The organism is Pedobacter sp. N23S346, assembly GCF_048515415.1.
In the GTDB taxonomy this organism is placed as follows: Bacteria; Bacteroidota; Bacteroidia; order Sphingobacteriales; family Sphingobacteriaceae; genus Pedobacter.
In genome coordinates this window covers 288,358-469,424 of record NZ_JBLYEE010000003.1, presented here as the reverse complement: position 1 = coordinate 469,424, position 181,067 = coordinate 288,358, and the positions used below count along the sequence as shown (strand labels likewise).

The following is a 181,067-nucleotide window of genomic DNA, read 5'->3' as shown; positions in this document are numbered from 1 at the left end:
TCATGCTTTCGCAGGATGGTGAGCATAAGTTGACACCTTATTTATAGGTGAGAATAAAAATTAAATTAAGCAGCGACCCCGGCTGTGCGGCATTAAGCAGAACGAAAGCCTGTAATGCTTACCTTGGGGATGCCTCATGCTTCGGCATGATAGTGAAGGGCAATAATCCGTGAGTATTTGAAAGTAACTTGCAGCTATGTTTATAGTGGTCGCTGTAAACACCCAATAAAGCCAAACCAATATTTCTTCGTTCAGCGCTTAAACCGGCATGGTCAATTTTTCGGGATGGCACTGACTAAGCTCACTTACTGACTTAGACAGAAAAATAGTGCAGCCCTCATGAATGCAATTAAAAACATAAAACTATATGAATAATTGCGAGCCGGCACTTTTGTATTTTCATATGCGTTTATTATTTTTAGCGTTCAAGCTAACTCCGCTGGTCTTTTGGTGCCAAAAGAAAATAAGCCTGTTCGGCAAGGACAACAAAAGTCCTATCTACTGGCATTCATTTCTATTCTATATCGGAAAACCTACAACAATCCGTACAAGCCATGTGCATAGGTGCGCAAGGAAGCAGATACGCTCTGCATTTTTTCTGGAGAAGGCCCTTTCACTTTATAAGCCTCCGGATGTAATTCTAATGATTGATCATTTAATGATGCTAAGGTGCTTTTATTGCTCAAAGTAGCATGCTGTTCTTCGCTTATTTTCAATGGGGCCATGGTAATATTTTTTTTATATCAGAAAAACATGTTTATAGAAAATATGTTTGCCATCTGAACATAATTTTTAATATTAATTTCCTATCGATAAATCCCGTTCGGAGTATCAGAAACCTTAATCAGTTCTGCAATAAAAATAAACTTTTATACACCGCTGGCATTGATTTCTTCCTGCGTGATGTAATTCTTTTGAATGGCTTACCATTAAAAATTCTGATTTAAGTACTTGCTTTAAAGCAAAAAAAAGCCATTCCGGAATCCGAAATGGCTTTCTACATAATTTATAAAATTCTTATTTGATCGATACAGGAACAGAAACTTTATCCCAATCTAAAGAGAATCCTGTCTTAGTAATTTTGTAAACTAAACGCTCCTGAGTCGCCTTTAATGGTTTTACTTTAACATCAACACGTAATGCGTCTTTAGCTTCTTCGTATTTATAAGCACCCCATTGTTTTGGCTCTTTATTAAAAACAGCTGTCCATGTTCCGCTTTCTTTAGGAACTAAGAAGAAACTGTATTTTCCAGCTGATAATGGTTTTCCTTCTACCATAATATCTTTATCGGTTTCAAAAACGGTAGCCTCATTTGCACCTGCGCGCCAAACCTTGTCATAAGCTTCTAAGCCACCAAAAATTTTACGCCCCTTTACTGCTGGGCTACTGTAGTTAATGGTGATGGTTGCACCTTTTACTTTTCCAGTTGCTGTAGCTGCCGGACTTGGTTTCGGTTGAGCTTCCTGTGCCATTGCACTGGCGGAGATCGTTATTGCCGTTAAAAGCAACGTAATAGATTTAATCATTGTTTTCATACTCGTATAATTATTTGTTTTTGTTGTTTTTTGATTGTACGAATTTAGTGCTTTGGGACGATAAAACTATAATTGTAATGTCGAAAAGGACACATGATGTTCTATATCGAATTATTTTGGGTTAAATAGAAGATATGGTCTATTTCTTCCGTCCAACAAATCGAATCACCGACCCTTGTCCGTTATGAAACAATCCTTCGTTTAATTCGATTTCTTTTTCTACCAGTTCTATTATTTCATAATTTTCAAAATCTTCCTTTATTTCGGCTATAGAAAATAATATATCCATCTCTTTTGGTCCTCCAACCTTTTCATTCTTCGCAAGGTAATCTAGATGTTTTTTACTAAAAGCTTCAAAAATAATTAATCCATTTTTTCGTAAATAACGATCAAGTATTTTGTGATAGGAAGATTTAATCGATGCCGGGAAGTGGGCATAAATTAATGCAATAGCATCAAATTGTTCAGTCTTATAATTTAATGTTTCCAATTCACCAACCTGATAATTGATGGCTACCTGATGGTTTTCTGCCAAATGAAGTGCTTTATTTTTACCTTCAATACTGATATCAAAAGCTGAAACCGTCCACCCTAACTTGGCTGCAAAAACAGCATTTCTACCTTCTCCTTCTGCTGGAAAAAGTATTGCTCCTTCTTTCAGTTTCACTAACTGCTCCTTTAAATAAATGTTTGGTTCTTCACCATAAGCAAATTCATTTGTACTGTATCTGTCATTCCATCTTTCAACCCAGGCTTCGTTCATCTATAATGTGATCTATTTTATATTTTAACTATTCAAAATAAAGGTATCAAATTTGATCAATAGCTTGAGTTTGTAAATATCTGCTACACGTAAAATAAAGCTTACCAACTAAAGGAATTATCTATTGATTACTGATCATTTTGGCCTGTAAAATAATAATCCCAAAGTCGAAAAAATGATCACCGCAGCTGCTCCAATTACATTTAACCAGAGAAAAGATACCACATCGAATTCATAAACGGTAATTACTGCAATTTCTGATAAAATAGCAGAAATGAATACCAAAGCACCATCTATCTTTTTGAAATAAAATGCCACCAGGAAAATACCTAAAATCGGTCCGTAGAAAAGTGAACCCAATACATTTACCGCCTCAATCAGAGATCCCATTTGCGTGGCGAACATGGCTACGGCAATAGAAAATATCCCCCAGCCCAGTGTATGCAATCTACTGTACTTTAGTTCTGTTGCATCATCTATTTCTTTTTTACTGAAAATTAAATGTATATCTTTTAATGAACAGGCTGCCAATGAATTTAACGCAGCTGAAATAGAGCCCCAACTCGCCAGGAATATTACCGCGAATAGTAAACCTATCATTCCCACCGGTAACGTATTCTTCACAAAATACAGAAAGATATAATTGGTATCTGTTTTCTCTGCATTGAAATTTGATTGATTAATGGCTTCTTCTACCCGACCATGTAATGATTTAACATCTTTTTGAGTTGCCTTAAAATTTGCAATAGAAGTATTTAATTCAGGCGAATGGCTTTCTTTTTGAGCCAGAATAGCTTGAGACTGATGGTTAAATTTTTCGGCCAAAGCCTGATGTTCTTTTTCGAAAATAGCTGCTTGTTCTGGCTTCGTTTCTTTTAAAGATTGATACGATCGTTCGTTGAAATAAATTGGCGCAGGTTTTAGAGAAAAGAAAGCAAACAGCAATGCACCAATCAAAAGAATGGCAAACTGCATCGGTATTTTAACCAAACCATTTAACAGCAAACCCATTTTAGCATTGGTATTATCTTTGGCAGTAATGTATCGCCCCACCTGGCTTTGATCGGTACCAAAGTAAGAAAGCGCCAGAAAAAACCCACCAATTAAGCCACTCCAAATGTTATACTTGTCTTTCCAGTCGAATTCGGTGGTAATGACATTTAGCTTCCCGGATTTCCCGGCAAGGTAAAGGGCATCGCTAAAGCCAATTCCATTTGGCATATTTTGAACCAACAGGTAACCTGCAAAAGCCATTGTACCTAATATGATCAGGAATTGTAGTTTTTGCGTGTGCGCAATGGCTTTAGCACCACCAATATATGTGTAAATTAAAAGGATTCCGCCGGTTAAAACATTCGTTAAATAAATATTCCAGTTTAATACGCTTGATAAAATGATACTTGGTGCATAAATGCTGATTCCTGTAGATAATCCCCTGGAAAACAAGAAAAGTAAAGAGGTTAAAACCCTGGTTTTTTTATCGAAACGATTTTCCAGATATTCATAAGCGGTATAAACGTTCAGCCTTTGAAATATGGGAATGAAAGTAATGCAAATCACAATCATCGCCAATGGCAAACCAAAATAATACTGCACAAAACGCATTCCATCGGTATAGGCCTGCCCAGGAGCCGATAAAAATGTAATGGCACTGGCCTGCGTGGCCATAATGCCTAACAACACAATGTACCATGGCATCTTACTATCTGCCTTTAGATAGGATTCGTTACTTTTTTGCCCACGGCCGATGAAAATTCCGTAAACAACAACGGCTAATAAAGTGAAAATGAGTACGCACCAATCGATATTACTCATGCCCAGAATTTAGTAAAAAGATAATAGAATACCACCTGAAACACCAAAGCCAGTGCTAATAAGATGTACCAGGTATTCCAGTTTTTAAGCTGATTTTTCATTAATTCAGAATAGGTATTATTGATTTAAGATTTTATGAAAATCGCTCTCCATAAAATTAGAAATGGTAGTAATGTTGGTTTTACCATGGGGATTAAGTACAAGTAAATCCTGATCTCCGGTTAATAAAAAGTCTACTTCACCATCTATCGAGAGAGAAATTAAAAAATTATCCTTTTCATCACGACAAATATTGGTATGTGTGATAACTTCAACGAATTCTGCGTATTCTTCAATAGTCTCTAATAGTGCTTCTAGATCTTGCTGAACAAAATATCGCCTGAGTTTAGGACGGCTAACTACATCCAGAAATTCATTGAGCAATTCTTCACTAAATATTAATACCGTTTTTTTAGAAAGAACAATTTCATCAAGTTTAGAAAAATCTTTCGTGATTAAAAAACTAATCCAAAGATTGGTATCAATAATGATTCTACTTTTCTGACTTTGCATAACGCTTAGATCTGACCAACTCTACCTCTGCTGTTATTTCTTCCATGGAGGGAGCTGATTTGAATTTTGACCTAAACTTTTTTAGTACGCCAGCGAAACTATTCTGAGGAGTATCTTGAATTGCAATCAAATTCAGAGCTGCCAAATCTTTTAATAGCTTGGTTGCTTTAGGGTTTAATATATCAATTCGCATTGTAGTCATATCTCAAATTTAAATAAAAGAAAGCAATTATTATAGTTAAATAATGTGCAGATTCACAAAGTTCCAGATCAAATGGTGTTGCTTATTTCCCTACCGATATAAAATTAAAGAACAACCTTGCCGCACCCACATTACCAGCAGGCAACTGCCTGAAAAATGCCAATGGCGAATAAATAAAGTTTCCTTTTCCATATTTTGCATACAGTGTAGATCCTTTTAAAGGCTCCTCTCCAGTATCATTCATTTCAAAAAGTGGCTCATATTTATCATCCCATTTATCTAGAAAATAAGCACCTCGCTCCTGCACCCAGCCATTAAAGTCTGCAGCCGTAATCTTATTTGGATAGTTTAAAAGTTTATGATTAGGAATTAAGAATTTAACCGCTGCATTTTCTTCCGTAACCCTTTTACCGCTGATGCTGAAAGGATAAATCCCGAAATCCTGCAAAGCCATATCCTGAGTAGTATTATATTGCATTACAATGGTCCCACCATTTTCTACATAACTTTTTAAGGCAGTTTGCCAGTTTTTAATTCTTTTTTCTGTATTAATTACACGAACACCAGTTACAACGGCATCATAGGTAGCCAATTTTATTGGATTGAGAATATCAGCCTCTGTCAACACATCAACCTGCAAACCAGCCTGACGTAAAAATTCAGGAATTAAATCACCTGCTCCCTGAATGTAGCCCACTTTTTTAGCAAGCACTTTTATGTCACCTTTCAACAACCAGGTAGCTGCCGGAACAAAATATTGCAAAGACGGCAAATGTGGATATTGAATTAACACCTGCCCTTTATTAAATGTATTATTTTCTGCATAAAAAACGGCCTCCAGCTTATTCTGACTGGTTTTGATTTTTGATAGATCTTCCGCCGGAATTAAAAAATCTTTAATGGTAACCGTGTTGTCTGGCAAGTTAATTCCTGTGAAGGTTTTGATGATGGTGTTTCCAATTTTGAAACTTACACTTCCATAATTGATATATTGATTCGCTTTTAACTTAAGCGTAACTGATAATCCTTCTTTTTCTTTAGCAAAATAAACAGGTTCAGCAAAACTTAAGTCAAGCGCTGGAACAATTCTGAGCTGTTCTACCACATCGCCTTTAACAGGATCTAACTTTTTGAAAGACAATGGCAGTTTAATTATAAATTTCTCAGAACCAATTTTGAGTGCCAGGGTAACGTTTAGCGCAGATTCGTTTTCAGCTAAACCGATTAGGGTGTCGTTCGCTACACTAAAGGTTGCTGCATTTTTTGCAGGTTTTTCTAACCAGTAAGGTTCTGTTAAAGCTGTACCTGCCGGGATTTGAATTTTACGTTCTATGGTAAGCAAAGAATCGCCCGAAACTTTTCGGTTTAAACGGTCTGTTTGATTGATCCAGTTTACCTCCTCCAGTACCACCGGAACAGCAGATCTTGCAATCACATTTAAACGAAAGCTATAGCTATTTCCTGCAATCGCCTCGGCCTGGTTGGTTACCACTTCGCCCATAAAGCCAGTACAGCTTAAAATAATATGGTCAATTGCAGCTAATTTGTCTTTTCTCAGGTTTGGGTCCTGTAGCTCAGCGATTTTTTTGCGCAGCATGAGTAAGCCGTGCAGACTTTTATCAGGATGGTTATAATCGAAAGATAAAAGCACAATATCAATCAGTTCATCTAAATCGTTAACGCCTTTTTCAGACCAGTTCATTGGGATTCTATCGAACAAAGTTGTCTTAGCCGGATCGCCTGAAACTGGTGTAAAATATTCCGTTCTTACCCCTGCTACCGATTGTGTACCTGCACCCTGACTTTTATGCAAACTCCTGCTTAAACCAGCCAGTTCACCATACCCCATTCCCAACTGGGCATCATACTGACCAACATTTGCTTTTAACTGATTTTCAGCCGTGGTGTTTACAGCGCCAAAACGAAAGGTATTCCAAACCAATCTTTTAGGTTGCCAAACATTAACATATTTTAGTTGACCAGGGAAAGCATTTTTATCTCCTGCTAACTTAAACGCTTTTTCTGCCACTACCGCAGAGGCTGCATGTTGCCCGTGCCCAGCGGCTGCCGTTGGCGGGAAACGACAAATAATCACATCCGGTCTGAATTTTCTAATTACCCAAACCACATCGGCAGTAATGCTGTCAGCATCCCATTGTTTAAAGGTATCATCTGTATTTTTAGAAAAACCAAAGTCGATGGCACGTGTAAAAAACTGCTGTGCACCATCTAATTTCCTCGCTTCTAAAAGTTCATGCGTTCTGATTAAACCCAAGGCTGCCCCCTGCTCTGTACCTAAAAGATTTTGTCCGCCGTCTCCCCTGGTGAGGGATAAATAACCGGTTTCTACATTTTGATCATTAATTAACCAGGAGAGTAAGCCTGTATTTTCATCATCTGGATGGGCAGCAAGATAAAGCACCTTTGGAAGATGCTTAAGCGTTTTCAGCTCACGATAAATTTCTGAAGATTTAGCTGGCCGCACCTGTTGGGCAGAACAGAAACCTGCAAAAAAACCGAGGATGATTACAATCGTTAATCTTTTAAACATAGAATTTGGTTTACGAAGCCAAATATGCTTAAAAAGGATTTATTTCTGCCGACCGTAAACGAAAAAGTACAAAAAGCTTACGCGCCGTGTTTAAAAACAGATTCCAGCAAACGGATATAAATGGTTATTCCCTCTTCAATTTCGTCGATATACACAAATTCATCAGCTGTATGTGATCTTGCAGATTCTCCCGGCCCCATTTTCACCGATGGCATATCTAGCCAGCCCTGATCTGAACTTGTTGGCGATAAATATGTTTTTCTACCTAAGCCTAAACCCGCTACCACTACCGGATGCAACAAATCAATATGGGACGGCTGTAAAATATTCGGACGGACATTAAAACTAGAAACAGTGTGATTGATGATCGTATTTAGAACTTCTCTGGAAGTATAATTATGATCGAACCGAATGTCTACAATAAAATGACAACAGCCAGGAATGATGTTATGTTGCATACCTGCATCTATTTGCGTTACGGTCATTTTTACGGGTTGCGGTGCACCATCTTCAATTGGAAATTGGTAGCTGGAGAACCAGGCGATGTCTCTTATGGCTTTGTAAATTGCATTATCGCCCTCTTCTCTGGCTGCATGGCCAGAGCGACCTTTTGCTGTACAATCAATCACCATCGAACCTTTCTCCGCTATGGCCATTTGCATATTTGTGGGTTCACCAACAATGGCAAAACAAATTGGCTTTAGCTCTTCGAGAATACATTTGATGCCGTTTCCACCTGAAGTTTCTTCTTCCGCTGTTGCGGCCAAACAAATATTAAAAGGCAAATCTTCGACCGCATAAAAATAAATAAAAGTAGAGATTAAAGATACGAGAGAAGCGCCGGCATCATTACTTCCTAAACCATATAACTTATCATCATTTACTACCGCAGCAAATGGATCTCTGGTATATTGTTCGTTCGGTTTTACGGTATCATGGTGCGAATTGAGTAAAATAGTCGGCTTTTGCAGATTGAAATACTTATTGTAACACCATACATTATTCTGTTTTCTGTTGGTATTAATCTGATGCTTCGCTAAGTGCGATTCAATTTCATCAGCGGTTTTATCTTCAGCACCGCTGAAAGATGGAATACTGATCAATGTAGCTAAAAGGTTAATAGACTCGTTGTAAAGTACATTTAAATCGGGATGTGTTTCTATCGGTTTATCTGTGGTATCCATAGTTAGGTTGATTAATGGGTTTCTAATAGATGTTGTTTTTTCTCTGCGAACGAAGCATAAGTAACGATGTGATCAATGTGTTCCGGACTAAATAACATAGCGGTACACAAGCAGTTACATCGATTTTTTCTTTCCAGAATATCGAAGTTGATACAACTTGAACAGCCGGCCCAGAAATCTTCGTCTTTGGTAATCTGGTCGAACGTTACCGGCTCAAAACCAAGCTGACTGTTCATCTTCATAATTGCTGCACCGGAGGTAATGCTGAATATTTTTGCCTGAGGAAAATTGCGCCTAGACAGGTTAAAGATTCTATTTTTGATACACCTTGCTACTCCAGAATTTCTGAATTTTGATTTTACGATTAATCCGGAATTGGAAATAAAATCGCCGTGTTCCCAGGCTTCAAAATAAGAAAAACCCACCCATTCGCCATCACTGGTTACCGCAATTACCGCTTTGCCAGTTTCCATCTTTTCGATAATGGATTCCGGAGTCCTTTTTGAGATTCCCGACCCTCTGATGATGGCAGCGTTTAAAGTTTCACTTACAATTTCATCTGCATAGATGGCATCGGCCTTTGTTGCAATGCGTACAAATATTATTGGATTGTTCATTTTTATTTAAAATTTCATAACCCATCTATACAAACCGGGTGCCTTGCAAACAACGATCGCATATCTTACTGATTATCTGTCCATAAAAATAAAACAGCAGTAATTAAAATGCTTAGCTAAACAATTTAACTCACCAAAATGAAAGGCTTTTTCTCATTATGGAAAGATTAAGTGTTCAGGATTTCAAAACGATCCGAATCGCAAAGAATAATGCACGATCAATTATCCATTGGTTTTTGATGATTCGCCTTTTTTATCCTTAATATTGTAGCTTATTTCAAACCTATGAACGGGATCATCCTCATCATTGATGATGAAAAAAAAATCAGTAGTTTACTTTCCAGAATTATAGAATTGGAAGGTTTTAAAACCTTGCAAGCCGCCACTGGCAAAGAGGGCTTAAAGCTTTTAAAAAATAATGATGTAAGTATCGTCATCAGTGATGTCAAATTGCCTGATGTGAATGGCGTAGCCATGGTAAAAGACATTAAATTGCTAAAACCTTATGTGGAAGTAATTAATCTTACGGCTTATGGAACAATTTCAGATGGTGTCTTAGCGATTAAAAATGGTGCTTTTGATTACCTGGTGAAAGGCGACGACAACGATAAAATAATTCCTTTACTTTACAAAGCGATCGATAAAGCCAATTTGCAACAACGTGTTTTAGAATTATCACAAAAAATTACGGGCAAACATCATTTTAACACCATTATCGGGCAATCAAAAAAATTAAACGAAGCCATTGATTTAGCCAAGAGGGTGAGTCAAACGGATACCACTGTTTTACTTCTGGGAGAAACGGGAACCGGAAAGGAGGTTTTTGCACAATCCATTCATTATGAAAGTCCGCGTGCGGCGAAGCCTTTTGTGGCTTTAAACTGTAGTGGCTTTAGTCCTGATTTGTTGGAAAGTGAACTCTTTGGTTACAAAGCAGGAGCCTTTACTGGCGCCAACAAAGATAAAAAAGGCTTACTGGAAGAAGCCAATGGCGGAACATTGTTTTTAGATGAAATTGGCGAAATGAACCTCGATTTACAGGCCAAACTTTTGCGGGTACTGGAAAATCAAAGTTTTATTAAAGTTGGAGATACGCATACGCAACAGGTGAATGTGCGCATACTGGCAGCTACAAATAAGGACTTGAAAGCAGATGCTGAATCTGGAAAATTTCGTTCTGATTTGTATTATCGCCTTTCCGTTTTCACTATCATGCTTCCGCCCCTGCGGGAAAGGAAAGCAGATATTCTACTGCTGGCAAAACATTACTTAAATGAGTTTGCAATCAAATCTAACCGACCTCAATTGCATCTTGACAATAAAATTCTGGAGATTTTTGAAAAATATCAATGGCGGGGAAACATCCGGGAGCTAAAAAATGTAATGGAGCGCCTGGTCATTTTATCTGATGGGGAGGAACTCAACCTATCAGCCTTACCGCCTGAGTTTTTTGAATTTGCACCGCTTCAAAATAATTTCAACCTTCAGCAGGTAGAAAAACACCATATTCAGAAGGTTTTAGTTCATACTAAAGGCAATAAAACGGAAACATCCAGACTTCTGGGCATTGGGCTGACCACGCTTTACCGGAAAATAGAGGAATATGGGATTCTAGAAATTTAATTTGAAAAAAATCGTTATAACTTGTGCTCAATCTGGGCAAACAAATAATTTTTTAAAACATATGCAAAAAAGCTTTTTAACTATTTTACTGACTCTTACGTCTTTTTCCATCTTCGCACAGGGAAATTACTTTCAGCAAAAATTAACCTACAACATTGATGTTACCTTAAATGATAAAAATAAATCTCTAAAAGGTTCTGAAACCATTATCTATAAAAATAATTCGCCTTCAACGCTTGATTTTATTTGGTTTCACATCTGGCCGAATGCCTATAAAAATGAATCTACGGCACTTTTCAAACAGATCAGAAATGATACTTCCCGCAAGGAAAAACTGAAAAATGTGAGCTATGGCAGTATCGACGGGTTAGACTTTAAAGTGAATGGCAAAACAGCCAAAACTGAAGCACATCCAAATCCGGAATACATCGATATTATTAAGGTTTTGTTGCCTAGCCCTCTTAAGTCGGGAGATTCTATCTCCATTTCTACAGATTTTAATGTACAGCTTCCAAATTATTTTTCGCGTTCGGGTTATGCCGATACCGAATTTATGGTAACGCAATGGTACCCAAAACCTGCAGTATTTGATAGAAACGGCTGGCACGAATTCCCTTATCTGGATATGGGCGAATTTTACAGTGAATATGCAGATTACAAAGTGAACATTACTCTTCCATCTGCTTACGTTGTTGGCGCAACAGGTACACTGCAAAATGCTGACGAGTTGAAAGCATATAAATCAATCGGAGCAAAAAATACGGCAAACAGAGGCAATCAGCCAACCATCTATAGCCCTGTACAAAAGTCGGCAACAAAAACCCTTACTTATTCTATTAGCAACGTTCCTGATTTTGCATGGTTTGCTGATCAGGATCTGGTGATTCAATACGATACTGTACAGTTGGCTTCAGGCAAAGTTGTTGATGCTTTTAGCTATTACCATAATAAGAAAAACACGCTTTGGGTAAACAGCATCGATTATATTAAAGATGCGACAAAGAAATATAGCCGATGGATTGGCGAATACGAATACCCGGTAGTTCAGGCCATAGAAGGTCCGAAAAATAACGCTAGTGGTGGTATGGAATATCCAACCATTACGCTAATTACCAGTCCGGATGCCAAAAAAGAAACATTAGATGGTGTGATTACACATGAGGTTGGCCACAACTGGTTTATGAGTATGCTGGGCAGCAATGAAAGAATCCACACCTGGCAGGATGAAGGCTTCAATACTTTCTATCAGTTCAGGTATGAGGCAGAAAAATACAAGTCGAATTCTATTTTCGGCGATGCCATTCCTGAAAAAATTAAGGCCCTGCCTACTGATCAGTTTTTAGCCAGCATTTATGGTGCACTATCAAATGTGCCAATGGAATCTGCGATTGAAACGCCAGCTGCTGATTTTAAAACTTCAGAAGAATATGGGCTCATCTCTTATGCTAAAACAGCATTATGGTTATACCTTTTGCAATCGCAAATCGGACAGGAAAAATTCGATAAAGCATTTCAGGATTATTTCGCAGCATGGAAAAATAAACATCCTACACCAGCAGATTTTAAAGCTTCAATGGAAAAATCATTAGGTGCTAATCTGGATAAGTATTTTGATTTATTAAATCAGAAGGGAAAGCTTTAATCCTAAGTCGGAAGTCTAGAGTCCATAAATCAAAAACCTGGTCTTGGCGTTTCGCTGTTCCATTAGTAAAAAATAATCTATCCTTTCAAAACGATAAAAACCCTTCCAAAACGGAAGGGTTTTTTTATGTCTGAAATTCTGATTTCTTTCTAATAACCAAATAAAACACAAGTAATCAGTCACTTACACAAAAGCAACATTCAACGGCACGAGAGTTGGCAACAGGCATTTCATAAATCAATAAGTTATGATAATTATCCTGTTTCTCCTTCTCATCCTGCTCTGCTGGGCAACTTACCTCTCTATTGATTGGTTTGAAAAAATTTAAAGAAAATGTTAGCACTATTCATCATCGCCATCGCCGTATTTATCTACATGATTTACGTGTTGATTAAACCAGAAAAATTTTAAAAATGAACACTGAATTAACCGGCATTATTGCCACATTCCTGCTCACCTTAATCATCGCCATTCCTTTAGGAAAATACCTGGCAAAGGTTTTTGCGGGAGAAAAAGTCTGGACAGATTTTTTAAAACCACTCGAAAACGTTATTTACAAACTTTCAGGTATCAATGTTAAAGAGCAAATGAACTGGAAACAACAATTAAAAGCCTTGCTTACCATTAACATGCTTTGGTTGGTTTATGGCTTTTTTGTTCTCATTTTTCAAGATAAACTGCCTTTCAATCCTGATGGAAATCCAGGTATGACACCTGATTTGGCTTTCAACACCATTATAAGTTTTGTAGCCAACTGTAACCTTCAGCATTATTCTGGCGAAAGTGGCGTAAGCTACCTCACCCAGCAATTTGTATTGATGTTTCTTCAATTTGTAAGTGCTGCAACGGGTATTGCCGCAGCAGTGGTATTGTTTAAAGCTTTTAGAGATAAAACAGCAACACAACTAGGCAACTTCTGGGAGTTTTTTGTAAAAGCCATTACGCGTTTACTTTTGCCTTTATCTGTAGTAATTGCTTTGATTTTAACGTTTAATGGTACACCTGCAAGTTACGAAGGCAAAGATCAATTCATTTCTATGCAGGGCGATACCGTAAATGTTTCTCGCGGACCAGCTGCACAGATGATCGCCATAAAACATTTGGGAACGAATGGAGGTGGGTATTTTGGTGCAAATTCTGCCCACCCATTCGAAAACCCAAGCTATTTCACCAATATGGTTGAAATGATTGCACAAACCATCATCCCAATAGCAATGATCATCGCTTTTGGATACTTCATCAGCAAGAAAAAATTAGCCTGGACCATCTTTGGTGTAATGACAATCGGATTATTTATGCTGATGATTCCAACTATTTCCTCAGAATTAGGTGGGAATCCAGCTTTGGCAAAAATGGGAATTTCGCAAGCCACAGGCGCAATGGAGGGGAAAGAAGTAAGATTCGGTCCTGCTGCTACAGCCTACTGGAGCACCTTAACTACCGTAATTTCTACCGGCTCGGTGAATGGAATGCATGATAGTACCATGCCGCTAACTGGCTTATGGCAATTGCTCGCAATGATGATTAATGCCATTTACGGTGGCTGCGGAGTGGGTTTGTTAAACTATTTTATCTACCTGATTATCGCTGTATTTATTTCAGGTTTGATGGTGGGCAGAACCCCCGAATTTCTAGGTCACAAAGTAGAGGCAAGAGAAATCAAAATTGCCGCCATCATTACTTTACTAAGTCCGTTTTTAATCCTAGCCGGAACGGCGATTGCCACTTATGTTTTCACCAATCATGGAGATGCAGCATGGGCCGTTCAGCCGAAAGCCTGGTTAAACAATCCTGGATTTCACGGCTTTTCAGAAATGCTTTACGAGGTCACTTCCTCAAATGCAAATAATGGGTCTGGCTTTGAAGGCTTGGGCGACAATAATGTGTTCTGGAATGTCTTGACAGGAGTAATTATTTTCCTTGGTCGCTTCTTACCGATTATTGGTCCGGTAGCGATTGCAGGTTTGTTAGCCAGTAAAAAGTTTATTCCTGAATCGGCCGGCACCTTGAAAACTGATACTAAAACATTCGCACTGATGACTTTTGCCGTGATTTTAGTATTAACTGCTTTGTCTTACTTCCCGGCTTTGGCCTTAGGTCCTTTGGCGGAATACTTTACGCAATTGAGGTAAAATGTGAGATGGATAAGGGAAAAGCAAAATGCCAAAACATCATCCATCTTACATCTTACATAAAAAATAAATAGGGAAAATGGATGAGGGATGAGGGATGAGGGAAAAGCAAAATGCCTAAACATCACCCATCTTACATCTTACATAAAAAATAAATAGGGGAAATGGATGAGGGATGAGGGAAAAGGAAAATGCCAAAACATCACCCATCTTACATTAAACATCTTACACAAGTATCTTACATAAAATAAAATGAAACCCAATAATAAATTGTTCGAACCTGCTTTAGTGCAAACGGCATTGAAACAATCTTTCATCAAATTAGACCCTCGGGTAATGGTTCGCAACCCGGTCATGTTCACTGTTGAAATTGGAACCCTCGTAATGGCTTATGTTACCATTTACTCTTTCAGCCACAGCGGACAAGGCTCTACGCTCTATAATTTCTTCATCTTTTTAGTGCTTTTGCTCACCGTTTTATTTGCCAATTTTGCTGAGGCTATTGCAGAAGCAAGAGGTAAAGCGCAGGCAGATAGCTTACGTAAAACAAGAGAAGAAACGCCTGCAAAGGTTCTTTTAGATAATGGTACAATTGAAATCCGTTCCTCCAACCAGTTAAAAAAAGGTGATGTTTTTGTTTGCGAAACCGGCGATACCATCCCAACAGACGGAGAAATTATTGAAGGAATTGCAACGATCGATGAATCTGCCATTACTGGTGAATCTGCACCTGTTATCCGGGAATCTGGTGGTGATAAATCTTCAGTTACCGGTGGTACAAAAGTATTGTCTGATGAAATCAAAGTTCAGGTGAGTACAGCTCCAGGTGAAAGTTTTCTGGATAAAATGATTGCCTTGGTTGAAGGTGCATCACGTCAGAAAACACCAAATGAAATCGCCTTAACCATCCTTTTGGCAAGTTTTACACTGGTATTTATCATTGTTTGTATAACCCTGAAACCTTTCGCAGATTACGCCAACACCCCCATTACCATAGCTGCCTTAATTTCATTGTTTGTTTGTTTAATCCCGACCACTATCGGTGGCTTATTATCCGCCATCGGTATTGCCGGAATGGACAGGGCTTTAAGGGCAAATGTAATTACCAAATCGGGTAAAGCAGTAGAAACAGCTGGCGATATTGATGTTTTGCTTCTGGATAAAACAGGAACCATCACCATCGGGAACCGTAAAGCAACCAACTTCTACCCTACTGCAGGCGTGATGATTAAAAATTTCACAGATGCCTGTGTATTAAGTTCTTTGGCAGATGAAACCCCCGAGGGGAAATCAATCATCGAATTGGCAACAGAGCAAGGTTTTAAAACAACAGGAACACCACAAGGTTCCACTTTTATCAAATTCACCGCCGAAACCCGTTCTAGTGGATTGGATACAATTGATGGAAGACGAATCAGAAAAGGTGCTTTCGATTCCATCAGAAACATTGTAGAAAAAGCCGGAAATATCTTTCCATCAGATATTCAAGACCATGTTAAAGCCATTGCCACTAACGGTGGAACGCCTTTAGTGGTTTCAGAAAATGAGAAAGCTTTAGGCGTGATCGAACTGCAGGACATTATCAAACCAGGCATCAGCGAGCGTTTTGAACGCTTGAGAAAAATGGGGGTTAAAACGGTAATGGTAACTGGTGATAATCCTTTAACTGCTAAATACATCGCTGAAAAAGCCGGTGTAGATGATTTTATCGCCGAGGCAAAGCCTGAAGATAAAATGAATTACATTAAAGATGAACAGGCTTTAGGCAAACTTGTAGCCATGATGGGCGATGGTACAAATGATGCACCAGCACTTGCACAGGCTGATGTTGGCGTGGCCATGAACAGTGGAACTCAAGCCGCAAAAGAAGCCGGTAACATGGTGGATTTAGATAATGACCCGACCAAGTTAATTGAGATTGTGGAAATTGGTAAACAGTTATTAATTACCAGAGGAACACTCACCACTTTTTCGATCGCGAATGATGTGGCCAAGTATTTTGCCATTGTGCCTGCGCTGTTTATCGCCTCAATTCCCGCACTGCAGCACTTAAATATTATGGGATTGCATACGCCAGAAAGTGCGATTATGTCGGCAGTAATTTTCAATGCCATTATTATTCCGATCTTAATTCCACTGGCGTTGAAAGGAGTGGCTTATAAACCCATTGGGGCTACAGCTTTACTACGAAGAAACCTGTTTATTTATGGAATCGGAGGAGTTATCGCTCCGTTTATCGGCATCAAATTAATTGATTTAGTCATCGGACTATTTGTATAAATAACTTGTTGGGTTGAGCTTGCAAAAACACCTCATTAATTTTCTTCAACAGGCTCAGAATGACAAACACAAATCCAGGTAATCATTTAAAAATCTGTGTAATCACTAAAAAATCATGAAAAAATACATCATACAATCGATACGCTTAACCTTAGTTTTAATCGTATTATTATGCATCATCTACCCCATCAGCATTGCGCTTGCAGGCAAACTTTCTAAAGGAAACGGTGGTGGAGAAAAGATCACTAAAAATGGTAAAACCATTGGCTATGCTTTGCTTGGTCAATCATTTACCAAGCCAGAATATTTCTCTGGCAGACCATCTGCTGTTGGCTATAATGCTGCCGGTTCTGCGGGTTCAAATAAAGGCCCCTCAAATCCAGATTATCTAAAAGATGTTCAGTCTAGAATTGATACACTCTTGAAATACAACCCTGAATTAAAAAAATCAGATATACCAGCGGATATGGTAACCGCATCAGGAAGTGGCTTAGATCCTAATATTTCAGAGCAAGGGGCAGCTATTCAAATTGCAAGAGTAGCCAAAGCACGTAAAATCAGCGAGCAAAAGGTAAAAGAATTGGTGGCTCTTAATACCATCAAACCTTTAATGGGTTTATTCGGCCCATCATCAGTAAATGTATTAAAGCTAAATCTGGCACTGGATAATTTATAACTTGATAAGTCGTCATTGCGAGGTACGAAGCAATCTTAATGCGCTATAACCTGTTTTTTAGGATTGCTTCTTCCTTATAATGACTACCGTCTAAAAAAACTTTAAAATCACTTAACATCGGTGTAATCATATTATCAGTATAATCACCGCGAAGGAAAATCACCTTATCAAAATGAAAAAACTAATCATACTTATCACCACATTAACGGCAGGTCTTACTGCTTTCGCACAAGACGAACCCAAAGTAAAATTCTCCGGTTATTTAGAAACTTACTACGGCTACGATTTTAACAAACCTGCAGACCATAATCGCCCAGGCTTCGTTTATTCGCATAACCGTACGAATGAAGTTAACCTAAATTTAGGGTTCATCAAGGCGGCTTATGACAGTGGCTCAATCCGTGCTAATCTTGCAGTAATGGCCGGAACTTACACGAATGCTAATTTAGCAGCCGAACCAGGTGTTTTAAAAAACATTTTCGAAGCCAATGCAGGAGTGAAATTATCAAAATCAGAAAACCTATGGATTGATGCTGGTATTTTTGCTTCACACATTGGTTTTGAAGGAGCAGTTTCAAAAGATTGCTGGGTACTCACCCGAAATATAGCATCAGAAAACACACCATACTATGAATCTGGTGCTAAAATTACTTATGGCACAAAAGATGGCAAACTGACTGCTACACTGCTCTATCTTAATGGCTGGCAAAGAATAACCCGGGTAGATGGTAATAATAAACCAGCCGGAGGATTGCAATTGACCTGGAAACCGACAGATAAAATCACGGTAAATTACAGTAATTATTTAGGCACAGAAGGTGCTGATTCTGTTCGTGTAAATCGTTTTTACCATAATGTTTATGGCATCTTCCAACTTACTGATCAATTTGGATTAACAATGGGTTTTGATTATGGAACGCAGCAAAAAGTTAAAGGAAGTAGCGATAAAAATAAGGTATTCTCACCTGTTGCCATCGCACAATACAAATTCGCACCGAAATGGGCTGTTGCTGGCAGATTTGAATATTATGAAGATAAAAATGGTATTTTTATTTCAAGCGGAACACCCAACGGATTTAAAACTAAAGGCTATTCTTTAAACATAGATTATTCACCAATCCCGAATGCAGTTGTTCGCTTAGAAGGAAAAACTTACGATAGCAAGGATAAAATTTTTAATCGTGAAGGAAACTTCGTTAATGCAAACACTACCTTAACAGCAAGTATAGCGGTAGCTTTTTAAATAATGGAAGAGGGAAAAGGGATCAAGAAGCCAAATCCCTTTTCCATTTTACCTCCTACCCATTTTACATATAAGGGAAGATGGATGAAGGGCAAATTCCATCATCCATTTTACCTTCTACCCATTTTACATTAACAGCATGAAAGACGATTCGGTTAAAAAGTTTCTCGAGCTGATTCAAAAATCAAGAAGAGGTAAGCTCAAAATTTATATTGGGATGAGCGCTGGTGTGGGCAAAACCTACCGGATGTTGCAAGAATCTCATGCTTTGCTGCGCAATGGAATTGATATTTGTATTGGTTATGTAGAAACGCATAAGAGAGCAGAAACTGTGGCTTTGGTTGCTGGATTGCCCATAATCCCCAGGAAAAACATTTTTTACAGGGGAAAGGAAATTGATGAAATGGATTTGCAAGGCATTCTGAATCGTCATCCAGAGATTGTTGTGGTAGATGAATTGGCGCATACCAATGCCGAAGGCAGTAAAAATGCAAAACGCTGGCAAGATGTTTTCGATTTATTAGAAGCGGGAATCAGCGTGATATCTGCGGTAAACATTCAGCATTTAGAAAGCATTAATGAGGAAATAGCACACATTACAGGCGTTAATGTTACTGAACGAATTCCAGATAAAATTTTAGAACTGGCGGATGAAATTGTAAACATCGATTTAACTGCCGATGAACTGGTAACACGTTTGAAGGAAGGGAAAATTTATGATCAGTCGAAAATAGAAAGCGCCTTAAAAAACTTCTTCCAGGCAGATAAGATTTTGCAACTTAGGGAACTGGCGTTGAAAGAGGTTGTACATCAGGTAGAACGGAAAATTCAAACAGAAATACCAAAATCGATCAAATTACGTCCTGAACGGTTTTTGGCCTGCATCTCCTCAAATGCTGAAACCGCAGGTGTGGTGATTCGGAAAACAGCCAGACTAGCCTCCTACTATCGGTCACCATGGATTGTTTTATATGTGCAAAGCGATGCCGAGAGCTTTGATAAAATTAAACTGGATAAACAGCGATATTTAATTAACCATTTTAAACTGGCTACCGAACTGGGGGCCGAAGTAATTAAAATTAAAAGCAATCAAATTACACAAAGCATTATCAATATGGCAACAGAAAAAGAAATCACCACCATTTGTATCGGAAAGCCTCACCTGAATATTTTTCAAGTGATAATGCGAACGGCAATTTTTAATCAACTGTTGCGTAATTTAGCGGCTGAAGAAATTGATTTGGTTATTCTTTCTTAAAAATATAACCGTAAAGAAAATAAAGACAAAACGCAAAGCGCACAAAGTTTAAGGTAATTGGCTTTGCGTTCTTTGCGAAAAACTCTGCGAACTTTGCGGTTAACAAAACAAACATCACCCATGAAAATAAAAACCAAGCTCCGCCTCGGATTCGGGTTTCTCTTTATAATCGTTCTGTCCTTTGGATTGATCGCCTTATTCTTCCTGAATGAACTTTCAGATAAATCAAAAATCATCCTGAAAGACAACTATAAGTCGCTTAATTATGTAAGCGCCATGCGAAAGGTCATTGATGAAAACACTTTTCCTTTACCAACAAACGCGGCGCAAATTTTTGAGCAAAACCTAAAAAGCGAAGGAGCAAACCTCACAGAAAATGGCGAAAAAGTGGCTTTTCAAAAATTGGAAAACACCTACAAAATCCTAAACTCATCCGCTACCAACGCAAGAGAAAACGGCATCAAAAATCTTCGTTCTGCACTTCAAAACATCGAAGCAGTGAATATGAAAGCCATTTACGATAAAAATGAAATGGCAAATGCGGAATCTGCAAGAGCCAATTTATACATTTCAATCGCCGCAGTGCTAAGCTTTTTGATCCTCTTTACATTTATTGTCAACTTTCCTGGTTTTGTTGCCAACCCACTTGCTGAATTTAGTTCTGCCATTAAACAAATCAGCAGAAAAAATTATAAGCAAAGATTACACTTCAAAAATCACGATGAATTTACCGAGCTTGCTGATGCTTTCAACGGCATGGTTGTGAAATTAAATGAATGGGAAAATAGTAACCTTTCCAAAATAAAATCTGAAAAATCGCGTATTGAAGCCATCATTGCACAAATGCAGGATGCGATTATCGGCTTAAATGAAAAAGGTGAAATCTTATTTCTAAACCATTTGGCAGCGCAATTAATGAATTTAGATGAAGAAAAAATCATCGGTCAGAATGCGACTGAATTGATGAAAAAGAATGAACTTCTAAAACGAATAATTAAACCAGAAACGGCAGACAAAACCCTGAAAATTTATGCTGATGAAAAAGAATCATATTTTTTACTGGAGCACAGGGAGATTATAATACCTAATTATGAAGATCAGGATGAAAAAACTTTGAAATCATCAATAAGATCTGCCGGGAGCGTTTATGTATTGAAGAACATTACTCAGTTTAAAGAATTAGATGAAGCAAAAACCAACTTCATTGCAACTGTTTCTCATGAACTAAAAACACCGCTTTCATCCATCAAAATGAGTTTAAAACTCTTGAATGATGAACGGGTTGGATCTATGAATGAAGAGCAAGTTCAACTGTTGACGCACATTAAAGAAGATAGCGATAGGCTACTAAAAATAACCAGTGAACTTTTAGATTTATCTCAGGTAGAAACAGGAAACCTGAAGCTTACTTTCGCCATAACCAGACCAGAAGACATTGTGCAATATGCGGTAGACGCTGTGAAGTTCCAGGCAGAACAAAAATCTATTAAGCTGGAAATCAACTGCGATAAAAACCTGGCCCAGGTTAATGCTGATATTCAGAAAACAGCCTGGGTTTTAGTCAATTTTTTATCGAATGCTTTACGCTACAGCTCCGAAAAATCTAAAGTGGTAATTGATGTCTTTCAAAAAGACAAATTCATTCAATTTTCAGTTCAGGATTATGGAAAAGGGATTGATGAGAAATACCAGAAGCGCTTATTTGAACGATATTTCCAGGTACCAACAGATGGACAAAATAAATCCGGATCGGGCTTAGGACTTGCCATCTCCAAAGATTTTATTGAAGCAGAAGATGGAAAAATCTGGGTGGTAAGTGCCATTGGCGAAGGCAGTAAATTTTGTTTTTCTCTACCTGTGGTCGCTTCGGTTTAACTACATAGCTGGTTTTAATGAACTTTATATAAACGCTCGTCATTGCGAGAAACGGTTTTTCTCCGTTTCGTGGCAACCTCATTGCGGCTAAAATCACACCAAACAGGAGATTGCCACGAACATTACCGATGAAGGATCGGAGAATGTTCTCGCAAGGACGACAGGTTAGACCTGTCTGGATGACAATATATTTTGATTAAGCTTTGAAAAAGTTAAGCAATATAAGGCTCCATTTCCTTATCAATGCTTTTTCTCAGCTCCATCAGCTTAATCGCATAACCATGCATGGCATTTTCTTTTTCCGTTTTGGGTTTAAATGAGGGAATTACTTTAGGTTGTCCTTCCTCATCAACGGCTACGAAAACAATTATACAATGGGTATTTTTCACAAAATCTGATTTCCCTACTGGTTTAGAATAAGCATCTACCGCGATGTGCATGCTCGTTTTACCAGTGTAAATGATTCGGGCTTCCATTTTAACCAGGTGACCAATATGAACCGGGCGAAAAAACCGGATACCGCCTACGTAAACCGTTACACAGTAAGAATCGCTCCATTGTAAAGCGCAGGCAAAAGCCGCCTGATCAATCCATTTCATCATCATCCCTCCGTGTACCTTGCCACCATAATTTACGTCAGACGGTTCACTTAAAAATTGAAGTTCGATGTGATTTTTTGTTTTTGCCATGTTTGGTCGGTTTATTTTTATCCGCAGATAAAAAGGATCTATGCAGATTATTTTATGGATAGCAATATGCGAAAATTATAGTTTTTGTGGTAATCTTTTTTGAGTTGACTAAAAAAGTCGTAGCGAGACGCTACGACCAGATATAAGACGCTACGACTAGATATAGATTAAAAAAATTATATCTGCGAAATCAGTGTAATCTGCGGGAACTTTTTTTTTACAGCTATAATCTTCAACAAAAAAGTCGTAGCGATACGCTACGACTAGATTTAAATAAACTATGCATTCTTTGCCAAAAACTTAGCGTTCTTTTCGGTTAAATCAGAAGATCTATTTAGCCATAATGCTAATCGCATATCCACCACCAGGTGCGCAATACTGTGTTAACTTCGTTTTATTAGTCACTTCCATTTTGCGAATGGTATAGGCTTTTGGATTCTTTTCATAATGCGCATCTTTCGCATCAGCATAAATGGTTGCGGTATATTTTTTACCAGCATCTAAAAAGCTGAAATCAATCTTTGAGGTACGGGCTTCTTCATCATTTGTACGACCAACAAACCAATTATTTTTACCTTTTGCTTTACGTGCGAAGGTAATGTAATCTCCAGGCTCAGCTTCTAAAACTTTGGTATCATCCCAATCAACGGCTACATCCTTAATAAACTGGAAGGCATCCATATATTTATTATACGTTTCGGGTAAATCTGCCGCCATCTGCAACGGACTATACATGGTCACATAAAGTGCAAGCTGACGCGCAAGTGTAGTATGAACAAAAGAATTATTTTCTGGATTATAAGCACTTACTTTGGTTTCGAAAATACCTGGCGTGTAATCCATTGGTCCGCCGATTAAGCGGGTAAACGGTAAAATTGTAGTATGATCGGCATTGTTACCACCGAAAGCTTCATATTCTGTTCCACGGGCAGATTCGTTTCCAATCAGATTTGGATAAGTACGGGCTAAACCAGTTGGGCGAACAGCCTCATGTGCATTTACCATAATTTTATATTCAGCAGCTTTTTGAACCGCATATAAATAATGATTATTTAACCACTGACCATAATGATGTTCTCCACGAGGAATCATATTTCCTACATAACCACTTTTTACAGCATCATAACCATTGGCTTTCATAAATTTATAAGCAGTATCAATATGGCGCTCATAGTTACGAACAGACGAAGAAGTTTCATGATGCATCATCATTTTAATGCCTTTGCTTGCCGCATAGCGATGTAATTCCTGAACATCAAAATCCGGATATGGAGTTACGAAGTCAAAAACATAGTCTTTTGTTTTTCCAAACCAATCTTCCCAACCTTCATTCCAGCCCTCTACTAAAACCGCGTCTAATCCGTTTTTAGCCGCAAAGTCGATATATTCTTTAACATGCGCCGTATTTGCAGCATGTTTACCATTCGGTTTAGTTTTCGAGTAATCAGTTACACCCAATTGTACACTGGTTAAATTGTTGTAAGCCCAGGTGCTTTTACCAGTGATCATTTCCCACCAAACGCCAACATATTTAGTTGGTTTTATCCAGGATACATCTTTGAATTTTGTAGGCTCATTAAGGTTATATGTCAATTTAGAAGTTAAAATATCACCAGCTTTGTCACTCACAATAATGGTTCTCCATGGTGACAAGCAGGGTGCCTGCATATAGCCCTTGTCGCCTACAGCATCAGGCGTTAACCACGATTCTAAAACCATATTTTTATCATCAAGATTTAATGACATTAATGAATAGTTTATTAAAGCGGCTTCATGAATGTTGATGTATAAACCATCTTTACTCTTCATCATTAAAGGTGTTTGTAAACCTGTTGGAGAGAAAGTAGTTTGCGAAGCATTTGGCGTAACCGCAGCTTTCATTTTCCCACGAACTTCAGATAAATTTGATGTTGTGGTGCTATATTCCTGTGTATCGTAATCGCCAGGTAACCAAAAGGCTTTATGATCGCCAGCCAGTGCGAATTGTGTTTTTTCTTCTTTAATTACGAAGTAATCAAGATTTTTCTGCTCAGGAAATTCGTACCTGAAGCCAAGGCCATCATCAAATAACCGCAAGCGAACAATGATGTATCTATTTGTTTCTTTCTGCGTTAAGGTAACTGCTAACTCATTATAGTGATTGTTAATTTCCTTTACTTCGCCCCAAACTGGGTTCCATGTTTCGTTGAAAGTACTGGTTTTGGTATCAGTAATGGTAAATCCATTCATCAACGATTTACCTTCCTTTAATTCCAAACCAAGCTTACTGGTTTTAATAACATCTTTCCCTTTATATTTTAAGCTATAGGTTGCTATTCCCCCATCAGCTAATGAAAAATTAGCGGTTAGATTTTGATCTGGCGATTTTAATTCTTGTGCAAATGCTGTTCCTGCAAGCAGGCAAAAACAAATTAGAGCCAAGAATCTGCAACGGTTAAGGGATTTATTGTTTTGATTTTTACTCACTATATATGATTTATTTTATAATTCTGTTATTACTTATCACGCTAAGCCGATTAGCCATCAATTCCCTGAATTAAGTTCAGGATGACGACAAATTTAGAGCATTTTGCCAGGTAAAGGCAACTACTTTCTCACATAGCCCTTATTTATAATCTTCGGCCATGGCCTCTTCCATTGGAAAAACATGGGCACAACTGATACATTTAATCTCGGTAGCCATAATATAATTTCACATCAGAAAAAACTGAAGTCACAAAGATATTAAAGCTTTTCAGGTTTATGTAACCGATTTTTGCACCTTTTAAAGCACCTTGGATCTCACCTCATGACCAACAGTCAAAATTTTGCTCACCGGACATTTAGATGCAATATCTTCCAGTCTGATTTTTTGTTCATCAGTTAATTGACCAGTGCAGGTGATTTCCTCAAAAAACACCGTTTCCCCATTCTCTGTATCGATATTTACCTCGACTTCTATTTTTTCTACGGGCCATTCTTTTCGATCGGCATACATCCTTAAGGTGATGGCTACACAAGATGCTAATGAGGCCATTAGTAAGCCTTTTGGTGCAAAGCCCTTATTGGTTCCTCCTAAATCAAATGGTTCGTCTACTACAATATCGTGTGAGCCATTGGTTACCGAACAAGCGTAATGTTCTTTGTTTATCGTTGCTTTTACCATTTTTTTGTTTCTGTTTTTGGATAATAAACTTAACCAATATTATGCTTTATCTCTATCTGATTTAGATTTTCTGAAACATTCTTTAATAGCAATTGTTCATTTTAAAAACGCATAGCTATGAAATACAGAAAGTTAATCGGAAAATATTTAGAACATAAATCTAACAACAATGCTCAAATTGCATTGGCATTAGTAGCAGGTTTGGCAGCAGGTGCTATTGTAAGTGTTTTATTTGCGCCAGATAGTGGCGCAGGAACGAGAGGAAAAATCGCTGGTGGTGCAAAAAATCTTCGTTATGGTTTCCAGGATAAATACAATTTATTGAAAGAAAAAGTATTTGGTGTTGAAGCAATAGAGGAAGATATTGTAGAGCATGAAGTTCCGCATTTTAATCATAAAGTACAAAAGAAACCAAAATCTGATTTAAAAGAAATCTTAGAAAAGGCGCATGAAAATACGCAGCCTCAGGAAGATGAAGGTTAAACCTATAATTAGATTGAAATTTAAATCTTAATTTTAGGGAATAATTAATCCATTAATGATTTTTATTCTTTCTAAAATCCTTATTTTTTTCCTTAGGCCTATCGTTTGGGTCTTAATAGTATTTATAATTGCTTTCTTCTTCAAAAAAAGAAGAAAGCATTTTTTGTTAACAGGGATTTTACTTTTTATATTCTTTTCCAATAGTTTTATTGTAGGAAAAGTTACGAATATGTATGAAGCCAGTTACCCTAAAGCACAGCATTATGATGTGGGAATTGTGTTGGGTGGTTATTCATCTTACAACAAACGAACAAATCAAATTGCTTTTGGCTCAAGTAGCGACAGGCTTTTCCAAGCGATAAGGCTCTTCAAAGAAGGTGCTATTAAAAAGATTTTATTAAGCAGTGGAAGTGCAAATCTTATCGATACAACCATAAAGGAAGCTGATTTGACACTTGGTTTTTTAAGACAGATAGGCATTCCGGATTCGGCCATACTTGTTGAACGCCTCAGCCGAAATACAATAGAAAATGCAAAGAATAGTCTTGCCCTGATCCAAAAAGAAGAACCAAACGCTAAAATATTAGTCATTACCAGTGCCTGGCACATTCCAAGGTCCAGGTTAATCTTCGATAAAATTTCAAAAAGCAAGCTCGATTATTATCCAACAAATTTCGTAGGAAAGACTGAATATGAGCTCTACGACTTTATTCTTCCAGAGGCCGGTGCTTTTTTGAACTGGGACATGCTTTTAAAAGAGTGGGTTGGTTATATGGTAGATTATATTAGGAGCTAAACTTCTTAATTAATAAATAAGCTACCACAGCGTCCATCATCATCGAAAACATTTCCCTCATAATAACCTTGATGTGGTTTATTTTCTTCGTTTTTAATTAAGAGTCAATTTCATCTCCAACCCTTACTGTAGTTAAACAAATGAAGCTTATCAAAGTAACTTAAAATATACTTTTTAAAGTATATTAAATTATATTTTTATTACATATATTTAGTAATTAAAAATCTAAATTAAAGACATGCTAAACAAGAATAAACAGACACAAAAATTTTATTGGTTGAAATACGAAGTTAGTGCCATTCAATCAATGATTCTAAACGCTCCAGGTATTGACCGATTCGTATTTTGTTATTTTTTTCCTAAAACTACCCAGCCAGCCAAACCATTGCAATTGATTGCTTACGGATATATGGCACCAGCCAATCAATACAGCAGTTATTATGATATTTTGCAAAATTACAATAACAGCGCGCTGGAATTAAGCGGCCCGATTATCTTAAGCAATAATATTATTTCCCTCGCCAATATATTATCACTGATTGGCGAAAATGAAGATCAGGCAGACTACTTGGTATTTGTACCGAATGTGAACAGCGGACATGTTTTTTATGACATTAAGCGATTTAAAAGAATCGATACCGGAGATATTGAATTACTCCCGGTTGAGATTGTAACCAATCCCTCTCCACCAGCCACTATTACTAATTAATTTACCCTTCATACCTCATGGCCAAAATATTCCAATTTATAATTGATTGGTCTGAAGTATGGGGGTTGTTCATCCCCATATCAATATTATGCTATAGAAAACAGCCTGACAGTAATAAACCGGTTGTTTTCTACGTATATGTAGCTTTGGTAATTAACCTTGCCATAGATTTGACTTGGAAATTCAGGAGCATTTTACCTGCAAGCTATACCTCTAATAATTACCTGTATAACCTGCATTCCATTCTGCGTTTTTATTTATTCAGCATTTTTTTTATTCGCCTGGATCAACCCTTTCTCGTCGTTATCAAAAAAATTATTCCCGTTTGTTTTCTGGCTTTTATACTTGTAAACTTTACATTCTATGAAAATTTTTTCGATTACTGGCAGCTAAGCAGCCGCCTGTTATCCATAGAGGCGATTCTACTTTTGTTTTATACCCTTCAATATTATTTATTTAAAATTAATGACAGCATGGGCACCACAATCATGACCACTGATTTTTGGATCACTACCGGCCTGGGAATTTTTGTAGCCTTAAATTTTTTTATTTTCCTTTTATACAATGAACTCACCATACACCTGCAAAACTTTGCCATTACCTTGTGGAGTGTACACAATATCTCCTATATTATATTTAACCTATTTATAGCCAAGGGATTTTATGAATCAGGGAAACACTGATATCAGGCTGCTATTAATGGTAGGAATCGCGGCCATGCTCATGCTATTTATCAGCCTGCTGCTTATTTTCATATTTATGCAACGTAAAAAGCTCAAGTATGAACTGGATATCCAAACGTTGCAAAATATTCAGAAAAATCAATTAATAGAAGCTGCTGTAAGGAGTGAGGAAATTGAACGACATCGCATCGCGGAAGAATTACATGATGAGGTTGGTGCAATATTAGGCTCATCAAGCTTACATTTCTATGGAATTAAAATCGAAAATTGTGATGAAGTTAGTCAGCAAATGTATCAAAAAGGCAGAAGCTTATTGGATGAAGGCATTCATAAAATTCGCGGCATTTCACATAACCTGCATTCTGCCATTTTACAGGAACTCGGACTAAAAGAAGCAATATCCCATTTCTGCGGCAATATTATGCACAGTAGTTTGGCAGAAATTAATTTAGATTTAACAGATGAATACAGTACAAAAGTTATCCAGAATGATATTAGTATTTATCGTATGATTCAGGAACTTCTTCATAATATAACGAAACATGCACAGGCAAATAAAATTCATATTCAATCTGTTAGCACAAATAATAAATTAATATTCGTTATCTCACACAATGGGAAGGGTTTAATCCAAACAGAATTTGAAAGATTAAGATTTTTGAAAAATGGACTTGGTTTAAAGAACATTCAGAATAGAGTAATTCTGCTTAAGGCTGATCTCGTTTTTTCATATCAATCAAATGAATATTTTATTAAAATCAATATCCCCACAGATTAAAAATAAAAAACTACATATTTGTATGCATACATTATTATTTTTAATAAATAAAAACACTTCTATTTTGTATATTTATCCGTATAAAACTATTTACTACAATCTTTGTAAACCTACCCATCTTAATTATAACCAGCCTTAATTTAAATACGATGCCTAAAATAAAGATAGCCATAGCAGATGATTATAGCATTTTTAGAGATGGCTTAAAGGTTGGCTTTATCCGCGATAAAAATCTGGATGTTATATTTGAAGTATCAAACGGCGAAGAGTTATTATCAAAGCTAGAAGAGGTAAAACCCGAAGTTATTTTGATGGACCTTAAAATGCCGGTAATGGATGGAATAGAAGCCATTCAAATCATCCGGAAAAAATATGGCGATGAAATCAAAATACTTGTATTAACCATGTATGATGATGTAAAGTTTATTATTCACTTAATGGAAAATGGCGCTAACGGCTACCTTTTAAAAAACGCAGACCCTATAGAAATCAGGCAAGCCATTTACGCTGCTCATGAAACAGGTTATTATTTTAATGATATTGTAACCAAAGCCTTGTTAAAAAAACTAACACTTAAGGGCAATTCCAAACCATCCTTTAATCAGAATATCGAATTTTCAGAACGGGAGCTGGATGTTTTAAAAATGATTTGCGATGAGAAAACAAACGCTGAAATTGGCACCGAACTTTTCCTCAGTCCACGCTCTGTTGAAGGAATAAGAATGCGGATCATCGAAAAGACAGGCGTTCGCAATACTGCAGGCCTGGTAATGTTTGCAGTTAAAAATGGGATGATTTAATAGTCTAAACCTATTGTTCGCTTTAAACGCATCATTAAAAATTTGAAATCCTGCTCAACAGTTCAGGCTTTCCTTTTACTCCATGTCTTACGCAAACCTGCCGGATAAGACTTATACACTCATTACGTATTAATAATACTTAAATACCTGCGTAAAAATACTCATTATTTCAAATGCGTAGGAACACTCTGGCGGCACCCGCCAAATACACCTTACTTTATGTTGTGCAATGAAGCTTCAAAAAAAGGCACATAAACAATTTTATTTACCTCAAAAAAAACCAAAATGGCAAAGTCAAGTTTAACAAAGGCTGAATTAGCAGCCTTAGATTTTTTAATCGCCGATTTACAGGGCGACAATGATGTAGTGGATTCCGTAAATTCCGAAGCATCTTTTATTGGGGGTATTACCCGAGTAACTGTTCAGGTACTTAAGACAGCAACGCGCATGACGCCCATAATTATGGAAGCGGTTGGTGGTGCCGGTGTTTTGAAGGATGCAGAAATTAAGCAACTATCCGGCGAAGCAAAAGACGGCTTATCATTAGATAAGTTGATCGAACTTCGTAAACAATTCAATTAACAAAGTTCCAAAAAGCGGGCATGTAAACATGCCCGCTTTGTTTTAACTAACTACTAAAATTATGATGCTGAAATTAAACCCATCAGTTAGCTACGAATTTGTAGTAACTGTTTTTCTGTCCTGCTGGTTTATAGCAACGATTGTATGCCAATTTAAAGACAACAAAGTTTCCTCATTCATCATGGAGAAAATTGACTTGTTTTCATTAATTCCGTTATGGACATTTTTTGCACCGAATCCAGGTAAAACAGATTACCACTTGTTATTTCGTGATAAAATAACAGATGTAGATTATAGCGAATGGCAAGAAATGGAGATTACAGAGGAACGCACCTTTTGGTCGTGGTTATGGAATCCGGAGAAGCGCGATAAAAAGGTATTGGCCGATATTGTGCAGAGTTTAGTTGCCACTATTCCTAACTATCGCAAAGCTAATGGAAATATAAATCTGCTGATGTTTTCCATGCCTTATATCATTGTGCTCCATGCGGTAAGTCAATATAAAAAACAATCTGAAAAGTGCTTCAGGCAATTTATGCTTGCAGAATCTTCTGGCTACCAAAAAAGAACAGATCCGGCATTAATTCTCTTATCCGTTTTTCACCAAATCTAAACTACTATGTTTTTTTTCAACGATATTTCGCAAAGTATACTTATGATATTGAGCATTGGCTTACTAATCTCATCATTCGAGTATATCAAAAAAATACAAATTTTTTCTTCCAATGGTTTACTATCATGGAATGTGATGCAACTGAGATGGTCTAAAAGTGATCAAAGACCTCTCTTTAAACCGTTTTTTAAGCTTTTTAGTATCCCAGGCCTGACTACTTTGTTTATAATCAGATGTTTGTTAATTATCGGCTTATTATTCTTTCCCTTACAAACCACTACCGGCTGGATCCTGATCAGTTTGCTCGGCATTAGTTTATTGGTAGCTTCATTTATTACCTATTACGGCAGTGATGGATCAGACCAGATGAGCATGCTGATTGTGATCACATTGATTTTATGCCACATGCCAGATTTAGCAGGCAGTAAATTAAGAGAAGTTGGCCTGTGGTTTATTGGTTTACAAGCCTGCCTATCATACACCGTAGCAGGTATTGCCAAATTGGTATCTTCAGAGTGGCGTTCGGGAACTGCCGTAAGAGATGTATTTTCTACCAAAGCATATGGATCAAAACAGGCTAGTCAATTTTTACAAAAGTACCCGGCCGCAAATGGCTTTCTATGCTGGAATGTAATAATCATGGAAACACTATTCCCGCTATGCCTTTTTTTACCGTGGGAATATGCGATGGTATTTTTAATCTGGGGATTTATCTTCCACTTTTTCACCGCATTAATTATGGGCTTAAATTCCTTCTTTTGGGCATTTATGGCTACCTATCCGGCAATTTATCTTATCAATCATGAAATGCCATGGCACCTGTTCTAAGTCAGAAGAAAGATATTATTCTATTTGATGGTGTTTGTAATTTTTGCAATAGCTATGTCAACTACATTATCGCTCATGATCAAAATGACCGATTTACCTTTGCTCCGCTGGATAGCGAGACGGCACTAATTTTGGGTAAGCGGCACAGTGTTGATTTTAAAGCAATTAATAGCATCATTGTTATTTATGGAAATACCTATCTCACGCAATCTGATGCCATCATTTATATTTTGAAGCACCTTAATCGGTGGACTGCAATACTAGCAAATGTTAGTTACCTCCTACCGGCCTTTGCCAGAAACAAGCTTTATACCTGTTTTGCAAATAACCGCTACAGGTTATTTGGGCAATCTAACAGCTGTGTAATTCCGACAGAAAAAGTAAGACTTAAATTTCTAAAATAAATCCCTCAATAATATGATTTGGAAAAATGCAGGATATGAAAAAATATTCTGCAAACCAAATTCTCTGGTTGAAAATTTGAAAAACAGGTCCGTTATCCTTCAATCGCTTTCCAAAGCAAATCTTTCAATTCCAGAATATTTTTTTCTGCTACTGATGAGATAAAGATTGATGGAATACCTGGCAAATCCAGTTTCATTTCAGCCATTAATTCTTCATCAAGCATATCAGATTTAGTGATGGCTAAAACATGCGGCTTTTGCATTAATTCTGGATTGTAAGATTCTAGTTCACGTTTAAGGATCTCATATTCTTCCTTAATTGACCTGCTGGTATCTGCCGGAACCATGAATAATAAAACAGAATTACGTTCTATATGACGAAGGAAACGATAGCCCAAGCCTTTTCCTTTTGAAGCACCTTCTATAATTCCAGGGATATCGGCCATTACGAAAGATTTTCCGCCACGGTAACTTACAATCCCAAGGTTAGGCACTATGGTAGTAAAAGGATAATCAGCAATTTCTGGCTTTGCTGCAGAAACTACAGAAAGTAAGGTAGACTTACCTGCATTTGGGAAACCAACTAAACCTACATCTGCCAGAACTTTAAGTTCCAGAATGTTCCATACTTCTTTTCCCTGTTCGCCTGGTTGTGCAAATCGTGGTGTTTGCTGCACAGAGTTTTTGAAGTGCGCATTCCCTAAACCTCCACGGCCACCAGCTGTTAAAATTTTCGTTTCACCATGTTTGGTAATTTCAAAAAGCACTTCGCCAGTTTCTGCATCTTTAGCAATCGTTCCGAGTGGAACCTCTAAAATTTCATCTTTACCCTGGCGACCGAATTTATGAGAACTACCACCCGCCAGTCCATCTTCAGCAATAATATGCTTACGATATTTTAGGTGTAACAACGTCCAGATGTTGCTACTTCCTACCACAATAATGTGGCCTCCGCGACCGCCATCACCACCATCAGGACCGCCCATTGATGTTAAAATATCACGATGTAAATGTGCAGAACCCGCACCGCCTTTACCAGAACGGCAACAAATTTTTACATAATCTACGAAATTCGAACCCTGAGACATAATGATTTACGATTTTAAATTGACGATTTTAAATTTAAAAACCGACGATGAACTGTTACTGTATTTTTATACTGGCGACTTTAGATTCCAAAAATCACTAAAAAACAAACATCCGCAAAAAACAACTAATGCTTTTTCTGCGGATGTTATATTTAAAAACTTAATTATTTAGAACTGATCAATTACAGCGCAAAGATCGTTATAAACATTTTCTATTTCGCCGATTCCATTTACCTTTTTCAACTTTCCTTGTTCCTCATAATAAGGTAATACGTGGATAGTTTTATCAAAGTATTCTGATATACGTTTCTTTAATTTTTCCGCATCATCATCTGGTCTGCCACTAACTTTATGGCGCTCAGCGATGCGTTTTGTTAATTCTACCTGATCTACATCTAAAGCAATAACGCCAGCAATATTGCTTCCTTTACGCTCCAAAAATAAATCAAGTTCTTTTGCTTGCGGAACTGTGCGTGGAAATCCGTCAAATACAAATCCTTTTGCATCAGGATTTTTATCTACTTCTTCTTCCAGCATCGCAATTGTAATCGCATCCGGAACCAATTCTCCATCAGCTAACAATTGGCTAACTTTTTTTCCTAATTCTGTTTCTCCTTTAACGTGTGCTCTAAAAAGATCGCCTGTTGAAACATGTACTAACTGATATTTTGCAATCAGTTTTTCAGATTGGGTGCCTTTACCCGCCCCTGGAGGGCCAAAGAGAACTAAATTAAGCATTAACGTGGTTTAGGTTATCTTTATAAATTAAAAAGCCGTATTCCTATGGCTATACAAAGAAAGTAAAACACAAAGTGTTGCCTTTCAAGGCTGCAAATATATAATTATTAATTTAGATGGCATTTAATATTGAGATTTTATTTAAAACATGATAGTTTGAATCGTAGCTAAACTGTTTCGGGAAGAATTTTAGGGATTATATCGCTAGAACCAAATATCATCAAGATTGGAAAGTGATTTAACAAAATAAAATTAGAAAAATATATATTTTAATTGATTTGGACGTATGCTTATAATAAACTTTAACTTCATATTAAACAAAACTGTTTAATATCAAAGATAAAATAGATTAAGAAATCAGTGTATTATTAGCATAACAATGCATTTAATAAGCTGTACTTTTCATTTTCAAGGTATTTTCGCCAATATTATATGCATATAATGAAGAGGGTACAAATGTAAAATTCAAATCCCCAATTGTTTTAACTCCCAGCTTATCCAATGAAGTGACCAATGCACTTTTAAATTCATTTGCTTTACAAAATTGAATCAGGCTGTTCAGTTCTTGCGGCTTTTCAAAATAGCGATTACTCCATTTTATCTCTAAACCCCAGAGTGGCTTAAATTTTTTATCATCCAGAAGGACTAAATCAACTTCTCCTTCATTTTTATCCTTCCATCTGGCGTAAGTTAGATCAAGATTTTCCCTATGCATCCATTGAGATAATATAGCTGTTTCAACCATATTTCCCATTTCAGAATCTGTCTCATTAATAGGAGAAAATAAGGCAGTTCTTAATGATGGATTAGTTAAATAAACCTTAAAACTGGTTATTCTTTTTAGCCGTTTCGCAGTGATATCAACTTTATTTAAAACTTTGATCAAGAAAGCCGACTCCAGGTATTCTAAATATTTTTTTAATGTGTCCTTAGGTATTCCACTTTCCCTTGACATTGTTTCATAAGAAAATTCATTACCAGTATTATAAGCTATATAAGTAAAAAACCGATTGAGTTCCTGCACATCTTTGATTCCATAAAGACTTGGCAAATCTCTTAACAATACCTTATCTATTATATCATTTTTGACGTATCGCCCCATATCGCCTTGAATTTTTTCAGATAAAACTACCTCTGGATATCCTCCAAAATTCAAATAATTTAGAAACTCATTATTTAATGCTTTAACATCGTGTGTTAATGTATATGGAACTTTACGTTCTGCATATTCGATCTCTCCTTTCACTACAAGGTGATCCATATTTTTTAAGTGGATATACTCTTGAAATGTTAATGGAGGTAACATAAAATCTGTAAATCTTCCGGCGCCACTTTCGGTACTATGCCACCTTAATGCTGCTGCAGCTGATCCTGAAACAATAAATTTTGTGTTAGGATAGGAATCCACCATTACCTTTAGGTGTCGCTCCCAGTCTTTTAAATATTGTACTTCATCAAAAAATACATAACATCCATCTAAATTTTGAAGCTTGACAGCCTCTTTTCCAAGATCTAGTAAATCTTCTAAACTCAGACTTAGATAAATAGGATTATCAATGCCTATAAAAAAAATTTTTTGTGGATTTACACCTTCCTTTATGAGCTGATCAATAGCATGAAACATCATCACTGTTTTACCAACTCTTCGTGGCCCCATTAAAACTAATGCTCTCTTTACGTCTCTTTCTTTTACAAAAGGAAAAAATAAGTAGAAATAGAGCCTTTTTTGCATTGCTTTATAAGCAGAATGTACCTCTTTAGTAACCCACCAAGGATTTTCATAGTGCAATCTTTCGATAATTTTCGCAGCCGGAATAATAGTTGATATTTTCATAAAAAAGCTTATTACTCCAAATTTACAATAAATAAGAAGATTACAAACTATCTATTTTTTAAAAAACAATGAAAATAAGCATGATTTTGCTTTAAAATCTTCTTATTTAAATTTTGATTAGCGTAATAGTTTTGAAAATTATAAAAACAGACGATAAGGAATCAATCAAAAATCCTTTAAACAAAAAAAGAGGATTCCAAATTGAAATCCTCTTCTGTGCACTTGTAGGGATTCGAACCCCAAACCTTCTCATCCGTAGTGAGATGCTCTATCCAATTGAGCTACAAATGCGTTTTCCGTATCGTTAACGGACTGCAAAGGTATAATTTGAGATTTTAATTTCCAATTAATTTTAAATAAAAATCTCAAATTATATTCAGCAGTTTTATTACTAGGCTTTTAAAGCTGCATCAATTGCTTTAAAATCAGGCAATTCACCAGCATCTTCTAAAACTTCAGCATAAGCGATTTTCCCTTCTTCATCAATCACAAAGGCTGCTCTTTTAGATACGCCTTTCAATCCCAATACAAATTCAGGGTAAAATGCCTCATAAGCTTCCGATACAGTTTTGTTAAAATCAGATAATAAAGGGAACTGATAATTTTGCACCTCTTTAAACTTTGCTAAAGAAAATGGAGAGTCAACAGAAACACCCAAAACCTGGGCATCTATCCCTTCATAAAAACTGAAATTATCTCTCATTGTACACAATTGTTCCGTACATGTTCCGGTAAAAGCCATCGGAAAGAAGTGAATGATTACTTTTTTACCTTTAAAAGCTGATAAGGAAACTTCTGCTAAATCAGAACTGTATAATTTAAAATCCGGGGCTTGATCGCCAATTTGTAGTGACATATGTTTGTTTTTTTTATCGTTTTTCGTTGTTTGTTTTTCGTTGATCGTTTATATTCTATGGTAAATACCTTAACACCCAATCTTGATACTTGATACTAACTATTTTATACTATCTCCCTCCTTTATCGTCAATGTTTCTAAAACCGTAAATACCTCACTACCCAGTCTTGATACTTGATACTACTTTACACTACCTTACACTATTTCTCATCTGTTCATCCACTATCTTCAAGCCTTCTATAAAACTATGCGGATTATATTTTAAATCTTTTATTGCTTTGTTTAATACGAAACCAGTTTTAGCAGGTCTTCTTGCTTTTTGGTTTAAACTGGCAGAACTAATTTCCAAAATCAACGATTGATCCAACAACCAATAATCGGCAACTTTTCTCACTAAATCTGCAATACTCATGTAATCTTTGCCCGAGATGTGATATACGCCTTGCGCATTATTTTCTACAGCCAGCAGGCAGGCTTCCGCTAAATCTTCAGCAAGAGTTGGCGTTCGCCATTGATCATTTACCACATTGACTGGCTCTCCCTTTTCCAATGCCCCCTTAGCCCACAGAACAATATTGCTCCTGCTCATATCGTTGGTTATCCCATAAACTAAAATAGTTCGTAGAATCGCCCAGCTCACTTTTGATTTTTTCACAGCAAGCTCTGCAAGCAGTTTCGTTTCACCATAATAACTTAACGGATTCGGCGCATCAGTTTCAATATATGGTCCATCGCCACCATCAAAAATAAAATCGGTGCTAAGGTGTATAAAATGAATATGATGTTCATCGCAAAGCGATACCAGATTTTCAGTCGCTGTTACGTTTAGTTGATAACACAATTGTTTATTGGCCTCACTCGTGTCAACATTAGTCATCGCCGCGGTATGGATAATGGCATCAGGTTTATATTTTTCAACCACTTCTTTAACTTGCTCAGCATTTAAAATATCCATTTCGGCATATTCGTAACCGCCAACTACAGGAACACGGTTTAGACCTTTAGACGTAGCTATTAAGTTTACACGTCCTTCAGCCAATATTTTTTCGGTAATTTTTTGTCCCAGAAGGCCGTTACTACCGGTAACTAAAATGGTTTTCATTTGAAGATTTTGAGGCACTAAAATACCCATTAAAATGCTATTGGAAAAATTTCTAATATATATTTAAAATTTACTAATAATAACTTAACTTTGCCAACCGAATTGGAGCCCTTACAAACGGCTTTAATTCATTGACTGTAATAAATTTACTCACAACAGATATGCCTAACTTAGGAAAAATAGCACAAATTATCGGCCCAGTGGTTGACGTTAGCTTTGCTGATGATGCCCATCTACCTAAAATTTTTGATGCGTTAGAGATAACGAAAGAAAATGGACAAAAAATTGTTTTAGAAGTTCAACAACACTTAGGTGAAGATCGTGTTCGTGCAATCTCAATGGACTCTACAGACGGTTTAGTTCGTGGAATGGATGTACTTGACACTGGTTCAGCGATTAAAATGCCAGTTGGCGACCAAATTAAAGGTCGTTTATTTAATGTGGTTGGAGAAGCCATCGATGGTATTACTGCTGTTGATAAAACAGGTGGTCGCCCTATTCACGCTACACCTCCTAAGTTTGAAGATTTATCTACTGAAACTGAAGTACTTTTTACAGGTATTAAAGTTATCGATTTATTAGAGCCTTATGCAAAAGGTGGTAAAATCGGTTTGTTCGGTGGTGCTGGTGTAGGTAAAACAGTATTGATCATGGAGTTGGTAAACAACATCGCTAAAGCTTATGCTGGTTTATCCGTATTTGCAGGTGTTGGTGAACGTACTCGTGAGGGTAATGATTTATTACGTGAGTTTATCGAATCAGGCGTTATCAACTACGGTGACGAATTCTTACACTCCATGGAAAAAGGTGGATGGGATTTGAAAGCTGTTGATACAGAAAAATTAAAAGAATCTAAAGCAACATTGGTTTTCGGTCAAATGAACGAACCTCCTGGTGCACGTGCTCGTGTAGCATTATCAGGATTAACAGTTGCAGAATATTTCCGTGATGGTGATGGCGAAGGCGCTGGAAAAGATATCCTTTTCTTCGTTGATAACATCTTCCGTTTCACTCAGGCAGGTTCTGAAGTATCGGCGCTATTAGGTCGTATGCCATCTGCGGTAGGTTACCAACCAACATTGGCAACTGAAATGGGTTTAATGCAAGAGCGTATTACTTCAACTAAACGCGGTTCAATTACATCTGTACAAGCGGTATATGTACCTGCAGATGATTTAACTGACCCTGCACCGGCAACAACATTTGCCCACTTAGATGCAACAACAGTACTTTCACGTAAAATTGCTGAGCTAGGTATTTATCCAGCAGTAGATCCATTGGATTCTACTTCGCGTATTCTTTCTCCTGCTGTTTTAGGTGATGAGCATTACAATACTGCACAACGGGTTAAAGAAACATTACAACGTTATAAAGAATTACAGGATATCATCGCAATCTTAGGTATGGATGAATTATCTGAAGAAGATAAATTAGTAGTATCAAGAGCTCGTCGTGTTCAACGTTTCTTATCTCAACCATTCCACGTAGCAGAGCAATTTACAGGCTTAAAAGGTGTATTGGTAGACATTAAAGATACCATTAAAGGTTTCAACATGATCATGGATGGAGAAGTTGACGAATATCCTGAAGCTGCATTTAACTTAGTTGGTAGCATTGAAGATGCCATCGAAAAAGGTAAAAAATTATTAGCAGAAGCGAACTAGTATCGAAATTTGAGTATCAAGTATCAAGATTGTGTTTGCTGTCTTGATACTTGATATTAGTTACTTGATACTCAAATCTAAAAAGAATGAATTTAGAAATATTAACTCCAGATAAAAAAGTTTTCGAAGGCGAAGTAACAGCAGTTACAGTTCCTGGTACTTTAGGTTCTTTTCAGATTTTGAAAGACCACGCCCCGATCATCTCAACTTTGGAAGATGGAGAAGTTATTATCAAGGCAAATAAAATTGATGAACAACGTTTCTTTATTAAGGGCGGTGTTGTTGAAGCCATTCATAATAAAATTGTAGTTCTGGCAGAAGGTATTGCTTAGAAATAAATAACCTCATTTCAAAAGCCTCGATTTCATCGGGGCTTTTTTTATACAACGCTTTTTGTTGCGCCGCTGTCCATAAAGAATCACCTAGCAGGTTTTATTCAACTTAATTGTAACTAAGAGGCCTATCCTGCAATAGCGAAACGGGCTTCCTAATTATTTCAAACTAATCAATAAAAAAAGAATTTAAGTGCCAGGCACTATTCATTTCACATGCATGATCATTTAGTTTTTAACACCTTTTCTAAACGCCAATTTTTACAATTATTTTAGGTCAAAATCTGTTTTTAAGCAGAAAATCATAAAATTTGCAATGCAAGCATAACAAACATACCGTATACCGTTTTGATATTTGGTCTAAACCCGTCGGCATTAAATCACTAAATCTACATCAATACAAAATAACATTGTGATATAATAGCAATTAATAGAATTATATTCTGATTTCACTTTTTTACATTTTCTCTTGCATATTAATAAACCAAAAACTAAATTGGTTTTATAAACAATAAGGCAATAATGACATCATCAAATAACACATTTACAATTAATTCTACTGCAACCACTGTGGGAAGCATTTTGTTATTACCTGTCATTTTACTTAACCTCCTACTCCTAAATATTTTACTGGACAAGAAACAGGGTAGCTTATAAATAGAATTAAAAAACTAAAATATACTTAAAGCGTCCCGATACAAACGGGACGCTTTTTTTAAATAACAAAACAGGTATTATGAAATACTACAATTCTAATACGATTATTTATCTTGATGGGAAGTTTGAAAAAGCTGCCGATAGTAGCACTGACTTATATGGGCAGTCGTTACATTACGGTTATGCCGCCTTCGAAGGAATCAGAGCTTACAAAACCCATAATGGCAATCGCATTTTTAAAGCAGCCGCTCATTTTGATCGTTTAGAACGCTCTTGCAAATTGGCCAACATTCCATTCCCATGGGATAAACAAGAACTAATTAAAGAGACTTATAAGTTACTTACGCTAAACAAACTTAAAGACGCATACATTCGCCCTTTGGTTTTTTGTCACCCGAACATGAAATTGAATGAGCCCAGTGGCGTATCAATTTTCATTTGCGCCTGGGATTGGGATGCCTATTCAGGAAATAAGTTACTGAAATTAACCATTTCGGATTACGAAAGACCGAATCCAAAATCAACCCCGATGGAGGCTAAACTAAGCGGAAACTACATTAACTCAATCTTAGCCACCACCGCAGCTAACATTAAAGGTTATGATGAGGCTTTGCTCCTTGATATGAATGGATTTGTTGCCGAAGCATCTGGTGCAAATATTTTCATTGAAAAAGATGGTAAAATCTATACCCCATCCGTAGGAAACATCTTGCCAGGAATTACCAGAGCAACGGTTAAAGAACTTTGCACAGTTTTGGATATCGAATGCATTGAGAAGAAATTGACTGTAGAAGATTTAAAAAATGCAGATAGCGCATTTTTATGCGGAACAGCGACAGAAGTTGCAGGTATTGCTTCAATCGATGATATTGTTTTCCGCAGTTTGTGGAGAGAATCTATCGGTTACACTATACAGCGTGCATATAAAAACTTAGTGCTTGAAAAAGTAAATTACGAGGTGATTATTTAGTATTAAGTAGCCTGCATCAAGTAGCGGGTATCAAGTATCAAGACTTAATACGCATTATAACAAATAACAGAACCAGAATATACATTTTAAACAATGAATCAAAAAGTCAATCAACAGTTCCCAAAGTCCTATAATCAAATCAATGTAGCAACAAAAGCATCGGGATTTGATATGGCTTCTGATGTGTTGACTTGTTCATTACTAAGAACGCTTGCCAGCTCAAAACCTAGTGGTAATTTTTTAGAGTTAGGCACTGGTACCGGCTTATCTACCTCATGGATATTAGATGGAATGGATGAAAATTCAAAGCTAATTTCAGTAGATAACGACGATAAATTTTTAAATATTGCAAAAAGCTTTTTAGGATTGGATAGCCGTTTGAAATTAGTTCCTTCCGATGGCGGTGATTGGATAGAAGAGAATAAGGAAAAGAAATTTGATTACATTTTTGCAGATACCTGGCATGGTAAATATCTGCTTTTAGATGAAGCAATTGCGATGCTCAATAAAGGAGGGCTTTATATAATTGACGATATGCTACCTCAACCCAATTGGCCAGACGGACATCAGGAGAAAGCAATTAACTTGATGGAAGATTTAGAATCTAGAGAAGATTTGCACTTAACAAAACAAGTTTGGGCAACCGGGATTGTAATTGGAGTAAAAAAATAGATAACAACTAACAGAACCAGAATATACATTTTAAACAATGAGCGAATTAAACAAGTACAGTAAAACTTTTACACAAGATCCCACACAACCTGCGGCACAAGCCATGCTTTACGGAATTGGCTTAACCGATGCCGATATGGCTAAAGCTCAGGTTGGTATTGCAAGTATGGGTTACGATGGTAACACCTGTAATATGCACCTTAACGATTTGGCTAAGGACGTAAAAACAGGGGTCTGGAAAAATGATTTAGTGGGCTTGGTTTTTAATACCATTGGTGTAAGTGATGGAATGAGCAATGGAACTGATGGAATGCGTTACTCATTGGTTAGTCGTGATGTAATTGCAGATAGTATTGAAACCATTTGTGGCGGTCAGTATTACGATGGCATTATCTCCATTCCAGGTTGTGATAAAAATATGCCAGGTGCAATTATGGCGATGGCACGTTTAGATCGTCCATCAATTATGGTTTATGGCGGAACAATCGCTCCGGGACATTATAAGGGTGAAGAATTAAACATTGTTTCTGCATTCGAGGCCTTAGGTCAGAAAATATGCGGTAACTTATCAGAAGAAGATTATCAGGGCATTATCAAACATACTTGCCCGGGTGCAGGCGCTTGTGGTGGAATGTATACTGCAAATACAATGGCATCGGCAATAGAAGCATTAGGCATGAGCTTACCTTATTCTTCTTCAAATCCGGCTATTAGTCCAGAGAAAAAACAAGAGTGTTTAGATGCTGGAAAGTACATCAAAATTTTATTAGAAAAAGATATTAAACCATCTGATATTATGACAAGAAAGGCATTTGAGAATGCCATTCGGTCGATTATCATTTTAGGTGGAAGTACTAATGCTGTATTACATTTTATTGCAATGGGCAAGGCCATCGGTGTCGAAATTACGCAAGATGATTTCCAAAAAATGAGCGATGTTACACCGGTACTTGCCGATTTTAAACCAAGTGGTAAATATTTAATGCAAGATTTACATCAATATGGTGGCATCCCTGCGGTATTAAAATATTTGTTGAACGAAGGTTTATTGTATGGCGATTGCTTAACCGTAACAGGAAAAACAATGGCAGAAAATTTAGCTGATGTGAAATCGATTATGGATTACGATCAGAAAATTATTCAAAAATTATCTGAACCAATTAAAGCTACTGGTCACTTACAAATTCTTTACGGAAACTTAGCTGAAAAAGGGTCTGTAGCAAAAATATCTGGTAAAGAAGGTGAAAAATTTGAAGGTCCGGCACGCGTATTTGATGGTGAACATGATTTAATCGCTGGTATTTCCAGTGGCCGCGTTCAACCTGGCGATGTGATCGTAATTAAAAATTCTGGTCCGGTGGGTGCGCCAGGTATGCCAGAAATGTTGAAACCAACTTCAGCAATTATTGGTGCTGGTTTGGGTAAATCAGTTGCTTTAATAACAGATGGCCGTTTCTCTGGTGGAACACATGGTTTCGTGGTTGGTCATATCACTCCTGAATCTTATAAAGGTGGTTTAATTGGCTTGGTTGAAGATGAAGATAGAATTTTAATCGACGCGGTAAATAACATCATCAGTTTACAAGTGAGTGAAGAAGTGATTGCAGAACGAAGAAAAAAATATGTTCAACCTGAATTGAAAGTAACAAAAGGCGTTTTATTTAAATATGCTAAAACGGTATCAGATGCAGCCAGTGGTTGTGTAACTGACGAATATTAAACTTTGAAGTCATCCCGACTATAAAGTAATATTTAAATGAAAACGATATGCAAATTATTAAAAGCATTGAAAGTAAAATTTATGTAGTTCGGGGTGAACGGGTAATGTTGGATTTCGATTTAGCATCACTTTATGAAGTTGAAACCAAAGCTTTAAATCAGGCAGTGAAACGAAATATCACACGTTTTCCTGAAGATTTTATGTTTCAACTTACATCAAAAGAATGGGAAAGTATCCGGTCACAAATTGTGACCGGATATGAAGAAGTTAACTCATCACAAATTGCGGTGACTATTAACCCCAACTTGAAGTCACAAATTGTGACTTCAAGTTGGGGCGGCACTAGAAAGATACCATATGCCTTTACAGAACAAGGCGTAGCCATGCTAAGTGGTGTCTTAAAAAGCGAAAAGGCAATCAATATGAATATTGCCATTATGAGAGTATTTGTTGATGTTCGGAAAATTTTGCTGAAGCAAAATAATATTAACGAACAACTAACAGAGATTAAAGAACGGATTGGAGAACATGATGTTCAACTAAACGAGCTTTACGATGCCATGGAAAATTTAATTGATGAGAAAATTGCTCAATTAAAATGGAAAGACAGAGAAAGAATCGGGTTTAAAATTAAAGAATAGTAGAACCGCAAAAACATAATTATGGAAACTGCACAAGATACATTACAAACCGAGGCCAAAGCAGAAACCTCAAAAACCTTATTTAAAGGAACAGGCTCGCAGGTTCTTTTAAACGGATTAATTGCAGAAGGTGTAAGCACTATCTTCGGTTATCCCGGTGGTGCGATTATGCCGATTTACGATGCGCTATATGATTATGCTGATAAGCTACAGCATATCCTGGTTCGTCATGAACAAGGTGGGATACATGCTGCACAGGGTTTTGCAAGAGCAAGCGGCGAAGTAGGTATCGTTTTCGCAACAAGCGGACCAGGTGCAACCAATCTGGTTACTGGTTTAGCTGATGCGCAAATTGACAGTACACCTTTAGTAGTCATTACAGGACAAGTTTTTGCGCACCTTTTAGGAACCGATGCTTTTCAGGAAACTGATGTAATTAACATTACTACGCCAGTTACCAAATGGAATTATCAGGTTACTGATGCTAAAGAAATTCCCGAGGTTTTAGCTAAAGCTTTTTATATTGCCAAAAGTGGCAGACCAGGTCCGGTTTTAATTGATATCACTAAAAATGCGCAATTACAGGTTGAGGAATTTCCTGAATATGTAAAATGTAACCATATCCGCTCTTATCGCCCGAAACCGAAAGTTCGTGTAGAATATATTGAGCAAGCCGCAGTATTAATCAATTCCGCAAAAAAACCATTTGTACTATTCGGACAAGGAGTGGTATTAGGAACAGCTGAAGAAGAGTTTAAAACTTTCATTGAAAAAAGTGGAATTCCGGCAGCATGGACCATTTTGGGCGAAAGTGCTATTCAGACTTCGCACCCGCTAAATGTTGGTATGTTGGGAATGCATGGTAATTATGGCCCGAATGTTTTAACAAATGAATGTGATGTTTTAATCGCTATCGGAATGCGTTTCGATGACCGTGTAACTGGTAGGCTAGATAAATATGCGAAACAGGCAAAAATCATCCACCTGGATATCGATCCAGCAGAAATTGATAAAAATGTTAAAGCTGATGTAGGTGTTTGGGGCGACTGTAAAGAAACCCTACCTCTATTAACGAATTTGGTAGATGCTAAAAATCATGAGGATTGGCTTGCTAAATTCAGAGATTATAACCAGCAGGAAATAGACCAGGTAATTACACCAGAACTTTATCCAACCAGTGATGAAATGACAATGGGCGAAGTACTGCGCAACATTAATGAGATTTGTGGCGGCGATGCGGTGATTGTAACCGATGTTGGTCAGCACCAGATGGTAGCTTGCCGATATGCAAAATTCAATAATTCACGTAGCAACATCACCTCTGGTGGTTTAGGCACCATGGGATTTGGCTTACCAGCTGCAATTGGTGCTAAATATGGTGCTCCTGATAAAACAGTTATTGCCATTATTGGCGATGGTGGTTTCCAGATGACACCTCAGGAACTTGGTACCATTATGCAATTCGGCGCCGCAGTTAAAATTTTGATTTTGAACAATCGCTTTTTAGGAATGGTGCGCCAGTGGCAAGAGTTATTTAACGATAAACGTTATTCATCAGTTAACATTACCAGTCCTGATTTTGTGGCTTTGGCCAGGGCATATTACATCGAGGCAGATAAGGTTGATGAACGTGCGAACTTAAGAAAAGCTTTGGAGACCATGATTAACCACGAAGGCGCTTATCTTTTAGAGGTAATGGTTGGAAGAGAAAATAACGTTTTTCCAATGGTTCCACAAGGAATGAGTGTAAGCGAAATTAGGTTGAAATAATTAAGAACAAAGATAAAAGAACAAAGAATAATGATTTTACCCAGGTCTTTAATCTTTGCTACTTCATCCTTAATCCAGGAAATATGACTACTGAAAATACAATAGAACATAAAATAGATAAAGCTGATTTAGAAGGGAAGCAAGAATATACCATCACGGTTTATGCAGAAAATCGAATCGGTTTATTAAATAGAATTGCGATTATTTTTTCTAAAAGGAAAATTAATATCGAAAGTTTAAACACTTCTCCATCAGAAATAGATGGGATTCACCGTTTTAACATTGTAATTACGGAAAGTTACGAAGTGGTGAGAAAGCTTGCCCGTCAAATTGAAAAGCAAATTGAAGTATTGAAAGTCTATTTCAATACCAATGAAGAAATTATCTGGCAGGAACTGGCTTTGTACAAAGTTTCTACGGATGAAATTGCCGAGAAAGTAACTGTAGAAAGATTACTGAGACAATATGGAGCAAGTGCAGTTGTAATTCGTAAAGACTATACTGTTTTTGCCGTAACAGGTCACAGAGAAGAAACTGATGCCTTAGTAAAAGCCTTAGAACCATACGAATTAATTGAGTTTGTACGTTCTGCAAGAGTGGCCATCATTAAAGATAGTGCAGGCTTCCACGAAAAACTGAAAGAATTCGAAGCCTTTGAGCCTGGAGAGGAACTGGTAGAAAATGAGTTCCTGGATAAAGGAGAGAAGATATTTACAATGTAAGGTAGAAAGCAGAAAGGCAAAAGATAGAAGGCGAAAAGCATCAGGCTTAGCGATCTTTGCGTTAAAACTCTGAGCACTTTGCGGTTAAATAATAAAAAAAATGAACCAAGTATTTGAATTTATAATCAACTCAAGAAAATCATTTATTCAGCTAATCGATGGATTAACAATCGAGCAACTGAATAAAATTCCGGATGGCTACAACAATAACATCATCTGGAATTTCGGGCATATTGTAGTGAGTACACAAACGCTTTGTTACGTTCGCACAGGCATTTTACAAGATGCTTCAACAGTAAAATTTAATGAGTTTTACAAAAAAGATACCAGGCCAACTTATACAGTTACCGAAAGAGAAGTAGCAGAATTAAGAACTATAGCAATGGATAGCATCAAGAAAATAGAAGAGGATTATACAAATGGTATTTTCGCAAATATCACTCCTTTTCCAACTGCAACTTATGGTGTAGAACTGAAAAGTATTGAGGCCGTACTAACTACAACGGTTGGTCATGACAATTTACATTTCGGGTACGCTTTGGCACTGAAGAAAGGAATTTAAAGATGGAAAATGTGAGATGGTGATGGTATGCAATGCCGAACCATTGCCTCTAAACCAGATTGATTGAGATACTTTAAATAAAGTTAAATCGGTGAAATCAAACCGAAGGAAATAAAAATATAAACCGATAATAAATAGAAATTAACCAATAAAAACGATGTCAAATTATTTTAACACATTACCTCTTAGAGAAAAATTAAACCAGTTAGGTGTTTGCGATTTCATGGACAGTTCAGAATTTCTGGATGGTGTTAGCGCTTTAAAAGGCAAGAAATTAGTTATTGTTGGTTGTGGCGCGCAAGGCCTGAACCAAGGTTTAAATTTAAGAGATAGTGGTTTAGATGTAAGCTACACGTTGCGCAAGGAGGCTATTGAAGGTAAGAGAGATTCGTGGAAAAATGCAACTGAAAACAACTTCAATGTTGGCACTTACGAAGAATTAATTCCAAATGCAGATGTGGTAATTAACCTTACACCTGATAAACAACATACTGCTGTTGTAAATGCAATTATGCCTTTAATGAAAGATGGAGCAACATTATCTTATTCTCATGGCTTTAACATTGTGGAAGAAGGCATGCAGATCCGTAAAGATTTAACCGTTATTATGGTGGCACCAAAATGCCCTGGTAGTGAAGTCAGAGCAGAATATGTTCGTGGTTTTGGGGTTCCAACTTTGATCGCTGTTCATCCAGAAAATGATCCTCAGGGTAAAGGTCTGGCTCAGGCTAAAGCTTATGCAGTAGGTACTGGCGGCCACAGAGCTGGTGTGTTAAAATCATCTTTCGTAGCAGAAGTTAAATCTGACTTAATGGGCGAGCAAACCATCCTTTGTGGATTGTTGCAAACTGGTTCTATCCTTTCTTTCGACAAAATGGTAGAAAAAGGAATCGATGCTGGTTACGCTTCTAAACTGGTTCAATACGGAGTGGAAGTAATTACTGAAGCCTTAAAACAAGGTGGCATCACCGCAATGATGGATCGTTTAAGCAACGTTTCTAAAGTTAAAGCTTTCGAAATTTCTGAAGAATTAAAAGACATTATGCGTCCTTTGTTCCAAAAACACCAGGATGATATTATGAGTGGCGAATTTAGCCGCATCATGATGGAAGATTGGGCTGCTGGCGACAAAAACTTACTAGCCTGGAGAGCTGAAACTGGTGAAACTGCTTTCGAGAAAACGCCTGCAGGCGATGTTAAAATTAATGAGCAAGAATATTTTGACAACTATACTTTAATGGTTGCTTTTGTTCGTGCCGGTGTAGAATTGGCTTTCGAAACAATGGTTCAGGCAGGTATTAAACCAGAATCTGCTTACTATGAGTCGTTACACGAAACACCGCTTATTGCAAATACCATTGCACGTAAGAAATTATTCGAAATGAACCGTGTAATTTCTGATACTGCTGAATATGGTTGTTATCTATTCGATCAGGCTTGTAAACCATTATTGGCCGATTTTATGAAGAAAGTTGATACTGATTTAGTTGGTAAAAACTTCAATGAAGGCAAAGACGGCGGCGTAGATAACAGAAAGCTAATTGATATTAACGAAGCAATCCGTTCTCATGAAGTAGAACAAATTGGTGCGACATTGCGTAAAGCGATGACTGCAATGAAAGCAATTAAAACTGCATAAAAGCGCCCCACCCTACCTCCCCAGAGGGGAGGAGACAAAGGAGCATATTGCAAAGCAATGATTATAGAAGTTTAAACTTCTGCTGATAGTATAAAAATTTCTGCCATTATTGAGTAGAATAATAATTAACACACTCGCTACTCCCTCCCTTCTGGGGGAGGGTTGGGGTGGGGCTAATAACACACACAATGGGGAAAACATTAGTAGAAAAAATTTGGAATGCACACGTTGTAAAAAGCGAAGAAGGATTTCCTGATATTTTATACATTGATACACACTTAATTCATGAGGTAACTTCTCCTCAGGCTTTTGATGGCTTGCGTAAAAGAGGCTTGCCTGTTTTACGTCCTAAACAAACTGTGGCTACTGCCGATCATAATGTACCAACATTAAACCAGTTAATGCCAATTAAAGAAGAGCTATCTCGCTATCAGGTAGATATGCTAACCAAAAATTGTGCAGAATTCGGGGTAGAACTTTATGGCTTAGGCCATCCGTTTCAGGGAATTGTTCACGTAATCGGCCCTGAATTAGGGATTACCTTGCCAGGAAAAACGATGGTTTGTGGTGATAGCCATACCTCTACACATGGAGCCTTCGGTGCAATTGCTTTTGGTATTGGAACATCGCAGGTAGAGCAGGTTTTCGCAACGCAATGTTTATTGCAATCGAAGCCTAAAACCATGAAAATTGAAGTAAATGGTATGCTTGAAAAAGGTGTTGGAGCGAAAGATATTATCTTATATATCATTGCTCAGATTTCTGCCGCAGGTGGTACCGGATATTTTATTGAATATGCAGGTTCGGCAATTGAAGCTTTAAGTATGGAAGCCCGGATGACGATTTGCAACATGAGTATAGAAATGGGTGCAAGAGGTGGCTTAATTGCGCCAGACCAAACCACTTTCGATTATATTAAAGGTAGAGAATTTGCCCCTGCCGGCGAAGAATGGGATAAAGCACTCGCCTATTGGAAAACATTATACAGCGATGCCGATGCGACCTTCGACAGTGTGTTGACTTTCGATGCGGCAGATATTGCACCAATGATTACTTATGGAACTAATCCCGGAATGGGCATGGGCATCCAGGAGAATATTCCAGCAACCAAGGTTCAACCTGAAAAAGAAAAACTTTCTTATCAGAAGGCTTTGGATTACATGGGCTTCGATGATGATGCATCTTTAATCGGTAAATCAGTCGATTATGTCTTCATTGGAAGTTGCACAAACTCCCGTATTGAAGATTTACGTGAAGTTGCAGATTTTGTGAAAGATAAGCGCAAAGCAGATAATGTTACAGTTTGGATTGTTCCGGGCTCAAAACAAGTGGAGCAACAAGCTAAAAATGAGGGTTTAGATAAAATTTTCGAAGCCGCTGGGTTCCAGTTACGCGAACCGGGATGCAGTGCATGTTTAGGGATGAATGAAGATAAAATCCCTGCTGGTAAATATTGTGTATCTACATCGAACAGAAACTTTGAAGGTAGACAAGGGCAGAACGCACGTACCTTATTGGCTAGTCCACTTACCGCTGCAGCAGCAGCTGTTACGGGTGTGATTACCGATGTGAGGGAGATGCTTGAGAAAGCTTAAAGACCAAAGGATAAGGCAATATGTGAACTGCTTAACCCGATCGTCATTGCGAGGCACGAAGCAATCTATTTTGCTAGAAAGATTGCTTCGTGCCTCGCAATGACGGAAATAGAAACATATGATTTTAGAAGTTGCAATATTAAATGTAAAAGCTGGTTTATCAGCTGATTTTGAAAAGGCTTTTAGCGAAGCTCAAAAAATTATTTCATCAATGGATGGCTACATTTCGCATCAACTGAAAAAGTGTATTGAAGAGGCTGATAGATATATTTTGCTTGTAAACTGGGAAACTTTAGAGGCCCACACAGAGGGTTTCAGAAATTCGACTGAATATCAGAAATGGAAAGAGTTATTACATCATTTTTATGAGCCTTTTCCAACGGTTGAACATTATGTTGAGGTGATGCCCCTAGCTCCGTAAATGGGTAATTGAAGGATATTAGTAAATAGAGGGTATAAAAAATATAGCATTTTGTTATAAACAATTTAAGGTTAAACGATAGAAATTTAAAAGCCCCTTTAGGGGTTGGGGTTATGGAAGCATTACAAGAAATACAAAACCAATTTAATGCAGTTTCTGAAAAGTACGACAGGCAAAGGCAGTTCCTTATCCCTTGTTTTGATGATTTTTATAGAGCGGCTTTAACCCTGTCGGACGAAGTTTCGACAGTTAAAAACATTTTAGATGTTGGTGCCGGAACAGGGCTAATGAGTGCTTTTTTCCATGAGAAATATCCTGATGCAAAAATAACACTGATTGATATTTCTTCGGCTATGCTTAAAAAAGCGGAAGAACGTTTCGAAGGAAATGAGAACATTAACTTTTTAAATGCAGATTTTGCTACAGTTGAATTACCCGATAATCATTACGATTTGGTGGTTTCCGGATTAGCTATCCATCATTTACCGAACGAATTGAAGCAACGACTTTTTGGAAAAATTGCTAAAACGTTAAAACCTGGTGGTTGGTTCATCAATGCCGATCAAGTTTTAGGTGAAACAGATTTAGCAGAAAAGATTTATACAGAAAACTGGAAGAATCATGTTCAGCAGAATTCAAATCTAACAGAAGATGAAAAGCAAAGCGCTTTCGATCGAATTAAAGTTGATATTATGGCACCTTTAAACGACCAGTTAAAATGGCTGGAAGAAGCCGGATTACAAAATGCGAATTGCTATTATCAATACAATAATTTCGTAGTATTTGCTGCGAATAAACAATAAGAAATTAATCAGTGAAATCACCTTAATCAGTGAAATCATTTTAATCTGTGTAATCATTATTAAAAATGAAAAAATTCACAAAATTAACATCGGCAACTGTGCCTTTAAATATAGAAAACATTGATACCGACCAGATTATTCCGGCAAGGTTTTTAAAAGCGACTACGCGTGAGGGTTTCGGCGAAAACTTGTTCCGCGACTGGCGTTACGAAAACGATAATCAACCGAAAGCCGATTTCGTTTTGAACGATCCGACTTATAGCGGAAAAATTTTAGTTGCTGGTAAAAACTTTGGTTGTGGCAGTAGTCGCGAGCATGCAGCCTGGGCCATTCAGGATGCAGGTTTTGATGTTGTAATCAGCAGTTTCTTTGCAGATATTTTTAAAGGAAACGCATTAAATAACGGCTTACTTCCTATCCAGGTGAGTGAAGATTTTTTGACTCAAATTTTCAAGGCAGTTGACAACAATGCTAAATCCCCGCTAGAAGTTGATTTAGAAAACCAAACCGTAACAATTAACGAAACTGGTGCTCAGGAATCTTTCGACATCAATCCTTACAAAAAGTCATGCCTGATCAATGGTTATGATGATATAGATTTCATCCTGGCTCAAAAACATTTAGTAGAAGAGTTTGAGGAAAGACAAAAGATTCAAGCTTAAAGACTAAAGCTAACACAATTATCAAAAGATCAGTGTAATCACTTAATCGGTGTAATCATCCCGAAGGAATAATATGAAAGAGAATTTCGTCAGTGTTCAGAATTTAAATTTAAAATACCAGCAAAAGTCGGTATTAACGGATTTAAACTGGACAATAAATAAGGGCGAAAATTATGTTTTGTACGGAGAAAGCAGTAGTGGAAAAACAACATTGGCCAAAATAATAGCAGGTTTGCAAAATGCTATTGGCGATTTAAAAATCAACTTTGATTCAGAAAGCCATCTCCCTGCAGAAGTGCTATTTGTAGAAAGCTGGTATCAATTCAAAAATCTGGAAGGCGTTGCAAATTTTTATTATCAGCAGCGTTATACCAGCCAGCAAGCAAAAGATACTTTAACTGTTCATGCAGAACTGGTACATTATGGTAAAGAGAAAGGTCTTCATTTTGATCGCGTTGAGCCCATTTTAGAAGCCTTGAATTTTTCTTCGTTTGCCAGTTCACAGTTGATTGAATTATCAAGCGGAGAACATAAAAAACTGCAATTGGTTAAAGCCTTGTGGCTGAAGCCTCAATTGTTAATTATCGATCAACCTTACACAGGTTTAGATGCCGCATCGCGAAAAAATCTGAATTTGCTTTTAGATGAAGCTTCTAAAGAAGGTGTTCAGTTAATTTTAGTTTGTAACGATGAATTACCAGCCTTCATCAACCGTTTTGCAAAGATAAAGAATGGACAAATTTTTGTTTCTGATTCAAAAGAAATTTCACCAGTTTCTGCTGAAAAACACGAAAGAGAAATTCCAGATTTTTTAAAGGAATCGCCTGTTTTCTCTTCAGATAGCATCGTAGAAATGGTTGGTGTGAATATCAGCTATGGCGAAAAGCAAGTTTTAAAAAATATCAACTGGGAAGTTAAAGCTGGTGAAAAGTGGTTGTTAAAAGGTCATAATGGCTCAGGTAAATCAACACTTTTAAGCCTGGTAAATGGTGATCATCCACAATCTTACGCCAACGAACTTTATTTATTTGGCAACAGACGTGGAAGTGGTGAAAGCATTTGGGACATTAAACAACATATTGGTCTAATTTCTCCAGAGTTTCATTGGTATTTCGATGCCAATTCAACGGTTTGGCAAAGCATCGCCTCAGGCTTTTACGATACAGTAGGTTTATTTCAACAACTACCCTATACAAAGAGTGCACAGGTTGATGAGCTGGTAGAATATTTCGGACTAACTACATCGAAAAATGAATTGTTGAGCACGCTACCGTTAGGTAAACAACGACTGGTTTTATTAGCCAGAACTATTATTAAAAATCCTGAATTACTGATTCTGGATGAGCCATGTCAGGGTTTGGATCAACAGCAAACACAGCATTTTAACCAGTTAATTGATGAGTTGTGTAGCAACGGAATGACTTTAATTTACGTTGGTCATTTCGAATCGCAGCTGCCAACCTGCATAGAGAAAAGAATATTATTAGAAAAAGGCGAGGTAAAAGTCGTCGAAAGTTTAAATATAGAAATACTAAGCTAATGTAAACAGCCACGGAAACACAGAAGGCATGGAATTAAAACTTCTGTGATTTCAGAGTTTCCACGGCAAAAATTAGTGATAGCAAAAGAAGTTTACAATGAAGAAGAACATTTTAGTAATACCTGGAGATGGTATCGGACCCGAAGTAACCACATGGGGAAAAGCAGCATTAGAAAAAATTGCTGAAATTTTCGGTCACGAGTTTACGTTTGATGAGGCTTTAATGGGCCATGCAGCTATTGAAGTTACGGGTGAACCACTGCCAGACGAAACTTTAGAAAAAGCCAGAAATAGTGATGCAATTCTATTTGGTGCAATTGGCCATGCCAAATACGACAACGACCCAAGTTTAAAAGTTAGACCTGAGCAAGGTTTATTAAAAATCCGCAAGGAATTAGGCTTATTCGCTAACCTCCGTCCAATATTATTATTTGATGAACTTCTTCAGGCATCGAGCATTAAACCAGAAATTTTAAGAGGAACAGATATTTTATTTTTTCGTGAATTAACCGGAGATGTTTACTTCGGCGAAAAAACACGCTCAGAAGACAGAAATACAGCATCAGATTTGATGATTTACCACCGCTACGAAGTAGAGCGGATTGCACACAAAGCTTATCAGGCTGCACAACAACGAAACAAAAGATTGTGTTCAGTAGATAAGGCAAATGTTTTAGAAAGTTCACGCTTATGGCGCGAAACCGTTCAGGAAATTGCTAAACAATATCCAGATGTTGAAACGGAACACATGTTTATCGATAATGCGGCCATGCAACTCATCAAAAATCCTAAGAAATTTGATGTGGTTTTAACAGCTAATTTATTTGGAGATATTTTAACTGACGAGGCGTCGCAAATTGCTGGTTCTATGGGTATGCTGGCCTCAGCATCGGTTGGTGAAAGCACCGGTTTCTTCGAACCTATTCATGGTTCTGCACACGATATTACCGGAAAAGATCTGGCTAATCCACTGGCCTCTATCCTATCGGCAGCACTCATGCTCGAAATTGGCTTTGGCTTAAAAGACGAAGCCAAATTATTGGTTGATACCATTGATGAGGTTTTGAAAGAAGGTTTCAGAACACATGATATTGCAGACCAATCGACCAACCGATTCAAAGTTTTAGGCACTGCCGAAATGGGTAAATTGGTATTGAAATTTTTATCCCAGAAATTAAACCAAACAACAAACCACTAATGATACACGACCCAAATAAAGTATATATTTTCGATACCACGTTACGCGATGGAGAACAGGTTCCAGGCTGCCAGTTAGATACCAATCAAAAAATTGAAATTGCTAAAGCACTGGAATTACTAGGCGTTGATGTTATCGAAGCTGGTTTCCCGATTTCTAGCCCTGGCGATTTTCAAAGTGTTGTTGAATTATCAAAAGCCATTAAAAATCCAACCATTTGCGCACTAACCAGAGCCATTAAAGGTGATATTGATGTTGCTGCAGAATCTTTAAAATTTGCTAAATACCCACGTATTCATACCGGGATTGGTTCTTCTGATATGCACATTAAATACAAATTTAACAGCACCAGAGAGAAGATTTTAGAAAGAGCAGTTGATGCTGTAAAGTATGCCAAAAAATTTGTTGAAGATGTGGAGTTTTATGCAGAAGATGCAGGAAGAGCTGACAATGAATTTTTAGCGCAAATGATTGAAGCGGTTATTGCAGCTGGCGCAACTGTTGTTAACATTCCAGATACCAATGGTTATTGCATGCCCGACCAATACGGCTCTAAAATTTTGTATTTAAAAGAAAACGTTAAAAATATAGATAACGCGATTATTTCTGTCCATTGCCATAACGATTTAGGCTTGGCAACGGCAAATAGTATTGCAGGTGTTGTTAACGGTGCCCGTCAAATTGAGTGTACCATAAACGGAATCGGCGAAAGAGCTGGTAATACTGCTTTGGAAGAAGTTTCGATGATTTTAAAAACACATAGTTTGGGTTTACATACCGGAATTAACAGTAAACATTTTACGGAAATCAGCGGAATGGTTAGCCGCATGATGCACATGCCAGTACAGCCGAACAAAGCGATTGTTGGTAAAAACGCATTTGCACATAGCTCTGGTATTCACCAGGATGGCTTCTTAAAACACCGTGAAAACTATGAGATTATTAACCCTGAGGACGTTGGCTTAAACAGTGCTGATATCATTTTAACTGCCCGTAGCGGTCGCCATGCGTTAAAACATCATTTAGAGCGCTTAGATTACGATATTGAAAAAATCAATATTGATGATGTTTATGAACGTTTCTTAGTTTTAGCTGATGAAAAAAAAGACATTACAGATGATGACTTACTTTTTTTGATGAGCGATGGCGAAATCGAATCCTATAAAAATGGTTATAAGTTAAACTTACTTCAAGTGGTTTGCGGAGATCAGGCCAAACCAACTGCAAATATTAAATTGCAATACGAAGGTGTAGAGAAAGAAGCAAAAGCAGAGGGTAATGGTCCTGTTGATGCCACCATTAATGCAATTGTTAGCATTATTGATAAAGACATTACACTTAAAGAATTTACCATTCAGGCCATGCATGGCGGAAGCGATGATGTGAGTAAAGTAAACATGAAAGTGGATTACGAAGGAAAATCTTTTGTTGGTTTTGGTTTCAGTACAGATATTGTAAAGGCATCGGCTAATGCCTATCTGGATGCCATTAATAAGTTTTTGTAAGAAAGCGGCAAGACTAAAGCGGAAAGACCAAAGCTGAAAGCTAACGCAATTGCTTAAAAATTTTGAGGGCAGCTCCCCTCCCTATTTTCAAGGAGGGGTTTGGGTATTTTTAACTTTCTTACAATAGCTTAAGTTTTCTAAACCCGATTGGAATGGGCATGAAGCGCAGCGTAATAAAATGAAAAGCGGGGCTGCAATAACCGAAAAGTACAGAAACCTGCTTTTCAAAAAAATAAGCAAATAATTTTTGTAAAATATTTACACAGTAATAAAAGCCCCTTTAGGGGTTTGGGGTAAAAAAAATGAATGATACAATAAAAAACACTTTCGATTTTGAAAGCGCTTTTAAAACTTTAGAAGGTATTGTAAAACGTACTCCCCTTGAGTTTAATGCAGGATTATCGTTAAAATACAATGCAAATATTTATCTTAAAAGAGAAGATTTACAAATTGTACGTTCTTATAAATTGCGTGGCGCTTATAATAAAATAAGTACACTTAATATCAATGCATTAGAAAACGGTATTGTATGCGCCAGCGCGGGCAATCATGCACAGGGCGTAGCTTATTCTTGCAAAAAGTTAAACATTAAAGGCGTAATCTTTATGCCCGAAATAACCCCTAAGCAAAAAATTAAACAAGTAAATATGTTTGGTGGCGACAACATTGAAATTATTTTAGTTGGCGATACCTTTGACGATTGTTTAAAAGAAGCCTTAATTTATTGTGAAGAAAAATCATCAACATTTATTCCTCCCTTTGATGATGAAAAAATAATTGAAGGACAGGCCACTGTTGCGATGGAAATTTTTCAAGATTTACCGGAGTTAGATGCCATAATTGTACCTGTTGGTGGTGGTGGTCTAGCCTCAGGAGTTAGTGCTTACTTGCAAACGGTAAAACCTGCTGTGAAAATTTTCGGCGTCGAACCAATGGGTGCGCCCTCATTAAGCGAGGCACTTAAAAACGGGGGACCAATAACCGTTGAAAACATAGAGCGCTTTGTAGATGGTGCAGCCGTAAAAAGAATGGGTTGGATAACCTATAAATATTGTCAGGAACTGCTCAGCTCTACATACCTAATTCCTGAAGGGCAAATTTGCACAACCATCTTAAAGCTTTATAACGAAGATGCTATTGTTGTTGAACCTGCGGGTGCGTTATCTGTTGCCGCTTTAGAGCAGGTAAAAGATCAAATTGAAGGCAAAAATATAGTGTGTGTGATCAGTGGGGGTAACAACGACATCGAGCGGATGCAGGAAATTAAAGAGAAATCTTTGCTTTTCGAAGGGTTGAAACATTATTTTATCGTTCGTTTCCCACAAAGACCAGGTGCTTTAAAATTATTTGTGAATGAGGTTTTAGGTCCACAGGATGATATTACCCGTTTCGAATTTATTAAAAAGACAAATAAAGAAAATGGCCCGGCCTTAGTTGGCATAGAATTATTAAATAAAAATGATTATGCAAGCTTATTGCAACGCATGAAGGATTTTAAATTTGAGATTATTGAATTAAACCAGGATCAGACTTTATTTGAGTATTTGGTATAATGTGCCATTTAACCGCAAAGAACTCAAAGTTTTTCGCAAAGAACGCAAAGTGTTTTGATTTAAAAAATTAAACCACCTCAGAAGTGGTAAAAAAATATTATATGAATTTTAAAGATTTAACCAACAAAACATTAATTACAGACAACGACCTTGATTGGGAAGAATTAGGCGGTGGCGTTAAACGTAAAGTATTGCCATTTGATAACAACCTGATGTTGGTTAAGGTAGATTTTGAAAAAGGTGCCATTGGAACTCTTCACAATCACCCACATTTACAGTTGAGTTATGTAGCTAAAGGGAGTTTCGAAGTAACCATGGGTGATGATAAAAAAATCCTGAATGAACGTGATGTTTTCTTCGCACCAACCATGGTATTTCATGGTGTGGTTTGCCTGGAAGCAGGATTATTGGTGGATATTTTTAATCCGCACCGTGAAGATTTTTTAAAATAGTTTTTTCACACCATTTAAGGTACTTAAGTAACAAAAATCACTTAGGTACCTTAGGTATTTAAATTCTTAGTTAATCAAAAGTAAGTCTCACATTCTTGTAACCCAAGCCCTCAATTATTGGCTTTAGTACATTTGTTGCATTCGTTTTAGTTTGTGCTAAAATATTTGATTTCTTCACTTCTGCTGTAACATGTTTTTCAGCAGCTTTATATGCCTCATCTACTAATCCAGCTTCGCGGAAGAAAGCCATTTTCGTATCGTAAACTCTGGAATTTTTGTGGTCAATTTTTACATAACAAATCTCTGGCTGTGGTAAATTTACTACAGCGGTATCGGCATATATCTCAATGTTATCTCGTGTAACTTTTGTGAGATCAATACATCCTACCGCCTCGGCTTTTACAATGAGCAGCACGCTGGCTTCGGGTAAAAAATCTGTTTTATTTTTATGTTCCAGTACATCGCTAATTTGGTAGCGAACCAGCTCCAGTTTGCCAATAGCCTCAATTTTCTCTACTAAAAGCTGATGTTTACTTTCTACAGAAGTACTTATGCTGAACTTTTTAGAGATAAAAAAGTAACCAGCAACTAACAAAATAACCCATGGCAAAACCCTAAAAAATATTCTCATTGTGAAGGAATTAATTCAATTTTCTTTGTTGTGTGATATCGGATTAACAATTATTAATCCAGATTGTGTTCTTCAGCATTTTTGGCAGTTGTTTTGTATTATGCACCATACACACACAAATAAAACTAATCAACATGAAAAAACTTACTATCCTAATGCTTTGCATTGCCACACTAGGTCTGGCATCTTGCAAGAAAGACCCCGTTGTTCAGAATGGCGCGAATAACCTAACAATTATTAAATATATTCAGCCAAGTGAATGGCAATCAAGCAGTAATAGATTTACTTTATCAGCAGCTATTCTTGATAATAGAATTGATGCCCGTACATTTGAAGATGATGGAGTTTTAGTTTATATATCTAGAGGTGATAATAATGTGTATGAACAAGTACCATTTGTATATGATACAAACTCATACAGTTATGCAATAAGCCAAGGCAGAATCGATTTGGACATTCAATCATCAGATTTTCAAGAGGCAATTCCAGACAGACCTACTACAGTTACTAGAGTTAAAATAGTATTAATTGAATCATTCCAATAAATAACTCAAGCTACTAAAACGACTAATATTCAATTGAATGTTAGTCGTTTTTTTATGCTTTATTATTCCCAAATTAAAAAATTAAAGATTTAATTATACCTAAAACTCTAAAAAACGACTAATGTTTAATTGAACGTGGTCGTTTTTTTTATGTTCTCCCCTATTTAATTGGAGAGCCCTTACAGTTACACCATTCCGCTCCAAAAGCAATTCATCGTAGAAACCTTTATAATAAACATCCTTTACTTCGAAGCGTCTACTGCTCCAGTTGCTATTAATTTCTGCCCATTCCGGATAAAAAACAACATTTGCAGAAAAGGTTTTTAAACCAATTTTCTCTGCATCGCCTCTTGATAAAACAACAGCATTACCTAAAATTTGTGCAGTATAGATATGTTTTGGCTTCTGGTAAATTTCTGAAGGCTTACCCGTTTGCAGAAGCTCACCATTGCGCACAATCAAAAGCTGGTCTGCCAGAAATAAGCCATCAGCCGGATCATGAGAAACCAGGATGACAGTAACTCCGGTTTCGGCAGCAACCCGTTTAATATCTGCTCGTAACTGGTTTTTAAGCAGGGCATCAACCTGACTGAAAGGTTCATCCAATAGCAGCACTTTTGTGTCAGACACCATCGCTTTCGCAATGGCTACACGTTGTTGTTCTCCGCCACTAAGTTCTATAATCTTCTTATTTTGCAATGGAAGAATCCGTAAATGTTCCATGATGGCTAAAGTTTTCTCAGCTTTAGTTTTGAGATCGGTATTAGAAAGTTGAGAAGCAATATTATCATAAACCTTGGCATAAATATTCAATGAAAAATCCTGAGTAACCATTTTCATTTGCTTGTGCCCGGGGATAAGTTGCTCATCAGGGCCCTTTACCCGTTCATTGTTAAAGAAGATTTCTCCCTCATCAGTTTTTAATAAGCCATAAATAGATTTTAACAGGGTTGATTTTCCACTTCCGCTTTCGCCAATAATGGCCACCACATCGCCACGCTTAATTTCGAAATTAATATTTTTTATACCACCCGCCTGATCTGTCTGGTATTGCTTGGTTAAATTTTTTACGCTGATGATGGTATCGCTCACAAGGGTAAAGATAAAGCTTAAAGTAGAAAGACTAAAACTTAAAGCGAAAGAATATCACACGTGTAATTATATTAAAATTTGCACGTGTAAGTATATCCATGTATCTTTATATCAATAATTAGAAGACTATGAATACTAAGCTAACATTAACGATAGATGACTCTGTTATTAAGCAAGCGAAAGCTTATGCTGAAAAGCAAGGAAGAAGTTTATCGGCCGTTGTAGAAAACTACTTGAAAGCCGTAACTAAAAGGGAGGAGAAAGAGGTGGAAATTTCACCGATTGTAAAATCCATGATAGGCGCATTTAAGATGCCTGAAGATTTTAATTATAAAGAAGAGTTGAATAAAATGAGAGAAGAGAAATATCAAAAATACCTTGATAATGAATAAAATCTTAATTGATTCGGATATTATTTTAGACTATTTTCTTGATAGAAAACCATTTTCTGAAGATTCTACGAAAGTATTATCATTATGCGAAAATAAAGAAGTTAGTGGATTTGTCACAGGTTTAGCAATAGCCAATATTCATTATATTTTAAGAAAAGAACATAGTTCTAAATCAATTCTACAAGGAATTAAACGTTTGCTTAGTTTTTTGGATGTGCTTGTAATTAATAAAGAGACTATTCTACAAGCAATAGATTCAGATTTTACAGATTTTGAAGATGCACTTCAAAATTTTTCAGCAGAAAATAAAGGGTCGGTTGATATTATTATCACCAGGAATATAAAAGATTACAAAAAAAGTAACCTGACTATTTTAACTCCCGAAATGTTTTTAAATACACTGTAAAATAAAATCCTGTTTCGCCTAACCGAAACAGGATTTAACTTATTTGTGTGTTGCTGTATTTTTAATTAAGTCCGAAGGTTACACCAAAGCTCATGTTCTTTAAACCAGCCTGTGCAGGTGTATTAAACATATCATTGAAATAGTATTTGGTAAATAAGCCGAAGCCTCCATAACCTAATCTGAATGTACCTCCGTAGCGAACTGATTGAAAGTGATAATTATCATATTGCTTTTCCTTACCACGCTCATCGCTAATCTGTTTAACTTTTCCATTAAGCAAGAAACTTACTTCCGGACCTAAAATGAAGTAGAATCTTTTTCCTTTTTTGGATTCGTTTGTACGAAATTCAAAATTTAATGGAATATGTACATAGCTGCTAGAGAAACGATTCTTTGAGAAAGCAATATTTTCATTTACGTAAGCTAAAGTGGGTTGATTTTTTTGAATCGTGATGTTATCTCTTAAGCGAATTAATGTCCAGTCGAAACCACCTGCTACATAAACCTTAAAATTAGAGTTGAAACGGTATCCAAATTGCAAAACATCAAAAGAAAATGTACTTGTTTTACCACCTTTATAATCTAAAAATTCATTATTTGGAGATAAGTTAAAGCTTCCATTATCAATTAATCTGGAGAAACCTAAGTCCACTCTGGTAAAAGTAATTCCACCAACAAAGCGACCTTTTTTAGCAGTCTCAGTAGAATCACTTGTTTTTGAAATCAATGTACCTCCGCCAATCCTCACAGTATATTTTCCCTTTTTTTTGATTACTGTATCCTTAACCACCGTATCTTGTTGTGCAAAAGCCCTCGGAGCCATAACACCGGCAAGCCCGCTTACCAGAAGTGTTGTAAAAATTAGATGTTTCATATGTTGTGTGTTATTTTTTGAATGAATGAAGGAATGATTTATTGAATGAATGAGAAAGTGATTGAATCTCCGAAATCTTATAATACTATAATTTGGTTTATTTTCTGTTTTTCTTTCCTATTCTAAACGGACCAATGTTTACCACCGAAATAGAAGAATCATCATCATCAGTTCTGAACTGAATTAACTTATCTTTTCTTTTATCCATTTTGTTAACAATCAGGTTGACTACATCACCAACATTACGGATTCCCTTTCTGTCAGCCGAATTACTGCTTCCGATGGTCTCATCAGTAACGGCTTCGTTTACATTAGCGGCTAAAACAGTTTCTTCTTTAGTTTGGAAAATCGCCTCTTCAATTTTAGTTTTAATATCCTTTTTCGGTTCTTCCACCTTGGCAATCATCGTTTCCTGTTTTTGGATCTCTGGAGCCGTGATCATTTTTTGCTTCTCAATAGGCCTAACTGTTTCTCTTACTTCAGTTTTCACCAGCGTTGTAACTGGCTTAATGTTAATGGGTAGCGTTTTCACAGCATCCCTGACAGGTACAGCTATTGAAATTACTGAATCTGTAATTGGTCGCTCAACAGTAGCCGATTTTTCTATTTTAGGTTCTACATTATTCGCATATTGCTTTGGTTTAACCTCTTGTTGTTGATAAACCAAAACCCCGGTCGCGGCAATTAGTAAAACTGCTGCCGCAGATAACCAGTAAATCGAGATAATCCTTTTTTTCTTTGGTTCAATTTCGCTCTTTATGTTATTCCACAAATCTCTCGATGGCGTAATTTCAGCATCTTCGAAACTGTCTTTAAATAACTGATCAAAATCCTTATCCTGTATAGGTTGCATAACCAAATCCCTCCATTTTTATAATTTCTTCTTTTAATATTGCTCTTGCTCTCGAAAGCTGAGACTTACTGGCACCTTCAGAAATACCCAAAGTTTCCCCAATTTCTTTGTGAGAATAACCCTCAATCACATACATATTGAAAACCATTCTGTATCCATCAGCCAGCTTTTGTATCACTTTCATTAAATCCTGCATACCTAATGTTCCAAAATCGAATCCTGTTGAGGGTTGCTCATAAGCTTCATCTATCTCCACTACATTCAGGCTGCGTAAATTTTTGCGGTAACTTTCAATTGCTGTGTTCACCATCACTCTTCTAATCCAGCCCTCAAATGAACCATCACCTCTGTATTCTTTTATTTTTTGGAAAATTTTAATGTATCCCATTTGCAATACATCTTCAGCTTCCATTCTATCTTTGGCGTAGCGCATACAAACGGCCAACATTTTCGAAGCAGTTTGCTTATAAAGCAACTCCTGCATCTTCCGGTCGCCGGCTTTGCAGCCCTCCATCAAATCATTTATTGTATAGCTTCGCGTCAATTTCATTGTGTGTTTGTATATAGAAGATGGCAGAATACAAACAATGGTTGCATGGAGGGAGAAAGAAAGTTAAATAAAGTTAAAATCAACATTAAATGTGCTGATTATCAGAGAGATAAAATGTTATAAATTTTGAAGAAAGATATAGATTTTTTATTTGAAAATGAACATTCAGCATTTCATCGGGAGCAGCAGTCCCGCTATCCGCTTCAAAGCTTCGGTTCGTTCCTCACCTTCGTGTTTTCGCTGCTATCGGGTTTAGAAACCAGGGGCAATGCTTAAAAATAATAAACCCCGCAGGCTTTAGAAACCTACGGGGTTTGAAATCTTATAAGGCTAATGACCCTCTACCTTTCTGCTTTCTTTACCTTAAACAATTTAAAATCCTGTTTATAGGTTAAGAAAAAGGAGTGGTTAAACTGGAGTTGTTTATCAGTATGATCTAAATCAACGTGGGGTTCAAAACGCACATCCAGGTATAGATGTGGAATCAATTCTTTTTGGTAGGCATAACGTAGCGAAACAATATTTCTACTGCTTTGCTTTAAGCCATTGGTATATAAGTTGCTCGAAACCGACTCATACAAAGGCATTCCCTTAATTGAAATAAAGTTGTTTCCTTTCCAGTAAGAGGCTACCAAACTTCCCCATTTACTTTCTACACCAGCATTGAGCCACAATCCGAAACCACCTTCATATGCTCTTCTCTTTGTAGGCGAAAAATCTTTGTACACGGCGATGTAATTATCGGTGTAAACTTGTTTAATATTAGTGTTGATTTCTTTATGTAGTTTCAGTCCGGTAGCACCATTAAATACGGTACTAATTGGAATTTCTTTTAAGACATCGATTTGTCCACCTTGATGGAATGCCAAAAACTGTGCAGGAATGCTCAGTTTCCAGTTATCGGTTTTCAGTAGAAAAGTTTCAGTTGATAAGCCTCCGATGATTTCCTCTTTTGCTGCCTCGCCCGAGTAAATCATTTTCTGCCAGGTAATCCAGGCATCTAAAGTAAATTTTTTGCGTTCAACTAATAACTGCGTTCCATATTCTATTGGTGTAGTGATTGTTCTTTCGAAATTGTAAAGTGGCTCGATATATTTATGCTGAATACCACCTTCTAAACTCCCGAAAATTAAGGTTAAATTTCTTTTATGATATTTCAAACTGAATAATGGTTTCGCATCAGTTATCCCGTTACGTCCGAAATCTTTTCGGATAAATGCACCAGCAGTAATCGCTAAATTCGGATGTGCATAATACACAATTTGTGGCTGCAACTGTGTGCCATACAAGGTATAACCATCATGAAAATCATTGGTGTACTCGTAGTTACGAACGTAGTTAAGATTGTAGAAATTGAAATGCACTTCGTTCGTCAAACTACTATCAGGACGGATTCTATTTTCAAATGCCGATTGATTAAACTGCGCCGAAGCAAAATATGAAGTAAATAAAAAGCCAATGAGGAGTAAGGTTTTTTTCGAACCTGTAATTGTAAACATGTGTTTGGGTTTATTTGCCTAAATTTAGGATAGTTTTTCGTAAAGTGTAAAGTAGGAAGTATCAAGAATCAAGAATTGAATGCAAGTTTACGAAAAGCAAACAAAGAGCTTAATTGGGCTTTTGCTTTCAGCTTTATTATTTGGCCTTTCAGCCTTTAGGTTTATTTCTTTAAACGATAATTTTTGTACAGCTTAACCGCAATCATAATAGCCATCGCCACGCCCATAATGCCAATCAAACCATAAATCCAATTGATGGCACTTTTAAGAATTACTACAAAAACAATTGCAATCATAAAAATGGTTGCCAATTCCCGCCACAAGCGTAACTGAAAACTGGTCATTTTAAATTGATTGTTTTTAAGCTGTTTAACTATATTCTGGCAGACAAAATGATAAATGATTAGACCGATTACAAAACCAAGTTTAACATGCATCCAATCCATTAGCAAAAGCATAGGATGCAGTATAAGCATTGATGAACCTGCTACTACCGAGATAACCATTGCCGGAGCACAAATAATTTTCCATAAAGTGGCCTCCATCTTAATAAACTGTTTTACGAGGATACTTTTCTCTGGTTCAACTTTATCGTTCGCTTCGGTATGATAAATAAACAGACTTAAAATATAAAACAAACCAGCCATCCAGCTAATTACAAACACGATGTGTACCGCAAGAAAGTAGGAATAATATGGCTGTAGGGTTTCTATCATTATAAATAAAAGTGCTTATCTAAAGAAATGGTTGAGATGAATGATGAACAGTGAGAATTTCTACGGTATCAATTTTCCTATCAAAATAATATATAATTCGGAAATTTCCTTCTATAAGCTCACGAATGGATTCGTTGTCTCTTTCAGGACAATCCTGCCTAATTCCGGCATGCCCTTTAAAATTTTAGGCTTATCAAAAAGCTTTTTAATAAGTGCTGATGCAAAATTATTAGAATATTGGCTATGAAAATTAGCAATATTATTTAAATCATCAATGGCTATTTCTGTCCAGACTACTTTAGCCATCTTTCAAGCTTTTTCTCAGCTTCTTCCTCTGAATAAACTCTACCTTCCTCAACCTGATTTAATCCCACATCAATTTTTTGAAGTAATAAGATTCTTTCAATTAATTCATCCGCAGAAAATTCATCGGGCATCTCTTTCAAAGTATCTATAATTTCTGTCTTTTTCATCAAAAAATCTATAAATTAATATGAACCTATAATATCTAAATATAACAATTTATACTCGCCGTTCAAAGTCCAATTTAGGAGATTTAGGTGCTTAATACCTAAACTCCCTTACCACTTCAATCGCATACTTCACGTTATCAAAAGGAATATCTGGCATAATACCATGACCTAAGTTGAAAATAAATCCTTCTGTACCACGCATGCGTTCGAACAATTTATGAATTTGTGCTTTAATCACAGATTTATCGGCGTATAAAATATGTGGATCTAAATTCCCCTGTACAGCAATACCTGCCGGCAAGGCATTTTTTATGTTTAATAAATCAGCATTCCAGTCCACCGAAATTACATCAGGCTTTGCCTCAGCCATAATTGGTGCAAAAACAGAACTTCCTTTACAAAAAGAGATAACCGGAATATCTTTTCTATTTAAGTTTGAAATAATTTCCTGAATATAACGGTGAGAGAATTCCTGATAATCATTCCAGGATAAGGCTAGCGCCCAACTGTCAAAAATTTGAACTGCGTTAACACCCGCCGTAATTTGAAGATTCAAATAATCAGTTGTTACTTTAGCAATTTTAGCTAAGAGTTTGTGTGCTAACTCTGGCTGATTGTGTATAAAAAGCTTTGTTAATTTAAAATCTTTAGAAGAACCTCCTTCGATTAGGTAACTCATTACTGTAAAAGGTGCACCTGCGAAACCAATTAAAGGAATATTTCCGTCTAAACGCTGTTGAATCACCTTAATTGCATCGGCAACATATTGCAATTCATCTAAACAATCTACATTGAGGTTTTCAATATCTTGTGCATTCCGAACCGGGTTTGCAAACTTCGGACCAACGCCTTGAGTGAAACTTAAATCGCCACCCATAGCCTCGCCGGTTACTAATATATCACAGAATAAAATTGCTGCATCAATATTCAATAGATCAACAGGCAACATGGTCACATCAGCCGCAATTTCAGGAGTTTTACACATCTCTAAAAAAGAGTATTTGTTTTTAATCTCCCAATACTGTGGCATAAAACGACCAGCCTGGCGCATCATCCATACTGGTGGACGTTCTGTTTGCTTTGAGAATGCGGCGTCTAAAAATAAGTTATTCTTCATGATTTGTAATTGATCTTCCGTTAATTGTCATGCTGATTTTTTTCAGCATCCTCCTTTTTGGTTAGATCCTGAATTGTATTCAGGATGACGTATGGATAAAAAAAATTAATGGTGCAAAGCTATAAATAAATAAAAAAACGAAGCACCTTTTTATTCCTAAACCGGTCTTCGTTATTCAAAATGACAATATTAATATTATAATTTACTTATTTCCTTTTCTATCTTGACAATAATCTCCTTTGAACGGGATGATTCTGCAAGTTCTTTAGCCAATTTTGTATAAGCCTCTACTTTCTCTTTATCTTTTTTCCTTAAAGCAAGATTTGCCAGGTGAATTAAAACATAACCTTTTTGGTTTTTGCCTCCAACAGGAAAACGACTCGCCAACTGGAAATGATATTCAGCTTTATCAAAATCTTCTTCTTTCAAGGCCATATTGCCTTGCATAAATTCGTAGTATCCTCTACGGTTTTTCGAAAGCCGTTCTGAATTTGGAACTTCTGCTAACATTAGCTTTGCTTTAACAAAGTCGTTATTTTTAAAATATTTGGAGGCCATTAAGACCGAACTATGCCTAAAGTGACTCCAAATGATAAAGATAAACAGGAAGCCTGCTACTGCTGCCAATTCGTATTGAATGTAATAAACACAAACCAATGCCGCCAGCAAAAAAACGGCCATCAGCACGTACCTGCCAAAACTGTTATACATTAATGAATATCAGTGAATTTATAGCCTACACCACGAATAGAATGGAAATAAACAGGATTCTTTTGATCTGGTTCGAAATATTTACGGAACGTTAAAATAAAATTATCAATCGTTCTTGTTGATGGATAAACATCGTAATTCCATACGGTTTCCAAAATCTGCTCACGAGATACCGCATCATTTTTACGCTCAATTAAAAGCTTCAACAACATCGTTTCTTTCTTCGTAAGCGGCGTAATGGTACCATCATCGTGTTTCAATTCGAAAGAGTTGAAATAGATTGTTTTATCTCCGATTTTATAAGAATTTAATTCTTTTAAATCGTCAGATTTAAGGCTACGTTTAACTAAGATCCCAACACGAAGAATTAATTCTTCTAAATTAAATGGTTTAACTAAATAGTCATCAGCACCTTTCTTTAATCCTAAAACACGATCTTCTGATGTATTTTTAGCGGTTAAAAACATAATTGGCACTTCAGCATTTTCTAAACGAATGGTTTCACAAACCTGGAAACCGTCCATTTCTGGAAGCATTACATCTAAGATGATAAGATTAAAGCGTTCTTCTTTAAAAATTTTAAGCGCGGTTTTGCCATCTTTAACGGCGTGAACTTTATAACCCTCAAGTTCGAGGTTTAATTTGATAGCATCTAACAAGTGATCCTCGTCTTCTACCAATAGAATTCTTAATTTTTGTGACATAATTGAGATTAACTAAATGTTACTTCAAAAATACTTCCTCGAGGCAAATTGTCTTTTACTGTAATATCTGCATCATGGTATTGTAAAACCTCTTTCACAATAAACAAGCCTAAACCCGTTCCCTTCGCTTTTCTGACATTCTCATTACCAACGCGGTAGAACTTATCAAATATCAACATTTTTTCGGCATCTGAAATACCGGGACCTTTATCAATAACACTCAATCTTAAATGCCCTTCCTCCTTATCTAAAACCACATTTATCTCATCACATGGACTCGAATATTTTACTGCATTTTCTATCAAATTCGTCACTACTGACGATAAGGCAAACTTGTCACCCATTATCTGCAAATTTGGCTGAATTTGAGCATTAATTAATTGTTCATTGCCACAGGAGTGAACCTGCAACCGATCGGTAATTTTATAAACCAATTCCGAAAAATTAAATTCCTCCTTCGGAAAGGTGTAAGAACGATTTTCAATCTTTGTGGCCAATAACATGTTTTCTACCAAATCGTCCAACCGCTCAATATCTTTTAGCGAATTATTCAATAAAGAAACCTGCCGGGCTTTATCTAAATCTCTTTTAACAATAGTTTGAATGGAAAGTTTTATTGCTGCCAGTGGCGATTTCAATTCATGCGTAATCGACATCAGAAAATTTTGCTGTTGTTCTCTTAGTTTATCTTCACGTTTTAAAGATTGATGCAAGAAATAACCTCCAATACAGAGCAGGAATAAAAACACGGAACCTTCGCCCATGATCATTGTCATGCGGCTCGGCTGCAACCTCACCACCAAAGTCCCCCAGGAAATGAGCTGAATAAGGGCATAGAGTAGCAATGCGTAAAATATAATTATTGATTTCTTCATCTATTGATTTTTCCTTCGGGTTGATTGCACAGATTGTTTGATTACTCAGATTTATTTAACGCTGTTCTTTTTTCGAGGCATGAAGCAATGACAACTTCCAATACAAAACTCTCCGTTCTCTGTGAAATCTCCGTGCCCTATGTAGTAAAACTTTTATTTCTTAAATACTAAATCCAAAGCCTCAAATATAGCACGTTTGGCTTTCTCCAACTCTATCTTAGTATGAGCTGCAGAAACAAAACCAACTTCATATCCCGATGGACCTAAATAAATACCTCTATTTAACAACTCACGGTGCATCACTTTGAATTTTTCCATGCTACTCGCGTCAATATCATCAGCAGATTGAATTTTATCCTTATCTGTAAAAGCGAACCAAAAGATAGAACCCACCGTGAACACTTTAAATTTATAATTTCTAGCCGTTGCAAAACGTTGAATACTTTCTACAAAACCTTGTGTTTTAGCATTTAAATCTTTGTAGAAACTTGATTTATTTAGTTCAGTAAGCGTAGCAATACCCGCAGCCATGGCTACCGGATTGCCAGATAAAGTACCTGCCTGGTAAACGCCTCCATCAGGGGAGATGTGCGCCATAATCTCTGATGATGAACCATACATTCCTACCGGCAAACCACCACCAATGATTTTTCCATAGGTTACAATGTCAGGTGTAATACCATAATAAGCAGCAGCACCTTCAAAACCTACACGGAAACCAGTAATTACTTCATCAAAAATCAATAAAGAGCTATTTTCCGTACAAATTTTACGCAAAAATTTAACGTATTCCTCATCCTGAATAATTAATCCGTTATTGGCTGGAATGCCTTCAATAATTACTGCCGCAACCTGATCTTTGAATTGTTCAAAGGCTTGTTCAATTGCATTGGTATCATTTAAAGGAATTACAATGGTTTCTTCCGCAAAAGATTTCGGAACGCCAGCAGAAGAAGTTTCGCCAAAAGTAACTAAACCAGAACCTGCCTTAACTAAAAGGGAATCGCTGTGACCGTGATAGCAACCTTCGAATTTAATGATTTTATCTCTGCCGGTGAAACCTCTTGCCAAGCGAATGGCTGACATTACGGCTTCAGTACCTGAGCTTGTAAAACGAATTTTTTCTACAAAGCGATTGTTTTTAATAATCAGTTCTGCTAATTCATTTTCTAAAGCTGTAGGTGCGCCAAAACTCATTCCGTTTTGCATTACTTCGGTAACTTTCTCACGAATTTTATGATTGTTATGCCCTAAGATTAATGGACCCCAGCTTCCGCAGAAATCAATAAACTGGTTTCCATCAGCATCCCAGATATAGCAACCATCTCCTTTTTCTATAAAAAGTGGCGTACCATAAACCGATTTAAATGCTCTAACTGGTGAATTTACACCGCCTGGGAAGTATGTTTTTGATTTCTCATACAGCTCGGCAGATTTTACTCTAGAAATATCAGGTTTACTTCCAGTATTAACCGGAATATCGGCCTCGTTACCAGAAAACATTTTCTTTAATGAATCTAACATTTTATTAAGCTAAAAGCTGAAAGACTAAAGCTGAAAGGTAAAACTAGCGCCATAATAGTGCTTTGGTCTTTTTGCTTTAAGCTTTCAGCTTATTTACATCCAATTGTTATTTAAAATATCTTTAATATGATAGGTGGTGATGATACTTGCTCCTGCTCGCGCGAAGGCATGCATCGTTTCCATTACTACTTTTTGTTCGTCAATCCAACCACGTTCTGCAGCGGCCTTAACCATAGAGTATTCGCCAGAAACATTATAAACAGCAATTGGTAAATTGATATCTTGCTTTAAACGTTGAATAATATCCAGATAGGCCAATCCAGGTTTCACCATTAAAACATCTGCTCCCTCTTGCTCATCTAACTGTGCTTCACGTAATGCCTCCAAAGGATTTCTAAAATCCATTTGGTAAGCCTTTCTATCGCCTTTACTTGGCGCACAATCGGCAGCCTCTCTAAAAGGACCATAATAGGCCGAAGCAAATTTTGTAGCATGACTCATAATGGCAGCATTTTCAAAACCATGCTGATCTAATAGATTACGCATCGTTTCAATTCTGCCATCCATCATATCTGACGGCGCAAACATATCTGCACCAGCTTGTGCATGAGTTAATGCCATTTTAGCAATTACCTGGGCTGTTTTATCATTTTGAACATAGTCGTTCTCCATAATACCGCAATGACCATGAGTGGTATAAGAACACACACAAACATCCGTAATGACATATAAATCTTCGCCGAATTGCTTTTTTAACTCACGAACTGCAGTTGGTACTAAAGAATGATCATGATAGGCGGATTTTGCATCAGCAGATTTTTCATCGCCCACACCAAAAAGCATAATTTTATTTAATCCTTTTTTCAATCCCGCTTCCACATCGCTAACCAATGTATCAACCGAATAATGGTTTACACCTGGCATAGCATCAATTGCATGCGTAACATTCGTTCCTGGTACTACAAAATAGGGATATACAAACATATCTTTCGATAGTCGGGTTTCGGCTACCATCTCTCTCACCAACGGGTTCTTTCTCAATCTTCTCGGACGATGTAACATATTATTAGTATCAAGTATTTAGTATCAAGTATCAAGACTTGAATGTTATTTTTCCTTCAGGATGACTTTATAATCAAGTATTTAGTATCAAGCATCAAGCATCAAGACTTGAATATCGTTTTTCCTTCAGGATGATTTTAAAATCAAGTATTTAGTATCAAGCATCAAGACTTGAATATCGTTTTCCTTCAGGATGATTTTAAAATCAAGTATTTAGTATCAAGCATCAAGACTTGACCATTATTTCCCTTTAGAATGATTCACCGAGGTATTTGCTTTTCGCTTTAGTCTTTCGGCTTCCAAACTTCTGACCTCCGTCTTCGGACTTACGAGCTCTTACCTTATCTCTATTCCAAAAACTGCTTCAGTCAAGCCGATTTCATCAGGCGAATAAGGCAAAGCATACGTTACCCCCATTTCATCAAACTTTTTACCCGTAGAATTACCGATAGCAATCACCTGCTGACCAGGCTCTAACAGATTATCAGCAAAATATGCATCAACATTGGATGGACTGGTAAAAATCAGAACATCAGCGTAGCTTTGATCGATATTTTCTTCAATTACCGTCTCGTAAATTGGCAAATCGATAATCTTAGCATCGGCTGGCAAAGATTTTTGAATGGATTGCAAGGAGTCTTGTGCCCTGGGAAACAAAATATTCTTTCCAGAAACCAGTTTTGCAAAATCTTCTGCAACTTCCGTGATATCGCCACTTTCGCCAACGAAATCAGCAAAATGGCCAAATTTACGCAATGCATCTTCCGAGCCCCTACCTACCACACCAAACTGTGTTTTTTTAGGCAACAATGGTTTAAGATTGAAGAAATATTCAACGCTGTTACGGCTACTAAAGAAAACCCAGTCTATATTTTTTAAGATAAACTGATCTAAAACCGTTACAATAGGGAATGTACGAATTAAAGAACGTCCTTCAATTTCGATATCCTTACTTTCTAAAGCTTTTCGGAAATAGCTATGTTCGCCAATTTCGCGGGAGATGAAAACCTTTGCAGGTTTCTTTCTTTCCTTGCTAAATTTGGCAATAATTTTTTCTGCTAAACCTTCAGCAGTTTCCGATCGTAGAAATAAACGCTCTGGAAAATCATCTGCAGTTTCTGCTTTTGAGGTCCACACCTCGAAAGCACCATCTTCTTTTTTGCAGTAACAACCTAAAGGCATGTGGCAACCACCTTCGAAAAGATTTAAAACTTTACGTTCTACGCCAACCTGTTCGGCCGTTTCAGGATCATGAAGTTTCTGAAGGGCATCAAAAAGTTCGCGATCGCTTTCTCTGATCTGAATGGCTAAAGCGCCTTGAGCAGGCGCAGGAACAAATTCTGTCGGCGCTAATTCTTCTACATGAAACTCACTAACATCTAAGCCTAAACGTTTAATGCCTGCTTTCGCCAACATAATGGCATCGTAGCTTTCATCTCTGAGTTTTTGAATACGTGTTGGCACGTTTCCGCGTAAATCTTCTATTTCCAGATCAGAACGCAAGCCCAATAACTGCGCTTTCCTCCGGTTTGATGAAGTACCCACCATTGCTCCTTTTTTCAAAGATAGCTTCTGTGATACATCAACGCAATCCTTTAAAATCAGTAAATATTCTGTAGCCTCTTCGCGGGGCGGAATGGCAGCAATGGTTAAGCCTGCAGGATGATTTGTTGGTAAATCTTTTAGGCAATGTACTGCCAAATCAATTGTACCAGCTAAAAGTTCTTCTTCCAATTCTTTGGTAAAAAAACCTTTTCCTTCCAGTTTATCCAATCTCAAATTCAGGATTTTATCGCCCTGCGTTTTGATGATTTTTATTTCTGCCTCAATTCCGATTTCGGCCAACTCATTTTGAATATGGTTAGCCTGCCATAAAGCTAGTTCGCTACCGCGTGTTCCGATGGTTAATTTCTTCACTATAAACATTTAATGAACTGCAAATTTAAGGTAAATTTGCTTTATACCATGATTTGTTTAAAAATGAGACAGTGAGGTTACAGAGATGGGAGATTGATATGAAAGTTGCGTAATAGCAGTGCTTGCTACGCATTGAAAATTCACCAAAAACAAGCTTTAATACGCTTTGCGGTTAAACCGAGGAGTTGATCCGAATCGAATTATGATTGTTTAACCAGAATTTCTTTTGCCATTACCATTGGAACACTGATGCATTTTTTCTCCATGTAATTCATCACCCGTTCCAATACTTCACGAGATGCTTCATCCATTTGACTAATTTCATCAGCAAACACACCATTTAAGGCTGTATTTTTAATTTCTTTAATTTTACGTGGCACATCCTGCATGGCTAACTCGATGCGACGTTGTTTCAGCACCGTTAAGAACTCGGTGATATTAGCACTGATAATATCTTCGGCATGAACCAACTCATTGTAACGCTCTTGAATATTTTTGCGGGCAACCTCTTTTAAAGATTCTACCTCAATATAATAAACCGGGTTATTATGAATCACTGCAGGAGCCACATCATTTGGAATTGCAAGATCCACAATCACCTTTTTTGTTTTATCCTCATTAAGCAGCTTAGCATAAAGTGCTTCGGTAATAATTGGCTCGGTAGAACCCGTACAAGTAATGATTACGTCAAAACCTTCGGTAAAATTTTCGAGTGCAGCTAAAGGATATGCTTTCCCGTTAAGTTCTTCTGCAAGCGATTCCGCTTTAGAAAGCGTACGATTAAATACAGAAAAATTCGAAAACTGATGCTTATTAAGATATTTAGCAATATTTAGATTGGTTTCTCCAGCACCAATGATTAGCACGCGTGGATTAGGAGATACATTTAATTCCTTTAGCTTGCGGTAAGCCAATGAAACTACTGAAACTGGATTTTTAGAAATATTGGTATGGGTATAAACCTCTTTCGCAGTTTTTACCACCTGATCCATAATCATTCGCATGTAATCGCCTGTAAAACCTGCATCGCGACAGTTTTCATAAGCTTTACGAATTTGAGGAAGAATTTCTTTTTCTCCAACTACCAAACTTTCTAAAGAGCAAGATGTTCTTAATAGGTGATTAAAGGCTTCTTCGTTTTCATAAACAGTAACATTATCAAGAAAACGCTCCATAAATTCAGGAGGAAGGCCCATATCTAAAACCGTGAGAAATCTGGTTACAAATTCTTTATCGGTTTTCTCTTTAGTAAGAAAAACAAACTCTACCCGGTTACAGGTACCGATATAGAAAATTTCGCTAACGGGAAGTTCATTTTGAATATTCTTCAATCTACCATCTAAACTCTGATCACAAATAACTAATTTCCCTAAAGATTTCAGGTCGATGTGATGATGCGTGAATGCTATTACTTTTAAATATTCCAAGTTGTTCCGTTGTTAACTACTGTCGGGATACAAAAGTAGCACGGTTGCCTGATGTCATCGTCATTCATCTGTAATTTACATCAATTTAGAACGGTTTTAAATAAATGCAAAACACTGACAATTCTTCTCGGATTTTTAAATTCTTTTTGTGGATTTATGCCCTATTTTATATCCTGGCGGGGATAAATCATTTTAGATCAACCGAAGGTTATTATGCAATAATGCCAAACTGGATACCTACACATCAGTTTTTAATTCATTTATCTGGCATCTTAGAAATTACTTTCGGAGTGATGTTGCTCTTCAATCGAACCAGAAAAGTAGCAGGATGGCTAATTATTTTAATGCTTTTGGCCTTTATGCCTGCCCATATTTATATGATCCAAAAAGCACCATTCCTGCTTGGAAAAATTGAAATAACGCCATTAATCGCATGGATTAGAATCCCCTTTCAGGTATTTTTTATCTGGTGGGCCTGGATTTACACTAGAAAAAATGATTAAAGCAGAAAGCAGCTACAAAGTGAAGCAGCATGCAAATGCTTTTCTTCAAATCACAACAAAATCTGGTTAAGCTGGTTTATTATTTATACCAATACCTTAAAAAGATGATTATACAGAATGAATTTAGCCTTACTGGCGCTGACGGAAAATTAATTATTGGCGACATTACTTTCGAAGATAAAAATCCAAATACGCCAATTATACTATTTGTTCACGGCTTTAAAGGATTTAAAGATTGGGGGGCACATAATTTTGTTGCCCGTTATTTCGCAGCGAATAATTACCGTTATATCAAGTTCAATTTATCACATAACGGTGTGACTGCCGAGAACCCAAAAGATGTAACTGATTTGGAAGCATTCGCTAGCAATACGGTTTCTAAAGAACTTTTCGATATCAACGCCGTACTCGATTTTATCGAAAAAGCTTATGGAAAAGAAACCGGGGTCAACTTAATTGGACACAGTCGTGGTGGTGGTTTAGCTATTATTGAAGCTGCAAATGATTTAAGAATTAAGAAACTAATTACTTGGAGTGCAATCTCCAGCTTTGATAGCCTTTGGAAAAAAGAGCAAGAGGCGGAATGGAAAAAATCTGGAAAAATCTATGTAACCAATGCCAGGACAAAAGAGCAAATGCCATTAAACGTAACACTGCTGGAAGATTTAGAAGAAAATGCTGAAACATTAAATATCGTTGAGGCGGCAAAACGCATTAACATTCCATGGCTTATTGTTCATGGCGATGATGATGTAAATGTACCTTTCGAACATGCACAGCAATTAGCAGATGCCAATCCAAATAGTAGAATCATAAAAATTGAAGGTGCAAACCACGTTTATGGAGCAAGCCACCCTTATGAAAATGAAACGTTACCCCCACTTTTATTTAAAGTTTGCGAGAAATGTTTAACTTTTTTGGGAGAGTAGAATAACTAAGAGGGGCTTAATCATCCCCTCTTCTTACGAAACCCCGCATATCACTTCCACTCGGACTTTGAAAAATTTCTAAATCGAAGTATGGTACCGTAGCCAACAGGTGATCAAAAATATCAGCAGCTACTTCTTCAAATTTCTTTAACCCTTTTTCTTTCGAAAACACATAAATTTCGATGGGCAAACCATTCTCAGTAGCCTGTAACTGGCGAACCATAAAAGTTAAATCGGTATTTATAGATGGATTACTTTCTAAATATTTTTCAGCATAAACTCTGAAAGTGCCAATGTTGGTCATATGGCGACCATTAACGAGATTATTAGGATTTACCGTATTTTCTGCGTTAAACTGCTCGATTTGCAATTGCGTTTCTTTTAAATAATCTTTTAAGAAATCGATGCTTTGCAAGCGGCCAATTAATTCTTCATCACAAAATTTAATACTTGATATTTTTATATTGATGTGGCGTTTAATCCTCCGTCCTTCACTTTCTTCCATAGCCCGCCAGTTTTTAAATGACTCACTTACAATGGCATAACTCGGCACAATAGTTACGGTTTTATCCCAATTTCTTACCTTAATTGTTGTTAAGTTGATCTCCGTTACTTCGCCATCAGCACCATATTTTTCTACTGTGATCCAGTCGCCAACACGAACCAGATCGATGGCACTCATTTGTACAGAGGCCACAAAACCTAAAATAGGATCACGGAAAACTAAAATGAAAACAGCAGTTACCGCTCCAAAACCTCCAAAAATATAGAGGAGCGATTGGTTAAGGATGATGGATAAAATCAATACAAAACCGAAAATGTAGATAATGATTTTGGCTACCTGCTTGTAACTTCTAATGGGTTTATCAGCATACTTGCGCGACGATTCCATAATGGAAACAAGTGCATTTAAAAATGCATTAATGGCAAATAAAGTAGCCAGTACGACATAGATTTTCGAAAAAATCAGCGCGTAGAAAAACCAGTTTTTAAAATCTATAAAAACATAAGGAACCGCATTGTATATAATGTAGGCACCAAATATTAAAGCGAAAGCCCTGAAAACCCGAAATTCATATAATGCTTGCTGCCAGTCTGATTTTGTTTTTGCACTTTTTACCACACCAATAAAAACTTGCCGGGTTACAAAAATTGTGATGAACAAAAACAACGTAACACTTACTGATCCGATGAGGAAATAGCTGTAAATTAATGCACCACCGGTTAATCCCTGTTCGATTAAGAGTTTTCTTAATTCATTAAAAATGGATTCAAACTCCAATAGATTCATGAGCAATATTTAGGTTTTATTAGTAGATGATGGCACTAAACTTTCTCTACCCAATTGCCATCATTTTTAATGATATCAATAAGTTCATCTAAAGCAAAGGCAGTAGTCACGTTTTTCTTCACTACTTCCTGGCCGCGATAGAGTGTAATTTTATCCGGACCAGTACCTACATAACCATAATCGGCATCGGCCATTTCTCCAGGACCGTTAACAATACAACCCATGATACCAATTTTAAGTCCTTTCAAATGATCGGTACGGGAACGGATTAACTGAGTTGTTTCTTGTAAATCAAAAAGTGTTCTGCCGCAACTTGGACAAGAGATATATTCGGTTTTACTGATGCGTGTACGTGTAGCCTGTAAAATCCCAAAACTGGTTGCATTAATTAAAGCTAAGTTTTGCCCTTGAGCATCAATCCAGATTCCATCACCAAAACCATCGGTAAATAATGCGCCTAAATCGGTAGCCGCGTAAAGCATTAGAGTGTCTGCATCTAAATCCTGATAAGTTCTTTTAATGATTACCGGGATCTGGATGTTCTTTTCCTGCAAAGCAACAAAGAAAGCTCGCTGTTCAGCCATTCCATGATTTGCAGATGTATTTAAAATTAATACGACAGACTTTTCTAATTGCCGGACGGCTTCTATATCAACTAGCTTCGCATCAATTTCTACAAAATTTAAGAATTCGTCTTTAACCTCAGCTTTGCTAAATCCATCTAAAGAAAAAAGTGGGTGACAATTGTGTTTATCACGAAGATTTAGCCATGTATTATAGTTATAAACCTGCTTTAAATTCCCTGGGAAAGAAAAAGATGGCAAGTTATCGCCTAAAAAAGCTAAATCACATGCTTGATCTGCCAGGTTATACTTATCTAATCCGGCACTGTAATTATATCCAACAGCATTTAAGAAATAAGGATCTTTTAGATTTTGTTTGGAAACATCAATCATTACAACCGGGTGATGGTGATCACCAATATGCTGAACAGGTTCTGTTATTCTTCGAGAATAGGAATATGGGCTGTAAGTTTTGATGGAAGATGTAGAATGGAAAACGGGAAATGTAATTTCAGCTCCCTGACCTCCGACCTCCGACTTCTGACTTCTTAAAACATATCTGTCTGCTAATGCTTTCGCCACAGGCGCTTCAAACTCCGGATCTTCAGTTAATGAAACCCGAATAGTGTCGCCTAAACCATCTTCCAGCAAAGTTCCGATTCCGACCGCTGATTTAATCCGGCCGTCTTCTCCATCTCCAGCTTCGGTTACGCCAAGGTGTAAAGGATAATTCATTCCCTCCTTTACCATGGTTTCAACCAGCAAACGATAGGCCTGAACCATTACCTGGGTATTGCTGGCCTTCATCGAGATGACCAGGTTATAATAATTCTCTGCCTCGCACATGCGGATAAATTCCATTGCCGATTCTACCATCCCACGTGGTGTATCACCATAATGGCTCATAATCCGATCGGACAGGGAACCATGATTGGTTCCTATGCGCATGGCTGTACCGTATTCTTTGCAGATTTTTATGAGTGGGATAAATTTTTTATTGATTCTTTCTAACTCAGCGGTATAAGCGTCTTGAGTATATTCCAGGTTTTCGAATTTCTTTTTATCTGCATAATTTCCTGGATTTACCCGAACCTTTTCCACGATTCTGGCAGCCATTTCAGCTGCATTGGGCGTAAAGTGAATATCAGCAATCAACGGCACATCGTATCCGCGAAAACGTAATTCCTTTTTAATATTGGCTAAATTTTCAGCTTCTTTGATACTGGGTGCCGTAATCCGAACATATTCACAGCCGGATTCTACCATGCGAATGGTTTGTTCAACCGTTCCAATGGTATCCATGGTATCGGTTGTTGTCATCGATTGGATACGAATGGGATTATGACCGCCCAAAGCAATATCTCCGATCTTAACTTCGCGGGTTAAAAACCTGGAATACTGCGTTAAACTGTTGCAATATCCTCCACCTAACTCATGCTTTACCGATAAATTTTCCATGCGACTGCAAAGATAAGCTAAATGTTTAATTGTTAAATCGATGGATTGTTAAAATGTTGGAGATAGTAAAAATCTAATTTTGATATAAATTACAAGCATTTTTTGTTTATTTTGCTATTAATTTATAGCAATTTTTACTATTTTTGCTTCTAAATACTATCAAAATGGAAAACCTCAGGCTTAAATCTAATTTAATCGTACAGCAACAAACAATGGATATTGTGAGGCCATTATCAAAAACGATAGACTGGAGTGATAGACTTATTAGCATTTTGGGCGCCAGAGGGACTGGCAAGACTACCTTGATTTTACAGCACATTAAAGCTAATTATGGTTTAAGTGATGAAGCGTTATATGTTTCTATGGATGATATTTATTTCTCCAATAACAAATTATCAAACTTTGCACAAGAATTTAGACAAAATGGAGGAAAAATATTATTTATTGATGAAGTACACAAATACCCGGATTGGGCAAAAGAAATAAAAAATATATACGATTTTTATAAAGACTTAAAAATCGTATTTACAGGTTCATCTATTATCGATATCTCCAGACAAAAAACAGATTTAAGCCGTAGGGCAGTACAATACGAATTAACAGGATTATCTTACAGAGAATTTTTAAGTTTTAGTAATATTATAAATCTTGATGCTATTTCATTAGAGGATTTGCTTCAAAATCATATTCAAATTGCACATGATTTAATTTCAAAATTTAAGCCGTTACAATACTTTAATGAATACTTAAAACATGGTTACTATCCGTTTTTTGTAGAAAATATCAATACTTATCACCTACGTTTAGAAAAGGTAGTAAGATTAATTATAGAAGAAGATTTGCAGTTTATAGCAGGCTTTAACCCGCATCATTCCCGAAAAATCTATCAATTACTTTATATTTTATCTACTAACGTTCCTTTTAAACCTAATATTAGCAATTTAAGCGAAAAAACAGGAATTAGCCGAAATACGATTGTAGATTATTTGTATTACTTACATAATGCAAAGTTAATAAACTCGCTTTCGGCAGCTGGTAAAAGCATTAGCACTTTACAAAAGCCAGATAAAATTTTTTTAGAGAATACAAATCTATCATTTGCATTAAGTCCGAATAATACAGAGAAAGGCTCATTACGGGAAGCTTTTTTCATGAATCAAGTTATAAATGCCGGGCATGATATTAATTTACCGCTAAAAGGCGATTTTTACGTTAATGACAAATTCACTTTTGAAATTGGAGGTAAAGGAAAATCAACTAAACAATTAACTGGTATTGAAAATGCTTTTTTTGCCGTTGATGATATGGAGGCAGGAATAGGTAATAAAATTCCTTTGTGGATGTTTGGTTTGCTTTATTAATTTTATAATAGTTTTAAAATAAATAGTTAAAACGGAAATAATATTATTGAAGCTGGGATGTTAGCTTTTACCATTCAATCTATCTTAAATTGTAGAAACATATCCAGTCTTTCCTATATCAATCTATCCTTTACAACTAAAGTATCAGCAGTGATATCATGCCAGCATTGGTTTTTCTTGTTCAGAAAGCTGTATAGATAGCCAAAGAAAACCGGAATTACTGACATTATTTTTGAAAGATTGCGGCCCAGTGAACGCCCGAAAGAGATCCGGCTTCCTTCTAAATCTGTAACCTTTATATTTAGCATTCTTTTCCCAATGGTGGCTTGAGAAGCCGAAGATTCTGCAAAAATGCCGTAAACCAATTTTACGATAAAAATAACCGGAAAAGGGACTAAGAAAGCTTTTATTCTTTCATCTTTCCCTGGAATAAAAATATAGCTGGTTAAGATAATAATTGTATAAAAGCCGAAGATGATGAAGTGATCGATCACGGAGGCTAACAGCCTTTGGTCGAAAGCTGCAAAATATTGAGGCGCGGTCTTTTGATATTTGAAACCAAGAAGCTCACGCAATTCGGGAATTGCATGAGCTTCTTTATAATCATCCATACCGGGTTTGCGAATAAAAGTATTTGCACTAATGCTTAAATCTTTTAAATCGGCTAAACTATACGGACCCTGCGGCTTACCATTTATTACTACTGTATATTCTTTATCAGGATTCATTTAAGATTAGGATTGGTTAGATGTTAGGATTTTAAGATTAATGTTTAGGAACTTCCTGCCATTTTCCATCTAACATCTTCCATCCTTAGTATCTGCTCACTTCAAAGTTACTTAATCCTCCATCTAAATTGATAAAAATTTTATTGGTAGATGTTTTATAATTTGAAGTTTCATAGAGTCCATCATTAATTTTTTCAAAGCCTTCAAAATCCTTTGCCGATAAGCCGGTTTGTGTTTTTATTCTACAACCTGAATTGGTAGGGATTTTAATTTTAACATCTGCCACGCCAGATTTTACAACAACATCTGTTATAGGCAAAAGGTCTCCAAATTTTATATCCAGGGCAGCAGCGCCACCATCAAACCGAAAAGTTCTCACCTTATATTCCTGGAAATCCATATTAGCAGCACCAGCACCAAGTTTCATTAATACATCCCAATTGGCTGCTTTATTTAAGTTGAAGTCAACATCGTTTGATCCATTATTGAAATTCCATTTTTTTCGTTTATCTTCTAACTGAAACGTTAATACAGTAGCACTATCGGTAACTGCTTTTTTCAATGAAAAGTTACCATTTTTCCCTTTCACACTGGCATCTATCAACGCTGACGTTTCCCCGTTTAAATTGAACGAAATGCCTCCCCCGGAAATATTTAAGATCGTTTTCTTTGTATTATCTGTTGCAACAAAGGGTTCTGACAATTTAAATTCCTTAACTGCGACGCTATCGCCATCATTGTCATCGTCATCATCGTTATCGTTATCTCCATCGATATTAATATCTATATCTTTTTTGAAATTTCTGCCCCACCAAGAACCTTGCTCCGGAACTTGCTGTCCTTTAACAAACAAGAATGACAATGCTACCACTAAAACGGCAATAGAAATAATGCTACCCGTTTGTGAATTATTTTTGTTGAATAAAATATTTAAGCCACCAATGATTAAGAATATAGGCCAAAAGCCCCATACGTTACGCCAGTAAAAATCTATTACTCCAAAGTTTTCGAGTAGAAGTACACCGCCAATGAAAAGCAGTAAAATACCCCAAATTAATCTATCTAATTTCATAATATTTATAGTTGAGGATTATTTGTTGTTGAATTGTTTGTGTTGTCATGATTTATTGTAGGTTCACTTTCTACCACAACTTCAGAGAAGTCTGCCTTTTTCTCTTCTTCGGCGGCTTGTTGCTGCTGAAAGGCCTGCCAATCGTTTTTTCTTTTAGATTTTGCGATGATACTGATGCCTAATGCAATAAAGATTAGTGGCCACATAAATTTAAAGAAGTTCCTGATGGTAAACCAGTCTGGAATAAAATCCATTTCCCGCATTAAAAAGAAACAGCCAATAACAAGTAATACTAAACCAGTAACCGTTCGTCCGGTATCATTGGGTTTATTAAACTTACTAAAATCTGGTTGTGTTTCGAAAGGCGTTTTTTGTGCATTTTCATTAACGGGCTGTGTCCAGTTCGCATTGCCTGAACCTACTGGCCCAGTAAATGGTGGAGGATTTCCAAATGGCGCACTATTTGGATTGTTTTTGTTGAAATAATCGTTAAATTTTGAAAATCTAAAAGCAGGATCATTGTTAACCGGAACAATTGCCCACATGATGATATAGGCTATCAGGCCAGCCCCAGCCATAAAAATAGTAGATAATACAAATAATAATCTGATTATGGTAACCTCTACCTGCATATAATCTGCAAGACCTGAAGCTACCCCGGCAATCATCTTATCGTGTTCGTTTCTAAAAAGCTTCTTTTCCATAACGCGGTTCATTTTGTGTTTAAAAATTGAGCGGAGTGATTAAAACCTCGTCAACATTTACCCCTTTACTTAAGGTTAAGATGGTATAAAGTGTATCTGCAATATCAGCGGGTTGTACAAATTTTTCATCAGGAATTGTTGTTCCTTCCCATGATGCTGTTTTTGTTGAACCCGGCAAAAAAGCAGTTACTTTAACGTTGTGTGGTGCTAACTCTTGCCGCAATACATGATTAAGACTTAACATCGCTGCCTTTGTTACACTATAACTACCACCATTTTCTACAGGGCTTTTACTTGCCACCGAACAGATGTTAAAAATATGACCATGCTGCTGTAAACGCATTTCTTTCGCGAAAAACTTGCTGATATAATAAGTTGCATTTACATTCAAATCCTGTTGTTGCTCAAATGTTTCATCCGCTTCATCTAACAAACTCCCGGGCATAAATATGCCAACGTTGTTAACCAGGACATCCGCAAAGCCAAATTCATTTTTTACCTGATGGAGAAATTTATATACATCTTCCTTAACGGCGCAGTCTACAGGGTAAGTAAGGATTGTTCTACCTGAAAAAGAAAGCTCTCTCTGCAATTGTTCTAAATCTTCCGGGCTTCTGGCTACCAGCGCTAAATCATATCCTTCGTTCCAAAGTTTAATAGCTATTGCCCGGCCAATGCCTTTTGTTGCGCCCGTAATTACCGCTTTCATTTTTTGTAGTTTAATTTTTGTTAACAAAAAACCATATTTATATTCGAAACCACGAATAATTTTTCAATTATCAAAGCGCTCCAACTTTTTTATCGTTTCTTTGTAGTAATATAAATGATCATTTAAATTAAGCAACACATACGGAATGAATTTTACCAATTTCGGGAGATACATCCTGCTGCTCAAATCTGTTTTCAGAAGGCCGGAAAAACTAAAAATATATTTAAAGGAAATTGCCAAACAAATGGATTATGTAGGCGTGGGTTCTTTGGGCCTTATTGCTATCATTTCTACATTCATTGGAGCAGTAATGACTTTACAGATTGCTTTCCAGTTGGTAAGTGATTTTATTCCAAAAACTATTATTGGTTCCGTAAACAGGGATTCGAGTATTCTAGAATTAAGTCCAACAATCAGTGCTATTGTTTTAGCAGGTAAAATTGGTTCGGCTATCTCATCCGAAATCGGTTCGATGCGGGTTACCGAACAAATCGATGCCCTCGAAATCATGGGTATTAATGCGCCTGGTTATTTAATTCTTCCAAAAATCATTTCGGGCATTACAATGGTTCCAATGTTGGTGATCATTTCTATGTTCTTAAGCATTTCTGGCGGTTACATCGGTGGCTCTGTTTCTGGCGCTGTTACCCCTGCAGAATATCTTCAAGGGATTACAACAGACTTTAACCCTTATACTATAGTTGTTGCATTGGTAAAGGCCTTTGTGTTTGGTTTCATCATTACATCGGTTCCTGCATACGAAGGTTTTTATGTTCGTGGTGGCGCTTTAGAAGTTTCACAGGCAAGTACAAGAGCGGTTGTTATTAGCTGTATCTCTATTCTTGTTTGCGATTATTTAGTTACCCAATTGTTATTGTAATGATCGAAGTTAAAGACATATATAAATCATTCTCTGGAAACGAAGTTTTAAAAGGCATCTCTGGTAAGTTTGAAGAAGGAGTTACCAATTTGATTATTGGAGGCTCAGGTTCTGGTAAAACTACCTTATTAAAGTGCATGGTTGGTTTACATCAGCCAGATTCGGGTTCTGTTTTGTACGATGGACGTGATTTTACACCAATGACTTACGAGCAAAGGATTGAAGTTCGTAAAGAAATTGGAATGCTTTTTCAGGGGTCTGCTTTATTTGATAGTATGACGGTAGAGGACAACATCATGTTTCCACTCAATATGTTTACTGATCAAACCAGGAAAGAAAAACTAGAACGGGTTAATTTTTGTTTGGAGCGGGTAAACCTTGCTGGTAAAAATAAATTATTCCCTGCAGAACTTTCAGGTGGAATGAAAAAACGGGTGGGTATTGCCCGTGCCATTTCTATGAATCCTAAGTATTTGTTCTGTGATGAACCTAACTCTGGCTTGGATCCTAAAACATCAATTGTAATTGATGAGTTGATTCAGGAGTTAACAGAGGAGTTCAAAACCACAACAATTGTTGTTACCCACGATATGAACTCTGTGATGGGGATTGGGGATTATATTTTATTCCTGCACGAAGGAAAAAAATTCTGGGAAGGCAGCAACAAGGAAATCGCACATACCGAAATCAAGGAATTAAATGACTTCGTTTTTGCAAGTCGCTTTATGAAAGCTGCAAAAGACAAGTTTTAAGAAAATTCCTATATTTGTTTAATGACTACGGCTACAAAAAACATCATTCACAAATTAGAAACCTTACCAGAAAGCATGGTAAACGAGGTAGAAGATTTTATTGATTTTTTAAAAGCTAAACACTCGAAGAGTTTTTATAAAGAAGGCATAGACCAAAACCAAGTTGTTGAGGAACCAAAAAGCTTATATGGTGCTGCAAAGGGAACTATACTTTACATTTCTGAGGATTTTAATGAGCCGTTAGATTTCAAATAAACAAAATCGTCATTGCGAGGCACGAAGCAATCTCCTTCTGTATATCTATCGCATTAAGATTGCTTCGTGCCTCGCAATGACGACCTATACAAATAATACATGATACAATTATTGGCCCCAACGCACTGGAAAGATTATGAACTGATTGACTGCGGGGATTTTGAAAAATTAGAACGTTTTGGAAATGTGATCTTAATCCGTCCTGAACCACAGGCTGTTTGGAAGAAAACGTTATCAGAAGAGGAATGGAAAAAAACAGCCAATATTACATTCAGAGGTCGTTCGGCGACTTCTGGCGAATGGGTGAAGAAAAATCAATCGATCCCTGATCGCTGGCATGTTGAATATAAAAATGATGAAGTGGCCATTAAGCTTCGTTTAGGCTTAACATCTTTTAAACACGTTGGGGTTTTTCCTGAACAAGCTGTAAACTGGGATTTTATCTCTTCATCAATCAAAAAGTTTAAAACTCCGCAACCAAAGGTGCTAAATCTTTTTGCCTATACAGGTGCTGCATCGCTAATTGCAAATGCTGCAGGCGCCGAAACCACTCACGTAGATTCAATTAAACAGGTGGTTACCTGGGCGAATGAAAATCAGGAATTATCTGGTTTGAAAAATACCCGCTGGATGGTTGAAGACGCTTTGAAGTTTGTTAAAAAAGAACTTAAAAGAGGCAAGAAATACAACGGCATTATTTTAGATCCACCTGCTTATGGCCATGGCCCTAATGGTGAGAAATGGAAACTGGAAGATCATATTCAGGAGATGATGCAAGATGTTGTACAGCTTTTGGATGAGCAAGAACATTTTCTGATCCTGAACACTTATTCTCTGGGGTTTTCTTCTATAATTGTTGAAAATTTAATCCGTACCTCATACCCAGGCGTAAAAAATTTAGAAGTGGGTGAATTATATTTGCAGGCAACTGCAGGCATTAAACTTCCTTTAGGTGTTTTCGGTAAATTCTGTAATGTATAACTAACTTGCCTAAGTCATCAAAATTCCATACCTTTTCCACGTAAAAGCAGATATTTAAAAATGCCTATACTTTAATAAACTATTATCTTATCTATGAAATTTCCCCATTTGGCAGGCACAGTTATACTTGGTTTTGCCGCAATCAGTTTATTTGCAAACTGTAATTCAGAAGGCAAAAACAGTAACGGAGTTAACCAAACTTCATCTGACACTACTAAAAAGAAAACGGATTCAGCAGCAAATGTAATGAAGCCTGTTGATCCAAAATTATATGATTCGCTGGTAAAAAAATTAGCTAATGGCGATACAACAGGCAAATGGCCGGTTAAAAACCAACCTACTCCTTTGGCTGGTGCAATCCTGCCATTTAAACGCATCGTAGTATATTATGGAAACCTTCACTCTAAAAAAATGGGGGCTTTAGGTGAATATGCACCAAAGGAAATGTGGCAACGTTTAAATACAGAAATTAAACGTTGGGAAAAAGCAGATCCATCCACCCCGGTACAGGCTGGTTTGCATTATATTGCCGCAGTAGCAAGCGGAACACCTGGTAAAGACAAAAAATACATCAACAGAATGGGAAATAAACAGATTGATTCTGTTTTGAAGATCGCTCAAATGCAGCCAAATACCATTGTATTTCTTGATTTGCAGGTTGCACTAAGTACCATTAAAGCCGAACTTCCACATATTGAAAAATACCTTCAAATGCCAAATGTTCACTTAGGAATAGATCCGGAGTTTTCGATGAAAGATGGCTCCCTTCCAGGTAAAAAAATTGGAACTTACGATGCAGTAGATATTAATTACGTAACGGGTTATTTAGCTGATCTTGTTAAAAAATACAATTTGCCTCCAAAGGTTTTTGTACTTCACCGTTTTACCAAGAAAATGGTAACCAATTCTCCTAATATCAAATTACGCCCGGAAGTTCAGGTGGTAGTGCACATGGATGGATGGGGTGAGCCTGAATTAAAAAAAGGCACTTACCGTCACTTTGTTTACGGCGAACCTGTTCAGTTTACTGGTTTTAAACTTTTTTACAAGAACGATTTAAAGAAAGAACCTAAACGATTATTAACTCCGGAAGAGTTGTTGAAACTCACCCCGAAGCCGATATATATTCAGTATCAATAATATTTTAAGCCTGCAACTTCAATTGCAGGCTTTTCTTTGCGTCTTTATTTAACACTCGTCAATCATGAAAACAATCCTCTCAATTATTGCTTTACTCCTATCACTTTCAGGTTTTTCTCAGGAACTGAAATCTTCCAAGTTTTTAGCTACTGCACTTTCTCTGTCGGCCGAAACCGGTAAGCCTGTATTGCTGATCATTAATGCACCTAAATCGGCACCTCCTAAAAATTTACCACCAAATGCGAAAGTCAGCTTTAAATCGGCATTAGATGAAGAAGATGTAATTGCAAAAATTGATCAAAATTTTACGGTCTATAAAACGAACATGATGGATACCAGTATAAGGTCTATTATCCGTTTAGGTAATATCAAACGTTTCCCGGCCTATGTTTTCCTCCGGCCGAGCAAAGAAATCTTTTTTAGTGATTTTGGAAATTCAACAGATAAAAAGAAATACTTATTGATGGTGGATCATGCCTTGGCAGCCTATAAAGAAAAATCAATATCAGAACTTGAAAAAGATGTAGAGGCAGATGGTGGCAATATTAGCTTAATAAAGAAATTAATTGATTCCAGGAAGAAAATCGGGATAACGAACAATGCAGATTTAATTGAGAAATATGTAGGCAACCTGAAAATTGCCGACTTCAATAATTACGATAATATACTTTACATTTTCGAAGCAGGCCCATACGCAGACGGTATTGCTTACAAAATGGCGTATACTAATAAAAAGTTGGTTGATAGTTTTTACAGAACCGAACCATTACAGAAAAGGGTAACTGTTAACAACGGAATTATTTCAAACACCATGATGGCTGCTGCAAAAGAAAAAAAAATAAGTAGAGCCATGGCGGGTGCAAATTTTGCCCGTTCCACATGGACAACGGACTATAGAGCCGGAGAAAGAGCATTCAATAACCAAATTCTTTGGTACTATAATACGGTAAAGGACACTGCCAATTACATGAGGACAGCAATGTATTTTTACGATAATTACTACATGAATGTTAGTGCAGATAGTATTAAAAAGATTGAAGCACGCAATCATAAAGCTAACATGCCAAGCCCATTGCCTAACAAAACTGATGTAAAAATGGTATCGAAGGAGAAGATGGATAGTCTAATGAAGGTTTCAGGATCGAAAAGTATAACACAATCAATTGTTGCGGTTACATCTTCGTCGAGCAGTTATGCAATGGAGTTAAACAATGCAGCCTGGAAGTTTTATGAAATTGGGACAAAGAATATCAACAACTTAACTAAAGCGATGATATGGAGTCGCCGATCAATAGAGTTAAATCCTTTGTCAGGATATTACGATACCTTAGCTCATATTTTATATCGGATGGGTTATTACGAGGAAGCAGCTAAAACTCAGGAGACAGCTATTAAAAAAGCAAAGGAAGAGAAAACATCAATTGCTAATTTCGAATCAGAGTTGAAAAAGATAAAAGCCAAATCTCTGTAAATTAAACATCTTAAGTATTGGAGGTGATTACCAACGAACATATTTTCCAGAAGCCTATTATTACGGAAATTAGTCTTGCTACTACTTTTTACCAAGCAGAAGATTATCATCAAAACTACTTTTCGCGAAACCAATTCAGGCCTTTCTATACCTTCGTTATCCAACCAAAATGGATAAGCTTGTTGCAGACTTTAAAAACAAACTAAAATCAAACTTATCTCTACCTTAACTCTCGAAGGTAAGCAATGCATGTTGACTCGCCGTATGAATGTCTCTCCAAACCCGGTTAATTTCAGATTCTTTTTTCGCAGCTTCTAATCCGCAATAAGGAAAAAGTGTATCTGCAGTTCTTCTGCAAACATGAGCAAGTTTTCTACTCGCCTTACTTACAGATTCCAACTGCTGATCTTCTATAGCGCCAGCATGAATTAGTTGATCCCACGACTCATCGAAAGCTTGATAAAATTGAATCCTTAACGTTTCAACTTCTGTTTTGCATTTATTCAATTCAGCGTTAAAGAAGGCTATTTGATTTTCATTGTATCTGCGCAGGCCGGTGCGAGACAAAAAAGAATTTTCTACCAACCGGATAAAATGCTGGCCCATGCCAAGGCTATTTACAGCCAGTGTAGTTTCTGCCAGTTGTAAGAAAGGATAATCAAAGCCTTCGCCTGCAACTTCAATATTGTTATTAATTTTAAAAGTTCTATTTTTCGGAACAACCAAATCTTTAACTTCGAATGCATGGCTTCCCGTTGCCATGAGACCAAAATAAGACCAACCTGAAAGAATCTCAACTTCATTCCTGTTTAGGATAAAGGACGAGATTTCAGGATTTCCTTCCTCATCCAGGATGTCGGTTCCATCTGCTTTTTTTAATATACAGTTTGCAGTAAAAATAGTTGCATGCAAAGCACCACTGGCATACTTCCAATGTCCGTTAATTAGATAGCCGTTTTCGGTTTCTATTGCGATCCCACCAACAGCACCACTTCCGGCGAAACAAACCTTTTTATCAGCAAAAATTTCTTGTGCTAGTGCCGGATTTAAAAATCCTGCAAACCATCCTGCACCGGCGCAAAGTGTAACTGTCCAACCCAAACTCCCATCAGTTTCTGCCAGTTCCTCTTCCAATCTTAAAATTTCCGGAAGTTTTTTCCCTGCTCCACCGTAAATTTCAGGAACAAAAAGTTTAAACCAGTTTTCCTGATAGGCTAGCTCCAAAATCTCAGGATGTAGTTCACCCATTGCTTCAGATTGCGCTGCAAATTTGCGTACCGTTTCTTGCCAGGTTTGTGTTAATGTATCTTGCATATTTTTTCTCTGTTTATTTATTGCCAAGGTAATGTTGAGGTCATAGAAAACAACTTTGATTTCGCGAAAAAACTAGGTCATTCTCAGGTTTCTGTTGCCGATAATCTTTTTCCAGTCTATAAAACCGAGTATCGCTACCACAAAAAGGAAAGTAGTTAAACAGGCCATCAAGGGTAGCTTTTTATGAAACAATAAAGGAATAGCAACTATATTGGAGATGTTAAGGAAAATCCAGTTTTCTATTTTACGCTTGGCTAAAAGCCACATGCCGGCCCAAGCGGTTGATGAAACAAAGGCATCAAGAAGCGGTACGTCAGAGTCTGTATGATTTCGTAATACAAAATACAAGATAAAGAAACCGACAACGGAAATAAGTATAGCAATTAACAACTCTTGGTTTGTACTCCATGATACTTGGTTTTCGCCATCAATCTTGCGCTTTTTCCAAATCATCCAGCCGTAAACACTCATCACCAAATAGTAAATACTCAGCAACATTTCTGCATAGAGTTTCACATTCAGCAAGAGAAACATGGATAATAGAATAGAAATTATTCCTGTTGGATAAAGCCAGATATTGTTTTTTTTAGCCAGTAAAACCTCAGAAACGCCGAAGCCAACAGCCAGCCACTCTACAATGGAAGTGTGTAAAATTTGTTCCTGAAAAAGCCTGAACCACTCTTGAAAATTCATTTACAATAATTTTGTCTTGCGACTAATAAAAAATAATTGAAACTGCTTTCAGGGCGAAACAGTGTTTTGAATTTAACCTCTTCCCTACGTCGGCATTATCCGAATCAGGTAGTATAAGGCAGAGGGATAGAGGGTTTAAAGGAGGAGGGTTTAACCTTCTACTTTCTGTCCATCTGCCTTCTACCTCTTTTGGGTGTAATCTCAGCCAATGGCTACAACAGAAATTGCAAGCCCATCAGCACCCCTTTGAGTAAGGCAAATATAAGTTTTAAATTAATAGGTTTTGGTTCTATATGGAATTTACATTGCCACCTTCATCAGGCGACTGATATTGTGTTTCGGTTGTTGAGACACCAGCCCGATAGGTTACTTATAGATAGCGGTCGTGTTAAGATCACTACATACGCCGAGTCATAGCGAGATATTACAACCATATTTTGCAAGAAATATTATTAAACAAAAAAGTCCTGCTCTTTCGAACAGGACTCTCTTTTTATCTTTAATTTAAACCCTCTCTTTTGGAAGGGATTATTCTCCTTTTGGTTCTTCTGTAGCAGAAGCTTCTTCAGCAGCAGGTGCTTCAGTTTCCACTTTCTCAGCAGTTTCAGCTTTCGCCTCATCAGCTTTAGGAGCAGCAGTAGATTTACTTCTACCACGACGAGTAGTTTTCTTCTCTTCTTTTGCTTCTACATCTTTGCCATAAACTTCATTATAGTCTACCAATTCAATTAAAGCCATTTCAGCGTTATCACCTAAACGGTTGTTTAATTTAATGATACGAGTGTAACCACCTGGACGGTTTGCAACTTTCTCAGCAATTTCGCGGAATAAAATCGTTACTACTTCTTTATCTTGTAAATAAGCAAATACTGTACGACGTGAGTGAGTAGTATCATTTTTTGATTTAGTGATAATTGGCTCAACATATACACGTAAAGCTTTTGCTTTAGCTAAAGTTGTTGTAATTCTTTTGTGCAAAATTAGTGATGAAGCCATATTAGCCAACATCGCTTTTCTGTGTGAGGTAGTTCTACCTAAGTGATTGTGTTTTTTACCGTGTCTCATTTCGAGTGTTATAAAGTATATACCGTCTCTTTGCAATTAAGCTGAGGGAATTATATACCATGAAAAAATATTATTTATAGTTAAGTTTCGGACTCAAGACTTTTGAATCCGAACTCATGACTATTTTTATTCTTCGTCTAATTTAAATTTAGACAGGTTCATACCAAATGATAAACCTTTTGATTTTACTAATTCCTGAATCTCTGTTAAAGATTTTTTACCAAAATTTCTGAATTTTAACATATCAGCAACATCGTAAGAAACTAAATCAGCTAAAGTACGGATATCAGCAGCTTTTAAGCAGTTTAATGCCCTAACTGAAAGATCCATATCCACTAATTCTGTTTTAAGGATTTTACGCATATGTAAAATTTCCTCGTCAACTTCTTTAGTTTCTTCTTTAGCTTGAGATTCTAATACTAAGTTCTCATCAGAGAATAGCATAAAGTGTTGGATAAGAATCTTAGCCGCTTCTTTTAATGCTTCTTCAGGATGAATTGAACCATCAGTAGAGATATCTAAAACCAATTTTTCATAATCCGTTTTTTGTTCAACACGAAAGTTTTCGATCGTGTATTTTACATTTTTCATTGGAGTATAAATCGAATCGATCGCAATAACACCTACAACAGCATCAGCAACTTTATTTTCTTCAGCAGGTACATAACCACGTCCTTTATTGATGGTTAATTCCACTTCCAAAGTAACAGATTTATCCATATTGCAAATAACATGCTCAGGATTTAAAACTGTAAAGTTGTTAGAGAATTTAGTGATATCACCAGCTTTAAACTGATCCTGACCATTAACAATGATGAAAACTTTTTCTGCATCACCCGAATCACCAGATTTCTTAAAACGAACTTGTTTTAAGTTTAAGATGATATCAGTTAAATCTTCTACAACACCTTTCATGGTAGAAAACTCATGAGAAACGCCTGAAAAACGAATAGTAGTAATAGCATAACCTTCTAATGAAGAAAGTAAAATTCTTCTTAAGGCATTACCAATTGTTACACCGAAACCGGGCTCTAAAGGACGAAATTCAAATGTGCCATCGAAATCGGTTGATTTCTGCATGATCACTTTGTCTGGTTTCTGAAATGCTAAAATTGCCATTTATATTTTTTTAAATTCGTTATTGAATATATAGTAATATGAAAAAAGTTAATTACCCTTTTGAGGTAATTAACCAGATCATTTATTACTTTGAGTATAACTCGATGATTAAGTTTTCCTTGATGTTTTCAGGAATCTCATCACGTTGAGGGTAGGTTAAGAATTTACCAGTTAATTCACTAGCATTCCACTCTAACCAAGCGAACTTATTAATTGTTCTACCTGCAACTGAGTTACTAATTGATTCTAAAGATTTAGATTTTTCACGAACAGCAACCACATCACCAGCTTTTAACTGATATGAAGGGATATTTACAACTTCACCATTCACGGTAACGTGTTTATGGCTAACTAACTGGCGTGCACCAGAACGGGTTGTTGAAATACCTAAACGGTAAACTGTATTATCCAAACGTGCTTCTAATAACTGAAGTAAGTTATCACCGGTAATACCAGCACGAGAAGATGCTTTTTTAAACAAGTTACTGAATTGTTTTTCTAATACACCATAAGTATATTTTACTTTTTGTTTCTCCATTAACTGGATAGCATATTCAGATTGTTTTCCTCTTCTTTTTGATGAGCCATGTTGCCCAGGAGGATAATTTTTTCTGTCTAACACCTTATCAGGACCGAAGATTGGTTCTCTGAATTTACGGGCGATTTTTGATTTTGGGCCTGTATATCTTGCCATTTTTTTTTCTGTTTTAAAGTATCATTCGGCCTGTAACCGAAGATTCTTAGCTTTAAAATTAATTAAACTCTTCTCTTTTTAGGAGGACGACATCCGTTGTGAGGAAGTGGAGTGATATCTTTAATAGACATTACTTCGATACCTGCTACTTGCAAAGTTCTGATTGCAGATTCACGACCTGAACCCGGACCTTTTACAAACACTTCAACTTTACGTAAACCTAAATCAAATGCAACTTTACCGCAATCTGATGCTGCTTGACCAGCTGCATACGGTGTGTTCTTTTTAGAACCTTTAAAGCCCATTTTACCAGCTGAAGACCATGAAATGGTTTGTCCGCCGTTGTTTGTTAAGGTAACGATGATGTTATTGAAGGTAGCATTGATATGCGCCTGTCCAACAGACTCAATTACAACGATACGTTTTTTTGTTACTTTTTTACTCTTAGCCATGTTTTATATTACTATAATGAGAGAATGTTTGAATGATGAATGGTAGAATGTAAAACATTCAATAATTCAATCCTTCTATTATTCAATCATTAATTTTTTCTACTTAGTAGCTTTTTTCTTGTTAGCAACTGTTTTTCTCTTACCCTTACGAGTACGTGAGTTGTTTTTAGTACGCTGACCACGAGAAGGTAAACCTTTTCTGTGACGTAAACCGCGGTAACAACCAATATCCATTAAACGTTTGATGTTTAACTGAACCTCTGAACGTAAAGCACCTTCTACTTTAATTTCATCGTTAATCATTGTACGGATTGCTGATAACTCATCATCAGACCAGTCTTGTACTTTTTTGTTTAAGTCGATACCTGCAGTAGTTAAAATACGTTGTGCAGTAGTTCTTCCTATTCCGTAGATATAAGTTAAACCAATCTCTCCTCTTTTGTTTCTTGGTAAATCAATACCTGAAATCCTTGCCATATTTGTTTATGTTTTACGTAATTCCGAACGGCGGGCCACCGTTGTGCGGATCATTACAATATTTTAAAATTACCCTTGACGTTGCTTGTATTTAGGATTTTTCTTGTTGATAACGTAAAGTTTACCTTTACGGCGAATAATCTTGCAATCAGCGCTACGTTTTTTAATTGATGATCTAACTTTCATTTTATTTATATCTATAAGTGATGCGTCCCTTTGTTAAATCATAAGGAGACATCTCTAATTTTACTTTGTCACCAGGAAGGATTTTGATGTAGTGCATCCTCATCTTACCTGAAATGTGCGCGATAATCTCGTGCCCATTTTCAAGTTCTACCCGGAACATTGCATTAGACAATGCTTCTCTGATTACTCCGTCTTGTTCAATTGAGGCTTGTTTAGCCATATTTTGTTGATTGTTACTTAATTAGCTGCTTCTAAACAGGGTTGCAAAATTAAATAAAAAATTTTAATTATTTATTTTTTTTGTTGTAAAATTTCTTCTATTATAGAAAAGGTTGATAAAACTTCTGCTTTGCCCCTTTTTATGGCCACTGTATGTTCAAAATGTGCCGATGGCTTATTGTCTTTACTGGTTACCGTCCATCCATCGTTATGGAATTTAACACCGGCAACACCTGCATTAATCATGGGTTCGATTGCAATTACCATTCCTTCTTCAAGTTTTGGTCCTGCACCACGCTTTCCATAATTAGGAACTTCAGGTTTCTCATGAAGTTTTACACCAACGCCGTGTCCAACAAGTTCTCTTACTACGCCGAAACCATTAGCTTCTGCATATTGCTGAACGGCGAAGCCAATATCACCAATGCGCATGCCTACTACAGCCTTTTCAATACCCAACTCCAAACAGCGTTTTGTAACCTCCACAAGCTTCTGTTTTTCAGCATCTATTTCCCCAATAGAGAAAGTATAAGCCGAATCGCCGAAATAGTTGTTTTTGATTACACCACAATCAACTGAAATTAAGTCACCTTCTTCGATAACGTATTTGCTTGGAAACCCATGAACAACTTGCTCATTAGGCGAAATACATAAAGAATTTGGAAAACCATTGTAGTTTAAGAAAGCTGGTATTGCACCATTATCGCTTATAAACTCATAAGCAAGCTTATCTAGTTCAATAGTAGTCATGCCTGCCTTTATCACTTTAGCTACTTCAGCTAACGTTTTAGAAACAAGCATGGAACTTTCTCTTATTAACTCGATCTCATCAAGAGACTTGTAATAAATTTTAGACATTTAATTCAAGTTTTGAATGATTGAATTTTGAATGAATAAATAGCTCGATGAGCATTCATTCATTCTATCATTCAAAATTCACTAATTAATATTTACAAAGCTGCGTTGCTACTGGCAGCAGGAACACCCGTTCTACCTGTAACTCTACCTGTTTTCATTAAACCATCATAGTGACGCATTAATAGATAACTTTCAATTTGTTGAAGCGTATCTAACACTACCCCTACTAAAATTAATAATGAAGTACCACCAAAGAAGTGTGCAAACTCTTGTTTAATACCGAATTTAACTGCTAACGAAGGTAGAATAGCAATGATTGCTAAAAATACCGCGCCAGGGAAAGTAATTTTAGAAATTACATCATCAATAAAAGTTGATGTTGCAAAACCCGGCTTAACACCTGGAATAAAACCACCGTTTTTCTTCATATCGTCACTCATTTGAGTTGGATTTACTGTAATTGCAGTATAGAAGAAAGTAAATGCAATAATTAAAAAAGCGAATGTTAAGCTATAGGCTAACGATGTTGTATTGCTAAACTGAACCAACCAAGAACCTTGTAGTGACGGAACAAATTGCATTAAAGCACCAGGAATGAACATCAATGCCTGAGCAAAGATGATTGGCATTACACCAGCTGCATTTACTTTTAATGGAATGTATTGACGAACACCACCAAACTGACGGTTACCTACAATTTTTTTAGCGTATTGTACAGGCACCTTACGTACACCTTGAACAATTAAAATGGTAAACATTACAACAGCAAATAAAGCAACAATCTCTAAAACAAGCGCTACCGGACCTCCACCTTCACTGGCAGAACCCACACGAGCACTAAATTCCTGGCTGATTGCCTGCGGTAAGCGAGCGATAATACCAGTCATGATAATTAAAGATGTTCCGTTACCAATTCCTTTATCAGTAATTTTTTCACCTAACCACATTACAAATAATGTACCTGCCGTTAATACAAACGTAGATAACACTAAGAATAAAGTATTCGGTAACAAAATAGCTTCAGCCGGAACCTGGGTTTTAACGTAACCTACAGATTGAACGATTGTGATCGCTACCGTTAGGTAACGAGTGATCTGGTTCATTTTCTTTCTACCACTTTCGCCCTCTTTCTGCATTTTTTGGAAAGAAGGAACAGCAATACCTAACAGTTGCACCACGATAGACGCAGAGATATAAGGCATTACGCCCAACGCTAAAATAGATACACGAGAGAAAGAACCTCCGGCAAACATATCGAGTATGCCTAAAATTCCAGATTTTTCGTTAGCATCTAAAGCAGTTGGATCCACACCTGGTAAAACCACGTGAGATACGAAACGGTATACCAAAAGAATTAAGAGCGTAAACAAGATACGCTCTTTTAATTCTTGAATTTTCCAGATATTACTTAAAGTAGTAAATAGCTTCTTCATTTAATAATTACAATTTTACAATAGAACCACCTGCAGCTTCAATAGCTTTTTGTGCGGTTGCAGAAAACGCATGAGCAGTAATCTCTAATTTTGCTTTCACTTCACCACGACCTAAAATTTTAACTAAGTCATTTTTAGAAGCTAAACCATGCGCTTGGAGAGCAGCGAAATCGATAGTTGTTAAGCTGTGTTTTTCAGCTAATGTTTGCAAAACATCTAAGTTTACACCAACATATTCAGTACGGTTAATTGGTTTGAAACCAACTTTAGGCACACGACGTTGTAAAGGCATTTGACCACCTTCAAAACCGATTTTGGTTTTGTGACCTGAACGAGAACCCGCACCTTTGTGACCACGAGTTGAAGTACCACCACGACCAGAACCTGTACCACGACCAATTCTTTTGCTGTTTTTTGTAGAACCTTTTGCAGGTTTTAAATTACTTAAATTCATTTTTTTGAATTTGTGTTGCCCTTCGCTTTCACTAAACAGGTACAACGATAAAATAAATAATGATTGAATTTTGAATGATTAAATGTTTAGCATTATGCCCATTTACCCACTCAAAACTCATTCATTCGATAATTCTTTTAAATTGTTTCGATTGCTACCAAGTGGTTCACTTTGCGAACCATACCGATAATCTGTGGTGTAGCTTCAACCTCAACACTTTGGTTCATTTTAGATAATCCCAAAGCTTGAACAGTTCTTTTTTGGCGCTCGCTTCTGTCGATAACGCTTTTTACTTGTGTTATTTTGATCTTAGCCATGATATTATCCGTTAAATACTTTGTTTAAATCTATACCACGAGTTTGAGCTACTGTATAAGCATCACGCATTTTAGTTAATGCATCAACAGTTGCTTTTACCACGTTGTGTGGGTTAGATGAACCTTTAGATTTTGCCAATACGTTATGCACGCCAGCACTCTCTAATACAGCACGCATCGCACCACCAGCAATTACTCCAGTACCTACTGCAGCTGGTTTAATTAAAACAAAACCACCTGAAAATTTACCGATTTGTTCGTGAGGAACAGTACCGTTTAAAATAGGCACTTTTACTAAGTTCTTTTTAGCATCATCCACACCTTTTGCGATTGCTTCAGTTACCTCTTTCGCTTTACCTAAACCGAAACCAACAACACCGTTTTCATCTCCAACAACAACAATTGCTGAGAAGCTGAAAGTACGACCACCTTTGGTTACTTTGGCAACACGTTGTATACTAACCAAACGATCCTTTAATTCGATATCGGTGGTTTTTACTCTTTTTATATTGATAGTTGACATCTTACTTTTTCTTCAGATTAAAATACTAGACCAGCCTCGCGAGCACCTTCTGCTAACGATTTTACACGACCGTGGTATAAGTAGCCATTTCTATCGAAAACAACTTCTTTAACACCAGCAGCAATTGCTTTTTCAGCTACTAATTTACCTACTGCTATTGATTGGTCACTTTTGTTACCTGTTCCAGAAAAATCTTTTGACAAAGATGATGCTGAAGCTATTGTTGTACCGGTTACATCGTTAATTACCTGCGCATAAATCCCTTTATTGCTTCTAAATACAGATAACCTTGGACGTTCGGTAGAACCAGTAAGTCTTTTTCTGATCCCTTTTTTAATACGATCTCTTCTTGATAATTTTTTACCTGCCATGATTACTATTTTTTAGACGCTGATTTACCTGCTTTTCTTCTTAACACTTCACCTACAAACTTGATACCTTTACCTTTATATGGTTCTGGTGCACGTAACGAACGGATTTTCGCTGCTACCTGGCCAATCAATTGCTTGTCAATACTTTCTAAAATGATTTTAGGTGTCTGACCTTTTTCTGATGATGTAGTTACCTTAATCTCTTCTGGTAATTGAAATACATAATGGTGAGAATAACCCAAAACCAGATCTAATGTATTACCTGTGTTTGTAGCACGGTAACCAACACCTACTAATTCTTGAGTTAATTTATAACCTTCTGTAACACCAATAACCATGTTATTAAGCAATGAGCGATATAAACCGTGTAATGCTTTGTGTTTCTTTTGTTCTGATGGACGAGAAACTGTTAAAATTCCGTCTTCCTGACTTACAGTGATATCTGTATCTACTGCTTGTGTTAATTCACCTTTAGGTCCTTTTACACTTACTACGTTATCATTAGATACGGTAATTGTAACACCTGAAGGAATTGTAATTGGGGCTTTTCCTATTCTTGACATTGTGCTGTTCTCCTAATAATTAATAAACGTGACACAATACCTCACCACCAATATTTAATTTGGCTGCTTCTTTATCGGTCATTACACCTTTAGAAGTAGATAAGATTGCGATACCTAAACCGTTTAATACTCTTGGCATATTTTCAACACCAGCATAGTTTCTCAAACCTGGTTTACTAATTCGCATCAAAGTACGAATAGCAGGAACTTTAGTAATCGGATTGTATTTCAAAGCAATTTTGATTGTGCCTTGAACTGTAGTATCTTCAAACTTGTAGTTCGCGATGTAACCTTTATCGAAAAGAACTTTTGTAATTTCTTTTTTAAGGTTTGATGCAGGAATTTCTACAACACGGTGGTTGGCCTTAATGGCATTCCTTACTCTTGTTAAATAATCTGCTATTGGATCTGTATTCATTTTTTATTGTTTTTGATAGTGGTTTCCTTCTGCTACACAGCTGTGGGACCTGCTATCGGTTAAAATTCTTTTTTACAAGCGAAAAGCAAAAAGACCAAAGCCTAAAGCGGGTTTATTCGCTTTAGACTTTAAGCTTTCAGCTCTAAGCTATATTACCAAGATGCTTTTTTAACACCTGGTATTTTACCGTCTAGTGCCATTTGGCGAAACGTTACCCTTGAGATACCAAAGGTACGCATATAACCGCGTGGACGACCAGTTAATTTACAACGGTTGTGTAAACGTACCGGAGATGAATTTTTAGGTAATTTATCTAAACCTTCGAAATCTCCTGCAGCTTTTAATGCTGCACGTTTTTCAGCGTATCTAGCTACCAATTTTTGGCGCTTAACTTCGCGTGCTTTTACACCTTCTTTTGCCATTATTCTGCTGTTTTTTGATTTTTAAATGGTAATCCGAATTGTTTCAATAACTCAAGCGCTTCAACATCAGATTTCGCCGAAGTTACGAAAGTTATATCCATCCCTAAAATTTTATTGATTTTATCTATATTAATCTCTGGGAAGATGATTTGCTCAGTAACACCTAAAGTGTAGTTACCTTTTCCATCAAAACCTTTATCGTTAATACCTTTGAAATCACGAATACGTGGCAAAGCTACAGAGATCAAACGATCTAAGAACTCGTACATATTGTTATCACGTAACGTTACACGTACACCAACTGGCATACCTTTACGCAATTTAAAGTTTGAGATATCTTTCTTAGAGTTAGCCGGAACCGCTTGTTGACCAGTGATGGTTGACAATTCAACGATTGTCGTATCCATGATCTTTTTATCAGTTACAGAAAAACGACCTACACCCTGATTGATACAGATTTTTTCCAATTTAGGAACCTGCATTACAGTTTTATACTGAAATTTCTCTTTTAATGCATTTACAACTTCTTCTTTGTATTTGCTTTTTAATCTAGGTGTAGCCATTATTTAATTTCCTCCCCTGAAATTTTAGCAACTCTAACTAATTTACCATCCGCGTTTAGTTTACGACCAACACGTGTAGCTTTACCCGATTTTGGATCAACCAACATCAGGTTAGAAATATGAAGAGCAGCTTCTTTTTTAATAATACCACCGTTTGGATTTGCAGCATTTGGTTTAGTATGTTTAGATACTAAATTAACGCCCTCTACAATGGCTCTGTTTTTTTCTATTTGTACTGAAAGTACTTTTCCTTGTTGACCTTTTGAATCGCCAGCAATTACTTTAACTAAATCTCCTGTACGGATTTTAAGTTTTGATGGTGTATTTACTTTGTTTCCCATTTTATAATACCTCCGGTGCTAATGATACAATTTTCATGAATTGTTTTTCACGTAGTTCTCTCGCAACCGGGCCAAAGATACGTGTACCTCTTGGCTCATCCTGTGCGTTCAATAATACAGCTGCATTATCGTCAAAACGGATATAAGAACCATCTTTACGACGGATTTCTTTTTTAGTTCTTACAACAACTGCTTTTGAAACTGTACCTTTTTTAATGTTACCTGAAGGTAACGCGCTTTTTACGGTAACAACTACTTTATCACCAATTGAAGCATAACGTTTGCCGGTTCCACCTAGCACGCGAATTACCAATACTTCTTTTGCGCCGCTGTTATCAGCAACGTTTAATCTTGATTCCTGTTGTACCATCTTATTTAGCTCTTTCTAAAATTTGTACCAATCTCCAGTTCTTGTTCTTACTCAAAGGACGAGTTTCCATGATCAATACTGTATCACCGATACCGCATTCGTTTTTCTCGTCGTGAGCCATAAATTTGGTAGTTTTCTTAACGAACTTACCATAAATCGGGTGCTTTACTTTACGCTCAACGCTCACTACAACAGATTTATCCATCTTGTTGCTTACTACTAGTCCCGTTCTTGTTTTTCTTAATTGTCTTTCCATGTCGACTCTCAAATTATTTAGTTTCAGTAGCTGACTCAGTGTTTTTCACTTTAGTCAACTCAGTGTTTAAACGGGCTATGTCTTTCCTTACTTTCGCAATACGCGAAGGATTTTCGATAGCTGAAATAGTGTGTGCGAACTTTAATTTTGATAAGCTCTCTTTTTCTTCCGCAATCTTAGCTACTAATTCTTCTTTTGAAAGCCCTGTGATTTCTGAATTTTTCATTTTTCTTTTCTTTTACGTTGAGTGTAGCGGTTATAATAAACAAGTATTTACAACATTCACCTCAACACTTTACTATGCTTCTACGTAATCTCTACGTACTACGAATTTGGTTTGGATTGGTAATTTCTGAGCTGCTAAACGTAATGCTTCTTTAGCTACTTCTAAAGGCACACCTTCAGCTTCGAAAATTACGCGACCAGGTCTTACAACTGCTACCCAATACTCAGGAGCACCTTTACCTTTACCCATACGTACCTCAGCAGGTTTTTTAGTTACTGGTTTGTCCGGGAATATTCTGATCCACACCTGACCTTCACGTTTCATGAAACGTGTTACGGCGATACGGGCAGCCTCTATCTGGCGACTTGTAATCCAAGTTGCTTCTAAAGATTTGATACCGAAAGATCCGAATGCTAATTCAGCTCCACGAGAAGCTAAACCCTTCATTCTGCCTTTTTGCATCTTCCTGAACTTCGTTCTTTTTGGCTGTAACATTTTATTTTGTTCTAATCGTTAAACGATGTTAATAAATCAATTATTTACGAGGACCTCTGTTAGCGCCTGCGCCACCACCTCTATTTGCTCCGGGACCACCTTGACCTGGACCACGACCACCACCTTGGTTTCCACCACGTCTGTCGTTACCACCGCCACGGCTATCTCTACCACCACCTCTGTTATCTCTACCACCGAAAGCTGGTTTCTCTGATGCGCCTTTTGGACCGTTGTTTGTCGAACCGATGTTTGGAGACAAATCACGTTTTCCATAAACCTCACCTTTACAGATCCAAACTTTAACACCTATTTTACCATAAGTAGTTAAAGCTTCAGCTAAAGCATAGTCGATATCAGCACGGAATGTATGCAAAGGCACTCTTCCTTCTTTGTACTGCTCAGTACGTGCCATCTCAGCACCACCTAAACGACCAGAAGTCATGATTTTAATACCTTCAGCACCCATACGCATAGTTGATGCGATAGAAGATTTCATTGCTCTACGGAATGAGATCCTTGCTTCTAATTGTTTTGCAACACCTTCTGCAACTAATTGTGCATCAAGTTCAGGGCGTTTAATTTCAAAGATGTTAATTTGAATTTCCTTTTTAGTCAATTTCTTTAACTCTTCTTTGATTTTATCAACCTCAGCACCTGCTTTACCGATTACGATACCTGGACGGGCTGTGTGGATAGTTACGGTGATACGTTTTAACGTACGTTCGATAACCACTTTAGCAACACCACCTTTAGCGATACGAGCAGAAAGGTATTTTCTTATTTTCTCATCTTCAACTAATTTATCGGAGTAGTTGTTGCCACCGAACCAGTTAGAATCCCATCCTTTGATGATACCTAACCTGTTACCTATTGGATTTGCTTTTTGTCCCATTTCCTAAAATTAGTTTTGAGTTGTTTCTGTATTTTTACTATCTACAATCAGCGTTATGTGGTTAGAACGTTTACGAATTCTATATCCACGGCCTTGAGGAGCTGGACGTAAGCGTTTTAACTGACGGCCACCATCAACCATAATTGTTTTAACAAAAAGTTGATTTTCTTCAGGGCGGGCACCTTCATTTTTAGATTCCCAGTTCTTGATCGCAGATAATAATAATTTCTCAACTCTTATTGCTGCCTCTTTATTGGTAAACTTTAAAATGCTTAATGCTTTCTCTACACGTTCACCTCTGATAAGATCTACAACCAAACGCATCTTACGCGGTGAGGTTGGACAATTGTTTAATTTTGCTATTGCTTCCATTGTCTAATTATTTTTTCTTTTCAGCGTGTCCTCTGAATGTTCTGGTTGGAGCAAATTCTCCCAACTTGTGACCAACCATGTTTTCTGTTACGTACACCGGAATAAATTTATTACCGTTGTGTACTGCAAATGTATGATTAACGAAATCTGGTGAGATCATTGATCTACGAGACCAAGTTTTGATTACAGACTTTTTGCCTGAATCATTCATAGAGTTTACTTTTTTCTCTACGTTATGGTCAATATACGGTCCTTTTTTTATCGAACGAGCCATTATTTCTTCCTTCTCTCTATGATGTAACGATTAGAATATTTTTTAAGTTCTCTGGTTTTAAAGCCTTTAGCTAAAACGCCATTTCTTGAACGTGGGTGACCACCTGATGATCTACCTTCACCACCACCCATTGGGTGATCGACAGGGTTCATCGCTACCGGTCTAGTTCTCGGACGACGGCCCAACCAACGTTTACGACCTGCTTTACCTAATACTTCGTTTGCGTGATCTGAGTTAGATACAGCACCGATAGTAGCAAGACAAGTAGTCAAGATTAAACGGGTTTCGCCTGAAGGCATTTTTAAAGTAGCATATTTACCATCGCGGGCAGCTAATTGTGCGTAAGCACCTGCACTACGAGCCAATTGTGCTCCTTTTCCAGGGTGAATCTCCACGTTGTGGATAATAGAACCTAATGGAATGTTCGATAATTTTAAAGTGTTACCTACTTCTGGTGCTGCAGTTTCGCCCGATAATAATACCGAACCTACTTGCAATCCTTCAGGAGCAATGATATAACGCTTCTCGCCATCTGCATAATGTAATAATGCAATGCGGGCAGTACGGTTTGGATCGTATTCAACAGTAGCTACTGTTGCAGGAATATCAAATTTATCACGTTTGAAATCGATCAAACGGTATGATTTTTTGTGACCACCACCCATGTAGCGCATAGTCATCTTTCCTGTGTTGTTACGTCCACCAGACTTTTTTGATGATACAACCAATGATTTTTCGGGCGTGGTTGCTGTAATCTCCGTAAAACTAGCACCAACTCTGAAGCGGGTACCTGGAGTAACTGGTTTAAATTTTCTTAAGCCCATAGTTATAATGAATTATTAAATTAAAGGGTTGCGTAATAATCTATTGTTTCGCCGTCTTTCAACGTTACGATTGCTTTTTTGTATTTCGGGCTACGGCCAGATACAAAACCTGCTTTAGTGTAACGTGATTTAGCTTTTCCATCAACAACCATCGTGTTAACTGCAACGATAGTTACACCGTACAATTTTTCAATAGCTGCTTTAATTTGGATTTTGTTAGCCTTATGGTTAACGCTAAATGTGAAACGGTTAGATTTCTCAGTTAAAGCTGAAGCTTTTTCGGTTAATATTGGTTTTTTTAAAATGTCCATATTATTTGGCAAACGCCTCCTCCAAAGTTTTAACAGAATCTGCAGTTAACACAAGTACACCAGCATTTAATACATCATAAGTATTTAAATCTACTGCCGAGATTACTTTTGTTTTCTGAACGTTTCTGCTTGATAAATAGATATTATTATTTTGTGCAGGTAAAACCAATAAAGTTTTTTGAGTACCTACGTTTAACGCAGCCAATAAGCTTGTATAGTTTTTAGTTTTAGCAGTATCGAAGTTGAAATCTTCTAAAATTACCACGTTGTTATCTTTTGCTTTATAAGCTAAAGCAGACTTACGTGCTAATGTTTTTAATTTCTTGTTCAATTTAAAGCTATAATCACGTGGTTGAGGACCGAAAACACGACCACCACCGTTAAATAACGGAGATTTAATGCTACCAGCACGTGCACCACCTGTACCTTTTTGTTTGTATAGTTTACGGGTCGAACCTGCAATCTCATTACGTTGTTTAGATTTGTGAGTACCCTGACGTTGATTAGCCAAATACTGTTTTACATCTAAATAAATCGCGTGGTCGTTAGGCTCGATACCAAATACCGATTCAGGAAGTTGCACCTTGGCACCTGTTTCTTTACCTGAAATGTTTAATACTTTAACTTCCATCTGATTACTTGTCTAAGATTACGTAAGAACCTTTAGCTCCTGGAATGGAACCACTAACTACTAATAGGTTTTGCTCAGCATAAACTTTCAAAACCTGTAAGTTCTGAACTTTTACCCTGTCTCCACCAGTTCTTCCTGCCATGCGCATTCCTTTGAACACACGTGAAGGGAATGACGATGCTCCCAATGAACCTGGGGCACGTAAACGGTTATGCTGACCGTGAGTCTGCATACCAACACCGGCAAATCCGTGGCGTTTTACAACACCTTGAAAACCTTTACCTTTTGAGGTACCTACAACATCAACAAAATCGCCTTCTGCGAAAGAATCAACCGTTATCACATCACCTAAGTTAGGTGAAGTTGTAAACGAATCGAATTCTACCAGCTTGCGTTTCGGAGTTGTGTTTGCTTTCGCGAAATGGCCTTTCAATGGTTGAGTTGTGTTTTTCTCTTTTTTCTCATCGTAACCCAACTGGATTGATGAATAACCATCTACTTCTTCGGTTTTTACCTGTGTAACTACACAAGGTCCAGCCTCGATTACCGTACAAGGAATGTTTCTTCCTTCGGCATCAAAGATACTGGTCATTCCTACTTTTTTTCCAATAATTCCTGACATTTTATCTTTTCTTTTTAACACCCATCGAAGCAGTAGGGCTTCGTTCAAGGTGGTTGTACATCCCTTTAAAGGGAGGGCAAAGATAGACAAGAAATATTAATTTTCAAATAGTTAGCGAAATATTTTTTCAAATAAATTGCTGATATGATGGTATTTAACTTTTAAAGACGCGTGAAAGCACTAAACTATCAATTAAATTAGTTGTTAAGAATATCATAAGCAACATTTAAATGCTGCTTTTATTCATAATAAGCCGTAAAACAGCCAGTTAACGATCGCATAATATTAAAGCGTATTTCTTTCCGGTTTTCTTAATTGTATACTAATGCCTATTACCACATCTTAAAGTTAGGCATTGTTAGGCTTCGCAATTAACGGTAATTTTATGTGGTCGATATTTTCTTTCGCAGAGATCTTCAAAAACGGATTCATACAAATCTAAACAAGTAGAAATTTCATCCTTCAGGTTACATCGATAATAAAAGTATTAAAGACGACCTTACTCATAAGAATTACTCTAATAAGGTCTTCATCTACAGCATGCTCTATTGTCTCTTAATTAACAGAACTGTAATCGCTGGTTATTGAGTAATAAGTTTGCACAAAAGCTGGCATATTCTCTTCATTTAGAAAGACCTAGTCTTCGACATTATAAAAAAAGTAATTTCCAATGCCAACATTTTTATCCAGTGTGGCCAGTATTTGATTAATTGTAGCGGGGGTATCGTTAGGCCCAATATAATAAGCAGGAATTCCATTATCACCAAACGGAATATCAATTATTGGAATCCGGTCATCATCCTCCTCCAGTATAAACTGACCTACCTCCCAGTCTTTATGTGGTTTAAAGCCACTGCTCTCCGCAAAAGCTTCTGCACCGTATATAATATTATGCGCTTTATTATATTCAATTTCTTCGCCTTTAATATGCACGATAAGGTTTTCGAGCTCTTCTAAAGGGATATTGAACCTAAAAGCTGAATCCTTAATCCCTAAACACCTGAGATCTACAAGGTACATTCCTACGGTAAAATTTCCATTAATATGCTTACGGCTAACCAATACAGTTGCAATACCGCTTTCTTCCCAATTATAAGTAATGTAGGATTTCCCTAATGGTAATTGCCTTGCCCTTGACTTAATAAAATTTTCGGGCTTTTGAAACAGTTTAACAACTTTTCCTGTTTTTGCCATTGAATTTATTTAAAACTTTGAATACAATTTTAAACGTTTGATAGCAATTGATATAAATTTTTTTTCAACATTTTGAAAAAATTTAATTTAATGCGCTAAACCACCATTTAAACTAATGGCTAGAATTGTAAGGATGATTAAGCCAATTAATACATATAGATAATCTTTTTCTATTAAAAAGCTAAAAACTGCAAAAAAGATTCTTGCTACTGGTGTAAAGATTAGCATTAATATACCAAACTGAACAATGGCATCGCCATGAAAAGTAAGTAAGCCTTTGAAAATAGCGGCAATAGAAGAGAATTTTGCCAGTTCTGGCTTAAATACTTTATAATCGGTTATTACACCTTTGTTGTGAATAAGAAAAATGATGCCTCCAATGAGTACAATGGTCATGGATATGATTACCCCGGCACGTAACAATGTACCCAGAATCACCTGGATATCTTTATCATTGATATTTTCTTTCGCTACACTCATTACAATCCGCTTATTCCTTTATAAATCATTTGCAAGGCTAGAACCGTAACCACCACTGCAAAAACTATTTTTAGTTTATCTGTCTTGGCTTTGAGTAAAACTTTCGAACCAACGGTAGCACCCGTTAAAACACCAATACAAACCGGCATGGCAATTCCTGGATCAATCTGGCCGCGATGCAGGTAAACAATCGCGCTTGCGGCAGCTGTAACACCCATCATAAAATTACTGGTTGTGGTAGAAACCTTAAAAGGCAAACGCATGATATTATCCATGGCAATAACTTTTAAAGCCCCACTTCCAATACCAAGTAAGCCAGAAAGTGTTCCTGCGAAAAGCATCATTAAGAAACCAGCTGGAACATGTTTTACAGCGTACTGGTGATCTGCACCTTTATCTGGATAAGATCCATTTAACTTAAAAAACTTCGCCCATCTGTCTGTATTATCAAGTGTTGTATGGTCTACCTTCTTCTTTAATGTCATGATGGCTGAAAAAATCAGGATACACCCAAATATGATGGCAATGTAATTCGCATTCAGATAAACCGCCACAATAGCTCCACAAATGGCACCAATGGTGGTCGCAATTTCCAAAAACATCCCAAGTCTAATATTCGTTATGCCTTCTTTTACGTAAGCGGCAGCAGAACCTGATGAAGTGGCGATTACTGAAACGATAGACGCACCAATCGCATAATGAATATCGACACCTAAAGCTAAAGTTAGTAAAGGAATGATGATTACACCACCGCCCAGGCCTGTTAATGAACCTAATAAACCCGCTAAAAAAGCACCTAATAAAACGATTATGGTAAACAATAATACCGACATGCGGCAAATATAATGCACTCTTTTTGGCTAAACGAAGGATTGAGGGAATAAAATAAAGTCTATATGTTATATGGGGAATGTAAGAAGATGGATGGAAAATGTGGGATGGCGGATGGAAGTTATAGCTTAGAAATTATGAGTGATTGAATTTTGAATGAGTGAATGCGATTGCGTATTAGGCATTCACTCATTCAAAATTCAATCATTATTATATTTACAATGAAGTTTACTTTCTTTATTTAGATCAACATTCCGAAAACTTTCCAACAATTCAAAAGCAATTTGTCTAACGGTTTCAGGGATAGGGTTAATGGTCGATTTATTGCCTTGGGCATTTTTAACCGTCCAGCCCGAAGTGTTTAATACCAGAGGATCGAGACCAGCCAACGATTTAATTATTTTGCCTCTCGTAAAAGCAATACCATCTGAATCGATAATTACTTTTTTGTTGTTCCACCAGTTTTCTTGCGATACCGTTATTAAAACAGAAGAATCTAATTTGGAAGAATAATTCCAGCCTTTGCCTTTTTGATGTTCCAGTTTTAATAATCCTATAAAATTAGTCAGGTTTTTTGAATTATACTTTTCCGAACTACAGTACATCGGAACATGGCTTAATTTGAGCTGATTTAACAATGCTTTGGAATGATCAGAGTTATGAAAAATTAAAACTATTTTTTCTGCAATTTGGTGGATAATCGTTTCATTCCCGCTATCGTATTCATCACAATGGTTCTTTATATTTTCTAATTGCTGAAGTAATATGGAAACCAATTCAGGTTTAGTTAAAAGTGGGTGCATACCAGATGTTTTCTAGCCTCGATAATGCATTATAATAAAAATATATTAGGAAGCATAGTTAATAAATTAAAATAGTCTGAATGGGAGAGATCAGGATGATAATATAGCTAAACTTAAATTACTCCAGCTTCTTTAAGCCTATGGATAACTTTATCAGCACTAACGGTATTATATTCACTTTTAAGATAAATATCAGCAAGAAAAACTGTTTCGTTATCAATCAAAATATAAGTAATTACTCTAGCTCCACCAGATTTTCCTTTGTTTGAACCAGAAATGGATAAACGAATTTTGTATACATTGTTCCCGAGATGAACACCTAAAACTGGATTTTCTTTAATTTCCTTGGATAATTTGGCAATATCTGAAAGAATGCTACGATGCTTTTTAGCAATTTGTTTTAATCCTTTAGCAAAATCATCAGTTGAAATAATCTCAAACTTCATCTTCTAATTCTGCCAAAAGTTCTTCAATAGATTTTAGCTTAACTTTTCCCTGCTGATGTAATTTAATTTGTTCAAAAGAACTTTTAAGCCGATCATAAATTACCTGTTCAGCTGCATTTAAAGGTTCTTGATTTACTTTTGCATTTTTATCCTCATCATAACTCAAACCTAAAGCATCCAATACTGCCTTAACAGCCTTTTCTGTCTTTTTATTTTCTATGTTTACAGTTAAAGTAGTCATAATAACAAAGTTAAAAATTAATTTTGAATGAGTGAATTTTGAATGAGTGAAAAAATGGTAAAATCATCTTACTCAATAGTTCTATCCTTTTAAAATTCAATCATTACCTACTTCCCCAACCGTTTAATCATTTCTGCACTAAGATCTCTCCCATCGTTTAATCGATTGGCAAAAAATGATTTTGCGGCCTCAAAATGTTCCTTATAACCCTTCAAATCTCCATAACCAATTATAGAAGCCCATTCATGCACAGCAGTATGAAATTCCAGATCATCACCACGGATGGATTTATCATACAATGCGGTATGAATCGATTCTTCTAACATCTCTTCGTTTTTGAAAAGATATTCAGCAATACCCAATCTGAGTTTAAATGGTGGTGTTTGGCAAATTAAATTGTCATAAGGATTTACGCCCATTTTATACCAGGCATATACCATGCTCAATAAACTTAAGTGAGAGTTGGGTTTTTGTTTATGGTCTGCATCAGAAAGGCTAAACTCCTTCATAATGTTATCATCCAGAAGCAAAAGGGTTCTGCTTTCATGAAAAACGAAATCGCGTGCAGCGTAAATTTTTTCCCTGAATGCCGTTTCGTTTTCACAGATCATCAATTTATACAATTCTGATTCTGCCTGAGCGTAATACTTAACCTGCTTCTGCGCATAGGGATTTAAGATAGCCAAACCTGCATAAATGTGAGATTTGTAACTAAAAATCCTCAGGGTAGTTAATATTTTTACGTTATCGATGCCGCCGGCATAAGCTGGATTATCCCATGGGAAAAAGCCAGCGTTCTTCCAGGCCGAGCCCATACTTTCAAAACCCATATGGGTTACCGCCTGCGTATCAGCAACAATGCGATCGTGCTCCCGGTAATCGTCCATTTCGATAATGTTCGATTTTAAAGACTTATAAATCTCCATCGCCTGCTTGTATACCTCATCTGTAGCACGATGACGAACCACTACCAGCGTTTGCCCTTCCGGACTAAATGCCGGACCATGTAAAGAATGGCAGGTTACAATCTGCGTATCGGCTGGAAGATGTTTTTCGAAGGCTGCAATTTCAGGATGTTTTACAGAGGTTTGTCCGGAAACAATAGCGCCGTATTTAGTAGAGCGGGCAAAAGTAGCCACTACTTCATCAATTTTTTCGGCTTCAACGCAATAGATAATAAAATCTGCTTTACGTGCAACCTCATGTCCATCTAGTAAAACTTCAACACCTTTAGGCTCGAGCTCACTTTTTAATTCGGCAAAACGCAAAGGCATATCTGCTCCACATACTTTATAACCAGCACCTGCAAACGATATGGCGTACAATTTGCCCATATCGCCTAAACCGATAATTCCTATTTGCATGCAGCAAATGTAATCTATCACGATTAATTTATAATAAAACCCAGATAAAATTGTTAATTTATAGATAATATAACATCATTTTTATGCATCATCATTGTATAAAAATGTAGTTTTACACTTTAACACCTATAATATTACTATGCGGAAACTTAAACCAACCCTATTATTTTTAGTAGCCATGCTATTTGTAAATATTGCATTCGGGCAGGCTAAACAAGACACTTCGAAAAATACTGATCCATCTTTAAGTGGCCAGTATAATTTTATGTTGAAAAAATCTAAAAGTTTATATGGTGCCAAATTGATTAATCCATCCAGGTTAGCTTCGTTTTGGAAAAGCGTTAACGATACTTTAAGAAAAGAGCGAAAACAACTTGGCGAAGCGAGACAGGAAATTAAATCGCAAAGTGAAAATATTGCCAGCTTAAAAGGCGAAGTAACCGGTAAAGAAAGTTCGCTTGCAAATGCCACTGCATCTGTTAATGAAATTAGTTTTCTGGGTATCGCTTTTAACAAAGGAACCTACAATACAATTGTATGGGCGATCATCATTGTATTAGGCGCTGGTTTGGCCATTGTAATTTTCCAATCTGGAAAATACCGTAAAGAAGCTACTTACCGAACTCAGCTATACCAGGAGGTTGCCGATGAGTTTCAAACACATAAAGTTAAGGCAAAAGATAAAGAAATGAGACTTGCCCGCGAGCTACAAGATGAAAGAAATAAATGGGATGATGCAAGAGGTAGATAACCGCTTAAACTTAATTTTATCAATTAGCTAAACGTTGATTGATAAAATTTCCCAATAACATTAGCTTTTCACTTGCAGCTAAACCATTCGGATTACAACCCGGTTTACCTTCCGGCACTTCGAGGTGCTGTTTTTTATAAAAATCAATCCAAAAATCGTCTGTCTTTCCGGTTTTTGGATTGATAAAAGTCATAGGTTCTAGTTTGAAAATGTGATCTTTCCTGAAAGATCTTTCAATAAAATCAGAGCAATAGTAAGAATTTTCATTAAGGATATAAGTCCAGTTGTAAGGCTTACCCATCATTTTTTTAGCCGATAATAAAGCAGCTGGAATAGCATATTGAAAACTGTCTTTTAAACGGTAGACCATTATTTTATTGTCTGCCGTTTTTTGTGTCTGATAAAAAGCAAGAATATTTTCTCTTATCGTTCCTCTTTTGGATGATGCATGCAAAACAAATGTAGCATCATGTCCCTTTTCGATAATTCCGATATGATCAAAAGCAATAGAATCCCTTTTTTGCGTCACCCGGTTAATGGCGCCAGAAAGGTTAGCTTTTTCGGCACCCACAAATATTAAATCGCCGTTTTTCAAATTACCAGTGGTAACCGTTTGCGCATTGGCTAAATGAAAAAAAAGCAGAAAACCACTGATAAAAATAAATACCCTCATAAAATTTAGCTTTAGGTTTCTGATGGAAAAGAAATGCCTTTGATGTTCCGATACAAATCAACCGCATATAAATCGGTCATACCAGAAACGAAATCTAAAACACTTTGCGTACGGGAGTAAATATCAGTCAGGTCGGTATGATATTGCTTTGGAATAAGCTTTACTAACTTTTGATAATAGTGCGTATTGTTATTAATAAGTGCGGGAACAAATTCCTCCAACAAACCAGCCATAATTTTGTAGCCTGCAACCTCTTTTTGTATAACAGAAGAGAAGTTATAAATCCGTTCCACAGATACGGCCTCTACGGCTTTCCATGCGGTAAGATAAGGTTCAGGCAAAAGATCAGTGAGGCTATGATTTAGTTCACCTTTTAATAAAGATTCCTGTTCCTGAAAAAAGATTCCTGCACAAATATTGGTTAGCGTATTAATGGCTTTTGCCCTTAACAAACCTATTTTCGCATCATCGTCTTCATAATCATTTTTCAATCTTTCCTCTATTGTTTTAGAATTAGAGAAAGGCAAAAGATAATTTTTTACTTCTTCGTAAGACAATATTTTTAGTCGGTGTGCATCTTCCAAATCGATGATGCTATAACAAATGTCATCAGCAGCCTCTACCAAATAAACTAAAGGATGACGTTTGTAAATCAGGTACTCGTTTTCCTCTTGCGTTAACCTCAACTCGGTTGCAATCTTTTTAAATGATTCTTCCTCAGACTGAAAAAAACCATACTTTTTTCGATGCAAAAGCTTTTTTTGTTTTCCAGCAATTGATGCACACGGATACTTGGCAATTGAGGCCAAAGTTGAATAAGTTAAAGCATAAGCATCATTCCCCTTCCCTTTTAAAGGATGGGTGAGAATTCGAATGGCGTTTGCATTACCTTCGAAATTTATGAGGTCATGCCACTGCGATTCTTTCATCTCTTTCTGGTAAACACGACCATCACCATCGGTAAAATAACGTGAAATTGCGGCTTCGCCTGAGTGTCCAAATGCTGGATTGCCCAGGTCGTGAGCGAGTGCTGCAGCGGCTACAATATTTCCAACTTCGCTAATCAACGGAACATCTTTAATTAACGATGGCTGGTGTTCTTCCAGGTTATTTAGAAAGATATTTGCCATAGAACGGGCCACACTTGCCACTTCTAAGCTATGTGTTAAACGATTGTGCACAAAAACACTTCCCGGCAAAGGAAAGACCTGGGTTTTATTCTGTAAACGCCTGAATGGTGAAGAAAATATTAAGCGATCGTAATCTCTCTGAAAATCCGATCGAGCCTTATCCCGATCACCCGTCCAACTCTCCTGCCCAAACCTTTTATTCGATAGCAAATATTTCCACTCCATTTAATGTAATCTCTAAAATTTGGCGCAAGTTAAACAAAAGCAGAAAACTCATGTCAAAAATTCGTCAATGCAATTCCTCAATGGTTTGCTAAAGGTTTGATCATCTGCGAGACTTATTACAAACCATTTGCCTGCCTGGATGTTCTTTATAAAAAATAAAGTTATGAAAACGAGCATTTATAATAAGGATGAACATACCGAAGGTTACATCGGAAATGGTAATACCGATAAAAAATCTGACGTTCAAAAGGCGTATGAAAAGGGTAATGATGTAAATGAAGTTACGCCTTTTGGACAAGTGCCAATAGCCCAAGAAAATACTAATGATTTTACCGAGGGTAATATCGAAGCGAGAGATGGTTTCGACAATACTGGTACCCAGGGAAAAGATTCACTCAGTGATGATACTTATAACAGTACTGATAAGCAGCATACCGTTGATAGTGCAGCAAGTGAGACTGGTAGCTCATCTGATGATTTTAAGGACGACATTGAAAAATCAGATATAAAACAACGAAACGAAGATGACGTTCTTAATACAGGTATTTAAAATAAAATTATGGGATTATTAAAATATGTTTTTTGGGGTACTGCGTCTGTTTTTGTACTCCACTATTTAACCAAGAAAAGGTTAACAGATGGAAAATCTATTGTTGATGATGTTATCGAAAAAACACCAAAAATAGCTAAAGAAGTAAAAACATTAAGTCGCAATATTAAAATGGATTATCAGCAGGCAACTGGTTTCTATTAGTTAAAAGAAATACAACACCAGTATTTTTGAATGAGAATAGACATTTATCTTTCTGGGTTAATCTTCAAAAACGTAGAATTTTAATAATGTCTTATCTACCGTGAAGCCAATAATAAAAAAGGGATTAATAAAAATTAATCCCTTTTTTATTTATAAATCTTTACCCCCCAGACCTTTTTCTTTGGTACTATTTCTATTCGCCGGGTCTTCCCCTGTACTCAGGTTTGTATTTTTCAGATTTTCGTTGACATCGATTTCTGTTTCCTTAACTTTAGCAATATGATCATCATCGGGAACATCCTTTCTTTTAAATGGCGAGTTACTGATATGACCATATGTAGCATCTTCATGATCCCATTCTATGTTTTGATCAGGCTTTTGAAACTGATCTTCTTTTTGCGCTCCATTTGCTTTATTATCAGTACTCATATCATTTTAATTTTGGTTGTTTATAATTAACACCACTGTAACACAGAAAGTTTGGAAGTTCGCATTTAATTTTTGATGAGATTAAGTATAATATTCAAATAGTAAGGAAACCCTCAAAATTTGCCAAGTAAAACTGGCAATTAGCTTCAAAGTAAGAATCAGGATAATTAATTGAGGGGTTATTTTACGCCTTTTTCCTGATCTAAATCAGTATCACTATCAACATCATTTTTGCTCGAGCCATTTTCGTCTCTATGTTTAGGGGGATTTTCCATCCTGCTTTGCTCTAATTCTGAAAAGTCACTACCTTTCTGATTGGCAATTTCGCCATGTGATGAAGGCTTTTTGGTGGAGTCTTCCTTTGGATCTGCAAAATCCTGACCTTCAACTGGCAAATTTTCCTCTTCTTTTAATGGCTTATTCATGCTAGTTAAACCTTAAGTATTCATTTTTGTTTGAAAAGATAGGGCACAAAAAAAGGTCGTGATGTAAAAATCACGACCTTTTCTTAATCTTTTAAATCAATTAAACTTTGATTTCAACTTCAACACCGCTAGGTAATTCAAGTTTCATTAAAGCATCAACTGTTTTAGAGTTAGAGCTGTAAATATCCAATAAGCGTTTGTAAGCGCACAATTGGAATTGCTCTCTAGCTTTTTTGTTTACGTGTGGAGAACGTAAAACAGTGAAGATTTTTTTCTCTGTAGGAAGTGGAATTGGACCACTTACAACTGCACCCGTAGGTTTAACAGTTTTTACGATTTTCTCTGCAGATTTATCTACTAAGTTGTAATCGTAAGATTTTAATTTAATTCTGATTCTTTGGCTCATCTTATTTTTAATTATGATTCCCTGTTAGAGCTATTAACAACAGAAATCGGATTTATCTTTCTAGTAGCAAGTATTTAGTATCGAGTATCAAGACTAAATACAGGTCTTGATACTTGATACTTTTATCTTGATACTTAATTTTAGTCTTCAGATTTTACTCTTCCTTTAGATTTAGCAATTACTTCATCCTGTACGTTTTTAGGCGCAGCTTCGTAGTGGTCAAATTCCATTGTAGAAGTTGCACGGCCTGAAGTGATAGTACGTAACTGCGTTACATAACCAAACATTTCAGAAAGAGGCACAGTTGCTTTAATTACCTGAGATCCATTACGGGTATCCATACCTAATAACTGACCACGACGACGGTTCATATCACCGATTACATCACCCATGTTTTCTTCAGGGGTTAAGATTTCGATTTTCATGATTGGCTCCATCAAAGTAGGCTTACATTTAGGTAAAGCTTCACGATAGGCCATTTTAGCTGCAAGTTCAAATGATAAAGCATCTGAATCGACTGCGTGGAATGAACCATCAGTTAAACGAACTTTCATATCAGGAAGTGGATAACCTGCTAATACACCATTCGCCATTGAAGCAGCAAAACCTTTTTCTACTGAAGGGATAAATTCACGAGGAATTGAACCACCAGTAATTTCATTTACGAACTGTAAACCACCTTTTTCGAAATCAGCATCAATTGGTGAGATAATTACTGAAATATCAGCAAATTTACCACGACCACCTGATTGTTTCTTATAAGTTTCACGGTGAGTAGTTGTACCGAAAATAGCTTCTTTGTAAGCTACTTGCGGTGCTCCCTGGTTAACCTCAACTTTAAATTCGCGTTTTAAACGATCGATCAAGATATCTAAGTGAAGCTCACCCATACCAGAGATTACAGTTTGACCAGTTTCCTGATCTGTTTGAACTCTGAATGTAGGATCTTCTTCAGCTAATTTACCTAAACCAATACCTAATTTATCAACATCAGCCTGAGTTTTAGGCTCAATAGCTAAACCGATAACTGGCTCTGGGAAATCCATTGATTCAAGAACGATTGGATGTTTCTCATCACAAAGTGTATCACCTGTTTTGATATCTTTAAATCCAACTACCGCAGCAATATCACCAGCAGCCACATTTGGCACAGGATTTTGCTTGTTAGCATGCATTTGGAAGATACGAGAGATACGTTCTTTATTTTCTGAACGAGAATTATAAACGTAAGAACCCGCTTCTAAGTTACCCGAGTAAACACGGATGAAACATAAACGACCTACGAATGGGTCAGTTGCAATTTTAAAAGCTAAAGCTGCAAATGGCTCAGTAATGCTTGGTTTTAATAAAATTTCTTCGTCGTTATCTGGGTTAGTACCAATAACACCTTCGCTATCCATAGGTGAAGGCAATAACTCCATCACATAATCAAGCATAGTTTGTACACCTTTATTTTTGAAAGATGAACCACAAACCATAGGTACAATTTTAGCATCTAAAACAGCTGCACGTAAAGCATCTAAAACTTCACGTTCTGTGATTGTTTCTGGCGCCTCGAAGAATTTCTCCATTAACGACTCATCATAATCAGCAACCGATTCCAATAATTTCTCTCTCCACTCAGCAACTTCATCAATCATATCCTCTGGGATAGGCACTTCAGTAAAGGTCATCCCTTTATCGTGCTCATTCCAAACGATACCACGGTTATTAATTAAATCAACAACACCTTTAAATCCGTCTTCAGAACCGATAGGTAACTGCAATGGAACTGCATTACTACCTAACATTTCTTTAACTTGTTTAACAACTTTTAAAAAGTCTGCTCCAGAACGGTCCATTTTATTAACGAAACCGATACGAGGCACACTGTAGTTGTTTGCTAAACGCCAGTTAGTTTCCGATTGAGGCTCAACACCATCAACAGCCGAAAACAAGAATACTAATCCATCTAATACACGTAATGAACGGTTTACCTCTACGGTAAAATCCACGTGACCAGGAGTATCAATAACGTTAACATGATATTTTTGACCTCTGTAATTCCAATCAACCGTAGTTGCTGCAGAAGTAATTGTGATACCACGCTCTTGCTCTTGTGCCATCCAATCCATTGTTGCCGCACCTTCGTGCACTTCACCAATTTTATGACTTACACCAGCATAATAAAGAATACGCTCTGTTGTTGTAGTTTTACCTGCATCAATGTGAGCCGCGATTCCAATATTTCTTGTAAATTTTAAATCTCTTGCCATTATATTTTTTTGTTGATTTATCTGATTTTAAATGATTACACCGATTATGTTAAAAACAAATCGGTGTAATTTATCTAATCAGTATAATCTTCTAATTAAATCTGTGTAATCTTACTAATTTGTAATCAACTACTAGAAACGGAAGTGAGAGAACGCTTTGTTAGCCTCAGCCATTTTATGCGTATCTTCTTTCTTCTTAACAGCAGCGCCTTCACCTTTAGCAGCAGCAACGATTTCTCCAGCTAATTTCTCTTTCATCGTTTTTTCACCACGACGACGAGCGTATAAAATTAACCATTTCATACCTAGAGCTGTTTTACGTTCTGGTCTAACCTCAGTTGGAACCTGGAAGTTAGCACCACCAACACGACGAGATTTAACCTCTACAGCTGGCATAATATTAGTTAATGCACGTTTAAATATCTCTAAACCGTTTTCACCTGCTTTTTTCTCAGCAATTTCAACAGCATCGTAAAAAATAGCATAAGCGATAGATTTTTTTCCATCGTACATCATATTGTTTACAAAACGAGTTACTTGAACATCGTTAAATTTTGGATCAGGAAGAATAATTCTCTTCTTTGGTTTTGACTTTCTCATTTCTTATTTCCTCCCGATTATTTCTTTTTACCTTTTGTTGGTGCCGCAGCTACTTGCCCTGGTTTAGGACGTTTAGTACCATATTTAGAACGACGTTGGTTACGACCAGCTACACCTGATGTATCTAATGCACCACGGATAATGTGGTAACGTACACCTGGTAAATCTTTAACACGACCACCACGGATCAATACGATTGAGTGTTCCTGTAAGTTGTGACCTTCTCCAGGAATGTATGCATTCACCTCTTTACCGTTCGTTAAACGAACACGGGCAACTTTACGCATTGCTGAGTTTGGTTTTTTAGGGGTAGTGGTGTACACACGTGTACATACACCTCTTCGCTGTGGACAGCTGTCCAACGCTGGAGACTTACTCTTGAACTCCAGTGCTACTCTACCTTTTCTAACTAATTGTTGAATGGTTGGCATTGTGCTTTTTTATGTTTTTATTAAAAAATTACCGCTCCCCCGGCATCTTCGCAGATCGCCTATAAAACGGACTGCAAAAGTAGAACAATTCTTTTTAAGAATCAAGGGGTTAGCGGAAAAAGTTTTCAATTGGCAGTTATCAGTTTACAGTTGAAGATTAAGTAGTTGCGAATTCTTTTGCGAACCCAATAACAAACTCGTCATGCTGAACTTGTTTCAGCATCTTAATAATATAATTATTATCTTTTTTTGGAAAGCAATTGCAGTAACGCTTAGGTTAGGTTCTGTCCCGCTAATGCTGCTGCCGAAGAAGAATCGGCATTCGCGAATATCGGGTTTAGGTGGCAAATGACTAATAATTGAATTCAGCCGTACCAAATGGCCAATAAATAATTCCAAATAAGGCTGTATATTCAACCTATCATTTACCTTTAAAGATTTCGCTTTATCAACATTTTAAAAGAAACATATCATAAATTCAATGATTAGCATAACTCAAATATTAACTGGATTAATAAGCGCATTAGTTGGTGGTATCCTAGCAACTTATTTAAAATCTTATTTAGATAAAAAAAATGAAATAGAATTATCTAAACAAAAAATTAACGAAGACAAATATCGCTCTATGCTTATTTTCATGGCATGTGCATTAGATATTAATAAGAAAAGATACTTTTCACTTAATGAGCAAGTTTTGAATGAAACGGCTGAAGATTACTTAAATCAAATAAAAGAATATTATTATCATAGTATCTTATATTCATCCGATCAAGTTATCTTAAGCATCAAAGATTTCATTGATAATCCATCACAAAATAATTATATTAAAGCGGCAAAGGCAATGCGTAAAGATATTTGGGGAGAGAAAACTAAATTAACTTTTGACCAGATAAAATTATAATTAGACAAAAAATTAGTATGCCCCTATCAAACTTTCAGCAGGAATATTCAAGACCTCATGAAGTTTACGTATCATATTCAAACTTAACTTGCGTTTGCCATTAAGTATTTCAGATTGGCGACTTCGTGCCCCAAATATTTTCGACAATTCTGTTGGCGTTTTTCCCAATTGCTCTAATCTAAATTTTATGGCGTCTATTGGAGATGGAGGTAAAATTGGATATTGAGCTTCTTCATAATGCTCAATTAATAATGCAAGTAATTCAAGTTCATCAGCCTGTTCAGAACCTAAAACAATATTTTCTTGCATTAATAAATATGCCTTTTTCAAAGCCAATTCATATTCTTCCTCTGTTTTAATTATTTTTAACATAATTTACATCCTCCACTTTAATTTTATCATATTCAGCATGAGTTCCAACCCATACCACAAAAATAATCTTTAACTTAAACTCTATATCGACGATTAATCGATAATGATTTACTTTAATGTTAAAAACAAATCGTTTTCCAGTAATTAAATCAGCCGTAGGATAAAGTTTAATAATATCCTCAGGCTTTTCCCAACGTTGTTCTATTATCTCTCCATACCAAGCCTCAAGACTTGCTTTCGCGTTTGCATGTTTTTTATAAAAGTTTACCAATGTTTTTTTTTGCAATGACACGCATGAAAAATAATTTACACAAATATATTACCAAATTGGTAACAAAATAAATTATTCACAAATAATCCGTAATGATTGAAAAATGTAATTAATTCACCGTACTCCGCGGATTACTTCTCTCTTTAGATGCTCCGGCTTTACTGATCTTGTAATTTAGCGATAGATAAAAATATCTGGTGATGGTATTGAAACGAATATCTTCTATCCTACTTCCATTAATTGTTCGGTCTATATTTGTATTTTGATTTAAAATATCAAATCCTTTTAAAGCCAGGGTTATTCTTCTATTCATGAAGTATTGCTCAAAACCGGCGTTCAATAGAAACACATTATTATTGAATCCATCGGCCCTACCCGCAGTACCATTGTGCTGCAATTCGCCACTTAAGCGGGTGTTTTTAATAAACTCATAACTAAGGTTTGCACTGTTAGAGAAATTGAAATATTTATTATCAATGGCGCTCGGCTGTGAGTTATTCACCCTACTATATTGAACACTGATATAAATTCCGGCATTTATTTTATCATCAATATCGTAACTCACATTGGCATTCGGTCCGAAATTGTAACGGTCGGTAATATTTTTCTCGTTATTGATAAAAGAGGTGCCGTGTGAGACAAATAAATTAATCCCATAACCTGATCTCAAACCTTTAATTTTCGTAGGCTGACCGAAATTGGTACCGGTATTGATGTAATAGTTACCATCTACATTTACAGGTTGCACATATTGAACGCCATCTCTGTAAACAATACTGTTGCCAACATCATCTAAACTATAATTAATTAAAAAATAACCATTCCAGTATTTATTGTTATCAGCACTGAAGGTGTTGAAATTCACAGATAAGCGATGGCTTTTTCTGGCTTCCAGATCTGGATTTCCCTCACGCCGGTACAATGGATTGGTATTGTTTTGAACGGGTTGAAGATCATTTACCGATGGCAGATTAACATTTGCATTATAATTTAACTGTAGTGTTTGATTGGTGGTGTTTCTGAAATTAAGGCTAATCCTCGGCAGGATGTTATAATATTTCCTTTCAATATTATTAATATTAACACCTGCACTATTAAAAGCTGAAGCATCTAATCCAGTCTCCTGAAACCCAAAACCCAAATTATAAGTCCATTGTGTACGGTTATAAATCAAACCTACTCGAGCAGTTTGTGTCCATGTTCTGTTTTCCAGCAGATTACTGAGATCAGGAACAACTGTATCGTATGTATTATTTAACGGATTATAACTCAGCGTTGATTGTTGTGCATCAACCTTTCCATCGTTTCTGATATAGGCGATATTACTATTTAATTTTTTATCAATAATCGGTCGGATATAGTTGATGGCAACAGATGTACTTCTCGACTTATTTTGTTGTTCTGCTTGTTGGTTTAAGTCGGTAATATCCACACCTCCCGCCCGGTAGTTATTGATAATCGATTGATTTAGCCAATTGGAGTTAAAAGTATTTTGCGTTCCGTTTAAGCCGATAATGACAGATCCTTTTTTTAGGCGGCGCGTAGCCGAAAGCTCTCCAAAAAAAGCTGGCGTAGAATTCCGCTGATCCAGGAACTGGTTGCCATCATTTGTTTTTCCGGCAAGATCAAGCGTAGTATTAAAATCCCTGCTATTGATATTAGTAGTATAATTTAAGATGGCGTTAGACCGAAAAGTAAGATCTGTTAATGAATCAGGATGATATTCTACTTTGAAGTTGAAACGATGCGCCTGATTATCTGAATTGCGATTGGAGATTTCATTCGTCCTTAATACATCATCTTGATTAATATCCTGCACATTTGAGAACCTGGTTCCTAAACCTTTGCTGAAATACGTGAAATAACTGCTGCTCAATGTCAACTTGTCTTTAGTTCCCCAACTGTTGCTAAAATTTACGCCACCACTATGGGTAGTCACCGCTCCCATAGCGCTATTATCGAAAACTCCAGAGCCGCCAATAGTAGTACGCCCATTATTAACGTTTATCGAAAAACCTCCACCACCCGGAGGGGCAAAAATATTCCCTAAATTACCACCTGTAAAACTGCTTAAATCTTCATATTGAAAACTGGCATTACTCACATTATTACTCATACCCAAAATGGCAAACTGCTTTTTTTTGGTAAAGTGATTTGCGCTTAAATAACTATTGTACTTATCTGTGGTACCACCAAATAAATTCGCATTCCCAAACCAACCATTCTTTTTATCTTCTTTGATGGTTAAGTTAAGTACCTTTTCCCGCTGACCATCGTCGATTCCTGTAGCCTTCGCTTCAAGTGTTTTGCTATCAATTAACTGAACCTTCGCAATTACATCTGCTGGTAAGTTTTTGGTGGCTGTTTTTGGATCAGTACCGAAGAAATCTTTTCCATCTACCGTTAGCCGGGTTACTTTTTGTCCTTGTACCAGAATACTTCCGTCTTTATCAATGGTTACACCAGGTAATTTCTTCAATAAATCTTCAACTGCTGCATTAGGCTGAGTTTTATAGGCATCGGCATTAAACTCAACAGTATCTTTTTTGATAGTAGCAGTAGCGTACTTCCCTGCAATAGAAACATCTTTCAATGCAATAGCATCTTCCTTCATCTTTAGTGTTCCTAAATCCAATATTTTACCATTAACGTGAATGGCTTTCGAAACTGAATTATAGCCCATGGCTGATATTTTCAACAAATAATCTCCATTGAACACATTGTTGAAAGAAAATTCCCCTGATTTATTGCTTACCACCCCTATTTTCTTAGTGGAATCAGCTTTGCTTGTCAGAACAATTCCCACATACTCTAAAGGCATATTGGTTTTTTCTTCGATAACTTTACCGGTAACAGCAACTTCTTCTTGTGCGAAGACTTTCGTAGATAATAAGCATAATAAAATAAGTAAGCAATTTTTCATAGATAAAATGATGATTTTAGTTTGTTTGTGATGGAAAGTTCAGCTCAACTCCGATTATAAGACGCAAGAAGTATGGGAATGTGACAGCATTTTTCATTTTATTTGAAAAAAGAAATCACACCTAATCATCGGATGAATATCTGCATACTTTACATATTCATCGGATGACTGAAAAAGATAAATGCAAAAAAAGGGATATGCAATTTTTGCACATCCCTTTTATATCTCAACTCATGACTCTGAACTATAGACTCACGACTATTTTTTTAGTAACGATATTCGTCTGATTTGAATGGACCTTCTACAGGTACGCCAATGTAATCAGCCTGGTGTTGATCTAAAACATCTAATTCTACACCAATTTTAGCTAAATGTAATCGAGCAACTTTCTCATCTAAATACTTAGGTAAAACATAAACTTTGTTTTCATACTTATCAGTGTTAGTCCAAAGCTCTAATTGTGCTAAAGTTTGGTTGGTAAATGAGTTACTCATTACAAAACTTGGGTGACCTGTTGCACAACCTAAGTTAACCAAACGACCTTCTGCCAAGATGATTACATCTTTACCGTCAATAGTATATTTATCAACCTGAGGTTTAATTTCAACTTTAGTATCGCCATAAGCACCGTTTAACCAAGCCATATCGATTTCGTTATCGAAGTGACCGATGTTACAAACAATTGCTTTATCTTTTAATGCTCTGAAGTGTTGTTCGCGAACAATATCACAATTACCAGTAGTGGTTACCACGATATCAGCTTCCTTAATTGCAGTAGCTAATTTTTTAACTTCGTAACCTTCCATAGCAGCCTGTAATGCACAGATCGGATCAATTTCGGTAACAATAACACGTACACCTTGTGAGCTTAATGATTCTGCAGAACCTTTACCCACATCACCATAACCGCAAACAACAGCTACTTTACCTGCCATCATGACATCAGTTGCACGACGAATCGCATCTACTAATGATTCACGACATCCGTATTTATTATCGAATTTAGATTTAGTTACAGAATCATTCACGTTAATTGCCGGTAAGTGCAATGTTCCGTTTTTCATTCTTTCGTACAAGCGGTGAACTCCTGTTGTAGTTTCTTCTGATAAACCTTTAATTGCAGCAATCAGCTCAGGATATTGATCAAAAACCATGTTGGTTAAATCGCCACCATCATCTAAAATCATATTTAATGGTTTTTGCTCCGGGCCGAAGTGTAAAGTTTGTTCAATACACCAATCGAATTCTTCTTCGTTTAATCCTTTCCAGGCATAAACCTGAATCCCAGCAGCAGCAATTGCAGCAGCAGCATGATCTTGAGTGGAAAAAATATTACATGATGACCAGGTTACTTCTGCACCTAAAGCCACTAATGTTTCAATTAAAACAGCCGTTTGGATGGTCATGTGCAGACAGCCTGCAATGCGCGCACCTGCTAAAGGTTGTGAAGGACCGAATTCTTCACGTAAACTCATCAAACCTGGCATTTCTGCTTCGGCTAATCCGATTTCTTTACGGCCCCATTCTGCCAGTGAAATGTCCTTAACTTTGTAAGGGATATAAGTTGTCTCTACTGATGACATAATTATTTGTTTTTAAATGTGATGTAAAGTTACGGCATCCCTTTGTGAAAGCCAAATAATTAAAAGAGCAAGGTGGTTTACGCAATGTAAAATAGTTCATATTTATATCAGGATTTTGAAAGCAGATTCAATATTTTTCGTTACATCAGTCCTGCTGGCCCCTACATGTTCCAATAGAAAAACCAGAGGCTTCTCGTACCATCAGGTTTATTGCACTTAAAACTGTATTCCTTTTGTAACCATGGCATCAACAAAAATAAAACTTTGATTTTCAGCTAATTATTTCTTAAATTGATTTAACCAAATAAATCAGTTATGAAAACCGTAAAACACTTACTAGATACGAAACAAGCAATAATAATTGCTGTGCCTGAAAACATCTCGGTATTAAATGCCTTAAAAGTAATGACTGATAAAAACATCAGTGCTTTGCTTGTGATGGAAAATGAAAAGCTATCGGGCATTTTCACTGAACGTGATTACGCCAGGAAAATCATCCTTCAAGGTAAATCATCAAAAGATACCTTAATTAAAGAAGCTATGACGCCAAACCCAATTACGATTACCTTAAGTGATTCTATTGATTACTGTATGGAATTAATGACTGATAAACACATTCGCCATTTACCCATTGTTGTAAATGATGAAGTAAAAGGTATGATGTCAATCGGGGATGTAGTAAAATTCATTATCGCCGATCAAAAACAAACGATATCTCAACTGGAGAGTTATATTAGTGGATAAAATAAGTGTAAAGGTTGAAGATATAATATTGGGATCATAACAAGAATCGATGGAATCATCCCAACGGTAAAACCTGTGTTATCATAAAATAAGTGTAATCAACCCAAAGGAAAATCTACGCAATGAATTTTACCACCTCCACTCCCCAGCAATTGTTAATGGTTCTTTTAAATTTTGAGATTCTAAGAAGGCCCTCAGTTCATCTTCGCCCTGAACACCCACAGAAATTTTTGGGGTGTTGGCTAATGCATAAGTGAGCATGGCGCTATAACGAACCGTATTTTTTAACTCCTGCTCATCTACGAGTTTAAACGAATCGCCATCAGAGTGATAGAATGGTCCTGAATTGTTTGGCAATTTACCTCCGAAGCCACCGCCAGTAGGAATTCCTGCTAACATGAACGGCTGATGATCGCTATGCAAACCAGCACCAGCATTGAATAAATTCTTAAATCCGGTGTCGATTTTTACGATCTCTGCTCCCCAGGAAGTAAACAAATCCTTCATTTCAACACGAGAAGTTGAGAATCCTTTTGGATCATTCGTCATATCGTAGTTCAGCATAAATTTAACCTGATCCAGATTTTTATCTTTTTTAGCTTGATCGATATAGGCCTTAGAACCTAATAAACCCTGCTCCTCTCCCATAAACAATACAAATTCTACAGTACGCTTTGTTTTTAAGTTTAGCTTTTTAAAAGTCCTCGCCATATCCATAATTGCAAATGAACCGATTCCATTATCAATGGCACCAGTGGCTAAATCCCAACTATCTAAGTGCCCGCCGACTACAATTTTATCTTTCGCTAATTCTGTACCCTTAAAAGTAGCCACTACATTTCTGGCTTTAATTAATCCAGAAAAATTAGTCATCGCAATATGCGCCGTCTGTGATTGGCTTTTTAATTTTTCCTTTAATGCCGTTCCATCTTCCAGACCGATACATACTGCCGGAATTGGAATCAACTTTCCTGTTACAGATGCCGTTCCGGTTAACAGCACTCCATTTTTAACGGTATTGATGATGATTACGCCAGTTGCGCCATACTTAGTTGCGATGGCAGTTTTCTCTGAACGATGAAGTGATTTTGTTCCGGCAGGTGAGCCTGGTAAAACACCTAAATATATTAATGCAATTTTTCCCTTAAACTTGGCTGGATCTGCTTGATAATCAACTTCCATTCCATTACCCGCGTCAACAATGTCACCGGTAATGTCAGCGTTAACAGGAGAATGTGCCAGCGTTACAGCTTTCATCTTTTTTATACTGTTTTTGTCTGCTCCGATTTCTACCGTTACTGTTTTTCTGGCCCAACTTTCTACTTCGAATGGTTGAAATTTAACGTCGCAACCATAAGATTTTAATAAGTCATAAGCGTATTGTTCTGCCTTCGCTCCATTTGCTGAACCAGTTAACCTATGGCCGATAGTTTCAGTTTCATATTTAAGTGTTTGGTATGCTTTTGAGTTTTGTTGTACATCATTGTTAATTTTAGAGAAGACATCTCCAAATTTATCCTGAGCATTAGCGAAGAGGATACTACAAATAATTACTGTTGAGAAAAAGTATTTCATGAATAATGTTGCTGATTGATTCGATGAAAATACAAAATTTAGGCTTAGCTATTAAGTTGTAACGTATATTTTGCCTTTTATGTTAAGAATGGCTCTTGCCTCGTGTCCCAAAACACAAGTAGTTCTATATAATCTGTATTAACACGATATAAAAAAGAACAGTTTTTGTGTAAAATCCTTTTCTTACTGTTTCATTTTCATAAATATGCTGAAACATCTGCGGATTTAAAGAAATCAAGTTGAAAATTTTATTTGATTTCTTCAGGAAATTATTAACATACTTTTGTCCCCAAATGTCATTGAGGTAATCTAAAACATAAATATATGTTTCTTTAGAGGTTTCAGTCCAAATAATTTTGAGAGGCAATTACTTTTCGTATTTAGATTTAATGTGTTCCATGAAATCCTCATGCAAAGTAAATTCTTTTTGATCGGCTTCCGTTAAAGCTTTATTTAGGAGTTTTGAAATATGATCTGGCAAAACCTCGTGTTCATTCCCAAAAGGTTTCATTTTTACATGCAAAGCTTCTAAAGCATCCTTTACACCCTTAGTTTGAGATGAGATTTTCGTTTGAATGACAAATGTTTCCATAATCAAATATAATAATCAATTCTTAAGGATTTTATATACAATCATTAAACACTATTTTGCTTAAAATCAAAAGTTATTTTAACTTGATTAAGCACGAACTGTAAGGAAGATTTTCAAAAAAACTCAGACCACCTAAGACTACTTAGAAATATAACCTAAGAATATTGACTTTAATAGTCTTAGATACCTAAGGTGGTAATATATTATTTATGCAATACCTTTTTCGGAAAAACCAATGATGCAACTACGCTAATCACTAAAATGCTAATAATAATAATCAGCGAATGCTGTGTAGTAAAACCTAATTTTTCCAGGTAAACGTGGCCCAACATTTTCACTCCGATAAAAGCCAGCAATACTGCCAAACCAGTTTTCAGGTAATGGAATTTATGGATAATATTTACCAGTAAAAAGAACATGGAACGTAAGCCCATGATGGCGAAAATATTCGAAAAGAATACTATATATGGATCTTTCGTAACCGCAAAAATAGCTGGAATAGAATCTACAGCGAATAATAAATCAGTAAATTCTACAATTAGTAAAACTAAAAACAGCGGTGTAACCAGGGTCTTGTGATCAATTTTAACAAAGAAATTCTTCCCCTCATATTTAGGGTGTATTGAAAATATCTTCGAGGCCCATTTAACAACTGGGTGATTTTCAGGATCGATTTTCTCATCTTCCTCTTTACTGAAAAACATTTTAACACCAGTAAAAACAAGAAAGGCACCAAAGATATAGAGAATCCATGCGAATTTAGTAATCAAGGCAGCACCAACAAAAATGAAAATGAAACGCATGATAATAGCGCCTAAAATCCCCCAGAACAGTACACGATGATAGTATTTTTCCTCTACCGCAAATGCAGAGAAGATCAGTACAATAACAAAGATATTGTCAACAGATAAAGCATACTCAATTACATATCCGGTTAGAAACTCTAAACCTAAATTCTTTTTGTAAACACCCAAACTGGCTTCAAAATCATTTGGAATCAGTTTAATATGATGCTGGTGTTTGGTAACAATTTCCTGGAGATGGGCAAAATCCTTAATCCCATGTAATTGATGACCTTCGGTAAGTAACACAAAGTAAAAACCAATTGCAAAACCAACCATGATTAAGCTCATGATTCCCGCCTGTTTCAAGCTCACTACATGTTCTTTACGACTAAAAAGACCTAAGTCTAAAGCCAGAATGATGACGATAAACAGCAGAAAACCAATACTAAAAAGCAGTTCATTACTCATTATTTTTTACGTTCGGTAGTATAAAGTACAAGTTGTTCTAAACCTGTTCTGGCTTCTCCCGCATCAAACTGACGCAGAATATCAAATGCCTCTTCCTGGTATTGTAACATTTTCTCGTTTGCATAATAAACACCCTCGTGTCCATTTACAAAATCTATAATCTGTTGAATTTTTACCGGATCATCCTGATGGTTTTTAACCAAATTAATGATTCGTTTTCGTTCAGGCTTTTCGGCACGGTTTAGCGCATAAATCAAAGGAAGTGTTACTTTCTTTTCTTTAATATCGATTCCTAAAGGCTTTCCTACATCATCTGTTCCAAAATCGAAGGTATCATCCTTGATTTGAAAAGCAATCCCAACCTTTTCGCCAAACAAGCGCATTTTTTCAATCACTTCATCATCTGCACCAGCCGAAGCCGCACCCGCAGCGCAACATGAGGCAATTAAAGAAGCTGTTTTCTGACGAATAACATCGAAATAAAGCTCCTCCGAAATATCCATTTTTCGCACCTTTTCAATCTGCAACAATTCTCCCTCACTCATCTGCTTAACGGCTTCAGATACAATTTGTAACAATCTATGTTCGTTATTGTTTACTGAAAGCAGCAATCCTTTCGCGAGTAAGAAATCGCCAACCAATACGGCAATTTTATTTTTCCAAAGTGCATTGATAGAGAAAAATCCACGGCGCTCATAAGCATTATCTACCACATCGTCATGTACCAGCGTTGCGGTGTGTAACAACTCCACCAAAGCAGCCCCACGATGGGTAGATTCAGTTATACCACCACACAGTTTAGCCGCAAAAAACACGAACATTGGTCGCATTTGTTTGCCCTTTTGTTTAACAATGTAGTGGGTAATCCTATCCAGCAACGGTGCGTCGCTATGCATAGACTCCTTAAACGTTTTTTCAAACGCTTTGATATCAGCTGCTATAGGTTTTTTTATCTGTTCGATTCCCGGCATTAAGTCGAAAAGTTTTGATTGCAAACTTAAGCTAATTTCCCATAAAAAAGTAATGTATTATGAAGCATTCTAATGGGCTGGAAAGCAACGGCAGTAATCATTAACATCTTCCCTCCTGCTTTTGCCTATAGTCCTTACCCTCAATTCTTCGGGCTGTGGGCTATTGGGCGCAATCAGGTTTAAATTGAAAGTTGTTGCAAATAATCTTCCCCTCAAACTGGAAAATCAGATGCTCAAAAATTTACTTTCATCGTTCAAAAGTTTACATTTAAACCAATAATTTAGGACTAATGAAAAAGCGTTATAAAGTACTAATTGGTTTTTCGGTATTCCTTATCGCAGGGTATTTACTTGGGCCGAAGCCAAAGAAACCAATGTATGATACTTCGTTGGCTTCCGTTCCAGATATTCAGGATCTTGATGGCTACGTAAGTGCGATGGAAAAAGCCAATAAACTAAAGCCAGGAAACGAGGCCGAAATTATCTGGGCAGATTCCACTCATCAACAAACGGAGTATGCAGTGGTTTATCTACATGGCTTTTCTGCTTCCAAAATGGAAGGAAATCCCGTTTATCTCAATCTGGCGAAAGAATTAAAAGCCAATTTATACCTGGCACGTTTAGCCGATCATGGTATTGACACCGTAGCGCCCATGCAATATTTTACCGCCGACAGGCTTTGGGAAACCAGCAAGCAAGCTTATGCCATTGGTCAGAAATTAGGTAAAAAAGTAATTTTAATTGGCACTTCAACCGGAGGAACGGTGGCGCTAAAACTGGCTGCTACTTATCCGAAAATTAACAGTTTAATTCTCATGTCTCCGAATGTAGCCATTAATGATAAAAAGGCCTGGCTCTTGAACGACCCCTGGGGATTGCAAATTGCCCGGAAAGTGTTAAAAAGTGATGAAAGGATAGTGAATGGCCGATCAGAAGAGTTTAAAAAATACTGGTACACCAATTACCGAATAGAATCTTTAGTAGAACTTCAGGAATTTGTAGAAAGCACGATGACAAAAACTGTTTTCGAAAAAGTTAAACAGCCCGTGCTCTTGCTTTATTACTACAAAAATGATCTGGAGCAAGACCCTGTGGTGCGGGTAGATGCCATGCTGAAAATGTTTAATGATTTAGGAACGCCTGATGATTTGAAGCGTAAAGTTGCCATTCCAAATGCCGGAAACCATGTGCTGGGTTCTTATTTAACTTCAAAAGATTTACCGAGTGTAGAAATTGCCATTAATAGTTTTGTAGGAAGTGTTTTGAAGGTGCCAATTCATTAATTTAACCTGCGAAGTCTCAAAGGCCAATGAGCGTAGAAAGACTTCGAAAGTTTCATCAAACATCTAAATTCGTTATTAGACTGACGAAGTTTGCCACCACGCAAGGCCAGCTAAACTTCGTAAGTCGGATTTACAATATTCTTCACAATCATTTCGGCATGTACCCTGGAGTTTTCAATAAAAAGCTTGTGGGTATCTAAACCACCGCAAACTACGCCTGCCAGATACAAACCTTTAACGTTAGTTTCCATCGTTTCTTCGTTGTAAACAGGGCAAAGTGTTTCTGGTAAATCAATTCCGAATTTTCTTAACATAGAAAAATCAGGTTGATAGCCGGTCATGGCGATTACAAAATCATTCGGGATGGTTTTGATGCCTTCAGGTGTTTTAATATCTACTTCACCTTCTCTTATTTCAACAAGTTCGGAATTAAAGAGCGCCGTTACTTCTCCTTCTTTAATCCGGTTTTGAATATCAGGCCGAACCCAATATTTTACATGCGGACCAAGGTCACCACTGCGAACAACCATGGTTACGTTTGCACCTTTCCGGTAGGTTTCTAAAGCAGCATCTACACCAGAATTATTTGCCCCAACAACTACTACATTCTGGAAAGCATATAGGTGTGGATCTTTATAATAATGCGTTACTTTCGGTAAATCTTCACCAGGAACATTCATCAATAAAGGAACATCATAAAAACCTGTAGCCACTATTACATTGCTGGCTGTATAATTAGCTTTAGCGGTTTGAACTTCAAATATCCCTTCCCTGTTTTTATGAATCTGATTTACCCTTTCAAATAAATTGATACTTAAATCAAACTTTTCGGCAACTCTCCGATAATATTCAACGGCTTCATTTCGGTTCGGCTTCGGATTAATCGTTACAAAAGGTGCGCCTCCAATTTCCAGCTTTTGCGAAGTAGAAAAGAAAGTCATGAAAACTGGATAATTAAATAAACTATTCACCAACGCGCCTTTCTCAATGATTAGATAACTCAGGCCAGCCTGTTGTGCCTCGATAGCGCAAGCCATGCCGATTGGTCCGGCGCCAATGATGATGATATCGTAATGATGGGATTTTGTCAATTTTTGTCTATTAAATTAGATAATAGAGATTTGGGAACAGGAAATAGACAGAGTGGATAGATCAGTTAACTTAATACATGAAAGTAAACATCTTATGAATAGGATATAGAAAGGATGCTTATATCAGTTGTATTCCTATGAAATGTGTTCGACTCCCTCATGCGTTTTTTCTATTCTTATTTGTCTATTCTCTATTTTCTTTTCCTTATTTCAGATACTAAACCTTCATTGCCTTACTTGGGCAGGCAAAATCCGTTCTTTTCAAACCCGTATTTTTAATCGCTCCGTAACCACCGGCAATATCAACTACATTTTCGACACCACGAGATTTTAAAATAGAAGCGGCAATCATAGAGCGGTAACCACCGGCACAATGAACATAGTATGTTGCTTTTGGATCAATTTCACCCATCCAATCGTTAATGAAATCAAGCGGGCGACTTAAAGTGAAATCTAAATGCTCTGACTCATATTCGCCTGGTTTACGAACATCAAGTGCGATAACCTCGCCAGTATTGGCAGCTTCTTCAAAAGCTTCTACAGATATAGATTCGATGGTATCAATTTCTTTTCCTGCATCTGTCCACCGCTCAAAACCACCGTCTAAATAACCAATGGTGCTATCGTAACCTACTCGTGTTAAACGGGTGATGGTTTCTTCTGCCTTGCCTTCATCTGTAATAAGCAAAATTGGTTGCTGAAGATCAGTAATTAATGCACCAACCCACGGCGCAAACTGGCCATTTAAACCAATGTTAATGGAATTAGGAATAAATCCTTTAGCAAAAAGCTGTGGGTCACGGGTATCAAGCATAATCGCCCCTGTTTGATTTGCGGTATCTTCAAAAGCCTGAGGCGTCAAAGCATTCAATCCTTTTTCGTAAACATCATCAATACTTTCCACACCACCTTTATTTATGGCTGCATTTTTGGCGAAATATTGTGGAGGAGGCATAATGCCATCTGTTACTTCTCGTATAAATTGTTCTTTAGTTTGTGCTTTTAAAGCATAGTTAACCAGCTTCTGGTGTCCCAAAGAATCAAAAGTCTCTTTACTCATGCTTTTGCCACAAGCTGAACCTGCGCCATGAGCCGGATAAACAATTACATCATCAGCCAAGGGTTTAATTTTTTCATTTAACGAATCGTAAAGCATTCCAGCTAAATCTTCCATTGTTAAATTTCCCTTTTGCGCTAAATCCGGGCGACCAACATCACCAATAAAAAGGGTATCTCCACTGAAAATACAGTGATCTTTTCCATTTTCGTCTGTTAATAAATAAGTGGTTGATTCTAAAGTATGGCCTGGTGTATATAAAACCGTAATGGTAAGCGCTCCAATTTTGAATTGTTCGCCATCTTTCGCAATGTGAGAATCAAACGAGGTTTTAGCGGTTGGTCCATAGATAATTTTTGCACCTGACTTCTCTGCTAAATCAACATGACCAGATACAAAATCCGCATGAAAATGGGTTTCAAAAATATACTTAATATTGGCGCTAGCTTTTTCTGCTTTCTTCAAATAAGTTGAAACTTCTCTCAAAGGATCTATAATTGCAGCCTCGCCGTTACTTTCTATATAATAAGCAGCTTCCGCTAAACAACCTGTGTATATTTGTTCTATTTTCATGTTTTCTTCTCCTCGTCACCCTGAATTTATTTCAGGGTCTTATTTGAATAGATGCTGAATCAAGTTCAGCATGACGGATATGCCAAACAAAAATAGCGCTAAATACTTATAACCGAAATGATGAAACTCATAATTGCAGAAGTTTTACTTTCAAAAACAACTTTCGGGATTTAAAAAATGTACAAGTCTTAATTGTTAGCCGTTTGTAAACAAAAACTTTAATCAAAAATTAATCCTTCGTTAATTCTCCTCGTAAAGATTCGTCCATTAGCTTGCGACTTTCTTCGAGTGGTAAACCAAGGCCAAGAACGAACATTAGTTTTGTAACTGCCGATTCGAAAGTAAGATCGTAACCACTTACAATACCCATTTTTAACAGTTCGCGACTCGTTTCGTACCTACCTAACTGTACAGAACCTTTTTTACACTGCGATATATCAATAATAATTTTCCCATTTAAAATGGCTTGACGAAGCGCATCTAAAAACCATTGGGCTGTTGTAGTGTTACCAGAACCAAAAGCTTCTAAAATAATCGCATCGACCTTTGAATCTGTTATTGCTGTAACAGCTTGAGGCGTGATCCCAGGATACAATTTAAGTACACCGATATTAGAGTTGAACTTAGTATGCAGGATCAACTTATCTTTTGGCGCATTCATTACATAATTTGTATTAAACTGCATATGCACACCCGCTTCAGCTAATACCGGATAATTAGGTGATCGGAAAGCCTCAAACTTTTCGCTATTGTATTTTATGGAGCGATTTCCACGAAATAACTGTGAATCGAAGTAAATACTAACCTCCGGGAATAGTGATTTACCATCTTCTTTAGTAGCAGCAATTTCCAACGCAGTGATTAAATTCTCTTTCGCATCGGTACGAATCTCCCCAATTGGCAATTGTGACCCCGTAAGGACCACAGCTTTACCTAAATTCTCGAGCATAAAACTTAATGCTGAAGCGGTAAAGGCCATTGTATCTGATCCATGAAGGATGACGAAGCCATCATAAAGATCATATTGGTGATAAATAAGTTCTGCTAAAGTTTTCCATATTTCAGGATCCATGTTTGATGAATCTAGAACCGGATTAAAAGAATGCACATCTAAATGATAATCTAACCGACTTAATTCTGGTACGTTTTCTTTAATTTGTTCGAAATCGAAAGGAATTAACATTCCATTGGTAGGGTCGTTAACCATACCGATGGTACCACCGGTATAAATTATTAGGATCTTAGTCATTTGGTTGGTTTGGTTGCTCTACACAAAGAAACTAAAAGAATTTCATTTTATCGGCTTATTAAATGATAAAAATCAGATAAAATGGCCTATTTGATTTATTTATTTACCATTTTGATAATAAATGTTCTGATAACGTTTAAGAAGTCTATTGATGTGGATGCTGACATTAATACCTAACAATAGGTTCTAATAAAGGCTTATGCTTTCAGAGAAAATTACGAAGCCTTATCGCAATGACGGCCTCATTACTATCATGAATTATAAGGAACTTTTTCAGGAACCTTAAAAAGATGCTGAATCAAGTTCAGCAGGACGGCCAATATAGACTAAATCAACCAATCCGTCTTCCTGAATTTATTTCAGGATCTTCAGATAAACGCTAACTAGTTCAACAGGATGGCCAAATCTTAAACCCCAAATATTTTCCTTGAATTTTCTGTAGTTATATTTGCGATTTCTTCTATAGAAACATTATAAATATCAGCGAGTTTTTCAGCAATATAAATCAGGTAACTACTTTCATTCGGTTTTCCACGAAATGGCACTGGCGCTAGGTAGGGTGAATCGGTTTCTAGGACGAGGTTTTGCAAAGGAATTTCACTTAAAACTAAATCTAAGCCTGCTTTTTTATAAGTAACAACGCCACCAATTCCTAAATAGAAATTAAGATCAATGGCTTGTTTTGCTTGTGCAACATTCCCGGTAAAGCAGTGAAAAATTCCCCGAAGCTTTTCATCACGTTGACTTTCCAACACTTCAAAAACCTCATCAAAAGCTTCACGACAATGAATTACAATAGGTAAACCTAAATCTTTTGCCCAGCCAATTTGCTTGATAAAAGCATCTTGCTGAAATGCTAACGTGGTTTTATCCCAGTATAAATCAATGCCGATTTCACCAATGGCATAGATTTTCCTCCCCGATATGCTTTTATAAATTTCATCCAATACAGCCAGATAATCTTCCTTTACATCGCATGGATGCAAACCCGCCATTGCAAAACAATGTTCCGGATATTTTTTCACCAGATCATCAATCATCGCGATTGATTTTACATCAACATTTGGCAGGAACAAGCGGTTAACATCATTTTCAAAACAGCGTTCCATCAGCTGTACTTGTTTTTCTGCATTCTGCTCGTAATATAAATGGGTGTGGGTATCAGTGAAAATCATTTTTTTAGTATCAAGTAGGAAGTGTTTAGTATCAAGTAGTGGGTATCAAGTATCAAGATTATAGCCTAACTATTTTTTTGCTGTTTTTGAACTTCTAGGTTTTGTTATTTTAGCTTTCTTATCTTCGGAGTCCTGACTACTGACCGCGGACTCAAAAGCCATTTCCTTTTTCAAAAACTTTCCTGTAAGGCTGATTGGATTCTGAATCAAACCTTCGGGTGTTCCTTCGAAAAGGATTCTTCCACCTCCGGCTCCACCTTCTTCCCCCAAGTCAATTACCCAGTCGGCAACCTTTACTACATCTAAATTGTGTTCGATCACCAGAATCGTATTTCCTTTTTCTACCAATTCTTGTAATACCCCTAAAAGTACGTTGATGTCTTCAAAATGAAGTCCGGTAGTTGGCTCATCAAGAATATAGAAAGTTTTTCCGGTATCTTTTTTCGAAAGTTCGGTAGCCAGTTTCACACGTTGTGCCTCGCCACCTGATAAAGTAACCGATGACTGTCCTAGTGTGATATACCCCAAACCAACATCTTTTAATGTTTTGATTTTCCGGTAAATGATTGGAATGTTTTCAAAGAAAACACAAGCATCTTCGATACTCATATCTAAAACATCACTGATTGATTTTCCGCGGAAGCGAACTTCTAAAGTTTCACGATTATATCTTCTACCGCCACACTCTTCGCAAGGAACCTGAACATCAGGCAAGAAATTCATTTCAATCACTTTCAAGCCAGCACCCTGACAGGTTTCGCATCTTCCACCCTTTACATTAAAAGAGAAACGACCCGGTTTATAACCACGGATTTTCGCCTCTGGTAATTGTACAAACAGATTTCTGATATCAGAGAAAACGCCAGTATAAGTTGATGGATTGGAACGCGGTGTTCTTCCTATTGGTGCCTGATCGATTTCAATTACCTTATCAATCTCTTTTAATCCACTTATTTTCTCGTATGGAAGCGGCGTTTTCTTCGCTCTGAAGAAATGATGATTTAGGATCGGATATAGCGTTTCGGTAATTAAACTTGATTTCCCAGAACCTGAAACACCTGTAACTGCAATAAATTTTCCCAGCGGAAAATCAACAGAAACTTCTTTTAAATTATGGCCGGTAGCTTTAGTAATGGATAATTTATGGCCATTGCCTTTTCTACGAACCTTTGGCGTTTCAATTTTTTTGTTTCCGTTTAAGTAAGCCGCTGTTAAAGTATTCGATTTTAAAATTTGCGCTGCTGTTCCTTCTGCAACCACAGTTCCACCGTGAATACCTGCTCCAGGGCCAACATCAATTACCCAATCTGCCTCTAAAATCATGTCCTTATCGTGCTCTACCACCAAAACGGTATTACCTAAATCACGCAAATTTTTCAAAGCATTAATTAAACGTTCGTTATCACGTTGGTGTAAACCGATACTTGGTTCATCAAGAATGTACATCACATTCATCAATTGTGAACCTATTTGCGTGGCCAACCGAATCCGTTGCGCCTCACCACCAGAAAGTGTGCGTGCCGTTCTATCTAATGTTAAATAGGTTAAGCCTACATCCGTTAAGAAACCGATACGGGCTTTAATCTCTTTTAAAATCTCTTTTGCAATGATGTTCTGGCGATCAGAAAGACGTTCATCAACATGCTCAAACCATTTGAACAGGTTATTGATATCCATGGATGAAAGCTCGAAAATATTCTTTCCATCTACTTTAAAGTGGAGACTTTCTTTTTTCAAACGGGCACCATGGCACTCCGGACAAGTTTTTAACTTGCGGAAAGCATCCATATCATCAGAGGCAGATTCACTTCGCTTTTCATTCTGTTCCTCCAACATCTTGATGATCCCATCAAAAGTGATGTTATAGTTCTGAACATTCCACTTATTATATTCTACCTCCACCTTAATTAAATCTGGCGAGCCGTTTAAAATAATGTTAATGACTTCATCACTTAATTTTTCAATGGGTGTAGAAAGAGAAAATGCATATTTTTTGGCTAGTGATTTCAATACCTGGAACATCCAGATGTCGCGGTATTCACCCAATGGCGCTAAACCACCATTTAAAATACTCAGTTTAGGGTTCGGAATAACGGATTCCTTATCCACCACAAAAATATAACCTAAACCATCGCAACGGTCGCACGCTCCATACGGAGAATTGAACGAAAAACTGTTTGGTTGTGGTTCATCATAAGAAATACCTGTAGTTGGACACATCAAAAACTTGCTGAAATGGGCAACGTGATTATCCTTATCGCTAATTTTGATTACTCCTTTACCCATCTTCATGGCTGTTTGTACCGAATCCATCAGGCGTTTTATATCCTTATTATCAACAATGAGGCGATCTATCACCACTTCAATATCGTGAATTTTATAACGATCGACCTGCATTTTCGCTGTGATGTCTTTAATCTCGCCATCTACACGAACTTTCACATAGCCTTGCTTACGAATTTGCTCGAACAGTTCACGATAATGCCCTTTCCTCCCTTTTACAACTGGCGCCAGGATATTTACTGCCATACCATCAAACTTATTGAAGATATTTTGCAAAATCTGATCTTCGCTCATACGTTCCATCTTCTCTCCGGTATTATAAGAGAAAGCATCGGCTACTCGGGCGTAAAGCAAACGCATAAAATCGTAAATCTCGGTAATGGTACCTACGGTAGAGCGTGGATTTTTACTCGTCGTTTTTTGTTCAATGGCAATTACAGGGCTTAAGCCAGAAACCTTATCTACATCAGGGCGCTCCATTCCACCCATAAACTGGCGGCTGTAAGCACTGAATGTTTCCATGTAGCGGCGTTGACCTTCCGCATAAATGGTATCGAAAGCCAGAGAAGATTTCCCGCTACCACTTAAACCGGTAATCACGACCAACTGGTTGCGGGGAAAACTTACATCTATATTTTTTAAATTATGCACCCTCGCACCATATACTTCTACATCTTTTTGCTCGCCGAGGTCGATAGATTTATTGCTCATATTTTATTAAAAAGTTGAGGAGAAATTCGGCCAATAAAAAGGCAGCATTTCAATCCGCAAAAATGCTAAAAATTTTATCAAAAAGAAAGTGTAATTCAATCTGTATTAAGGATTAATTGTCATAATGTCTGCTTCTGTTACGAAGAAAACCTGATGAAAAACCTAAACGTAAATAACCATAATGATCCTGGAAATAGATGTTGTAATTATCTTCGCCATAATAGCCCGCAGCAGCCATCAGAAACACATTATTCATAAAAGGAAAACTATAATTAAAATTAATCTCGGCATTTAACCGCTTTTTAAGGTTCCCTAAATTCTTCGCCGGGATTTTATTCACTGCATAAGAAACCTCAGTATTTAAACGCCAGGTTTCTTTCTTGGTTTTAACTTTTGCTTTATTTCTTGCATTTCTTTCTATTTGATCGTATTTACGCCAGGAGAAATTATACAAAACCCTGGTAAAGCCAAAGCCCAGATCTAATGCCGGCTCATATCTAAAAAACTTATACCATTGTAATCCTACCCGATGATTAAATGAAGAATAACTTTCATTGGCGCCAATCGGCGTTAAGTGGCCGAAACGATAGGAAGCCGTTAAATAATTAGCATTGAAATTCCCGGTTAAGGTATTTACCGTTCCATCTTGGTTGAGTGCACTTTGATCCTGACCGTTAGAGTGATGTGTAAAAGCCAGTTCAGCATATTTATAATCTTCGGGATTCATATTTAGCCTGGCATACAAAACACTACCCAGGCGATAACTTGGCGTACGAACACCTGCTGAAGCCTCATTTCTTACACGAACTGTAAAATCGGGAATAATGGAGAATGCCACAGGCGATTTATAACTTCCCAGCAACATATAGGTGGTAGTTAACCGACCATTAATAACATATTTTGATGGTGCGCCTAATTCTCCTGCTGGGGAAGTGTAAGAAAAATCTGAATTTTCTTTATATATATTGATGTATTGTTTATTCGCAAATTCCCGCTTGATGATAAGCGAATCTTGCGCAAATAGATGAAAACTAAGAAAATATAAAGCAAGCGTTAACAAAGTTTTCATCATGCTATATAAACGTTGCAGGATGGATGATGGTTTTGTAACAGCATATATAATTAGCAATGTTTAAGAGTTATTAACTTAACATCAATAGTGCGATTAAAGTTAATAACTCTAGGAAAACTTGGTTAACACTCTACAGTATTTCCATTTCTGTCGCTCGTAAATCATTGTTTTTAAGAAAAGTATCAGATGAAGAGAACATGACTATGATATATCTATTTTGCAAATATTTGTTTTTCACAAACCCTAAGAAAAAATAATAGAAAACTTACTAAAGCAAAATAATACGTTCAAAATTAATATATTTGTACGTATAAAATTCAAATATGGACTCTAAACTTACATTAAAGCTCAACCAAGAAATTATTGAAAGGGCTAAGCTGTACGCTTCAGAAAAAAAATTAAGTCTGTCAAGATTAATCGAAAATTATCTTGATTCGTTAACTAATGACCAAAAGAAGAATGAACTGCAGATATCGCCTTTTGTAAAAAGCCTTACTTCGGGAGTTAAAATTCCTGCTGATTATGATTATAAAAAGGACCGTGCAGATCACTTAGCGGAAAAGCACAAATGACCAGAATATTTTTAGATACTAATGTCATATTGGATTTATTAGCAGAAAGAATTCCTTTTTTTGATTCAATTGCTAAAGTAGCAACATTGGCTGATCAAAAGAAACTTCTCTTAATGGCTTCTCCTCTGTCTTTTACAACTGTCGAGTATGTTTTAAATAAATTCGAATCTTCCGAATCGGTTCTAAATAAACTAAGAAAGTTTAAGATCATTTGTAAAGTCTGTGAGGTGAATGAGGAAACTATTGAGAAAGGATTAAATTCAAGATTTAAGGATTTTGAAGATGCAGTCCAATATTTTACTGCAATTCAATCTCACTGCTCCCTTATCATCACTAGAAATGGAAAAGATTTTAAGCATTCTAGTATCCCAATTATGACCGCAGATGAATACTTGAGCAGTATATATTAAAGAAAACAAAATCACCTCTGATAACAGTCTCTGAGCTATAGAACAAAGCTTAAATTACCACTCAACCGTCGTTCCATTCTCCGTGGGATGCCCGGTACACACCAAAACCCTACCCCTCTCAATTTCATCATCTGTTAGCACCTCATTATAATCCATACGAACATTTCCTTTTGTACAATTGGCTACACAAGTACTACATACGCCTCCGCGACAGCTATAAGGAAGTTTTATTTTATGTTCCAATGCTACATCTAAAATTCTTTTTGGCCAGGGAATATCCAGGTTATATATTTCACCATTAAAGTTTAAGATAACCGAATACGTATTTTTATCTACTACTTTTTCTGAACTATCATCTTCATCCATCTCATCTTCAGGTAAAACAAACGTTTCTCTTTTGATCTGTTTCAGATCGAAGCCCATGCCCAGTAGCGTAATCCTGCATAAATCCATATAAATTATAGGTCCGCAGGTATAAAAAAGTGCATTTTCACGGTCGAAATGTAAGTGCTCTTTTAATAACTTTTCAATGTAGAATTTATTTAACCTGGCCGTCATCAGGTTTTTACTGTTGCTAAAAATCCACACGATTTTTAGTCTTTCAGGATACCATTGTTGCCACTCCAGTAATTCATCATAAAATAAAGCATCTTCTCTCGACCGATTGCTGTAAATTAACGTAATCAGCGATTTCCGCTCCCGAACCAAAGCCGTTTTTAAAATAGAAAATAACGGTGTAATGCCAACACCAGCAGCAAAAAGAAAAAGATCTCTTTCCTGATTTTCTTCAGGCTGGTAACTGAATAACCCTTGTGGCTCTTGCGCAAATAGGATATCGCCCACAGCAGTTTTATGATGCAAAAACCTGGAGATTTCTCCATTCTCCACTCGTTTAACGGTAATTGCCAGCGGTTCGTCCACATCAGGAGAACTGTTAAAAGAATACGATCTACGGACTTCCCTGCTCTTTCCTTCGAAAATCAATGAAACAAACTGACCAGCTTGATATTCTGGATATGACTGATCTACTTCTTCGAATTGAAAAGTGATGTTGTCGCCTGGTTGATTAATTATTTTATTGATGCGAAGTTTGAACATATTGCAAAGAAAGTAAATTTAGTCGTTAGTCGTTAGTCGTTAGTCGTTAGTCGTTAGTCGTTAGTCGTTAGTCGTTACGAGAAACAACTGCCAATCAGGTGGTGTTTGACTGACGGAAAATATTTTTAATTAGAGGTTAGAGGGTTAGAAGTTTAGGGGGTTAGAAAAAACAAATTCCATGAAAATCCGTGATTCCGTGGCGAGATGTTAACTGGTTCATTAGTAGCGTGATGGGTCTGAATTTGGTTATAGGGTTAGAAGTTTAGGGGGTTAGAAAATAATTCCGTGGAAATCTGTGTTTCCGTGGCGAGAAGTTAATTGGTTCATTAGTCAGTAGTTCATTAGTAGCGTGATGGATCTGAATTTGGTTATAGGGTTAGAAGTTTAGGGGAAAATCCGTGAAAATCCATGCTTCCGTGGCAAAAGTTTTATTAAGTTAACCCTGTATCAACGCAAAGACTCCTCACCTAGATCTGTGGAATCAAACCATCTGTGAAATCATTTTCCAAAAAAAACGTTCCGATTCGAAAACCGGAACGCCTTACCAAATGCTTGTCTTTATCTTAATTATATTATTCGGCGTTGTAAGCCAATAACACACGCTTCTTTTCATATCCGTAGCGCTTCGGATGTTCTACAATCTGTTTCATAGATATCACTTTATAAACATAGCGGCCAGTCTCCTGGTTCAGCTTCATTTTATAATAATTATCCTGATTTTGATTGGTGATTTGTTTGCGTAAACGGCCATCGCCTACATTGTAGGCTGCAGCTACCAATGTCCAGCTTTCTAAACCTTTATACATTTCTTTAATGTATTTACAGGCGGCAACAGTAGATTTGCGTAGATTATAGCGCTCATCAACTCTTCCATTTACTTTTAAACCATAAGAGCGTGCTGTACCAGGCATAAACTGCCAGATTCCGGCTGCACCTTTCGGAGAAACTCCACCCGCCATTCCAGATTCGACCAAAGCCAAATACTTGAAATCGTTAGGAATTCCATAGGCGGCAAGAATCGGCTCGATAACAGGAAACCATTCTTTCGCCTTTTTATGCAAACGATTTGTTTGCGTACTGCCATAGCTGTGAGCGGCAAGGATTTTTTTCATTTTGCGTTCCACTTTTTTATCGCCTAAAGGCAAAGTTTCATCGGCAAAATTTAACTGGGCCATTAAAGATTGAGGCTTTTCCTCTTTTTCAACTTTCAGGCTATCAGTTGTAGGTATTGTAATGTGTAATTTTTCTTTTTTTAAAAGACTTTTTTGTGCTAAGGGCATTTGGTAAGCGAACACTTTAGCCATGATAAATAGTGTTGCCACTACCGCAAATGGTACGATGTGTTTCTTTAACATCTTCCTCCTTTTTTTGGTGAACTTATATAAAAACGTCGGCAAAGCTAAAAAATAATAAGCACATTATCAAACAGTTACAAAATTACATGCCAAAATCGGGCTCTAAAGTGCTTAAAACGTGGTTTTTAAATTTCGAAATTTGATCGATTTTCCCTATTTTAGAGGCTATTTTTTTATAATAGTTTTCCGCTTCTCAACATTGTAATATTCATCAATTTTTCATAAATTTGCAGCCCGCATTTCAGGATGCGGTTAAAAGCGTATCATGATAAATAAAAACAACAGGAACAGTCGGGATGACAAGTCCAAACCGGGTAGCCGGAAAACTGATGGCAGAAGTAGTTCGGCCGGATCTGACAGAAAAAGATCAGACGACAGAGACGACAAATTCAAAAAATCATCCGATTCTAAAGACAACTTCAGACCTAGAAGTTCAGAGGGTAAAGATTTTAAATCAAAATCATTTAGCGACAGAAAAGATTCAAGACCAAGAACAGGCGGACGCGATTTCAAATCGAAAGATGCTGAACCACAAAGTTTCAAGTTTGGCGATCGTGAATTTAAATCTAAAGATACCGGAGCAAAAGAAGAACGCAGCTATAAACCTAGAGAAGGTGGATCTAGAGATTACAAGACTAGAACCGGAGACCGCGACTTCAAATCAAAAGATGGTGGATCTAGAGATTATAAGCCTAGAACCGGAGACCGTGATTTCAAATCTAAAGAAGGTGGATCCAGAGATTACAAACCTAGAACAGGAGACCGTGATTTCAAATCGAAAGACGGTGGAGCAAGAGACTACAAACCAAGAACAGGCGACAGAGACTTTAAACCAAGAGAAGGTGGAGCAAGAGATTATAAACCAAGAACAGGAGAACGTGATTTCAAATCTAAGGATGGAGATTCGAGAGATTTTAAACCGAGAGAAGGCGGATATAAAGATTTCAAATCAAGAGGTGGAAGAACTGACGACTTTAAGCCAAGTGCTGGAAGTTCAAGAGATGTAAAACCTAGAGAACCAAGAGAAGGAGACTCTCGTCCGTTTAGAAAACGCGAAGAGACGCAACAACCAAGAGATACAGAATTCAACCGCCCAGAGCGAACTGTTATTGCTCCTGCTCGTAAAACAAATGAAGATAAAGGCTTAATTCGCCTGAACAGATATATTTCAAATGCAGGAATTTGCTCTCGCCGTAAGGCCGATGAGTTAATTGCAGCAGGTGTTGTTTCGGTAAACGGTGAGGCGGTTACTGAATTGGGCCATAAAGTGGATCCATCAAAAGATTTAGTTCGTTATAATGGCGAGCTGCTTAAGCGTGAAAAGAAAGTTTACGTTTTACTAAACAAACCAAAAGACTACATTACCACTACAGACGATCCACAGGAGCGCCGCACTGTAATGCAGTTGGTTGACAAAGCAAGTCGTGAACGTATTTATCCGGTAGGTCGTTTAGATCGTAATACAACAGGATTATTGTTGATGACAAATGATGGTGAGCTGGCAGATAAACTATCTCATCCAAAAAACGGAATTACCAAAATTTACAACATTGAACTGGATAAATCCTTATCACAAGGTGATTTAAACAAAATTGCCTTTGGTTTGGAATTGGAAGATGGATTGATTAAACCAGATAACATTTCTTATGTTGCTGGTGGAACAAAAAAAGAAATCGGGATCCAGATTCACAGTGGTAAAAACAGAATTGTTCGTCGTATTTTCGAACATTTAGGCTACAGTGTAGAAAAGTTAGACCGCGTTGTTTATGGCAATTTAACGAAGAAAGATTTACCTCGTGGTAGATGGCGTTATTTAGAAGATCATGAATTGATCCAGATTAAACACTTAATAAAATAATAGAAAAGGCAATCGAAAGGTTGCCTTTTTGTTGTTATAAAGGAAAAATAGACAATTGAGCTTCCCTTCTTTTAGTATTGAAAATTTGCCCCTCGTCCATATTCCCTCATCCATATTAAAATGCTATTAATATTATTTCACCTTTCTATTTTTTGTAGATAAGTTGTTATTGTAAAAATTATTTAACAATTGCCTCAACAAATTTTTATCATATTTGTTGCAAATGAAGATCATCATATGAAAAAATATATTGGAATATTCTTAATGTCGTTACTATCCACAATTGCAGTCGCTCAAAAAACCAATTACAATCTCGTAGTTGGCACATACACCGCTCCAGGCAAAAGTGAAGGAATCTACACTTATGATTTCGACGTTGCCATTGGCAATACAAGTCTGAAAAATATTACCAAAGGTATTGCAAACCCAAGTTACCTGGCCATTTCTCCTGATAAAAAATACGCTTATGCCGTGAATGAAACCGGAGATAACAGCACGGTTACTGCTTTTAAATATGACACCAAAACCGGCGTGCTGACTTTTTTAAACAAAGTTGATAGCCATGGTGCCGATCCATGTTTCATTACCGTTGATGCTAAAAATGTTCTGGTAGCCAATTACTCCGGAGGCAGTTTAGCTGTATTCTCCCGAAATGCTGATGGATCTTTAAGTGAGGCTGTTCAAGTGATTAAGCATACCGGAAAAAGTATCGATCCCAAAGGCAGGCAAAAAAGCGCACATGTACACATGGTCAAGTTTACACCTGATAATAAATATCTGGTAGTTAATGATTTGGGAGAAGATCAGACGTACATCTACCACTATAATTCTATAGGAAAAGATAAGACCTTAACGAAGAAATCAGTAATTAAAACCAATGCAGGTTCTGGTCCGAGGCATATTGTTTTCAGTCCGAACGGGAAGTTTGCCTATCTGGTTCACGAATTTAACGGCAGCATTACGGTGTTCAACTATAAGGATGGAGAACTTACCAAATTGCAGGAAATTGGGACTACCCCAAAAGACTTCAATGGCGCAGTGGATGCAGCTGATATTCATATTTCTGCTGATGGTAAATTTTTGTATGAGACCAATAGAGGTGATGCGAACAGCATTTCTGCCTTTGCTATTTTGCCTACAGGGAAACTTCAATTTATAGAAACCGTAAGCACTTTAGGCAAAGGACCAAGAAACTTTACCATAGATCCAAGTGGAAAATTCCTTTTGGTTGGTCACCAGTATACCAATAACGTTGTGATTTTTAATAGAGATGTTAAAACTGGTAAATTAACAGATAGCGGAAAAAGGATTGATGTGGGTGCGCCGGTTTGTTTAGTGTTTGATAAATAGGGAATAAAATAGATCCTGAGTCAAGCTCAGGAGGACGACCGTTCATAGTTGGCGCATCAAACCTACCTGTATTAAATGTAATTTATGGGAAGAATGATCATTCGTTGTTGTTGCATCACCATGTAAACAATAGCTGCATAAAGCGCTAGTAATAAAACGATCGCTATGGCCACATCGTCATCCTGAACTTGATTCAGGACCTTATTAACCATTAAATAATCACAGTAAACCCGTATATTCAATAAAAAGAAAATATGGAGAGAGAGGTGGCTGCGTATATATCTTAACAAACTTCAATAATACCGTTCTATACATTGGGGTCACTTCAGACTTATACACTCGAATCATTGAGCATCGCGAAAAGAAGTACCCGTATTCTTTTATAGCTAAATACAACTGTAATAAGCTTATATATTACGAGCAATTTACTACTATTACAGAGGCGATTGGCCGCGAGAAACAGTTGAAGAACTGTAAACGGGAATGGAAAATCAAATTAATTCGATCTGAAAATTACGATTGGAACGATCTTTTTGAAAGTTTAGAGTAGGTAATACTCAGGATAATAGATGCTGAATCAAGTTCAGCAGGACAACTTACGACTAGGTTTAGGAGGAAGACGGTTTATAGTAGATGATTAAGCGATTTCAATAAACGATCGCTATAGCCACCCCGTCATCCTAAACTTGATTCAGGACCTTATTAAACCATTAGATAATCACAGTAAATCCATATCTAAATTTCGGCAGGTGAGCCACAAGCCGATGGAATAGCCAATAGATCAAAAAAAAGACCTGCCCTACAGCAAGTCTTCAATAAATATCTAATTATATAATATTAAGCAGGTTCTGCTACTTTAACTACGTTACGATATGGAAACGAATTACAGATATGACGACGGGCAAAGCGACCTGGAGAATCTGCATTCACTAATTTAATATAAATTGCTCTTGGCACATCAAAGTACTCATAAGCACTTCCATCAAAGAACTGAATGTTTAAAACAGATTGTTTGTACTCAAAATCTAAAATATTTGAATTAGTAATCGTTTGTGTATAAGTCTCGATGTTTTGCTCACGTGTTTCTGGCGCAATACTAACCAAAAAATGGTAAGCTTCTATAATGTCTTTACTTCTTGCCTCTGCCGCTAATTTCTCCTCCTCAACCTGGAATTTATCAGGATGGTACTCTTTCATCAGGGTGCGGTAAACCGACTTAAGCGCTGCAAGCTCGGCCGTTTTATCCACGTTCAAAAGCTTTCTGTAATCTACTATCTTTTTCATTTGCGGCAAAGGTACGATTTATAATGATTTGATTTAGAGAAAGTTTAATTTGATAACGATTTCTTGATAAGAATCTTACACAGTGAATATTAGCACCAATTTATTTTATTTTTATATTATTAAGATTTCCAGGTATTGATCACAAATCTTAAGTTTTTAAGCATGTAAAATCCATAAAAAAAGTCGCCAGGTAGACCCGAGCGACTTTTGATATAATATTTTAATATCTATTATTTGCTTTGCAAAGAATTTTCAATTACCTCTTTATAGAAATCTACATAGAAAGGCAGAATTTTTTTCAAATCGAAATCCTGAGCTCTTGTAAATGCGTTATCTTTAAATTGTTTTAAAGTCGCATCATCCTTTAAAATGGAAATCGCATTTGCTGCCATTGCATCCACATCGCCAACATTACTCATGTAACCACAGAAACCATCCACATTTAACTCTGGTAAACCGCCAGCATTTGTGGTAATCGCAGGCACCTTGCAAGCCATTGCTTCTAAGGCTGCAAGACCAAAGCTTTCTGATTCTGACGGCATCAGAAATAAATCTGATACAGACAAAATTTCTTCTACAGCATCTTGCTTGCCAAGGAAACGAACATTCTCTCCAATATTTAAACTGCGACAAAGTTGTTCATCATAAGAGCGTTCTGGCCCATCTCCTACCATTAATAATTTCGAAGGAATCACAGCCTGTACTTTTTCAAAAATTCTGATTACATCAGCCGTACGCTTCACTTTCCTAAAGTTAGAGGTATGAATTAAAATACGCTCGTTATTTGGCGCAATCGCCTTTTTGAAGTGATCTTTTGCCTGTAAACTAAAACGGCTGAAATCGATAAAATTTGGAATTACCTTAATATCTTTTGTTATCTCAAAATGGTTATAAGTATCTTCCTTTAAATCGTCTGACACTGTGGTCACCCCATCACTCTGATTAATAGAAAAGGTTACTACAGGCTTATACGTTGGGTCTTTACCCACAAGTGTGATGTCTGTTCCGTGAAGCGTGGTTACCACCGGAATATGAATGCCATAACTTGCTAAAATCTGCTTCGCCATAAAAGCAGCAGAAGCATGTGGAATGGCATAATGTACGTGCAGAAGATCCAATTGTTCAAAACGAACTACATCAACCAGTTTACTGGCCAACGCCGATTCATATGGTGCATAATCAAAAAGTGGATAATTTCTAACAGCTACTTCATGATAGAATAAATTTGCTGAGAAAAAATCCAGTCTGGCTGGTTGGCTATATGTGATAAAATGAACCTGGTGTCCTTCATTTGCGAGTGCTTTTCCAAGCTCTGTTGCAACTACTCCACTACCACCAAAAGTTGGGTAGCAAACAATTCCTATCTTCATTTATAAATGCGTTGTTGTTATACAAATGTAGCCCATTTTAATCTATAATATGTGTCGGGGTATTGCAATAAAAACTTTGGAAAGTTATGCCGCAGATTCGCAGATTAAGTTGTTCTAAAAATAATTTATAGCGCACATTGAATCCAGCATTTTATTTCAAATTATAAATAGCCAAAGTGTATACTTATGAAAAGTTATGCCGCAAATTCGCAGATTAAGTTTTTCTAAAAAAATTTGTAGCGTACATTGAATCCAGCATTTTATTTCAAATTATAAATAGCCAAAGTGTATACTTATGAAAAGTTATGCCGCAAATTCACAGATTTCAAATTGTAAATAGCCAAAATGTATACTTATTTTGTTTTCACAATGCGTTTATATTGTAATGATTTATCATTGAAGTTAATGATTAGCCCAACTTTAAGCTTCGATATGGTGAGATAATTCAAGACCTGGGTATAATAAGCATCTACGATTCCATTACTAGATTTGATTTCAAGAATTATTTTATTATCAATTACAAAATCGGCATAGAATTGATGCTTAAGGACAATGCCTTTGTAATTAACTACAAATCTTTTTTCCCTTTCATACCCAATGCCTCTGGAGGTTAATTCATATTCAAAGGCATCTTTATAAACGATTTCTGAAAAACCTTTACCTAAAATCCTATGAATTTCCATTGCTATACCGATTACTATATAACACTCTTCTTGAAAAGGATAATCATCTACATTGAAGTGATTACTCATATTAAATTCGTTCATTAATCTGCCAATCTGCGGCTAAATTTACAGCAGGCTAAACGCCTCTCCCATACTCCTTCAATAATTCAATTCAAATGCCATAAATGAAATATTACCTGGCAACGTGGAAAACAATAAATAAAAAGCAACAGTTGGGAAAACAAAAGAATATTGGGCAAATAATGCCTCACCTTAATTATTTAAGATTTCTCATCTCTTCTTTAATGACTAAGAAAAGTTCGTTCGGTCTTTGGGTACCGATGAAATATTCCAAACCATCCCGGTCGGTTAAAACCACGGCATCTTTACCAGATGAATAAAAACGAATAGTACCTTTTGTGTGCAGGTTATACACCGGATTATTAAAAAAATAACGGCTATAAGTAGCTTTACGCACGTCAATAATACTGTTTAGATCAATCTTCACCCGTTTAGTAGTCCATAAACCATCCAATATCATACTGCCATTTTCCACAACGATTTTGTATTGAATCAGGAAAAGCAATAGCATGGAAACACCGATGATTCCAAAGCCGACTACCAAAAAAAGATCTTGTGTATTATCGCGATCGCGTTCATAAACGTAAGCTGCAAAACAGAATGCAGCCATAATTAATCTGATGAAAATGCGAACATAATCTCGACCAATGTATTGTTTTTCGATATAGGCGTATCTGCTTTCCACTTAGTTATTTTCGAGTTCGAATATAGCAACTTTTTTTGTTGCAGTAGTTAATTTATATCGATTATCCTGTCGCATACCAGCAATCCACACAATCTCTCCATTTCCATTTACCAGGATTGGCGTGTTATGCTTCAAATGCAAGGGAACTTTTTCGTCGATAAAAAAATTACTCACCTTTTTCGGTAGACGCATCCCCAATGGAATAAATTTATCTCCGTTTTGCCATTTCCGCAACACTAAAGGAAAAATCAATTTGTCGGCGTTTACAAAAGCTTTAGTTACATCAACTTCAAATTTTATTTCAGTAGAATAACGTAGCGAAATGGTATAATCGCCAAAATAAGTTTTTGCTGTTAAGGGATGAATAAACTGATTAAGAACTGTATTTGCATTCTTTTCTACAATGACCAGATCGTTTCTATTGATAATAGCCTGATGACTTAAACTGAAAAAATGTGTTCCGCTTACTGCACTTAAGCTATCTAAAATCTCCTCTACTACATTCGCTGCAAAGTGAAATGGCTTAAGCAACTCATACAACAGCAACTTTTGAGGATTCAGTTTTGCAATTTCAGCCAGCGATATGTACCATCCATCAACCTTTCGTAAGATAATTTCAGTTCGAAGCTTGGCTACCTGCAGATCCAAAAAGTTTTCAAGCGAAGTAAAACGAGTAATGTTTTCTGCGAAAGTTTTTTCGAGGTTTGGATTAATTTCCTGGAGATGCGGAATGACCTGCAACCTTAATTTATTTCGGGTGTAATTCGTACTTAAGTTCGAACTGTCTTCCACAAACGCGATGTTATCCTCTTCAATAATCTCATTAATTTGCTCACGATTTAAGAACAACAGCGGCCTGATGAGCCGATCTCTCTTAGGCAAAATGCCATGCAAACCGCTTATTCCGGTACCACGGATTAGATTAATTAATACTGTTTCAATGGCATCGCTCTGGTGCTGTGCCAATGCAATGCAATCGTACTGATTGGCTACCCTAATTTCTTCGAACCAGGCATAACGCAAAATCCGCGCGGCCATTTGGGTAGAAATTTTATTTTCAGCAGCATATTTTTTTGTTTCGAAATGCGTTACATAAAATGGAAGATCATGAGCATCAGCAAGTAGCCTGACAAAATTTTCGTCACGCTGTGCCTCATCTGCCCGTAAACCGAAATTACAATGTGCTACACCAATATCAACGCCTAGTGTTTTAAAAAGAAGCATCATTAATACCGAATCTTTTCCTCCGCTAACGGCTAAAAGAATTCTGTTACCACTGGTAAACAATTCGTTTTTCTTAATAAAATCCTGAAATTGAGATAAGGGTAACATCCACCAAAAATATTTAATTTTAACTGGTATTCCGAACGTTCGGAACAAAAAACTAACTTTGTAGGGTGCAAAAAATATTTGTTTTTCTATTTCTTTTAATAAGTCCTTTTTTTCTATTCGGCCAGAAGCAGATTAAAATAGTTTCATACTCCAAAATTAGCGGGGATATGAAAAACAGCGTTACTTATCTCAGAAATCCGGTTTTCCAGCAGGATAACGCCACACTGACTTGTGATAGCGCCGTTTTTTATAATAAGCGGAATTATTTCGAGGCATATAGAAACGTGCATATCAATCAGCTTACCACTGATATTTATTCTAATGAGCTGCAATATGATGGAAATAAAAAGCAGGCCCATTTAACTGGTAATGTTAGAATGACAGACCCTACATCGGTTTTAACCACAGAAATTTTAGATTACAATACCGTAAGCAAAATCGGAACTTATACCAGCGGCGGTAAAATTGTAAATCAGCAGGTTACCCTAACCAGCAAAAACGGTTATTATTTTAGTGGAAGTAACGATGCTTATTTCAGGTATAATGTAGTGGTGGTTACGCCGCAGGTAACGATTAAATCTGATACGCTACGTTACAATACCCAATCTAAATGGACTTATTTTTACGGCCCAACCAATATAAAAGGTAAAGACGATAATTTATATACCGAAAATGGCGCCTACAATACAGCTACTGAAGATGCTTATTTCGGAAAGAAGAACCTTTATACGCAAGGTACTCGATCACTTAAGGGAGATAGTTTATATTATTTTGGCAAAATCGGTTATGGTAAAGCGGTAAAAAACATTGTATTTTCCGATACGAAGGATAAGATGAAGATGTTTGGCGATTTAGGTTATTACTATAAAATCGATCAGCGAACATTGGTAAGCCGAAATGCTTATTTAGGCATTGGCACAGAAGATTCCGTATTGGTAAAAGGCAAAAAGCGTCCGGATAGTTTATGGATGGGTGCAGATACTTTGGAAACCCAAATGGTTTTACAGAAAAATTTGAAACTGGTTCCTAAAATTTCGATAAAAGCGGATAACGAAGTTGGTGAAGACGATGAAGAAGAAGGTGCGAAGGATGGGGCTGAATCGCCAGGAAAAACATCAACAGAGACTACAGAAGACAACCCAAAAGGTAAGCGCAACCTCACTGCCAGAAATGATAAGGGCGCTAAAATTAAACCTAAGAACGATCGTAAAAACAATGATCCAACCAGCCCACTTGATAAACTTCCAACAGATTCGACCAAAATAGATTCATTAGCGAAGAAACTACCTAAACTAAGTACGGATAGTTTAAAAGACGGAAATATTTTAAAAGCTAAAGCGGATTCGATTGTCAGGAATCTCCCGAAGATTAAGGAAGATAGCCTGGCACAAAAGGCAATTAAAACAGGTAAATTGATTGGGAAAGATGCCGCAGGTAAAGTAGATAGCCTAACTAAAGCTGTTGGCAAGACTGATATTAAAAACCTTGGTAAAGGCGTTATTTCAGCATTGAAGCCTGGGTTAGCCAAAAATGATACGACTAAATTTAATCCTGCCGACACCGTTCAGGCGAGGATTATAAAGGCCTACCATGGCGTTAAAATATTTAAAAGCAACATTCAGGCTAAAACAGATAGTTTATTTTACACCAGTGCAGATTCTACCCTGAGATGTTTTGTAAATCCGATTATCTGGTCGGAAGGGTCGCAGCAGATTGCAGATACCATCTATGTGCAGTTTAAGAACAAAAAACTAAATAATTTACAGGCCATCAGAAATGCTTTTTTAGTAAACACACCGAAAGATTCGTTACGGTTTAACCAGATCAAAGGGAGGTTAATGACAGGCTTTTTCAATAATGGCAAGCTTAAAACGATGTATGTTGATGGCAATGCAGAAAGCATTTATTATACCCAGGACGACAGCACGAAGGTTTACAAGGAAATGAATCAGACGTTGAGCAGCAGGATTAAGTTTGTTTTCCAGGATAATGAGAATGACATTGAAGATATTGTGTACATTAAAGGTGTTGAAGGTGCATTAAATCCAGAAACCAAAATATCTAAAGACAATGTGTTGAAAGGATTTTCATGGAAACCGAAAGAACGTCCGAAGTCGAAAAAAGATGCCATTGGTTCATCAGGGAAGGCAAAACCTAAAACCAAATCAAAAGTTACTGCGCCTGCAAAACCTAAAGTTGCTGGTAAAGCGGTAACTAAAGCGAGTTCGTTACCAGTTAAAAAAGTTAAGAAAATAAACTTAAACATTAATAAAAATCTGCCAGCAGGAAATCTATTGGATACAGTTAATTTCGGGATCAAACCTATTTTGCCGAAAGCAGATTCTTTAAAGAAAGCAATTCAGAAATTATAAGATTAAGATTCTGTTATTTAAGCGGGTTGGTAAGCCATCAAACGGTAGGTTTAAGATTAAAATAATCCATTACCCTTTCAAAAACTCAATCATCTTTTTTAACGCGATAGCCCTATGGCTGATCATGTTCTTTTCTGCCATTTCCATTTCGGCAAAAGTAATGTCGTAACCATCTGGCTGGAAAATCGGATCGTAGCCAAAACCATGCAAACCTGATAAATCTTTTCTGATTGTACCATTGATCGTCCCTTCAAAAATATGATTTTGTCCATTGTGCAGCAAAGATATAACTGTTTTAAACCGTGCTTTTCTATTGGCAATACCTTCCAGTTTTTTTAGAACCAGGTTAATATTTTCAGTATTATCCCTACTACCAGAATAACGTGCAGAAAACACACCGGGTTCATTATTGAGCGCTTCTACTTCTAAGCCACTATCATCTGCAAAACAATCTAACTGAAAATTTTCCAGCACATAGGTGCTTTTTAAGGTTGCATTGCCTTCAAAGGTATCTGCTGTTTCAGGAATATCTTCTTCACAACCAATATCGTTTAAGTTCAAAACTTCATATAGTCCGGCCAGTGCCAAACGGATTTCTTCGGTTTTATGCTGATTATTAGTGGCGAAAACAAGTTTAGTCATTAGGTGGTTAGGTGGTTAGGTGGTTAGGTGGTTAGGTGGTTAGGTTTTGAAAAAACTAAATAACTTATGTTACAATATTCTTTAATTGAGTTGCTTGAAATGTTTTGGAACCTTAGTCTTGATACTCGATACTTACTACTTTACACTAATTACTTTACACTAACTCCTCGCTCTACTTAATTTTCTGAAGATTAGCCCAAAGCTGTTTTTTCGCTCCTAAATCGCTATCCAGAAGATGCAGATTCGGGGCAAAGATGATTCTGGTGGTCTCATGATTGATAATTTCATTTTTCCATTCATAATTCAATTCCAAATCGGCAATTTCAACACCGAAAGAAAGCATAATTATCGGTTTGAAAAATTGATGAAGAGCGACAAAGTTAACCCCAGAATAATGTGCATAGTTTAAAAGTGCAAAATCAGCAGTGCCTAAATCTACAGCTTTTACAATTTTGCGAAGCAGTTCCCTACCCTGTTCTGTACTTACATCATGCTGAGGATCATTCACTAAAATCAGAACAGATTTTTTATTCCCTCCCAAAAACTTGAAAGATTTTTCTTCGGCTGGAAGGGCAATAACAGGCGGAATTTCAACACTTTCTTGCTGAACTTGTAGTACTTCTACAACCTCTGACGCTGAAATTGTTTCATTCAGTGATGGTAAAGTAGAATTATCACCACTTTTGTTTTCCGTTACAAATTGAGACAAAACAGGCTCTGCAGCAACATGATGCACTATTTCTACACTTTCATCTTTTACTAAAAAAACTTCTTCAGTAAAAAATAAACGTAAAGCGTTCGCATTGTTGGTAACCTGGTTTTCCATTCGTATTTTTGTAGATAATAATTTCTGTTAAAATTAGTTAAATATCTTATAATAGCGCCGCTTATTGTTACTTTTATCCCTTAAAATTTATAGAGTGCTCCCTGCAAAGAAGGCTTATTCCTTATTCGTTTTTAGCTTTATTTGTAGCTACTCGCTTGCTCAGAACATTGCTGTGGTAAATGGCAAACCTGTAAGTTCCAAAGAGTTTATTTGGTCATACAAGAAAAGCCACAACGGAAGTGTAAGCTCAGATTATGCAGATTTAGCATCCTATCTTAATTTGTATTTAAATTTTAAACTGAAGGTTTTAGATGCCCGGGAGATGGGACTGGATAAAAATCCGGTTTATCAGGAGGAAATTAAAGCTTATGAAACAGCTTTAGAAAAACGTAAAAAAACGAGTGTAAAAAGTAAAAATCAAGACTTTCTGCTTAATGAATACCGTGAGGGGGTTTTAATGTTTAACGTCTCTGAACAAAAAATCTGGAGTAAGGCACAGGAGGATGAGCAGGCGATAAAAGATTTTTACCATAATCATAAAAAGGATTACAAAGAACCATTAAGTGAAGTTAAAGGATTGGTTATTGCAGATTACCAGCAGAACCTAGAAGAAAACTGGCTGACAGGCCTTAAACAAAAATATCAGATTAAGATAAATGAAAACGAGTTGAGAAAACTGGCCAAACCTTAATAAGCTGATCTTTAATAAGTATAATAATTGCAAATATAAATAATAGAATGAAAAGAGTTTTTTTAGTGGCAATCGCATTAATTTGCTTGTTTTTAAACAGTTATGCACAACCTGGAAAACATAACATCGATAAAGTTGCTGCTGTGGTAGGAAATAATATTGTACTACTTTCGGATTTAAATCAACAATATACCCAATATCTTTATCAGGGAAATCCTGCAAATGAAGATGTTAAATGTAAAATTTTACAAAATACCCTTACTCAAAAGCTATTAAAGCAGCAGGCAGAAATTGACTCGGTAATGGTTGAAGATGCACAGGTTGATGATGAGGTGAACAAACGTATGCGTTATAGTATGCAACGCGCTGGTGGGCAAGAGCGTCTGGAGCAATTCTTGAACAAATCTGTACTTCAATATAAAGATGAGATCAGACCATCAGTAAAGGATGAGTTGATTGCACAGAAAATGCAGGCAAAAATTACAGAAAACATCAATGTAACACCAATGGAAGTTGAAAAATATTTCAAAACCCTTGGCGATAGTATTCCAGAATTTAACACTGAGGTTGAAGTTGGAGAAATTATTTTAGATCCAAAATTAACCAAGGCAGAAAAACAACGGTTTCATGATAAAATTGAAGCCCTTCGTTTAAGGGTGAAAAGTGGTGATGATTTCGGCGTTTTAGCTAAAACGTATTCTGAAGATCCAGGCTCATCTGCTGATGGTGGTGACTTAGGCTTCTTCGATAGAAGCACCATGGCAAAAGAATTTACAGCCTGGGCTTTTAAACTTAAAGCTGGCGAAATGTCTCCTGTTTTCGAAACAGAATTTGGATTTCATATTTTACAGGTAATTGAACGTCGTGGTGAACAGGTTCACGCCCGCCACATCTTAGTCAGACCTGCAACCACGCCAGAAAGCTTAACCCGTTTACAACTTCATGCAGATAGTATCTATAATAACATATCTTCAAAAAAGATCAGCTTTGCTGCCGCTGCGAGTTTATTCTCTGATAACAAAGAATCAAAATTTAATGGTGGTATGATGCTGAATGCTGAAAATGTTCAGGCAAGAAGTACCTTCATTCCAATTGACAAATTAGATCCTTCCGTATTTTTAGTGATTGATACCATGAAAATTGGCGCCATTTCAAAGCCTAATCTTTATACCGCTGCCGATGGGAAACAGGGTTATCGCATTTTATATTTGAAATCGAAAATTCCACCTCATAAGGCAAACATGGCACAGGATTTTCCGAAAATCAGAGATGCTGCTCAAAGTGATAAAATTAATCGTACTTTAAGCGAATGGTTTGAGAAACGCCGTGAAAGCACTTATATTAAAATTGACGACGAATTTAATACCTGTAACGAATTAAAAATCTGGACTAAAACCTCCACAGCCGCAAAATAATACGAATGCAGTATAAAAACGAAGTAGAAGCTGTCAACGCACTTCACCAGGCTTTTAATAACATTAAAGCAGAAATTGGTAAAGTTGTAGTCGGACAAGATGAAATCATCAAATCTGTATTAATCGCCATTTTTAGCAACGGACATTGTTTGTTGGTTGGCGTACCCGGATTAGCTAAAACTTTACTCGTTCAAACTGTAGCTGGTGTTTTAGACCTGGAATTTAACCGAATTCAGTTTACACCGGATTTAATGCCAAGTGATATCATTGGCGCAGAGATATTGGGAGAAGACAGGCATTTTAAGTTTATTAAAGGTCCTGTCTTTTCAAATATTATTCTTGCAGATGAGATTAACAGAACCCCTCCAAAAACGCAGGCCGCTTTACTAGAAGCCATGCAGGAAAAATCGGTTACTGCTGCTGGCCAAACCCATATTTTACCCAAACCTTTCTTTGTTTTGGCCACTCAAAATCCAATTGAACAGGAAGGCACTTATCCCCTGCCTGAAGCACAATTAGACCGTTTCATGTTCAATATTCAGTTAAACTATCCTGCTTTTGCAGATGAACTAAATATCGTTAGAAACACAACAAGCAATAAAACCATACAACTACAAAAAATAATTCACGCAGACGAAATCCAGTATTTTCAGCAATTGATCAGGGAAATTCCGGTAACGGATAACGTATTGGAATATGCGGTTAAACTAGCCTCTAAAACCCGCCCGAATAGTGAATTTGCAACTGAAGCGGTGAATAAATACATCAGCTGGGGTGCTGGACCAAGAGCATCACAATTTTTAGTTTTAGGTGCAAAATGCCATGCTGCCGTAACGGGAAAATATGCCCCGGATATTGAAGATGTTCAAGCAGTTGCCGAGCCTATTCTACGCCACCGTATCGTTCGTAATTATCGTGCAGAGGCGGAAGGTTTATCAATAGAGAAAATCATTAAAGATCTTTTATAAGCCTCTTTTATCTTCGCAAGTTGATATTTATTCATGAATAAATATCAACTTGCGAAGTTTTGGTGGCCTTTGTTGGGGGAAATACTTCGAAAGTTTTATGGTATTGTCGTCAAAACTGGCGAAATTCTTCAGTTCACAGGCCTTGGAAATTTCGCAAGTTGATAAATTGTAATTTTATACAGCTTCTTAGTATTCTATCCATTTTGTTGGTTTGGTTAATTTACTATCTTTAAAAGTAAATTAATTCGCTTCTAAATCATATGTCAATGAAAATTAAAGCCTTCACCTTACTTTTCGTATTTCAATTCATCATCATAACCACATTTGCGCAGAAAAGTGCAGGGTTGGGTTCATTACTAAATAAAAATGCGGAGTTTATCTTTCCACAAACTACTGAAAAAATTTCTGCTGCCTTAAATGTAAAAGCCGTAATCTCTGATAACGAAGCTGATGGAGAGCGATATGCAGAATGGATAACCAAATCAGGTTTAGGAATCTACACTACTATCGAAAACAAGCAGACAGTAAATGAGATCTGGTTCGGTATTCCTGATGATAAATTTGTGGTTGTTTCTGGTTTGCCTTACCACTTAACCCTCAACAAAACTACTGTTCAGGAGGCATTAGCAAAATTCAGTAAATACAAAGTTAAAAAGACAAAACCCGATTTATACGGGCCACTTGAGGGAGGGACAAAACTCGAAGTTAAAATAGGCGATCGATATGTAACTCTATTTTTTAAAAAAGAAAACATCCTGGAATCTGTTTATATTCTACTAAGTTTTATTGATCCTGCTGCCGGGTAAAATTAATCTTGCCCAGTTCTGGTGATCTGCTCCCAATGCAAGAATGTTTTATAATTTCCTGAAAATAAATATATTTGCAGCAGATTATAAAAAAAAATGCTACGTCAACTATATATTCAAACAGCAAACTTTAGCCCGTCTTGTGGCTTAAAGGGCTTGGATATTGACTTAAGTTTTCTTTCCAACCCTTAACCCATTCCCTTCTTACAGAAGTGAAATTTAATTAGAGATCAATTTATTAAACTGTTTTCAAGGTTTTTATTACCTCGAAAAATCAATTATATCCATCATGGACATTTTTACAACTGTAGAAGATAAATATCTACAGGCTATTGAAGAATTAAACTGGGGCGAGCTCCCAAAAGCGCATCAATATTTTAATGAACTCATTGCATTCGATCCGGAATATGCCCGGGCTTATTACCAATTAGGCAACTTTAACCATTATCATTTCAAGAATTATCAAAGTGCAGGTTACTATTATAAAAGATGTATTGAGATTGATGCTGATTTCCCCGAGGTGTATGAACCTTACTTAAAACTGGTTATTACACTGAAATTGCACAAATTAATAAAGCAGGTTGCAGCGCAGGCATTAATGGTTCCTGGTGTTTGTGAAGCGAACATATATGAAAGTTTGGGTTTGTATTCAGAGAGACAGCAAGATTTTAAATCAGCAGAAAGCTATTTCAAAAAAGCCGAAATGTTTAACGCCATTCAGGATATGCATAGTGTTTTTATAGCACACCAAAATCGGATAAAAAGCAAAATAAATAGCACAAAAACGATGATTTACGATTTACAAGAATAAGTGGCTTTGCTACTTATTCTTGTAAATTATCTACTGTTCAAATAGCTTTGTAAAGCTTTATTTTCTATTTTTGTTACTATATTTACCAATCAATTACGAAGCATAAATTTAAAATCAAAAATATTCGATATGTCAGCTCACGATTCACACGCTCCGGTTCAAGAAACAAAAGGCATTTGGACACTACCTTTAGCAGCATGGATTCTTACTTTAATCCTTCTTGTAGCATTTACCCGCCCTATTTTCGTGCATAATGCCGCAGGATCTGCACACGAAAAGGCTGAAGTTAAACCGCATTCAAAAGGAGAAGAAGCAGAGACATCACACCACTAAAAAGTTACTGCCATAAAAAAAGCGATGAAATCATCGCTTTTTTTATGGGTTGTTATTTCACTTGGTTCATGAGATTTGGAAAATCGGTAATGACTCCATCTACGCCTAAACTCATAAAATACTTCAGGTCTTTCACTGTATTCACCGTCCACGGGATAATTTTAATTCCCATTTCATGGCAACGATCTACCAGGCCTTTTCCAACAAGCACCGAATAAGGGCTATAAATAGTCGGTTTAAACCCTAGCTTGGCTATATAATCTTCAAACGGCTCTTTTTCATCAATGAGCAATGAAGTTTGAATCTTTGGATATTTTTCATGCAAATATTGCAATGTTCTCATATCAAAAGATTCTATAATTACACGTTTAGCAATCTTTTTAGCATTCACCACTTCCATAATCAACTCTATGAATTCGGCAGGCTCAGGATGAAATTCATTATCGCCATTTTTAATGGTTTTGGTTTCAATATTATAAACCGGCTTTGCTAATCTGTTTTCTTTTACATAGGCTTCAACGGCGTCTATGGTTTCAGTAAGTAATGGTTTATAAGCTTTAAATTTCATTTGTCCGGGGAAACGGGCATGAACCTTACTTCCAACATCAAACTTTTTAACCTGCTCATAATCCATCTTATAGATATTATAATTCTTCTGGTCTTTAAAAGAGATCGGTTTGCCATTAGGCATTAAAGATATTTCATTATTAAAATAAGGTTCCTGAGATAATACAACTTGTTTATCTTTTGAAATTACAGCATCCATCTCTAAGGTAGTTACTCCTAAATCAAGCGCTTTTAACATGCCTTCAATTGTGTTTTCAGGCATGATTCCTCTTGCTCCGGCTTTACCCTGAATATCAAATTTTCGTTTTTGTGCAGATGCCTGGAAAAATAGTAGTATAAGAACAGATAAGATGAATAGTTTTTTATGCATAAAATTCGTTTTTAGGGTAAACGTGTAACCCGGTATTAAGTTGTAAATATTTAAATAACACAGCCATATCTTTTAAACAAAAAGAGCTTTCCTTTTATAGAAAGCTCTTTTAATTCACATTTTGACTATTATCTTTCTGCGGGAACAAATGCCTGAACAATTAAATTCCAGCTGGCATCAGCAGCTTTTTCATATACAAACACATAGTTAAAGCTTTCACGCAAATCTGCTTTATAATCGATGGTGGCAACGCCAAAAGTATAAGCCAGATCACTACCTAATGCTTTATCTACACCAGTTGTTTTCAAATTAATTTTGCTAATCATTCCATTATAAAATGAAAGAATTTTTCCTTTTCCGATTATTGGTTCGTTGCCAGGAAACAATAAACGTGAATCATCTGTCATAAACCCACCAAAAGCACCAACACCGTGTGTTTTTAAGAAGGCATTTAATGTTTTCTCTGTAGTTGAAATAATTTCACGTCCGGCTTTAATTTCTCTTTCATTTAAAAACTTAGGTGCCACATGATCCTTTGGTTCTACAAACCTAGGTGCAGTTTGATCAAGCGGTTTATTGCTCGATGTTTCCAGATCAATTGCCAGTTTCCATCTGCCATTTTCAGATTTCCAGATGGATAAATATTGACCATATTGTTTTTCAGTGCCATTAACGGCATAAGGACCAGTAGTAAAACCTAAATCGCCACTACGGGAAACTTTAGCCAGATTTGGCTCCCAGGTAACAGATTCTTCACTTTTTGTTTGTGCATTATAGAATGTTTTTACGTTTACCGGATTCGGGCGAAACACTAATGCACTAGCTAATGAATACTCCAGATAAGAAGCTTTATCACCATTTTTTGCCATAGATTTTGCAAAATCTTTTTCTGCATTAACCAGAGATTTTGTAGTTCCATCATTTTTTTGAGCAAAGGCACTCAGCGCTAAAAGTGATGCAATTGCTGTTGTAAATATTTGTTTCATTGTAAGTTTAAATATAGTTGTGGGCGAATATAAAATTTTATAAGCTGGCGGGCTTCAAAAGTAATTAACAATTACACATTTTATTTTTCCCGATAGATGGTTTCCAATACGGTTTGCCCCGTGGCTTTGAGTGTATTTCGGTCGATATTAGCAAGATTATCCAATTGTGTATGCCAATTGATATAAAAGCCACTGTTATCATTATAGTGGATGATGTCTATCGACGGTACACCTGCTTTATTCATCCAGAAATGATCATCTACCAGTTTTCCACTAGGTAGGTTTACAAAATAGGAACTGTAACCAATTTCATTACCGATTGCCCAAACATTACTCACCACATCTGGTGCTGCCTGGCGGGAGATTTCATCTTGCGTAAATTGTGCATTGCCACCACCAACCATATCTAGGTTGATTCCGTAACGGGCTTTATAACCTTTTGCCACTGCAGTTTTGGCCCAGTATTGCGAACCCAAACACCAGGTTACTTCATCAGGTGTTTCGTCATTTGCCTTTCCGTAATCTTCCAGATCCCAAAGGATGAAGTCTACGCCTACATTGGGTTGCGTTTTTTGAATCTGCCGAGCCATTTCTAAAATTACGGCCACGCCACTTGCACCATCATTAGCAGCATCAAACGGTTTGTTATGATTGGAAGGATCAGTGTCCTGATCAGAAAAAGGACGTGCATCCCAGTGTGCAGTAATTAATACTCTTTCTTTTTTTTCCGGATTGAAGCTGGCCTCGATATTCTTCAACTGAAAGCTTTTACCATCGTATGTTTTGGTTTTTTCTCCTTTAATTTCAACCGCAGCTCCAAAAGATTTTAACTTGCTAACTAAATAATCGGCACATTTCTGATGTGATGTAGTGCCGGGAATGCGTGGGCCGAAATCTACCTGATCTTTTGTATATACGTAAGCGCTGTCGGCATTAAATTCTGGCGAAACCAATTTGACAGTTGCGCTATCAAGGGTTTCTTCTTTTTCACTTTTTGATTTATTTTTACACCCCTGAAATGCAATAAATCCGATTAATGGGATGATTAGAAGCTTTTTATTCATTGTTTAAATATTTTTGAGTAAAGGAGATAAATTTTGATTCACAACCTTTACTCAGTTAAACCTAAGAGGAGATTGCCACGAATATTACCGATGAAGAATCGGAAAATATTCTCGCAAGGACGGCAGAATGGAATCGCAGAAATATGCACGATACTCACAAACTTGTCATTCCTGCAATAGAAATTCGCACTTAAGACTTTGATTACAGACTCAAGACTAAACTAAGCCTTGCTCCAGGTTGTTCCTTCTTTACTGTCTTTTAACTGAATGCCAAGTTCCTGTAAACCAATTCTGATTTTATCGGAGGTAGCATAATCTTTATTTGCTTTTGCCTCGGTACGAAGATCAATCACCATATCCAAAACACCATTTAAATCATTGCTACCTGCGTCTTCATCTTTCAATCCAAGGATATCAAAAACGAAGTCGTTAATTAATTGCTTTAATTGATCAAGTTGTACTGCTGAAATTTTTGCCTTCCCATCATAAACAGTGTTAATGATTCTCACGGCTTCAAATAGTTCGGCGATTAAAATCGGACTGTTAAAATCGTCGTTCATGGCCACGATACATTTTTCTTTTATTGCATCGATGTCGAAGTCGCTTTCGGTAGAAACAGCAAGTTTATCCAGCAAGCTAATCGCAGCCATTAAGCGCCTGAAACCTTTCTCCGACGCATCCAATGCATCGTTTGAAAAATCTAAAGTACTGCGATAGTGTGCCTGCAACATGAAGAATTTAACCGTCATTGGGCTATATCCTTTTTTCAAAAGTGGGTGAGCACCAGTGAATAATTCTAAGGGAAGAAAACCATTTCCTGCAGATTTAGACATCCGCGTTCCATTTACCGTAAGCATGTTGGTATGCATCCAATAACGGGCGGGTTGTTTATGACTGCAAGCTTCAGACTGTGCAATTTCATTGGTATGATGCGTTGCCGCAAGATCCATTCCCCCACCATGAATATCAAACTCATCGCCGAGATACTTAGCACTCATTGCCGAACATTCAATGTGCCAGCCAGGAAAACCTAAACCCCAGGGCGATTGCCATTGCATTAACGTTTCCGGCTTTGCCTTAATCCACAAGGCGAAATCCAAACGTCCACGTTTTTCATCCTGACCACCTAATTCGCGGGTATTGTTGAGCATATCCTCCAAATTCCGGTTAGTTAGAATGGTATAATTGTATTCTTTGCTGTATTTTTCTACATCGAAATAAACATTTCCACCAATTTCGTAACCATATCCATTGGCGATAATTACTTTAATCATTTCAATCTGCTCGATGATGTGACCTGTTGCAGTTGGCTCTATGCTTGGTGGCAGCGTATTAAACATGCGCATTACATCGTGGAAACCAAGGGTATATTTTTGTACAATTTCCATAGGTTCCAACTGTTCCAATTTCGCTCGTTTTGCAAATTTATCATCACCTTCATCACGATCGCCTTCCAGGTGACCTGCATCAGTAATATTTCGCACGTAACGAACCTTGAAACCTAAAAACTTAAGATACCTGAAAATTAAATCGAAAGATAAAAAAGTGCGGCAGTTGCCCAGATGCACATCGCTGTAAACTGTAGGACCACACACATACATCCCAACATGGTTTGCGTTGAGTGGTTGAAAAAGTTCTTTCTTACGTGAAAGCGTATTGTAGAGCTGTAAGCCAGTATTCATATTGCAAATGTAATATTTACCAGCGTAAAGTTTCAGGAATGGGGAATTGTTTAATTGGCAGGGCAGTTTATTGACAATTCTTAAATGAAAAGTATATATAAAAAGTTACTCACCCTGATTGCTATGATGCCATTCAGGGTGAGTAACTTTAAATCCGTCATTATTTCTTCAGTTTCGATTTGAAAATCTTTTCTAATTTTTCAATTTTTGGCTGAATAACTAACCTGCAATAAGATTCATTGCCATTTTTATTAAAATAATTCTGATGATAGCTTTCTGCAACATAAAAGGGTTTTGCTGCCTCAATGGCGGTAACTACCTTTTTACCGTAGGCATTTGTTTTGTTCAGCTCAGCCTTGTATTTATCGGCTAAAGCCTTTTGTTGTGGCGTATGATAAAAAATAACCGAACGGTATTGTGTTCCGGTATCTGCACCCTGACGGTTCAATGTAGTCGGATCATGACTTTTCCAAAAAACTTCTAATAATTCATCGTAAGAAATCTCCATTGGGTTGTAAGTAACCTGCAAAACTTCTGCATGACCTGTATTACCTGTACAAACCTCTTCGTAAGTTGGATTTGCCAATGCACCGCCTTCATATCCCGACTTCACTGCAGTAACACCTTTCAACCGTTGAAATATCGCTTCAGTACACCAGAAACAGCCCATACCGAAAGTTGCCTTTTCTGTTTTCTTGGCTTGTGCATTGGCCTGACTGATACTTAAAACTGTTAATAAAACTAAAATTATCCTCTTCATATGATCTGTTTCTATTTGCTATTTAGGGTTTCACTTCTTACACTATATTACGAAAATATCACCAGCATAGTTTCTGTTAAAACAATAATGGATTTTGAATGACAATCACTAAAAATAGTGAATCGGCGCCTCTATGTTAATAACTTAAAATACTGATAAATAGAATTATAAATTGATTTTAAAAACCGAAATCTCACTTATTAACAATTCTTTTTTAAATTCGTAATACATTAAATTAAAAATCATGTCTACACCGTATATTCCTTGTTTAGATTTGGGTTCATATATCAATGGAACTGAAGAAGAACGCAAAAAATTTTCTGATGAGTTGGGCCGGGCCTTCAACGATTCGGGTTTTGTAACCATTACCAACCATGGGTTAAGTCAGGAATTGATTGATAAACTTTACGAAAACATTCGCGCTGCTTTTACTTTACCTGTAGAAACCAAGCGGAAATACGAAAAACCAGAACTTGCTGGTCAGCGTGGCTACACCAGTGCAGGAAAAGAAACTGCAAAAGGTGCAAAAACTCCTGATTTGAAAGAATTTTGGCAAATTGGTCAGGAAGTTACTGATGGTGATCCTGTGAAAGATCAATATCCAGACAATGAAGTTTTAGAAGAATTGCCAGAATTTAACAAAGTAACCGGCGATATTTACAAGAAACTGGAAGAAAACGGAACGCATCTTTTACGTGCAATTGCAACCTACCTGGAATTACCAATCGATTATTTTGATCAGCATGTTCACAATGGCAACTCCATTTTAAGGGGGATTCATTACTTCCCGATTGAAAATCCAGAAGTTATTCCTGATGATGCGGTTCGCGCCGGAGCGCATGAAGATATTAACCTGATTACTTTATTAATTGGTGCAAGTGCAGATGGCTTAGAAGTTTTAACCCGCAGCAACGAATGGTTGCCAATTAAAGCACACCATACCGATATTGTAGTGAATGTGGGCGATATGCTGCAACGTTTAACCAACAATAAATTAAAATCTACTACACACCGGGTGGTGAATCCGCCTCGCGAGTTAATGAAAACATCCCGTTTTTCGGTTCCGTTTTTCTTGCACCCGCGGAGTGATATGGATTTAACCAGTTTGCCATCAACCATAGATGCTGATCACCCAAAAACCTACAGCGACATGACGGCTGGGGAATATCTGGATGAAAGATTAAGAGAAATTGGATTGAAGAAATAGTTTGGAGTTTGGAGTCATGAGTCTATAGTCCAGAGTCGGGAGTCTAAAACCCATAGTTTAGAGTTAAAAGTCTAAAGTTAAATAGTATAGAAAGCATCGGCTAAGTCGGTGCTTTTTTGTTGTTTTAATAAAGATTATATTTGATTTCATCTCTATTATAAAATTACATTCCGGCTAAACCAATATTTATGTCTGAACTATCTTTTAAAGAAGATTATCGAAATTTGTTCAATCTTTTTAATGCCATCTATCCATTAAGTGAAGAAATAAAAGTAGCCATCGTAGATAACAGTGACTTAATGCACGTTAAGAAGAAAGTAAAATTATTAAGCGTTGGCGAGCTTAGTAACACCATCTATTTCATTGTAAAAGGTGCTGCCAGGATTTATTATCTTGATAGAGAAGGAAAAGAAACTAATACCTGGTTTTTATTTGAAAATGAGCTCCTCATTTCAATTTACAGTTTTTATACAGGTAAACCAAGTTTTGAATATCTGGAAACACTGGAAGACTGTAACTTCATTGCTGTTAAAAGAGAAAAGCTCGAAGAAATTTATTTAAAGCATATGGAATTCAACTTTTCTGGCAGGAAACTAACAGAATTCTATCACATGCGTAATGAGATCCAGACCAATGAATTACGCATGCTCAATGCAAAGGAGCGCTATCAAAAGTTAATGGAGCGAAATCCTCAGCTTTTCCAACGTGTTTCATTAGGGCATATTGCTTCTTATTTAGGAATCTCCCAAGAAACCTTAAGCAGAATTAGAAAGCAAAAATAATTTTTTGACTTTTATCAAAAGTTGGACGGTTTTATCGATGTAAGTTTGGTTAACTAAAACAAATTATATGCGACAAAAATCTAAACTTAGCAATAATTCCATCCCTAAAAATTTATTTCTATTACTTCTTTCTTTCATAACAATCGCCATCGGATGCAGAAAAGATATTGATAACAAGCAACATGATGAACAGATTAATTTATTAAAAAACTGGTATAGTCAGCATTCCTCTAGCTTTAATTCAAGCAGCAAAACCTTTGCCAGGCTTAAACCCGATTTCAATAGTGCTTACACATCTTTTATAAAAGGTTTAAATGTAACTGAAATTAATTTCGAGAAGCCAAACTCTATTATTTTCACTGCTGGAATTATAGATGATAAAGCAAAAGAAAAACTTAGAGCCAATACTGAAATAAAGCTCATTCTTTTTAATACCCATAAGACCCCAGATGTTAGCGGTGCATATATGGTTTCTGTTGCTACTGATGGAAATTTAATCAACGTTCATTATCAAGATTTCAAGGGGTTTAACGGGACCATCAGATATTACAATTTAGATGGAAGTTTTGAAAATGGATATCAGATACAGAATGGTAAAATTGAAAAAATTCTATCTAAATTGAATTCATTAAACGCTAACTTAATGGATCTTAGCAATGCCAAAGCAATGAAAATCGCAAAACAAAGTGGTAAATATGGCGAAAAACTCATGTTATTTAATGCCAATGGCGGATGCAATATCGCTACAGTTACGGAATATGGATGGCAGTGTGTATCTATAAACAACCATCCAGACATCCCTGTTATCTGTTCTTTAACGCAGGGTGATACAGAGACCTATATGGTATGTGAGGGAGGTGGTGTTGGAAATGATATTGGCGGAGGTGGTTATACCGGAACTGGTGGTACTGGTACGCAAGGCGGTGGAGGAGGAAGTGAGGGTTCAAATACAATTCCATCAGACCCATATATACCTGGACAAGATCATGAGGCAATAGATCCAAAGAAGTATACAAAATGCTTCGATAATATCCCTGATGCTGGAGCTACCTATAAAGTTATTGTTCAAGTTTTAGAACCAGTCCCGGGAACTTCACTTAATTACGGATTTGTAAATGGTGTTGGACATACAGCAATAACACTTATCAAACAGGGAAGCAACGGATTTAAGGTAACACAAACTGTAGGTTTTTATCCAACAACTAACCCATTTAGTAGTGCATCAAAAATGGTTAATAACTCTGATCAAACAGACTACACGATCAGAATGATATTTGACATGGGAAGCAATACAACAGATTTCAAGAAAATTTTAGCAGGTGTAGAAAATCCTCCTTCGCATTATGATTTATTGGAAATGAATTGCACAGCTTTTGTTGTCGGGATATGCTCTTCTGGCGGAATATCTTTACCTAATGCATTCACAACAGTTGGAGTTGCTGGTGCAGGTGGAGTTACAACAGCAATGACACCCGGAGGATTGGGACATAGCATGAGAAATGCCCATTCACAAGGAGATAACAGAGTTTCTTCTGGCCCAACCTCTGTAAGCAATAATCCTGCTAGTAATGGTCCCTGCAATTAATTGATTAAAATAAGCAAAATGGAATCACATATTGAAATGCGAATAGAACAATTCAGCAAACCCCTATACATAATTAATGGAATTTGCTTGATAATGAGTACTTGGTTTACATATAAACACTATTTTTATAATGATGGCAAAGGAATTGATGATATATTCTACATGCTTTCAATTTTCACTTTACATAGCTTCTTTGGATTAATTGCTCTTACAAAAGTAAGCGATGCAAAAGTTTATAAAAACTGGTTAATTATAACAAATATTTTCATTTTATTATCTGTTTTTTTTGTTGAAAAAGAACTTATAAAAAGTGGATTTTATATAGTAATAATTCCCTTTATAGCTTATTCTGTACCACAATTTTTAAAAAATAGGAAGACAATAATTAACTTAATGAAAGTATCATTTATTTGTGCTTTTATAACTTCAATACTCCCCATTTTCTCATTTATAATGTCCGTCATTTCTATAATTATTGGATTAATAAATCCATCTTGAGTTTGTTAAACTCAAGTCGGCGCTTTTTTGTTATCTTAAATCATGTATTCAACACATTTAGAAATTTTCAGGCAAATAAAAGGAATCGGTTCTGCTTCCGGGATATTCTCCGCTGATGAGCAGCTTTACATCGTTGGTGACAATAGTGGCTTTTTGAATAAATACAATGTAGACACGTATGAATTGGAGAAGATCCAAATATTATTCGATCAAACGGTTACTGAAAATGAAAACATCCCGAAACATTTAAAGCCTGATTTTGAAGTGCTCTGCCGCATTGATAACCACCTTTACATTTTAGGTTCTGGCTCTACTGCTGCAAGAAACTTTTTAATTAGATACGACTTAACCAAAAGAATGGTTAGCCAGGAAAGTTTAAGTGAAACTTACGAAAAGATGAGGCTTGTTTCTGGCATCAATACTGATAATTTCAATATTGAAGGTGCTGTTTTCAAAGGAACAAACTGGCTACTTTTTAATCGTGGAAACGGAGATGAAACAAAAAATGGTATTTTTATCTTATCAGGAAAAGATTTAACCGATGCTGTCGATATCAAGTTTAGCACATTGCAATTGCCTAACATCAATCATGTAGAATCGTCATTTACCGATGCAACGTTGGTAGGAAATGATATTTTTTTTATCTCCACTGCAGAAGATACAAAATCAACCTATAACGATGGCGAGATTCTGGGCAGCTTTATCGGAAGCATCGATGCAAAAAGTTTAAAACTCAATTTTAGTTATAAAATCCCTGGTCAGCATAAGTTTGAAGGCATAACTTTATTTAAACAAGCCAAAAATAAAATGGAGTTTTTGCTTTGCGAAGACCGCGATACAGAAGAATTAAATACAACCATATATCAATTAAGTTTAACTTTCTAACACAAGCTTGCTAATAAAGTATTGATGGATTGTCAACCAGAGCGCAGCGAAGGATCCCTGCGTTTCTACCCACCACCTTGGTTCAGCACCGAACCTTTTTTCACATTTGCATAAATGGTGGGTTAAAACAATCGTCATCCTGAACTTGCCTCAGCACCTAAAAAAAACGTCATTGCAGCAGATGAAGATTTTGCTAGTAGATTCGTCCTCCAGTATAATGCAAAGGTTGGTCCCGCAGATCTAAATGATTACCGCAGATTTTTACCGCTCGCTTCTGCGGAAATCTTCTTAATCTGCGGGAAAATTATCTAAGCGAGCAGGGTGGCAATAGCAAAGTACGAAAAATGTTTTTCTTGCACCCTTTCCATTCTAGGGAAAGGTGCCGTTAGGCGGATAGAGATTTTTTCTCATCAAAGGACTTGTAAAAAATATCCTTAACGGTGTTTCGACAAGCTAAACATTGCAAATCTTAATAAAAATTATAATACATCCATTTATAATTACGATTTGAAATTAACTTTTTACTTTTTAGCATCATCAATCGCCTTATTCACCACATCCTGGATTCTACCCCTAATTTTAAGATTTGATAATTTATCCGTTACCGTTGGGTTTACCCGGTTTGATAAGAAGATGTAGACCAAACCACGGGAAGGATCTACCCAAACACAAGTACCTGTGTAGCCTGTATGGCCATAAGTTTGTGGAGAGGCTAAGTTTGAAGGATAGTGTTTCGTAGTATCAGGATCCCAGCGATCAAAACCTAAGCCCCGGCGACTCACATTTGATTGTTTTGCCGTGAACGTATCTACCGTTTGTGGTTTGAAATATTCCGTTCCGCCATAAGTACCCCGATTCAACATCATTTGGTAAAGGATGGCAAGATCGTTCGCACTGGCAAATAAGCCAGCATGTCCGGATATTCCTCCAGCCAATGCAGCACCCTGATCATGAACATAACCAACTAATAATGTCTTTCTGAAATAGGTATCCTGCTCCGTCGGAATAATCTGCTCTTTGTTAAACCTGTTTCTCGGCAAAAAGCCAGCGGTTTGCATCCCGAGTGGTTTATAAAAATTTTCGTAGGTATATTGGTTAAGTGGTTCTTCACTGATGTGTTCTACAATATCCTTCATCACATACATGCTAATGTCGCTATACACATATTTTCCACGGGTTCTGATAGGCGAATTAAGCATTTTAGGCCACATAAAATCTTTGAAGAATCCTTTTTTAATATAGTAGTTATCAGCCACTTTAGTGGGATATGCAGCAGAAGAATCTCTGCTGTAATCGCCGGTTTTAACATAATCATGGAAAGGAATGTAAGGAATAAAACCAGCCTGATGCAACATCACCTCCCTCACCGGAATATTATTCATTGGCGAAGTTCTGGCTTTGGCAATGTAAGTACCAATAGTAGTATCTAATTTTAACTTTCCTTCTTCAACCAAACGCATCACAGCAGGTGTGGTAGCAGCGATTTTCGTTACAGATGCCAGATCAAAAATATCAGTAACACGATCAGGCACATTTGTATCGTAAGTGTGTGTTCCGTATGCTTTGTTGAAAATTACTTTTCCATCTTTAGCCACCAAAACCACCAAACCTGGAGTAGCTTTCTGACTGATGGCCTCTGCAGCAATGGCATCTATTTCGGTTAAACCATTCGAATTTAACCCAGCATCTTCTGGCACAGTGTACTTCAAGCGGGTTTTTGGCGTTACAAAACCTGAGCCCATCGTGTAACGCGGAGAAAAAGCAGTGGTGAGTTTATTCTCAGCCGCTATACCACCGAAAATATATTGCGGAACCAGTGCCGCAGCATCTGCGTTGTTTTGTGCTGTATAAACAATTGGAGACTTTAATGAATCAAAAGCCTTCAACCCTGTTCCGTTCCCGAAAAAAGCCAAAATCACTTTTTTGGTTTTGCTGATACTGTTAATGAAATTGAGATACCTTGGTTTATTAATGTTCTGATCATCGATGGAAACCAAAATGGTATTGTAATATTTCAAATCATCTTCCAGGTCGTTAAGATTCAAACTATCGCGATAACCATCAGCAGAAAAAGAAGTAATCTTATCATATTTATTGGCGAGGCTATCAAAAACCATACTATAGGCAAAACTTAAACTTACTGAGGCAATGGTCTTTTTTTCCAGCGATTTTAATGGAATAATCGTATCCTGATTATTTAACACCACAATCGTTTTGGAAATGGTATTGGCAATAGAGAGTTTCCTTTCATTACTGGTATGCTCTTGTGCACAAGCCATTAGGCACAGAATATTCAAAAAACTTGCCGCAGCCAGAATCACTAATCTATTTCGCTTCATATACTTTCTCCCCGTTCAGGTAGGTTTTTAATACTTTGGTTTTTAATATGTTTTGTGGTGAAGATTTCAAAATATCCTGGTCGAGGATCACGAAATCAGCAAATTTTCCCTTTTCCAGACTTCCTTTTTCCTGCTCCTCGAAGTTGGCTTTCGCTGCCCAGATTGTCATTCCTCTCAATGCTTCTTCAGGCGTTAAGGCATTCTCGATCTGAAAACCTCCTTTCGGAAAACCTTTCGCATCTTCTCTCACCGTCGCAGCATAGAACGTTAATAATGGATTAATGTTTTCTACCGGAAAATCTGTTCCCAATGGAATCCATCCATTTTGTTTCAGCAATTGCTGGTAAGCATAAGCACCTTTTATTCTGGTTGCGCCTAAACGTTGTTTGGCCCAATACATATCGGAAGTGGCATGTGTTGGCTGTACAGATGGCACGATACTGGCGCTGCCAAATAAGTTAAAATCATTTTGATTTACAATTTGTGCATGTTCAATTCGCCAGCGTTTATCATTCTTTCCTTTTAAAATTTTATTATAAATTTTCAGTATTACACGGTTAGCGGAGTCGCCGATAGCATGGGTACACATCTGGAACCCTTTGGCCGCAATTTTCTCGGCAACTTCTTCGAAATGCTTTTGATCGCTCAATAGAAATCCTGTTTTAGCAGGCATATCGGTATAAGCATGAAGTAAACATGCTCCCCTGGAGCCTAAAGCGCCATCAGCATAAACTTTGAATGCACGAACATTTAATCGATCTGTTTTAATCGCGCCACGTTTAAAAAGGTAATCGTAATTTTGAGGCGCATCAGCCAGCATGACATACAAACGCATTTTCAACTTATTTTTCTGCTGAAGCTTCTCCATTAAATCTACCGTCTGGTATGGCAAACCGCAATCATCAATGGTAGTTAATCCTGCTGCGAAACAGTTCGTTTGTGCATCGGTTAGAATCTTTTCAGCAAGACTGGCATCTGGCACCGGGATTTTACTTTCTACCAAAGCCACGGCGTTATCAATTAATACGCCAGTAAGTTTTCCTTTTTCGGTGAGCATATCGCCACCCGTTAATTTTTGTTCTTGGGTGATGCCAGCCTCATTAAATGCTTTTTGATTAACAATAGCAGCATGGCCATCAACTCTATTCAGGAAAACAGGTCGGTTGGGGAACAATTTAGACAATTCTTCATTGGTTGGGAAAGCTTTATTTTCCCAATCGTTCTGATCCCAGCCATTGCCGATCAACCAGCCATCAGGATGTGTTTTGGCGAACTCGGTGAGTCTTTGTAGAATTTCCTTCCATGATTTTGTGTCACGTAAATCTGCTGCCTGCAAACTTTGTCCGTAGCCGAAAAAATGGGCATGCGCATCTATAAAACCTGGATAAATGGTTTTACCATCTGCATCTACTTCATTTTTTGAAGTGTATCTGGCCTGAATATCCTGAATTGAGCCTAAATCGAGAATTTTTCCATTCTTTACAGCAAAAGCTTCAACAGTATCAAATTGATCATTAACTGTGTAAACCTTGGCATTGTAAACGATTATATCCGCCTGCTCTTTCTGACTACAGGAAGAAAAAAATGTGGCAAAAAGAAGCGCGTAAAAAATGGATTTCATATCGATAAAGATAGAAATTTGTAACCATTTGGGATTGTAAATTGAGTTTTACAAAATGAATAATAAAACGAAAGAATATTTCATCGTTTACCTTAAAAAAGGAACCGCCGGTTGATAAAAAACTTTATTATTTTTAATTGATAACCCTACATTGAATAAAATAAAGATCAAATTTAAAACATACAGTGCAAACAAACTCACCAGAAAGCTCTCTGGCCGCCCTAATCTACCAATATGTAGTATTCTCCCAAAAATACCTGATAGGTAAACAGAACAAGTCATTACACTCCAGGTAATTTGAAAGTTCAAAAGTTTTCTACCGGCCACTTCTTCTGTGTTAGATTTGTCTTTTTTAAGAAGCCAAATCAATAGTGGAGTTAAAAATCCTAATAATGGAAAGATAAGAAAAGTTAAGGCAGACAAATTTAGTAACGACATAAAGTTGCTCTTCACATCTTCGCTAACTTTCAAAAGGTCGTCAGGTTTTAAACCAAATACTTCAGCTATCCTGATTAAAGTATCTCCTCTAGGCTGTGTTTCATTCAACTCAATTCGTTGGATCGTTCTTAAACTTAAGCCTGCCCTCCTGGCCATTTCCTCTTGACTAAAAGCATGCTGATTTCGAAGTTCTTTGATTCTTTCTGATAATTTCATATTTTCTTAAAGCGTTTGAACAAATGTAAGTCTATAAATTATTTTTCACTCAAGACTTCTTTACGTCATTTCTACGACAATTTATTTAAGGGATGAACAACAGTCATTTACATGTTGAGTTTTAAACAAATCCCTTTCCTTAAGCTTATTTTCTATAATTTAGCACATTCACTTTGCCATAATACATGACTGATATTATCCACTTATTGCCTGATGCTGTTGCCAATCAAATTGCTGCCGGAGAAGTTGTTCAACGGCCAGCTTCGGCAGTAAAAGAACTGCTCGAAAACTCTATTGATGCCGGCGCAGACAAAATACAACTGGTTGTTAAAGATGCCGGAAAAGCATTAATTCAGATTGTTGATAATGGCTGTGGAATGAGCGTTACTGATGCGCGCATGTGTTTTGAGCGACATGCTACATCCAAAGTAAAAAAAGCCGAAGATTTATTTGCCATCCGCACCATGGGTTTCCGTGGTGAAGCCATGGCTTCTATTGCGGCAATTGCCCAGGTGGAAATGAAAACCCGCCGGCATGAAGATGAAATCGGCACTTGCATTTCCATAGAAGGTGCACAGGTAATTGCACAAGAACCTGTTGCAACAACTGCCGGAACTCAAATCTCCATCAAAAACTTATTTTTCAATACCCCTGCCAGGAGAAATTTTCTGAAAAGCAATCCAGTTGAAATGCGTCATATCATCGATGAATTTCAACGGGTGGCACTGGCACATCCTGGTGTATTTTTCAGTTTATACCACGATGGAACAGAAATCTTCAATCTTCCGAAGGGAAATTTGAAACAGCGGATCGTCCATATTTTTGGCAACAACTATAACGAACGTTTGGTGCCTGTAGAAGAAGAAACGACTATCATTAACCTTAAAGGCTATATTGGCAAACCTGCTTTCGCGAAGAAAACCCGTGGTGAACAGTTCTTTTTTGTAAACA

At 36.8% G+C, this 181,067-nt stretch carries 193 protein-coding genes and 1 tRNA gene (1 of these 194 running past the window's edge); 75 read left to right on the top strand and 119 right to left on the bottom strand.

Features of this window, described 5'->3' with window-relative positions:
• Positions 1–533: 533 nt before the first annotated feature.
• The 9 genes from ACN1CD_RS08965 to ACN1CD_RS08925 form a co-directional block, all read right to left on the bottom strand.
• Positions 534–725: a hypothetical protein gene (locus ACN1CD_RS08965; RefSeq protein ID WP_419130047.1), complete on the bottom strand. Its 192-nt coding sequence runs from the start codon at positions 723–725 to the stop codon at positions 534–536.
• Between the two features lie 292 nt (positions 726–1,017).
• Complete coding sequence (locus tag ACN1CD_RS08960) at positions 1,018–1,536, bottom strand: DUF2911 domain-containing protein (protein WP_419130046.1); 519 nt, start codon at positions 1,534–1,536, stop codon at positions 1,018–1,020.
• 139 nt (positions 1,537–1,675) lie between these two features.
• Positions 1,676–2,299, bottom strand: coding sequence for a class I SAM-dependent methyltransferase (locus ACN1CD_RS08955; protein ID WP_419130045.1), 624 nt, complete (start codon positions 2,297–2,299; stop codon positions 1,676–1,678).
• 135 nt (positions 2,300–2,434) lie between these two features.
• On the bottom strand, positions 2,435–4,114 hold the full coding sequence (locus ACN1CD_RS08950) for a sodium:solute symporter (RefSeq protein WP_419130044.1): 1,680 nt from the start codon (positions 4,112–4,114) through the stop codon (positions 2,435–2,437).
• A gap of 117 nt (positions 4,115–4,231) precedes the next feature.
• The gene (locus tag ACN1CD_RS08945; RefSeq protein ID WP_419130043.1) at positions 4,232–4,666 is read right to left on the bottom strand and encodes a putative toxin-antitoxin system toxin component, PIN family; all 435 of its coding nucleotides are present in this window, start codon (positions 4,664–4,666) and stop codon (positions 4,232–4,234) included.
• Positions 4,647–4,868, bottom strand: coding sequence for a hypothetical protein (locus ACN1CD_RS08940; RefSeq protein WP_419130042.1), 222 nt, complete (start codon positions 4,866–4,868; stop codon positions 4,647–4,649). The genes ACN1CD_RS08945 and ACN1CD_RS08940 overlap by 20 nt, the downstream gene beginning before the upstream one ends.
• Positions 4,869–4,950: 82 nt before the next feature.
• A complete protein-coding gene (locus ACN1CD_RS08935; protein WP_419130041.1) occupies positions 4,951–7,419 on the bottom strand; it encodes a PIG-L family deacetylase in 2,469 nt (822 codons plus the stop codon).
• Positions 7,420–7,496: 77 nt separating this feature from the next.
• Positions 7,497–8,603 (bottom strand): M20/M25/M40 family metallo-hydrolase, encoded by a 1,107-nt coding sequence (locus tag ACN1CD_RS08930; RefSeq protein ID WP_419130040.1) that lies wholly within the window; start codon positions 8,601–8,603, stop codon positions 7,497–7,499.
• Positions 8,604–8,614: 11 nt separating this feature from the next.
• The gene (locus tag ACN1CD_RS08925) at positions 8,615–9,220 is read right to left on the bottom strand and encodes an N-acetyltransferase (RefSeq protein ID WP_419130039.1); all 606 of its coding nucleotides are present in this window, start codon (positions 9,218–9,220) and stop codon (positions 8,615–8,617) included.
• 285 nt (positions 9,221–9,505) lie between these two features.
• On the opposite strand from ACN1CD_RS08925, the gene ACN1CD_RS08920 reads away from it, so the two are divergent.
• The 9 genes from ACN1CD_RS08920 to ACN1CD_RS08880 all read left to right on the top strand — a co-directional run bounded on the left by ACN1CD_RS08920 (position 9,506) and on the right by ACN1CD_RS08880 (position 21,949).
• Entirely contained in the window at positions 9,506–10,843 is a 1,338-nt protein-coding gene (locus ACN1CD_RS08920) for a sigma-54-dependent transcriptional regulator (protein ID WP_419130038.1), read from the top strand.
• A gap of 61 nt (positions 10,844–10,904) precedes the next feature.
• A complete protein-coding gene (locus ACN1CD_RS08915) occupies positions 10,905–12,485 on the top strand; it encodes a M1 family metallopeptidase (protein ID WP_419130037.1) in 1,581 nt (526 codons plus the stop codon).
• Positions 12,486–12,818: 333 nt separating this feature from the next.
• Positions 12,819–12,896 (top strand): potassium-transporting ATPase subunit F, encoded by a 78-nt coding sequence (locus ACN1CD_RS08910; protein ID WP_082468366.1) that lies wholly within the window; start codon positions 12,819–12,821, stop codon positions 12,894–12,896.
• A 2-nt stretch (positions 12,897–12,898) separates the two neighbouring features.
• Positions 12,899–14,617 carry a potassium-transporting ATPase subunit KdpA gene (kdpA, locus tag ACN1CD_RS08905; RefSeq protein WP_419130036.1) on the top strand — a complete coding sequence of 573 codons (1,719 nt, stop codon included), beginning with the start codon at positions 12,899–12,901 and terminating at the stop codon, positions 14,615–14,617.
• A gap of 252 nt (positions 14,618–14,869) precedes the next feature.
• Positions 14,870–16,897 carry a potassium-transporting ATPase subunit KdpB gene (kdpB, locus tag ACN1CD_RS08900; protein ID WP_419130035.1) on the top strand — a complete coding sequence of 676 codons (2,028 nt, stop codon included), beginning with the start codon at positions 14,870–14,872 and terminating at the stop codon, positions 16,895–16,897.
• Between the two features lie 115 nt (positions 16,898–17,012).
• Positions 17,013–17,573 (top strand): K(+)-transporting ATPase subunit C, encoded by a 561-nt coding sequence (locus ACN1CD_RS08895; protein WP_419130034.1) that lies wholly within the window; start codon positions 17,013–17,015, stop codon positions 17,571–17,573.
• 172 nt (positions 17,574–17,745) lie between these two features.
• A complete protein-coding gene (locus ACN1CD_RS08890; RefSeq protein WP_419130033.1) occupies positions 17,746–18,816 on the top strand; it encodes a porin in 1,071 nt (356 codons plus the stop codon).
• A 139-nt stretch (positions 18,817–18,955) separates the two neighbouring features.
• Complete coding sequence (locus ACN1CD_RS08885; RefSeq protein WP_419130032.1) at positions 18,956–20,074, top strand: sensor protein KdpD; 1,119 nt, start codon at positions 18,956–18,958, stop codon at positions 20,072–20,074.
• A gap of 120 nt (positions 20,075–20,194) precedes the next feature.
• Positions 20,195–21,949, top strand: a complete 1,755-nt coding sequence (locus ACN1CD_RS08880; protein WP_419130031.1) for an ATP-binding protein — start codon at positions 20,195–20,197, stop codon at positions 21,947–21,949.
• A 212-nt stretch (positions 21,950–22,161) separates the two neighbouring features.
• Here ACN1CD_RS08880 and ACN1CD_RS08875 read toward each other — a convergent pair whose 3' ends face one another.
• From ACN1CD_RS08875 to ACN1CD_RS08865, 3 genes are all read right to left on the bottom strand, one after another.
• Positions 22,162–22,638 (bottom strand): acyl-CoA thioesterase, encoded by a 477-nt coding sequence (locus ACN1CD_RS08875; protein WP_419130030.1) that lies wholly within the window; start codon positions 22,636–22,638, stop codon positions 22,162–22,164.
• A gap of 330 nt (positions 22,639–22,968) precedes the next feature.
• Entirely contained in the window at positions 22,969–25,059 is a 2,091-nt protein-coding gene (locus ACN1CD_RS08870; protein WP_419130029.1) for a glycoside hydrolase family 97 protein, read from the bottom strand.
• A 343-nt stretch (positions 25,060–25,402) separates the two neighbouring features.
• Entirely contained in the window at positions 25,403–25,783 is a 381-nt protein-coding gene (locus tag ACN1CD_RS08865) for an OsmC family protein (RefSeq protein WP_419130028.1), read from the bottom strand.
• Between the two features lie 117 nt (positions 25,784–25,900).
• On the opposite strand from ACN1CD_RS08865, the gene ACN1CD_RS08860 reads away from it, so the two are divergent.
• From ACN1CD_RS08860 to ACN1CD_RS08815, 10 genes are all read left to right on the top strand, one after another.
• Entirely contained in the window at positions 25,901–26,266 is a 366-nt protein-coding gene (locus tag ACN1CD_RS08860) for a YtxH domain-containing protein (RefSeq protein ID WP_419130027.1), read from the top strand.
• A gap of 55 nt (positions 26,267–26,321) precedes the next feature.
• Positions 26,322–27,062: a YdcF family protein gene (locus ACN1CD_RS08855; protein WP_419130026.1), complete on the top strand. Its 741-nt coding sequence runs from the start codon at positions 26,322–26,324 to the stop codon at positions 27,060–27,062.
• A gap of 277 nt (positions 27,063–27,339) precedes the next feature.
• Complete coding sequence (locus tag ACN1CD_RS08850; protein ID WP_419130025.1) at positions 27,340–27,771, top strand: hypothetical protein; 432 nt, start codon at positions 27,340–27,342, stop codon at positions 27,769–27,771.
• Between the two features lie 17 nt (positions 27,772–27,788).
• Complete coding sequence (locus tag ACN1CD_RS08845) at positions 27,789–28,454, top strand: hypothetical protein (RefSeq protein WP_419130024.1); 666 nt, start codon at positions 27,789–27,791, stop codon at positions 28,452–28,454.
• A gap of 76 nt (positions 28,455–28,530) precedes the next feature.
• Entirely contained in the window at positions 28,531–29,232 is a 702-nt protein-coding gene (locus ACN1CD_RS08840) for a sensor histidine kinase (protein ID WP_419130023.1), read from the top strand.
• 149 nt (positions 29,233–29,381) lie between these two features.
• Positions 29,382–30,032: a response regulator gene (locus ACN1CD_RS08835; RefSeq protein ID WP_419130022.1), complete on the top strand. Its 651-nt coding sequence runs from the start codon at positions 29,382–29,384 to the stop codon at positions 30,030–30,032.
• A gap of 285 nt (positions 30,033–30,317) precedes the next feature.
• Positions 30,318–30,614, top strand: coding sequence for a hypothetical protein (locus ACN1CD_RS08830; protein WP_419130021.1), 297 nt, complete (start codon positions 30,318–30,320; stop codon positions 30,612–30,614).
• A gap of 61 nt (positions 30,615–30,675) precedes the next feature.
• Complete coding sequence (locus ACN1CD_RS08825) at positions 30,676–31,227, top strand: hypothetical protein (RefSeq protein ID WP_419130020.1); 552 nt, start codon at positions 30,676–30,678, stop codon at positions 31,225–31,227.
• Between the two features lie 237 nt (positions 31,228–31,464).
• Positions 31,465–32,055 carry a hypothetical protein gene (locus ACN1CD_RS08820; RefSeq protein WP_419130019.1) on the top strand — a complete coding sequence of 197 codons (591 nt, stop codon included), beginning with the start codon at positions 31,465–31,467 and terminating at the stop codon, positions 32,053–32,055.
• Positions 32,040–32,459: a thiol-disulfide oxidoreductase DCC family protein gene (locus ACN1CD_RS08815; protein ID WP_419130018.1), complete on the top strand. Its 420-nt coding sequence runs from the start codon at positions 32,040–32,042 to the stop codon at positions 32,457–32,459. The genes ACN1CD_RS08820 and ACN1CD_RS08815 overlap by 16 nt, the downstream gene beginning before the upstream one ends.
• A 92-nt stretch (positions 32,460–32,551) precedes the next feature.
• Here ACN1CD_RS08815 and obgE read toward each other — a convergent pair whose 3' ends face one another.
• The 6 genes from obgE to ACN1CD_RS08785 form a co-directional block, all read right to left on the bottom strand.
• Complete coding sequence (gene obgE / locus ACN1CD_RS08810; RefSeq protein ID WP_419130017.1) at positions 32,552–33,547, bottom strand: GTPase ObgE; 996 nt, start codon at positions 33,545–33,547, stop codon at positions 32,552–32,554.
• A gap of 168 nt (positions 33,548–33,715) precedes the next feature.
• The gene (locus ACN1CD_RS08805; protein WP_419130016.1) at positions 33,716–34,285 is read right to left on the bottom strand and encodes an adenylate kinase; all 570 of its coding nucleotides are present in this window, start codon (positions 34,283–34,285) and stop codon (positions 33,716–33,718) included.
• 385 nt (positions 34,286–34,670) lie between these two features.
• Positions 34,671–36,119 (bottom strand): ATP-binding protein, encoded by a 1,449-nt coding sequence (locus ACN1CD_RS08800; RefSeq protein ID WP_419130015.1) that lies wholly within the window; start codon positions 36,117–36,119, stop codon positions 34,671–34,673.
• A gap of 217 nt (positions 36,120–36,336) precedes the next feature.
• Positions 36,337–36,410: transfer RNA gene (locus ACN1CD_RS08795), tRNA-Arg, on the bottom strand.
• A 100-nt stretch (positions 36,411–36,510) separates the two neighbouring features.
• Positions 36,511–36,975, bottom strand: coding sequence for a redoxin domain-containing protein (locus ACN1CD_RS08790; protein ID WP_419130014.1), 465 nt, complete (start codon positions 36,973–36,975; stop codon positions 36,511–36,513).
• 190 nt (positions 36,976–37,165) lie between these two features.
• Positions 37,166–38,077 carry an SDR family oxidoreductase gene (locus tag ACN1CD_RS08785; protein ID WP_419130013.1) on the bottom strand — a complete coding sequence of 304 codons (912 nt, stop codon included), beginning with the start codon at positions 38,075–38,077 and terminating at the stop codon, positions 37,166–37,168.
• A gap of 161 nt (positions 38,078–38,238) precedes the next feature.
• On the opposite strand from ACN1CD_RS08785, the gene atpD reads away from it, so the two are divergent.
• The 19 genes from atpD (at position 38,239) to ACN1CD_RS08690 (ending at position 59,155) form a co-directional block, all read left to right on the top strand.
• Positions 38,239–39,741 carry a F0F1 ATP synthase subunit beta gene (gene atpD / locus ACN1CD_RS08780; RefSeq protein ID WP_419130012.1) on the top strand — a complete coding sequence of 501 codons (1,503 nt, stop codon included), beginning with the start codon at positions 38,239–38,241 and terminating at the stop codon, positions 39,739–39,741.
• Between the two features lie 86 nt (positions 39,742–39,827).
• Positions 39,828–40,073 carry an ATP synthase F1 subunit epsilon gene (atpC, locus tag ACN1CD_RS08775; protein ID WP_419130011.1) on the top strand — a complete coding sequence of 82 codons (246 nt, stop codon included), beginning with the start codon at positions 39,828–39,830 and terminating at the stop codon, positions 40,071–40,073.
• A 736-nt stretch (positions 40,074–40,809) separates the two neighbouring features.
• Positions 40,810–41,700 (top strand): branched-chain-amino-acid transaminase, encoded by an 891-nt coding sequence (gene ilvE / locus ACN1CD_RS08770; protein ID WP_419130010.1) that lies wholly within the window; start codon positions 40,810–40,812, stop codon positions 41,698–41,700.
• 93 nt (positions 41,701–41,793) lie between these two features.
• Complete coding sequence (locus ACN1CD_RS08765; RefSeq protein ID WP_419130009.1) at positions 41,794–42,372, top strand: O-methyltransferase; 579 nt, start codon at positions 41,794–41,796, stop codon at positions 42,370–42,372.
• A 37-nt stretch (positions 42,373–42,409) separates the two neighbouring features.
• The gene (gene ilvD / locus ACN1CD_RS08760) at positions 42,410–44,092 is read left to right on the top strand and encodes a dihydroxy-acid dehydratase (RefSeq protein WP_419130008.1); all 1,683 of its coding nucleotides are present in this window, start codon (positions 42,410–42,412) and stop codon (positions 44,090–44,092) included.
• A gap of 47 nt (positions 44,093–44,139) precedes the next feature.
• On the top strand, positions 44,140–44,733 hold the full coding sequence (locus tag ACN1CD_RS08755; protein WP_419130007.1) for an ORF6N domain-containing protein: 594 nt from the start codon (positions 44,140–44,142) through the stop codon (positions 44,731–44,733).
• Positions 44,734–44,754: 21 nt separating this feature from the next.
• Positions 44,755–46,503 (top strand): biosynthetic-type acetolactate synthase large subunit, encoded by a 1,749-nt coding sequence (gene ilvB / locus ACN1CD_RS08750; RefSeq protein WP_419130006.1) that lies wholly within the window; start codon positions 44,755–44,757, stop codon positions 46,501–46,503.
• 83 nt (positions 46,504–46,586) lie between these two features.
• Complete coding sequence (gene ilvN / locus ACN1CD_RS08745; protein ID WP_419130005.1) at positions 46,587–47,225, top strand: acetolactate synthase small subunit; 639 nt, start codon at positions 46,587–46,589, stop codon at positions 47,223–47,225.
• A 100-nt stretch (positions 47,226–47,325) separates the two neighbouring features.
• On the top strand, positions 47,326–47,787 hold the full coding sequence (locus ACN1CD_RS08740; protein WP_419130004.1) for a DinB family protein: 462 nt from the start codon (positions 47,326–47,328) through the stop codon (positions 47,785–47,787).
• Positions 47,788–47,944: 157 nt separating this feature from the next.
• Positions 47,945–49,426: a ketol-acid reductoisomerase gene (ilvC, locus tag ACN1CD_RS08735; protein WP_419130003.1), complete on the top strand. Its 1,482-nt coding sequence runs from the start codon at positions 47,945–47,947 to the stop codon at positions 49,424–49,426.
• 188 nt (positions 49,427–49,614) lie between these two features.
• Positions 49,615–51,021: a 3-isopropylmalate dehydratase large subunit gene (leuC, locus tag ACN1CD_RS08730; RefSeq protein WP_419130002.1), complete on the top strand. Its 1,407-nt coding sequence runs from the start codon at positions 49,615–49,617 to the stop codon at positions 51,019–51,021.
• A gap of 118 nt (positions 51,022–51,139) precedes the next feature.
• Positions 51,140–51,442: an antibiotic biosynthesis monooxygenase family protein gene (locus ACN1CD_RS08725; RefSeq protein WP_419130001.1), complete on the top strand. Its 303-nt coding sequence runs from the start codon at positions 51,140–51,142 to the stop codon at positions 51,440–51,442.
• A 113-nt stretch (positions 51,443–51,555) separates the two neighbouring features.
• A complete protein-coding gene (locus ACN1CD_RS08720; RefSeq protein WP_419130000.1) occupies positions 51,556–52,245 on the top strand; it encodes a class I SAM-dependent methyltransferase in 690 nt (229 codons plus the stop codon).
• 65 nt (positions 52,246–52,310) lie between these two features.
• On the top strand, positions 52,311–52,907 hold the full coding sequence (gene leuD, locus ACN1CD_RS08715; protein WP_419129999.1) for a 3-isopropylmalate dehydratase small subunit: 597 nt from the start codon (positions 52,311–52,313) through the stop codon (positions 52,905–52,907).
• A gap of 73 nt (positions 52,908–52,980) precedes the next feature.
• A complete protein-coding gene (locus ACN1CD_RS08710) occupies positions 52,981–54,447 on the top strand; it encodes an ATP-binding cassette domain-containing protein (RefSeq protein ID WP_419129998.1) in 1,467 nt (488 codons plus the stop codon).
• Positions 54,448–54,544: 97 nt separating this feature from the next.
• Positions 54,545–55,645, top strand: a complete 1,101-nt coding sequence (gene leuB / locus ACN1CD_RS08705) for a 3-isopropylmalate dehydrogenase (protein ID WP_419129997.1) — start codon at positions 54,545–54,547, stop codon at positions 55,643–55,645.
• Positions 55,645–57,150, top strand: coding sequence for a 2-isopropylmalate synthase (locus ACN1CD_RS08700; protein WP_419129996.1), 1,506 nt, complete (start codon positions 55,645–55,647; stop codon positions 57,148–57,150). The genes leuB and ACN1CD_RS08700 overlap by 1 nt, the downstream gene beginning before the upstream one ends.
• 302 nt (positions 57,151–57,452) lie before the next feature.
• A complete protein-coding gene (ilvA, locus tag ACN1CD_RS08695) occupies positions 57,453–58,703 on the top strand; it encodes a threonine ammonia-lyase IlvA (RefSeq protein WP_419129995.1) in 1,251 nt (416 codons plus the stop codon).
• A 101-nt stretch (positions 58,704–58,804) separates the two neighbouring features.
• Positions 58,805–59,155 carry a cupin domain-containing protein gene (locus ACN1CD_RS08690; protein WP_419129994.1) on the top strand — a complete coding sequence of 117 codons (351 nt, stop codon included), beginning with the start codon at positions 58,805–58,807 and terminating at the stop codon, positions 59,153–59,155.
• A 70-nt stretch (positions 59,156–59,225) separates the two neighbouring features.
• Here ACN1CD_RS08690 and ACN1CD_RS08685 read toward each other — a convergent pair whose 3' ends face one another.
• Positions 59,226–59,786 carry a DUF4230 domain-containing protein gene (locus ACN1CD_RS08685; RefSeq protein WP_419129993.1) on the bottom strand — a complete coding sequence of 187 codons (561 nt, stop codon included), beginning with the start codon at positions 59,784–59,786 and terminating at the stop codon, positions 59,226–59,228.
• 134 nt (positions 59,787–59,920) lie between these two features.
• Here ACN1CD_RS08685 and ACN1CD_RS08680 point away from each other — a divergent pair, with 134 nt between their 5' ends.
• Complete coding sequence (locus ACN1CD_RS08680; RefSeq protein WP_419129992.1) at positions 59,921–60,331, top strand: hypothetical protein; 411 nt, start codon at positions 59,921–59,923, stop codon at positions 60,329–60,331.
• 99 nt (positions 60,332–60,430) lie between these two features.
• Here the strand turns inward: ACN1CD_RS08680 and ACN1CD_RS08675 are convergent, their stop codons facing one another.
• Positions 60,431–61,423 (bottom strand): ABC transporter ATP-binding protein, encoded by a 993-nt coding sequence (locus ACN1CD_RS08675; protein WP_419129991.1) that lies wholly within the window; start codon positions 61,421–61,423, stop codon positions 60,431–60,433.
• A 128-nt stretch (positions 61,424–61,551) separates the two neighbouring features.
• Here ACN1CD_RS08675 and ACN1CD_RS08670 point away from each other — a divergent pair, with 128 nt between their 5' ends.
• Positions 61,552–61,815: a DUF6364 family protein gene (locus ACN1CD_RS08670; protein ID WP_419129990.1), complete on the top strand. Its 264-nt coding sequence runs from the start codon at positions 61,552–61,554 to the stop codon at positions 61,813–61,815.
• Positions 61,808–62,221 carry a PIN domain-containing protein gene (locus ACN1CD_RS08665; RefSeq protein WP_419129989.1) on the top strand — a complete coding sequence of 138 codons (414 nt, stop codon included), beginning with the start codon at positions 61,808–61,810 and terminating at the stop codon, positions 62,219–62,221. The genes ACN1CD_RS08670 and ACN1CD_RS08665 overlap by 8 nt, the downstream gene beginning before the upstream one ends.
• Positions 62,222–62,282: 61 nt before the next feature.
• Here the strand turns inward: ACN1CD_RS08665 and ACN1CD_RS08660 are convergent, their stop codons facing one another.
• The 15 genes from ACN1CD_RS08660 to hemA all read right to left on the bottom strand — a co-directional run bounded on the left by ACN1CD_RS08660 (position 62,283) and on the right by hemA (position 76,523).
• The gene (locus tag ACN1CD_RS08660; protein ID WP_419129988.1) at positions 62,283–63,095 is read right to left on the bottom strand and encodes an outer membrane beta-barrel protein; all 813 of its coding nucleotides are present in this window, start codon (positions 63,093–63,095) and stop codon (positions 62,283–62,285) included.
• A 97-nt stretch (positions 63,096–63,192) separates the two neighbouring features.
• Positions 63,193–63,948 carry a hypothetical protein gene (locus ACN1CD_RS08655; RefSeq protein ID WP_419129987.1) on the bottom strand — a complete coding sequence of 252 codons (756 nt, stop codon included), beginning with the start codon at positions 63,946–63,948 and terminating at the stop codon, positions 63,193–63,195.
• Positions 63,929–64,498: an RNA polymerase sigma factor gene (locus ACN1CD_RS08650; protein ID WP_025146912.1), complete on the bottom strand. Its 570-nt coding sequence runs from the start codon at positions 64,496–64,498 to the stop codon at positions 63,929–63,931. Before ACN1CD_RS08650 ends, ACN1CD_RS08655 begins: the two co-directional genes overlap by 20 nt.
• 341 nt (positions 64,499–64,839) lie before the next feature.
• Entirely contained in the window at positions 64,840–65,997 is a 1,158-nt protein-coding gene (locus ACN1CD_RS08645) for a hypothetical protein (RefSeq protein ID WP_419129986.1), read from the bottom strand.
• 161 nt (positions 65,998–66,158) lie between these two features.
• On the bottom strand, positions 66,159–66,713 hold the full coding sequence (locus tag ACN1CD_RS08640; RefSeq protein WP_419129985.1) for a CopD family protein: 555 nt from the start codon (positions 66,711–66,713) through the stop codon (positions 66,159–66,161).
• Between the two features lie 111 nt (positions 66,714–66,824).
• Positions 66,825–67,019 carry a type II toxin-antitoxin system RelE/ParE family toxin gene (locus tag ACN1CD_RS08635; RefSeq protein WP_419129984.1) on the bottom strand — a complete coding sequence of 65 codons (195 nt, stop codon included), beginning with the start codon at positions 67,017–67,019 and terminating at the stop codon, positions 66,825–66,827.
• A complete protein-coding gene (locus ACN1CD_RS08630) occupies positions 67,007–67,186 on the bottom strand; it encodes a hypothetical protein (RefSeq protein ID WP_419129983.1) in 180 nt (59 codons plus the stop codon). The genes ACN1CD_RS08635 and ACN1CD_RS08630 overlap by 13 nt, the downstream gene beginning before the upstream one ends.
• A gap of 91 nt (positions 67,187–67,277) precedes the next feature.
• Positions 67,278–68,303: a uroporphyrinogen decarboxylase gene (gene hemE / locus ACN1CD_RS08625; RefSeq protein WP_419129982.1), complete on the bottom strand. Its 1,026-nt coding sequence runs from the start codon at positions 68,301–68,303 to the stop codon at positions 67,278–67,280.
• Between the two features lie 195 nt (positions 68,304–68,498).
• Positions 68,499–69,014, bottom strand: a complete 516-nt coding sequence (locus tag ACN1CD_RS08620; protein ID WP_419129981.1) for a hypothetical protein — start codon at positions 69,012–69,014, stop codon at positions 68,499–68,501.
• Positions 69,014–69,718, bottom strand: coding sequence for a response regulator transcription factor (locus ACN1CD_RS08615; protein ID WP_109926856.1), 705 nt, complete (start codon positions 69,716–69,718; stop codon positions 69,014–69,016). The genes ACN1CD_RS08620 and ACN1CD_RS08615 overlap by 1 nt, the downstream gene beginning before the upstream one ends.
• A gap of 8 nt (positions 69,719–69,726) precedes the next feature.
• A complete protein-coding gene (locus ACN1CD_RS08610) occupies positions 69,727–70,593 on the bottom strand; it encodes a sensor histidine kinase (protein ID WP_419129980.1) in 867 nt (288 codons plus the stop codon).
• 153 nt (positions 70,594–70,746) lie between these two features.
• A complete protein-coding gene (hemL, locus tag ACN1CD_RS08605; RefSeq protein WP_419129979.1) occupies positions 70,747–72,117 on the bottom strand; it encodes a glutamate-1-semialdehyde 2,1-aminomutase in 1,371 nt (456 codons plus the stop codon).
• A gap of 93 nt (positions 72,118–72,210) precedes the next feature.
• On the bottom strand, positions 72,211–73,179 hold the full coding sequence (gene hemB, locus ACN1CD_RS08600) for a porphobilinogen synthase (protein ID WP_419129978.1): 969 nt from the start codon (positions 73,177–73,179) through the stop codon (positions 72,211–72,213).
• A gap of 336 nt (positions 73,180–73,515) precedes the next feature.
• Positions 73,516–75,105, bottom strand: a complete 1,590-nt coding sequence (gene hemC / locus ACN1CD_RS08595; RefSeq protein ID WP_419129977.1) for a hydroxymethylbilane synthase — start codon at positions 75,103–75,105, stop codon at positions 73,516–73,518.
• A 191-nt stretch (positions 75,106–75,296) separates the two neighbouring features.
• Positions 75,297–76,523: a glutamyl-tRNA reductase gene (hemA, locus tag ACN1CD_RS08590; RefSeq protein WP_419129976.1), complete on the bottom strand. Its 1,227-nt coding sequence runs from the start codon at positions 76,521–76,523 to the stop codon at positions 75,297–75,299.
• Positions 76,524–76,627: 104 nt separating this feature from the next.
• Here hemA and ACN1CD_RS08585 point away from each other — a divergent pair, with 104 nt between their 5' ends.
• Together ACN1CD_RS08585 and ACN1CD_RS08580 are read left to right on the top strand one after the other, a co-directional pair.
• Positions 76,628–77,026 carry a MauE/DoxX family redox-associated membrane protein gene (locus tag ACN1CD_RS08585; RefSeq protein ID WP_419129975.1) on the top strand — a complete coding sequence of 133 codons (399 nt, stop codon included), beginning with the start codon at positions 76,628–76,630 and terminating at the stop codon, positions 77,024–77,026.
• 104 nt (positions 77,027–77,130) lie between these two features.
• On the top strand, positions 77,131–77,955 hold the full coding sequence (locus tag ACN1CD_RS08580; RefSeq protein ID WP_419129974.1) for an alpha/beta hydrolase family protein: 825 nt from the start codon (positions 77,131–77,133) through the stop codon (positions 77,953–77,955).
• A gap of 16 nt (positions 77,956–77,971) precedes the next feature.
• On the opposite strand, the gene ACN1CD_RS08575 is transcribed toward ACN1CD_RS08580, so the two are convergent.
• Complete coding sequence (locus ACN1CD_RS08575; RefSeq protein WP_419129973.1) at positions 77,972–79,246, bottom strand: mechanosensitive ion channel family protein; 1,275 nt, start codon at positions 79,244–79,246, stop codon at positions 77,972–77,974.
• Positions 79,247–79,281: 35 nt separating this feature from the next.
• Complete coding sequence (ispG, locus tag ACN1CD_RS08570; RefSeq protein ID WP_419129972.1) at positions 79,282–81,267, bottom strand: (E)-4-hydroxy-3-methylbut-2-enyl-diphosphate synthase; 1,986 nt, start codon at positions 81,265–81,267, stop codon at positions 79,282–79,284.
• A gap of 164 nt (positions 81,268–81,431) precedes the next feature.
• Between ispG and ACN1CD_RS08565 the strand changes: the two genes are divergently transcribed.
• Entirely contained in the window at positions 81,432–82,628 is a 1,197-nt protein-coding gene (locus ACN1CD_RS08565) for an ATP-binding protein (protein WP_419129971.1), read from the top strand.
• 113 nt (positions 82,629–82,741) lie between these two features.
• On the opposite strand, the gene ACN1CD_RS08560 is transcribed toward ACN1CD_RS08565, so the two are convergent.
• The 4 genes from ACN1CD_RS08560 to ACN1CD_RS08545 form a co-directional block, all read right to left on the bottom strand.
• Complete coding sequence (locus ACN1CD_RS08560) at positions 82,742–83,356, bottom strand: RDD family protein (RefSeq protein WP_419129970.1); 615 nt, start codon at positions 83,354–83,356, stop codon at positions 82,742–82,744.
• Positions 83,357–83,441: 85 nt separating this feature from the next.
• Positions 83,442–84,428 (bottom strand): LiaF transmembrane domain-containing protein, encoded by a 987-nt coding sequence (locus ACN1CD_RS08555; RefSeq protein WP_419129969.1) that lies wholly within the window; start codon positions 84,426–84,428, stop codon positions 83,442–83,444.
• Positions 84,429–84,433: 5 nt separating this feature from the next.
• The gene (locus ACN1CD_RS08550; RefSeq protein WP_419129968.1) at positions 84,434–85,132 is read right to left on the bottom strand and encodes a PspC domain-containing protein; all 699 of its coding nucleotides are present in this window, start codon (positions 85,130–85,132) and stop codon (positions 84,434–84,436) included.
• A 19-nt stretch (positions 85,133–85,151) separates the two neighbouring features.
• Positions 85,152–85,841 carry an SDR family oxidoreductase gene (locus ACN1CD_RS08545; protein WP_419129967.1) on the bottom strand — a complete coding sequence of 230 codons (690 nt, stop codon included), beginning with the start codon at positions 85,839–85,841 and terminating at the stop codon, positions 85,152–85,154.
• Between the two features lie 145 nt (positions 85,842–85,986).
• Here ACN1CD_RS08545 and ACN1CD_RS08540 point away from each other — a divergent pair, with 145 nt between their 5' ends.
• From ACN1CD_RS08540 to ACN1CD_RS08510, 7 genes are all read left to right on the top strand, one after another.
• The gene (locus ACN1CD_RS08540; RefSeq protein WP_419129966.1) at positions 85,987–86,721 is read left to right on the top strand and encodes an MlaE family ABC transporter permease; all 735 of its coding nucleotides are present in this window, start codon (positions 85,987–85,989) and stop codon (positions 86,719–86,721) included.
• Positions 86,721–87,473: an ABC transporter ATP-binding protein gene (locus ACN1CD_RS08535; RefSeq protein ID WP_320465486.1), complete on the top strand. Its 753-nt coding sequence runs from the start codon at positions 86,721–86,723 to the stop codon at positions 87,471–87,473. The genes ACN1CD_RS08540 and ACN1CD_RS08535 overlap by 1 nt, the downstream gene beginning before the upstream one ends.
• Positions 87,474–87,494: 21 nt before the next feature.
• Positions 87,495–87,728 (top strand): DUF2281 domain-containing protein, encoded by a 234-nt coding sequence (locus ACN1CD_RS08530; protein WP_419129965.1) that lies wholly within the window; start codon positions 87,495–87,497, stop codon positions 87,726–87,728.
• A 99-nt stretch (positions 87,729–87,827) separates the two neighbouring features.
• Positions 87,828–88,709, top strand: coding sequence for a class I SAM-dependent methyltransferase (locus ACN1CD_RS08525; RefSeq protein WP_419129964.1), 882 nt, complete (start codon positions 87,828–87,830; stop codon positions 88,707–88,709).
• A 93-nt stretch (positions 88,710–88,802) separates the two neighbouring features.
• Positions 88,803–89,849, top strand: coding sequence for a hypothetical protein (locus ACN1CD_RS08520; protein WP_419129963.1), 1,047 nt, complete (start codon positions 88,803–88,805; stop codon positions 89,847–89,849).
• Between the two features lie 64 nt (positions 89,850–89,913).
• The gene (locus ACN1CD_RS08515; protein ID WP_419129962.1) at positions 89,914–91,320 is read left to right on the top strand and encodes a hypothetical protein; all 1,407 of its coding nucleotides are present in this window, start codon (positions 89,914–89,916) and stop codon (positions 91,318–91,320) included.
• Positions 91,321–91,343: 23 nt separating this feature from the next.
• Positions 91,344–91,526 (top strand): peptide-methionine (S)-S-oxide reductase, encoded by a 183-nt coding sequence (locus tag ACN1CD_RS08510; RefSeq protein WP_419130050.1) that lies wholly within the window; start codon positions 91,344–91,346, stop codon positions 91,524–91,526.
• Between the two features lie 19 nt (positions 91,527–91,545).
• Here ACN1CD_RS08510 and ACN1CD_RS08505 read toward each other — a convergent pair whose 3' ends face one another.
• The 38 genes from ACN1CD_RS08505 to ACN1CD_RS08320 form a co-directional block, all read right to left on the bottom strand.
• A complete protein-coding gene (locus ACN1CD_RS08505) occupies positions 91,546–92,634 on the bottom strand; it encodes an acyl-CoA dehydrogenase family protein (protein WP_419129961.1) in 1,089 nt (362 codons plus the stop codon).
• A gap of 72 nt (positions 92,635–92,706) precedes the next feature.
• Positions 92,707–93,327 carry a nicotinamide riboside transporter PnuC gene (gene pnuC / locus ACN1CD_RS08500; protein ID WP_419129960.1) on the bottom strand — a complete coding sequence of 207 codons (621 nt, stop codon included), beginning with the start codon at positions 93,325–93,327 and terminating at the stop codon, positions 92,707–92,709.
• Positions 93,328–93,855: 528 nt separating this feature from the next.
• The gene (gene rplQ, locus ACN1CD_RS08495) at positions 93,856–94,392 is read right to left on the bottom strand and encodes a 50S ribosomal protein L17 (RefSeq protein WP_419129959.1); all 537 of its coding nucleotides are present in this window, start codon (positions 94,390–94,392) and stop codon (positions 93,856–93,858) included.
• 126 nt (positions 94,393–94,518) lie between these two features.
• Positions 94,519–95,511, bottom strand: coding sequence for a DNA-directed RNA polymerase subunit alpha (locus ACN1CD_RS08490; protein ID WP_419129958.1), 993 nt, complete (start codon positions 95,509–95,511; stop codon positions 94,519–94,521).
• Positions 95,512–95,596: 85 nt separating this feature from the next.
• Entirely contained in the window at positions 95,597–96,205 is a 609-nt protein-coding gene (rpsD, locus tag ACN1CD_RS08485; protein ID WP_029282720.1) for a 30S ribosomal protein S4, read from the bottom strand.
• Between the two features lie 62 nt (positions 96,206–96,267).
• On the bottom strand, positions 96,268–96,657 hold the full coding sequence (gene rpsK / locus ACN1CD_RS08480) for a 30S ribosomal protein S11 (RefSeq protein WP_131532654.1): 390 nt from the start codon (positions 96,655–96,657) through the stop codon (positions 96,268–96,270).
• A gap of 99 nt (positions 96,658–96,756) precedes the next feature.
• Positions 96,757–97,134 (bottom strand): 30S ribosomal protein S13, encoded by a 378-nt coding sequence (rpsM, locus tag ACN1CD_RS08475; protein ID WP_010599886.1) that lies wholly within the window; start codon positions 97,132–97,134, stop codon positions 96,757–96,759.
• Positions 97,135–97,203: 69 nt separating this feature from the next.
• The gene (rpmJ, locus tag ACN1CD_RS08470) at positions 97,204–97,320 is read right to left on the bottom strand and encodes a 50S ribosomal protein L36 (RefSeq protein WP_010599887.1); all 117 of its coding nucleotides are present in this window, start codon (positions 97,318–97,320) and stop codon (positions 97,204–97,206) included.
• A gap of 1 nt (position 97,321) precedes the next feature.
• On the bottom strand, positions 97,322–97,540 hold the full coding sequence (infA, locus tag ACN1CD_RS08465) for a translation initiation factor IF-1 (protein WP_010599888.1): 219 nt from the start codon (positions 97,538–97,540) through the stop codon (positions 97,322–97,324).
• A 71-nt stretch (positions 97,541–97,611) separates the two neighbouring features.
• The gene (map, locus tag ACN1CD_RS08460) at positions 97,612–98,397 is read right to left on the bottom strand and encodes a type I methionyl aminopeptidase (RefSeq protein WP_419129957.1); all 786 of its coding nucleotides are present in this window, start codon (positions 98,395–98,397) and stop codon (positions 97,612–97,614) included.
• A 92-nt stretch (positions 98,398–98,489) separates the two neighbouring features.
• Complete coding sequence (gene secY, locus ACN1CD_RS08455; protein ID WP_132530118.1) at positions 98,490–99,830, bottom strand: preprotein translocase subunit SecY; 1,341 nt, start codon at positions 99,828–99,830, stop codon at positions 98,490–98,492.
• Positions 99,831–99,837: 7 nt separating this feature from the next.
• Complete coding sequence (gene rplO, locus ACN1CD_RS08450; protein ID WP_154281254.1) at positions 99,838–100,284, bottom strand: 50S ribosomal protein L15; 447 nt, start codon at positions 100,282–100,284, stop codon at positions 99,838–99,840.
• Between the two features lie 137 nt (positions 100,285–100,421).
• Complete coding sequence (gene rpmD / locus ACN1CD_RS08445; RefSeq protein WP_320462114.1) at positions 100,422–100,601, bottom strand: 50S ribosomal protein L30; 180 nt, start codon at positions 100,599–100,601, stop codon at positions 100,422–100,424.
• A 4-nt stretch (positions 100,602–100,605) separates the two neighbouring features.
• A complete protein-coding gene (rpsE, locus tag ACN1CD_RS08440; protein ID WP_010599893.1) occupies positions 100,606–101,124 on the bottom strand; it encodes a 30S ribosomal protein S5 in 519 nt (172 codons plus the stop codon).
• A 17-nt stretch (positions 101,125–101,141) separates the two neighbouring features.
• Positions 101,142–101,495: a 50S ribosomal protein L18 gene (gene rplR / locus ACN1CD_RS08435; protein WP_320462115.1), complete on the bottom strand. Its 354-nt coding sequence runs from the start codon at positions 101,493–101,495 to the stop codon at positions 101,142–101,144.
• Positions 101,496–101,500: 5 nt separating this feature from the next.
• Positions 101,501–102,058, bottom strand: coding sequence for a 50S ribosomal protein L6 (gene rplF, locus ACN1CD_RS08430; RefSeq protein WP_419129956.1), 558 nt, complete (start codon positions 102,056–102,058; stop codon positions 101,501–101,503).
• Between the two features lie 19 nt (positions 102,059–102,077).
• Positions 102,078–102,476, bottom strand: a complete 399-nt coding sequence (gene rpsH / locus ACN1CD_RS08425) for a 30S ribosomal protein S8 (RefSeq protein WP_056869756.1) — start codon at positions 102,474–102,476, stop codon at positions 102,078–102,080.
• Between the two features lie 152 nt (positions 102,477–102,628).
• Positions 102,629–102,898: a 30S ribosomal protein S14 gene (gene rpsN / locus ACN1CD_RS08420; protein ID WP_010599897.1), complete on the bottom strand. Its 270-nt coding sequence runs from the start codon at positions 102,896–102,898 to the stop codon at positions 102,629–102,631.
• Entirely contained in the window at positions 102,898–103,464 is a 567-nt protein-coding gene (rplE, locus tag ACN1CD_RS08415) for a 50S ribosomal protein L5 (RefSeq protein WP_088301915.1), read from the bottom strand. Before rplE ends, rpsN begins: the two co-directional genes overlap by 1 nt.
• Positions 103,461–103,802: a 50S ribosomal protein L24 gene (gene rplX, locus ACN1CD_RS08410; RefSeq protein ID WP_132530126.1), complete on the bottom strand. Its 342-nt coding sequence runs from the start codon at positions 103,800–103,802 to the stop codon at positions 103,461–103,463. Before rplX ends, rplE begins: the two co-directional genes overlap by 4 nt.
• Position 103,803: 1 nt before the next feature.
• Entirely contained in the window at positions 103,804–104,172 is a 369-nt protein-coding gene (rplN, locus tag ACN1CD_RS08405; RefSeq protein WP_010599900.1) for a 50S ribosomal protein L14, read from the bottom strand.
• A 1-nt stretch (position 104,173) separates the two neighbouring features.
• Complete coding sequence (gene rpsQ, locus ACN1CD_RS08400; RefSeq protein WP_010599901.1) at positions 104,174–104,428, bottom strand: 30S ribosomal protein S17; 255 nt, start codon at positions 104,426–104,428, stop codon at positions 104,174–104,176.
• A gap of 13 nt (positions 104,429–104,441) precedes the next feature.
• Entirely contained in the window at positions 104,442–104,654 is a 213-nt protein-coding gene (gene rpmC / locus ACN1CD_RS08395; protein WP_132530128.1) for a 50S ribosomal protein L29, read from the bottom strand.
• A gap of 72 nt (positions 104,655–104,726) precedes the next feature.
• Complete coding sequence (rplP, locus tag ACN1CD_RS08390) at positions 104,727–105,149, bottom strand: 50S ribosomal protein L16 (protein WP_010599903.1); 423 nt, start codon at positions 105,147–105,149, stop codon at positions 104,727–104,729.
• A gap of 40 nt (positions 105,150–105,189) precedes the next feature.
• The gene (gene rpsC, locus ACN1CD_RS08385) at positions 105,190–106,041 is read right to left on the bottom strand and encodes a 30S ribosomal protein S3 (protein WP_419129955.1); all 852 of its coding nucleotides are present in this window, start codon (positions 106,039–106,041) and stop codon (positions 105,190–105,192) included.
• Between the two features lie 9 nt (positions 106,042–106,050).
• Positions 106,051–106,413 (bottom strand): 50S ribosomal protein L22, encoded by a 363-nt coding sequence (gene rplV / locus ACN1CD_RS08380; RefSeq protein ID WP_320462117.1) that lies wholly within the window; start codon positions 106,411–106,413, stop codon positions 106,051–106,053.
• A gap of 7 nt (positions 106,414–106,420) precedes the next feature.
• On the bottom strand, positions 106,421–106,687 hold the full coding sequence (rpsS, locus tag ACN1CD_RS08375) for a 30S ribosomal protein S19 (protein ID WP_010599906.1): 267 nt from the start codon (positions 106,685–106,687) through the stop codon (positions 106,421–106,423).
• Positions 106,687–107,511, bottom strand: coding sequence for a 50S ribosomal protein L2 (gene rplB / locus ACN1CD_RS08370; RefSeq protein WP_029282695.1), 825 nt, complete (start codon positions 107,509–107,511; stop codon positions 106,687–106,689). The genes rpsS and rplB overlap by 1 nt, the downstream gene beginning before the upstream one ends.
• A 20-nt stretch (positions 107,512–107,531) precedes the next feature.
• Entirely contained in the window at positions 107,532–107,822 is a 291-nt protein-coding gene (rplW, locus tag ACN1CD_RS08365) for a 50S ribosomal protein L23 (RefSeq protein WP_029282693.1), read from the bottom strand.
• Position 107,823: 1 nt separating this feature from the next.
• Positions 107,824–108,453: a 50S ribosomal protein L4 gene (gene rplD / locus ACN1CD_RS08360; RefSeq protein WP_419129954.1), complete on the bottom strand. Its 630-nt coding sequence runs from the start codon at positions 108,451–108,453 to the stop codon at positions 107,824–107,826.
• Positions 108,454–108,457: 4 nt separating this feature from the next.
• The gene (gene rplC, locus ACN1CD_RS08355) at positions 108,458–109,075 is read right to left on the bottom strand and encodes a 50S ribosomal protein L3 (RefSeq protein ID WP_419129953.1); all 618 of its coding nucleotides are present in this window, start codon (positions 109,073–109,075) and stop codon (positions 108,458–108,460) included.
• Between the two features lie 636 nt (positions 109,076–109,711).
• The gene (locus ACN1CD_RS08350; RefSeq protein ID WP_419129952.1) at positions 109,712–110,269 is read right to left on the bottom strand and encodes a hypothetical protein; all 558 of its coding nucleotides are present in this window, start codon (positions 110,267–110,269) and stop codon (positions 109,712–109,714) included.
• A gap of 87 nt (positions 110,270–110,356) precedes the next feature.
• Positions 110,357–110,749 (bottom strand): DUF1634 domain-containing protein, encoded by a 393-nt coding sequence (locus tag ACN1CD_RS08345; RefSeq protein WP_419129951.1) that lies wholly within the window; start codon positions 110,747–110,749, stop codon positions 110,357–110,359.
• Positions 110,749–111,582: a sulfite exporter TauE/SafE family protein gene (locus tag ACN1CD_RS08340; RefSeq protein ID WP_419129950.1), complete on the bottom strand. Its 834-nt coding sequence runs from the start codon at positions 111,580–111,582 to the stop codon at positions 110,749–110,751. The genes ACN1CD_RS08345 and ACN1CD_RS08340 overlap by 1 nt, the downstream gene beginning before the upstream one ends.
• A 198-nt stretch (positions 111,583–111,780) precedes the next feature.
• Positions 111,781–112,383 (bottom strand): hypothetical protein, encoded by a 603-nt coding sequence (locus tag ACN1CD_RS08335; protein ID WP_419129949.1) that lies wholly within the window; start codon positions 112,381–112,383, stop codon positions 111,781–111,783.
• A 113-nt stretch (positions 112,384–112,496) separates the two neighbouring features.
• Positions 112,497–112,829, bottom strand: a complete 333-nt coding sequence (locus ACN1CD_RS08330; protein WP_419129948.1) for a hypothetical protein — start codon at positions 112,827–112,829, stop codon at positions 112,497–112,499.
• Positions 112,819–113,070, bottom strand: a complete 252-nt coding sequence (locus ACN1CD_RS08325) for a hypothetical protein (protein WP_419129947.1) — start codon at positions 113,068–113,070, stop codon at positions 112,819–112,821. The genes ACN1CD_RS08330 and ACN1CD_RS08325 overlap by 11 nt, the downstream gene beginning before the upstream one ends.
• A 107-nt stretch (positions 113,071–113,177) precedes the next feature.
• On the bottom strand, positions 113,178–114,434 hold the full coding sequence (locus ACN1CD_RS08320) for a prephenate dehydrogenase/arogenate dehydrogenase family protein (RefSeq protein ID WP_419129946.1): 1,257 nt from the start codon (positions 114,432–114,434) through the stop codon (positions 113,178–113,180).
• Between the two features lie 139 nt (positions 114,435–114,573).
• Here ACN1CD_RS08320 and ACN1CD_RS08315 point away from each other — a divergent pair, with 139 nt between their 5' ends.
• A complete protein-coding gene (locus ACN1CD_RS08315; RefSeq protein ID WP_419129945.1) occupies positions 114,574–115,185 on the top strand; it encodes a hypothetical protein in 612 nt (203 codons plus the stop codon).
• A gap of 19 nt (positions 115,186–115,204) precedes the next feature.
• Here ACN1CD_RS08315 and ACN1CD_RS08310 read toward each other — a convergent pair whose 3' ends face one another.
• Both ACN1CD_RS08310 and dgt read right to left on the bottom strand, forming a co-directional pair.
• Complete coding sequence (locus tag ACN1CD_RS08310; protein ID WP_419129944.1) at positions 115,205–115,858, bottom strand: YiiX/YebB-like N1pC/P60 family cysteine hydrolase; 654 nt, start codon at positions 115,856–115,858, stop codon at positions 115,205–115,207.
• 11 nt (positions 115,859–115,869) lie between these two features.
• Positions 115,870–117,213, bottom strand: coding sequence for a dGTP triphosphohydrolase (gene dgt / locus ACN1CD_RS08305; RefSeq protein WP_419129943.1), 1,344 nt, complete (start codon positions 117,211–117,213; stop codon positions 115,870–115,872).
• Between the two features lie 163 nt (positions 117,214–117,376).
• Here dgt and ACN1CD_RS08300 point away from each other — a divergent pair, with 163 nt between their 5' ends.
• Together ACN1CD_RS08300 and ACN1CD_RS08295 are read left to right on the top strand one after the other, a co-directional pair.
• Positions 117,377–117,763 (top strand): hypothetical protein, encoded by a 387-nt coding sequence (locus ACN1CD_RS08300; RefSeq protein WP_419129942.1) that lies wholly within the window; start codon positions 117,377–117,379, stop codon positions 117,761–117,763.
• 9 nt (positions 117,764–117,772) lie between these two features.
• Positions 117,773–117,967, top strand: coding sequence for a hypothetical protein (locus ACN1CD_RS08295; RefSeq protein ID WP_419129941.1), 195 nt, complete (start codon positions 117,773–117,775; stop codon positions 117,965–117,967).
• A 150-nt stretch (positions 117,968–118,117) separates the two neighbouring features.
• Here ACN1CD_RS08295 and ACN1CD_RS08290 read toward each other — a convergent pair whose 3' ends face one another.
• The 6 genes from ACN1CD_RS08290 to rpsL form a co-directional block, all read right to left on the bottom strand.
• A complete protein-coding gene (locus ACN1CD_RS08290) occupies positions 118,118–118,396 on the bottom strand; it encodes a hypothetical protein (protein WP_419129940.1) in 279 nt (92 codons plus the stop codon).
• Positions 118,397–118,575: 179 nt separating this feature from the next.
• Positions 118,576–118,821, bottom strand: coding sequence for a hypothetical protein (locus ACN1CD_RS08285; protein ID WP_419129939.1), 246 nt, complete (start codon positions 118,819–118,821; stop codon positions 118,576–118,578).
• Between the two features lie 100 nt (positions 118,822–118,921).
• Positions 118,922–119,227, bottom strand: a complete 306-nt coding sequence (gene rpsJ, locus ACN1CD_RS08280; protein ID WP_008244591.1) for a 30S ribosomal protein S10 — start codon at positions 119,225–119,227, stop codon at positions 118,922–118,924.
• A gap of 140 nt (positions 119,228–119,367) precedes the next feature.
• Positions 119,368–121,482: an elongation factor G gene (gene fusA, locus ACN1CD_RS08275; RefSeq protein ID WP_419129938.1), complete on the bottom strand. Its 2,115-nt coding sequence runs from the start codon at positions 121,480–121,482 to the stop codon at positions 119,368–119,370.
• Between the two features lie 132 nt (positions 121,483–121,614).
• Complete coding sequence (gene rpsG, locus ACN1CD_RS08270; RefSeq protein WP_047798788.1) at positions 121,615–122,082, bottom strand: 30S ribosomal protein S7; 468 nt, start codon at positions 122,080–122,082, stop codon at positions 121,615–121,617.
• 17 nt (positions 122,083–122,099) lie between these two features.
• Positions 122,100–122,513, bottom strand: coding sequence for a 30S ribosomal protein S12 (gene rpsL, locus ACN1CD_RS08265; protein ID WP_008244597.1), 414 nt, complete (start codon positions 122,511–122,513; stop codon positions 122,100–122,102).
• Positions 122,514–122,994: 481 nt separating this feature from the next.
• Here rpsL and ACN1CD_RS08260 point away from each other — a divergent pair, with 481 nt between their 5' ends.
• Positions 122,995–123,414 carry a hypothetical protein gene (locus tag ACN1CD_RS08260; protein WP_419129937.1) on the top strand — a complete coding sequence of 140 codons (420 nt, stop codon included), beginning with the start codon at positions 122,995–122,997 and terminating at the stop codon, positions 123,412–123,414.
• Between the two features lie 12 nt (positions 123,415–123,426).
• Here the strand turns inward: ACN1CD_RS08260 and ACN1CD_RS08255 are convergent, their stop codons facing one another.
• The 4 genes from ACN1CD_RS08255 to ahcY all read right to left on the bottom strand — a co-directional run bounded on the left by ACN1CD_RS08255 (position 123,427) and on the right by ahcY (position 128,563).
• Positions 123,427–123,786, bottom strand: a complete 360-nt coding sequence (locus tag ACN1CD_RS08255) for a helix-turn-helix domain-containing protein (protein ID WP_419129936.1) — start codon at positions 123,784–123,786, stop codon at positions 123,427–123,429.
• Positions 123,770–124,072 carry a type II toxin-antitoxin system HigB family toxin gene (locus ACN1CD_RS08250; protein WP_419129935.1) on the bottom strand — a complete coding sequence of 101 codons (303 nt, stop codon included), beginning with the start codon at positions 124,070–124,072 and terminating at the stop codon, positions 123,770–123,772. The genes ACN1CD_RS08255 and ACN1CD_RS08250 overlap by 17 nt, the downstream gene beginning before the upstream one ends.
• Positions 124,073–124,166: 94 nt before the next feature.
• Positions 124,167–126,980 carry a TonB-dependent receptor gene (locus ACN1CD_RS08245; protein WP_419129934.1) on the bottom strand — a complete coding sequence of 938 codons (2,814 nt, stop codon included), beginning with the start codon at positions 126,978–126,980 and terminating at the stop codon, positions 124,167–124,169.
• Between the two features lie 266 nt (positions 126,981–127,246).
• The gene (gene ahcY / locus ACN1CD_RS08240) at positions 127,247–128,563 is read right to left on the bottom strand and encodes an adenosylhomocysteinase (RefSeq protein WP_419129933.1); all 1,317 of its coding nucleotides are present in this window, start codon (positions 128,561–128,563) and stop codon (positions 127,247–127,249) included.
• A gap of 315 nt (positions 128,564–128,878) precedes the next feature.
• Between ahcY and ACN1CD_RS08235 the strand changes: the two genes are divergently transcribed.
• Positions 128,879–129,307 (top strand): CBS domain-containing protein, encoded by a 429-nt coding sequence (locus tag ACN1CD_RS08235; protein ID WP_419129932.1) that lies wholly within the window; start codon positions 128,879–128,881, stop codon positions 129,305–129,307.
• Between the two features lie 129 nt (positions 129,308–129,436).
• Here ACN1CD_RS08235 and ACN1CD_RS08230 read toward each other — a convergent pair whose 3' ends face one another.
• From ACN1CD_RS08230 to ACN1CD_RS08215, 4 genes are all read right to left on the bottom strand, one after another.
• Positions 129,437–130,882 carry a M20/M25/M40 family metallo-hydrolase gene (locus ACN1CD_RS08230; protein WP_419129931.1) on the bottom strand — a complete coding sequence of 482 codons (1,446 nt, stop codon included), beginning with the start codon at positions 130,880–130,882 and terminating at the stop codon, positions 129,437–129,439.
• 367 nt (positions 130,883–131,249) lie between these two features.
• On the bottom strand, positions 131,250–131,474 hold the full coding sequence (locus ACN1CD_RS08225) for a DUF2683 family protein (RefSeq protein WP_419129930.1): 225 nt from the start codon (positions 131,472–131,474) through the stop codon (positions 131,250–131,252).
• 203 nt (positions 131,475–131,677) lie between these two features.
• Positions 131,678–132,727: a TerC/Alx family metal homeostasis membrane protein gene (locus ACN1CD_RS08220; protein WP_419129929.1), complete on the bottom strand. Its 1,050-nt coding sequence runs from the start codon at positions 132,725–132,727 to the stop codon at positions 131,678–131,680.
• A complete protein-coding gene (locus ACN1CD_RS08215; protein WP_419129928.1) occupies positions 132,727–133,698 on the bottom strand; it encodes a polyprenyl synthetase family protein in 972 nt (323 codons plus the stop codon). The genes ACN1CD_RS08220 and ACN1CD_RS08215 overlap by 1 nt, the downstream gene beginning before the upstream one ends.
• A gap of 290 nt (positions 133,699–133,988) precedes the next feature.
• Between ACN1CD_RS08215 and ACN1CD_RS08210 the strand changes: the two genes are divergently transcribed.
• Entirely contained in the window at positions 133,989–134,981 is a 993-nt protein-coding gene (locus ACN1CD_RS08210) for an alpha/beta hydrolase (protein WP_419129927.1), read from the top strand.
• A 110-nt stretch (positions 134,982–135,091) separates the two neighbouring features.
• Here ACN1CD_RS08210 and ACN1CD_RS08205 read toward each other — a convergent pair whose 3' ends face one another.
• From ACN1CD_RS08205 to ACN1CD_RS08180, 6 genes are all read right to left on the bottom strand, one after another.
• On the bottom strand, positions 135,092–136,072 hold the full coding sequence (locus ACN1CD_RS08205; protein WP_419129926.1) for a YpdA family putative bacillithiol disulfide reductase: 981 nt from the start codon (positions 136,070–136,072) through the stop codon (positions 135,092–135,094).
• 217 nt (positions 136,073–136,289) lie between these two features.
• On the bottom strand, positions 136,290–137,702 hold the full coding sequence (locus ACN1CD_RS08200) for an MBL fold metallo-hydrolase (RefSeq protein WP_419129925.1): 1,413 nt from the start codon (positions 137,700–137,702) through the stop codon (positions 136,290–136,292).
• Positions 137,703–137,931: 229 nt separating this feature from the next.
• Entirely contained in the window at positions 137,932–138,951 is a 1,020-nt protein-coding gene (locus ACN1CD_RS08195; protein WP_419129924.1) for an asparaginase, read from the bottom strand.
• A gap of 407 nt (positions 138,952–139,358) precedes the next feature.
• Entirely contained in the window at positions 139,359–140,126 is a 768-nt protein-coding gene (locus ACN1CD_RS08190; RefSeq protein WP_419129923.1) for a TatD family hydrolase, read from the bottom strand.
• Between the two features lie 69 nt (positions 140,127–140,195).
• Positions 140,196–143,120: an excinuclease ABC subunit UvrA gene (uvrA, locus tag ACN1CD_RS08185; RefSeq protein ID WP_419129922.1), complete on the bottom strand. Its 2,925-nt coding sequence runs from the start codon at positions 143,118–143,120 to the stop codon at positions 140,196–140,198.
• Positions 143,121–143,232: 112 nt separating this feature from the next.
• Positions 143,233–144,249: a hypothetical protein gene (locus ACN1CD_RS08180; protein WP_419129921.1), complete on the bottom strand. Its 1,017-nt coding sequence runs from the start codon at positions 144,247–144,249 to the stop codon at positions 143,233–143,235.
• A 266-nt stretch (positions 144,250–144,515) separates the two neighbouring features.
• On the opposite strand from ACN1CD_RS08180, the gene ACN1CD_RS08175 reads away from it, so the two are divergent.
• Positions 144,516–144,764: a DUF6364 family protein gene (locus ACN1CD_RS08175; protein ID WP_419129920.1), complete on the top strand. Its 249-nt coding sequence runs from the start codon at positions 144,516–144,518 to the stop codon at positions 144,762–144,764.
• Positions 144,761–145,174 carry a PIN domain-containing protein gene (locus tag ACN1CD_RS08170; RefSeq protein WP_419129919.1) on the top strand — a complete coding sequence of 138 codons (414 nt, stop codon included), beginning with the start codon at positions 144,761–144,763 and terminating at the stop codon, positions 145,172–145,174. Before ACN1CD_RS08175 ends, ACN1CD_RS08170 begins: the two co-directional genes overlap by 4 nt.
• 54 nt (positions 145,175–145,228) lie before the next feature.
• Here ACN1CD_RS08170 and ACN1CD_RS08165 read toward each other — a convergent pair whose 3' ends face one another.
• Positions 145,229–146,272: a 2Fe-2S iron-sulfur cluster-binding protein gene (locus ACN1CD_RS08165; protein ID WP_419129918.1), complete on the bottom strand. Its 1,044-nt coding sequence runs from the start codon at positions 146,270–146,272 to the stop codon at positions 145,229–145,231.
• A gap of 572 nt (positions 146,273–146,844) precedes the next feature.
• Positions 146,845–147,627, bottom strand: a complete 783-nt coding sequence (locus tag ACN1CD_RS08160; RefSeq protein WP_419129917.1) for a lytic transglycosylase domain-containing protein — start codon at positions 147,625–147,627, stop codon at positions 146,845–146,847.
• A 265-nt stretch (positions 147,628–147,892) separates the two neighbouring features.
• Between ACN1CD_RS08160 and ACN1CD_RS08155 the strand changes: the two genes are divergently transcribed.
• The gene (locus ACN1CD_RS08155; RefSeq protein ID WP_419129916.1) at positions 147,893–149,485 is read left to right on the top strand and encodes a pseudouridine synthase; all 1,593 of its coding nucleotides are present in this window, start codon (positions 147,893–147,895) and stop codon (positions 149,483–149,485) included.
• A gap of 237 nt (positions 149,486–149,722) precedes the next feature.
• Positions 149,723–150,835, top strand: a complete 1,113-nt coding sequence (locus tag ACN1CD_RS08150) for a lactonase family protein (protein ID WP_419129915.1) — start codon at positions 149,723–149,725, stop codon at positions 150,833–150,835.
• 71 nt (positions 150,836–150,906) lie between these two features.
• Here the strand turns inward: ACN1CD_RS08150 and ACN1CD_RS08145 are convergent, their stop codons facing one another.
• A complete protein-coding gene (locus tag ACN1CD_RS08145) occupies positions 150,907–151,047 on the bottom strand; it encodes a hypothetical protein (protein WP_419129914.1) in 141 nt (46 codons plus the stop codon).
• Positions 151,048–151,076: 29 nt separating this feature from the next.
• Here ACN1CD_RS08145 and ACN1CD_RS08140 point away from each other — a divergent pair, with 29 nt between their 5' ends.
• Positions 151,077–151,385, top strand: a complete 309-nt coding sequence (locus tag ACN1CD_RS08140) for a GIY-YIG nuclease family protein (RefSeq protein ID WP_419130049.1) — start codon at positions 151,077–151,079, stop codon at positions 151,383–151,385.
• A 287-nt stretch (positions 151,386–151,672) separates the two neighbouring features.
• On the opposite strand, the gene ACN1CD_RS08135 is transcribed toward ACN1CD_RS08140, so the two are convergent.
• From ACN1CD_RS08135 to tilS, 5 genes are all read right to left on the bottom strand, one after another.
• On the bottom strand, positions 151,673–152,119 hold the full coding sequence (locus ACN1CD_RS08135) for a KTSC domain-containing protein (protein ID WP_132530192.1): 447 nt from the start codon (positions 152,117–152,119) through the stop codon (positions 151,673–151,675).
• Between the two features lie 230 nt (positions 152,120–152,349).
• Positions 152,350–153,489 carry an N-acetyl-alpha-D-glucosaminyl L-malate synthase BshA gene (gene bshA / locus ACN1CD_RS08130; RefSeq protein WP_419129913.1) on the bottom strand — a complete coding sequence of 380 codons (1,140 nt, stop codon included), beginning with the start codon at positions 153,487–153,489 and terminating at the stop codon, positions 152,350–152,352.
• Positions 153,490–153,842: 353 nt separating this feature from the next.
• Complete coding sequence (locus ACN1CD_RS08125) at positions 153,843–154,241, bottom strand: GxxExxY protein (RefSeq protein ID WP_419129912.1); 399 nt, start codon at positions 154,239–154,241, stop codon at positions 153,843–153,845.
• Between the two features lie 190 nt (positions 154,242–154,431).
• Positions 154,432–154,920: a hypothetical protein gene (locus ACN1CD_RS08120; protein WP_419129911.1), complete on the bottom strand. Its 489-nt coding sequence runs from the start codon at positions 154,918–154,920 to the stop codon at positions 154,432–154,434.
• Entirely contained in the window at positions 154,921–156,252 is a 1,332-nt protein-coding gene (tilS, locus tag ACN1CD_RS08115) for a tRNA lysidine(34) synthetase TilS (RefSeq protein WP_419129910.1), read from the bottom strand.
• A 167-nt stretch (positions 156,253–156,419) separates the two neighbouring features.
• Here tilS and ACN1CD_RS08110 point away from each other — a divergent pair, with 167 nt between their 5' ends.
• Complete coding sequence (locus tag ACN1CD_RS08110; protein ID WP_419129909.1) at positions 156,420–158,624, top strand: OstA-like protein; 2,205 nt, start codon at positions 156,420–156,422, stop codon at positions 158,622–158,624.
• A gap of 69 nt (positions 158,625–158,693) precedes the next feature.
• Here ACN1CD_RS08110 and rdgB read toward each other — a convergent pair whose 3' ends face one another.
• Both rdgB and ACN1CD_RS08100 read right to left on the bottom strand, forming a co-directional pair.
• Positions 158,694–159,266 (bottom strand): RdgB/HAM1 family non-canonical purine NTP pyrophosphatase, encoded by a 573-nt coding sequence (rdgB, locus tag ACN1CD_RS08105; protein WP_419129908.1) that lies wholly within the window; start codon positions 159,264–159,266, stop codon positions 158,694–158,696.
• 172 nt (positions 159,267–159,438) lie between these two features.
• Complete coding sequence (locus tag ACN1CD_RS08100) at positions 159,439–160,092, bottom strand: hypothetical protein (protein ID WP_419129907.1); 654 nt, start codon at positions 160,090–160,092, stop codon at positions 159,439–159,441.
• 94 nt (positions 160,093–160,186) lie between these two features.
• Here ACN1CD_RS08100 and ACN1CD_RS08095 point away from each other — a divergent pair, with 94 nt between their 5' ends.
• From ACN1CD_RS08095 to ACN1CD_RS08070, 6 genes are all read left to right on the top strand, one after another.
• A complete protein-coding gene (locus tag ACN1CD_RS08095; RefSeq protein ID WP_419129906.1) occupies positions 160,187–160,783 on the top strand; it encodes a hypothetical protein in 597 nt (198 codons plus the stop codon).
• Between the two features lie 47 nt (positions 160,784–160,830).
• Positions 160,831–162,198 (top strand): foldase protein PrsA, encoded by a 1,368-nt coding sequence (locus tag ACN1CD_RS08090; RefSeq protein ID WP_419129905.1) that lies wholly within the window; start codon positions 160,831–160,833, stop codon positions 162,196–162,198.
• A gap of 5 nt (positions 162,199–162,203) precedes the next feature.
• Positions 162,204–163,166, top strand: a complete 963-nt coding sequence (locus ACN1CD_RS08085) for an AAA family ATPase (protein WP_419129904.1) — start codon at positions 162,204–162,206, stop codon at positions 163,164–163,166.
• Positions 163,167–163,432: 266 nt separating this feature from the next.
• Positions 163,433–163,972 (top strand): hypothetical protein, encoded by a 540-nt coding sequence (locus ACN1CD_RS08080; RefSeq protein WP_419129903.1) that lies wholly within the window; start codon positions 163,433–163,435, stop codon positions 163,970–163,972.
• Positions 163,973–164,261: 289 nt separating this feature from the next.
• Positions 164,262–164,783: a hypothetical protein gene (locus ACN1CD_RS08075; RefSeq protein ID WP_419129902.1), complete on the top strand. Its 522-nt coding sequence runs from the start codon at positions 164,262–164,264 to the stop codon at positions 164,781–164,783.
• Between the two features lie 129 nt (positions 164,784–164,912).
• A complete protein-coding gene (locus ACN1CD_RS08070; protein WP_419129901.1) occupies positions 164,913–165,116 on the top strand; it encodes a hypothetical protein in 204 nt (67 codons plus the stop codon).
• A gap of 52 nt (positions 165,117–165,168) precedes the next feature.
• On the opposite strand, the gene ACN1CD_RS08065 is transcribed toward ACN1CD_RS08070, so the two are convergent.
• From ACN1CD_RS08065 to msrA, 5 genes are all read right to left on the bottom strand, one after another.
• Positions 165,169–166,053: a glycerophosphodiester phosphodiesterase family protein gene (locus tag ACN1CD_RS08065; RefSeq protein ID WP_419129900.1), complete on the bottom strand. Its 885-nt coding sequence runs from the start codon at positions 166,051–166,053 to the stop codon at positions 165,169–165,171.
• 128 nt (positions 166,054–166,181) lie between these two features.
• The gene (locus ACN1CD_RS08060; protein ID WP_419129899.1) at positions 166,182–167,039 is read right to left on the bottom strand and encodes a DUF4440 domain-containing protein; all 858 of its coding nucleotides are present in this window, start codon (positions 167,037–167,039) and stop codon (positions 166,182–166,184) included.
• 80 nt (positions 167,040–167,119) lie between these two features.
• On the bottom strand, positions 167,120–168,103 hold the full coding sequence (locus ACN1CD_RS08055; RefSeq protein ID WP_419129898.1) for a M28 family peptidase: 984 nt from the start codon (positions 168,101–168,103) through the stop codon (positions 167,120–167,122).
• Positions 168,104–168,324: 221 nt separating this feature from the next.
• Positions 168,325–169,785 carry a cysteine--tRNA ligase gene (cysS, locus tag ACN1CD_RS08050; protein WP_419129897.1) on the bottom strand — a complete coding sequence of 487 codons (1,461 nt, stop codon included), beginning with the start codon at positions 169,783–169,785 and terminating at the stop codon, positions 168,325–168,327.
• 160 nt (positions 169,786–169,945) lie between these two features.
• Positions 169,946–170,545, bottom strand: coding sequence for a peptide-methionine (S)-S-oxide reductase MsrA (gene msrA, locus ACN1CD_RS08045; RefSeq protein WP_419129896.1), 600 nt, complete (start codon positions 170,543–170,545; stop codon positions 169,946–169,948).
• A gap of 244 nt (positions 170,546–170,789) precedes the next feature.
• Between msrA and ACN1CD_RS08040 the strand changes: the two genes are divergently transcribed.
• From ACN1CD_RS08040 to ACN1CD_RS08020, 5 genes are all read left to right on the top strand, one after another.
• Complete coding sequence (locus ACN1CD_RS08040) at positions 170,790–171,752, top strand: isopenicillin N synthase family dioxygenase (protein ID WP_419129895.1); 963 nt, start codon at positions 170,790–170,792, stop codon at positions 171,750–171,752.
• 188 nt (positions 171,753–171,940) lie between these two features.
• A complete protein-coding gene (locus ACN1CD_RS08035; protein ID WP_419129894.1) occupies positions 171,941–172,534 on the top strand; it encodes a Crp/Fnr family transcriptional regulator in 594 nt (197 codons plus the stop codon).
• A 67-nt stretch (positions 172,535–172,601) separates the two neighbouring features.
• Entirely contained in the window at positions 172,602–174,119 is a 1,518-nt protein-coding gene (locus ACN1CD_RS08030; RefSeq protein WP_419129893.1) for a hypothetical protein, read from the top strand.
• 18 nt (positions 174,120–174,137) lie between these two features.
• Entirely contained in the window at positions 174,138–174,617 is a 480-nt protein-coding gene (locus ACN1CD_RS08025) for a hypothetical protein (protein ID WP_419129892.1), read from the top strand.
• 42 nt (positions 174,618–174,659) lie between these two features.
• Positions 174,660–175,502 (top strand): DUF6929 family protein, encoded by an 843-nt coding sequence (locus ACN1CD_RS08020; protein WP_419129891.1) that lies wholly within the window; start codon positions 174,660–174,662, stop codon positions 175,500–175,502.
• A 521-nt stretch (positions 175,503–176,023) separates the two neighbouring features.
• Here ACN1CD_RS08020 and ACN1CD_RS08015 read toward each other — a convergent pair.
• From ACN1CD_RS08015 to ACN1CD_RS08005, 3 genes are all read right to left on the bottom strand, one after another.
• The gene (locus ACN1CD_RS08015; protein WP_419129890.1) at positions 176,024–177,841 is read right to left on the bottom strand and encodes a serine hydrolase domain-containing protein; all 1,818 of its coding nucleotides are present in this window, start codon (positions 177,839–177,841) and stop codon (positions 176,024–176,026) included.
• Positions 177,828–179,462, bottom strand: coding sequence for an amidohydrolase (locus ACN1CD_RS08010; protein WP_419129889.1), 1,635 nt, complete (start codon positions 179,460–179,462; stop codon positions 177,828–177,830). Before ACN1CD_RS08010 ends, ACN1CD_RS08015 begins: the two co-directional genes overlap by 14 nt.
• Before the next feature lie 87 nt (positions 179,463–179,549).
• Positions 179,550–180,116 (bottom strand): DUF4870 domain-containing protein, encoded by a 567-nt coding sequence (locus ACN1CD_RS08005; protein WP_419129888.1) that lies wholly within the window; start codon positions 180,114–180,116, stop codon positions 179,550–179,552.
• A gap of 185 nt (positions 180,117–180,301) precedes the next feature.
• Between ACN1CD_RS08005 and mutL the strand changes: the two genes are divergently transcribed.
• Positions 180,302–181,067: the beginning of a DNA mismatch repair endonuclease MutL gene (gene mutL, locus ACN1CD_RS08000; protein ID WP_419129887.1), read on the top strand. 1,073 nt of this gene lie beyond the right edge of the window; only the first 766 of its 1,839 coding nucleotides appear in the window; it begins with the start codon at positions 180,302–180,304; the stop codon falls past the right edge of the window.

Coding starts and splice junctions, on each gene's coding strand:
- ACN1CD_RS08965 (WP_419130047.1), bottom strand. CDS start 725: ATGGCCCCATTGAAAATAAGCGAAGAACAGCATGCTACTTTGAGCAAT.
- ACN1CD_RS08960 (WP_419130046.1), bottom strand. CDS start 1,536: ATGAAAACAATGATTAAATCTATTACGTTGCTTTTAACGGCAATAACG.
- ACN1CD_RS08955 (WP_419130045.1), bottom strand. CDS start 2,299: ATGAACGAAGCCTGGGTTGAAAGATGGAATGACAGATACAGTACAAAT.
- ACN1CD_RS08950 (WP_419130044.1), bottom strand. CDS start 4,114: ATGAGTAATATCGATTGGTGCGTACTCATTTTCACTTTATTAGCCGTT.
- ACN1CD_RS08945 (WP_419130043.1), bottom strand. CDS start 4,666: ATGCAAAGTCAGAAAAGTAGAATCATTATTGATACCAATCTTTGGATT.
- ACN1CD_RS08940 (WP_419130042.1), bottom strand. CDS start 4,868: ATGACTACAATGCGAATTGATATATTAAACCCTAAAGCAACCAAGCTA.
- ACN1CD_RS08935 (WP_419130041.1), bottom strand. CDS start 7,419: ATGTTTAAAAGATTAACGATTGTAATCATCCTCGGTTTTTTTGCAGGT.
- ACN1CD_RS08930 (WP_419130040.1), bottom strand. CDS start 8,603: ATGGATACCACAGATAAACCGATAGAAACACATCCCGATTTAAATGTA.
- ACN1CD_RS08925 (WP_419130039.1), bottom strand. CDS start 9,220: ATGAACAATCCAATAATATTTGTACGCATTGCAACAAAGGCCGATGCC.
- ACN1CD_RS08920 (WP_419130038.1), top strand. CDS start 9,506: ATGAACGGGATCATCCTCATCATTGATGATGAAAAAAAAATCAGTAGT.
- ACN1CD_RS08915 (WP_419130037.1), top strand. CDS start 10,905: ATGCAAAAAAGCTTTTTAACTATTTTACTGACTCTTACGTCTTTTTCC.
- ACN1CD_RS08910 (WP_082468366.1), top strand. CDS start 12,819: ATGTTAGCACTATTCATCATCGCCATCGCCGTATTTATCTACATGATT.
- kdpA (WP_419130036.1), top strand. CDS start 12,899: ATGAACACTGAATTAACCGGCATTATTGCCACATTCCTGCTCACCTTA.
- kdpB (WP_419130035.1), top strand. CDS start 14,870: ATGAAACCCAATAATAAATTGTTCGAACCTGCTTTAGTGCAAACGGCA.
- ACN1CD_RS08895 (WP_419130034.1), top strand. CDS start 17,013: ATGAAAAAATACATCATACAATCGATACGCTTAACCTTAGTTTTAATC.
- ACN1CD_RS08890 (WP_419130033.1), top strand. CDS start 17,746: ATGAAAAAACTAATCATACTTATCACCACATTAACGGCAGGTCTTACT.
- ACN1CD_RS08885 (WP_419130032.1), top strand. CDS start 18,956: ATGAAAGACGATTCGGTTAAAAAGTTTCTCGAGCTGATTCAAAAATCA.
- ACN1CD_RS08880 (WP_419130031.1), top strand. CDS start 20,195: ATGAAAATAAAAACCAAGCTCCGCCTCGGATTCGGGTTTCTCTTTATA.
- ACN1CD_RS08875 (WP_419130030.1), bottom strand. CDS start 22,638: ATGGCAAAAACAAAAAATCACATCGAACTTCAATTTTTAAGTGAACCG.
- ACN1CD_RS08865 (WP_419130028.1), bottom strand. CDS start 25,783: ATGGTAAAAGCAACGATAAACAAAGAACATTACGCTTGTTCGGTAACC.
- ACN1CD_RS08860 (WP_419130027.1), top strand. CDS start 25,901: ATGAAATACAGAAAGTTAATCGGAAAATATTTAGAACATAAATCTAAC.
- ACN1CD_RS08855 (WP_419130026.1), top strand. CDS start 26,322: ATGATTTTTATTCTTTCTAAAATCCTTATTTTTTTCCTTAGGCCTATC.
- ACN1CD_RS08845 (WP_419130024.1), top strand. CDS start 27,789: ATGGCCAAAATATTCCAATTTATAATTGATTGGTCTGAAGTATGGGGG.
- ACN1CD_RS08840 (WP_419130023.1), top strand. CDS start 28,531: ATGCAACGTAAAAAGCTCAAGTATGAACTGGATATCCAAACGTTGCAA.
- ACN1CD_RS08835 (WP_419130022.1), top strand. CDS start 29,382: ATGCCTAAAATAAAGATAGCCATAGCAGATGATTATAGCATTTTTAGA.
- ACN1CD_RS08830 (WP_419130021.1), top strand. CDS start 30,318: ATGGCAAAGTCAAGTTTAACAAAGGCTGAATTAGCAGCCTTAGATTTT.
- ACN1CD_RS08825 (WP_419130020.1), top strand. CDS start 30,676: ATGATGCTGAAATTAAACCCATCAGTTAGCTACGAATTTGTAGTAACT.
- ACN1CD_RS08815 (WP_419130018.1), top strand. CDS start 32,040: ATGGCACCTGTTCTAAGTCAGAAGAAAGATATTATTCTATTTGATGGT.
- obgE (WP_419130017.1), bottom strand. CDS start 33,547: ATGTCTCAGGGTTCGAATTTCGTAGATTATGTAAAAATTTGTTGCCGT.
- ACN1CD_RS08805 (WP_419130016.1), bottom strand. CDS start 34,285: ATGCTTAATTTAGTTCTCTTTGGCCCTCCAGGGGCGGGTAAAGGCACC.
- ACN1CD_RS08800 (WP_419130015.1), bottom strand. CDS start 36,119: ATGAAAATATCAACTATTATTCCGGCTGCGAAAATTATCGAAAGATTG.
- ACN1CD_RS08790 (WP_419130014.1), bottom strand. CDS start 36,975: ATGTCACTACAAATTGGCGATCAAGCCCCGGATTTTAAATTATACAGT.
- ACN1CD_RS08785 (WP_419130013.1), bottom strand. CDS start 38,077: ATGAAAACCATTTTAGTTACCGGTAGTAACGGCCTTCTGGGACAAAAA.
- atpD (WP_419130012.1), top strand. CDS start 38,239: ATGCCTAACTTAGGAAAAATAGCACAAATTATCGGCCCAGTGGTTGAC.
- atpC (WP_419130011.1), top strand. CDS start 39,828: ATGAATTTAGAAATATTAACTCCAGATAAAAAAGTTTTCGAAGGCGAA.
- ilvE (WP_419130010.1), top strand. CDS start 40,810: ATGAAATACTACAATTCTAATACGATTATTTATCTTGATGGGAAGTTT.
- ACN1CD_RS08765 (WP_419130009.1), top strand. CDS start 41,794: ATGAATCAAAAAGTCAATCAACAGTTCCCAAAGTCCTATAATCAAATC.
- ilvD (WP_419130008.1), top strand. CDS start 42,410: ATGAGCGAATTAAACAAGTACAGTAAAACTTTTACACAAGATCCCACA.
- ACN1CD_RS08755 (WP_419130007.1), top strand. CDS start 44,140: ATGCAAATTATTAAAAGCATTGAAAGTAAAATTTATGTAGTTCGGGGT.
- ilvB (WP_419130006.1), top strand. CDS start 44,755: ATGGAAACTGCACAAGATACATTACAAACCGAGGCCAAAGCAGAAACC.
- ilvN (WP_419130005.1), top strand. CDS start 46,587: ATGACTACTGAAAATACAATAGAACATAAAATAGATAAAGCTGATTTA.
- ACN1CD_RS08740 (WP_419130004.1), top strand. CDS start 47,326: ATGAACCAAGTATTTGAATTTATAATCAACTCAAGAAAATCATTTATT.
- ilvC (WP_419130003.1), top strand. CDS start 47,945: ATGTCAAATTATTTTAACACATTACCTCTTAGAGAAAAATTAAACCAG.
- leuC (WP_419130002.1), top strand. CDS start 49,615: ATGGGGAAAACATTAGTAGAAAAAATTTGGAATGCACACGTTGTAAAA.
- ACN1CD_RS08725 (WP_419130001.1), top strand. CDS start 51,140: ATGATTTTAGAAGTTGCAATATTAAATGTAAAAGCTGGTTTATCAGCT.
- ACN1CD_RS08720 (WP_419130000.1), top strand. CDS start 51,556: ATGGAAGCATTACAAGAAATACAAAACCAATTTAATGCAGTTTCTGAA.
- leuD (WP_419129999.1), top strand. CDS start 52,311: ATGAAAAAATTCACAAAATTAACATCGGCAACTGTGCCTTTAAATATA.
- ACN1CD_RS08710 (WP_419129998.1), top strand. CDS start 52,981: ATGAAAGAGAATTTCGTCAGTGTTCAGAATTTAAATTTAAAATACCAG.
- leuB (WP_419129997.1), top strand. CDS start 54,545: ATGAAGAAGAACATTTTAGTAATACCTGGAGATGGTATCGGACCCGAA.
- ACN1CD_RS08700 (WP_419129996.1), top strand. CDS start 55,645: ATGATACACGACCCAAATAAAGTATATATTTTCGATACCACGTTACGC.
- ilvA (WP_419129995.1), top strand. CDS start 57,453: ATGAATGATACAATAAAAAACACTTTCGATTTTGAAAGCGCTTTTAAA.
- ACN1CD_RS08690 (WP_419129994.1), top strand. CDS start 58,805: ATGAATTTTAAAGATTTAACCAACAAAACATTAATTACAGACAACGAC.
- ACN1CD_RS08685 (WP_419129993.1), bottom strand. CDS start 59,786: ATGAGAATATTTTTTAGGGTTTTGCCATGGGTTATTTTGTTAGTTGCT.
- ACN1CD_RS08680 (WP_419129992.1), top strand. CDS start 59,921: ATGAAAAAACTTACTATCCTAATGCTTTGCATTGCCACACTAGGTCTG.
- ACN1CD_RS08670 (WP_419129990.1), top strand. CDS start 61,552: ATGAATACTAAGCTAACATTAACGATAGATGACTCTGTTATTAAGCAA.
- ACN1CD_RS08665 (WP_419129989.1), top strand. CDS start 61,808: ATGAATAAAATCTTAATTGATTCGGATATTATTTTAGACTATTTTCTT.
- ACN1CD_RS08660 (WP_419129988.1), bottom strand. CDS start 63,095: ATGAAACATCTAATTTTTACAACACTTCTGGTAAGCGGGCTTGCCGGT.
- ACN1CD_RS08655 (WP_419129987.1), bottom strand. CDS start 63,948: ATGCAACCTATACAGGATAAGGATTTTGATCAGTTATTTAAAGACAGT.
- ACN1CD_RS08650 (WP_025146912.1), bottom strand. CDS start 64,498: ATGAAATTGACGCGAAGCTATACAATAAATGATTTGATGGAGGGCTGC.
- ACN1CD_RS08645 (WP_419129986.1), bottom strand. CDS start 65,997: ATGTTTACAATTACAGGTTCGAAAAAAACCTTACTCCTCATTGGCTTT.
- ACN1CD_RS08640 (WP_419129985.1), bottom strand. CDS start 66,713: ATGATAGAAACCCTACAGCCATATTATTCCTACTTTCTTGCGGTACAC.
- ACN1CD_RS08635 (WP_419129984.1), bottom strand. CDS start 67,019: ATGGCTAAAGTAGTCTGGACAGAAATAGCCATTGATGATTTAAATAAT.
- ACN1CD_RS08630 (WP_419129983.1), bottom strand. CDS start 67,186: ATGAAAAAGACAGAAATTATAGATACTTTGAAAGAGATGCCCGATGAA.
- hemE (WP_419129982.1), bottom strand. CDS start 68,303: ATGAAGAATAACTTATTTTTAGACGCCGCATTCTCAAAGCAAACAGAA.
- ACN1CD_RS08620 (WP_419129981.1), bottom strand. CDS start 69,014: ATGTATAACAGTTTTGGCAGGTACGTGCTGATGGCCGTTTTTTTGCTG.
- ACN1CD_RS08615 (WP_109926856.1), bottom strand. CDS start 69,718: ATGTCACAAAAATTAAGAATTCTATTGGTAGAAGACGAGGATCACTTG.
- ACN1CD_RS08610 (WP_419129980.1), bottom strand. CDS start 70,593: ATGAAGAAATCAATAATTATATTTTACGCATTGCTACTCTATGCCCTT.
- hemL (WP_419129979.1), bottom strand. CDS start 72,117: ATGTTAGATTCATTAAAGAAAATGTTTTCTGGTAACGAGGCCGATATT.
- hemB (WP_419129978.1), bottom strand. CDS start 73,179: ATGTTACATCGTCCGAGAAGATTGAGAAAGAACCCGTTGGTGAGAGAG.
- hemC (WP_419129977.1), bottom strand. CDS start 75,105: ATGTTTATAGTGAAGAAATTAACCATCGGAACACGCGGTAGCGAACTA.
- ACN1CD_RS08585 (WP_419129975.1), top strand. CDS start 76,628: ATGCAAAACACTGACAATTCTTCTCGGATTTTTAAATTCTTTTTGTGG.
- ACN1CD_RS08580 (WP_419129974.1), top strand. CDS start 77,131: ATGATTATACAGAATGAATTTAGCCTTACTGGCGCTGACGGAAAATTA.
- ACN1CD_RS08575 (WP_419129973.1), bottom strand. CDS start 79,246: ATGAATCTATTGGAGTTTGAATCCATTTTTAATGAATTAAGAAAACTC.
- ispG (WP_419129972.1), bottom strand. CDS start 81,267: ATGGAAAATTTATCGGTAAAGCATGAGTTAGGTGGAGGATATTGCAAC.
- ACN1CD_RS08565 (WP_419129971.1), top strand. CDS start 81,432: ATGGAAAACCTCAGGCTTAAATCTAATTTAATCGTACAGCAACAAACA.
- ACN1CD_RS08560 (WP_419129970.1), bottom strand. CDS start 83,356: ATGAATCCTGATAAAGAATATACAGTAGTAATAAATGGTAAGCCGCAG.
- ACN1CD_RS08555 (WP_419129969.1), bottom strand. CDS start 84,428: ATGAAATTAGATAGATTAATTTGGGGTATTTTACTGCTTTTCATTGGC.
- ACN1CD_RS08550 (WP_419129968.1), bottom strand. CDS start 85,132: ATGGAAAAGAAGCTTTTTAGAAACGAACACGATAAGATGATTGCCGGG.
- ACN1CD_RS08545 (WP_419129967.1), bottom strand. CDS start 85,841: ATGAAAGCGGTAATTACGGGCGCAACAAAAGGCATTGGCCGGGCAATA.
- ACN1CD_RS08540 (WP_419129966.1), top strand. CDS start 85,987: ATGAATTTTACCAATTTCGGGAGATACATCCTGCTGCTCAAATCTGTT.
- ACN1CD_RS08535 (WP_320465486.1), top strand. CDS start 86,721: ATGATCGAAGTTAAAGACATATATAAATCATTCTCTGGAAACGAAGTT.
- ACN1CD_RS08530 (WP_419129965.1), top strand. CDS start 87,495: ATGACTACGGCTACAAAAAACATCATTCACAAATTAGAAACCTTACCA.
- ACN1CD_RS08525 (WP_419129964.1), top strand. CDS start 87,828: ATGATACAATTATTGGCCCCAACGCACTGGAAAGATTATGAACTGATT.
- ACN1CD_RS08520 (WP_419129963.1), top strand. CDS start 88,803: ATGAAATTTCCCCATTTGGCAGGCACAGTTATACTTGGTTTTGCCGCA.
- ACN1CD_RS08515 (WP_419129962.1), top strand. CDS start 89,914: ATGAAAACAATCCTCTCAATTATTGCTTTACTCCTATCACTTTCAGGT.
- ACN1CD_RS08505 (WP_419129961.1), bottom strand. CDS start 92,634: ATGCAAGATACATTAACACAAACCTGGCAAGAAACGGTACGCAAATTT.
- pnuC (WP_419129960.1), bottom strand. CDS start 93,327: ATGAATTTTCAAGAGTGGTTCAGGCTTTTTCAGGAACAAATTTTACAC.
- rplQ (WP_419129959.1), bottom strand. CDS start 94,392: ATGAGACACGGTAAAAAACACAATCACTTAGGTAGAACTACCTCACAC.
- ACN1CD_RS08490 (WP_419129958.1), bottom strand. CDS start 95,511: ATGGCAATTTTAGCATTTCAGAAACCAGACAAAGTGATCATGCAGAAA.
- rpsD (WP_029282720.1), bottom strand. CDS start 96,205: ATGGCAAGATATACAGGCCCAAAATCAAAAATCGCCCGTAAATTCAGA.
- rpsK (WP_131532654.1), bottom strand. CDS start 96,657: ATGGCTAAGAGTAAAAAAGTAACAAAAAAACGTATCGTTGTAATTGAG.
- rpsM (WP_010599886.1), bottom strand. CDS start 97,134: ATGGCAAGGATTTCAGGTATTGATTTACCAAGAAACAAAAGAGGAGAG.
- rpmJ (WP_010599887.1), bottom strand. CDS start 97,320: ATGAAAGTTAGATCATCAATTAAAAAACGTAGCGCTGATTGCAAGATT.
- infA (WP_010599888.1), bottom strand. CDS start 97,540: ATGGCTAAACAAGCCTCAATTGAACAAGACGGAGTAATCAGAGAAGCA.
- map (WP_419129957.1), bottom strand. CDS start 98,397: ATGTCTAAAATTTATTACAAGTCTCTTGATGAGATCGAGTTAATAAGA.
- secY (WP_132530118.1), bottom strand. CDS start 99,830: ATGAAGAAGCTATTTACTACTTTAAGTAATATCTGGAAAATTCAAGAA.
- rplO (WP_154281254.1), bottom strand. CDS start 100,284: ATGAATTTAAGTAATTTAAAACCTGCAAAAGGTTCTACAAAAAACAGC.
- rpmD (WP_320462114.1), bottom strand. CDS start 100,601: ATGGCTAAGATCAAAATAACACAAGTAAAAAGCGTTATCGACAGAAGC.
- rpsE (WP_010599893.1), bottom strand. CDS start 101,124: ATGTCAACTATCAATATAAAAAGAGTAAAAACCACCGATATCGAATTA.
- rplR (WP_320462115.1), bottom strand. CDS start 101,495: ATGGCAGGTAAAAAATTATCAAGAAGAGATCGTATTAAAAAAGGGATC.
- rplF (WP_419129956.1), bottom strand. CDS start 102,058: ATGTCAAGAATAGGAAAAGCCCCAATTACAATTCCTTCAGGTGTTACA.
- rpsH (WP_056869756.1), bottom strand. CDS start 102,476: ATGAATACAGATCCAATAGCAGATTATTTAACAAGAGTAAGGAATGCC.
- rpsN (WP_010599897.1), bottom strand. CDS start 102,898: ATGGCAAAAGAAGGTGTAAAAGCACGCGAAGTTAAGCGCCAAAAATTG.
- rplX (WP_132530126.1), bottom strand. CDS start 103,802: ATGGGAAACAAAGTAAATACACCATCAAAACTTAAAATCCGTACAGGA.
- rplN (WP_010599900.1), bottom strand. CDS start 104,172: ATGGTACAACAGGAATCAAGATTAAACGTTGCTGATAACAGCGGCGCA.
- rpsQ (WP_010599901.1), bottom strand. CDS start 104,428: ATGGAAAGACAATTAAGAAAAACAAGAACGGGACTAGTAGTAAGCAAC.
- rpmC (WP_132530128.1), bottom strand. CDS start 104,654: ATGAAAAATTCAGAAATCACAGGGCTTTCAAAAGAAGAATTAGTAGCT.
- rplP (WP_010599903.1), bottom strand. CDS start 105,149: ATGTTACAGCCAAAAAGAACGAAGTTCAGGAAGATGCAAAAAGGCAGA.
- rpsC (WP_419129955.1), bottom strand. CDS start 106,041: ATGGGACAAAAAGCAAATCCAATAGGTAACAGGTTAGGTATCATCAAA.
- rplV (WP_320462117.1), bottom strand. CDS start 106,413: ATGGAAGCAATAGCAAAATTAAACAATTGTCCAACCTCACCGCGTAAG.
- rpsS (WP_010599906.1), bottom strand. CDS start 106,687: ATGGCTCGTTCGATAAAAAAAGGACCGTATATTGACCATAACGTAGAG.
- rplB (WP_029282695.1), bottom strand. CDS start 107,511: ATGGGCTTAAGAAAATTTAAACCAGTTACTCCAGGTACCCGCTTCAGA.
- rplW (WP_029282693.1), bottom strand. CDS start 107,822: ATGGACATTTTAAAAAAACCAATATTAACCGAAAAAGCTTCAGCTTTA.
- rplD (WP_419129954.1), bottom strand. CDS start 108,453: ATGGAAGTTAAAGTATTAAACATTTCAGGTAAAGAAACAGGTGCCAAG.
- rplC (WP_419129953.1), bottom strand. CDS start 109,075: ATGTCAGGAATTATTGGAAAAAAAGTAGGAATGACCAGTATCTTTGAT.
- ACN1CD_RS08350 (WP_419129952.1), bottom strand. CDS start 110,269: ATGGCAAAAACAGGAAAAGTTGTTAAACTGTTTCAAAAGCCCGAAAAT.
- ACN1CD_RS08345 (WP_419129951.1), bottom strand. CDS start 110,749: ATGAGTGTAGCGAAAGAAAATATCAATGATAAAGATATCCAGGTGATT.
- ACN1CD_RS08340 (WP_419129950.1), bottom strand. CDS start 111,582: ATGTCGGTATTATTGTTTACCATAATCGTTTTATTAGGTGCTTTTTTA.
- ACN1CD_RS08335 (WP_419129949.1), bottom strand. CDS start 112,383: ATGCACCCACTTTTAACTAAACCTGAATTGGTTTCCATATTACTTCAG.
- ACN1CD_RS08330 (WP_419129948.1), bottom strand. CDS start 112,829: ATGAAGTTTGAGATTATTTCAACTGATGATTTTGCTAAAGGATTAAAA.
- ACN1CD_RS08325 (WP_419129947.1), bottom strand. CDS start 113,070: ATGACTACTTTAACTGTAAACATAGAAAATAAAAAGACAGAAAAGGCT.
- ACN1CD_RS08320 (WP_419129946.1), bottom strand. CDS start 114,434: ATGCAAATAGGAATTATCGGTTTAGGCGATATGGGCAAATTGTACGCC.
- ACN1CD_RS08315 (WP_419129945.1), top strand. CDS start 114,574: ATGCGGAAACTTAAACCAACCCTATTATTTTTAGTAGCCATGCTATTT.
- ACN1CD_RS08310 (WP_419129944.1), bottom strand. CDS start 115,858: ATGAGGGTATTTATTTTTATCAGTGGTTTTCTGCTTTTTTTTCATTTA.
- dgt (WP_419129943.1), bottom strand. CDS start 117,213: ATGGAGTGGAAATATTTGCTATCGAATAAAAGGTTTGGGCAGGAGAGT.
- ACN1CD_RS08300 (WP_419129942.1), top strand. CDS start 117,377: ATGAAAACGAGCATTTATAATAAGGATGAACATACCGAAGGTTACATC.
- ACN1CD_RS08295 (WP_419129941.1), top strand. CDS start 117,773: ATGGGATTATTAAAATATGTTTTTTGGGGTACTGCGTCTGTTTTTGTA.
- ACN1CD_RS08290 (WP_419129940.1), bottom strand. CDS start 118,396: ATGAGTACTGATAATAAAGCAAATGGAGCGCAAAAAGAAGATCAGTTT.
- ACN1CD_RS08285 (WP_419129939.1), bottom strand. CDS start 118,821: ATGAATAAGCCATTAAAAGAAGAGGAAAATTTGCCAGTTGAAGGTCAG.
- rpsJ (WP_008244591.1), bottom strand. CDS start 119,227: ATGAGCCAAAGAATCAGAATTAAATTAAAATCTTACGATTACAACTTA.
- fusA (WP_419129938.1), bottom strand. CDS start 121,482: ATGGCAAGAGATTTAAAATTTACAAGAAATATTGGAATCGCGGCTCAC.
- rpsG (WP_047798788.1), bottom strand. CDS start 122,082: ATGAGAAAGTCAAAACCAAAGAAGAGAATTATTCTTCCTGATCCAAAA.
- rpsL (WP_008244597.1), bottom strand. CDS start 122,513: ATGCCAACCATTCAACAATTAGTTAGAAAAGGTAGAGTAGCACTGGAG.
- ACN1CD_RS08260 (WP_419129937.1), top strand. CDS start 122,995: ATGATTAGCATAACTCAAATATTAACTGGATTAATAAGCGCATTAGTT.
- ACN1CD_RS08255 (WP_419129936.1), bottom strand. CDS start 123,786: ATGTTAAAAATAATTAAAACAGAGGAAGAATATGAATTGGCTTTGAAA.
- ACN1CD_RS08245 (WP_419129934.1), bottom strand. CDS start 126,980: ATGAAAAATTGCTTACTTATTTTATTATGCTTATTATCTACGAAAGTC.
- ahcY (WP_419129933.1), bottom strand. CDS start 128,563: ATGTCATCAGTAGAGACAACTTATATCCCTTACAAAGTTAAGGACATT.
- ACN1CD_RS08235 (WP_419129932.1), top strand. CDS start 128,879: ATGAAAACCGTAAAACACTTACTAGATACGAAACAAGCAATAATAATT.
- ACN1CD_RS08230 (WP_419129931.1), bottom strand. CDS start 130,882: ATGAAATACTTTTTCTCAACAGTAATTATTTGTAGTATCCTCTTCGCT.
- ACN1CD_RS08225 (WP_419129930.1), bottom strand. CDS start 131,474: ATGGAAACATTTGTCATTCAAACGAAAATCTCATCTCAAACTAAGGGT.
- ACN1CD_RS08220 (WP_419129929.1), bottom strand. CDS start 132,727: ATGAGTAATGAACTGCTTTTTAGTATTGGTTTTCTGCTGTTTATCGTC.
- ACN1CD_RS08215 (WP_419129928.1), bottom strand. CDS start 133,698: ATGCCGGGAATCGAACAGATAAAAAAACCTATAGCAGCTGATATCAAA.
- ACN1CD_RS08210 (WP_419129927.1), top strand. CDS start 133,989: ATGAAAAAGCGTTATAAAGTACTAATTGGTTTTTCGGTATTCCTTATC.
- ACN1CD_RS08200 (WP_419129925.1), bottom strand. CDS start 137,702: ATGAAAATAGAACAAATATACACAGGTTGTTTAGCGGAAGCTGCTTAT.
- ACN1CD_RS08195 (WP_419129924.1), bottom strand. CDS start 138,951: ATGACTAAGATCCTAATAATTTATACCGGTGGTACCATCGGTATGGTT.
- ACN1CD_RS08190 (WP_419129923.1), bottom strand. CDS start 140,126: ATGATTTTCACTGATACCCACACCCATTTATATTACGAGCAGAATGCA.
- uvrA (WP_419129922.1), bottom strand. CDS start 143,120: ATGAGCAATAAATCTATCGACCTCGGCGAGCAAAAAGATGTAGAAGTA.
- ACN1CD_RS08175 (WP_419129920.1), top strand. CDS start 144,516: ATGGACTCTAAACTTACATTAAAGCTCAACCAAGAAATTATTGAAAGG.
- ACN1CD_RS08170 (WP_419129919.1), top strand. CDS start 144,761: ATGACCAGAATATTTTTAGATACTAATGTCATATTGGATTTATTAGCA.
- ACN1CD_RS08165 (WP_419129918.1), bottom strand. CDS start 146,272: ATGTTCAAACTTCGCATCAATAAAATAATTAATCAACCAGGCGACAAC.
- ACN1CD_RS08160 (WP_419129917.1), bottom strand. CDS start 147,627: ATGTTAAAGAAACACATCGTACCATTTGCGGTAGTGGCAACACTATTT.
- ACN1CD_RS08155 (WP_419129916.1), top strand. CDS start 147,893: ATGATAAATAAAAACAACAGGAACAGTCGGGATGACAAGTCCAAACCG.
- ACN1CD_RS08150 (WP_419129915.1), top strand. CDS start 149,723: ATGAAAAAATATATTGGAATATTCTTAATGTCGTTACTATCCACAATT.
- ACN1CD_RS08145 (WP_419129914.1), bottom strand. CDS start 151,047: ATGGTTAATAAGGTCCTGAATCAAGTTCAGGATGACGATGTGGCCATA.
- ACN1CD_RS08135 (WP_132530192.1), bottom strand. CDS start 152,119: ATGAAAAAGATAGTAGATTACAGAAAGCTTTTGAACGTGGATAAAACG.
- bshA (WP_419129913.1), bottom strand. CDS start 153,489: ATGAAGATAGGAATTGTTTGCTACCCAACTTTTGGTGGTAGTGGAGTA.
- ACN1CD_RS08125 (WP_419129912.1), bottom strand. CDS start 154,241: ATGAGTAATCACTTCAATGTAGATGATTATCCTTTTCAAGAAGAGTGT.
- tilS (WP_419129910.1), bottom strand. CDS start 156,252: ATGTTACCCTTATCTCAATTTCAGGATTTTATTAAGAAAAACGAATTG.
- ACN1CD_RS08110 (WP_419129909.1), top strand. CDS start 156,420: ATGAAAAACAGCGTTACTTATCTCAGAAATCCGGTTTTCCAGCAGGAT.
- rdgB (WP_419129908.1), bottom strand. CDS start 159,266: ATGACTAAACTTGTTTTCGCCACTAATAATCAGCATAAAACCGAAGAA.
- ACN1CD_RS08100 (WP_419129907.1), bottom strand. CDS start 160,092: ATGGAAAACCAGGTTACCAACAATGCGAACGCTTTACGTTTATTTTTT.
- ACN1CD_RS08090 (WP_419129905.1), top strand. CDS start 160,831: ATGAAAAGAGTTTTTTTAGTGGCAATCGCATTAATTTGCTTGTTTTTA.
- ACN1CD_RS08085 (WP_419129904.1), top strand. CDS start 162,204: ATGCAGTATAAAAACGAAGTAGAAGCTGTCAACGCACTTCACCAGGCT.
- ACN1CD_RS08080 (WP_419129903.1), top strand. CDS start 163,433: ATGAAAATTAAAGCCTTCACCTTACTTTTCGTATTTCAATTCATCATC.
- ACN1CD_RS08075 (WP_419129902.1), top strand. CDS start 164,262: ATGGACATTTTTACAACTGTAGAAGATAAATATCTACAGGCTATTGAA.
- ACN1CD_RS08070 (WP_419129901.1), top strand. CDS start 164,913: ATGTCAGCTCACGATTCACACGCTCCGGTTCAAGAAACAAAAGGCATT.
- ACN1CD_RS08065 (WP_419129900.1), bottom strand. CDS start 166,053: ATGCATAAAAAACTATTCATCTTATCTGTTCTTATACTACTATTTTTC.
- ACN1CD_RS08060 (WP_419129899.1), bottom strand. CDS start 167,039: ATGAAACAAATATTTACAACAGCAATTGCATCACTTTTAGCGCTGAGT.
- ACN1CD_RS08055 (WP_419129898.1), bottom strand. CDS start 168,103: ATGAATAAAAAGCTTCTAATCATCCCATTAATCGGATTTATTGCATTT.
- cysS (WP_419129897.1), bottom strand. CDS start 169,785: ATGAATACTGGCTTACAGCTCTACAATACGCTTTCACGTAAGAAAGAA.
- msrA (WP_419129896.1), bottom strand. CDS start 170,545: ATGAAGAGGATAATTTTAGTTTTATTAACAGTTTTAAGTATCAGTCAG.
- ACN1CD_RS08040 (WP_419129895.1), top strand. CDS start 170,790: ATGTCTACACCGTATATTCCTTGTTTAGATTTGGGTTCATATATCAAT.
- ACN1CD_RS08035 (WP_419129894.1), top strand. CDS start 171,941: ATGTCTGAACTATCTTTTAAAGAAGATTATCGAAATTTGTTCAATCTT.
- ACN1CD_RS08030 (WP_419129893.1), top strand. CDS start 172,602: ATGCGACAAAAATCTAAACTTAGCAATAATTCCATCCCTAAAAATTTA.
- ACN1CD_RS08025 (WP_419129892.1), top strand. CDS start 174,138: ATGGAATCACATATTGAAATGCGAATAGAACAATTCAGCAAACCCCTA.
- ACN1CD_RS08020 (WP_419129891.1), top strand. CDS start 174,660: ATGTATTCAACACATTTAGAAATTTTCAGGCAAATAAAAGGAATCGGT.
- ACN1CD_RS08015 (WP_419129890.1), bottom strand. CDS start 177,841: ATGAAGCGAAATAGATTAGTGATTCTGGCTGCGGCAAGTTTTTTGAAT.
- ACN1CD_RS08010 (WP_419129889.1), bottom strand. CDS start 179,462: ATGAAATCCATTTTTTACGCGCTTCTTTTTGCCACATTTTTTTCTTCC.
- ACN1CD_RS08005 (WP_419129888.1), bottom strand. CDS start 180,116: ATGAAATTATCAGAAAGAATCAAAGAACTTCGAAATCAGCATGCTTTT.